Annotated in this window: 216 protein-coding genes, 3 tRNA genes, 1 pseudogene and 1 riboswitch (2 of these 221 running past the window's edge); of the genes and pseudogenes, 111 read left to right on the top strand and 109 right to left on the bottom strand. The window is 53.8% G+C overall.

Annotated features, from left to right (window positions below; translation table 11 throughout):
* Positions 1–233, top strand: the end of a protein-coding gene (locus ACX9GT_RS11135) for a potassium/proton antiporter (protein WP_473191119.1). Its footprint begins 1,489 nt before the window's first position; only the last 233 of its 1,722 coding nucleotides appear in the window; the start codon falls outside the window, past its left edge; it ends in the stop codon at positions 231–233.
* A gap of 538 nt (positions 234–771) precedes the next feature.
* Here ACX9GT_RS11135 and ACX9GT_RS11130 read toward each other — a convergent pair.
* From ACX9GT_RS11130 to ACX9GT_RS11120, 3 genes are all read right to left on the bottom strand, one after another.
* The gene (locus ACX9GT_RS11130; RefSeq protein WP_004942970.1) at positions 772–903 is read right to left on the bottom strand and encodes a hypothetical protein; all 132 of its coding nucleotides are present in this window, start codon (positions 901–903) and stop codon (positions 772–774) included.
* A gap of 67 nt (positions 904–970) precedes the next feature.
* The gene (locus ACX9GT_RS11125; protein WP_473191118.1) at positions 971–1,474 is read right to left on the bottom strand and encodes a YlaC family protein; all 504 of its coding nucleotides are present in this window, start codon (positions 1,472–1,474) and stop codon (positions 971–973) included.
* Positions 1,475–1,656: 182 nt separating this feature from the next.
* A complete protein-coding gene (locus ACX9GT_RS11120; RefSeq protein WP_473191117.1) occupies positions 1,657–1,956 on the bottom strand; it encodes a hypothetical protein in 300 nt (99 codons plus the stop codon).
* Positions 1,957–2,236: 280 nt separating this feature from the next.
* On the opposite strand from ACX9GT_RS11120, the gene ACX9GT_RS11115 reads away from it, so the two are divergent.
* The 4 genes from ACX9GT_RS11115 (at position 2,237) to ACX9GT_RS11100 (ending at position 5,892) form a co-directional block, all read left to right on the top strand.
* Positions 2,237–3,697 carry a TrkH family potassium uptake protein gene (locus ACX9GT_RS11115; RefSeq protein WP_473191116.1) on the top strand — a complete coding sequence of 487 codons (1,461 nt, stop codon included), beginning with the start codon at positions 2,237–2,239 and terminating at the stop codon, positions 3,695–3,697.
* A gap of 452 nt (positions 3,698–4,149) precedes the next feature.
* Positions 4,150–4,223: transfer RNA gene (locus tag ACX9GT_RS11110), tRNA-Cys, on the top strand.
* 10 nt (positions 4,224–4,233) lie between these two features.
* Positions 4,234–4,319 (top strand) — tRNA-Leu (locus tag ACX9GT_RS11105).
* 913 nt (positions 4,320–5,232) lie between these two features.
* A complete protein-coding gene (locus tag ACX9GT_RS11100) occupies positions 5,233–5,892 on the top strand; it encodes a JAB domain-containing protein (RefSeq protein WP_473191115.1) in 660 nt (219 codons plus the stop codon).
* A 330-nt stretch (positions 5,893–6,222) separates the two neighbouring features.
* Here the strand turns inward: ACX9GT_RS11100 and ACX9GT_RS11095 are convergent, their stop codons facing one another.
* From ACX9GT_RS11095 to ACX9GT_RS11075, 5 genes are all read right to left on the bottom strand, one after another.
* Positions 6,223–6,591, bottom strand: coding sequence for a DUF4288 domain-containing protein (locus ACX9GT_RS11095; RefSeq protein ID WP_473191114.1), 369 nt, complete (start codon positions 6,589–6,591; stop codon positions 6,223–6,225).
* Between the two features lie 22 nt (positions 6,592–6,613).
* Positions 6,614–8,776: an RHS repeat-associated core domain-containing protein gene (locus ACX9GT_RS11090; RefSeq protein ID WP_473191113.1), complete on the bottom strand. Its 2,163-nt coding sequence runs from the start codon at positions 8,774–8,776 to the stop codon at positions 6,614–6,616.
* Between the two features lie 211 nt (positions 8,777–8,987).
* Positions 8,988–9,356 carry a hypothetical protein gene (locus ACX9GT_RS11085; protein ID WP_473191112.1) on the bottom strand — a complete coding sequence of 123 codons (369 nt, stop codon included), beginning with the start codon at positions 9,354–9,356 and terminating at the stop codon, positions 8,988–8,990.
* A complete protein-coding gene (locus ACX9GT_RS11080) occupies positions 9,356–9,712 on the bottom strand; it encodes a tlde1 domain-containing protein (protein ID WP_473191111.1) in 357 nt (118 codons plus the stop codon). The genes ACX9GT_RS11085 and ACX9GT_RS11080 overlap by 1 nt, the downstream gene beginning before the upstream one ends.
* Before the next feature lie 149 nt (positions 9,713–9,861).
* Positions 9,862–10,749, bottom strand: a complete 888-nt coding sequence (locus ACX9GT_RS11075) for an integrase domain-containing protein (RefSeq protein ID WP_473191110.1) — start codon at positions 10,747–10,749, stop codon at positions 9,862–9,864.
* Between the two features lie 985 nt (positions 10,750–11,734).
* On the opposite strand from ACX9GT_RS11075, the pseudogene ACX9GT_RS11070 reads away from it, so the two are divergent.
* The 4 genes and pseudogenes from ACX9GT_RS11070 to ACX9GT_RS11055 form a co-directional block, all read left to right on the top strand.
* Positions 11,735–11,908 (top strand): annotated as a pseudogene (locus tag ACX9GT_RS11070) (IS5/IS1182 family transposase); the annotation flags it as partial.
* 510 nt (positions 11,909–12,418) lie between these two features.
* A complete protein-coding gene (locus ACX9GT_RS11065; protein ID WP_473189911.1) occupies positions 12,419–13,459 on the top strand; it encodes an IS630 family transposase in 1,041 nt (346 codons plus the stop codon).
* Positions 13,404–14,432 (top strand): DUF262 domain-containing protein, encoded by a 1,029-nt coding sequence (locus ACX9GT_RS11060; RefSeq protein ID WP_473191563.1) that lies wholly within the window; start codon positions 13,404–13,406, stop codon positions 14,430–14,432. Before ACX9GT_RS11065 ends, ACX9GT_RS11060 begins: the two co-directional genes overlap by 56 nt.
* Position 14,433: 1 nt before the next feature.
* A complete protein-coding gene (locus ACX9GT_RS11055) occupies positions 14,434–15,054 on the top strand; it encodes an MAE_28990/MAE_18760 family HEPN-like nuclease (protein WP_473191109.1) in 621 nt (206 codons plus the stop codon).
* A 298-nt stretch (positions 15,055–15,352) separates the two neighbouring features.
* Here ACX9GT_RS11055 and ACX9GT_RS11050 read toward each other — a convergent pair whose 3' ends face one another.
* Positions 15,353–16,690, bottom strand: a complete 1,338-nt coding sequence (locus ACX9GT_RS11050; protein WP_473191108.1) for a tyrosine-type recombinase/integrase — start codon at positions 16,688–16,690, stop codon at positions 15,353–15,355.
* A 724-nt stretch (positions 16,691–17,414) separates the two neighbouring features.
* Here ACX9GT_RS11050 and ACX9GT_RS11045 point away from each other — a divergent pair.
* Positions 17,415–19,724, top strand: coding sequence for an nSTAND3 domain-containing NTPase (locus ACX9GT_RS11045; protein ID WP_473191107.1), 2,310 nt, complete (start codon positions 17,415–17,417; stop codon positions 19,722–19,724).
* Positions 19,725–19,779: 55 nt separating this feature from the next.
* A complete protein-coding gene (locus ACX9GT_RS11040) occupies positions 19,780–20,331 on the top strand; it encodes a hypothetical protein (protein WP_473191106.1) in 552 nt (183 codons plus the stop codon).
* A 253-nt stretch (positions 20,332–20,584) separates the two neighbouring features.
* Here ACX9GT_RS11040 and ACX9GT_RS11035 read toward each other — a convergent pair whose 3' ends face one another.
* The 4 genes from ACX9GT_RS11035 to ACX9GT_RS11020 are packed head-to-tail and all read right to left on the bottom strand — an operon-like array spanning position 20,585 to position 32,473.
* On the bottom strand, positions 20,585–21,136 hold the full coding sequence (locus tag ACX9GT_RS11035; RefSeq protein WP_473191105.1) for an immunity 42 family protein: 552 nt from the start codon (positions 21,134–21,136) through the stop codon (positions 20,585–20,587).
* Positions 21,137–21,138: 2 nt separating this feature from the next.
* A complete protein-coding gene (locus ACX9GT_RS11030) occupies positions 21,139–30,267 on the bottom strand; it encodes a hemagglutinin repeat-containing protein (protein ID WP_473191104.1) in 9,129 nt (3,042 codons plus the stop codon).
* Complete coding sequence (locus ACX9GT_RS11025) at positions 30,264–30,818, bottom strand: toxin-activating lysine-acyltransferase (protein WP_473191103.1); 555 nt, start codon at positions 30,816–30,818, stop codon at positions 30,264–30,266. Before ACX9GT_RS11025 ends, ACX9GT_RS11030 begins: the two co-directional genes overlap by 4 nt.
* Positions 30,819–30,829: 11 nt before the next feature.
* Positions 30,830–32,473 (bottom strand): ShlB/FhaC/HecB family hemolysin secretion/activation protein, encoded by a 1,644-nt coding sequence (locus ACX9GT_RS11020; RefSeq protein WP_473191562.1) that lies wholly within the window; start codon positions 32,471–32,473, stop codon positions 30,830–30,832.
* A gap of 566 nt (positions 32,474–33,039) precedes the next feature.
* On the opposite strand from ACX9GT_RS11020, the gene ACX9GT_RS11015 reads away from it, so the two are divergent.
* Genes ACX9GT_RS11015 through ACX9GT_RS11005 form a run of 3 tightly spaced genes read left to right on the top strand, consistent with a single transcriptional unit; the run spans position 33,040 to position 35,225 of the window.
* A complete protein-coding gene (locus ACX9GT_RS11015) occupies positions 33,040–33,894 on the top strand; it encodes a PAS domain-containing protein (RefSeq protein WP_473191102.1) in 855 nt (284 codons plus the stop codon).
* Positions 33,895–33,929: 35 nt separating this feature from the next.
* Positions 33,930–34,271, top strand: a complete 342-nt coding sequence (locus ACX9GT_RS11010; protein ID WP_473191101.1) for a YunC family protein — start codon at positions 33,930–33,932, stop codon at positions 34,269–34,271.
* Between the two features lie 24 nt (positions 34,272–34,295).
* The gene (locus ACX9GT_RS11005) at positions 34,296–35,225 is read left to right on the top strand and encodes a sensor histidine kinase (RefSeq protein WP_473191100.1); all 930 of its coding nucleotides are present in this window, start codon (positions 34,296–34,298) and stop codon (positions 35,223–35,225) included.
* On the opposite strand, the gene ACX9GT_RS11000 is transcribed toward ACX9GT_RS11005, so the two are convergent.
* Positions 35,194–35,853 carry a response regulator gene (locus tag ACX9GT_RS11000; protein ID WP_473191099.1) on the bottom strand — a complete coding sequence of 220 codons (660 nt, stop codon included), beginning with the start codon at positions 35,851–35,853 and terminating at the stop codon, positions 35,194–35,196. The genes ACX9GT_RS11005 and ACX9GT_RS11000 overlap by 32 nt on opposite strands.
* Before the next feature lie 315 nt (positions 35,854–36,168).
* On the opposite strand from ACX9GT_RS11000, the gene ACX9GT_RS10995 reads away from it, so the two are divergent.
* From ACX9GT_RS10995 to ACX9GT_RS10980, 4 genes are all read left to right on the top strand, one after another.
* Entirely contained in the window at positions 36,169–36,414 is a 246-nt protein-coding gene (locus ACX9GT_RS10995) for a hypothetical protein (RefSeq protein ID WP_473191098.1), read from the top strand.
* A complete protein-coding gene (locus tag ACX9GT_RS10990; protein ID WP_473191097.1) occupies positions 36,411–37,430 on the top strand; it encodes a Fic/DOC family protein in 1,020 nt (339 codons plus the stop codon). Before ACX9GT_RS10995 ends, ACX9GT_RS10990 begins: the two co-directional genes overlap by 4 nt.
* A 444-nt stretch (positions 37,431–37,874) precedes the next feature.
* Positions 37,875–39,716, top strand: coding sequence for an IPT/TIG domain-containing protein (locus ACX9GT_RS10985; RefSeq protein WP_473191096.1), 1,842 nt, complete (start codon positions 37,875–37,877; stop codon positions 39,714–39,716).
* Positions 39,713–40,684: a hypothetical protein gene (locus ACX9GT_RS10980; protein WP_473191095.1), complete on the top strand. Its 972-nt coding sequence runs from the start codon at positions 39,713–39,715 to the stop codon at positions 40,682–40,684. Before ACX9GT_RS10985 ends, ACX9GT_RS10980 begins: the two co-directional genes overlap by 4 nt.
* 178 nt (positions 40,685–40,862) lie before the next feature.
* Here the strand turns inward: ACX9GT_RS10980 and tnpC are convergent, their stop codons facing one another.
* The 3 genes from tnpC to tnpA are packed head-to-tail and all read right to left on the bottom strand — an operon-like array spanning position 40,863 to position 43,191.
* Entirely contained in the window at positions 40,863–42,449 is a 1,587-nt protein-coding gene (tnpC, locus tag ACX9GT_RS10975; protein WP_473191545.1) for an IS66 family transposase, read from the bottom strand.
* A gap of 42 nt (positions 42,450–42,491) precedes the next feature.
* On the bottom strand, positions 42,492–42,872 hold the full coding sequence (gene tnpB / locus ACX9GT_RS10970; protein ID WP_473189059.1) for an IS66 family insertion sequence element accessory protein TnpB: 381 nt from the start codon (positions 42,870–42,872) through the stop codon (positions 42,492–42,494).
* Positions 42,859–43,191, bottom strand: a complete 333-nt coding sequence (gene tnpA / locus ACX9GT_RS10965; RefSeq protein WP_473189060.1) for an IS66 family insertion sequence element accessory protein TnpA — start codon at positions 43,189–43,191, stop codon at positions 42,859–42,861. The genes tnpB and tnpA overlap by 14 nt, the downstream gene beginning before the upstream one ends.
* Before the next feature lie 57 nt (positions 43,192–43,248).
* On the opposite strand from tnpA, the gene pilL2 reads away from it, so the two are divergent.
* The 7 genes from pilL2 to ACX9GT_RS10930 all read left to right on the top strand — a co-directional run bounded on the left by pilL2 (position 43,249) and on the right by ACX9GT_RS10930 (position 48,922).
* Positions 43,249–43,500, top strand: coding sequence for a PFGI-1 class ICE element type IV pilus protein PilL2 (gene pilL2, locus ACX9GT_RS10960; RefSeq protein ID WP_473191094.1), 252 nt, complete (start codon positions 43,249–43,251; stop codon positions 43,498–43,500).
* Entirely contained in the window at positions 43,497–44,147 is a 651-nt protein-coding gene (locus ACX9GT_RS10955) for a hypothetical protein (protein WP_473191093.1), read from the top strand. The genes pilL2 and ACX9GT_RS10955 overlap by 4 nt, the downstream gene beginning before the upstream one ends.
* Positions 44,148–44,164: 17 nt before the next feature.
* Positions 44,165–44,905, top strand: a complete 741-nt coding sequence (locus ACX9GT_RS10950) for a TIGR03759 family integrating conjugative element protein (RefSeq protein WP_473191092.1) — start codon at positions 44,165–44,167, stop codon at positions 44,903–44,905.
* A gap of 7 nt (positions 44,906–44,912) precedes the next feature.
* A complete protein-coding gene (locus tag ACX9GT_RS10945; RefSeq protein WP_473191091.1) occupies positions 44,913–45,461 on the top strand; it encodes a transglycosylase SLT domain-containing protein in 549 nt (182 codons plus the stop codon).
* 171 nt (positions 45,462–45,632) lie between these two features.
* Positions 45,633–46,010, top strand: a complete 378-nt coding sequence (locus ACX9GT_RS10940; protein ID WP_473191090.1) for an integrating conjugative element protein — start codon at positions 45,633–45,635, stop codon at positions 46,008–46,010.
* A 6-nt stretch (positions 46,011–46,016) separates the two neighbouring features.
* Complete coding sequence (gene traD, locus ACX9GT_RS10935) at positions 46,017–48,170, top strand: type IV conjugative transfer system coupling protein TraD (RefSeq protein ID WP_473191089.1); 2,154 nt, start codon at positions 46,017–46,019, stop codon at positions 48,168–48,170.
* Positions 48,167–48,922: a TIGR03747 family integrating conjugative element membrane protein gene (locus tag ACX9GT_RS10930; protein ID WP_473191088.1), complete on the top strand. Its 756-nt coding sequence runs from the start codon at positions 48,167–48,169 to the stop codon at positions 48,920–48,922. The genes traD and ACX9GT_RS10930 overlap by 4 nt, the downstream gene beginning before the upstream one ends.
* Positions 48,923–48,937: 15 nt before the next feature.
* Here ACX9GT_RS10930 and ACX9GT_RS10925 read toward each other — a convergent pair whose 3' ends face one another.
* Complete coding sequence (locus tag ACX9GT_RS10925; RefSeq protein WP_473191087.1) at positions 48,938–49,603, bottom strand: GNAT family N-acetyltransferase; 666 nt, start codon at positions 49,601–49,603, stop codon at positions 48,938–48,940.
* A 190-nt stretch (positions 49,604–49,793) separates the two neighbouring features.
* On the opposite strand from ACX9GT_RS10925, the gene ACX9GT_RS10920 reads away from it, so the two are divergent.
* The gene (locus ACX9GT_RS10920; protein WP_473191086.1) at positions 49,794–50,027 is read left to right on the top strand and encodes an AbrB/MazE/SpoVT family DNA-binding domain-containing protein; all 234 of its coding nucleotides are present in this window, start codon (positions 49,794–49,796) and stop codon (positions 50,025–50,027) included.
* Positions 50,014–50,430 (top strand): PIN domain-containing protein, encoded by a 417-nt coding sequence (locus tag ACX9GT_RS10915; protein ID WP_473191085.1) that lies wholly within the window; start codon positions 50,014–50,016, stop codon positions 50,428–50,430. Before ACX9GT_RS10920 ends, ACX9GT_RS10915 begins: the two co-directional genes overlap by 14 nt.
* 27 nt (positions 50,431–50,457) lie before the next feature.
* Here ACX9GT_RS10915 and ACX9GT_RS10910 read toward each other — a convergent pair whose 3' ends face one another.
* The 4 genes from ACX9GT_RS10910 to ACX9GT_RS10895 all read right to left on the bottom strand — a co-directional run bounded on the left by ACX9GT_RS10910 (position 50,458) and on the right by ACX9GT_RS10895 (position 51,969).
* Complete coding sequence (locus tag ACX9GT_RS10910; RefSeq protein WP_473191084.1) at positions 50,458–51,135, bottom strand: hypothetical protein; 678 nt, start codon at positions 51,133–51,135, stop codon at positions 50,458–50,460.
* Positions 51,136–51,221: 86 nt separating this feature from the next.
* Positions 51,222–51,437, bottom strand: a complete 216-nt coding sequence (locus tag ACX9GT_RS10905; protein WP_473191083.1) for a helix-turn-helix domain-containing protein — start codon at positions 51,435–51,437, stop codon at positions 51,222–51,224.
* Position 51,438: 1 nt separating this feature from the next.
* Positions 51,439–51,753, bottom strand: coding sequence for a hypothetical protein (locus ACX9GT_RS10900; RefSeq protein ID WP_473191082.1), 315 nt, complete (start codon positions 51,751–51,753; stop codon positions 51,439–51,441).
* A gap of 45 nt (positions 51,754–51,798) precedes the next feature.
* Complete coding sequence (locus ACX9GT_RS10895) at positions 51,799–51,969, bottom strand: hypothetical protein (protein WP_473191081.1); 171 nt, start codon at positions 51,967–51,969, stop codon at positions 51,799–51,801.
* 296 nt (positions 51,970–52,265) lie between these two features.
* On the opposite strand from ACX9GT_RS10895, the gene ACX9GT_RS10890 reads away from it, so the two are divergent.
* From ACX9GT_RS10890 to arsA (ACX9GT_RS10800), 19 genes are all read left to right on the top strand, one after another.
* On the top strand, positions 52,266–52,604 hold the full coding sequence (locus tag ACX9GT_RS10890; RefSeq protein WP_473191080.1) for an integrative conjugative element protein, RAQPRD family: 339 nt from the start codon (positions 52,266–52,268) through the stop codon (positions 52,602–52,604).
* Positions 52,601–52,834 carry a TIGR03758 family integrating conjugative element protein gene (locus ACX9GT_RS10885; RefSeq protein ID WP_473191079.1) on the top strand — a complete coding sequence of 78 codons (234 nt, stop codon included), beginning with the start codon at positions 52,601–52,603 and terminating at the stop codon, positions 52,832–52,834. Before ACX9GT_RS10890 ends, ACX9GT_RS10885 begins: the two co-directional genes overlap by 4 nt.
* A gap of 16 nt (positions 52,835–52,850) precedes the next feature.
* Positions 52,851–53,195, top strand: coding sequence for a TIGR03745 family integrating conjugative element membrane protein (locus ACX9GT_RS10880; RefSeq protein WP_473191078.1), 345 nt, complete (start codon positions 52,851–52,853; stop codon positions 53,193–53,195).
* The gene (locus ACX9GT_RS10875) at positions 53,195–53,596 is read left to right on the top strand and encodes a TIGR03750 family conjugal transfer protein (RefSeq protein WP_473191077.1); all 402 of its coding nucleotides are present in this window, start codon (positions 53,195–53,197) and stop codon (positions 53,594–53,596) included. The genes ACX9GT_RS10880 and ACX9GT_RS10875 overlap by 1 nt, the downstream gene beginning before the upstream one ends.
* Positions 53,593–54,270 (top strand): PFL_4703 family integrating conjugative element protein, encoded by a 678-nt coding sequence (locus ACX9GT_RS10870; protein WP_473191076.1) that lies wholly within the window; start codon positions 53,593–53,595, stop codon positions 54,268–54,270. Before ACX9GT_RS10875 ends, ACX9GT_RS10870 begins: the two co-directional genes overlap by 4 nt.
* Positions 54,270–55,283, top strand: a complete 1,014-nt coding sequence (locus ACX9GT_RS10865; protein ID WP_473191075.1) for a DNA-methyltransferase — start codon at positions 54,270–54,272, stop codon at positions 55,281–55,283. The genes ACX9GT_RS10870 and ACX9GT_RS10865 overlap by 1 nt, the downstream gene beginning before the upstream one ends.
* The gene (locus ACX9GT_RS10860) at positions 55,280–56,164 is read left to right on the top strand and encodes a TIGR03749 family integrating conjugative element protein (protein WP_473191074.1); all 885 of its coding nucleotides are present in this window, start codon (positions 55,280–55,282) and stop codon (positions 56,162–56,164) included. The genes ACX9GT_RS10865 and ACX9GT_RS10860 overlap by 4 nt, the downstream gene beginning before the upstream one ends.
* The gene (locus ACX9GT_RS10855; RefSeq protein WP_473191073.1) at positions 56,154–57,587 is read left to right on the top strand and encodes a TIGR03752 family integrating conjugative element protein; all 1,434 of its coding nucleotides are present in this window, start codon (positions 56,154–56,156) and stop codon (positions 57,585–57,587) included. Before ACX9GT_RS10860 ends, ACX9GT_RS10855 begins: the two co-directional genes overlap by 11 nt.
* Positions 57,568–58,002: a TIGR03751 family conjugal transfer lipoprotein gene (locus ACX9GT_RS10850; RefSeq protein ID WP_473191072.1), complete on the top strand. Its 435-nt coding sequence runs from the start codon at positions 57,568–57,570 to the stop codon at positions 58,000–58,002. Before ACX9GT_RS10855 ends, ACX9GT_RS10850 begins: the two co-directional genes overlap by 20 nt.
* On the top strand, positions 58,002–60,890 hold the full coding sequence (locus tag ACX9GT_RS10845) for a conjugative transfer ATPase (RefSeq protein WP_473191071.1): 2,889 nt from the start codon (positions 58,002–58,004) through the stop codon (positions 60,888–60,890). The genes ACX9GT_RS10850 and ACX9GT_RS10845 overlap by 1 nt, the downstream gene beginning before the upstream one ends.
* A complete protein-coding gene (locus ACX9GT_RS10840) occupies positions 60,887–61,717 on the top strand; it encodes an adenine nucleotide alpha hydrolase family protein (protein WP_473191070.1) in 831 nt (276 codons plus the stop codon). The genes ACX9GT_RS10845 and ACX9GT_RS10840 overlap by 4 nt, the downstream gene beginning before the upstream one ends.
* A 220-nt stretch (positions 61,718–61,937) precedes the next feature.
* Entirely contained in the window at positions 61,938–62,501 is a 564-nt protein-coding gene (locus tag ACX9GT_RS10835) for a hypothetical protein (protein WP_473191069.1), read from the top strand.
* 79 nt (positions 62,502–62,580) lie between these two features.
* Positions 62,581–63,141 (top strand): hypothetical protein, encoded by a 561-nt coding sequence (locus ACX9GT_RS10830; protein ID WP_473191068.1) that lies wholly within the window; start codon positions 62,581–62,583, stop codon positions 63,139–63,141.
* A gap of 71 nt (positions 63,142–63,212) precedes the next feature.
* On the top strand, positions 63,213–63,734 hold the full coding sequence (locus ACX9GT_RS10825) for a JAB domain-containing protein (RefSeq protein WP_473191067.1): 522 nt from the start codon (positions 63,213–63,215) through the stop codon (positions 63,732–63,734).
* Positions 63,735–64,012: 278 nt separating this feature from the next.
* The gene (locus ACX9GT_RS10820; protein ID WP_473191066.1) at positions 64,013–64,306 is read left to right on the top strand and encodes an ArsR/SmtB family transcription factor; all 294 of its coding nucleotides are present in this window, start codon (positions 64,013–64,015) and stop codon (positions 64,304–64,306) included.
* A 66-nt stretch (positions 64,307–64,372) separates the two neighbouring features.
* A complete protein-coding gene (arsH, locus tag ACX9GT_RS10815) occupies positions 64,373–65,095 on the top strand; it encodes an arsenical resistance protein ArsH (RefSeq protein WP_473191065.1) in 723 nt (240 codons plus the stop codon).
* A 7-nt stretch (positions 65,096–65,102) separates the two neighbouring features.
* Positions 65,103–65,648 carry a sigma-70 family RNA polymerase sigma factor gene (locus ACX9GT_RS10810; protein WP_473191064.1) on the top strand — a complete coding sequence of 182 codons (546 nt, stop codon included), beginning with the start codon at positions 65,103–65,105 and terminating at the stop codon, positions 65,646–65,648.
* Between the two features lie 76 nt (positions 65,649–65,724).
* A complete protein-coding gene (arsD, locus tag ACX9GT_RS10805; RefSeq protein ID WP_473191063.1) occupies positions 65,725–66,084 on the top strand; it encodes an arsenite efflux transporter metallochaperone ArsD in 360 nt (119 codons plus the stop codon).
* A 38-nt stretch (positions 66,085–66,122) separates the two neighbouring features.
* Positions 66,123–67,889 (top strand): arsenical pump-driving ATPase, encoded by a 1,767-nt coding sequence (arsA, locus tag ACX9GT_RS10800; RefSeq protein ID WP_473191062.1) that lies wholly within the window; start codon positions 66,123–66,125, stop codon positions 67,887–67,889.
* 55 nt (positions 67,890–67,944) lie between these two features.
* Here arsA (ACX9GT_RS10800) and arsC read toward each other — a convergent pair whose 3' ends face one another.
* The 5 genes from arsC to ACX9GT_RS10775 form a co-directional block, all read right to left on the bottom strand.
* Positions 67,945–68,373 carry a glutaredoxin-dependent arsenate reductase gene (gene arsC / locus ACX9GT_RS10795; RefSeq protein ID WP_473191061.1) on the bottom strand — a complete coding sequence of 143 codons (429 nt, stop codon included), beginning with the start codon at positions 68,371–68,373 and terminating at the stop codon, positions 67,945–67,947.
* Between the two features lie 62 nt (positions 68,374–68,435).
* A complete protein-coding gene (locus ACX9GT_RS10790; RefSeq protein WP_473191060.1) occupies positions 68,436–69,725 on the bottom strand; it encodes an arsenic transporter in 1,290 nt (429 codons plus the stop codon).
* Positions 69,726–69,774: 49 nt separating this feature from the next.
* On the bottom strand, positions 69,775–71,532 hold the full coding sequence (gene arsA, locus ACX9GT_RS10785) for an arsenical pump-driving ATPase (protein WP_473191059.1): 1,758 nt from the start codon (positions 71,530–71,532) through the stop codon (positions 69,775–69,777).
* 21 nt (positions 71,533–71,553) lie between these two features.
* Positions 71,554–71,916 (bottom strand): arsenite efflux transporter metallochaperone ArsD, encoded by a 363-nt coding sequence (arsD, locus tag ACX9GT_RS10780; RefSeq protein ID WP_473191058.1) that lies wholly within the window; start codon positions 71,914–71,916, stop codon positions 71,554–71,556.
* A gap of 81 nt (positions 71,917–71,997) precedes the next feature.
* Entirely contained in the window at positions 71,998–72,339 is a 342-nt protein-coding gene (locus tag ACX9GT_RS10775) for a metalloregulator ArsR/SmtB family transcription factor (RefSeq protein ID WP_473191057.1), read from the bottom strand.
* A gap of 306 nt (positions 72,340–72,645) precedes the next feature.
* Here ACX9GT_RS10775 and ACX9GT_RS10770 point away from each other — a divergent pair, with 306 nt between their 5' ends.
* From ACX9GT_RS10770 to ACX9GT_RS10750, 5 genes are read left to right on the top strand one after another with little or no spacing between them, the layout of a single operon-like run.
* A complete protein-coding gene (locus ACX9GT_RS10770; RefSeq protein WP_473191056.1) occupies positions 72,646–73,062 on the top strand; it encodes a TIGR03757 family integrating conjugative element protein in 417 nt (138 codons plus the stop codon).
* Positions 73,059–73,994 carry a TIGR03756 family integrating conjugative element protein gene (locus ACX9GT_RS10765; protein WP_473191055.1) on the top strand — a complete coding sequence of 312 codons (936 nt, stop codon included), beginning with the start codon at positions 73,059–73,061 and terminating at the stop codon, positions 73,992–73,994. The genes ACX9GT_RS10770 and ACX9GT_RS10765 overlap by 4 nt, the downstream gene beginning before the upstream one ends.
* 11 nt (positions 73,995–74,005) lie before the next feature.
* Positions 74,006–75,376 (top strand): integrating conjugative element protein, encoded by a 1,371-nt coding sequence (locus tag ACX9GT_RS10760; RefSeq protein WP_473191054.1) that lies wholly within the window; start codon positions 74,006–74,008, stop codon positions 75,374–75,376.
* Positions 75,373–75,708 carry a hypothetical protein gene (locus tag ACX9GT_RS10755; protein ID WP_473191053.1) on the top strand — a complete coding sequence of 112 codons (336 nt, stop codon included), beginning with the start codon at positions 75,373–75,375 and terminating at the stop codon, positions 75,706–75,708. Before ACX9GT_RS10760 ends, ACX9GT_RS10755 begins: the two co-directional genes overlap by 4 nt.
* Before the next feature lie 4 nt (positions 75,709–75,712).
* Positions 75,713–77,251, top strand: coding sequence for a conjugal transfer protein TraG N-terminal domain-containing protein (locus ACX9GT_RS10750; protein WP_473191052.1), 1,539 nt, complete (start codon positions 75,713–75,715; stop codon positions 77,249–77,251).
* 16 nt (positions 77,252–77,267) lie between these two features.
* Here the strand turns inward: ACX9GT_RS10750 and ACX9GT_RS10745 are convergent, their stop codons facing one another.
* From ACX9GT_RS10745 to ACX9GT_RS10735, 3 genes are read right to left on the bottom strand one after another with little or no spacing between them, the layout of a single operon-like run.
* Entirely contained in the window at positions 77,268–77,663 is a 396-nt protein-coding gene (locus ACX9GT_RS10745) for a DUF3742 family protein (protein ID WP_473191051.1), read from the bottom strand.
* Positions 77,660–78,148, bottom strand: coding sequence for a type II toxin-antitoxin system YhaV family toxin (locus ACX9GT_RS10740; RefSeq protein ID WP_473191050.1), 489 nt, complete (start codon positions 78,146–78,148; stop codon positions 77,660–77,662). Before ACX9GT_RS10740 ends, ACX9GT_RS10745 begins: the two co-directional genes overlap by 4 nt.
* On the bottom strand, positions 78,148–78,462 hold the full coding sequence (locus ACX9GT_RS10735) for a type II toxin-antitoxin system PrlF family antitoxin (RefSeq protein ID WP_473191049.1): 315 nt from the start codon (positions 78,460–78,462) through the stop codon (positions 78,148–78,150). Before ACX9GT_RS10735 ends, ACX9GT_RS10740 begins: the two co-directional genes overlap by 1 nt.
* A 381-nt stretch (positions 78,463–78,843) precedes the next feature.
* Here ACX9GT_RS10735 and ACX9GT_RS10730 point away from each other — a divergent pair, with 381 nt between their 5' ends.
* Complete coding sequence (locus tag ACX9GT_RS10730) at positions 78,844–80,973, top strand: helix-turn-helix domain-containing protein (RefSeq protein ID WP_473191048.1); 2,130 nt, start codon at positions 78,844–78,846, stop codon at positions 80,971–80,973.
* A gap of 205 nt (positions 80,974–81,178) precedes the next feature.
* Here the strand turns inward: ACX9GT_RS10730 and ACX9GT_RS10725 are convergent, their stop codons facing one another.
* The gene (locus tag ACX9GT_RS10725; RefSeq protein WP_473191047.1) at positions 81,179–81,490 is read right to left on the bottom strand and encodes a hypothetical protein; all 312 of its coding nucleotides are present in this window, start codon (positions 81,488–81,490) and stop codon (positions 81,179–81,181) included.
* Positions 81,491–81,690: 200 nt separating this feature from the next.
* On the opposite strand from ACX9GT_RS10725, the gene mobH reads away from it, so the two are divergent.
* The gene (gene mobH, locus ACX9GT_RS10720) at positions 81,691–83,445 is read left to right on the top strand and encodes a MobH family relaxase (protein ID WP_473191046.1); all 1,755 of its coding nucleotides are present in this window, start codon (positions 81,691–81,693) and stop codon (positions 83,443–83,445) included.
* A gap of 76 nt (positions 83,446–83,521) precedes the next feature.
* Here mobH and dcuC (ACX9GT_RS10715) read toward each other — a convergent pair whose 3' ends face one another.
* From dcuC (ACX9GT_RS10715) to uvrY, 12 genes are all read right to left on the bottom strand, one after another.
* Complete coding sequence (gene dcuC / locus ACX9GT_RS10715; RefSeq protein ID WP_473191045.1) at positions 83,522–84,991, bottom strand: C4-dicarboxylate transporter DcuC; 1,470 nt, start codon at positions 84,989–84,991, stop codon at positions 83,522–83,524.
* A 150-nt stretch (positions 84,992–85,141) separates the two neighbouring features.
* Positions 85,142–86,377 carry a ribokinase gene (locus tag ACX9GT_RS10710; RefSeq protein WP_473191044.1) on the bottom strand — a complete coding sequence of 412 codons (1,236 nt, stop codon included), beginning with the start codon at positions 86,375–86,377 and terminating at the stop codon, positions 85,142–85,144.
* A gap of 56 nt (positions 86,378–86,433) precedes the next feature.
* Positions 86,434–87,777, bottom strand: a complete 1,344-nt coding sequence (locus tag ACX9GT_RS10705; protein WP_473191043.1) for a class-II fumarase/aspartase family protein — start codon at positions 87,775–87,777, stop codon at positions 86,434–86,436.
* 353 nt (positions 87,778–88,130) lie between these two features.
* Positions 88,131–89,594, bottom strand: coding sequence for a C4-dicarboxylate transporter DcuC (gene dcuC / locus ACX9GT_RS10700; RefSeq protein WP_473191042.1), 1,464 nt, complete (start codon positions 89,592–89,594; stop codon positions 88,131–88,133).
* A 33-nt stretch (positions 89,595–89,627) separates the two neighbouring features.
* The gene (locus ACX9GT_RS10695; protein WP_473191041.1) at positions 89,628–90,401 is read right to left on the bottom strand and encodes a hypothetical protein; all 774 of its coding nucleotides are present in this window, start codon (positions 90,399–90,401) and stop codon (positions 89,628–89,630) included.
* Positions 90,394–91,518 carry a phosphoribosyltransferase domain-containing protein gene (locus ACX9GT_RS10690; protein ID WP_473191040.1) on the bottom strand — a complete coding sequence of 375 codons (1,125 nt, stop codon included), beginning with the start codon at positions 91,516–91,518 and terminating at the stop codon, positions 90,394–90,396. The genes ACX9GT_RS10695 and ACX9GT_RS10690 overlap by 8 nt, the downstream gene beginning before the upstream one ends.
* A gap of 1,459 nt (positions 91,519–92,977) precedes the next feature.
* The gene (locus tag ACX9GT_RS10685) at positions 92,978–93,148 is read right to left on the bottom strand and encodes a hypothetical protein (RefSeq protein ID WP_473191039.1); all 171 of its coding nucleotides are present in this window, start codon (positions 93,146–93,148) and stop codon (positions 92,978–92,980) included.
* A 266-nt stretch (positions 93,149–93,414) separates the two neighbouring features.
* Positions 93,415–95,205 carry a tyrosine-type recombinase/integrase gene (locus tag ACX9GT_RS10680; protein ID WP_473191038.1) on the bottom strand — a complete coding sequence of 597 codons (1,791 nt, stop codon included), beginning with the start codon at positions 95,203–95,205 and terminating at the stop codon, positions 93,415–93,417.
* A gap of 225 nt (positions 95,206–95,430) precedes the next feature.
* Positions 95,431–95,506 (bottom strand) — tRNA-Gly (locus ACX9GT_RS10675).
* 144 nt (positions 95,507–95,650) lie between these two features.
* The gene (gene pgsA / locus ACX9GT_RS10670; RefSeq protein ID WP_473191037.1) at positions 95,651–96,199 is read right to left on the bottom strand and encodes a CDP-diacylglycerol--glycerol-3-phosphate 3-phosphatidyltransferase; all 549 of its coding nucleotides are present in this window, start codon (positions 96,197–96,199) and stop codon (positions 95,651–95,653) included.
* A 58-nt stretch (positions 96,200–96,257) separates the two neighbouring features.
* Complete coding sequence (gene uvrC / locus ACX9GT_RS10665) at positions 96,258–98,090, bottom strand: excinuclease ABC subunit UvrC (protein ID WP_473191036.1); 1,833 nt, start codon at positions 98,088–98,090, stop codon at positions 96,258–96,260.
* A complete protein-coding gene (uvrY, locus tag ACX9GT_RS10660; protein WP_337263816.1) occupies positions 98,083–98,739 on the bottom strand; it encodes a UvrY/SirA/GacA family response regulator transcription factor in 657 nt (218 codons plus the stop codon). The genes uvrC and uvrY overlap by 8 nt, the downstream gene beginning before the upstream one ends.
* A gap of 792 nt (positions 98,740–99,531) precedes the next feature.
* Here uvrY and ACX9GT_RS10655 point away from each other — a divergent pair.
* Positions 99,532–99,756: a DUF2594 family protein gene (locus ACX9GT_RS10655; protein ID WP_037396038.1), complete on the top strand. Its 225-nt coding sequence runs from the start codon at positions 99,532–99,534 to the stop codon at positions 99,754–99,756.
* Positions 99,757–100,514: 758 nt separating this feature from the next.
* Here the strand turns inward: ACX9GT_RS10655 and ACX9GT_RS10650 are convergent.
* The 4 genes from ACX9GT_RS10650 to ACX9GT_RS10635 are packed head-to-tail and all read right to left on the bottom strand — an operon-like array spanning position 100,515 to position 104,074.
* Positions 100,515–101,774 carry an FAD-dependent oxidoreductase gene (locus ACX9GT_RS10650; RefSeq protein WP_473191035.1) on the bottom strand — a complete coding sequence of 420 codons (1,260 nt, stop codon included), beginning with the start codon at positions 101,772–101,774 and terminating at the stop codon, positions 100,515–100,517.
* Positions 101,767–102,015 carry a (2Fe-2S)-binding protein gene (locus ACX9GT_RS10645; RefSeq protein ID WP_473191034.1) on the bottom strand — a complete coding sequence of 83 codons (249 nt, stop codon included), beginning with the start codon at positions 102,013–102,015 and terminating at the stop codon, positions 101,767–101,769. Before ACX9GT_RS10645 ends, ACX9GT_RS10650 begins: the two co-directional genes overlap by 8 nt.
* Complete coding sequence (locus tag ACX9GT_RS10640; RefSeq protein ID WP_473191033.1) at positions 102,012–103,127, bottom strand: NAD(P)/FAD-dependent oxidoreductase; 1,116 nt, start codon at positions 103,125–103,127, stop codon at positions 102,012–102,014. Before ACX9GT_RS10640 ends, ACX9GT_RS10645 begins: the two co-directional genes overlap by 4 nt.
* Entirely contained in the window at positions 103,127–104,074 is a 948-nt protein-coding gene (locus ACX9GT_RS10635) for a 4-hydroxyproline epimerase (RefSeq protein ID WP_473191032.1), read from the bottom strand. The genes ACX9GT_RS10640 and ACX9GT_RS10635 overlap by 1 nt, the downstream gene beginning before the upstream one ends.
* A gap of 380 nt (positions 104,075–104,454) precedes the next feature.
* On the opposite strand from ACX9GT_RS10635, the gene ACX9GT_RS10630 reads away from it, so the two are divergent.
* The 5 genes from ACX9GT_RS10630 to ACX9GT_RS10610 all read left to right on the top strand — a co-directional run bounded on the left by ACX9GT_RS10630 (position 104,455) and on the right by ACX9GT_RS10610 (position 110,671).
* Positions 104,455–105,300, top strand: coding sequence for a helix-turn-helix domain-containing protein (locus ACX9GT_RS10630; protein WP_473191561.1), 846 nt, complete (start codon positions 104,455–104,457; stop codon positions 105,298–105,300).
* Between the two features lie 196 nt (positions 105,301–105,496).
* The gene (locus ACX9GT_RS10625; RefSeq protein ID WP_473191031.1) at positions 105,497–106,417 is read left to right on the top strand and encodes a dihydrodipicolinate synthase family protein; all 921 of its coding nucleotides are present in this window, start codon (positions 105,497–105,499) and stop codon (positions 106,415–106,417) included.
* 60 nt (positions 106,418–106,477) lie between these two features.
* Complete coding sequence (locus ACX9GT_RS10620) at positions 106,478–108,103, top strand: aldehyde dehydrogenase (NADP(+)) (protein ID WP_473191030.1); 1,626 nt, start codon at positions 106,478–106,480, stop codon at positions 108,101–108,103.
* A complete protein-coding gene (locus ACX9GT_RS10615) occupies positions 108,081–109,646 on the top strand; it encodes an APC family permease (RefSeq protein WP_473191029.1) in 1,566 nt (521 codons plus the stop codon). Before ACX9GT_RS10620 ends, ACX9GT_RS10615 begins: the two co-directional genes overlap by 23 nt.
* An 11-nt stretch (positions 109,647–109,657) precedes the next feature.
* Complete coding sequence (locus ACX9GT_RS10610) at positions 109,658–110,671, top strand: Ldh family oxidoreductase (RefSeq protein ID WP_473191028.1); 1,014 nt, start codon at positions 109,658–109,660, stop codon at positions 110,669–110,671.
* 34 nt (positions 110,672–110,705) lie between these two features.
* Here ACX9GT_RS10610 and ACX9GT_RS10605 read toward each other — a convergent pair whose 3' ends face one another.
* Positions 110,706–111,134, bottom strand: coding sequence for a universal stress protein (locus ACX9GT_RS10605; protein ID WP_473191027.1), 429 nt, complete (start codon positions 111,132–111,134; stop codon positions 110,706–110,708).
* Between the two features lie 746 nt (positions 111,135–111,880).
* Here ACX9GT_RS10605 and cycA point away from each other — a divergent pair.
* Positions 111,881–113,278 carry a D-serine/D-alanine/glycine transporter gene (gene cycA, locus ACX9GT_RS10600; RefSeq protein WP_473191026.1) on the top strand — a complete coding sequence of 466 codons (1,398 nt, stop codon included), beginning with the start codon at positions 111,881–111,883 and terminating at the stop codon, positions 113,276–113,278.
* Positions 113,279–113,367: 89 nt separating this feature from the next.
* On the opposite strand, the gene ACX9GT_RS10595 is transcribed toward cycA, so the two are convergent.
* Complete coding sequence (locus tag ACX9GT_RS10595) at positions 113,368–114,291, bottom strand: LysR family transcriptional regulator (RefSeq protein WP_473191025.1); 924 nt, start codon at positions 114,289–114,291, stop codon at positions 113,368–113,370.
* Positions 114,292–114,359: 68 nt separating this feature from the next.
* On the opposite strand from ACX9GT_RS10595, the gene ACX9GT_RS10590 reads away from it, so the two are divergent.
* Together ACX9GT_RS10590 and ACX9GT_RS10585 are read left to right on the top strand one after the other, a co-directional pair.
* Complete coding sequence (locus ACX9GT_RS10590; RefSeq protein ID WP_473191024.1) at positions 114,360–114,977, top strand: LysE family translocator; 618 nt, start codon at positions 114,360–114,362, stop codon at positions 114,975–114,977.
* A 255-nt stretch (positions 114,978–115,232) separates the two neighbouring features.
* On the top strand, positions 115,233–115,544 hold the full coding sequence (locus ACX9GT_RS10585) for a hypothetical protein (protein ID WP_473191023.1): 312 nt from the start codon (positions 115,233–115,235) through the stop codon (positions 115,542–115,544).
* 115 nt (positions 115,545–115,659) lie between these two features.
* Here the strand turns inward: ACX9GT_RS10585 and ACX9GT_RS10580 are convergent, their stop codons facing one another.
* Entirely contained in the window at positions 115,660–115,896 is a 237-nt protein-coding gene (locus ACX9GT_RS10580; RefSeq protein WP_473191022.1) for a hypothetical protein, read from the bottom strand.
* A gap of 298 nt (positions 115,897–116,194) precedes the next feature.
* On the opposite strand from ACX9GT_RS10580, the gene ACX9GT_RS10575 reads away from it, so the two are divergent.
* Complete coding sequence (locus tag ACX9GT_RS10575) at positions 116,195–116,866, top strand: precorrin-2 dehydrogenase/sirohydrochlorin ferrochelatase family protein (protein WP_473191021.1); 672 nt, start codon at positions 116,195–116,197, stop codon at positions 116,864–116,866.
* On the opposite strand, the gene cobT is transcribed toward ACX9GT_RS10575, so the two are convergent.
* The 23 genes from cobT to ACX9GT_RS10460 all read right to left on the bottom strand — a co-directional run bounded on the left by cobT (position 116,863) and on the right by ACX9GT_RS10460 (position 136,628).
* Entirely contained in the window at positions 116,863–117,921 is a 1,059-nt protein-coding gene (gene cobT / locus ACX9GT_RS10570) for a nicotinate-nucleotide--dimethylbenzimidazole phosphoribosyltransferase (RefSeq protein WP_473191020.1), read from the bottom strand. The two genes, ACX9GT_RS10575 and cobT, sit on opposite strands and share 4 nt — an antisense overlap.
* A gap of 4 nt (positions 117,922–117,925) precedes the next feature.
* Positions 117,926–118,543: an adenosylcobalamin/alpha-ribazole phosphatase gene (locus ACX9GT_RS10565; RefSeq protein WP_473191560.1), complete on the bottom strand. Its 618-nt coding sequence runs from the start codon at positions 118,541–118,543 to the stop codon at positions 117,926–117,928.
* Positions 118,544–118,552: 9 nt separating this feature from the next.
* Positions 118,553–119,299, bottom strand: a complete 747-nt coding sequence (gene cobS, locus ACX9GT_RS10560; RefSeq protein ID WP_473191019.1) for an adenosylcobinamide-GDP ribazoletransferase — start codon at positions 119,297–119,299, stop codon at positions 118,553–118,555.
* Positions 119,296–119,838, bottom strand: a complete 543-nt coding sequence (gene cobU, locus ACX9GT_RS10555) for a bifunctional adenosylcobinamide kinase/adenosylcobinamide-phosphate guanylyltransferase (protein ID WP_473191018.1) — start codon at positions 119,836–119,838, stop codon at positions 119,296–119,298. Before cobU ends, cobS begins: the two co-directional genes overlap by 4 nt.
* Before the next feature lie 138 nt (positions 119,839–119,976).
* Positions 119,977–121,506 carry a cobyric acid synthase gene (locus ACX9GT_RS10550; RefSeq protein WP_473191017.1) on the bottom strand — a complete coding sequence of 510 codons (1,530 nt, stop codon included), beginning with the start codon at positions 121,504–121,506 and terminating at the stop codon, positions 119,977–119,979.
* Positions 121,506–122,318 (bottom strand): ATP-binding cassette domain-containing protein, encoded by an 813-nt coding sequence (locus tag ACX9GT_RS10545; RefSeq protein WP_473191016.1) that lies wholly within the window; start codon positions 122,316–122,318, stop codon positions 121,506–121,508. Before ACX9GT_RS10545 ends, ACX9GT_RS10550 begins: the two co-directional genes overlap by 1 nt.
* Before the next feature lie 13 nt (positions 122,319–122,331).
* Positions 122,332–123,009, bottom strand: a complete 678-nt coding sequence (locus ACX9GT_RS10540) for an energy-coupling factor ABC transporter transmembrane protein (RefSeq protein WP_473191015.1) — start codon at positions 123,007–123,009, stop codon at positions 122,332–122,334.
* On the bottom strand, positions 122,996–123,277 hold the full coding sequence (locus tag ACX9GT_RS10535; RefSeq protein ID WP_473191014.1) for an energy-coupling factor ABC transporter substrate-binding protein: 282 nt from the start codon (positions 123,275–123,277) through the stop codon (positions 122,996–122,998). The genes ACX9GT_RS10540 and ACX9GT_RS10535 overlap by 14 nt, the downstream gene beginning before the upstream one ends.
* 1 nt (position 123,278) lies before the next feature.
* Positions 123,279–124,010, bottom strand: a complete 732-nt coding sequence (cbiM, locus tag ACX9GT_RS10530; RefSeq protein ID WP_473191013.1) for a cobalt ECF transporter S component CbiM — start codon at positions 124,008–124,010, stop codon at positions 123,279–123,281.
* 3 nt (positions 124,011–124,013) lie between these two features.
* Entirely contained in the window at positions 124,014–124,727 is a 714-nt protein-coding gene (locus ACX9GT_RS10525) for a cobalt-factor II C(20)-methyltransferase (protein ID WP_473191012.1), read from the bottom strand.
* A complete protein-coding gene (gene cbiK, locus ACX9GT_RS10520; protein WP_473191011.1) occupies positions 124,727–125,521 on the bottom strand; it encodes a sirohydrochlorin cobaltochelatase in 795 nt (264 codons plus the stop codon). Before cbiK ends, ACX9GT_RS10525 begins: the two co-directional genes overlap by 1 nt.
* A 1-nt stretch (position 125,522) precedes the next feature.
* Positions 125,523–126,302, bottom strand: coding sequence for a cobalt-precorrin-6A reductase (locus ACX9GT_RS10515; protein ID WP_473191010.1), 780 nt, complete (start codon positions 126,300–126,302; stop codon positions 125,523–125,525).
* Positions 126,299–127,024: a precorrin-3B C(17)-methyltransferase gene (locus ACX9GT_RS10510; RefSeq protein ID WP_473191009.1), complete on the bottom strand. Its 726-nt coding sequence runs from the start codon at positions 127,022–127,024 to the stop codon at positions 126,299–126,301. Before ACX9GT_RS10510 ends, ACX9GT_RS10515 begins: the two co-directional genes overlap by 4 nt.
* Entirely contained in the window at positions 127,018–128,079 is a 1,062-nt protein-coding gene (gene cbiG / locus ACX9GT_RS10505; protein ID WP_473191008.1) for a cobalt-precorrin 5A hydrolase, read from the bottom strand. Before cbiG ends, ACX9GT_RS10510 begins: the two co-directional genes overlap by 7 nt.
* Entirely contained in the window at positions 128,060–128,836 is a 777-nt protein-coding gene (locus ACX9GT_RS10500; RefSeq protein WP_473191007.1) for a cobalt-precorrin-4 methyltransferase, read from the bottom strand. Before ACX9GT_RS10500 ends, cbiG begins: the two co-directional genes overlap by 20 nt.
* Positions 128,829–129,398, bottom strand: a complete 570-nt coding sequence (locus ACX9GT_RS10495; RefSeq protein WP_473191006.1) for a decarboxylating cobalt-precorrin-6B (C(15))-methyltransferase — start codon at positions 129,396–129,398, stop codon at positions 128,829–128,831. Before ACX9GT_RS10495 ends, ACX9GT_RS10500 begins: the two co-directional genes overlap by 8 nt.
* The gene (locus ACX9GT_RS10490; RefSeq protein WP_473191005.1) at positions 129,388–129,993 is read right to left on the bottom strand and encodes a cobalt-precorrin-7 (C(5))-methyltransferase; all 606 of its coding nucleotides are present in this window, start codon (positions 129,991–129,993) and stop codon (positions 129,388–129,390) included. The genes ACX9GT_RS10495 and ACX9GT_RS10490 overlap by 11 nt, the downstream gene beginning before the upstream one ends.
* Positions 129,990–131,120: a cobalt-precorrin-5B (C(1))-methyltransferase CbiD gene (gene cbiD, locus ACX9GT_RS10485; protein WP_473191004.1), complete on the bottom strand. Its 1,131-nt coding sequence runs from the start codon at positions 131,118–131,120 to the stop codon at positions 129,990–129,992. Before cbiD ends, ACX9GT_RS10490 begins: the two co-directional genes overlap by 4 nt.
* Positions 131,117–131,749 carry a cobalt-precorrin-8 methylmutase gene (locus ACX9GT_RS10480; RefSeq protein ID WP_473191003.1) on the bottom strand — a complete coding sequence of 211 codons (633 nt, stop codon included), beginning with the start codon at positions 131,747–131,749 and terminating at the stop codon, positions 131,117–131,119. Before ACX9GT_RS10480 ends, cbiD begins: the two co-directional genes overlap by 4 nt.
* Before the next feature lie 12 nt (positions 131,750–131,761).
* Complete coding sequence (gene cbiB, locus ACX9GT_RS10475) at positions 131,762–132,718, bottom strand: adenosylcobinamide-phosphate synthase CbiB (protein WP_473191002.1); 957 nt, start codon at positions 132,716–132,718, stop codon at positions 131,762–131,764.
* Positions 132,715–134,097 carry a cobyrinate a,c-diamide synthase gene (locus tag ACX9GT_RS10470; protein WP_473191001.1) on the bottom strand — a complete coding sequence of 461 codons (1,383 nt, stop codon included), beginning with the start codon at positions 134,095–134,097 and terminating at the stop codon, positions 132,715–132,717. The genes cbiB and ACX9GT_RS10470 overlap by 4 nt, the downstream gene beginning before the upstream one ends.
* Before the next feature lie 106 nt (positions 134,098–134,203).
* A riboswitch (cobalamin riboswitch) is annotated at positions 134,204–134,389 on the bottom strand.
* Between the two features lie 280 nt (positions 134,390–134,669).
* On the bottom strand, positions 134,670–135,575 hold the full coding sequence (gene pocR, locus ACX9GT_RS10465; protein WP_473191000.1) for a transcriptional regulator PocR: 906 nt from the start codon (positions 135,573–135,575) through the stop codon (positions 134,670–134,672).
* Positions 135,576–135,818: 243 nt separating this feature from the next.
* On the bottom strand, positions 135,819–136,628 hold the full coding sequence (locus ACX9GT_RS10460) for an MIP/aquaporin family protein (protein WP_473190999.1): 810 nt from the start codon (positions 136,626–136,628) through the stop codon (positions 135,819–135,821).
* A gap of 507 nt (positions 136,629–137,135) precedes the next feature.
* On the opposite strand from ACX9GT_RS10460, the gene pduA reads away from it, so the two are divergent.
* The 23 genes from pduA (at position 137,136) to ACX9GT_RS10345 (ending at position 156,282) form a co-directional block, all read left to right on the top strand.
* Positions 137,136–137,420, top strand: coding sequence for a propanediol utilization microcompartment protein PduA (gene pduA / locus ACX9GT_RS10455; RefSeq protein WP_459398906.1), 285 nt, complete (start codon positions 137,136–137,138; stop codon positions 137,418–137,420).
* Complete coding sequence (gene pduB / locus ACX9GT_RS10450; protein ID WP_459398907.1) at positions 137,417–138,229, top strand: propanediol utilization microcompartment protein PduB; 813 nt, start codon at positions 137,417–137,419, stop codon at positions 138,227–138,229. Before pduA ends, pduB begins: the two co-directional genes overlap by 4 nt.
* A gap of 19 nt (positions 138,230–138,248) precedes the next feature.
* Positions 138,249–139,913: a propanediol dehydratase large subunit PduC gene (gene pduC, locus ACX9GT_RS10445; protein WP_473190998.1), complete on the top strand. Its 1,665-nt coding sequence runs from the start codon at positions 138,249–138,251 to the stop codon at positions 139,911–139,913.
* Between the two features lie 15 nt (positions 139,914–139,928).
* Entirely contained in the window at positions 139,929–140,600 is a 672-nt protein-coding gene (locus ACX9GT_RS10440; RefSeq protein WP_473191559.1) for a propanediol/glycerol family dehydratase medium subunit, read from the top strand.
* Between the two features lie 14 nt (positions 140,601–140,614).
* Positions 140,615–141,136, top strand: a complete 522-nt coding sequence (gene pduE / locus ACX9GT_RS10435) for a propanediol dehydratase small subunit PduE (protein WP_473190997.1) — start codon at positions 140,615–140,617, stop codon at positions 141,134–141,136.
* A 144-nt stretch (positions 141,137–141,280) separates the two neighbouring features.
* On the top strand, positions 141,281–143,107 hold the full coding sequence (locus tag ACX9GT_RS10430; protein WP_473190996.1) for a diol dehydratase reactivase subunit alpha: 1,827 nt from the start codon (positions 141,281–141,283) through the stop codon (positions 143,105–143,107).
* The gene (locus ACX9GT_RS10425; RefSeq protein WP_473190995.1) at positions 143,104–143,445 is read left to right on the top strand and encodes a glycerol dehydratase reactivase beta/small subunit family protein; all 342 of its coding nucleotides are present in this window, start codon (positions 143,104–143,106) and stop codon (positions 143,443–143,445) included. Before ACX9GT_RS10430 ends, ACX9GT_RS10425 begins: the two co-directional genes overlap by 4 nt.
* A 47-nt stretch (positions 143,446–143,492) precedes the next feature.
* Positions 143,493–143,768 carry a propanediol utilization microcompartment protein PduJ gene (gene pduJ, locus ACX9GT_RS10420; RefSeq protein WP_004090424.1) on the top strand — a complete coding sequence of 92 codons (276 nt, stop codon included), beginning with the start codon at positions 143,493–143,495 and terminating at the stop codon, positions 143,766–143,768.
* 21 nt (positions 143,769–143,789) lie between these two features.
* Complete coding sequence (locus tag ACX9GT_RS10415; RefSeq protein WP_473190994.1) at positions 143,790–144,269, top strand: BMC domain-containing protein; 480 nt, start codon at positions 143,790–143,792, stop codon at positions 144,267–144,269.
* The gene (locus ACX9GT_RS10410; protein WP_473190993.1) at positions 144,269–144,901 is read left to right on the top strand and encodes a phosphate propanoyltransferase; all 633 of its coding nucleotides are present in this window, start codon (positions 144,269–144,271) and stop codon (positions 144,899–144,901) included. The genes ACX9GT_RS10415 and ACX9GT_RS10410 overlap by 1 nt, the downstream gene beginning before the upstream one ends.
* A complete protein-coding gene (gene pduM / locus ACX9GT_RS10405) occupies positions 144,898–145,380 on the top strand; it encodes a microcompartment protein PduM (protein WP_473190992.1) in 483 nt (160 codons plus the stop codon). The genes ACX9GT_RS10410 and pduM overlap by 4 nt, the downstream gene beginning before the upstream one ends.
* 3 nt (positions 145,381–145,383) lie before the next feature.
* Positions 145,384–145,662 carry a EutN/CcmL family microcompartment protein gene (locus ACX9GT_RS10400; RefSeq protein ID WP_337263764.1) on the top strand — a complete coding sequence of 93 codons (279 nt, stop codon included), beginning with the start codon at positions 145,384–145,386 and terminating at the stop codon, positions 145,660–145,662.
* 487 nt (positions 145,663–146,149) lie between these two features.
* A complete protein-coding gene (locus ACX9GT_RS10395; protein ID WP_473190991.1) occupies positions 146,150–147,148 on the top strand; it encodes a cob(I)yrinic acid a,c-diamide adenosyltransferase in 999 nt (332 codons plus the stop codon).
* The gene (locus ACX9GT_RS10390; RefSeq protein ID WP_473190990.1) at positions 147,148–148,539 is read left to right on the top strand and encodes an aldehyde dehydrogenase family protein; all 1,392 of its coding nucleotides are present in this window, start codon (positions 147,148–147,150) and stop codon (positions 148,537–148,539) included. The genes ACX9GT_RS10395 and ACX9GT_RS10390 overlap by 1 nt, the downstream gene beginning before the upstream one ends.
* Positions 148,540–148,549: 10 nt before the next feature.
* Positions 148,550–149,662 carry a 1-propanol dehydrogenase PduQ gene (locus tag ACX9GT_RS10385; protein ID WP_473190989.1) on the top strand — a complete coding sequence of 371 codons (1,113 nt, stop codon included), beginning with the start codon at positions 148,550–148,552 and terminating at the stop codon, positions 149,660–149,662.
* Positions 149,659–150,996, top strand: a complete 1,338-nt coding sequence (locus tag ACX9GT_RS10380; RefSeq protein WP_473190988.1) for a 4Fe-4S dicluster domain-containing protein — start codon at positions 149,659–149,661, stop codon at positions 150,994–150,996. Before ACX9GT_RS10385 ends, ACX9GT_RS10380 begins: the two co-directional genes overlap by 4 nt.
* A 3-nt stretch (positions 150,997–150,999) precedes the next feature.
* The gene (locus ACX9GT_RS10375) at positions 151,000–151,557 is read left to right on the top strand and encodes a BMC domain-containing protein (protein WP_459398919.1); all 558 of its coding nucleotides are present in this window, start codon (positions 151,000–151,002) and stop codon (positions 151,555–151,557) included.
* The gene (gene pduU, locus ACX9GT_RS10370; protein ID WP_459402814.1) at positions 151,557–151,907 is read left to right on the top strand and encodes a propanediol utilization microcompartment protein PduU; all 351 of its coding nucleotides are present in this window, start codon (positions 151,557–151,559) and stop codon (positions 151,905–151,907) included. Before ACX9GT_RS10375 ends, pduU begins: the two co-directional genes overlap by 1 nt.
* A gap of 4 nt (positions 151,908–151,911) precedes the next feature.
* Positions 151,912–152,361 (top strand): EutP/PduV family microcompartment system protein, encoded by a 450-nt coding sequence (locus ACX9GT_RS10365; protein ID WP_473190987.1) that lies wholly within the window; start codon positions 151,912–151,914, stop codon positions 152,359–152,361.
* Positions 152,354–153,562: an acetate/propionate family kinase gene (locus ACX9GT_RS10360; RefSeq protein ID WP_473190986.1), complete on the top strand. Its 1,209-nt coding sequence runs from the start codon at positions 152,354–152,356 to the stop codon at positions 153,560–153,562. Before ACX9GT_RS10365 ends, ACX9GT_RS10360 begins: the two co-directional genes overlap by 8 nt.
* An 18-nt stretch (positions 153,563–153,580) precedes the next feature.
* The gene (gene cobA / locus ACX9GT_RS10355; protein WP_473190985.1) at positions 153,581–154,363 is read left to right on the top strand and encodes a uroporphyrinogen-III C-methyltransferase; all 783 of its coding nucleotides are present in this window, start codon (positions 153,581–153,583) and stop codon (positions 154,361–154,363) included.
* Positions 154,356–155,429, top strand: coding sequence for a threonine-phosphate decarboxylase CobD (gene cobD / locus ACX9GT_RS10350; RefSeq protein ID WP_473190984.1), 1,074 nt, complete (start codon positions 154,356–154,358; stop codon positions 155,427–155,429). Before cobA ends, cobD begins: the two co-directional genes overlap by 8 nt.
* Positions 155,422–156,282 (top strand): GHMP family kinase ATP-binding protein, encoded by an 861-nt coding sequence (locus tag ACX9GT_RS10345; protein WP_473190983.1) that lies wholly within the window; start codon positions 155,422–155,424, stop codon positions 156,280–156,282. The genes cobD and ACX9GT_RS10345 overlap by 8 nt, the downstream gene beginning before the upstream one ends.
* Before the next feature lie 7 nt (positions 156,283–156,289).
* Here the strand turns inward: ACX9GT_RS10345 and ACX9GT_RS10340 are convergent, their stop codons facing one another.
* The 15 genes from ACX9GT_RS10340 to hybO all read right to left on the bottom strand — a co-directional run bounded on the left by ACX9GT_RS10340 (position 156,290) and on the right by hybO (position 170,629).
* A complete protein-coding gene (locus tag ACX9GT_RS10340) occupies positions 156,290–156,697 on the bottom strand; it encodes a hypothetical protein (RefSeq protein WP_473190982.1) in 408 nt (135 codons plus the stop codon).
* Between the two features lie 33 nt (positions 156,698–156,730).
* A complete protein-coding gene (locus ACX9GT_RS10335; protein WP_473190981.1) occupies positions 156,731–157,480 on the bottom strand; it encodes a PA3715 family protein in 750 nt (249 codons plus the stop codon).
* A gap of 139 nt (positions 157,481–157,619) precedes the next feature.
* Entirely contained in the window at positions 157,620–158,210 is a 591-nt protein-coding gene (locus ACX9GT_RS10330; protein ID WP_473190980.1) for a HupE/UreJ family protein, read from the bottom strand.
* Positions 158,211–158,261: 51 nt separating this feature from the next.
* Positions 158,262–160,559, bottom strand: coding sequence for a carbamoyltransferase HypF (gene hypF, locus ACX9GT_RS10325; RefSeq protein ID WP_473190979.1), 2,298 nt, complete (start codon positions 160,557–160,559; stop codon positions 158,262–158,264).
* A gap of 405 nt (positions 160,560–160,964) precedes the next feature.
* On the bottom strand, positions 160,965–161,933 hold the full coding sequence (gene hypE, locus ACX9GT_RS10320; protein WP_473191558.1) for a hydrogenase expression/formation protein HypE: 969 nt from the start codon (positions 161,931–161,933) through the stop codon (positions 160,965–160,967).
* 59 nt (positions 161,934–161,992) lie between these two features.
* The gene (gene hypD, locus ACX9GT_RS10315) at positions 161,993–163,108 is read right to left on the bottom strand and encodes a hydrogenase formation protein HypD (RefSeq protein ID WP_473190978.1); all 1,116 of its coding nucleotides are present in this window, start codon (positions 163,106–163,108) and stop codon (positions 161,993–161,995) included.
* Positions 163,095–163,373 carry a hydrogenase maturation factor HybG gene (hybG, locus tag ACX9GT_RS10310; RefSeq protein ID WP_337263748.1) on the bottom strand — a complete coding sequence of 93 codons (279 nt, stop codon included), beginning with the start codon at positions 163,371–163,373 and terminating at the stop codon, positions 163,095–163,097. Before hybG ends, hypD begins: the two co-directional genes overlap by 14 nt.
* Positions 163,373–164,290, bottom strand: a complete 918-nt coding sequence (hypB, locus tag ACX9GT_RS10305; RefSeq protein ID WP_473190977.1) for a hydrogenase nickel incorporation protein HypB — start codon at positions 164,288–164,290, stop codon at positions 163,373–163,375. Before hypB ends, hybG begins: the two co-directional genes overlap by 1 nt.
* Before the next feature lie 19 nt (positions 164,291–164,309).
* Positions 164,310–164,651, bottom strand: coding sequence for a hydrogenase maturation nickel metallochaperone HypA (gene hypA / locus ACX9GT_RS10300; protein ID WP_473190976.1), 342 nt, complete (start codon positions 164,649–164,651; stop codon positions 164,310–164,312).
* A gap of 3 nt (positions 164,652–164,654) precedes the next feature.
* Positions 164,655–165,137 carry a hydrogenase-2 assembly chaperone gene (hybE, locus tag ACX9GT_RS10295; RefSeq protein WP_473190975.1) on the bottom strand — a complete coding sequence of 161 codons (483 nt, stop codon included), beginning with the start codon at positions 165,135–165,137 and terminating at the stop codon, positions 164,655–164,657.
* The gene (locus ACX9GT_RS10290) at positions 165,121–165,621 is read right to left on the bottom strand and encodes a HyaD/HybD family hydrogenase maturation endopeptidase (protein ID WP_473190974.1); all 501 of its coding nucleotides are present in this window, start codon (positions 165,619–165,621) and stop codon (positions 165,121–165,123) included. Before ACX9GT_RS10290 ends, hybE begins: the two co-directional genes overlap by 17 nt.
* Positions 165,621–167,315, bottom strand: coding sequence for a hydrogenase 2 large subunit (gene hybC, locus ACX9GT_RS10285; protein WP_473190973.1), 1,695 nt, complete (start codon positions 167,313–167,315; stop codon positions 165,621–165,623). Before hybC ends, ACX9GT_RS10290 begins: the two co-directional genes overlap by 1 nt.
* Complete coding sequence (gene hybB, locus ACX9GT_RS10280) at positions 167,293–168,492, bottom strand: Ni/Fe-hydrogenase cytochrome b subunit (RefSeq protein ID WP_473190972.1); 1,200 nt, start codon at positions 168,490–168,492, stop codon at positions 167,293–167,295. Before hybB ends, hybC begins: the two co-directional genes overlap by 23 nt.
* Positions 168,479–169,492, bottom strand: a complete 1,014-nt coding sequence (gene hybA, locus ACX9GT_RS10275) for a hydrogenase 2 operon protein HybA (RefSeq protein ID WP_473190971.1) — start codon at positions 169,490–169,492, stop codon at positions 168,479–168,481. Before hybA ends, hybB begins: the two co-directional genes overlap by 14 nt.
* Positions 169,493–169,495: 3 nt before the next feature.
* Positions 169,496–170,629 (bottom strand): hydrogenase 2 small subunit, encoded by a 1,134-nt coding sequence (gene hybO / locus ACX9GT_RS10270; RefSeq protein ID WP_473190970.1) that lies wholly within the window; start codon positions 170,627–170,629, stop codon positions 169,496–169,498.
* A 706-nt stretch (positions 170,630–171,335) separates the two neighbouring features.
* Here hybO and ynfF point away from each other — a divergent pair.
* Positions 171,336–173,774: a selenate/tellurate reductase subunit YnfF gene (gene ynfF / locus ACX9GT_RS10265; protein ID WP_473190969.1), complete on the top strand. Its 2,439-nt coding sequence runs from the start codon at positions 171,336–171,338 to the stop codon at positions 173,772–173,774.
* A 72-nt stretch (positions 173,775–173,846) separates the two neighbouring features.
* Here the strand turns inward: ynfF and ACX9GT_RS10260 are convergent, their stop codons facing one another.
* Positions 173,847–174,569: an FkbM family methyltransferase gene (locus ACX9GT_RS10260; protein ID WP_473190968.1), complete on the bottom strand. Its 723-nt coding sequence runs from the start codon at positions 174,567–174,569 to the stop codon at positions 173,847–173,849.
* Positions 174,570–174,714: 145 nt separating this feature from the next.
* On the opposite strand from ACX9GT_RS10260, the gene ACX9GT_RS10255 reads away from it, so the two are divergent.
* The 9 genes from ACX9GT_RS10255 to ACX9GT_RS10215 all read left to right on the top strand — a co-directional run bounded on the left by ACX9GT_RS10255 (position 174,715) and on the right by ACX9GT_RS10215 (position 184,900).
* Positions 174,715–175,556 (top strand): IS5 family transposase gene (locus tag ACX9GT_RS10255; protein ID WP_473188083.1). Its coding sequence is split into 2 segments (ribosomal slippage): positions 174,715–175,057 and positions 175,057–175,556, totalling 843 coding nucleotides; the frame shifts between segments, so codons are not numbered across the junction.
* A gap of 999 nt (positions 175,557–176,555) precedes the next feature.
* Positions 176,556–177,110 carry a fimbrial protein gene (locus ACX9GT_RS10250; RefSeq protein WP_473190967.1) on the top strand — a complete coding sequence of 185 codons (555 nt, stop codon included), beginning with the start codon at positions 176,556–176,558 and terminating at the stop codon, positions 177,108–177,110.
* 54 nt (positions 177,111–177,164) lie between these two features.
* The gene (locus ACX9GT_RS10245) at positions 177,165–177,881 is read left to right on the top strand and encodes a fimbrial biogenesis chaperone (RefSeq protein ID WP_473190966.1); all 717 of its coding nucleotides are present in this window, start codon (positions 177,165–177,167) and stop codon (positions 177,879–177,881) included.
* A complete protein-coding gene (locus ACX9GT_RS10240; RefSeq protein ID WP_473190965.1) occupies positions 177,856–178,422 on the top strand; it encodes a fimbrial protein in 567 nt (188 codons plus the stop codon). Before ACX9GT_RS10245 ends, ACX9GT_RS10240 begins: the two co-directional genes overlap by 26 nt.
* Positions 178,423–178,429: 7 nt before the next feature.
* Positions 178,430–179,143, top strand: coding sequence for a fimbrial biogenesis chaperone (locus ACX9GT_RS10235; protein ID WP_473190964.1), 714 nt, complete (start codon positions 178,430–178,432; stop codon positions 179,141–179,143).
* A gap of 11 nt (positions 179,144–179,154) precedes the next feature.
* A complete protein-coding gene (locus ACX9GT_RS10230) occupies positions 179,155–179,913 on the top strand; it encodes a fimbrial biogenesis chaperone (protein WP_473190963.1) in 759 nt (252 codons plus the stop codon).
* 60 nt (positions 179,914–179,973) lie between these two features.
* Positions 179,974–182,562 carry a fimbria/pilus outer membrane usher protein gene (locus ACX9GT_RS10225; RefSeq protein ID WP_473190962.1) on the top strand — a complete coding sequence of 863 codons (2,589 nt, stop codon included), beginning with the start codon at positions 179,974–179,976 and terminating at the stop codon, positions 182,560–182,562.
* A 643-nt stretch (positions 182,563–183,205) separates the two neighbouring features.
* A complete protein-coding gene (locus ACX9GT_RS10220) occupies positions 183,206–183,784 on the top strand; it encodes an adhesin (RefSeq protein WP_473190961.1) in 579 nt (192 codons plus the stop codon).
* A 207-nt stretch (positions 183,785–183,991) separates the two neighbouring features.
* Complete coding sequence (locus ACX9GT_RS10215) at positions 183,992–184,900, top strand: DMT family transporter (RefSeq protein ID WP_473190960.1); 909 nt, start codon at positions 183,992–183,994, stop codon at positions 184,898–184,900.
* A gap of 116 nt (positions 184,901–185,016) precedes the next feature.
* Here ACX9GT_RS10215 and ACX9GT_RS10210 read toward each other — a convergent pair whose 3' ends face one another.
* The 4 genes from ACX9GT_RS10210 to ACX9GT_RS10195 all read right to left on the bottom strand — a co-directional run bounded on the left by ACX9GT_RS10210 (position 185,017) and on the right by ACX9GT_RS10195 (position 186,822).
* Complete coding sequence (locus ACX9GT_RS10210; protein WP_473191557.1) at positions 185,017–185,379, bottom strand: GFA family protein; 363 nt, start codon at positions 185,377–185,379, stop codon at positions 185,017–185,019.
* Between the two features lie 230 nt (positions 185,380–185,609).
* A complete protein-coding gene (locus ACX9GT_RS10205) occupies positions 185,610–186,026 on the bottom strand; it encodes a GFA family protein (RefSeq protein WP_473190959.1) in 417 nt (138 codons plus the stop codon).
* On the bottom strand, positions 186,026–186,352 hold the full coding sequence (locus ACX9GT_RS10200) for an SRPBCC domain-containing protein (RefSeq protein ID WP_473190958.1): 327 nt from the start codon (positions 186,350–186,352) through the stop codon (positions 186,026–186,028). The genes ACX9GT_RS10205 and ACX9GT_RS10200 overlap by 1 nt, the downstream gene beginning before the upstream one ends.
* Before the next feature lie 155 nt (positions 186,353–186,507).
* The gene (locus tag ACX9GT_RS10195; RefSeq protein WP_473190957.1) at positions 186,508–186,822 is read right to left on the bottom strand and encodes an ArsR/SmtB family transcription factor; all 315 of its coding nucleotides are present in this window, start codon (positions 186,820–186,822) and stop codon (positions 186,508–186,510) included.
* Positions 186,823–187,304: 482 nt separating this feature from the next.
* On the opposite strand from ACX9GT_RS10195, the gene ACX9GT_RS10190 reads away from it, so the two are divergent.
* A complete protein-coding gene (locus tag ACX9GT_RS10190) occupies positions 187,305–191,339 on the top strand; it encodes an NACHT domain-containing protein (protein WP_473190956.1) in 4,035 nt (1,344 codons plus the stop codon).
* Between the two features lie 38 nt (positions 191,340–191,377).
* Here ACX9GT_RS10190 and ACX9GT_RS10185 read toward each other — a convergent pair whose 3' ends face one another.
* From ACX9GT_RS10185 to ACX9GT_RS10170, 4 genes are read right to left on the bottom strand one after another with little or no spacing between them, the layout of a single operon-like run.
* Entirely contained in the window at positions 191,378–192,511 is a 1,134-nt protein-coding gene (locus ACX9GT_RS10185) for an alginate lyase family protein (RefSeq protein WP_473190955.1), read from the bottom strand.
* A 13-nt stretch (positions 192,512–192,524) separates the two neighbouring features.
* Complete coding sequence (locus ACX9GT_RS10180; protein WP_473190954.1) at positions 192,525–193,619, bottom strand: ABC transporter ATP-binding protein; 1,095 nt, start codon at positions 193,617–193,619, stop codon at positions 192,525–192,527.
* A gap of 10 nt (positions 193,620–193,629) precedes the next feature.
* A complete protein-coding gene (locus ACX9GT_RS10175) occupies positions 193,630–194,469 on the bottom strand; it encodes a carbohydrate ABC transporter permease (RefSeq protein ID WP_076942133.1) in 840 nt (279 codons plus the stop codon).
* Between the two features lie 10 nt (positions 194,470–194,479).
* Positions 194,480–195,367: a carbohydrate ABC transporter permease gene (locus ACX9GT_RS10170; RefSeq protein WP_473190953.1), complete on the bottom strand. Its 888-nt coding sequence runs from the start codon at positions 195,365–195,367 to the stop codon at positions 194,480–194,482.
* Positions 195,368–195,614: 247 nt separating this feature from the next.
* On the opposite strand from ACX9GT_RS10170, the gene ACX9GT_RS10165 reads away from it, so the two are divergent.
* A complete protein-coding gene (locus tag ACX9GT_RS10165) occupies positions 195,615–196,988 on the top strand; it encodes an IS4 family transposase (RefSeq protein WP_473189862.1) in 1,374 nt (457 codons plus the stop codon).
* Positions 196,989–197,103: 115 nt separating this feature from the next.
* Here the strand turns inward: ACX9GT_RS10165 and ACX9GT_RS10160 are convergent, their stop codons facing one another.
* Positions 197,104–198,396: an ABC transporter substrate-binding protein gene (locus ACX9GT_RS10160; RefSeq protein WP_473190952.1), complete on the bottom strand. Its 1,293-nt coding sequence runs from the start codon at positions 198,394–198,396 to the stop codon at positions 197,104–197,106.
* Positions 198,397–198,936: 540 nt separating this feature from the next.
* Here ACX9GT_RS10160 and ACX9GT_RS10155 point away from each other — a divergent pair.
* The 6 genes from ACX9GT_RS10155 (at position 198,937) to xdhC (ending at position 206,690) form a co-directional block, all read left to right on the top strand.
* Positions 198,937–200,157: an alginate lyase family protein gene (locus ACX9GT_RS10155; protein WP_473191556.1), complete on the top strand. Its 1,221-nt coding sequence runs from the start codon at positions 198,937–198,939 to the stop codon at positions 200,155–200,157.
* Positions 200,158–200,182: 25 nt separating this feature from the next.
* The gene (locus ACX9GT_RS10150; protein WP_473190951.1) at positions 200,183–202,189 is read left to right on the top strand and encodes a heparinase II/III domain-containing protein; all 2,007 of its coding nucleotides are present in this window, start codon (positions 200,183–200,185) and stop codon (positions 202,187–202,189) included.
* Between the two features lie 70 nt (positions 202,190–202,259).
* Complete coding sequence (locus ACX9GT_RS10145; RefSeq protein WP_473190950.1) at positions 202,260–202,829, top strand: nucleotidyltransferase family protein; 570 nt, start codon at positions 202,260–202,262, stop codon at positions 202,827–202,829.
* 211 nt (positions 202,830–203,040) lie between these two features.
* A complete protein-coding gene (xdhA, locus tag ACX9GT_RS10140; protein ID WP_473190949.1) occupies positions 203,041–205,326 on the top strand; it encodes a xanthine dehydrogenase molybdenum-binding subunit XdhA in 2,286 nt (761 codons plus the stop codon).
* A gap of 12 nt (positions 205,327–205,338) precedes the next feature.
* On the top strand, positions 205,339–206,220 hold the full coding sequence (gene xdhB, locus ACX9GT_RS10135; RefSeq protein ID WP_473190948.1) for a xanthine dehydrogenase FAD-binding subunit XdhB: 882 nt from the start codon (positions 205,339–205,341) through the stop codon (positions 206,218–206,220).
* The gene (gene xdhC, locus ACX9GT_RS10130) at positions 206,214–206,690 is read left to right on the top strand and encodes a xanthine dehydrogenase iron sulfur-binding subunit XdhC (protein WP_473190947.1); all 477 of its coding nucleotides are present in this window, start codon (positions 206,214–206,216) and stop codon (positions 206,688–206,690) included. The genes xdhB and xdhC overlap by 7 nt, the downstream gene beginning before the upstream one ends.
* Before the next feature lie 77 nt (positions 206,691–206,767).
* Here the strand turns inward: xdhC and ACX9GT_RS10125 are convergent, their stop codons facing one another.
* From ACX9GT_RS10125 to ygfK, 8 genes are all read right to left on the bottom strand, one after another.
* On the bottom strand, positions 206,768–207,694 hold the full coding sequence (locus ACX9GT_RS10125) for an Rpn family recombination-promoting nuclease/putative transposase (protein ID WP_473190946.1): 927 nt from the start codon (positions 207,692–207,694) through the stop codon (positions 206,768–206,770).
* 164 nt (positions 207,695–207,858) lie between these two features.
* Complete coding sequence (locus tag ACX9GT_RS10120; RefSeq protein ID WP_473190945.1) at positions 207,859–209,223, bottom strand: NCS2 family permease; 1,365 nt, start codon at positions 209,221–209,223, stop codon at positions 207,859–207,861.
* Between the two features lie 45 nt (positions 209,224–209,268).
* Positions 209,269–210,585 (bottom strand): guanine deaminase, encoded by a 1,317-nt coding sequence (guaD, locus tag ACX9GT_RS10115; protein ID WP_473190944.1) that lies wholly within the window; start codon positions 210,583–210,585, stop codon positions 209,269–209,271.
* A 27-nt stretch (positions 210,586–210,612) separates the two neighbouring features.
* Entirely contained in the window at positions 210,613–212,028 is a 1,416-nt protein-coding gene (locus ACX9GT_RS10110) for a nucleobase:cation symporter-2 family protein (protein ID WP_473190943.1), read from the bottom strand.
* Between the two features lie 209 nt (positions 212,029–212,237).
* Complete coding sequence (locus tag ACX9GT_RS10105) at positions 212,238–215,117, bottom strand: molybdopterin-dependent oxidoreductase Mo/Fe-S-binding subunit (protein WP_473191555.1); 2,880 nt, start codon at positions 215,115–215,117, stop codon at positions 212,238–212,240.
* Entirely contained in the window at positions 215,117–215,893 is a 777-nt protein-coding gene (gene ygfM, locus ACX9GT_RS10100) for a molybdopterin-dependent oxidoreductase FAD-binding subunit (RefSeq protein ID WP_473190942.1), read from the bottom strand. Before ygfM ends, ACX9GT_RS10105 begins: the two co-directional genes overlap by 1 nt.
* A 52-nt stretch (positions 215,894–215,945) precedes the next feature.
* A complete protein-coding gene (ssnA, locus tag ACX9GT_RS10095; protein ID WP_473190941.1) occupies positions 215,946–217,274 on the bottom strand; it encodes a putative aminohydrolase SsnA in 1,329 nt (442 codons plus the stop codon).
* A 2-nt stretch (positions 217,275–217,276) separates the two neighbouring features.
* A complete protein-coding gene (gene ygfK / locus ACX9GT_RS10090) occupies positions 217,277–220,384 on the bottom strand; it encodes a putative selenate reductase subunit YgfK (protein WP_473190940.1) in 3,108 nt (1,035 codons plus the stop codon).
* 447 nt (positions 220,385–220,831) lie between these two features.
* On the opposite strand from ygfK, the gene yqeC reads away from it, so the two are divergent.
* The 6 genes from yqeC (at position 220,832) to ACX9GT_RS10060 (ending at position 227,594) form a co-directional block, all read left to right on the top strand.
* Positions 220,832–221,608: a selenium cofactor biosynthesis protein YqeC gene (gene yqeC / locus ACX9GT_RS10085; protein WP_473190939.1), complete on the top strand. Its 777-nt coding sequence runs from the start codon at positions 220,832–220,834 to the stop codon at positions 221,606–221,608.
* Positions 221,609–221,636: 28 nt separating this feature from the next.
* Complete coding sequence (gene yqeB / locus ACX9GT_RS10080) at positions 221,637–223,226, top strand: selenium-dependent molybdenum cofactor biosynthesis protein YqeB (protein WP_473190938.1); 1,590 nt, start codon at positions 221,637–221,639, stop codon at positions 223,224–223,226.
* A gap of 568 nt (positions 223,227–223,794) precedes the next feature.
* Positions 223,795–225,087: a tyrosine-type recombinase/integrase gene (locus ACX9GT_RS10075; RefSeq protein ID WP_473190937.1), complete on the top strand. Its 1,293-nt coding sequence runs from the start codon at positions 223,795–223,797 to the stop codon at positions 225,085–225,087.
* Between the two features lie 169 nt (positions 225,088–225,256).
* Positions 225,257–225,769, top strand: coding sequence for a hypothetical protein (locus ACX9GT_RS10070; protein ID WP_473190936.1), 513 nt, complete (start codon positions 225,257–225,259; stop codon positions 225,767–225,769).
* Positions 225,766–227,343 carry an S-type pyocin domain-containing protein gene (locus tag ACX9GT_RS10065; protein WP_473190935.1) on the top strand — a complete coding sequence of 526 codons (1,578 nt, stop codon included), beginning with the start codon at positions 225,766–225,768 and terminating at the stop codon, positions 227,341–227,343. Before ACX9GT_RS10070 ends, ACX9GT_RS10065 begins: the two co-directional genes overlap by 4 nt.
* Positions 227,343–227,594, top strand: a complete 252-nt coding sequence (locus ACX9GT_RS10060) for a DUF7683 domain-containing protein (RefSeq protein WP_473190934.1) — start codon at positions 227,343–227,345, stop codon at positions 227,592–227,594. Before ACX9GT_RS10065 ends, ACX9GT_RS10060 begins: the two co-directional genes overlap by 1 nt.
* A gap of 161 nt (positions 227,595–227,755) precedes the next feature.
* Here the strand turns inward: ACX9GT_RS10060 and ACX9GT_RS10055 are convergent, their stop codons facing one another.
* Entirely contained in the window at positions 227,756–228,748 is a 993-nt protein-coding gene (locus tag ACX9GT_RS10055; protein ID WP_473190933.1) for a hypothetical protein, read from the bottom strand.
* A gap of 99 nt (positions 228,749–228,847) precedes the next feature.
* On the opposite strand from ACX9GT_RS10055, the gene ACX9GT_RS10050 reads away from it, so the two are divergent.
* Positions 228,848–229,252, top strand: coding sequence for a hypothetical protein (locus ACX9GT_RS10050; RefSeq protein WP_473190932.1), 405 nt, complete (start codon positions 228,848–228,850; stop codon positions 229,250–229,252).
* Between the two features lie 52 nt (positions 229,253–229,304).
* On the opposite strand, the gene ACX9GT_RS10045 is transcribed toward ACX9GT_RS10050, so the two are convergent.
* Both ACX9GT_RS10045 and ACX9GT_RS10040 read right to left on the bottom strand, forming a co-directional pair.
* Entirely contained in the window at positions 229,305–229,580 is a 276-nt protein-coding gene (locus ACX9GT_RS10045) for a hypothetical protein (RefSeq protein WP_473190931.1), read from the bottom strand.
* A gap of 261 nt (positions 229,581–229,841) precedes the next feature.
* Positions 229,842–230,191 carry the 3' portion of an IS1595 family transposase gene (locus ACX9GT_RS10040; RefSeq protein WP_473190930.1) on the bottom strand. It continues 604 nt past the right edge of the window, so the window shows 350 of its 954 coding nt (coding positions 605–954); its start codon lies off the right edge, out of view; its stop codon occupies positions 229,842–229,844.

Genomic DNA, 230,191 nt, shown 5'->3' with positions numbered 1-230,191 from the left:
GCGATTTCATTCTGCAATCCGATGCACGCCTGAGTGATATTTCACAGCTCTATGGCCTAAATATGCAGGAAGGTATTGATAGCCAGCAGACGCTCGGCCAATTTGTTACTGAGTTGATTGGCGGTGAAGCCGTTCTGGGTGACCAGGTGGAGTGGGATGGCCTAACCTGGACCATCGCAGAGATGGAAGCGAATAAAATCAGCAAGATCGGTGTCAAGATCGTTACCGATTAAGCCCAATCAGTCACTACCGCAACGCTAATCACAATACTCCGGGAACTTATCCTTCCCGGAAAACTCCTAATGATAGTCATTATCAAGAACCAGATACTCCGCCTGCCGCAATACCTGAGTCAACCGCACAAGATCAGGCTGTAACCTTGTGCTGTGATGGCTCGGAGTCTCGCCAATTGGGTTCATAACATGCTGATTAGGTAAGATAACGTGACACAACAAGAAAAAGAGAAAGACATTCTGGGAAAGATTTTACTCACGGTTTCAGCACTGTGCGCCGCCGCCGTAGCGGGGCTACTGCTATGGGGATTTATGCTGGATTGATCCGATGAGTTCCTGCTGGAACGTGATAACAATTTTGTTACAATGTAACTACACCATCAGATACCGGTTGAGCGTATGCTTAATCTGCATTGATAAAAACAATAAGTCGCCCTCATACTCAAGTGTTATGCCCGTCTAAACCACGGGCTTTTTTTTAAGTCTTACTCACCAGGCGTAAAAAAACCGCCGCAGCGGTTTTTTATTGGAGTCACGATCAGATTTTGCAACCTTCGCAGTCCGCTTCATCCTCAAGGATTTCTGGAACCTCTTTGGCCTTTTGAGCCGCTTTCTCTTCAGCTTTCGCTAATTCGGCATCAATATCAAAATCGAAAATGTCATCACTCATCGTAATTCCTCAAACTAACCTGTTTCAAATGGCGATTATAATCGACATCCGCACAGGCGCAAACCCTTCAGTTCAGCGCGGCCAGCGTTGCCGATGGGCTACCTGGCTTCTTTGAATACGCCAGATCGTAAACATCGTAAAAATCGATCTCACCCTTGTTGGCGATGATTTCCTGCATCCGCGCTTTTAACGCCATGCTGATAGAAGGCTCGTTAAGCAATTCCTGTACGGCCTGCGGTGACAATGCGCGGGTAAAATACCATTCACCGTTGTAGCAGACGCGTAAATCCAACACGCCAATATCTTCAAAACGGTAAACCGGTTTAATCTCAAGCAACAGCATGGCAAACATGAAAAGCACAAAAGCCGTAAAACCAAAGAACGCCAATAGCCCCATGTAAGGCACCGGATACATCACAGCAACCACGGCCAAATAGCCTGCGAACATGGCCAGACACAGATAGCGATGGTTGCGTGCAAACTCACTGTTGAATCGCGGTTTGCCATCACGCCCCTCTTGCTGGTTAATCTGCTCGATTTCTTTCACCAAGATGTTTTTGATCGTATCCATCGTAATAACCTTTGCATAAATGCATCATTACTATTCCCAAAGAACTTGGAGTTGCTGCCCGCAACGCTGCGGCTTCAAGCAATAAGGGGATATCACCAATATCTGTTCACGCTAACACAAGTACAGTTTAGCAAGGTAGATCAGTTACGATACTATCCACCCTAAACTGTTATATCTCGGACTCACCGCGATTGTGATACTTTCCCTTGGGCAACCATAAACATGCGTTGAGCAACATCATCAGCCTGCTTGATTTTACGCTTCTTCGGTTCATCACAACGCTGCGCGGCGCGCACGTAGGCAATTTCATGGGCCTGATCGATCATCGCAATAATCTTGTCGCGTGTAGATTTATCCAGATTACCCAGGATGGTAGTGATAATGGCTTGATAGGCATTTGAGGCGGCGGTCAGTGACTGTTCTCTGGCCTCCAATGCTGCAACACGTTGCAACAACGCCTGAAGCAGTTCGGACTCAGACATATGAACCTCCTGTTGCCCAGCAGCACATCTGCCTGTTTACAGTTTAGCAAAAGATAGAGCCCAGTAACTTGAAGGATGATGAGCAGGCTCATTAATCAAGAATGACTAATTCCCCTTGTCTATAATTACCCGCGATGAGCAATTAATTCAACACATCAATAAAAGTATCAATTTACATTCGATATTAAAATCTTACGCGTTTTACGCCAATTGCTTTATTCTTTAAGATGATGATTCACCAAAGGTGTCCGATTGCCGCTGACGTAATCTGCATAAAACCATGGTCAATAAAAAACAAACGTTAGTCGTTATCAATCTTTGCAGTTTTTTGGTTCTGCTTTATAGCCTTTCGATGCTCCCTCCGATGCTAATGGCTCTTATTTACAAAGAAAGTAGTCTGTTTTCATTTTTCTACACCTTGATTATCGCCAGTTTGCTGGGTGGTGCCTGTTGGCAGGCCTCGCGTCAAAAGAAAGTGCAACTGCGTACTCAAGATGGTTTTTTGATCATCGTACTCTTTTGGATATTCTTCTCCCTTATCAGTGCTCTGCCGTTATGGCTGGATGACGCCCTGAATATCAGCCTGACAGACGCCATATTCGAAGGCGTATCTGGTATCACCACAACGGGAGCCTCGGTACTGAATGATATTAGCGATGTCCCAAAATCCATTCTCTATTACCGCGCTCAACTTAACTTTATCGGTGGTTTGGGCGTCATTGTGCTGGCGGTGGCGATACTGCCATTACTGGGCATTGGTGGCACCAAACTGTATCAATCCGAAATGCCAGGCCCATTTAAAGAAGAACGCCTGACCCCGCGCTTGGCCGATACGGCCAAAAGTCTGTGGTCAACCTATATGCTGCTTGGGTTGCTTTGCGTTCTGGCGTTCCGTCTGGCTGGCATGCCGTGGTTTGACGCTTTATGCCATGCCCTTTCGACGGTTTCGTTAGGCGGATTTTCTACCCGTAACGAAAGCCTGGGTTTTTATGACAGCGCCGCCGTCGAAATGGTTGGCGGTCTTTTCTCAATACTCGCGGCCGTCAACTTTACGCTTTATTTTGTCGCCGCTCAGCGCCGCAGCCTACAACCCTTATACAAAAACCCTGAATTACGCTTCTTTCTGTTGGCGCTTGCCATTGTGATGGCGTTGGTATGCCTACAACTCTTCAGTTCAACGATGTACGGCGTCAAAGATGCTTTTGTCCATGGATTCCTGCTCACCAGTTCAATGATGACCGATAACGGATTGGCAACCGCAGATTACGCTAAACTGCCATCTCACACGGTGATCATACTGCTCGCGTCCAGCTTCTTTGGCGGCTGTGTAGGTTCTACCTGCGGCGGGATCAAAGCGCTACGTTTCCTGATCATGTACAAACAGAGTCGGCGTGAAATCCACCAGATGTTGCACCCTAATGCGGTTTATACCATCAAGGTAGGAAATACGCCCATTCAGGATCGGGTCTTACGCTCAGTGTGGAGTTTTTTCTTTCTCTATATCTTTTTCAGCTGTTTCTTTATTTGGGCGTTAAACCTGATGGGTTACGACCTGATGACTTCTTTCGCCACTGTCGCAGCCTGTATTAACAATATGGGCTTAGGGTTTGGCGAAACCGCAGTTGGCTTTGGAACCTTAAGTTCACCGGCCAAATGGCTGATGTGTGCCGCAATGCTGTTTGGCAGACTGGAGATTTACCCCATTCTTATCCTGTGCTCGCGCACGTTCTGGCGCTCCTAATCTGGAAGGCTAGGTATATCGTTCTAACTCTATCTCGCCGAGCATAAGCACCTGTATAACCTCTTTACTGAAGGATAACTCATATCATTCAAGGTGATATGGCAATGTTTTTGAGCGTTCATCCCAAAGAAAACAGCCTATACAGAAAGTGATTATTGATGATTTTCTGTATAGGATTTCGTTAAAAATTAACTTCCAATACACTGAATTGATTAGATTATGTTCAGATAAGGTAAGTTTTGAGCAAACAACAAGAGCACTCGGTGGATTAAGCAATTTTTTGTTGCCAACCTTTTTTAATTAGTACATAATCCCGCACATCGAAAGCACATGTAGTTAAGAAAATTTAGTGTTTTCAGAGGCATAAAGCATAGATTTGAATATTTATGCCATCAAAATTCAATAAGGCTGGTGCATCACGAGTCTTAGCCTGAAAAGGCAAACAGAATTAAGGCGCGTTAACAAAGCGGTTATGTAGCGGATTGCAAATCCGTCTAGTCCGGTTCGACTCCGGAACGCGCCTCCAAATTCCCCGAGCCCGGGTGGTGAAATCGGTAGACACAAGGGATTTAAAATCCCTCGGCTTATGGCTGTGCGGGTTCAAGTCCCGCCCCGGGTACCATTACGAAATCAATAGACGTCAACAGGCGTCTATTTTTTTGTTTAAAATCTACGAGTTACTCGCTTTTCCCTCCATCATCAACTCTTTGCAAATCAACCGATATCAAGATCTGAGTATGTAGGTTGTTTCTCTACTTAATGGCGATTCATCGCAAACACGTCGGAAGATGCCGCCTTATTTGTTAAGGCCGCATTGGCTTGCATGATTCTGCATTTTCGACTTGAAAGTTGCTCGATAGCACCGGATTTCGATGGGGAGCATGAGGCGAAAAAAAAGACCAAATAATGAAATTTAGTCTTTTTTCAAGAAGCTATAGAGATTAATAATACTCTACAGAGTAAGAATTTGGAGCGGGAAACGAGGCCCGACCAAATCTCTTCAACTCGCTGAAATCCGAACAGTTTTTCCTCTCTGTTCCGAGTCACTGGACTTATTTTAGACTTGTTTTGCTGTGTCTACAAGTTGGTTCGTAAATGGGCTGTTTTATTGCGGTTTGAGGCGGATTGTATAGCAGGGAAATTTTTACTGCCAGCAGGGTAAAAAAGGAACAGGGAGGCATCTTTGCCTCCCTGTTGAGGGTGTCTGCTCTGGTTCAGGGCAGATGCGTCATTGTGGTTTGATGGCCTAGTCTGTGCAGGGCTTGGTGTTTTTTGGTTCCCGGTGTTGGTTCAGGTTCACGATAGCGGGATGTAAACGGTTTGTGAAATGGGTTGTGCCGATCAGTTTCCGGTTATTGATCGGTGCGACCGATCAGATTTTGTGCTGGTACAGGGTGCCTGCTATGCGGTGCTCCAGTGTATGCGCAGGTTCTGACTAGCTGGCCCCCTTCCCTGCCCGAATCCGCGCTTACAATCGATAAGGGGCGATGCTATATTGGCAGGCACTTGTTTTGACTGATGGTTGTCTTTTATTCATGGAAATCCGACTTGGTAAGAATGATAAGCGCACGATTGAAGGGACGAATGATGTCTACGGCATCATGCAGCGTATCCTGTTGCGTGAGAATAAGATCGATCAGGAGAAGGAGCATTTCTGGATTATCGGGATGAATGAGGCCGGGTATATCCTCTATATTGAACTGGTGGCGCTGGGTACGTTCCGCGCTGTCAATATTGAGCCGATGAATGTCTATCGAATTGCGGTGATGAAGAATGCTTCGCGGGTGATTGCGGTGCATAACCATCCTTCCGGCAGTTTGAAACCTTCTGAGGCTGATCTGGATACGACGGATTGTCTGATTCAGGTGGGGCGGATTTTAAATATTGAGTTTGTTGATCATCTGATTATTACGCCGGTTGTGTATATGAGTTTCCGGGCGGAAGGGTTTATGGATAAGCTGGAGGCCAGTCTTAAGTATGTGCCGACTTATCAGATTATTGAAAAGATCAGGAAGGAAGAGAAGGCGATTGCGAGAGATGCAATAAAAACAGCCAAAGATGCGGAAAAAGCGGCTAAAGAACAAGCTAAAACGCTTGCCACTGCTTTGCTTGATAAAGGGGTCGATTTAGAATCCATCGCCAAAATTCTGGATATCTCCCCTAAAGCGGCTGAAAGAATCATTAGCAAAAAATAATAATTTGGAATATTCAGGATGGCAAGCAATGCTATCTTAATAACATCCACCTGAGGGATTACCAATTGACCTCATGGAGAAAATTTTAGTAAATTGATTGCATACAAAATACGCTATGATGAAGACTTTCATTAACACACCCTGCTGTTAGTAATACCTTCATTTTGACTTAGTGGTCTTGCAGAGTCGGCAAGCCCGTTTCTGGCTGTTGCAGACTGCCAGATTAAATTTAGCCGCACCTTATTGGAAAGCACTATAAGATTGAGCAGTGACTAACCCAAGAGAGCTTATTTAACCAAAAACCGATAACATATCTCTAAATATCTGCTATCAGTCTATAATTTTCAGAGTTACTTCTTCCCCATTTACATATTTTTTTATGTCGTCGTAACTATTAAATTCAATTTCATTATAAGTTATTTCAGCTTTATCTCCAGGGACACATTGTTTCCCATATGGATTTGATATTTCAATTATTTTTCTAATGCCTTCATATATCCATTGAGCAGGCTTATCATCCCAAAAGAATGTCCCATCACTATCGCCCTGATGATTAAGCCCAAGTTCTTCCGCTTTTTTTTCAAGCTCTTCAGGAGTATCTCCTGTGATCAGATATACATTTTCCCAGGCAGGGAAATTTTTTTGACTTTCATCTTTTAACCTGACTGTCATTAATACATGTGCGGCATACCACTTCATATAACAGGCTCCAGCATTAATCTCAGTAATGGTTCTTTCTTTTATTAATATTTCTACAATGCATAAATTTTTGTGCTTCTATTATATCTGAAATTTTTTTCTGATTTGTTTCACATCCAAGCATCTCTTCTAATTCATCACAAGGATCTCTACCACTTCCCTGAGCATTAACTTTTGCAAGTTCTGTGGCCCAATTGCGCCCAGATTCTTTTCCTTTCCTTGCCTCAACCGGATCAGGAGCAGTCATCGGCCCCCCATTATTCTCCGTTTCACCAGGAATAATAATTGGTGGGATGGGAATAGGAACGGGCTTGGGTGCTGTGATGATCCCTGCTTCAATGCATACTGCAGCATTCGCAGGATTTGCGCAGGCTGCTATGGATTGTAACCCCTGAGGATCGACATAGCTTAGTGGGTTCCCCCCCACATAGGCATAGGTATTCATCCCGCCTCTGAGCCCAATGGGGTCAGACTGGATATACCTGCCTGTCCGTGAGTTGTAATCCCGAAAGTAGTTGTAGAAGAGGTCGGTTTCCGCGTCGTAATACTGTCCGGGGAATCGGAGGTTGAATTCAAATTCGCCGAGGTTTTCCGGGTTGGTGTTCGGCGGGGTGTCGCCGAACGGGCCATAGCCCCATGTCCATCTTGTTCTGTTCTGGGTGTCGCTGACTCTTCTGGATGCCCCAAGGTGATCGGTTTCGATAGCGTAGAGTTGGCTGGTTGCGCCGTTGTAGACTTTCATTGCAACCGGAATGCTTTCAAGCCAGACGTATTCAGCTATCGGTTCTGCTGTGGTGGCGTTGTATTCGCCGATCAGCCGCCCGTCGGTGTCGTAGTTGAAGTAGCGTGCGGTGCTGGCGTTGCGTTTGTAGTAGCGCTGCCCTAATCCGTTGTGTTCGTATTGAATGCCACCCGGTTCGACTCTCTGGAGGCGGCCTGTGCCGTCATAGGTGTATTGAAACTGTCCGTCGCTGGTGAGGTTGCCTGCGGCATCGTAGGCGAGTTGCTGGACGTCAATGTGGGTGAGGCGGTTGGTTTGTGGGGCGTAGGTATACGGGGTGTAGATGCCGTTTGTGGTTTGTCCGGTACGGTTGCCATTGGTGTCGTAGGTGTAGGTGAGTGTGGTGCTGGGGGTGGTGTAGGCGGTGAGTCGTCCGGCTGCGTCATAATCGTGGGTGCGGGTGGCTCTTTTGTCTTTGAGGGTGGTGATCCGCCCTGCGCCGTCGTGGATGAGTTCGACGGTGTCATTGCCCAGGGTGTAGGCAACGGTTTGTCCGGCGGTGTCGGTGGCGCGGATGCTGTCAATGCCGTTGGCGAGGGTCCAGGCGCTGGGAGGGCCAAAGGGTTCGTATTCGATGTTGGCGGCAACGGGGATGCCATCCAGTTTGATGTCTGTGAGCTGACCCGTATTGTCGTAGGTGTACTGGAGTCTCGCGCCGGAGGGATAAATGAGTGCGGTTATCTGGCCGGTGGTGGGTTTCTGTTCCCATTCGGTAATGAAGGTTTTGACGATCCGGTTGGCATCAAGGGTGACGCGCTGGCGCTGGATTTTGCCATCCAGAAAGTAGTCGTAGAGGGTGTTGCTGCGCCCCCAGAAGGGGGCTTCGATCCGGTAGGTGCTGATCTGGGCCAGTCGGCGAATTGCATAGGTGACGCTGTCAGCATTATTTAACGGTTTGTCCCATCCGTAGCGGATTTCGTTGTGGGTCGTGCCATTGGGACGACGCCAGGTTTCTTGTGCCAGACGCCCGATGACATCATAGGTGTATTCTGTTTTGTAGTTACGCGGATCGAGCCGCTGGATGAGTTCTCCTCCATCGTTGTAGGTGTAGGTGGTGGTGCCGCGATCCGGGCTGGTTTCGGTGAGTACCTGATCGAATCCGTTATAGGTGTAGGTGGTGGTGGCACCATTGGGGGCGGTGACGCTGATCGGGTTGCCCCGCAGGTCACGAATGATTTGGGTGGCACCGTTTGCGCCGTCGGTCTGGGTGGTGAGGTTGCCCAGACGGTCCCACTGGTAGCGCTCTGACTGGTTCAGGCCGTTGATCTGGCGGGTAACCTGCCCTTCGGCGTCGTATTCAATGGTGATGGTGACGGGGGGATTGGCGGGTATCTGGGCGTGTGCGATGTTGTAGAAAGCGGTGAATATGCACAGAAAGGTCAGGAAAGGTGTTTTGTGGGTCATTATTTATCGGTGGGCTGTTATTGCTGGCAAGCGAGGGTAGGCAGAAAAGGCTTATGTATTTTCGTTAATTCGATGGCATTTAAAAGGATATATCTTATTAGGTCAACGCTTCCGGTTATCTGAGCGCTCAGTATGACAGGCAGCAATATTCATATTGATTATGAACTGCTGTTTTTCCTGTTTCCCAAGCGCTCAGAATGGTTCCGGTTTATTACATTCCCATATCCAGATAGGACGGTTCTGTCAGGGAGCATTCTTCCGCTGAAATAATGGAAGAGGCAATAATAGTCATGGAAGGCTTTTTATTGCCTGCAAACGGGATCTGGATTTTTATTGTTTGTGTATAGAGCGGCCCCCATTCGCCCAGCGTAAGCGGTTTTGACTGTTCTTTTAAGGCTGTTCTTTCCAGCAGTAAAGCGGTTGCGTGTTGTGGGTCAAGGTCTTTGTTTTTTTGAACAAGCTGCTGAATAACTTTTTGGGCAGCCCATGATTCAACGGTAGCACAGTAATCCAGTGCTTTTGAGGTGGCGGCGCTGATGCCGGGTATCGCTAACAGGATAAGGATAAGCAGTTTTTTCATTATTCGACCACCAGTTCACGATCAATGGAGCTGATGATTTCACGCCGTGCATTGGGGCCAACGATGATGCAACCTTCTGAGGCGTTGCCCGGATCGCGCACGCTGTCTCCGTGGATTCTGAACGCATCTCTGCCATACATGTGATTCCCGCCGGAGGGTTCCAGTATGATGGTCATTGGCCCTTTTGAATTGGTATTGCCTCCTATGGTGTATCGTCCGCGTGGTATCGGCCCCTGCCCCCGTACTGATTCCGATGCCGGGTTGTTTTTATGCAGTCCTTTACCGCTGTAGCCACGCGCAACCAGTGTTCCATTATGGTACAGCTCACCGGAGTATTGATGATAAACCCATGCCATGTTGTTATGTCCTTATTTTGATTAAGTTCCAGTCAAGAATAGAATAGTGTTTTCATGTGGCAGGGTTGTAATGCTTCCGGCTGTTTTTGCACGAAATGTGATCGGTATCGCATGAGTTTGAAATACGGTTACCGAATTTCTTGAAGGGGTTACGCCAATTTGTTTATGCCCCCGTAGACCTGCTTTACATACCGCCCTCTTCCGTCACCATGGCCCAGATCCATCGATGTTAAGGCTAAGGCTTCTTTTTCGGTGTAGCCCTGTTGTGTGTAGTGGTGAATGGCTTCCTGCGCCCAGGCATAGCGGAGGCTGTGCGGTGAATGTTTTCCTTTCAGCCCTATTCTGCCTGTCTGGTTGCGCCAGTAGGTCATGGCCTGTTTGAGGTCGGGTTTGTCAATCAAGCGGTCATTTCTTTGTTTGGCGATGTGCAAAGCATGGGTTACGGCCTGCTGTACCCTTTCCCGGTCAATGATATGGGTGTCTCTCGGTTTACCGGTTTTGGTGCCAAAGACGACGGTTAGCTGTTGTTTGCCCTGTTTAAGGGCTTTGTGCCAGGTTTGCAGGGATTGAACACTTTGAACGGCTTCTTCACCTCTTAAGCCCATCACACGAGCGAGCCGAATCGCTGCCGCCAGCCCTTGATCTTTTGCTTCTGCGGTCTGCATGACCTGCTGGTAGTGTTCGGGTGTAATGGCGGTGCGGGTGCCGTCACGGCTGGTGTCGTGAATATTGAGGGTTTGATTGCTGAGTTGGGGGGATTCAACAAGTTTGTATCTGCCTGCCTGTTTGAGTACGCCCCGAATGGCGGACATTTCGTTTTGCAGGGTGCGTTTGTCGATGCCCTGCGCCAGTCTATTCTGGATGTAGTGCTGGATGTGCCGGGTTTTAAGGTGGTCGATGTGTTTGATCTGGATGTTGTGCTGCCGGAGTTCGGTGTACAGGCGTTCGATGATGATGATGCGGTCATGGACGGTTTTATGGCTACCGCCTGCCTGTCGAGCAAGGTGTTTTAGGGCTGTACGCAATTTGGTGTTCATGCTCTGGTTCCTCTGCTGTTCCTGTACTGCAATTTCCGGGCGCGTGGTTTGTGGAAAGCAAGACAGCCGCTTTCCGTGAGCGATACCTGTGCACCCGGTGGGATGCGGTTTAGGTGTGGTGGGGTTCGGTGATGCACGCTGTGCAGCCGCCTGCTTTCGCAGGTATTCCCCCGGGTCGTGTGACCCGCCATCGGTATCGGTCGGTTTTCTCCTGTAAAAGGTGGGATAAAGGGTGCGTCAGATTCTCAAAAGGCTGTGAAAGCGGTGTTCTGTCAGGTCTGGCGCGGTGGTGGTGAGCGGCGTCACTTTCTCGCTTTGCGCGTTGAAAGTGACGCCGCGTTGCCGTTGCGGCAGTTGATAGGGTGTGCGCTGTCGGGGCGCGTTGAGCTGGGGCAGGCGTGTGCCTGTGAGTGCAGGGGTTGCCGCAGGCTGGCTGCGACAGGTGAAGTCATGCTAGCCGTCAGGCCATCGTGAACAAGTCGCGAGACCTTGCCGCTTGATGCAGCGATGTAACGTTTTGAGTATGGGTGGTGCGATGACAAATTTTCTGCCTGTGATGACAGAACGCAAGAACGGTGACAACTGTCGCAGATAAATTTCGCGATGAGAGTCAGCCAACAGGCTGTAAGGATAAATAAGCCTTCTCGCTTACGCGCTGCCGCAGAGTTGAAGGCGTTTGCGGCAAGGAGGTTCCATTCAGAGAGAAACTCTGAACGCGCACGTTACAGGAACCGGTGCGCATGGGTGTGTGCTCTACGAGCACGATAAGCCACTTGATTATAGGGCGTTCAAAAACAGTTGCAAGGAGGTTCCAGAACCGTGTTTCTTGGTGGAATGCTATGGACATAAATATTTTTTAGTTGTGCTGATTTTTGCTTAATCTAGCACTCCTGCTACTCTTCACTCGATCGAATTTAACAGGCTGTTGTGTGCCAGAAACAGACATTGCTAAATCTGCTCTTTATTAAACATTAGGATACAGGTCAATTACAATCGCCACCCGATAGCGGAAACGGCGATGTACAGAGTAAAACCGTTGTTTGGTTGCTCTCTGACGCTGCGTGACTACGATGGCCAAGTCGCAGAGGCTCTGGCCATGGTGCGCGCACTGAACAAAATGACAAAGGCAGGCATGCCTGAAAGCGTGCGTATTGCCTGAAAACCTGGCCTGCTACAGAGACGCTCGTCCGGAGTTTAATTTATTCAACAATGCCAATTTCTATCCCCATTTGATGAAATTGAAATCATAGGGATAGCTAAAATAATTTCGAAATGTAAACACAAGACACTTTCTTTTAATAGTTTTTCAGAGTATGTTAAATCGACCCACTTCTGAAATTAAAGCTGTAAGAGTAAAGAAAAGTAAGGGAGGGAGGGAGGGAGGGAGACCATCGTTAAGAAACCCTTGGATAGAAATGAATATTAGCAGTTCTAAATACTTTAAGATGGAAAAGGAAAAAAGCATGAATGACGTAGAAGCTCAGATAAAAGAATTAAAAAAAGAAGTTGATTTTGACACAAGAGACTTCACGATAGAAATTATCGTACAGAAATACAATAAACGTCTAAATACCTGCGCCTAATAGTAGATCACTGAAGGGAACTCAATCCGGTTTGAGCGATCTGATCAATCGCCAAACATCACAAACCCTCACAACCGGACTGAGCAATGCCGATCATAGCACCCATCCCCCGACATGAACGACGCCAGATGCAAAAAATCATCCAGAAAACACCAGATAAAAATCATGCCAGACGCCTTATCGCCATGTTGATGTTACACCGTGGCGAAACGTCTACTTACGTGGCCAAAACCTTGTGTGCCGCCCGTTCCTCTGTCGGGCGATGGGTCAATTTGTTCACATTATGCGGCTATGAAGGATTGAAAAGTCTCTCACCTGGACGTCCCATAAAATGGCCTACTGAGGCAATGTTGAAGATGCTTGATTTGCTCATTCAGCGTTCTCCTCAGGACTTTGGTTATCTGCGCTCTCGGTGGAGCACTGAGATGTTAACGATTGAAATTAATAAGTTATTTAACTCGACGTTACACCCTGGCTCACTTCGTCGCTGGTTGCCAAGGGTTGGGATTGTGTGGCGCAGAGCGGCCCCGACATTACATATCAAAGATCCTGATAAAGAGGAGAAACTGGCAGCTATCGATACCGCATTGAAAAATAACAGTCCTGAACATCCTGTCTTTTACGAAGACGAGGTGGATATCGACTTAAACCCTAAAATAGGTGCAGACTGGCAGAAAAAGGGTCAACAGAAACGCATCCCGACACCGGGTAAGAATGAAAAACATTATCTCGCGGGAGCCCTTCATGCAGGAACCGGTAGAGTTGATTATGTCAGTGGAACACACAAAAACTCAGGCTTATTCATTAGTTTGTTGCGCAAGCTGAAAAGCACCTACCGAAGTGCCAAAACTGTTACGCTGATTGTCGATAATTACATCATTCACAAGAGTAAAGAAACCTTGGGCTGGTTGAAGAACAACCCGAAGTTTATTGTTATTTATCAGCCTGTTTACTCACCATGGGTAAACAGGATAGAGCTCTTGTGGTTGGCATTACATGAAACAGTGACACGTAATCACCGTTGCCGGACGATGTGGCAACTGCTGAAAAACGTGGGCCAGTTTATGAAAGCTGCTTCACCATTCCCAGGCAATAAACCTGGCTTGGCAAAAGTGGAGCGGTATTAGGCGCAGTTATTTAGATGAAGGTGAGAACGAGATTTTTGTTCCTGACTATCAAAGGGATTTTGTATGGGATGAAGAACGCCAATCAAAAATGATTGAATCTATAATTCTCGGACTGCCCATTCCGTCTATTTTTGTTGCTGAAGATGTAAGCGGTAGACTTGAAATAGTTGATGGTTCTCAAAGAATAAGAACGTTGAGTGCCTTTGTTAATGAAGAGTTAATACTTTCCGAACTGGGCAAAGTAACATCATTAAATGGCAAGAGGTTTGGTGATCTAGATGAGTCAAGGAAAAGGAAATTTAATAATACAGCTATTAGTATGATTGTTCTATCCGAAGATACTACCCCTGACATGAGGAACGATCTTTTCGAAAGGATTAATAAAGGCAGTGATATCCTTAGAGGGATGGAGGTTAGGAAAGGTATTTACACAGGGGAATTTACTGACTTTATTTATAAGGAATGCTCTGTGAATAGTAAGTTTAGATCGCTAGTCCACCTAGCTAGTTCTGTAAAAAATAGACAGGAATATGAAGAGCTTATACTGAGATTCTTTGCAATTGGTGAAAGATATCCTAAGTTCTATCCTTTTTCTAGAAATGTAGGCACTGCGCTAGATGATTACATAAAAGATAAAAACACTTCATTTACGCCAGAAGAAAAAGAAATAATGTCTTGTTCATTTAATAGAATGGTTGATTTTGTTAATAATAACTTTCTTTTTGGATTTTCAAAAGATAATGGAACGGATACATCTAGGATATTTTTCGAGGCTATATCTGTTGGTGTTCATCTAGCTTTGGAAGAAAACCCAAAAATAATAATCAAAGAGAAAATAGATGCAAGGCATTTATTGAGAGATCCGGCTTTCAAAAACTTCACCATGGGGAAATATAAAACGCACTCAAATGAATCATTGAAAGGAAGGATCGATTTTATTAAAAATAAAGTCTTGAGTATGGGTTCTTTATAAAATGAGCAGTGTCATTAAAAATGATTTTTTATCTAGGTGCTCTGACATTAGGTGTCTGCATGAACATTTAATTAGTGTTAGTAACTGTAATGGGACGGTTAAAATATCTTCAATTATAAAGTCATCAATTTTTATGGCTTTATATAATAACGTTGAAGCTACGTTCTACTCTTTATTTGAGCGGATACATAGTGAAGCAAGTAAAATCCCACTCCCTCTGCTAGATGTAAAACTGACAACTATATTTAAAAATTTTTATTTTGATGATAAAAATGCATCTGATGATATTTGTCACGAGCTTAAATTTCCAACTCTGAAAGTTTACATCAAGAAGAAAAAGATATTTTCTGGTAATCTTGATGTAAGAAGAGCAATGGCTTTGTTTAAAGTCTATGGAATAGAATTTGATCCTAGTTTCAGTAAAAAAGAGTCAACAAGCCTAGTGATTATTAAGAATAAAAGAAATGCCATTGCACATGGTGAGCTTTCTTTTCCTGATGCTGGGAAATCTTTCAGCTATCAGAGAATCCTAGACCTGATAAATGATTCTGAAGGTATCTTATCTGATTTCATAGATCAGGCCGAATCATATCTTATCAGGTTAAACAGTAAGGTTCATTGAGACTAAACAATCTATATCAGATAACAGCCCTCTCTGGCAGAGGGCTGTTTTTTTCAGTTGAACTGTTCCCGTTGATTAACACAGGGTAGTGTTATTGATTGGCTCTGGGCGATAACAATCGCGAACTTCCGCTGTTCGCTCTTAGCCGACTGTCAGATTCTGCTACAGAGGTTAGCTAAGTTGTCCTTTCCTAGCTTTATAAGAGCAGATATCAAACAAAAACTGCGGCTTATCAGGCTGTCAGCCCGGCAGTGCCGTTCTGACAGCCACTTTCAAGTATGTTTCTTTCTATGCAGCGTCAAGGGTGCGCTACGCCGGTCTGACGTCCGCCCTTGACACTGCGCTGTAACAGTTCTTCTGTCATTGGCTGGTTTTGGGGTTCGGTTGCCTGTTCCCGCCATTCATCCAGCCGATCCGCCCATTCCTGCATCATTTGTCTTCTTTGTTCAACGTATTCCGCATGGTTGTAGGCCGCTCTGACCTGATCTTTGTCACTGTGGGAGAGTTGGGCTTCGATCCATTCTTTTGGGTAGCCGAGTTCGTTTAGCGCGGTTGAGAGGGTGGCGCGGATGCCGTGACCTGTTAAACGGTCTTTGTAGCCCATTCTGCGTAACCCTGAATTAAGGGTGTTTTCACTAATAGGCTGGGTGGGGTCGGTACGGTGGCAGAAGAGGTAGCGCTGGGAGGTGAAGCGCATGCTGAGTATTTCCTGGATGACGGCTACAGCTTGTCTTGAAAGCGGGACGATATAAGGGGGTATTTCTGTGCTGCTGGTGCGTACTCGCTTCTGGAGTTGTTTGACGGTTTCAGCGGGGATTTTCCACAGGGCATGCTTGAGGTCGAGGTGTTCAGGCAGAGCGTAGCGCAGTTCGCCCGTTCGGACGCCTGTCAATAGCAGAAGTTTAAGGCCGAGTTGGGTCTGGCGGGAACCTTGGTAGTGGTGGAGGTGGTGAAGAAACGGGGGAAGTTCTTCAATCCGTAGAAAGGGGTTATGGAGGGTGGGCCGTTGCGGTAGCGCGATGATGTCAAGGTCGGCGGCGGGGTTGGTGTCTATATACCCTTCTGCGATAGCGTGGCGGAAGAGTTCGTTGAGCCAGCTTCTGACTTTTTCAGCGATGGAGAGGGCACCACGTTTTTCAATTTTGCGCTGAACGGCAAGAACATGCTGGCGGCTGATGGTGTTAAGGGGAAGGTCACCAAGAATCGGAAGCATATCCAAACGCAAATAGCGCTCTATCTGGATGGCGGTACTCTGGCGGCGGTCGGCGGCACCCAATTTTTTAAGTTTAAAGGTTTTCCAGTGCTGGGCATAATCAGCAAAGCGGATGCTGTCAGCAATCGGGGTTTCTATGGGGCTATCTTTGTGTTGCTTGCGAGGTTTGCGCCAGCGGGGATCAATGCCGTTCATAAGCTGGTCGTGGGCCTGCTGGCGTAATGATCTGGCTTTTTTGAGGTCTATGGTCGGATAGGTGCCAAAGGAGATGCGTTTCTGGCGGCCCTGCCAGTAGAAGCGGAAGAGCCAGCTTTTGGTACCGTTGGGGTTGATGTTGAGATACAGCCCTCCTCCGTCTTTGAGGGTGTAGGGTTTGCGGGTGGTTCTGGCACGGCGGACGGCTAGGTCGGTCAGGTGGGCCATTGCGGGTTCCTCATTGTTTGTTCCGGTTGTAGGTCGTGGTGACGAGGAACAGGAAACAGACAGCCATGAGCAAAAAGCCCGTGCAGCCTGCTGATGAGGAAAAGAGTCCGATGGACTTATTGTGTCCTTGCGATGGACTTGTCAGTGGACTTATTTGTACTGGATTTGAGTACTTTCCAGTGCTGCTGGATGGAACTCACTGATCAAGTTTACGCTTTTATTTCAGTGAGTTATGGCGCTTAAAAGCGTCCACTGGAAGGAGAAATGGAGCGGGAAACGGACTCCACACTCGGGGTGCAACTTATTGATATTCAACGATTTTTAACGAAATCGGCTATCAATATGGACTGCATTATGTACTAATAATCTTTCCTTAGCAACCCCCTCCTCTCGACAAAGTACTCGCCAGTCAGCTAAGTGCGTATTTTCCGTTCATAAAGATGATTTACTGAGCATCTTTAAACCGTTCGCTAATCTGTTACAGGCAGTGCTCCCCCAAGAAAAACATTGCTACATTATGCCTGTGAGAAGGTCAAGGTGGCCTTGATACTCGTGTATCCGATACGCAAATCCACTTTTCGTGGCTATTTTTGATAGTGAAAAGTATGCGGATGGCACTCTTATCACATAATTGATACATGGTACACTTAGCACCATACACCAGCGCTTATGTGAGCTACGACATAAGTTCGCCTGACAAAACATAAAAATGGATTTTTATCCTATGGCGCACTACGATTTCAAATCTCTCTCGCATCAAGATTTCGAAGAGCTAACGCGAGACTTACTCCAAGCCGAATGGAATATCTCTATTGAAGCGTTCAAAACCGGACGCGATCAGGGCATTGATCTTCGTTACTCCCAAGCAAATTCCAATACCTGGATCATTCAGTGTAAACATTATGCCTCATCATCTTTTAGTCGTTTATTGGCTGATCTTAAACGCAAAGAACTAGCGAAAGTACAACGCCTACAACCAGATCGATACTTTTTGGTTACTTCTTTAGGCTTGACGCCCCCCAATAAGGATAAGATCGTGGAAGCGATGAATCCTTTTATACAGTCGGCCTCTGATGTATTTGGCGCTGATGACCTAAATGGGCTGTTGTCACGACATAGCGCCGTCGAGAAAACCAATTTCAAACTGTGGCTGACAAATACAGAGGTGCTTGAACGCATCCTTCATAATGCTGAGGAATGTCAAACTCAGTTTGAGGTCGCTAGAATCAGAAAGAAACTCCCAATCATTGTACAAAGTCAAGCATATACTCGGGCAAGACAAATTCTTGATGACGAACGTATCGTTATCATCTCGGGAGAACCTGGGATTGGGAAAACAACACTTGCTGAAATGTTGCTTTTTGCTCATTTAGACTATGGGTACAATCCGGTGATAATTCAGACCGACCTTTCTGAAGGTAAAAAACTATTTCACTCCGAGCGGAAACAAATTTTTTACTATGATGACTTTCTTGGCCAAACTTTTCTCGGTGACCATCGTACATACACCGGGCGCAATCACGATGCCGCCCTGCTTGCTTTCATTGAGATGATTCGTAATACCCCTAATAGCCGATTTGTTCTTACGACTCGAGAGCATATTCTACAACAAGCAGTGCAGATCTCTGAACGCTTCCGGTACAACATGGCTAGCGCCTATAAATGTATTCTCGAGCTTGAAGACTATTCTTTTGGGCAGCGAGCCAGAATTCTCTACAACCATCTTTACTTTAGTGACCTACCCCAAAATTACAAAAAAGCCATTTTGAAAGATGACTTTTTCCTTAACATAATTAAGCATAGTCACTTCAACCCCCGATTAATCGAATGGCTTTCCTCACTGAAGCGACTTAACTCACCTCCAGCTGAAAAATATGCAAGTCGCATTCTCATCCTTCTGGAATCTCCCGAGTATATTTGGGATCATGCTTTCAAATCACAAATTTCGGATTCTGCACGCGACCTTTTATTAACTCTTTATTCGCTCGGGGAGCAGTGTGAGATTGATAACCTTGAATATTCTTTTGAAGTTATTCACGAAGGTGCATGTAAGCGCTATAACCGCCAACGCAATGTTGATGATTTCAAGGCTGCATTGAAAGAACTTGACGGGGGTTTTCTGCGCTACTCGAAAGGCAATGTGAGCTTTTTAAACCCATCAATTCGAGATTTCACCGCTAGTGTTTTATGTAACACGCCATCATTGGCGCTAGATTTAATAAATAACGCTACTCAATTCAAACAATTAAGCAATCTGTGGAAACTATCTTTGGAACCTAATGGCTCAAGGCTTAAAACCTGTTGGGGACAAGATAGTACGATACTTTGCCTAAATGCAGCACGCCTTGTGAATATTAAGCCGACTCGTTGGATAACCACACCTAAAGGTCCAATAGGTTATTCCGTCGATATAGATAAAGAGTTGCAGCTTGGCTGGATAGTAAAGTGGGCTGAAGAATTCAAAGATAAAGCATATGTGGGACTCGCACATTCATACGCCCTTACACTGTTTCTACACTGGAATTCAAACAACGTCGAGTTTAGAACAACAATCAACATACTCAACACAATGAAAGAATCTTCATGGTTCATGGGGCATGGTGGCATAGATATCTATCGTCTCGTTCTAGATGGGCTTCTTTCACACATTGATCATGCTTGGGCAGCAGACTGGAACCATATATTGGAATTACCTGAATTGGCACTTAATTGGACCAAAGTAGATGAACAGCTATTGAAGAAAGGCCTTAGCTCTTATCAACGAAACGGTCTCGACAGTGAACGTGATTCATGTAGTGACGTTTACGACATGAATCAACTTAAAGATGCGTTAAAAGAACTTGATGCTAAGTACCAAATCGGGTTTACCTCCACAATCCTGTCACTTGAAGCGCAGATAGTAGAGATGGAAGAACAAGAGGAACAACAAAGCGATAATGAAGGTAGCGGTTTTTTCCACACTTTAGCATCGGCCTCAATTGAGGCCACGACGGATGACGATGTACGCGAAATGTTTCAGACACTGTACCACTAGGTGTAACTGTATTTTTTGTGCTGGCTTTCAGAAAAATACAGAGGATTGTAATAAGATGGTTAAATCTTTCTGTGTTCCATTTCATTCATCAGGACAAAATGTTATGTGCGGCCACAGAGTCTTAACAATTAATGAAATAAAAGAAGAAGCGTTTAAGTTTCGGAAACTGCTTGAAAATTGTGATAAATCAAAAACCAATCTTGTAATAGACCACTTTCCAGTTATGAGTTGTAAACTTTCTTCGATGCTTCTTTCCTATCATTTTCTTAAATTATGGCCAGACATTGAGTTAAAAGGTGTTATAGCTGCTACTGGAAAAAATAATGAAATAACTCACTATTGGCTAGAAATAGGTGAAATTGCAATTGATATAACTGGAGACCAATACAACATTATTGATGCCGTAGAGCTAAACCAAGAAATTGTACAAAGTAGGCCATTCGATTCTGTACATGTTTCGCATCAGAGAAACAGCCACCTCTACAAATTATTTAAAGTTAAAGCAAAAGAGCATCTTGTATACGGCTTTCCTACAATTGGAGAGGATTTTATAGAAGACATGGAGTGTGATTATAATCAACTCTTGAGCCAAACAAAATCCACGTAAAAAGCAAAGGCAGTATCGCCCTACGGGTTTAACGCGCTGTGGCCGTTAACTGCTGCGGTCACCACATTCGCTCAAAAAACACTCATGTATTTACCTTGGGGATTATCCCTTCAGCGGAAGCCGCAAGGTCGGCAACCGCTTTGAGGGTTATTACTGAGAAGTTGCGACTGATGCGCTACATCCGGCTCGCCATCAGCGGTGGCTCCTCATTCCAATATCTTTCCACTCATAGCTCACATCAAACCAAGCAAGATTAACTCATTGATGAGCAATAATTTTTAACCTGACTAACAATGGCAATCAACTCATTTTTATTAATGATTGCTTCCTTCACCTGAATATCTCGTTTATCTTCCCAGACATAATCGCCCATGTTATTTTCAACAAGCTCACTGAGTTTAGCGCCTAAAATTCGCACATCTTGTCCATTTGATACGGCAAAGACATAACAGCTATCTTCTTCTAAATTCGGCGTAGAAGCTTGATATAAATAGGAGGAAACGAAACTCTCATCAACATCCGCCTCTGGATCGGCTAAATCAGGTAGCATCAACCTCAGCATAGAAAGGAAAGCTTCCTTTTTATCCATGCTAAAGAGTTCATTTTCTACTGGCAATGATATCAATGCATTATCATCCGACAAATAAAAGAGGTCACCTCCTAAACTTGCTACTTTAGCCCTTGGGGGATACAGTCCCCCATCGATACAAAAATGAAACAATCCGTTTTCATAACTATTTTCAGCACTCCAAATGGGCATTTTCTCGATTAAAATTCCAAAATTGTTAGGGTCACCGAAAACCATGCTTATCTCCATTTGCTAGGTAAGCCCAATGCTTTTCTTACATCAGGTGGTATTTGATTTTTCTTCAATGCAGCAGACTTATCTCCGGTACTCCCAGACCAATGCCATGTACCATCATTAGTATTGGTGAACTGATGAACGTTGCCATCAGAGTCAACGGAGTATCTCTTTTTCCCACTTTCAACGGAATTACTAAACAACTCAAAAGAGTTTTTCGGCTCTGTACCTGCTCCTCTATGGTAGCCTTGCTGCCCGGGGGTATGCTTACCATTTGATTTGTAAAATAACCCATCGGCAGTTTTAGCAGGCTCAGGTACAGGCATCGCACTTCCCTTGCCGCCGCTACTCCCTTTTACTATACCAGCCGCTACTCCGGCAGCACCTACCGCACCCGCCTGAGCGAGACTGTTGATAGCTAACTGTTTTGCCTCTGATGAATCGCCAGACATCAGAGCATTGTGTATCGCCGTCATACGATCAGCTTCAAGCTGAGGCAATACCGCTTTTAGGTAAATAAGCTCACTTCGTTCTGATTCACTGAGACTACCTTCAGCCCGAAGCTTTTCGCTCAGGCTTTCTATACGGTCTGTATATTCAGCCTGAAGCGCACTGACTTCATTCGCTTTAGCCACACATGCGGCTGCACTACTGCATTGCTCAACGCTTGCGTGCTGACTGGCTGATATTTCTTTGTATTTATTCGTAATGGGTTGCTCACACCCGCTGTTACCCTCACACTGCGACATCTCCTCAAGGCGGGATTTGTTTTCCTGCACACTCAGTGCATTGTTCTCAAGAGCATTCTTCCCAGCCTGTCCTCCAGCCACAGCGTTAGCGCTGCTATCACCCACAACACCACCCACCAACCCTGCTGCTAAAGTACCCAGCGCACTGATAGTCTGACGCTGCTCTTCCGTCAGATCTTCACGCTTGATACCAGGGTACATCTGCTGGGCAATGAACTCACCCATTGCTGCGCCAGAAGCTCCCGCTAACGCGCTGTTGCCATTCACCGCCGCAGTCACCGCACCGAGAACGGCGTGGGCCATCAGGTTGGCTTCGGTGTTTACCTTGCCATTGGCATCTGTGGTCATCTTATGGATCACTTCCGCCAGATACGGCGCACTGGCTCCCGCCAGGGCTTTCGCCATATCACCACCGGCCAGACCCTGGATCGCCGCTGTCGCCGCCTGAATACCCTGTTGCAACGCACTGCCCGTACCATAAGGGGCCATCGCCGTATTGCGTATCTGGTTGGTCAGCTCTTTATCCGTTGGGGCAGTAATGCCTTTTGCCGCCAACGCATCTTTCGCGGCCTGGATAGCCTGCGGATCATTCAGCGCTTTCTGGGCGTTGATTTCACCCTGGGTTCTGGCAATATCACCGACCTGACTGCCGATTTCACCGATGAGTTGCGCTTCTTTCAGCCGGTTCTGCTCCTTTTCGAGGTCGAAGATTTTTTCCAGCCCCGGATTGGCATTCTCGACATCACGGCTCAAGTCCGCCACGTCCTGCTTCTGGTTGGCTTGGTCACGGATGTTGATGGTGCCTTCACTGACCGCCGACTGGGTCGTTGAACTGGCGCTACCGCTACCATTTACCCCGGTCAGGAGACCATTCGCCATATTCCCTGCGAACTGCCCACCGATAGGGCCACCGCTGCTGATACCCACGCTCTGGTGCTCAACATCATACGCGGCCTGGTTCTCGATATTGCTGAACCCCAGCGTACCGGTATCCAGCTTGTTCTTGTCTGCCGTTGCCGTCGAACCAATGACTGCACCGTTCAACTGGGTATGCTCACCCACGGTGATATCAAAGCCACCTTTCCCGGCGAAGAGCCCGGTCTGCTCCTGCACGCTGTCGTAGGTCGAATGCATCTTGTCACGGCTCAGATTGACCGAACCACTGAATGACCCCACCCCGGCGCTGCCGCCTGCACTGACGTTCTGCTGTTTGGAGTCGTAGTTGTCGCTGTCGCGCTCACTGGTGAGTGTCAGGTTGCGACCGACATCCATCGTCACCTTCTCGCCGCTCACCTGTGCTCCGGTAAGTGTAGTGTCACGACCACTGGTGATATTGAGATTGTTACCGGCGTTCAGTGTGGTCTCGGTGTGGGTCAGCATATTGCCGCTTTCCGAGCCTTTGCCCTTATTCACGCTGGCGTTCAACGTCAGGCCGTTCTTACCCTGGCCAAAGTTTACGCCCACGCCGACAGAACCGCCCTGGCTTTCGTTCTTGCCATCCACCGTCTGGGTGTTCTGCGCTGAAAGCAGATTGACGTCCCGCGCTGCGTTGAGGTTGATATCCTTTCCGGCCTGCAACTGGCTACCCTGAACGTTGATATCAGTCCCGGTCGAACGGATGTTCAGATTGTTGCCTGCGGTCAGGGTACTGCCCTGGCTTTGCGATTGAACGGTCGTCTGCTCGGATTTAGATGACTGGCTGCCATAGGAGAGGTTCAGCCCCACCAGACTGGTGTTTTCATCTCCGGCGTTGTGCAGTTCGTTGGCCTGGGCAGCCTGTACCCCACTCAATGCGGCTTTCATCCCCTGCAAGGCGGCAAGACGCCCACTGCTCTCTTTGCTGGCATCGTTGGCACTCGATACGGCTGAACTCACTGCACTCCCCACAGTACCGGACAGCGCCAGCGTCAGGCCACTTTGTTTCTGCTCCACCACATGCTTCTGGGTACTCTGGTTTTCTGCGGCGAGGACATTCACTTCCTTGCCGGTCAGATTAATATCTTTTCCGGCCAGCACGTCAGAACCTTGTACCGTCAGGTTGTTTCCTGCATTCAGCGTGACATTCCCCTGGGTACTGCCCACGGTACTGCCGACGCTGGTTTGAGATTTACCCTCATCGGTGGTTTTGGTGTCATTGGTGCCGTAGCTGAACCCAATCCCGCCGGTGCCGGACAGGCCGCTTTTCTTCTCTTGCAGCAGATGGGTTTCATCCCGCTGCTCGGTCGCCGCCTGCAGGTTCAGATTGTTACCCGCAGAAAGCGTGACATCCTGCGTGGCAACCACATTGCTACCACTCACCGTCAAATCACGTCCCGCCTGCAGGGTCACCTTGTCGCCGCTCAACTGGCTGCCACTGACACTCTGCTGGCTGATAGTGTCCCGTGATTCGGTGGTGGTTTTGGAGAGCATGCCGCTGCTGCCAGTAGCCTTGTAATGCTGGTCAAGCGTGGTGCTGTCGATACCATGCTGAATGTTGATATCGTTACCTGCCGCCACACTGAGCTTGTCACCGGCAGAGACGTTGCCTGCGGTGATATTCACATTATTTCCGGCACCCAGTTGGACGTTACCGGCACCAACGATTTCGCTACCGACCTGCTGGCTGCTTGAATGGTGCTGCCAGTTCTCCCCCCAGTTGAGGTTGTCTTTGCTGCCGGTGGTGACGGTCTTGAGGTTCAGGTCACGCCCGGCGGTAATGGACGTGCTGCCGCCTTCTCCGCTATTCACCACCTGCGCTGCCGTGAGATTCACATCCCGCCCGGCCTGCAGCGCCAGCGTGCCATCCGGCTGCTGAACATACAGCCCTGCCACACGGTCGAGTGTGGTGCGTGCAAAGTTGCCCCCGGCGCTCTCGGCGGTGCGGGTGGTGGTGATGGCGTTGATATCCCGTCCAGCGGTCGCGGTGAGACTTTGCTGACCGGCGATCACCCCGCCAACGTTATTGATATCGGTCCGCGCTTTCAGCGCCACATCATTCCCCTGGATCAATCCGCCCAGGTTGTTGATGTTTTCTGCGAGGATCTGCGTGCTCTGCTGGCCGTTGATGCGTCCGCTGTTGGTGAGGTTGCCAGTGAGGTTCAGGCCCACGGTTTTTCCGGCGAGCAACGCGCCGCTGCCATCGAGATCACCCGCTTTTACCGTGGCATACACCTGTGGCACCAGCACCTGCTGGGTACTTCCATCCGGCAGGGTCACGGTCTGCGCCACCATCCAGACGATATCGCCAGAAAGCAGCGCCATCTGTTCAGCGGTGAGCGCTACACCGAGGGTCAGGTTGTATTTCTTACCGAATTCCACCCCGTTGTTCATCAGGGCTTTGAACTGGTCTTCATCGTTCTGGAAGCCATCCAGATAACGGTTGCCGGTCAGAGAAATAATCTGTTCGCGGATCAGCCGCTGCTCGTAGTAACCATCCCCCAGCCGTTTCAGCACGTTGTTCGGATCGGTGGTGAAGGCATTCATCATGTAATCCGAACCCAGCCACTGTTTCTTGTCAGTGAAGCGCGGATCGGTTTCCACCAGATACGGGCTGCTGTCCGGGCGCACCTGGAACAGGCTATTGTCCGGCAGTTGGGTGTTGGGCCCTACCAGACGCACCACTTTGCCCGAATCTCCGAGGTTTACCTCAAAAGTTTTACCCGCAGGCAGGGTAATGGCCCCCGGCACCACCGGCAGCAGGTTACCTGCGCCCGGTCCGGCAATCGGCGCGGCATTAATGCCTGCTGCACCCTGGATATCACCGTTGATATCTGCTTTTTGCTGCGCATCAATCACCAGGCTGCTCCCCTGGCCCTGGGTGTATTCCGCTAGGGTGCTCGGTTTCAGAGTGATGGCCTGGATCACCGTGGGCGGTGTGTAGCCGGTTTCATCAACATTGGAAGAGTCACCGCCCTTCTGCTGGTGACGGGAATAGTAGGTGGCCTTGCCGACATCATTGATCTGCCGGTTGGCGTCCACCTCAACGTTATCCACTGACCCGGCCTGTAGAGCGAGTGCCCCACCGGCAATAATCTGGCTCTTGTCGTTAAGAACGCTACCCGCATTGATGCTGAGATTCCCCCCGGCAATGATTTTGGCCGGATCAGTCTCTTTCACCCGGTCTTCGGTAATGGTGCGGGTGTAGTCGTAATGAGTAAAACGGTCACCGTTGGTGGTGTGGCAGATCACCCCTTCGATACACAGGACATTCACTTCGTCCTGGTAGATATAGATGGTGTAGTCTTTGTCGTTGTAACGCACACCGTTATTCAGACGCGCCACCTCGTATTCGGAGATGTTTTCCTGCGAAACCAGCACGTTTTCCAGGGAGAAGTGGTCGTTGATGTTGTTGATCTGCGCGATATTGAGCGCCATATCTCCGGCAGATTCAATCGTGGAACTGTGATTATTCAGTACCCCGCCCTGACCGATGGCCTGGTAGTTGCCATCCAGCGCCCCACCAATTGCCATGAACCCGTCGCTGTAAATCAGCGCATGGTCGCGGTTGTTCAGCGTCCCAACACCGATATCCAGCCGCTGACGCGCTGCGATGGTGGCCGCCTGACCGTTTTCTGCCAGGTTGTTGAGCGTCCCGGCCTGAATAGCCAGCGCATCACCGTAAAGTCGGCCACTGCCGATATTGTTGACCGTGGTGCCATTAATGCGGGTATAAAAGCCGTCAATCAGACCATAGTTGGTCAGGGTCTGGGTGGCGGTGAGTTGCGTGGTGCCTGCGCTGATTTCAGCGGTGGCACTGTTGAACAGGTTGGTCGCCGTCAGATCAAGCTGGTTCCCGGCCTGGATCAGTGACTGGTTGGTGAAACTCCCCTGAGTGCTCAAGGCCAGATTGTCATTCGCCTGAATTTTGCCTGTGTTGAGGAAATCCTGCGTCAGCGTGAGCGACATGTCCCCCAGCGACAACAGCGAACCGTCGCCAGTCAGGGAAACGCTGGTAAGGTTCAACTGCTGACCCGCTTCCATCGACCCGGCGCTGTTGGTGATCTGCTGTGCCTCGGTCTGGAGGCGGTTTTGCGCACTGAGGAGCCCCGAGGTATTGTTCAGGCTACCGCTCAGGTTGAGCGTCAGCGCATCATCGACACGCAATGCGCCCTGGGTGTTATCAACATCCTGCGCATTCAGCGTCAGACTGCCGCCCTGAATGCCACGCTGTGCGCCGAGGGTGTTCTGGTTAAGAATGGTGGCCGCGTTCAGGGTCACGTTCAACGCACCCTGGATCAGCCCGGCCCCGTTGTCGATCACCGCCTGGGCGGCGTTAAGCGCCATATTGCCCAGCGCCTGGATCTGGCCCTGCTGGTTATTAATGCGACTGGCCGTCAGGTCAAGCGTACCTTTGCTGAACAGGTTGCCTTGCAGGCTGTTGTCGAACACAGCGGTATTGAGCGTCATCGCCCCGCCGGAGGCCAGCAGTCCATACTGGTTATTAACGTCCGCACTGGTGAGTAACAAGTCACCTTGCGCACTTAGGGTGCCGTGCTGGTTATCGAGCGCAGCGCCTTGAGTATTCCACTGTAAATTCTGGCCGGACTGCAAGGTGCCCCAGGCATTATTGAGCGTCTGCGTCAGGGCACTGATGTAGCCCAGCGCCGCAATCTGGCCTTCCTGATTATTGACTGCCCCAGCAGTGAGGATGAATTGCTGGTTGCTGATGATCACACCCTGCTGGTTATCCAGCCCAGCGGTTTTAAGGGTCAGATTACCCTGGCTGGTGATCCCGCCCTGGTCGCCGCTGTGGGTGTTGCTGAGTGTCCCGCCCTGAGTGTCGATCAGCAGATCGGCGGCGCTTTGCAGCAGACCGCCGTCATCGTTAAAGAGGCCTGTGTTAAAGAGCGACAGATTGCTGAGGGAAGCCAGTTGGCCGCCTCGGTTATCGAGTAAGCCAGTGTTTAACTGCGTATAACTACCGCCGACGAGTTTCCCCTGTCGGTTATCGAGCGCACCGCTGGAAAGCGACAGAGAGCCTGACGCCCCAACCAAGCCCCCCGCCGCGTTATTGATGTTCTGACCGTGCGTGTTAAGTGTCAGCGCTGCACCAGACTGGATGCTTCCTGCCTGGTTGTTGAGGGCACCGCTGCTGAGTATCAGCCCGTTATCGGCAAGGATTTTGCCTTCGGCGTTATTGGTATCGCCGGTTTTAGCCTCAAGGGTACTGGCGGCAATCTGACCGTTGCGGTTGTCGAGGTTCCCGGTCGCAAGCAGCATATCGCCTGCACTAACGATGCCGCCCTGGGTGCCGCTGTTGCGGTTGATCACCTCCGCGCCACGACTGTTCAGGTTCAACGCGGAACCAGCCTGGATCAGCCCCCCCGTGTTATCGACAGCACCCGTGAGTGAAGTCAAACGCCCGTCGGCGGCAATCAGGCCATCGCGGTTGTTGAGCGCACCGTCAAGGGTCAGCGTTAAATCGTGCTTGTCGGCAGCAATGAGCTCACCCTGCTGGTTGTTCAGCGTTCCTGCGGTCAGCGACAACGCGCCGTTGGAGAACACTGAGCCCTCCAGATTGTCGAATAGATCGGTGACGTGCATGTTCAGCGTGCCGCTGCCGGTCTGGGTCATCTGCCCACCCCGGTGCGACAGACTACCTGCATTCAGGGTGATATTTCCCGCCTGGGTGGTGGTGTTATCCAGTTGCAGTTGGGTGCCCGTGAGTGCCAGGCTACCGTTGGACACCACTGCACCGTTGTCGCCGTTCATCTGCCCGGTCTGGAGGGTCAATGCCCCATCACCGGCATGCACAATCGTGCCTTTCTCGTTATTAAGGTTCGCCGTGTTGAGCGTCAGGTTTTTACTGTTGCTGGCAATGGTGCCTGCACGGTTGTTGATGCTGGTCGTGTGCGAGAGGGTTAAATCCTGCTGTCCGAGCTGCTGCACCGTGCCCTGCTGGTTGGAAAGAGACTTGGCGGTCAGTGAAAGCTGGTCGGCACTGAGTTTGCCGCTGTCGTTGTTGAGCATCCCGCCAGTATGTACAGCAAGTTTCTGCGTTGCCGCCAGATTGGCCCCGGCGGTGCTGATATCGCCCACCGTGGCCTGGAGATCGATAGTGTTGCCGTAGGTCTGGCTGCCGCTGAAATCCAGCGCTGTGCCGGACGCGACAAATTGCCCCGCCGCTGAGTTCTGCCCGTTGGCGGTAAGTTGCCCCTGGCTGTTCAGCGTCAAATTGCCGCTGGAGCCAAGTTTGCCATCGCTCGCCATGCCTGCGGCCAGTACGCCCTGTGCAGTGCTGTTGATACTGGCAGCGGTAAGCCGGGTGTTGCCTTGTGCTGCAACAATCCCACTGTTGGTCAGTGCGCCACGGCTCTGCACCTGGGTATCTGCCCCTGCGTACAGTTTACCGCTGTTATTGATATCCCCGCTGGTCGTCACCTGGACGGCCTGAGAAGCGGTGATGGCACCACTGTTGGTCAGCGTGCCATCAGCATTGACGACCACGTCACCGGCAAGGGCATTGAGCGCCCCGGCGTTATGTACGCCCACCCCGGCTTCGGTGCCGCGCAGCAGGATTTTATTGGCGTACATACCACCCAGTTGGGACACATCCACCGCCACCTGTGGGCGTGGGCTGCCATCAGCGGCTTTTGCTGTAACAGACTGGTGAGCCACATCCACCTGGTTGCGTCCAGTGGTCACCGCGAGATCATTAGCCCAGACTCCGGCATTGATTTTAATGGAACGGGCAATCAGGTCGGTGTGATCCTGCAAGCTGCTGTCAAGGCCGTTGCCCTGAACCACAATTTCGCCGCGCTCGACGTTGTACCCCGTCAGTTGGCCGTTGGTCATTTGTGCCTGACCGGTCGTGAGCGTGGCGCGGTTGGCGTTGATAAAGCCGCAGCCACTACAGGTGATACCTGCCGGGTTGGCGATCACCACCTGGGCTTTTTGTCCTGCGACTTCAATAAAGCCGTTTAACTGGCTGGGGTCACGGGCATTGACTTCGTTGAGGATGACTTTGGCTTCGCCTTTTGCCAGCCACGGGTTGGCGGTCACCATCCCGGCGATCTGGGTCTGGGTGTTGAGGTGGCTGTTATTGAGCACCACGCCCTTGTTATCAACATCGAACTGGCTATAGACGTTGCGCGACACCCCTTCTGCACTTGGCGTCTGGATATTGACCTGCGGGGTGCCGTTGGCACTGCTGATAATGGTCGGCTGCTGGTTGCCCGGTGCGCTGCCATCAGCAACAATATTCGCCTGTACGGGCTGAATGGCTCCTAGGGCCAGCAGCAAGGCAAAACTCAGACCATGAACTTTACCGATCATCTGGCTGAGGGTGTGCCCCGTGCCGGATGAGGATGACGCCGCACCTGCACGGCCAGCCCCGGCGATATCGGGCACCACCATCAGCAGGCCACGGGCGGTATTAAAAACGATACGGTATAAATTCTTGTTCACGGCAACATCCTTGATTCGCCCTGCGGGTATTCGGTAATGGCAATAGATAAGGGGTGGGCTGCATGCCAGGCGCGCGCCTGCGCGTGACTGATCTGGTCACCCTTGAAATTCATCACACGCTGGCCTTTTTCAGCACCACGGTGGTAGAGAGAACGGAAACAGCGGTCAGGAAACAGCGTCTTGCCTACCAGGCGGCGCATTGCCCGGACGTCACCAAACGGCGCGATCCAGTCGCGTATCCACAGTCGGTAGCCACAGGCCCAGTCCGCTTCCTGCACCAGAATGGCCGGTTGTGTGAGATAACGCGCTTCTGCCTCCGCGTTCAGCCACATCCAGCTCATGAAAAAGAGCGGCTGCGTCCCCCGGCTGACCAGCATATAGTGCTGATGTTTGATAATCGGCAACAGCACCGTGGGTAACGCATGCAGCGGCAGATCCCGATGCTGGGGCGAATGCATCCACAACCAGACGGATGCCCCCAATACTTCGGCTTCGCTGCGGTCTCCCCCCAATATCAACGGGGCATGCACGTCATAAGCGCCTATCTGCATCGTTCGTCCTCTCAGAAATCCCAGTTCAGGGTGAAACCCAGCGTCACCGGGCTGCTCTTGAAACCGTCCGGTTTAGAGAGCGGCACCCCGGCAAAGAGGTCATAGCGGGTCTTGAAGGCACTGCCGCGCACACCGATGACACTTCCAGCCAAGTTGGTCCCGGCCAGTTCCTCGGTGCCACGACCGCTGACATGGCCGTAGTCCGCTCCCAGATACAGTTCCTGATTCGGCACCGGTGTCGTCCAGGCCAGTTCATTACGCACCGTCCATCCCGCGTTGGCGTTCAGGGTGCGCTCGCCATCAAAACCCCGCACCGTAAAGCGCCCACCGATGGCAAACCGGTCCTGTGGCGTCAGCGGGGTGTTGCTCATCTGACGCTGGTATTGCAGGTTGTAGCGGAAGGTCTGTTTGCCCAGTGCAAACGGCACGTTCAACTGGCTGGAGAGCTGGATAATCTTGCTCAGTGCGGTGGCATCCCCATACGACTCTTCCGGAGCCGGAAGCGCCCCGAACCAGCGGGTGCCGCGCTGATAGCTGATCCCCGCATCCAATGTGGCCTGCTGAATGAAGTGACGGTGCTGCAAGCCCACCCGCCAGGCGGCGGTGCGGCGACGCTGCACTTCCACTTCGGTGTCATTGATATAGTTTTTCGCGCCCCGGGCCAGAATATCGTAGGTAAAGGTGGTTTTCTGGCTACCGCTGCGGTGCAGTACGCGGCTCAGTTGTACCGTCAGGTTCTGGCTGTCGCCGCTGTAGCGGTAATCCCCGTTCAGCCCGGCCACGGTCTGGTGATAGTCATAATCGTTGGCGGTGACCGACAGCATCGCGTAACGGAACGGCACCGAATAGTGCGCAGTGACGTTTTTGCTGCCCTTGTCATTACCCGGTTGCAGCGCACGGGTGCCGGAAATATAGAACAGATCACTGAGCGATAGCGGGTTGTCCAGCGACAGGGTCAGTCCGCCCTGATAGCGCCCGGTGTCTTTCGTGCCGGAGTCATCCAGTGATACCCCCAGCCGCCAGATTTTAGCCTGCTGCCAGTTGAGCATGATGTCGCTCTCTCCGGGTTTTTCACCGGGGACGATTTCCATACTGGCCTGTACGGTTGGGAGGCGTTGCAGATTCTCCAGGCCTTGCTCGACATCGCGCAGATCCAATAATTGACCGGCTCGTGGCGGGAACGCATTGAACAGCGTGACATGACTCCCGCTGTCCGGGGTCAGTTTCACCTGACGGATAAAACCGGGCAGGATGTTCAGCTTCAACGTACCGCTCTTTAAATCCTGCTGTGGAGCCAGCACGCGGGTGGTGATATAGCCGTGATCCACCAGACGGTTCTGCATCGTGCTCATCAGGAGATTGATGCCCTTACCCCCGAGGCACTGGCCCTGCGCCTGATTGGCAATACGCTGTAATGGCAACCAGCGCGGCAACGCCTCCTGACCGCTCAGTGCCACCTGATTGATGTTGAAGCAGGGTTTTTCCTGCGGGAATGCCAGGCTACCCAACCGCGAAGCCGGGGGCAACAAGCGCACATCAGGCGTTGGAGGCAGTAACTGCTGTTCCAGTGCTCGCTGACGTTGCTGTTGCAGGATCAGTTGCTCACTGCTTGTCACAGCAAGCGCTAACGGGGAAATCATCAAAAATGCAGGCATAGCAATAACGCAGGCACGACAATGGCGCGCCCGGCGAACGAAACGGCGGGATAGCATCAAACAGTCCTTGTCAGAGAACGCTTATTATTTGTTATGAATATTTGTGCAAATACTATCCACGCAAACACCTGTTTACAACATTTAAAACAGATATTTTGTTGGCCGGAGGTGAAGACGTCGAGTTGTGTCCGCCTTTGTCAGGCGTCAATCGGGCTGACGGATTGGTGGCATCACATCAGAGGAGATGAAGGAGCCTCACAGCCTGTTTGTTACTGAGGAATAATTGATCGACAGAACCGATCAATTTTGAAAATCTGATCGGCACAACCAATTTAACAATACATGCACATTGCGGTAGGGTGAACCTGCACCAACACCAGGTTTTTCTTCACCCAGCCCCGCAAAGACGGGGCACCCATCTCTATTTTATGATGCTGGATTGTAACAGGCCTGTGTTATTTGCACACCACAGGAAACAGTAAGGCAACCACACGAATCAATACATTACTGTTACAGTGCGAACATGAATATCACATAAAAACGACTTCGACTGTCAAGGGAGGAGCATGTTTGTTATTCCAGCAATCAACCTGAAACGTCTGGCGTCTGTTTTGATACCCGCCATGCTGATCACGACAATCAGCATTTATGCCATGGGCTTTCGTACCCCCCTTCCGATTGAACACAAAGTTCTCCCGGGTAAAGCGCTCGCAACCTATGAGGATATCTACCCTATTCAGGTCGATCATAAAGGGTCACTGTATCTGGATAAGGAACTGTTCGTGCAAGCGATCAACTACCTCTCTGAACACCCCTCCCCCCGCGCCATCGCAGATCTGGTTTACCTCGGCAACTCAAACAATGTCACATTGCTTCTCGATCCTCCAACCAAGGAAAAATACCTGCTGCTGACCCAGCAACCGGATTACGTTGCACTCTCTGAGGTTGAACGGGAAAAAGATATCATTTTTCAATCCTATGTCGATATCGTGAATGGTGTAGGCCAAACCTTCGCAGGAACACCGATTGAGATCGTCCTGCATGACACAAGGAATCCTCTGCGTTCTATTGTCGCAATCCAGAATCCAATCTCGGGTCGCAGGCTGGGGGATACCAATACCAATTTTGGCATCCAGCTCATCAAAAATTACAGCTACGGAGAAGGTCAGAATAATGGCCGTGGAGCCTCCTTCGTCGGCTATGGCCTGACACTCAACGATGGACGCCCACTCAAATCAACAACCATCCCGATTTTTCATGACGTTTACGGTTTGATCGGCTTCATCTGTATTAACATTGATATTTCCCGGATGAATACGAAAGATACCGAATATATCGAGCACTTCGTTAATACCTACAAAACCACTATCGACAACAGTGCCATCAACGAGATGATTCAAAACAGCAAACACAAAAACTGATTTTATCAACCCTCCTCTATTGCGAAGGATCTCATATGGATGCAGGCGCTATTCAAGAGCACATGGATGTACACATGGAAATGGTACGGCTTAATACTCCCGTGGAAATGGTGCGATTTAATATACCCGTGGAAGCTGTGCAGATTGATCTGGCACGCCCATTACTGGTCCTCAAAGCCCCTAATGGTTCTTTGGGGTGTGGATACATCAATGTTGAAACCTGTAATAAAACGAAAGAAGCCTGTGCCATCGTGACGGGCGTCAATAACTTTGATGAGATGTACAAAGCCAAAGTCGTCGCCGTATCAGAGCAAGCCGCCACGCTTGGCGTCAAAGTGGGTGACTCAGGCCTCGACGCTCTCAAAAAAATGCGCTGATTGCCGATATGCAGGCATTGGCCCATGCACACAGAAATTATCTTTTATGTAAGCTGTGCTTTTTTACTGACCGTATATACCATCAGCATTGTTGCTGCTATACGTGGCAATGAAACAGCGCGTTATTTTCTGTGGATATGGGCCATCCTGTTACCCTTTGCACTCCCCTTCCTCCCCCAGTCAAATATCATTTCCCATGTAGCAGTCGCGCTGATACTGATATGCGTCCTCTATCTCCTGTATAGCTATAGCGTAGAACGTGTGGATACGTCCCACGAGGAAACACGTCATGTACTGGCCGCGCTGAATCGGCGTATAGATGAAGAACGGCGCATATTGGCACGCCGGTTACACGATGAAGTGAATCCGCAGTTGCTGATGAGTCGTAATGCCCTCAAGCAGATCGAATTGCTGGTCAAAGATAACGAAAAGGCCACCGAGCTGCTGACAAAAGCAACCGGCATGATCAATGACGCCTACGCCGAAATGCGGGATATCATCAAAAATACGCGCATTGAGGTCATTGATTCAATCGGCTTTACTGCTGCGCTGGAATCTCTGGTTGCGCATTACACCAGTATTTCCGAAAAACCCACCATCACACTGGAACACAACCTGCCAAAACGCCCGGCACTGGCCGAAGAAGCAACACTCAGCCTGTACAAGATTATCCGGGAAGCTATTTTCAATGCGATCAAACACGCCAATGCTACGGCGGTACATGTCAGTATCCAGCACAACAGCACACTGAATGTCTATCAGGTGAGCATCACTGATGATGGGACAGGGATCAAAACATCCCCGCGTGATGAACAGTCAGGCATTGGTCTCATCGATATGCGCGAGCGTATCAGGGTACTGGCAGGGACGCTCAAGATACAGGCGGCAGACCCTGCAAATCACAAACGGCCCGGAACACACGTCATTTTCTCGTTTTCCGGGCAGTGGTTGTAATGCCATGACGGATTGCAAGCTTGGTAATGTCTGCCTGACTCTCGATATCCAGTTTAGCTTTGATGCTTTTCATGAACGTACCCACTGTTTTGGTGGATAAATCCATTTTTTCAGCGATCTCCGCCTGTAGCGCACCATCCGCCGCAAGGGTAAATACCCGCATCTCACTATCATCAAGCAGCTTGCCTGGCACTTTGTCTTTTACCGCCGACCATGCCAGCAGACGGGCGATCTCTGGTGAAAAGTATTCCTTCCCCTGTGCTACCGTGACAATAGCCTCATTCAGCACTTCGGTGGGCTCATCTTTGCGCACAAAGGCCAGAACGCCCAGCTTGTAAGAATGCTCAACAATATATTCGTCATCGAACTGACTAAAAACAATAATTCTGGCTGAGGGATCAAGGGCCAGAAGTTCCTCACACACATCCAGTCCGTTTTCCCCACAGCCTTTACTGTCGAAACGTACATCAATGACCAGGACGTCCGGCTTCACGTCCAGAAAACGTTTGACCAGCCCTTCGGTGCTGTATGCCACTTCGATGACATCAATCCCGTAGTCTTTCAGCACATCGCGGAACCCTGCTACGAGCAGCTGATGATCATCAGCCAGAAAAACTTTGACTCTCAATTTTTTACACCTGTTCGACACACTGCACCAATTATGACAGAAGCGACCTGATACGATAAATCTCTCAATCGCCCATCAGCTCACAGGAAAATATGCAGAACATTTATATCCCTCAAAGGGAAACACAACTTCACTTGCATAGAAATTATATTTCCATGTTATGATGCAGACAGGGTATAAATAATTCATCTGAATACTGCTGGGGACACAACTACTGCTGCGCGAGTTCTATTTCAAAGCACACTACCATCCTCATTTATATCTCACAAGAAACATCCAGAAAGACTAAAGAAAAAATTCGGCAGGAGTTTTTCAATGACTTTTGATATGGACTGTAACGTTGATCTTCTGAGTTTGCCCCCCGTTTCTGAGCCTGATGATTTGATGGCCCGACGCAAGACACAATTTACCCAGGCCAATATTTCCCTTGCCCTTTCAGGCTGGTATAACCAGACAGACATGGATATTGAGATCCAGCAAGCGATTATCGCAGGCAAGCTTTCTGCTGATGGTGCGGTGGCGCTTTATATCCAATATAAATGTGAAAGGAATATGCCATGACTGTTTTGCAAGTGGAGGAAACATATTCAGACACACGCTTATCGAAAAGCGGAGCAGATATTTTTGACTCAGCAATATTACAGCAGATTGAACCGGGAATAACCGCTATTCGCATTCAGGAGTTACGGGACAGCCCTGTGCGCGGTCACTACAACATGGCACATCTGCAAACCATCCATCGACGCATCTTCAGGGATCTCTATGACTGGGCTGGCGTCTGTGTGGCATTGATCCCCGATGGATCAGACAGTGAGCAGACATTGCAGACCATGAAGGCAAATATCCTCTCCAAGGTCAGTAAAGTGACTGACACAATCAAAGACAGCGGTTACCTGCGTGGCATGAATAAAGTCCCGTTCATTGACAAACTGACAGAGGTGTACGCAGGGTTGAGTGGCATACGCCCTTTTCGCAACGGAAATGAGATTGCCATACGTGAATTTATCTGGCAGCTCGCACAGACGGCTGGCTACGCACTGGATTACAGCAAAACCAGCAGGCAAAGCTGGAAGCACGCAGAAAGACAATTAGCGTTCGGTCATTGTGCTCCCATGCATAACATTTTTCGCACCATCGCGAGTGTCGAGCGTGCCGTTGCATTCGAGACGCTGCCTTGTGACAAGGCACTGGTTAAACACCCCGAACTGGATGGGGCGTACAAGATGTTACTTGATGCGCAATGTGCCCGACAAAATGTAAGGGTGCTCCAGAAAGATATTCTGAAGGAATTAAAGGCGGGTTACATCGTGGGTGATGGTGTTCTGTTGGATGAGTCTTATCACATCATCAGCCGTACAGCCGCTTACCATGCTCTGAAAATACTCAACACTGATAATTTTCATGGTCAATACACAGGTGATGTCATTGCCATTTCCTCTCATCATATTCTTCTCCAGATCAACAGCATGACCGCTTTTTGTTATAAGCGGGAAAGGCAGGATCATAATATACATGTCGGAGATCGCATCACAGTCATTCAGCATGGACATAACAGCTTATCCTCTTTTAACATTTAAGGGATTACAACCATGAACACTTCTTCGACCTCCCTTAAAAACCTTTTCAAATACGCTCAACTGTAAATTGTGGTGGAAAGCATTCAGACTTTTACCGTGATTATTAATCCACCCCAAAATATTTATGTTGAGCAAAAACTTAACCCCATTGACTTGATAGTGTATTTGGTTTCTAATCCGTGGGTTAGAAGAAATAAAAGTCAAAATTTGAATGCGCTTTCCAGTCTCCTGAATATGCTTAATCACTAACACTTTGACATAAAAACCACCTCTCTATCTTCAAAGAACCTAGATATCTCATTCATCAACGCCATATGGCTGACACACATTAACGCTTGACACTGCACCAAATTAATCCTCTCGTATAAAGAACACAAAACCCACGCTTTAAATAGGTTTTGCTTTAAATAAAATCACTCGTCTTTTTATATGGCTTGCACCCGGTTGATTACAAGACATTTCGTACTGCGCTGCTTCCTGCCAGGACTGCTATTCTGGCTGGCCGCTTTTTCTGCCATGGCGCAGACTGTTTTGCAGGGCAGCCTGAATGAGAACACCCATCTCGGCATTGATAACAGCCCCTATCTGATTGAAGGTGAATTACTTATCCAGAATGGCGCACAGCTCGGGGTCGATGCCGGGGTCATTCTGTATATGGGGGCAGATGCACGGGTTAATGTTGTGGCAGGCAGCGTGCAGATTCATGGCACACAGGAACACCCCGTGCGCGTCATCTCAGATAAAGTGCGCCAGGGTCTTCCCCCTGCACCCGGCGATTGGGATCAATGGATATTCTCTCCAGGCACGGTATCCACCCATCTTGAGCATGTCATCGTTGAACATGGCCATGGTCTGGCGGTTTATGGTTCCGCGCCCGTTTTGGATTATCTGACCCTGCAAAATCATCAGGGTGCCGCCATCACCATCGATCTGAAAGCCTCGCCCAGCGGGATTGGCAATCAGGCCAGCAGCAACACGGTAAATGGAATTGTTGTTCCCCCCGGAGATATTGTCACAGATGTCAGTTGGGGACTTGAAGGGCTCCCGTACATCATCGCATCCGGAGAGCTATCCGTAGGGCAGAGTCCTGTCCTCTTTTCAGTGGTCCCCAACACGGTTGAACAGGGAGAAACCGTGACACTGACCGTGACCGGACAACAGTTGCAAGGCATCACTTCTGCGACCTTTGATCGTGCTGGTTTGAATCTGTTGCCGTTGTCTGGCAGCTCTGCACATTCCGCGTCCTTTCAATTGACCGTGGATCCTGCTGCCTCATCCGGTCCAGCAACGCTTCAACTGCATCTGGATGCAGGTAACGTCACACTTCCCGACGCATTAACCGTTGGCCCCGCTCTGCTTGCACTGGAGTCATTGCAACCCAGCACCATTGAAGCAAGTGCAGGAGCGGTGCCGCTGACGGTCATCGGACGTCACTTTACCCCTCAATCCGAATTGCTGATTGAGGGACAGGTCTTGCCTGCAACCTATGTCAGTACAACCGTATTACAGGCCACGCTCCCCAATCAGGCAGCAGCAGCCTCTCTTGCCATTCAGGTGCGGACGCCCTCGGCAGACAAACCCGGTGAGTTTGCCCTGTCAAACATCCTGATACTGAAAGTCACAACTGCCACGCTCCCCTCACTCACGATTGTACCCCGTCCGCTTGAGTTCGCGCCGGACAGTCATCCGCACACCATAACCCTGACGCTCAGCAAACCCGATGTCAGTGATCGGATACTCTCATTAGTCATGTCAGATGACACCGTCGCTAATGTTGAACCCACCTCGATCACCATCCCGGCAGGGGAAACTCAGGTGACAGCCACTTTAACGCCGCGCAAGGCAGGCAACACCACTCTGACAATCAAATCCCCCGCTCTTGCCACGCTTGTTGAAACGGTACTGATTTCCATGGACATCAAAAACGCTGGCATCAGCTATGCCCCCTCAGTGGGTATTGACGTGGGTGACCCAACGCGCCCTCAGCCTGCTGCACAAACCGGCGAAGTCTTTGCCCATACCGTCGGCATCAATATTGGCGACCCAACACGGCCTCAACCCGCTACACAAACCAGTGAGGCGTTTGCTCACTCAGTGGGTATTGACGTGGGGGAGCCAACACGGCCTCAACCACCCGCACTCACTGCTGATGTCTTTGCTCACCCTGTCGGTATTGACCTTGGCGAACCGACACGGCCACAGCCTCCGGCACAAACCGGCACCACAGACACGCAACCCACTCACATTATTGTCAACGAGAAAACCCTCACCGGATCAGAGAAATGACAAAACCTTCCCGCACAACCCCTTCTCAAGGCAAAACATTTGCTGCACTCATTACCACCGCATTGATCACCGCACCTGCCTATGCATTTGACAGCGGCAGTACCGGTGCAGACGGTGAATTCAAACCGACGGCCAATATTGAGGTATCTCTGCCCCCTTCCGGCATTCTCAATTACACCTCGGTGGATATTCCTGCGAATGTCACTGTCACCTTCCGCAGGAATGAAACAAATACCCCGGTCTATCTGCTTGCCAGTGGCAACATCACCATTGCAGGCACAATCAACGTTCAGGGAAAGGATGGCACCTCTGTCGGCAATCACGGTGATGGGCTGCGTGATGACGATGGATGGCCGGGAGAAGGTGGCCCGGGTGGATTCGCAGGCGGTTATGGTGGCAAGCCTAAAAGAGGAGGCACCCCCACCGAACAGACACTCGGTGGTAATGGTCTGGGACCCGGAGGCGGGTTGGGTGGAATTGATAAAGGCAATGGCTGCCTCCAGTTTCCCCGCTATTACACCGGTCATGGTACAGGGGGAGCCTATGCTGAAGATGCATACGCCATTGGAATATTAAATTGTGCAGAACAATATCGTATTCCTGCCGCTTTTAACTATAGCTCACGTACCCTGCAACCGCTGATTGGCGGTTCAGGCGGTGGTGGTGGTGTCGGCGGTACGCTATCCGGAATTAATGTCTCACATGGTACTGGCGGCGGAGGCGGAGGCGGTGCAATCCTGATTGGGGCCTCCGGCCTGCTGAACATAACAGGAAAAATTCTTGCCGATGGTGGGCACGCCGGAGGTGCCAAGGGAGAGGGTGGAGACGGCCCACACGGCGGTGGCGGTTCAGGTGGGGCAATCCGACTCGTGGCAACCCAGATCACCGGCGGTGGTCAATTATCCGCAACGGGGGGATGCACCATTCATCCGTGTGCTTCCGGTGAACCCGTATTGACAGGTTTATGAGACCTGCATCTGGTTTACAGGAGGCCGTTCGTCAGGTGGTGAAGTGCTGAGTGTGGTGTTGGGGGGCTTTGGCACAGGGGCTGAGTCCGTTGTCGCTGCCGTTGAAGCCATGTGGGACGCGGGCTCCCGATATTTACGGTGTCAGCGCCGCAAGTCCTTAGTGCGGGAAGTCACGGGATTACTGGCAGGCGTCGCTCCCCGCGAAGGTGAACCCCGGCAGCGGCAACAACTCCTCCAGACGCGCTTCTGGCCAGCCCGGCAGACGCCGCAAAACATCCGTCAGCCAGGCATGCGGCTCCAGGCCATTCATCTTTGCCGTTTCCAGCAGACTCATGATTTTCGCCGCGCGTTCGCCTGCTGCAACCGAACCTGCGAACAACCATGATTTTCTGCCCATGACCACCGGTTTGATCGCCCGCTCGCAGACATTGTTGTCCAGCGGCAACCCGCCATCGTCCAGGAAGCGACTGAGGGCAACCCGACGTTTCAGCGCGTACGTGATCGCTTTGCCCAGCGCAGAGTTCTCCGGGCACGCATTTTTCTGCTGTTCCAGCCAGTGCCAAAGTTTTTCCAGTGCCGGTCGCGCATAACGCTGTCGCCACTGGCGGACCTTTTCTACTGGCCGGTGCCGGATCTTCTTTTCCAGCCGGTACAGGCTGGCTATCTGTCTTATCGCCGTGGCTGCACGCGGATCTTTACCCGCTTTATACAGGTCCGCGAAGTTTCTGCGGGCATGAGCCCAGCACCCCGACAGGATTATCCCGTTGTGCTGGTTTGCCAGCGTTTCATACGCCGGGTACCCGTCAACCACCAGGCTCCCGGCCCAGTCTTTCAGGTATCCCGCCGGATATTGGCTGCTTCTGCCGGGTTGACAGTCGAAGCACACCACTGGCGGGCCACTTCGTTCACCACTGACGTAGCACCAGAGATAACCGGCGCGGGATTTGCCCCCTTTTCTCGTGTCGAGGAGTTGCAGGGGCGTTTCATCGGCGTGTACCACATCCCGTGTCAGCAACATCCGGTGCAACGTCTCTGCCAGTGGCGTCAGTACGGTGCCCGCACGCCCGACCATATCCGCCATCGTGCTGACGGGCAGACTGATGTCTGACCGGGCCAGCACCGACTGCTGACGATACAGCGGCATATGGTCACAGTGTTTACTTATCACCAGTTGCGCGATGAGTGACGGTTCAGCCACACTTTTCGGGATAATGTGCGCGGGCATGTCACCGCTGACCACACACTGGCAGCAGTTGCAGCCGTACTGCGGGCGAACATACCGGTTAACCACGATGCGGGCCGGGATGTACTCCAGTTTTTCGCTCACTTCATCGCGGATGTGGTGCAGCATTCCAGGGCATTCGGGGTCAAGGCAGCTTTCCGTTGATGCGGGAACGATAACGATCTCTTTTCGCGGAAGATGTGCCGGAAGCGGTTTACGTGCCGGACTTTTGCCGGGGGGCGTTTCTTCTGGGGGAAGCAATGTATCCAGTTGCGCTTCAACGGCGGCGATATCGGCATCCATATCCTCTTCGAACAGGGAGCGTTGCATCCCGGCCAGGGTCTCACTTTTTTTCCCGAAGCGCTGTTGGCGGGCCAGTTTCAGCATTTCTTCCAGGAGTTCGATACGCTGTTGAAGCCCGGTATTTTGCTGACGAAGTTTTTCTTTTTCTGCATTCTCAGACATTGCATTTTGCACCATGGCAAGTGCCAGAGTGCGAAGCTGTTCGATGTCACTGATGGTGGTGAGAACGGAGATATCCATGCGGATCATTATACCACTCCCGACATGGATAATCATTATTCTTCATGAGGTTATCATGTTCTGCGAGCCATATTCAGACTCGCCACGGAAGACCCATTTTTCGAGGTCGTGGCCTCTCACCTGCTGCCAGTCAACACCACTGACGAGCCAGTTGAACTCATCGGGCGTGAGTGACCAGGCAACCTCATTTGCCCGGGGCCAGCGGAAGTTTCCTTTGTGCAGACGACGAACGCACAACCAGACGCCGTGCTTATCCCAGCGCAGCACCTTAATGCGGGAGCGAGCCTTGTTGGTGAAGACGAAGGCGGCACCTTCGTGCCAGGACGCCTGCAGTTCATCTTGCACGTACTGCGTAAGCGTGTCGATCCCGCGCCGCATATCAACGGGTTTCACGGCGAGAAAGACATTTTCAGGCGTCAGCATGCTTGAGCGCCTTGAAGACATCGGTCAGTTGTGAAGGATGGCAGCACATCCGTATTCCGCCGGGCAGGAATAGCGTAACGGGTTCATTCGCCACAGATGAAAAGGGTTCAGAAGGTGGAGCGGATTGGACGATATGAACGGGCAAAACAGTAGGTTTGCTTGCACGTCGTTGAGCTTTTGCGACATCTTGGGGCCATTCACGAAAGGAGGTAAAAGGAATATCGTTGAGCTCACAATACTGCCGGCGGGTAAGGCCGCTGGCGCGCCAACTGGCGACGTGTTGTTTTTTCTGGTCAATGAACCATCGTTGTTTTTGCATCGGTAAACACCCTTGTGTCAGTGGAGGATGGTGCCGATCTTACCTGCTGAAATTATTATGAAAATACGAGTTCACCGGAAGTACACTTATCAGTTATGTCAGGGCAGTGATGCCACCACGCTGTTCGACACACTTCCGCTGCCTTCCCCACACCGGCGACTGGGGCCACTGACCTTGCGCGATGCCCTGCAAACCCTCGCGGGTTCAGCCTGGCAACTCCAGGTGGATGAAACCGCACGTCAGGTCTGTTTTGTGCCTGCTGCCGTGGTGCTGCCTGAAGCATCTTCAGCAACCCGGAGGCACGCATGAATACCGTGACTGCAACACCTGCCCGGCGTTCCCTGTTATGGATACTGGCCGCGCTCTGGCTACTGGTACTGACTGCCATGGTGCTGGTACAGGAAAGCCGTCTTTCAGCACTGACGCATGACGGGGATAACAGCCAGCAGGCGGCGCAACTGGCGGTGCTGGAAACCCGTCTGAATGAGCTGCGCAGCCAGATTACCAACCAGCCTGAATCACTCACACAGGCCAACTGGCACACCATTGAAAAAACATGGCAGCAGCGCATAAATACCCTTGAAGAGCGCCTGCCTGCTACTGACACAGCCTCTGCTACAGAAGAGGTTTTTTCCCGGTTAAGCGAGCGTCTGGATCAGCTTGAGACGCGTCTGGAAACCCTTCGGCCCCCTCCTGTGCCCCCTCCCACACCGCCCAGCCGAAGCCCCAGACCGATCAAGCCCCAGACGCTCGCCCCTCCTTTTACCCTGCTCGGGGTTGAACTGCGCGGGGGTGAGCAGCGGCTCTCAATTGCGCCATCAGGCAGCACAACACTGAGTCAGGTGCGCCTGCTGCGGGTCGGCGACGGGGAGGGTGACTGGGTACTGGTCTCTCTCGACAGCCGTCACGCCACCTTTAGGGTCGGCAACCAGCAACGTCAGCTTCCTTTGCCGTAAGTCAAGGACATACCATCATGACAAGAGTTCTTTTTTGCTCCCCTACTCTGGTGGGAGCTTACCTGACAGGGCTGTTTCTGACCGGACAGGCCGTTGCACAAAACACGGCTCCAGCAGTATCACAGCCAGCAGCAATCCAGCACAGCCAGTTGCGTGACTCCACTGTCGATAAGACAGAGGCGCAGGCGCGTGACTGGGGACTGAAAGCCGACGAATATGCACGCTATCAGACGCTGATGCAGGGGCCGCTGGGCGTCTATTCCCCTGGTCTGGATCCGCTCACCGCACTCGGCATTGAAGCAAAAACCGATGAAGAACGCCGTCGCTATGCTGAACTGCAGGTGGAGGCGGAAGGTCGGCGCGTTGCCAAACTGCTGGCCTATCAGCAGGCGTATGACGACGCCTGGAAACGGCTCTACCCCACGCTGTTACCCCTTGCGATGACAGGCAGTCTGCCCAACATGTCACCGATAGCATCGCAACCGGAAACCGGTCGTCTGACGGTGTTTGTCAAAGCGACCTGTCCGCCCTGTGTGCAGAAAGTGAAGCAGTTGCAGCGCCAGGGCGCGCGTTTTGATGTGTATATGATTGACAGCCAGCAGGACGATGGCCGGATCCGTCAGTGGGCGGCACAGGCAGGAATCGACCCGGCACGGGTGCGCAGCCGCACCATTACGCTCAATCATGACAGCGGCCAGTGGCAGGCACTCGGTAAAGCTGTTACGGCACTCCCCGTTGTTCTGCCGGAATCGCCTTGAGATGCACATGCTCCGGCTGTGTCTCATCGCGCTGATGCTGGCAGCACGCACGTTGCAGGCGAGTGAGTTACCGCCACCGGCTTATCAGTTTGCGGCACGCGAAGCCAATATTCCCTCAGCCGTGCTGTATGCCGTAGCCCTACAGGAAAGCGGCATGAAATTGCAGGGGCGTATGCGACCCTGGCCGTGGACATTAAATGTCGGCGGCACCGCCGAACGCTACCCGAATCGGGCAGCAGCCTGTACGGGATTATTACGCGCCTTGCAGCGTGTGCCTGCCACCCGGATTGATGTCGGCCTTGGGCAGATCAATATCGGGTATCACGGGGAGCGCATTCAGCGCCCCTGTGACCTGCTGGATCCGTATCGCAATCTGACCCTCGCCGCCACGCTGCTACGCGAACACCATACCCCCGGCGAAAACTGGTTACTCGCCATAGGGCGCTATCACCGTCCGGCAGGCGGAGAACCCGCCCGGCGTTACCGGCACAGCGTCAAACAGCACCTCAACCGCATCCTGCCGGATGCTTCAACGCTTGCTTTCCATCAGGAGTAATTGACCATGCCATACCGTTTTGGGTTTTCCTGTCGCCACCTTCTCGGGGGGCTGGCGCTACTGCTCTCAACCGCCCTTCATGCTGGGCCCCGGCCACCCGTCCTGACGGTCGTCGCTGACCTTGGTGGCAGCGATGCCACTCCGTATTATGCCGCGCTGGAAGTGGATGAGGTGTCAGCCCCCGCACTTACGCCATCCCCCTCAAGGACACAGCCCTACAGTGAAGCCGATATGCTGCCGGTACGCTCCTCCCATCTGACGCCAGGCACCGTCGAGGGACGGGAGATTCAGGCTCCGGGGCTGGCACCGCTGTTTCTGCTGGGTGACGATCCCCGTTCTATTGCCTGGCTCAAGGCACACCGCAACAGGCTGGAATCGCTTGAGGCAGTGGGACTGGTGGTACAGGTAGAAAGTCCGGCAGCACTCGCCAGACTACGGCAGCTTGCACCGGAACTCTCCCTGCTGCCCGTCTCCGGCGATGATCTGGCCCAGCGTCTGGGACTGCGCCACTATCCGGTGCTGATCACTGCCACCCGGGTGGAGCAGTGAATCACGATGACACAGCGCCACGCCATTGAAGTCCTGCTGCGCCCTGCCGTTGAACTCTACACCGTGCTGGTTTGCCTCGGCGCAGCGCTGTTATGCCTGTTTGCCCCCTGGTCGCTGGCCCTCAGCCCCCGGTTGGGATGGGGCGCAGCCAGTGGCTTTTTACTGTTTGCCGGGGTGCGCCTGCGTGAGGCCTGGGCCATTCTGCGCTACCGGCGCAATATCCGCCGCCTGCCGCGCTATGTCATGACCAGTCGTGATGTACCAGTGAGTCAGCAGCGGCTTTTTCTGGGGTGCGGCTTTCGCTGGGACCAGCGTCACACCCATCGGCTGATGCAGACCTACCGCCCAGAGTTTCGGCGTTACGTCGAACCCACCGCCCTTTATCGTCGGATACGAGACTGGGAAGCGCGACTGGAATTTGCGCCTTTCCCGTTTCCGGCTCTGGTGAAATTGAGCCGCTGGGACTCCACATTCAATCCGGTACGCCCCCTGCCGCCAGTTGGCGGCCTTCCCCGTCTGCACGGCATTGAGCCGCATGAGCAGGATGTCACCCTGCCGCTCGGGGAACGGGTCGGTCACACCCTGGTGCTAGGCACCACACGGGTCGGTAAAACCCGGCTCGCAGAGCTTTTCATTACGCAGGATATCCGCCGTAAAACCCGTGGTGAATTCGAAGTCGTCATTGTGCTGGATCCCAAAGGCGATGCCGATTTATTGAAGCGGATGTACGTGGAGGCCAAACGGGCCGGGCGGGAAAATGCTTTTTATGTATTTCATCTGGGCTGGCCGGATATTTCAGCGCGCTACAACGCTGTCGGCCGCTTTGGCCGCATCTCCGAAGTTGCCACCCGGGTCGCAGGCCAATTATCGAATGAGGGTAACTCTGCCGCGTTCAAGGAGTTTGCATGGCGGTTTGTGAATATTATTGCTCGGGCTTTGGTGGAGTTGGGGCAGCGCCCGGATTATCTGCTGATCCAGCGCCATGTGGTCAACATCGACGCGCTCTTTATTGAGTACGCCCAGCATCTGTTTGCCAAAGTGGAGCCGAAAGCCTGGGAAGCGATCGTGCAACTGGAGGGGCGGCTGAATGATAAAAACATCCCCCGCCATATGGTCGGACGGGAAAAACGTGTCGTCGCCATTGAGCAGTACCTGAGTCAGGCACCAATTTACGATGTGGTGCTGGACGGATTACGTTCTGCAGTCCGCTATGACCGAACCTATTTCGACAAGATTGTTGCAAGCCTTCTCCCCTTGTTGGAAAAACTCACTACTGGAAAAATTGCCCAGTTACTCGCACCCAACTATTCAGACCTGAATGACCCGCGCCCGATTTTTGACTGGATCCAAGTGATCCGCCAGCGTGCGATTGTGTATGTAGGGCTTGATGCATTGTCCGATGCAGAAGTCGCCGCAGCCGTGGGGAACTCAATGTTCAGCGACCTGGTTTCCGTTGCCGGGCATATTTACAAGTTCGGTATTGATGACGGCCTGCCCGATACGGCGCGGGAGGTGAAGCTGCCGATCAACATCCATGCAGATGAATTTAACGAGCTCATGGGCGATGAATTTATCCCGCTAATTAATAAGGGCGGCGGTGCCGGTCTGCAAGTCACTGCGTATACCCAGACCCTGAGTGACATTGAAGCCCGAATTGGCAATCGGGCCAAAGCGGGTCAGGTGATTGGTAACTTTAATAACCTGATTATGCTGCGGGTACGGGAAACCGCCACCGCAGAACTCCTGACCCGCCAGCTACCAAAAGTTGAAGTCTACAGCACGGCACTGGTCAGTGGGGCCACCGACAGTTCAGATGTTGAGGGTAACACCGCCTTTACGTCCAACACCCAGGACCGGATCAGCGCCAGCAGCGTGCCAATGATTGAACCCGCGCATGTGGTGGCCCTGCCTAAAGGGCAGGCCTTTGCACTGCTGGAAGGCGGAAATTTGTGGAAGGTCCGCATGCCGTTACCGGCCCCCGATCCGGATGAGGTGATGCCCAGGGACATGCAGGCACTCGCCGGTTATATGCGTCAGCAGTATGTCGAGCGTGAAGCCTGGTGGGACAGTGCCCCCTTGCATATGGAAGAGGATGCGGGATTGCCGCCCGACCTGCTCGACGATATCATCGAGACGACACGCGAAGAGGCTGAGGCATGAATACCTCCTCTTCTTCGGCCCTCGCCCAACGTCCGCAGATACGCAAACCCGGCCTGATCAGCCGTCTCATCATGCTGCCGTTTCATCTTCTGGGGCTATTGAGCGGGGCGCTGGTGCTGTGCATTGCGCTGGAATGTCTGGCGATCCATTTTTTCTGGCCGGAACAGGGCTGGCAGCACGCACAGCGCATGCTGGGTTTTGAACTGGAGCAGCTTTCCACGGACTTTACCCGCAGTATGGTGGTGCAGGAACCCGGGCGCAGCGCCAGACGGCTGGTTGAGTGGGTGTATGACACACTGGTGCAGCAAAGCGGGTTGCAGAACTGGATCGCCCAGACATCAAACAAGGCACGCGCAGGCAGCCTCAGTCAGACGCGAGATTTCAGGTATTACGTGGGGGTGGTGTATGTTCATCTTGAAACATATCTGACTGCTGCCGCGTATATGGTGCTGGTGTTCCTGGTGCGGGTCGTGGTGCTGTGCTTAAGTCTGCCACTCTTTACGATGGCCGCGTTTGTCGGTCTGGTCGATGGGCTGGTACGGCGGGATGTGCGCCGCTTTGGTGCAGGGCGTGAATCCGGGTTTATCTATCATCGCGCCAGGGCCAGCCTGATACCGCTTATCGTGCTGCCCTGGATGCTCTATCTAGTATTGCCGTTCAGTCTCAATCCGTTGTTTGTGCTGCTGCCCTGCGCAGTGCTGTTAAGTGTCGCGGTGAATATTACAGCGGGAAGTTTTAAAAAGTACTTGTAGGCGCAACAGGCCTTCTCAAAGCAGTTCAATGTCACGCGCCATGTAATCTGTACCTGGGATAGCCTTGAAACCTTGTTTGGCATAATAAAGGGTTAATCGCGCAGTTGCTTCCTCCTGATTACCAGAAAAATCTTCCAACTGCCATTTGGGGTAGGCTTCAGACTGCTCATCATCCCAGTCATGAGGGCCATCAAGGTACGCACTTTCGAACTGAAGAGGATAGGGTTTAAGTGCGAGAAGTTTGGCTGATGCCCTCAGTCGCTGGCTCAACCCCCGAATGGCAAGTGCTCCCAAACCCTTTCCACGCCAGGCAGGATAGACAACCAGTCGCTCAAGAATGGCAAGATTGGGCTGATATGAATAGCTATCTTTACTGAACGCAGTATCAATAACAGTCTGTGTGAAGTCGTCTAAAGTATCCAAATCGTACAGATTTTCATAAAAGCCCAGCGTGATACTTTCAGAATCAAAAACATCAACCACTGACATACTGTCATTGACCGCACTGCAGACATCAACAAGGATGATTTGAAACACGCCCACATCAATTTCGTTGCTATTATCATCCAGCAGTATCAGATTGCCCGATGAAGAATGAATATATCCGGATGGTTCAGTATTGTCGGCAAGGATCATCTGCTCAGAGAATCGCAGAAATAAGACAGGCACTCTATCACTCATTATTTTTCCCCTTATAGCGTTCGTGGAGTCAGGTCAGCATTTTAATGCGACGCAGGGTTTCAGCATGCCGTGAAGAGCCAAATGTGTCGTTGATAAAAGAGTTTCTGATGCCCCCGTATTTCAGAGAGAGATTGATTTTCCAGATGATAGATATACAATTAAAATGTATATCCACATCAAGGAATCAGACATGCAAGTAGCAAAATGGGGAAACAGCCTCGCCGTGCGCCTGCCTGCGGCGTTGGTCGAAGCGCTGGGATTGCGTGAAGGCGATGACATTGAAATCATTGTTGATGACATGCGCACCTTTGCTGTACGCAAGAAAACAGGGTCGGAAGCCCTGCTGGCACAATTACGGACGTTTCGTGGCAAATTGCCAGCTGATTTCCGGTTCAGTCGGGATGAAGCGAATGCGCGGGACTAAGCACAAGGGCTTTCTCGACAGCAACGTGGTGCTCTATCTGTTGTCCAGTGACAGCGTCAAGGCTGACCATGCCGAAGCTCTGCTGAAGACGCACCCGGTGATCAGTGTGCAGGTACTCAACGAAGTGACGCATGTGTGCGTGCGCAAACTCAGGATGGGGTGGGAAGAAATTGCGCAGTTTCTTGAACTGGTGCGAAGCTTCTGCAAGGTGGTGCCACTCACGGCAGAAATCCATGATCGGGCGCGCTGGGTGGCAGAACGTCACCAACTCTCGTTCTACGATGCCTGTATTGTGGCTGCGGCAATAGACGCTGGCTGCCAGACGTTATACAGCGAGGATATGAACCACGGGCAGATCCTGGAAGAGAGTTTGACGCTCAGGAATCCATTCGCAGCGACCTGACGCTCAAGAAGATAGTGTTATTGGCTTTTATTCGCTGTAACCGATGTAGCGATCCAGGCTGCTGGCAGCATGATTGTATCTGTACTCTATAGACAGATAGCACCGCCCAACCCGCCGACTGACACTGTATCTGAAGGTGAGTGTGTTAAAACTGTGCTCGCTCTCCGCCTGAATTTCCGTGAATAGTTCTTTGCATCTTTCCAGCGTCAGGGGATCTCCACCGTAGAAACGCGACACAAATTTGCCCTCCTCATTCACTGTACCTACAGTAATCCCCCCCGCCAAGATATAGCCGATGATATGTTTATCGTCAGTTTTTGATAGACAGACTTCTCTGACTGCATCAATAGCCTGTTCAATCGGGCACCACAAGGCATCTTCTTCGTTTCTGAGGGTTTCCAGGTCTGCATCAAACTTTTTGTATTCCGGGGTATCTGTGCCTGCCAGCATGATGCCGAACAGTCCAGTTTTTCCTTCTTTTTGGGCCAGATCAAGCTGAAACTGATCCTGTTCGCGGCGGAGTCTGGATATTTTTTCGTGACCTGCCTGCCATGCAAGCGCCTCTTTCTCCATCCCGATTAAAGACATTGCTTCAATGACCACCTCTGTCCATCCGCCTTTATGCAGGTCAAGGATCGTATCTATCTGATCGAGCGTGAGAGTAAAGGTTTGATTGTGGGGGTTGGTGTAGGTATAGATGCTCACGATATCCTTCTGTCAGGACTCAGGGAACCGCCCTGTTGGTGTATTAATTATCATTATACTTAAATTTTAAGTCAATTGGCTTTCAGTTATTTTGCTGTTTTGAGTGGTTTCAGCTTCGCCTCAAGCGCAGCACAGGCTAACGCCGTCCGACATTCGATGATCACGGGTTTGCCAGTCGCAAAATCCGCTCCCCGCTCCCAGCGCTGATAGGTCGTCAATGTCACACCGAGTGCTTGTGCTGCCTGCCGCTGGGTGTAGCCCATACGCTGCCGCCATGCGGCAATATCTGCGGGTGTTGCCATGTTATGCGCGTCCTGATGGGTAGCTGATGTGTTGTCCAGCCTGTTCTTCTGCAATAACTTCCGCGATCAGGTCGTCGGCTACAGTGTCGGATGCGCCGCCATTCTGACGGTGTGCCTGATACCAGCCAATAATCAACGCCGATACATTATTTCCAGGAGTATCTCTGTAAAGTTCTACCGCCAGACCGCTGACCTGACAGATACGCTCTATAACAGCCCAATCGAAGCTAACGCTTCCATCCTGTTCCCGTGCCAATTGCAGGTCGGCAAAGGTGAAGTCTTCCGGGATGATTATTTGGGTCATTTGTTGCTGCATATGCGCCTCCACTGCGTCCATTATCCAGGCCGCATTCCAGCGGCGTTATGCTTCCACCCAGTTTTCATCATTATCCTGTACTACAGGAATAAGGGTATTGAACTGGCGCTCACACTCTTCAGGGTCATCGTGCCAAGTGTACATCTCGTCCTGCCAGTCTTCGACGGTATCAACACTGCCAGTGAAAGGGTTCATAAGATACTTTGTCGCTTCCATGCTGTTTCTCCCGTCAGGATTCAGCGGCTCCCCCTTGTTAGGGTGTTACTGTGAATTCATGATTATATGACTTAATTATTAAGCTGGATGATTTTGTAATTATTTTATACCCTCCCATTCCTAATTAATGGCTGAAAAGAAATATTCCAGCCTTAAAATCCTGTTATACGAAATTGCTATTTGGGGTTTCCTGCCCCCTCAATAAAACCGGACTGTCTGCTGTTCCTATTGATTGCAGCATTCCGGCGCTAATCCTCGCAGCATGAAGCCATTCCCTGTTAACCCGGAATGGTGCCATGACTGCAAATACCTTTTCCCCTGTTTTACGCCGACGCACGGCAGGCGCACTCGCCCTACTGACGGGCCTGCTGCTCTCTGTCAGCGTGCAGGCCGAACCCGAGCATGCACAGCTCACCCTCATCCTGCGCCAGCTCGACATGCTGGAGCGTCAGGCGCAATCAAGCGCCCTTGTTTCAACTGAAGCAACCGGACGCTACCACTTTGACTACCACCGCCTGCAGGCGGATATCGAGCGTATCCGCATCGGTATCCATGACTACCTGACCCCACAACGCGCCCAGCCGCGTGATCCGGTGGTGCTCACTGGTGATTACCAGCGTGAGGCAAAACCATGAATGCCGCCCAGCAGGCCGCGTTTCAGGCCAACGGCGGTTTCAGTGCCGAGAGTGTCTCGACACTGGTTCTGAGCTTCCTCTTTGCTGTTCTGCTGCTCTGGGGTGTGTGGGCAATCCGCACCGCCTATGTCGGCTGGACAGAAAACCGAATTAACCAGCGTCAGTTTCTCGGGGTGATCGTGCGTTTCCTGGCGATCTACCTGGGACTGAGCTTTTTCCTGTTGTCGTAAATCTTAAGGATCTGTCATGAAATCAAACCGTCTGTCTCTTATTACCCTGTTGTTCTCGGGTGCCTTTCTGCCTGCATCGGCTTTCGCTGCCGGGATGCCCAAAATTGATGATCCAACCCGGGGGGCCGGAAGCGGCATTCTGCAAACGCTGCAGAACTACGGCTACGACATCGTGATGCTTGTGGCACTCCTGGTGGTGGCTTCCATGTTTGTCGGCGTCTGTTACCACGCCTACATCCGCTACTCCGAAATCCACACCGGACGTGCCACATGGGGGCAATTCGGTTTGTCGGTTGCAGTCGGTGCAATGCTCCTGGTGATCGGGATCTGGTTGCTCACTGAAGCAACGGGAGTGCTGTAATGACTGTCTCGTCTAACCTCCAGCCAGACGGGACGGTGGCGTTTCTGCCCCATCGTCTCAACCGTCAGCCGGTGGTGGTACGCGGTCTGACCGCCGATGAGCTGTGGATCTGTGCCGGGCTATCAGCGCTTCTGGGACTCCTGGCAGGCATCCCGCTTGCCTGGCTGCTCGGTAGCATTGCGCTGATCCCGACCTCGATTGTCGGCATGATTGCCGCCGGTGTGTTTATCGGCGGCGGTTTTCTGCGACGTCAGAAGCGCGGACGCCCGGATACCTGGCTCTACCGTCAGTTGCAGTGGTGGCTGGCCCAGCATGCCCCGGTGTTAGCCGTCTATGTCGGAGGCAGGTTTCTCCTGACCCGCTCGGGGGCGTGGAGCACACGCCGGGGAGGTAGCGCATGAGCCGGATTAAAAATGAAATCGGTCATCTGCAGGCCCATGTCCGCACGCTGCGGCTGGGCGCTGCCGGGCTCTTTGTGCTGGCACTGGTGCTCGGGTTTGGCTGGTGGCATGCACCGCGTAATCTCACCATCCACGTCCCGCCAGACCTGCGTTCCGGCAGTACCCGCCCCTGGTGGGAAGTGCCGCCGGAATCCGTCTACACCTTTAGTTTTTACACCTTTCAGCAGTTGAATCGTTGGCCGGTCGATGGCGACATCGACTACCCGCGCAATATCCAGTCACTTGCCGCGTATTTGACCCCAGCCTGCCAGAGCTTTTTACAACGGGATTATGAGCAGCGCCGTAACAGCGGAGAGCTGCGTCAGCGGGTGCGTGGGATCTACGAGATACCCGGGCGCGGCTACGGCGATGACCCTACCAGCCGGGTGAGCGTGGTCTCTGACCGTGACTGGATTGTCACGCTGGATATTGCCGCTGATGAGTATTACGGCGCAGAGCAGATCAAGCGTGCGCTGGTGCGCTATTCCCTCAAGGTGGTACGGCTCGATATCGACCCCGAACGCAACCCGTTCGGCTTGGCGCTCGATTGCTACAGCCGGGCACCCGAGCGGATCACCCCTCCCTCCACGACCTCATCAGCCTCGACGGGCAACCCGATAGGGAGCAACAAATAATGAGCCAGAAGATCAATCACTGCTATCAGGGCGATTGTCGCACCGTCATACGGGCGCTTGCTGATACTGGTATCAAAGTACAGGCCGTAGTGACGAGCCCGCCTTACTACCGTCTCCGTGATTACGGAATGCCAGGACAGATCGGTCAGGAAGCCTCTCCGGATGAGTACATCACCAACCTGGTCAACATCTTCCGGGATGTCCGTGAGCTACTTGCCAACGATGGCACGCTCTGGCTGAACATGGGGGATACCTACGCCTCAAGCAACAAACACCGGAAACCCTCTCCTAAACATCATGGTCTCGATTTCGGCCAAACCACATCCTGTATTCCGCGTGGTATGAAATCCAAAGATCTGATGGGGATACCCTGGCGTCTGGCTTTTGCCCTACGTGATGATGGCTGGTATTTGCGCCAGGACATTATCTGGGCCAAACCCAACTCCATGCCCGAAAGTGTTACGGATCGCTGCACCAAATCACATGAATACGTCTTTCTGTTATCCAAGTCTCCGAGGTACTACTTCGATGCCGAAGCCATTTCAGAGCCGGTAGCAGAATCCACGGTCAAACGACTCTCACAACCCAATCTCCTGCAACAGGCTGGTAGTTACCGCGTTCCCGACAAAACCAACGGCCCGATAAAAGCCGCCTTCCCACGTTTTTGGGGGCATAAATACGGGAACGACCAGGGTCAGCTATCGCGCACCAAAAGCGGCAATGTTTATAACGGTGCAGGGCGCAGAAACAAACGCAGCGTCTGGTGGGTCACGACCAAGCCCTTCAAAGGGGCTCACTTTGCTGTCTTTCCTGAGCAGTTGATTGAGCCCTGCATTCTGGCTGGCAGCCGTCCCGGCGACATTGTGCTGGACCCGTTCATGGGTGCAGGCACCGTCGCCATTGTCGCCAGCAAACATGAAAGGCACTGGATCGGCATTGAATTGAATCCAGCCTACATCGCTCTCCAACACGAAAGAATGTCTCAGATCAAACCAGAACGGGGACAGCTATGACGCACATTCCAAAATTGAAACATATCTTTTTCGGGCTGGCAGTCAGTCTGCCGCTGGTCGCTAATGCCCTCGAAATCCTGCACTGGGAACGTCTGCCGCTGGCCGTACCGCTACAGGTTGGGCAGGAGCGGGTCATTTTTATTGAGCGCAATATCCGGATCGGTGTCCCTGCTGCACTCGGCGCACGTTTGCGTATCCAGAGCGCGGGGGGAGCACTCTACCTGCGTGCATCCGAACCGATTGAGCCAACACGCCTGCAATTGCAGGATGCGGATGATGGCACGCTGATCCTGCTGGATATTGCCACACTGCCGGTGCAAGAAAACGCTCCTGCACTGGAGCCGGTACGCATTGTCGAAAACACCAGGCAAAAGTTTTACGGTGGTCAGGATCCGGCAGAAGAAGACACACTAGAAGAGGATGAAGCGACACCGCCCCCTCGACGGGAAACGCCCATCCCGGTGGTGCTGACCCGTCACGCCGCACAAAGTCTGTATGCGCCGTTGCGCACTGTCGAACCACTGCCGGGTATCCGGTCTGTTCGGGTGCGCAAGGATCTGACCCTCGATACCCTGCTGCCAACGTTACCTGTTGATACAAAGGCGCTGATTGCCTGGCGTCTGGAGGATTATCACGTCACGGCAGTGCGTCTCACCAACCGATCACCAACCCCGCTGATACTCGACCCCCGCGCCCTGTTGGGGGATTTTGTGGCGGCGACCTTCCAGCATCCGGATCTCGGTCCCCAGGGCAGCGCCGCAGACACCACGGTGGTGTATCTGGTGACTCGTCATCAGGGACTGGATGGGACGCTGTTACCCCGAATCAGCCCGGTCGATGCCACGCTGAATCTGCCAGCGGGAGGCTCTCATGAAAAGTAACGGCCTGCTGAAATGGCTAATGATCCCGCTGCTTGTTCTGCTGCTTTTTGTCGGCATCAAACTCTTTTCCGGCAAAGGAGGCAATCAGGGCGCAGAAGACAATGGCCCAAAACTGAGTGCGGAGGAAATGAAAGCCCTCGGCATTGAAGGCGATACACCGCGTGACACGGTCGCAACGCTCGTTGGACAAGTCAAGCAACTGCGCACCGAACTCCAGGGCGCATTGGGTGACAACAAGACCCAGAAAGCTGAAAACGACCGGCTGCGACAGCGTGAAGGCTCCATTGAATCCCGTATTCAGAGTGCGCTCGATAATGAACGCCAGCGTCTGCAACAGGATCGGGAAAGTATTGCCACCGAAAAACAGCAGGCTCAGGGCTTATTGCAGGAGCTGCAACGGCGTATTGACCATCTGGAGCAGCCGAATAGTACCGATCTGCCGGTGGGCCTTGGCCTGGAAGCCGGAGATGGTAAAAACCTCGAAGGATCCGGGACAGGCGGACTGCGCTGGGTTGAACCGGAAGATGCGCGGCCTGCCGATCCCCGCAGTGGTGCCGCGAAGGGGCTGAGCTTCCCGACCCGTTTTGGACCAGCCCAGACTGCGCTGGAGAAACCCGGCGAGCAGATCCGTCATAACGATGTCCAGAAAAAGAACCGCCTCAAACCGGTCTATACCGTCCCGGCTAACTCAACGCTGATGGGTTCGATTGCAATGACCGCGCTGATCGGGCGTGTGCCGATTGATGGGACAGTCAATGACCCCTATCCGTTCAAGGTACTGGTTGGCCCGGACAATCTCACGGCAAATGGCATTGACCTGCCGGATGTCGCGGGAGCGGTTATCAGCGGGTCGGCGTCCGGTGACTGGACGCTTTCATGCGTGCGCGGTCAGATCCGCAGCATCACCTTCGTGTTTCAGGATGGCACGGTACGCACTCTACCAAGCACCACCCGCAACAGCGGTGAAGAGGAAAGCACGGCACGCAACAGCGACAGTGCCTACGGCGAGGGACTCGGCTGGATCAGCGATCCGCACGGTATCCCCTGTGTCAGTGGTGAGCGGCGCAGTAATGCCCAGCAGTACCTTGGATCTCAGGCACTGATCACCGCAGCCGGGGCGGGGGCGGCCTCTCTCATCAAGTCAGACAACGGCAATGTGGCGATGGTGAGTCAAAGTGACGGCTCTATCGGCTCAGTCGGCATTTCCGGCAACGAAGCCATGGGCCGCATTCTCGCCTCCGGCGTGCAGGAGATGTCCCAATGGGTCAACAAACTCTACGGGCAGGCGTTTGCCGCCGTCTATGTCGCCCCCGGTGCCAAAGTTGCCGTCCATATCGAACACCCTTTAACCATCGACTACGACCCCAAAGGGCGGCGTGTTGATCACCGCCGTGGAGACAATCATGACCTTGAACTGGATTAACCCGCTCGTCACGTTCGGCATCCTGCTGATGCTCACCGGGTGTGCCACCAATAAGGATGAACTGCTGCCGCACAACGGCAATACCATGCTGGATGTCTGGGACACTGGAAGTGGTGGCAGCACCCGTGGCGGCCAGTCGGCAAGGCAACTGCTTGATACCCGTCAGGCTCTGCGCCGACCGCTGACAGAAGCGGATCATCAGGCAGTTACGACTGTGAATACGGCCTATACCCGCACGGCACAGAATGAGATTTATCGCCAATTTCAACGGTTACCGAACCCGGATCTGGTGATGTATGTGTTTCCGCATCTGGCAGGCACGGATCCTGTGCCGGTGCCCGGTTACAGCACCGTTTTTCCACTTTACCAGCGCGTGCAGTATGCGATGCCGGGCGAACGGGTGGAGGCGTACTGATGAAACTCTTCTCACGCCTGCGACCTGGAAAATCAGCAGATATCGCCCCTCTGCCTGATGAGGCACACGATGCCTGGACGCAGCACATTGCAGACCTCGCTGAACACGGCATCCCGGCTCCCGGCACTGCCGTCAAACCGGGGCGACGTCCTGCCACACTGGCCGATGAAGCGGCGCTCTATGACGTTGCGCCCTCATTTGTCGAGATGCTGCCGTGGGCAGAATACCTGCCGGAGTCCCGCACCATGCTGCTGGATGACGGGGTGTCGGTTGCTGCCTTCTTTGAATTGCTCCCGGTTGGCACCGAAGGACGCGAAAAAGCCTGGTTACAGCAGGCGCGTGATGCCCTGGAAAACGCCCTGCAGGATGCATTCGATGAACTGGAGGAGCATCCCTGGGTGGTGCAGTTGTATGCACAGGATGAAACCCGCTGGGATCATTACCTGGAAACTCTGAAACAGTACCTGCAACCGCGTGCGCAAGGTACGGCATTCAGTGATTTCTATCTACGTTTCTTTGCTCACCACCTACAAGCCATTTCAAAACCGGGTGGGCTGTTTGAAGATACCAAGGTCACCCGCCTGCCGTGGCGCGGTCAGTTGCGGCGGGTGCGCATGGTGGTCTATCGACGCGCACCGGCCAATACTACCCGGCGCGGACAGTCACCGGAACAGGCACTGACCGTGATCAGCGACCGGCTGCTCGGTGGCCTTGCTAATGCCGGGATCAGAGCGAAGCGCATGGAAGCGGCAGCGATTCATGCGTGGCTCCTGACCTGGTTCAACCCGCGTCCAGACTGGCTGGGTCCAACACTCAATGACCGTGACCGGTTCTATGCTCTCACCCGTTATCCCGAGACGACAGAAGCGGATGAGATTGAACTGGCCAGCGGCACCGATTTTGCCCAGCGGCTGTTTTTTAGGGAGCCGCGTTCCGATGCAGCCGGTGGTCTGTGGTATTTCGATGAAATGCCACACCGGGTGATTGTGATGGACCGGCTGCGCACGCCACCAAGTACCGGGCACCTGACCGGCGAAACCGCGAAAGGCGGCGATGCAATCAATGCTCTCTTCGACCAGATGCCAGAGGATACAACATTGTGTCTGACGCTCGCGATCACCCCACAAGATACGCTGGAAACCCACCTCAACCATCTGGCTAAAAAATCGGTCGGGGAAACGCTGGCCTCTGAACAAACCCGACAGGATGTGCAACAGGCCCGTACCCTGATTGGCAGCGCCCATAAGCTCTATCGGGGCAGCGTGGCGTTTTACCTGCGCGGTCACACAGTTGAGGAACTGGATGCACGCGGCCTGCAACTGGCCAACGTGATGCTCAACGCCGGATTGCAGCCGGTGCGTGAAGAAGATGAGGTTGCGCCGCTCAACAGTTATCTGCGCTGGCTGCCCTGCGTGTATGACCCGGCGAAAGACAAACGCCAGTGGTACACCCAACTCATGTTCGCCCAACATGCCGCCAATCTTGCTCCCACATGGGGGCGCAGTCAGGGCACCGGCCATCCGGGGATCACATTTTTCAACAGGGGGGGCGGGACGATCACCTTTGACCCGCTAAACCGCCTGGACCGGCAAATGAACGCCCATCTGTTTCTGTTTGGTCCGACCGGTTCAGGTAAATCGGCGACGCTGAACAATATTCTCAACCAGATTGCCGCCATCTACCGCCCACGTATGTTTGTGGTTGAGGCTGGCAACAGCTTCGGGTTGTTTGGTGATTTCGCGCAACGCCTTGGCCTGTCGGTTCATCGGGTCAAACTCTCCCCGGGTTCTGGCGTCAGTCTCGCCCCGTTTGCCGATGCGTGGCGTCTGGTGGATACCCCGGCACAGGTACAGACGCTGGATGCGGATGCACTGGATGATGACCAGGTTTCCCCAACCGATGCGCAGGAAGCTGACGAGCAGCGTGATGTGCTGGGAGAGCTTGAAATTACCGCTCGCCTGATGATCACCGGTGGCGAGGATAAGGAAGAGGCACGCATGACCCGGGCAGACCGCAGCCTGATCCGCCAGTGCATTCTGGACGCCGCACAACAGTGTGTGGCCGATAAACGCACCGTGCTGACTCAGGATGTGCGTGATGCCCTGCGTGCAAGAGGCAACGACAGCAGCCTGCCGGAGAGCCGCCGCACACGTCTTTTAGAGATGGCGGACGCGATGGATATGTTCTGTCAAGGGACTGACGGCGAGATGTTTAACCGCCCGGGCAGCCCGTGGCCGGAGGCCGATATCACCATTGTGGATCTCGCGACATATGCGCGCGAAGGTTACAACGCCCAATTGTCGATTGCCTACATCTCGTTGATCAACACGGTGAATAACATTGCCGAGCGTGACCAGTTCCTGGGACGACCCATCATCAATGTCACCGATGAGGGCCATATCGTCACTAAAAACCCGCTGCTCTCTCCTTACATCGTCAAGATCACCAAGATGTGGCGAAAACTCGGGGCATGGTTCTGGCTCGCCACCCAAAACCTAGATGACTTCCCCAAAGCCGCCGAACCGATGCTCAACATGATCGAGTGGTGGATTTGCTTGTCGATGCCCCCTGATGAAGTCGAAAAAATTGCCCGTTTCCGTGAGTTGAACGACGCGCAGAAAGCACTGATGCTCTCGGCACGCAAAGAGGCGGGGAAATTCACCGAGGGGATCATTCTGTCCAAATCGATGGAGGTGCTGTTTCGCGCCGTTCCGCCGAGCTTGTATTTGGCGATGGCGATGACCGAACCGGAAGAAAAAGCCGAACGTTTTCAGTTGATGCAGCAGTTCGGCATCAGTGAGCTGGATGCCGCCTTCAAGGTCGCCGAGAAGATTGACCGGGCACGCGGCATTGAACCACTCTCCCTTGAGCAGGTATTGCAGCCATGAGCATCTTTTCCAGAGACAACACAGCACGCCTAAATGTGCTCTCCAACGGCGGTGGCACACAAAGCTGCGCACTCATCTGCCTGATTGCCCAGGGTGTGCTCCCCAAACCGGATCTGGTGGTGATGGCTGATACCGAACGGGAGTCCTCCAATGTGCTTGCCTACCAGCAGCAGTATATCCAGCCGCTGTGTGAATCCATCGGGCTGGAATATCACCTGATCCGCAAGTCTGACTATACCGACGTTGATCTGGTACATGAGGCTTCCGGCAAATTCCTTCCCGGCTATTACACCGAATGGGAAGGCCGTCGCCCGGATGGCAGGGTCTCGGGTAAGCATCCCGGTTACTGTTCCTCCAGATGGAAAAAAGAGGTGGTCGAGCGTTTCCTGAACCGAAAATACGGTGAGCTGGCACTGACCCGGCGCGGGGTCAATCTGTGGCTGGGAATGTCATTTGATGAACCGCGCCGGATCAAGGTCACGCTGGGGAAATGGCAGCGGCTCTATCCGCTGTTTGAGCTGCGTGTCACCCGGGAAGAAGCGATCAAAATCGTGGAAAAGCACGGCCTGCCCACCCCGCCCCGTTCCGCCTGCTGGATGTGTCCCAATCGTTCGGCAGACGAGTGGTTGAAGATGCAGGCCCATGTGCCCGAGGATTTTACGAAAGCCTGCGAACACGAAAAAGAGCTGCAACAGACGCATCCGCATTTATGGCTGACCCGCCAGGGTATTCCGCTGGCAGATGCCGTACTGAATATGGAACAGGCTACGGCGGACACCGAGCCTGATCTGACGCAGTTTTGCGATTCCGGGATGTGTTTTGTGTAGCAACTGAATGCCTGCTGACGTTGTCAGCGACATGCCCAGCTGGTCAGGGTCTTCAAGACCAGGTGCGGTTTCCACCGCATGACCTGCCCTGTTCGCTTCGCATCCCTTTGGCGAACACTCCACGTAACGCTGTGGAAGGATGCTCTCTCTTCTTACCTGTCCCCGGGAACCCTTTCCCGTCAGGGACAAGCGTCTCCCTCAGCACTTAACGGTGATTATCATGACGCTCAATATCCACTATTTTGATGGTATTCCTTTTGTTGCCACGCCTTATCAGCAGGGTGTTTTTATTCGTCAGGACGTCTTTAGCCGTCAGTTTCTGGTGATCTGTGATGGTATGGCCGAATATCCAGAGGATGACCCGATTTACGGCACCTACAGGATAGGTATCCGTCTTGATCTGGGAACCACAGGACTCATTACTGAGGCTATGTCACTGATACAGCAAGCACTCGTATCGAATGATTTTGCCTTTTCTCCAGAATCTGACGTGCTGAATTTTTGGCCGAAACAGATCACGATCTGTGACCGCCTCAACCGACGGGTGTTATCCGGCACGGTGAAAGGCAAATCTATCAGTTGGTGCCCGCCAGCCACTTCCGACAAGGAAGCTGAACTGGCAAGCCACATCGCCAGCCTGTATTCCAAAGCAGCTTTTGAAAGCGGTTGGGACAACTACGAAACCGCACGAGGGCTGCGCGAAGCAGCGGCTCGACTGGAAGGACATCAGGTTCATCCCTTCTGGCGGCAGCATGCCATAGCAGCCATCACTGCGACGCAATAGTCACCTTAATCATTTTTTCTCGGGGGCTTAATTCGAATGAATGCGGCTCTTTCCCTCTTTTCTCTATCGGAGATCGGTCATGTATGAAATCCATGTATTTGATGGCATTAACTTCGTCGAAGATCCTTATCGGGCAGGCAGCTTCATTCGTGAGGATGTCTTTGCCAGACAATTTATCATTCAGTGCCATGTCCGGATCTGCCGTGACGAGGATGACCCTCGTTATGGCCGATACTGGTCCAGCAGCACAGAGACGCTGGGTCAATGCAGCCTGATCGAACAGGCGATATTACTCGCTCAGGAAGAGATCAAGGTTCTGGCTCCGCCAGAAGGCACTCATGATATTCAGGCACAACGTGTGACCATCATGGATCACACGCGCCAGACGGTATTAACCGGCAAAGTGGTCGCTAAAAAAATTCAGTGGAATCGTCCCGCGCAAACCCCGAGGGAGGAAGCCGCTATCAAGGCTGAAATCGCCCTTCTCGACGCCCGCTGGTACAAGGAATTGTATGCAGACAATCACGGCACCATGCGGGATCTAAGTGAGTGCATCAGTAATCTGAAGGGAACCCTCATACACGAGACCTGGAAAATCCATGCCCTTGTGGCACTGGCTGCAACGCAATCGTCGATTTAATCATTCTTTCCCTCTGGAGGGCTTCATCCCTTCAGGGGGTTGGAGCCTCCTGCAACCGAAGGAGTCACGCTATGTTCTCTTTAACCCTGCTGTACAGATTATTCCCGTCTTTTAAATTACCCACCTTCATTAGTTGGTTCAGTCGCCAAAATGAGGACTGGATCATCCGTTATGCGATTACCTTACTTGAAAAACGCCTGTTCCAGCATCGTGGCTCGGCGCTTCGTAGCCCGAATGCTGCCAGCGAGTACCTGCGCCTGCAACTCCTGCAGGACGATCGGGAGGTGTTTGCGGTTATTTTCCTCGACAACCAGAAGCGGGTACTGGCGTTTGAGCGGCTCTTTTATGGCACCCTCAATGCAACCGCAGTCTATCCACGGGTTATTTTAGAGCGTGCGCTTGAATGTAAGTGTGCATCAGTGATCCTCTCGCATAATCATCCTTCAGGCGAAACCTCACCCAGTGACGCAGACACGCGACTGACCGAAAAGATCAGAACCGCGCTGCAACTGGTCGATATTGATGTTGATGACCACATTATCATCGGCCAGGGAACACCGTTTTCGTTTATGGAAAATGGCCTACTGGGTTGAGACTATGCTCTGCTTTTTCTGTACCTCCGTTCCGGCCTTGTGCTGGACGGAGGTTTTTGCATATAGATAAATTCTATCTTTCAACCTTTGGCAAGGCTCGGAAAACCACAAGGGTCTCTGCGTGAAGCAGCTACACAAGGAGAAGCGCCATCGCATGAGATAAGTAGCCAACTAAATCAAATAGGGTTCAAGTTACACAAAATATTTCAACATAGACTTCATGTTTATATATATTTCTGTTATTCTGGAAATATAGAAATACTACAATGAGAGCCAAGATGAAACTAGAGGCTGTTGCAAACGCCCTGAAAGAACTGGGTCACCCTACCCGGTTGCGCGTTTATAAAGCACTGGTCAGGTCTGGAAAGAATGGACTTCCTGTTGGGGAGCTGCAAAAACGTTTGGAGATCCCAAACTCGACCTTGAGCCACCACATTTCTGCTCTTGTCTCCGCTGGTTTGCTGCAACAACGCCGCGAGGGCCGTATTTTGTACTGTGTGCCGCAATATGAAGTTCTCAACCAGATCATGTCTTTTCTGGTAGCAGAATGTTGTATTGAACAAAAGCAATGATCGTTATTAATTGATTTTATTATTTTTAGTTTAAATAGCAGACCACACATGGAGAAGTAAGACGCGATGAATCATCTGCTTTCTACATTAAATAACGTTGATCAATCCCTACTGGATGTGGCTATTTCGGAGGAGAGGTTTTCCGGTAAAAAAGTCAACCATGCCCCACGCATTCTGATGTTGTACGGTTCTGTCAGAGAGCGCTCCTACAGCCGATTCGTAACAGAAGAAGCCGGACGCTTGCTGACGGCAATGGGTGCTGACGTGCGTATTTTCAACCCATCTGGATTGCCTTTACCGGATGATGTCCCCGATACTCATCCTAAAGTGATGGAGCTGCGTGATCTGGTGATGTGGTCTGAAGGCATGGTGTGGTGCTCACCCGAGCGTCACGGTGCGATGACCGGCATCATGAAAGCGCAAATAGACTGGATACCCCTTTCCGCAGGTGCTGTTCGGCCTTCGCAGGGAAAAACACTGGCCGTGATGCAAGTCAGTGGCGGTTCCCAATCGTTTAACGCCGTCAATCAGATGCGTATTCTCGGGCGCTGGATGAGGATGATCACTATCCCCAATCAATCCTCCGTTGCCAAAGCCTGGCAGGAATTCGATGAGGAAGGGCGCATGAAGCCTTCTCCCTACTACGATCGTATCGTCGATGTGATGGAGGAACTCATGAAATTCACATTACTCACGCGTGGTAACGCAGACTATCTCGTTGATCGTTACAGCGAGCGCAAAGAAAGCGCAGAGGCGCTGTCGGCTCGCGTCAATCAACAGAAAATCTAGGGCGACGATGGAAGCACTCCACCAGTTTAATCGTTGTATGACCACCTTCTGGGCTCAGCATCAGACTGAGCTCCACCGCTTCCTGAAAGCAAAAACGGGGGACAGTGAATTGGCCTCCGATTTACTGCAGGAGCTTTTTCTCAAAGCCAGAGCGGCCTCAGACACCTTCTGCCAGATGCAAAACCCCAGAGCCTGGCTGTATACCTGTGCCCGCCATTTGTTAATTGATACGCATCGTACAGCCAAACCCTACCAGGAATTGGACGATTCACTTTTTTCTCAGGAAGAGTGCCCGGCGGCTATCACGACATTAACAGAATGCTTGCCTCTGGTGCTTCAGGCGTTGAGCGAAGAGGAACGTGAAATCATCGAGCTTTGTGATATCCAGGAATACAAACAAAAAGAAGTCGCTACCCTGAAGAACCTGTCGCTTCCTGCCGTTAAATCTCGTCTCCTGCGGGCCAGACAGCATCTTAAACAACAGTTGATAGACATCTGCACCATTGAGATGGATGAGTTTGATCACGTCTGTTGCCATAAAAAAATATCCTGAAAAACGCGAATCCTTTTCTGACCCCCTTCGTTTACTTCAATGTAAGGCTACTCACCACTACATTGAGGAATCAACAATGTCAAAAATTGAAATCTTTGAACCGGCTGGCTGCTGCGCCACCAGTAGCGTCGTTGTTAATCAGGACGCCATCACTTTCAGCACCGATATGGAGTGGTGCAAGAAGAACGGGCTGGATGTTATCCGCCATAACCTGTCCAAAAACCCGCAAAGCTTCCTGCAAAATGAGGTGGTCAAGTCATTCCTGAACACTTCCGGCGCGGACTCTCTTCCCCTGACGCTGTTGGATGGGAAGGTTGTCATGGCAGGGCGTCTCCCCACCAGAACTGATTTTGCCCGTTGGACCGATACGCCCTTAACAGCAGAAACAACCGCGACTCAGCAACCTTCCTGCTGCAGTATTCCCCGCCTGCCGTAACCCCTGGAAGAATGCGATAACGTGAGAAGAGGTTCAGTATGAAAATTAATTTCTTGGAAGGGATGACACCCTTTATTTTCTTTACCGGGAAAGGGGGCGTGGGGAAAACGTCGCTGGCGTGTGCGACAGCCGTTTCTCTGGCGGACAGCGGCAAAAAGGTGCTGCTTGTCAGCACCGATCCGGCATCCAATGTGGGTCAGGTATTTGACCAGAAAATCGGGCACCAGATTGTGGCCATTACTAAAGTGGCCAACCTGTCTGCAATGGAAGTCGATCCGATGGCGGCGGCACAGGCCTATCGGGACCGCGTGTTAGATCCAGTTCGTGGTGTGATGCCCAAAGACATTGTGCAAAGTATCGAAGAACAGCTATCTGGTTCTTGTACCACTGAAATCGCTGCCTTTGATGAGTTTACCGGCCTGCTCACCAATACCGCTCTGCGCAGAGATTTTGACCATATTGTGTTCGATACGGCACCGACGGGGCACACGATCCGGATGCTGGAACTGCCGGGTGCCTGGTCAGGCTACCTTGAGGCCAACCCGGATGCCGCAGCCAACCTGGGGCCACTCATTGGTCTGGAGAAACAGCAGGACCAGTATGCTGAGGCGGTTGCCGCACTGTCAGACCCCGAACTGACACGCCTGGTCCTGGTGGCCAGAGCCCAGGCATCGACGCTGAAAGAGGTCTCTCACACCTATGAAGAACTCTACAATATTGGTCTGAAACAACAATATCTGGCGATCAATGGCATCTTGCCTGCCGAAGCGGCCACAGATGACAGACTGGCCGACAGCATCATTGCCCGAGAGAAGAAAGCATTGAGTGACATGCCGAAGAATCTTTCCGCTTTACCGATGAGCCAACTGCCCTTGAAACCCTTCAATCTGGTCGGTCTGGATGCGTTGCGTAAATTGTTCACCGATAACAGTAGCGAAAGGCTGGAAACCGTCCGCGCGGATCAGCAGGATCTGACCTTTCCTAAACTGTCTCAACTCGTTGATGAATTGAGTGCATCAGGCAAAGGTCTGGTGATGACCATGGGTAAGGGGGGCGTTGGTAAAACCACCATTGCGGCTTCTATTGCGGTATCTCTCGCACAAAAAGGGCATAAAGTTCATCTAACCACCTCTGATCCTGCCGCCCATTTGTCCTATACCCTGGATGGCAGCCTGAATAACCTGACCGTCAGCCGGATAGACCCGAAGGTAGAGACCGAGAAGTATCGCCAATTTGTTCTGAGTCATCAGGGTAAGGGGCTGGATGCCGAAGGGCTGGCTGTTCTGGAGGAGGATTTACGCTCACCCTGTACCGAGGAAATTGCTGTCTTCCAGGCCTTCTCGCGGGTCATTAAAGAAGCTGAAGATCATTTCGTCATTATGGACACTGCGCCAACTGGCCACACGCTGCTGTTGCTGGATGCCACCGGGGCCTATCATCGGGAAATGGTCCGGCAGATGGGGCAAAGCGGCGAACAGGCCTTAACCCCCATGATGCAACTTCAAGATCCTGAGCAGACGAAAGTGGTGATTGTCACGTTGGCAGAAACCACGCCAGTGTTGGAAGCGGCCAATTTGCAGGAAGATCTGCGTCGGGCAGAGATTGAGCCCTGGGCATGGGTGATCAATAACAGCCTGGCGGCCGCATCACCCCGTTCTCCATTCCTGATTACCCGATCAAATCGGGAACTGCCCCTGATTGCTGAGGTTGAAAAGAAATACGGCCACCGGATCGCTGTTGTTCCTCAACAGTCGGCAGACCCTGTCGGGTTGGTTCAGCTACAAAGGTTAGCTGACAGCGAATAAAATCTTCGGTTACCTAGGCACGCAGCACACCGCGTGCCTTCAATGAATTATCTTTCTATTTCTCTACGCGTTTTCCTTGTGCATCCACCACGCACTCACCATCTTCCTTGGTGAAAGCACCGCGTTGCGCATCGGGCAAAATATCCAGCACCACTTCAGAAGGCCGGCACAATTTTGTCCCTAATGGCGTGACCACAATCGGGCGGTTGATCAGAATGGGGTGCTGCAACATGAAATCGATCAACTGGTCATCGCTGAAATTATCTTCTGCCAGCCCTAGCTGCTCATAAGGTTCAACATTCTTGCGCAATAACGCCCGAACCGTGATCCCCATCTCTGCGATCAGTTTCACCAAGACCTCACGACTTGGCGGTGTTTCCAGATACAGAATCACCGTGGGTTCAGTGCCACTGTTGCGAATTAACTCCAGCGTGTTACGCGACGTTCCACAGGCCGGATTATGATAAATAGTCACATTGCTCATCGTGATGCTCTCTCATTGAAACGCCAGCCGGTTATGCTGGCTGGCATGGTTGTTTTAAACAATTACAGGGAAATGGATAACCGCAGGGCCAGTGCCGCCAGCGTGACAAACAGCACCGGGAGCGTCATGACAATCCCCACCCGGAAGTAATACCCCCAGGTGATGGTCATATTTTTTTGTGATAGCACATGCAGCCACAGTAAAGTGGCCAGGCTGCCTATGGGGGTAATTTTCGGTCCCAGATCGCTGCCGATCACGTTGGCATAAATCATCGCGTCTTTAATCACACCGCTGGCAGTACTACCGTCAATCGACAGTGCCCCTACCAGAACGGTCGGCATATTGTTCATGATGGAAGACAGGAATGCCGTCAGGAACCCGGTGCCCAGCGTGGCCGCCCACAGCCCTTGCTCGGCAAACTGGTTCAGCAAAGCAGAAAGGTAATGGGTCAGCCCGGCATTGCGCAGGCCGTACACCACCAGATACATGCCCAGCGAGAAAACCACGATTTGCCAGGGCGCACCGCGCAGCACCTTGCCGGTATTAATGGCATGCCCTTTCTTGGCAACGGCAAACAAAATCAACGCCCCCACAGCAGCGACCAGGCTGACAGGCACGCCGAGCGGCTCCAGGGCAAAGAACCCGACCAGCAGCAGAACCAGCACCAACCACCCGGTTTTAAAGGTGTTCAGATCGCGAATCGCCTCTTTCGGCGCTTTCAGCAGGGACAGATCATAAACTGCGGGGATCTCCTTGCGGAAAAACAGGTGCAGCATCACCAGCGTGGCGGCAATTGCAGCCAGGTTAACCGGCACCATCACCGCCGCATATTCCGTGAATCCGAGTTCGAAGAAATCTGCCGAAACAATATTCACCAGATTCGACACGATCAGCGGCAAACTGGCCGTGTCAGCAATAAAGCCTGCTGCCATCACAAAGGCCAGGGTTGCACCACGGCTGAATCCTAGCGCCAGCAGCATCGCAATCACAATAGGTGTCAGGATCAGCGCGGCACCGTCGTTGGCGAATAACGCAGCCACTGCCGCTCCCAACAAGATGATGTAGGTAAACAGCAAACGGCCTCGACCATTCCCCCAGCGCGCCACATGCAACGCTGCCCATTCAAAGAACCCCGACTCATCCAGTAACAGACTGATGATGATCACGGCAATAAAGGTTGCAGTGGCATTCCAGACAATCTGCCAGACGATGGGAATATCGCCAAAATGAACAACACCAGTCAGTAAGGCCAGAACCGCTCCTAGCATCGCGCTCCAACCGATACCCAACCCTCTGGGCTGCCAGATGACCAGTACAATGGTCAGAACAAAAATAGCCCCTGCCAAAACCATAACGCCCCCGAAAGGGTAAGAGCGCACTCTTACCCGGAAAAATGATAAGTTAAACGCCGTCAGCCAGATGGCTCAGCCGCGCAATGCCGATCGGTTCTTCTTCCTGCAACGGAACGAGGGCCAGGCGTGAAGAGAGTGAGTCTCTGACTTTTTTTATCTGCTCAACTTCATGCGATGCACGCAATTGCAACAACGGTGATGAAGTGGTCGCAGCAACCAGACTGTTATTGATCACCCATGCCCAAGGCTCAATGCCTGCCCGACGCAGATCTTCCTGCAGGTTGGCGGCTTCCAGTACCGGTGTCGGTTCAGGTAGCGTCACCAATAATACTTTGGTGCGTTTCTCATCCTGCAACTGCATCATGGGCGTCAGGTAATGACCTTTTTCCCCCATCCGTTTGGCGACCTCACGGTGGTAGGCCCCGGTGGCATCCAGCAGCAACAACGTATGGCCGGTCGGTGCAGTGTCCATCACCACAAAGCGCTTACCCGCTTCCCGTATCACGCGGGAAAAAGCCTGAAAGACCGCAATTTCCTCGGTACAGGGGGAACGGAGATCTTCTTCCAATAACGCCTTGCCCTGCGCATCCAGATCCTTGCCTTTGGTGGATAAAACATGCTGACGATAACGCTCCGTCTCAGACAGAGGATCAATCCGGCTGACGGTCAGATTTTGCAGTTGCCCATGTAAGGTATTCTCCAGGTGCGCGGCGGGATCAGAGGTGGTCAGGTGAACATCCAGCCCTTTCTCAGCCAGTTTTACCGCAATCGATGCGGCCAAAGTGGTTTTACCCACGCCACCTTTTCCCATCAGCATGACTAAACCGTGTTCATCGGCGGCGATCTCCTCAACCAGAGAGGACAGTGTGGGTAATTCGGTGAATACTTCGACCCTATGAGGTGCTGATGAATTACGGGCTTCGCTTTGCACTAACAGTTGGCGCAGCGCATCAGCCCCCACCATATTCACCGGTTGCAGCATCAAATCATCTCTGGGCAAAGCCGTGAGGACATCGGGTAATTCACTCAACGCCTGTTGCTCGCGCCAATACAAGGCACGAGCCAACTTGTCCGCCTGCGCTTCAGCTTCAGGCAATATCCCATTGATGACCAGAAACTGATTGCGTAAGCCGACCTGTGCCAGTTCGTGATGGGTTCTGGCGACTTCGGTGAGCGTTGATTTTTGTGCCCTGGCCACCAGGATCAGGCGGGTTCTTGCTGCATCGGACAGGGCCTGTAATGCCTGGGCATAACGGTCGCGTTGTTTTTCCAAACCGGCCAACGGGCCCAGGCACGAAGAACCTTCCGGGTTACTGTCGATAAAACTGCTCCAGGCCCCTGGAAGCTGCAGCAAACGGATGGTATGCCCGGTAGGCGCCGTATCGAAGATCACATGGTCAAAATCATTCAGCAGTGCAGCGTCAGTCAATAAACCGGTGAACTCATCAAACGCGGCAATCTCAGTGGTACAGGCACCTGACAATTGCTCTTCGATACTGCGAACCACCGCCTCTGGCAGCAGACCTTTGACGGGGTCAACGATACGGGAGCGATAGAGCTGAGCCGCTGCCTGCGGGTCAATTTCCAGCGCAGACAGTCCTGGTACGGTTGCGATCGCGGTAATCTGGTTGCCGATAGGCTGATTAAACACCTGGCCGACATTCGAGGCCGGATCGGTGCTGACCAGCAAGACGCGCTGACCGGCATCCGCCAGGGTAATCGCGCTGGCACAGGAAATGGACGTTTTACCGACCCCGCCTTTCCCGGTAAAAAAGAGAAACACCGGTGGATGTTGTAAGAATTTCATGACCTTCCCTCCACACGTTGATTAACAGCAGGACGTGTCGCCACCACAGCAGCTTTTCGGTGCGATGCCGGAGATTTCCAGCGGCAGTTTGCACCAGCGAGCCAGATCAGCACGGGTAGGGTAACGCCCTGCCATGACAAGCTCGCCATCAAGCAAAATGAGCGGCAAGCCTTCAGCCCCTGAGTTTTCGAGGAAATTTTTAACCAGCGTATTGTCGATAAAGGCCATAGGCTGTTGGGCGAGGTTGTAACGTGCAACAGGGACACCGCGTTTTTTGAGCCAATCAACATCAGCAGAGAAGGTGACCAATGCCTGATCAACATCGGTGCCGCACACGCCGGTACTGCAACAGAGTACCGGGTCATACACTGAGAGCGTTTTCATTGATTTCTTCCCACGGTTTTATTAACGTTTCGCTATTTACATATGAAAAAACATATGTGTTTAGCTAAATTTTTTAGTTCATCAAAAGCAGACTGCCTTACCACTCATCGCCGCACAGTTTCTCGACAGTAAAACAATTTCATCCTTTTGGCTGAGATACGCCTGCTCAATGACACTCGCAGCCCAGGCAGGGATATGAGGTGACAAGCGATAGTGGATCCACTTGCCTTCACGACGACCCAGCAAAAGTCCAGATTCTCTAAGCATTGAGAGGTGCCTGGAAATCTTGGGCTGAGATTCATTCAACGCATTACACAGCTCGCAAACACACAGCTCACCAGACTCACGCAACAACAAGACAGTATTTAGACGGGTTTCGTCTGACAGGATTTTGAACAGCTGTAACGGCGTGAGTGCCATCATCCAGGCTCCAGAACAGGGTACTGAAAATCATCTTATGCTTCTCAAGATCAAAGTCAATAACACATTTGATTTTTCATATGTGTTATTGATGAATATCAATGTACCACAAAGATATAAGGAGAAAAGCCCTGTGCTATCTGCTCTATTTATAATCTGCCTTGCAGATAACGAAACATAGGTTAGGCAAAAACCATCTTACTTCCACCTAACAAAACCGGAACGCTGTAGAACCGGTTTGTTTGTCGCGGTCTCCCTGCATTTTAAGGTCAACTACCTGCTGAACTTCAAACACTCAGCAGGTATGACATGCACACTTCCCCTGTTACTTTCATCCGCCCGGCACACCTTTGCTGGCTGGCGCTTCTCTTTACCCTTCCTGTTTGCGCCGAAACCTGGGTCATTACTGACCGGCAGCATCCGGTTACCGGAGCCTATGACCGTCTGATTGAACTGGATGCGCCCGGGCGTCTTGAAGCCATCCTTTCAAAGGATTTACCCGCAGACCCCGAGCGTGCTGCCCGACTGCTGGAAAAGCGTCTGCAACCCGGCAGTTCTCTACAGAAAGAGTTGGCTACGGCCTACCAGGGTGTCACTGATGCCTGGCAACTGAATGTCCGTAAAATCCCCGCCGTCGTCGTTGATCAGCGCTATGTGGTGTATGGCGAGGCCGATGTCGCCAAAGCCCAGGCTCGGATCGCTACCTACCGGAGGCAGCAGCCATGAAGCGCTCCTTATCCTGGCGTCGTCTGTGTAGTGCCCTGTTGTTGCTGGGTTACATGGGCTCCGCTCTCGCACTCAACACCGCCACGATTGTTTCGTCGCTGGCATCACTGGACTGTCTGGCCTACCGGGTGATCGGCATTTGCTATTGGTTGCAGTGCAACGCCAAAGGCTGCCGGATACGTACCTCCATCAAAGTCCAGCATTACGTGCCGGATGCAGTCGTCTCCAGTTATGCCAATACCGGGGAAAACCCCTGGATGGAAGTCAGACTCCTGAGTGCAGCCAACCCCTCTGCCCTGTCTGGTGGCAACAACACCACCAATCAATCCAATGAGAACAGCATTGCTACGTTCAGGAATTCGGATGTGATCGGTCATCCGGGCAGTGCGGTCTTCATGGGCTTTGCCGGGCAATTCGGCTATGCCTGTCCCGGTGCGGGTATTCCGCTGATGCCCTATCTGTTAAGCACGCTGGATACGCTTGCCTGGCGCTATACCCTCCCCGAAGCACTGTATCCCGAATCGCTGATCCCCGGAATGCGTGAAATCGGCGCACGCAGCACCGTCAATCTGTGGGGAAATGTCTATCCCCGTGGGGGGTTCCTGCACCAGGTGGATGGCTACAAGGCCGGGGCCGTTATCGCCCAGCGTGCAGGCGATATCGTGACCCGCTGGGGACAGCCGCATGTGTATCAGCCGCTGTTGGCCAACTCCAGCGCCGGTTACTGGCCTGCCGGGGCACTGCTTGAAAGTGAGCCTAAATCCGGCAAATGGCAGGAGCTGACACCCAAACTCTCCAACAGTTGTGCCGTGTTTCCCCATACCCAGCCACGTCAGCAGGCCGAACGGGAGGATTACGCCTGGGCGCTGTGGCGTCCTTACAGTTGCTGCCAGCGTCGGGGTCAGACCTTTCTCGGCAGTGTGGATTTTTAAGGAGCAATACCATGAATCGGTTTCATTATCTGTTACTGAGTACCCTGCTGCTTTGTGGGACAGCCTCGGCAGAACTGACGCTGGATAAAACCGGGGTCAGTGCCAGCGGCAGCGTGATTGGGGATGATGTGCTCTACAGCATCGGCGGTGGCCGGGCAGTCTCGATGGGCAGTGCAGGCAACATGCAAAGCCTGAGCGTCGGTGCTGGCTGGAACAGCAATCTGATCTGCGGGGATATGGACATCAATACCACCCTTAAAAACCAGTTGAACGGGATTACCAACGGGTTTCAATCGATTATGGGCAATGTGATCCAGAGTGCCACCAGTGCCGTAGCCTCACTCCCTGCGCTGATTATTCAGCGTGCCGATCCGGCTCTTTATAACCTGCTCACCAACGGCATTCTGCAGGCAAGGCTGGATTTTGACCGCTCAAAACTGACTTGTCGGGCGATGGCGGACAAGATGGCGGATATGGCCGGGGGGCAGCTTGGCTGGGGAAAATTGGCCGAAGGCATGGCCCTGAAACAGGCCGTTTCGCAATCGGGTCTGGATGCCGTGTCAGCGATCGAGAAAAGTGAAAACCGCCGGGGCAATGATGGGGTGCCGTGGGTCGGGGGCAATAACGCCGGTGGCTCCGGGCAGAATGCGATCAAGGTGGTCAATGATGTCACTCGCGCCGGGTATAACCTGCTCAATAGCCGCAGCCCTACCGATACCTCCACGATTGACAGTAGTAGTTGTGGCAACCGTCTTTCCTGCCAGACCTGGTCATCACCGCAGGCCGCTTCCGCCTGGGCGACCCGAGTATTGGGCGAGCGCGAACAGCGGACCTGTGAAAGCTGTACTAAAACCCAGACCACGCCCGGCGTGGGCCTGACTCCGCTGATCCAGGAAGAGTTTGAGGCCAAACTGAAAGCGCTGCAGGAGCTGGTTTCTGGCAGTAAGCCCACAACATTAGCCAATCTGGAAGCGGCAGGCAGTACCTCACTCCCCATCACCCGAGGCGTCATTGAATCGCTGCGTGATGAGCCTGATCAGGATGTGCTGGGGAAACGGCTGGCCTCTGAGGCAGCACTGTCGAGCGTACTGGAAAAAGCCCTGCTGTTGCAGCGCACCCTGCTGGCCGGAATGAAAGAACCCAATATCGCCGCCAATGAGCTGGCATTGCAGGCGGTCGGACAGGAGAACACCGCACTGGAGCAGGAAATCAATAACCTTAAAACCGAGCTGTCGCTACGGCGTGAGCTGGCCGGAAACGCCGCAATGGCGATTATTCAGCGCCACAGCCAGCGTGCAGCGGGTTCCAGCGGAATTTACCAGGGGGACACCCGCAACCGGCTGGAGCAGATCCAGAAACCCGATACAGGTAAAACCCCATGATGCGCCTCCCGGCATTCTGGCAGCGGCGCGGGGTGCGTCATCTGTGCTGGACGGGCCTGATCCTGGTCGGGGCCGTTGCCATCAACCTGCTCGGTATCCGCTGGCTGGGGGATATCCCCCGCTGGCAGGACTGGCTACAGGCCCATCAGATTGGCTTTTTGGTCTGGCGATGCTTTTTGTATGGCGCGATAGGCTATGGCTGGATCCGGATGCGCCAGCGTCTCTACCAGCGGGAATCTTCACTTGCCATACGCGCCCGTCTGCGCCGAGCCGAAGTGGCGGCGCTTCTGACCGTTGTGCTGCTCGAAGGCAGCGTGCTTTTGCAGGGGTAACACCATGACGCTTTATACCACCGATTATCTGGAATATTACCTGTCGCTGGTCGGCTGGGTGATCCATAACGGGATCTGGCAGGTGCTGGTCGCGAGCGGCGTCTTTGCACTGCCCTTTCTCGCTATTATTCTGCAGGAATGGCTAAAAGCCCGTGCCGAGGGTGCAGACGAAGGTAACAAGGGCGTGCTCTCCTCCATGCGTATTGAAAACCGTGTGTGGGTCGCGATTGTGGTGATCCTCTTCGCCGGGGTGCCCTTTATTCCGGTGGATCTGAGTACGCTCAAGTTTGACGATACCCGCTCGAAACAGTGCCAGGTTCAGGTGCCGATGCCTGCCGACACGAACTGGTCGAATGCCTTCACCACACTCAATAACCAGAGTGCGATGGTGCCGATATGGTGGTTTTTCATGCACTCACTTTCCAAGGCCATCACCGGCGCAGCAGTCGCTTCCATTCCCTGCGGCACCGATTTGCGTCAGATGCGGATGGATATCGACAGTACCCGGATTGCCGACCCGGTGCTGGCACAGGAGGTCGCGGATTTTACTCGTGACTGTTACGCCCCGTCTCGCGCCAAACTCTTTATGGGTCGGCCAGAGCTCTCGGAAGGTGAGATGAATGATGTCACCTGGATTGGTTCAAGCTATTTTATGAACACTGCGGGTTTCTATGATACCTACCATTCCCGCACGCCCCGCCCACAGTGGGCTTATGATGCGACACGGGATGCCGGGCTGACACAGGTGCCCAGTGGGGGCGGTTATCCCACCTGTACGCAGTGGTGGTCGGACGGCAGCCAGGGTTTGCGTTCCCGTTTGCTGGAACAGGTGAATCCTGATCTGCTCGACCGCTTCGGAAAATGGGCCGGTTTCCTGTCAAAGAATGAGGTGGATGACACTATCATTCGGGCACTCGCTTCACCCCGCCAGCAGGAAATGAACCAGGGGCAGGCCTATACCGATTATGGCGGACAGATTGGCTGGACGCCTTTCAATGCCACCACCCGGGTTGCCGCTGATGTGGGTATCGCAGTCGGCGCTATCGGTTTTTTCCCGGCGATGGATGCAGTGCGTCAGGCGCTGCCGATGGTGCTCTCGTTTCTCAAAATGGCACTGGTGATCTCGATCCCGCTGGTTTTACTGTTTGGCACCTATGACCTTAAAACGGTGGTCACGATCAGCAGCGTGGAGTTTGCACTCTTCTTTGTGGATTTCTGGTTCCAACTGGCACGCTGGATCGACAGCACTATCCTTGATGCGCTTTTTGGCTGGGATTCGCCTCATACCAACTTCAACCCATTTATTGGGCTGAACAACGCTTATGCGGATGTTCTGCTGAACTTTGTGATGGCGACAATGTTTATTATCCTGCCTGGATTTTGGGTAGCGGCACTGGGCTGGGCTGGCGTTCGGACTGGAAATATTTTAAGTGGATTAAACGCTGCTACGGTTGATGCAAAAGCTGCTGGATCAAAGGGAGGAGGGATGATGATCAATGGCGCAAAGGATGCCGTAACCGGTTTCAAAGAAGGGGTGAAATAAAGTAACCGGGTCGATATCAGGGTTCGTCAGGTCCCTTCATATCGACTCGCAAACCATTTTTATCATACCAACCAAAACCGTCATAATCCTCTCGGAATTCTGGCGGTCCATCTTCTTCATCTGAAAGGGCCTCCAAAAGAACATCAAAATCCGGCTCATTGTTTTCCAACAGCCATATCCCCATCACGGCCAATGCAACCAGCACCACCAGCCAGGACGCGAAATAAAACGTTACCCCCAGCACAAGCAGTTTAACGCCCCACGGTGTCACCGTTGCCAGCCAGGCCGGAACCCCTTTACGGGTCATCCAGCTCACCGCAGCGCGTTCTTTCTGCTTCATCGACCGCCAAAGGTTCCCCATACGACGGCCAAAGCGTTCTGCGCGGTTGGTTTTTGAACGTGTTTTCTTCATGACTTTTCTCCTTTTGTCGCACTATCCTTTTTTACGGTGGTCCATTCTGCACGACTGGCAGCCATCAGCGCATTCCAGTCGTTGGGCGGGTTACCACGTCCGAGCATCTTTTCAAATACGGCATACGGGTCAGTTTTGCTGCCTGCCGATCGCAGGGTCTGTTCATCATTGACCCACGCGAAAATGATGACTTTCGCGGTCGAGTCGTAGCGGTAGAACAGACGGAAGCGCCGTCCGATTTTGGCTCTGCGCCAGTGACGGTAGGCCGCGCCCATCGTGTTTCCCTGGCGGTACTCATCACGGGCAGGGTCTGCTGGCACAACCTCCAGTATCAGATGACTCAGGGCGCGAAACAGTTTGACGTTGGCGTTTTCCGTATAACCTGCCGGATCCTGCTTTTCTGCACGCTGTGCCGCTGTATGCAATTTGTTCAGTTGTTCCACAATAGCGTCATGGAACAGCAGTGTCCATCCATGACGTTGCATCAGAGCACCACGTCCCCGTCAATCTCGTCGTCCAGATCCACTGGATGCTGAAGGTGGGCCACCATGCTCTTTGCCAGTGTCAGCGGTAAATACTGGAGATGCTGCCCGGTACGGATATCGGCTTCGAGCAAAGTCAGAAAGGCACCGATAGCAGGGTCTTCATGTTCATCCGCCCGACTGACCACCACCTGCCCATCACGCAGGTCGAAAGCAATCTTGCCACCCGTATCAACACCCAACGCCTGGCGGATAGGTTTAGGGAGCGTCACCTGGCCCTTGGAAGTCAGTGTGGCAATTTCATGAATAGTCGACATGGCGGGACTCCTGATTCTTTTTTATTACTCACACTTTAAATGTAAGGAATATTCCTTACCATGTCAACTGTATGCTTATTTTCTTTCAACATGACGACCAAAAGGGAAAAGCGCAAAAGGGGAGAATGGAAGGGGGAACAAGGGGAAAGGCCTTATCCGAAAAGGTGAAAAGGCATTTTTGCTGAAATTCTTTCTACTCTGGATTCAATCAGATTTGATGGTCGGTTCAGTGCGTGAAGCGGACGTTGTTAACACTAGGGTGTGTTAATCAATTGGGAGCAGGCCAAGTCTAACAATGAATCAGAGATGATTCTTCAATTCTTGTTGATATTTAAGAAACGTTGCTGCATCATTTCATAAGTTGAAAAATGGAGCGTAAACATGACAACGAACATTTCCCCTCTTGAACTGGGTCAGTATCTAACACTAGTCCGTGAACGTGCTGGCATTAAGCAAGCCGAGCTGGCCCGCAGGGTAACGTGGAGTGCAGCCGTCTTATCTCGTATTGAAAGTGGAGACCGCTCCGTAGAGTCGGGGGAACTATCGATGCTATTGGAAGCTATTGCCACACCTGAAGCCCTGCGTCTTCGTACAATTCTTGAACGCAACTGGCAGATAATCGAGCGCCCAAGCCTTGACCATCCCGATCAGGATCTTTTGTGGTCAGCAGAAGAAGTTGCCAAGCAACTTATGGAGTTAGCCCAAAAACCCGACACCAAACATGCCTTCGAACGCCGCCTATCTACTTACGTAGATGAATTGAAGGCTTCGGCAAACTTGTTACTCAAACGTGAGCATCAAGTAGCATTTATTGGCAGTATTGGTATTGGTAAATCCACTGCAATCTGTAGACTTACCGGTCTTGAGGTCTCCATCACTGATACGCTCCCCTTGGCTCCAGTACTTGAGGCTGGTGCTGGTGGCATTACAGTTTGTGAAGTACACCTTCGTCAGGGCCCTAGTTACGGTCTTCTTATCGAACCATGCCTAGATGACGTTATTCGCGCTCATGTCACCGATTTTGCAGAATATATTCGAGGAACAGGTACCCAAGGGGGGGGCGGAGAAGAATCGCAGGGAATTTCAAAAGAAATTGAGAGAGCTATCCGTAATCTTGCCGGACTACGAATCAGTAAAAGCAAAGGAGAGGATGGAAAAACTGTCCGCCACGATCAAGCTAAAGAGCTTGCAAAGGGATATGACAGCATCCGCGAGGTTGTTGTCGAAATTCTGTCCAGAATGGAGCTTCCCCGCCGTGACCGCCGTGATGTTTGGTACGATGCCAGCACAGGAAAACAGCCTCTTAATTGGTTAAAAGACACATTTGAGGAAGTTAATAATGGTCGTCATCCTGAATTTACACTTCCAGCACGTATTGAAGTAATTGTACCAGAACACCTGCTCCCGATTGATAACCTGTCAATACGCTTTATAGATACCAAAGGTATTGATCGTACAGCAGCTAGAGCGGACCTCGAATGCCTGCTTGATGATCCTCATACGCTAGCTATTCTTTGTTCTGGCTTTAATAATGCACCTGCAGCGGAAGCCAGACTACTCCTAGAACGAGCCAAAGATGCAGGTGTTCGCGGTCTTATCCAAAAGGCAGCATTACTAGTACTCCCACGTTCAGGTGAATCTCTTGAAGTAAAAGATGAGATGGGGATGAGAGTTGAAAATGCAGAAGAAGGTTATGAACTGAAGCATGAACAAATATCCATGAGCCTGGCACCTCTTAGTTTATCTGAACTAGCAGTCGGCTTTTTTGACTCTCGTCAAGATGATCCAGCATTGTTCCAAGTATTTCTGTCAGAAAGACTGGATAACGTACGTCGGTCTTTCAGCCATCAGTTGAGTGAAATCATCAGTAACGCCAATGCCCTCCTGCAAAACTATGAACAGGCGCAAACTCAGGAAGTCATTCTTCAAGCGGCACAGCAACTGCGAACCTGGATCCATCGTCATCGCTTACCTGAACATTTGAATATGCATGTTCAGGATAGCCTTATTGAGCAATTGGGGTACGCTTACGCAGCAACTGTCAGAGCCTCTGTAAACCGGGAGGGTGACTGGTACAACTTTAATTTCGGTCATCACTTGGGATATGGCGCAAGAAAAATAGCAGTACAATCACTCAGTTCTACAGTCTTGGGTTTTGCTGAAATTTGCCAGAACATGGCAGAAACCCCTGAACTTGAAGAAGCAAACGAGTTACTTGGACAATCCCAGCGCTTACTTCAGACAGCTTATGACGAGTTGCTGTCTAAAATTCAACTGATGGGTCAAACATCATTCCGCGACGAACTAAAACAGGATAGAAATTTCTGGATTAGTTGCCAGAGAGAATGGGGACAAGGTAGTGGCTACAAAGGCAGGATTGCTGCTCATAGTGGAGACTGGTTTGGCAACCCGGAGAAAAAGTGGCTTGAAGATGAGCTGTGGTCAATGATTCAACGCGAATGGAATTTGGCGCTAACGCGGGTTGAATCGTTGCTCGTTACAGATGAATAAGCATAAAGGCAAGAACCAGGAGCTTAACAATACGCCATACTAATCATTATGCGGCAGGTTATTCCTGCCGCTGTTGTTTCATTCTTCCGGTTCTTTTTGACCTATGTCGGGTTGATTTCGCAGCATTTGTCATAGTCGTTTTTGCAAGAAAGGCGTTCATTGTGACACCAGAGCCTTAATCATGGGGCAGCTATGTCCGCTTCTCTTAGCCGACTGTCTGATTGACAACCAGTGGAGCTGGACATGCATCACTGACAGCAGGCTCACACTTTTCCAACATCGCAATATAGACTCTCACCCGTCTGTGCATTGCATTAATGGTTACCAGGTCTTCGGCATTAAAGTGGTACTGGTTAAGCCGGACAATATCCTCAGCGTCACTCACCCTCCCATCCTGTGTGACAGGTGAAACCCCTTCCCCCTCCAGTGTCCAGCGGATAACCTCAAATCGCCCGTTGTCGGTATAACGGTGGTAATCCAGCGTACAGACGATCCGCTGGCCTTCGGCAGTCACCATCGACTGCTCCAGACTCCCAGAGTCCTTGACGCTATGGGTTGCACCAGAGTGGTAAGACATAGTGAAAGGGAGCGTATTGGTTGAATAACGCGCAATGATAGCGCGACTTTAACCGTCATCGCTGGAAACCTATTTATCCTTTAGTTCATTATTGCCTCAGCGTATTGGTGTACGCATTCTCTCCACAGACAGGCACCACCATGCTTTCATTGTTTCGTCGTCACCAGGCCCCCGCCCCAAATATGACCACACCACTGCCGCGCGATATGCTGGTTCCTCTGCCTGCTGACCGGCTGCTCTCCACGCCCCGGCGGGAGAAACTGCTGGCGCATATCTGGCAGCGCACCGCTGTTTCCCGGCCCCAGTTTGCCGATCTCTATCTGGCCCCTATTGAGCGTTACGCCTCCCTGGTCCAGCAGTTCCCGGCCTCTGAAGCTCACCACCATGCCTACCCCGGGGGAATGCTAGACCACGGGCTGGAAATCATTGCCTATGCGCTGAAATTGCGCCAATCACATCTGTTACCCTCTGGCACCTCGTCGGAGGTACAGGCCGCGCAGTCTGAAGCCTGGTCTGCGGCGGTCGCCTACGCTGCCCTGCTCCACGATATTGGCAAAATTGCCGTGGATCTGGAGGTTGAACAGGAGGATGGTTCAGGCTGGCACCCCTGGCACGGACCGCTGCAACAGCCCTACCGTTTCCGCTATCGTGAGGGCCGTGAATACCGCCTGCACGGCGCGGCAACCGGGCTGCTCTATATGCAGGTGCTGGATAGCCAGATCCTCAACTGGCTGAGTCAGTTTCCTGACTTATGGCCGTCGCTGCTGTATGTACTGGCCGGGCAGTATGAGCATGCTGGAACGCTGGGTGACCTGGTGATCAAGGCAGACCAGGCATCGGTCGCACAGGCGCTGGGCGGTGACCCGGCACGCGCACTGGCAGCGCCCCGCCATGCACTGCAACGCAAGCTGCTGGATGGCCTGCGCTTTTTACTCAGAGCCGAGTTTAAACTGAACCAGCCGCAAGCCTCTGACGGCTGGCTGACGCAAGATGCCTTATGGCTGGTCAGCAAGACGGTTTCCGACAAGTTACGCGCCCATTTGCTGGCGCAGGGGATCAGCGGTATCCCTGAGAGCAATACCGCACTCTTTAACGTGCTGCAGGAGCATGGGATTGCACAGGCGACGCCCGAGGGCAAAGCGATCTGGGCAGCCAGGGTGACGGGCGACAATGGCTGGTCACACCGATTTACCTTCCTTCGACTTGCTCCCGCACTGATCTGGGAGAGTGGGGAACGGCCAGCGGAATTTTTAGGGATCGTGGCGGTTGAACAGGGAGAAAGCGAGCCGGTCAGCCCGGATGCACTCACCCCCGAGTCCCCTGCTCCAGCATCGGTTTCTCATTCTGCTGTTGCAGCCCCTGAAACCTCCAGCGATCCCCTTAATGACCTGCTGGCGCTGTTGCCGTTACCGGATATGCTTGAGGCTGAACCGGTATCCGTTGAATCTGCCCCCCCTGTACCAACGGTATCGATGCCTGCTGTTATCGAGTCGGTTCCTCCCACACCTGACGGGGGTTCGGATGCCCCTTTCATGACATGGCTGCGTGCCAGCATTCTGTCACGCAAGCTGATCGTGAATGATGCCCGTGCGCTGGTTCATACGGTGGACGATACGTTTTATCTGGTAACGCCAGGGTTGTTTCAGCGTTACGCACAGGAACATCTCAGGGTGGGAAGCTGGCAGCAGGCACAGAAAGAATTTGAGCTGTTGCATCAGCATCGCAAGCAGCCCAACGGGCTGAATATCTGGACCTGTCATGTCACCGGGCCAAGAAAATCCCGGCTGCTGTATGGCTATCTGCTGAAAAACCCGGCATGCATCATCGATGAAATACTGCCGAACAACCCGTATCTCAACATCATTATTATCCCTTCCCGAAAAGAAGTTCTGTAGGCAAAACCAGCATAACCGCAGGAGCGTGATGGCCGGGGAACCGCCCCCGGCCATCACTCAATTTCCCCGCGTTGTCTCAACTCACCAGTAGATAATTGAGCGTGAGGGTCAATACATACCCACTGGCAAGCTGCACCGCATTGCGCTTGATGAGGTCATAGGGTTTCAGCCCAACCAGGCCGGATACCGCAATGATAAATCCTGCAATCGGTGAGAACGCCCGGCCAAACCCGGCAGAGTAATACATCGACATCAGCGTCTTGACCACGGATACCCCGCCACTTTGCGCCATTTCTGCCGCCAGTGAGGCGAACGCATTAAATGTCGTGGCACTGCCCAGCACGACCGAACTGATGAAAATAAACAGCGAGAAAAACAGCACGATCAGGAGGTGAGTATGCTCACCCGCAGGCAGCAGGCCGAACAACGTATCAATGAAACCAATTTTAATCAGCCCCTCCGCCAGTACCTGCGCACAAATCAGGATGGAGACAATCGTTACAAATGACTGCCCCATCTGCTCAAACATAAAGCTGATCTTTTGTGCTGCCACTTTCACATCCAGCGAACGGGCAAAATCCACGAAGAACGCGAGGAAAAACGCCATCAGCATCGCTGAAATGATATCAACCTTGAATTTCACCCCTTCCGGGAACATCCCCTGCGCCAGGTCTGAGAACACAAACAGGATCACCAGCGGCATCACCGGGAACAGCGCATAATAAACAGGAACCCCAGCGGTGGGTTTATCATCCTCTGCCAGCATATCCTGCCCCGTGTCTCCCCCAGCCAGCGCGTCTTTGTTGTCCCAGTAGCGTTGCATGATCATGTGCATCACACCGATAAACGGAAAGACAATCACCAGCACCGGAACCTGACTGTTCAGGAATATATCGAATAAATCCCGTTTTGAGAGTTCGGCAATCAGGATAGTACCGACTTCTGCCGGGCCATAGTTGATACAGATACTGGCAATTACGGCTGCCACAGCCCCTTTGCTGCATCCCACAGAGCGCAGAATAGGATAGAGCGTAGACATCAGTAACAGGGACAAACCTGCCGGACTGGTCAAAAACATCGCCAGCAACTGGATCAGGATGAAACAGCACCCCAGCAGGAGATAGCGGGATTTGATGATGCCGAGCGGTTTCACCGAAATCTCCACCAGTTTTTTGGAAGCACCAATTTCATGCATGTAGCGGGAAAAACCTGCAATCACCATGATGGTCAGCCCCAGACTGGTCAGACTGTTACTGAACACCGTCCGGATACTGGAAAACACATCCGTAAACCGTGACCCCGTGCTGACTTTGACCAGCTCCGTTTCTGGAAACAGGAACGCGGCCAGCATCAGCAACACCGTTCCCCCAACCAGCACCAGCGCCTGCGGATAAATCTCGGCAATAATTCCTTTGGCAATTAGCGCCACCACCATCACAGAGACGGACAAAATAAACGCATTCGTCCCCATCGTCATATAAATGGCAATCAGCACCAGCGGAATACTCAATGTCCAGATGAGTATTTTTTTATAATTAATAGGCATAACTCCTCCATTCAATCTCGTATTGAATTTGAGTCATTCAGAAATAGGGTACGCAGGGGGGAAAGAATAAATTCCCGCTTCCTGCCTCAGAGGTATCGTTTAATGACGTTCAATCAAGACCGCCAGGGGTGTGAACACTCACCCGGTTATTTATGCTTCCTGTGGTTTCCCGATATACCTCGTCACGGTCTGGGTATAAGCCGTCTGTTTGATACGACGCAGCACGCTGTCATCCTCCGGCATTTCAGACGCATTGCTGGTTTCTACCGCCAGAGAAGCAAAGGCCGATGCATAGCACAGGGCATACTTAAGGGATTCTCCTTTTGCCAGTGAAGCCGCCAGAGAGCCGCTGAAAGCATCCCCTGCACCCGCCGTGTTTTTGACAACGGCGGGAAATGATGGGGAATGAATAAATTCCCTGCCGTCAAACGCCATCGAACCCTGCTCACCCAGCGTAATGATGACCTTGCCGACCCCTTTTTGATAAATCGCCAGGGCCGCCGCCTGTGCTGAGGCAATATCCGTGATATCAATCCCTGAAATCAAACTCGCCTCTGTCTGGTTCGGCGTCAGATAATCAATCTGCGGGATAAGCTCTCCAACAATATCGCTGTACGGTGCCGGGTTGAGCATGACAGGAATATTATTCCGTTTCCCTATGGCAATGATTTCATTCAAGGCTTCACTGTTCGTCTCCAGCTGCAACAGGATAATGTCAGCGTCTCTGATTTTATCCTCCTGCATCCTGACTTCCTGTGCCGATATATGCATATTGGCCCCAGGATAAATGGCAATAATATTTTCACCATTTTCATCCGCAACGAATATTGAGGCCGTTCCTGTCCGGTGCTGGTCCGTCTGATAAATTGTGGAGGTTTTTATCCTTGAGGTCGAAATAAAATCCATGGCGTAACCGCTGAACTGGTCAGAGCCCACTTTGGTAATAAAATGGACCTGTGTTCCCGCAAAGCTCGCCGCCTGTGCCTGATTATTCCCTTTCCCCCCGGCAGAAAACAAAAACCGGTTGGCAAGCAGGGACTCCCCAGGCAAGGGGAGCCGGGGCACATAGCTGATCATATCCACATTGAATGACCCCAGAATGCATACTTTATGACTCATTAATTCGTTTTCCCTATCATGGTCAAAACGCCAGGTGTCGTAGGTCAGGCACTTGATGATTTCTTCCTGCGCAATGTCCCCCAGATCCGCCACATCCATCATCGCGCCACCGTGGCAGCGCCTGATGATGTTTTTGGCCGACAGTTCATTCAGGTCGGCACGAATGGTTTCCGGGGTCACATCCAGCCGGTCAGCCAGCCAGACAACCTTGGCAAAACCCTGCTTTTTAATCAGCCAGATAATTTTTTGATGACGTTCGGTTTTCATGTGTACAACCTCCATCAGTGGATGGCGGCGCAGTTGATATCAACGCATCGACTTTTTCAGCGTCCGAGTTCAAGCGCAACGCAGTCTGCCGCTTCGCCCAGATAACTTTCCGGAACCAGTAGCGCCTGTACATCGAGCCCCTCGGGCAGTGCCTGTTCCCCCAGCGCTTCCCTAATCGCCTCTTCAAACGTGATCCCCTTTGAGACACAGGCCAGCGTGGCGTTGTAAATCGTGTGATGTGCTGCCGGTCTGCCGATGTACCGGGCCAGCGCCAGCATCACGGATTCCGACAGAATCAATCCCCCCGTAATCGCCAGGTTCTTCTTCATGTTCTCTTCGCTTACCCTCAGATCCGCAATCAGCGTGGCCATGTTTTCGACGATGGATACGGCAAAGATGCTGACTTCCGGCAGCAGGACGTCCATCACGTTTTCCTGTGTGGCATCCCCTTCATTCATCCGCACCATCGACATCGCCGCCAGACTCATTCTGGCGCGCAGCATCTGGGCAATCCCCACGATATTCATTGCTCTTTGCGGATTACGCTTTTGTGGCATGGTGGAACTGCCGATCTTCCCAATGTAAAAACCTTCCTCGGCCTCCGCCAGTTCGGTTCTTTGCAGGAAAATGATTTCCCGGGCAATTTTTTCGAATGTTGCCCCCATCAGCCCCAGCGTCGTGATGTACGCTGACAGTGAATCACAGGCGGTTCGCACAGGCACTTCGGGGGAAATGAGATCCAGCGCCTGTGCCATCTTCACCTGTACCGCCCGGCCCTTGCCCTCCATTGAGGCGAACGTCCCGACCGCGCCCCCCATACTGACGATAAACGCCTCCTGAGCGGCTTGCTTCAAGCGGTCACGGTGCCGACGCACTTCCGAATGCCACCCGGCCACTTTAAAACCGAAGGTGATGGGCAGCGCCTGCTGACCATGTGTGCGCCCGGCCTGCGGGATATTCTGGGTTTTGTCAGCCAGTATCGCCAGCCGACCTAACACGTCATCCAGCCCTTTCATCATCAATGTATGGGATTTTCTGAGTTGCAGGACGGCACCGGCATCAATGATGTTCTGCGTGGTGGCCCCCCAGTGGATATATGCCCCGGCCTCCGGGCCACAAATCTCTTCGTACTGACGCAGAAACGGCACCAGCGGATGCATGGTCTCCTTGATACCCTGCGAGATTCTGTCCAGATCAAACAACCCGGCATCGGCTTTTTGTGCAATCACCCGTGCGGCATCTGCCGGGATCATGCCCAGTTCGGCCTGAGCGCAGGCCAGCGCCGATTCAATATCCAGCCAGCCCTGCAGCGTATTAAAATCCGACCAGATTGTTTTGGCTTCACCGCTGAACCAGTGGCAGGTGAGAAACGTGTTAAACATACCGACATTTGCGTTCATAACAGGCTCCTAATTGTCATTTTTTATCAGGGAGGTCACGGATGGTTTATTTCCAATCCGCCTGTGTACAAACGTAATAGAGTTATTACCACAATAGCGTGACAGCAATCATGGTTCACGGCTGCAAAACAAAGAAAATCAAAAAAGGCCTACAATTAATTCATTAAATTTTATTTATATAACCTTCCACAGATATTACATAAAAATATTTCCGAACGAAAAACCCTTTTAAACAGATAAAAAGATCGTGCTCATGATGATTTTCAATAATAAATAGTACACAGACTATTTTAATTACCTGCATCCGTTACCGCTTCATTTTAATAGTGTATTTTAGACACGAAGCAACCCGATTAGCGCACCAGCAAGGTGTTGAGTATCAGGGTGAGCAGATAGCCTGCCACAAGCTGTATCGCGTTACGTTTGATGAGTTCGGCAGGCTTCATGCCAACGACGCGGGACACAATGATGACAAACCCGGCGATGGGGGAAAAGGCCCGGCCAAAGCCTGCCGAGTAGTACATGGAGAGCAGGGTTCGGACAGAGGATGCCCCGCTGTTTCTGACCATCTCTGCGGCCAGAGGGGCAAATGCATTGAATGTTGTCGAACTGCCCAGGATCGCTGCGCTGACAAAAATAAACAGGGAGAAGAACACGACCATCAAAACCTGTGTGTGCTCACTCGCCGGTAAATAGCTGAACAGTATTTCAATAAAGCCAATTTTAAGCAGCCCCTCCGCCAGAACCTGTGCGCAGATCAGAACAGAGACAATGGATATAAATGATTTCCCCATTTGTTCAAAGAATACATTCACTTTCTGCACTGAATCTTTGATATTCAGGGAGCGAACACTGTCGATAAAAAAAGCCATGAAAAAAGAGGCCAGCATGGCGGAAATAATATCGACATGAAATGTTGGGGTGCTTGAGAAAAAACCTTGTGCGATGTCTGAGAAAATAAACAGGATCAATAACGGCATGACAGGCAGCACGGCGTAATAACGGGGCACACAGGGCGCTGGCGCATCATTTACCAGGTCATAGGTGTCGTCTGCTGCAGCCGGTTGTTCCCGTCTGTCCCAATAGCGCTGCATGACCATATGCAACACACCGATAGCGGGAAAGACAATCGCCAGTACAGGCACCTGCTGATGCAAAAAGAGATCGATCAGATCATGCCCCGACAGTTCGGCTATCAGGATGGTGCCCACCTCTGCCGGACCATAATTGATGCAGATACTGGCAATCACGGCGGCAACCGCCCCTTTGCTGCACCCCACAGAACGCAACACCGGGTACAACGTGTAAATCAGCAACAGGGACAGGCCGGAAGGACTGGGGATGAAAAGCGCCAGCAACTGGATCAGAATAAAACAGCACCCCAGCAGAACATATCCGGACTTTACCCCCCCGAGAGGTTTGACCGAGAGCTTGACCAGTTGTTGAGACGCACCAATCTCCAGCATGTAACGGGCAAACCCGTCAATCACCATAATGGTGAGCCCCAGACTCATGAGATTGTTGCTGAAAACCTTGCTGACGCTGGCAAAAACATCCATAAACCTGGAGCCGGTACTGGATTCAACAAGGGGCGTCTGCGGAAAAAAACAGGCAGTGAGGGACAGCAGAATCACACCACCGGACAGTATCAGTGCCTGGGGATACAGGTCGGCAAGGATCCCCTTGGCCACCAACCCAATGACCACCACTGAAACCGACAAAACAAAGGCATTCATCCCAAAACAGACGTAGATGGCAAACAGGGCCAGCGGGAGTCCCACGGCCCATGCCGATATTTTTCGCATCCTTGAAAACATCTGTTTTCCTGGTTTCAGTCCTCTGACAGGGTGTTATCTGGATCCTACGGTATCCTCTATCCATCCCGCCAACTGACTATGCGCAGGATAACCAAACCATGAACAGTACCTTAAAAAGCTACAGTCACTGATACTGTCTGCAAATCCCAATACGGGGTACTGACCGGATTGTTCCTTGAGCATTTCCAGCAGATAATTGACAGCCGACCCTTTACCCACGCAGTTCGGTATCCAGTGCAGGTTATTTTCATTGTGGTGAGTGTAAAATCTTCCTATATCAAATTCTGCATACATGTCCCCTATCAGGACTTCTGCCATTTCGAATGAAAGCCCTTCCCGGCTTTTCAGAGAAAGATAAATCGGCAGCTTATTGTCATATTCCTTGTGCAGTGTTATTGCCATATCTGGATTGCCAGACAGGCTTTCTGTCAGAAAATACGCCATAGCTTTCAGTTCTGCTGAATAACCCCTTTCCAACCTGTCCATCATCTTATTCCGCCATACAGGATCCACTTCACCAGAGGGGGTAATAATGACACCCCCATGTGAAGCGATCCTCCATGACTGAAATCCCAGCTCGACAAGACTTAACTCTGCTGTGCTGCGTGCAGTAACAGGAATTAAATGGGTTGATGACAATAACCATTCAAAAAAATGGTATTGCTCCTGCGTCATGAAGCTACGCGGCATACCCTCCTGGCTAACGGCTGCAACACAAAATGGATCGGACAATCCATGCTTTTCCATTTTTTCCTGCGTCTGAAAAAGCGTGTCATCCAGATCCACAAAGCAGAGGGGTTTATTCATAATAAAGACACTCAACGGTAGGAGATACAGTTTTGAGCCTGTCAAACAGACGGGGAGAAATTGAACCCTGGGGGGTTTCAGCACCTATAATGATACGATCATAATGCTGGTGACCGATGTTATAAAGGTAATTGGGAATACCCTGTCCATAATTGTCCTCAAATGAAAACACCGAACTGACGGCAAACCCTTGAGCCAGAGGGCTGCGCGTAGTCGCACAGAATTGTACATTCGCCCCTGCTGCTTCCAGACGTTCCGCCAGCAGAAAGGGAGGCCACACAAACTCTTCCGTGCCGATGACCAGAATGTGCTCGTTGGGTTTTACCTCAACATGCCTGCCAATCTCACAATGGCATTCCATCATGCCCAACCGGCCCCAGTCCTGGCGGGGTGACAGATTAAATTTCCCCGCCGTCGATACATTGACGTCAGGCATTGTGACCGGTGGCGCGTCCCATTTTTCCTGCCAGTGCCACCGGCCAGAAAGCAGGGAGAGCGACAGAAAATCCACCTTGATACGATTGGCCAGGGCACCATCACTCCAGTCCGACAGATTGATGGCAATCACCTGGTTAAATTTCGTGGCACGGGTGTTTTCCAGTGCAGCAAACAGATTCAAAAATGTATTCCCGGTCGTTGTTTCATCGTCAATCACGACCAGTGTCCGCGCGTTATCCACCCGTGCCTGCATCTGCGGCTCGCGTGGATAAAACAGCAAATGGTCTGTCGCATGACTATGAGTTTCTTTAAAACTGCACAACATTTTTTCGTTGACCGGATGGCGTGTCGTCAGCAGCAGGACACTGTCAGGGTGTTTTTTACGGGCCTCCTGATAGATCCCACACGCGAGAGCAACAGCGGTCTCCGCCATACCCACAAACAGGATGGGACCCGCTATATCAGAAGGAAGCTGCGATACCAGTTCCTGAAAAGCTTTGCGTGTCTTATGGGGGGCAACAGGTATATGGTGACCCAGTATTTTGCTGATAAAGAGAAACGCCCGTTTAGGGTTTTCTCTCTGGGCAATATCAAAAATATCATCAGCGCTGAATGATGATTGATTGATCGAAATCGTTAGTTTTCCAGCAGGCATTTCCTTTTCATAGGTCGTCATCACATTATCTCCAATTCACCTAATCAGTCTAAATTGTAAGATTGCTCACCCCTCTTAATAAGAGCGAGAGCAAAGCGATATCCCCTTGTTAATAAGCCTACTTTTTTACAACAGATTGCCTCACGTTTTTTTGGAAAAAAACACCCCTGCCTGATAGAGACATATCATTTTAAAAACTGATTTTTCGGACAGCATGAGCATTTACCACACTCATTTATCTGGAGGCAAAATAGCGACTTGCTGTTTATACAGGATATGTAAAGTGACTTATAACTAATGCAATAGATTAGTTATCTCGCTGGCTTATTCCCTTTCCGTGAGTGGGCATGAAATTTAAATATACAATATAAATTTAAAAAACCACTATAGAATTTATTAATAATATTACCAACTATTCAATAACGGATATCAATAAAGTAATACATTAAATAATCAAGAGAGTGGAAAGGGACAGAGACAGGATACGGTTTTACCGTTCCTGGATTGGAAGACGGATATACGCAGCATTATTCACAACGTCATCCGTTCTAATTGGGTAAATGCGCTGTCGAGAGCGGAGTTTGCGGTTTAATGCCTCAAGCGGTACACAAAACGGCTCTGAATATTTTTACAGCCGGTGCAGGCGCATTGCAGAATAGACCTTAAACAGACTTAATAACCGGATTGCGTGTTACCCATGCCCAGGCAATACACTTCTCAAAGTCATACAGCCAGCGTGACACCCCCTTCACCATGAGAATGGAAGGATAAGGCAGCACACCACACCACGGCATTTCCTCCGGCATCTTTTTTGCGCGCAGCGTTTTCCCTGCTGATGAAGAAAGCAGCTCCCACAGCGGCCTGGCGTGTTTATCATCCTGGGCTACCCCATCGTGCTCAGGGGAATGCTTTTCCCCACTTGTGGCTGCGGACCGTAGAGGGTGACAACAAGGGCTCCATCAATACTTCTGCACTCGGCCTGACATCCCCCGGCACCGGGTATCTCTACTGGCCTGCCAACCCGCAAGGCATCATCAAGCCAGGGAACCAGTGTCTTCAGAGTCTGATCTATTACATCATCGCGCTGGCTACGGGTTCCGTTTCCGGTCGTCAGAGTAATGAAGTCAATGTGCATGTCCCACCTGTAAGCTGTCTAGCCAGTCTTGTACGTCGCCGTCAATTTCACTGTTCAGGGTTGCCACTGCAAAATATGTTGCAGCACCTCTCTACGATTGAGGAGGCTTTAACGTAATTAAGAGGGCATTTTCCCGAAGGCCATAATGTACCACGGTATCCTGCCTCCACTTGCTATCGGCATGGGGATAGCCCCCGCGAACCAGGCTTTTTACACCATCGTTTGTCATCAGATAGGGTGCAACAGATTCTTCGCTTATTTGATCATCGCTTGAATAGGGTCATCAGGAACAAAGGACAGGGGAATGCTTCTCCCCCATCCTGACCCGTGCAAAGCGTCACCGCCTGCCTAGTCGTTCGAGACCATCACCATCAATGCCGAGAGTTTTTCCACAAGAATGAACAGCAGAGACTCCCTGACCTGCGCCTGTTCGATGCGCACCATGCTGTAGGCCAGTGCAAAACACTGTTCTGCCAGCTCATCAAGTTCCAGAGGCGTATTGTCAATCAGTCTGTGCATAAGGTATCCCCTCCCCTAAAAAACCATCGTGTGGCAGGAGAAATGGGACTTTCTGTGTCTGGAAATGTTATTTCCACCCAGGATTGGGTATGCTGATGGGTAGCCATGGCGTTAGCTCCAATAACGTTGTGGTCAGAGGCCCGGTAGTGTGTCCAGCACTATCGGGTCTCGCGCTTCAAGCATGCTGCTTTTGCCGCTTGCCGGATAACTCTAAGCCAAGTTTTTGGCGGTGACAAGCGGCTGGGTGTACATTTTTCACACAACTCTCAACCATTGCTGACTGATCTGCATGGCATATCGTTGTCGCGTAAAAGCGCACAGACAGCATCAACAATCTGTTGCCGGTTACGCAAGGTCACAATGTCAATCGCTCTTTTTCCTCCGGTTCCTTGTGGTTCTGTCAGTACGTGGTAGATCTGCCAGGGGTCAATGTCATTGGCCTGCTCCAGCACAGCCCGAACCAGTGACTGTCTGACCGGATCAAGCTGCCAATCCGGCAGGCGCTGACCCCGATTACCCATGCTGATGGCCAGCAGCCTTCCTGCCTTGATATCCCGATTAATCTGGTCACGCGATTTACCCACCAATTTGGCAAAGGTCGGCAGCGGCAGGTTATGCGGTGCTTCATAGGCGGCGAGCCGTTCGGCATACTCCCGCTGAATGTCGGTCACCATCGGTTGCGGGCGCTCTTTGTTACGGGTGATCACCGTCAATACGCTTTGCACCGGTGGCAAAGGGGTTGGTTTCTGTTGTTCTAGTTCGACCACAGGGACAGATGCTAACACGACTGGATCAAAGGGAACGCTCCGTAATGCCTGCACTGGCGATGCATCCTGAAAACCGTGCTCCGCCCACTGGTCCAGACGGTCAGCCCAGCTTTGCATCATTTCCCGCCGCTGTTCGATATATTCCGCGTGATTGTAGGCAGCGCTCACCTTGTCTTTATCACTGTGAGACAGTTGTGCTTCTATCCAGGGTTTGGGGTAGTTCAGTTCATTCAGCGCGGTAGATATTGTTCCCCGGATGCCGTGCCCGGTCAGGTGATCAACATACCCCATGCGGCGCAATGCGCCGTTAAGGGTATTCTCGCTGATGGTTTTATTCAGGTCGCTACGATGCGTCAGCAGGTAACGCTGGGCGGGATGCATTTCGCCAAAGAGGTATTTGACGATTTCCATCGCCTGCCGGGAAAGCGGGACAATATAAGGAGCGATGTTCTCGTCCGTGAGTTGCTGAAGCTGTTTGACGTTCTCCGGGGGGACAAACCAGAGCCGCTGTTCCAGATCAAACTGATCGGGTGTGGCATGGCGTAATTCACCGGTTCTTACGCCAGTGAGTAACAGCAGGGTCAGACCGAGTTTGGTCTGGGTAGCGCCACCATAGGCATGCAGTGCCTTGATCAGATCCGGCAATTCCTGCATCCGCAGCCAGGGATTATGTTTGACGGGTTTCTTGGGGACGGCAACGATATCAAGGTCGGTCGCCGGATTCACCAGCAATCCGGTTTCTATCATTGCATAGCGAAAAAGCTGGTTCAGCCAGGTGCGACATTTTTCTGCGGTGGTCAGTGCGCCTCGGCGCTCTATTTTACGCAGCACGTCCAGAATATCGGCACGGGTAATGTCGAAGATGGACAGTGTGCCAAGCCAGGGCAGGATATCTTTATTGAAGATGCGCTCAATCTGGGACAGCGTACTTTGCCGCCCTTTTTTGAGTGTCAGGGCACGAAAGGCGCTCCAGTTCAAATAAACACTGTTAAAGGTGTGCGTGGCTTTTTCATTACTTGACTGGCGATCTTTCCGGCGCTGGATACGCGGGTCGATCCCTTTGGCAACCAGTGCGCGAGCATCATCACGACGCTGACGGGCTTCTTTGAGACTGATTTCAGGATAGGTGCCGAGTGAAATACGGCGCTGAACACCCAGCCATGAAAACCGGAAATGCCAGTTTTTGTAGCCTTTGGGGTCTATATGCAGCGACAAGCCATCGATGTCGCTTAGGGTGTAAGTTTTTTCTTTGAGTTTCGCATTGCGAATGGCGGTATCGGTCAAAGCCATCGTATATCTCCCATCGTTGGTGATGGTGGAGGTATACGTTTCTTGCCCAGATTGTCCCAGCATAAAACCGCACTACCTGCGCTCCGCTTTTTTTGTACTAAAATATGTACTAAAAAATCTTAGCTGAGGCTGGATTTCATTGGAACTCATTAACACATTCCACAGTGCGTTTATCAGCACAATCAACAGGTTATGGTGCCTGATGGTTCACTCTGGAAGAAAATCTGGAGCGGGAAACGAGACTCGAACTCGCGACCCCGACCTTGGCAAGGTCGTGCTCTACCAACTGAGCTATTCCCGCATTAATCAGAACCTGCTGATTTTTTTCAATCTTTCGGCAAAGGACTACTGCCGTTCAATGCGTTGCATTCTACTTACCTGGCATAATGAGTCAATAAGATTGTTAGCACACTACGTTCGTTTGCCGTTTTTTACAGCGCATTAATCATGGTTCCTGTAGATCCCTGCGGGCAGCATTCAAATATTGGAACATCGACCAGAAAGTCAGTACCGCAGCAATGTAGAGCAGCGCAAACGCCACGTACTCAACCGTGCGGTCAGGGCGCCACAGCAAGCCTACCAAAGACATCATCTGCGCCGTCGTTTTTACTTTGCCAATCCACGAAACCGCGACACTGCTACGCTTGCCAATCTCCGCCATCCATTCACGCAAAGACGAGATAATAATCTCACGGGCGATCATCGTTGCCGCAGGCAAGGTGATCCACCACGTGTGGTAATACTCGGCCACCAGCACCAGCGCTATCGCAACCATCACTTTATCCGCAACCGGGTCGAGAAAAGCACCAAAGCGGGTTGTCTGCTTCCAGCGGCGTGCCAAAAAGCCGTCAAACCAATCGGTTACAGCAGCAAACACAAAGATGACGGCGCATACCACCGGAGCCCAAGTGAACGGCAGATAAAATGCCACAACGAAAAATGGGATCAGAACTACGCGGAACAGGGTAATCCAAGTCGGTATATTCAGTTGCATAATGCTACGGTAACTATCTGGCTGGAGTGGAAATTAAGAGTATGTTGCTACATTGCCTTCAGTGTTTCAATGCATTGTAGATCTTTTCTGCCAATGCTTGTGAAATACCCGGCACTTTTGCAATTTCCTCCACGCTGGCATTCAATAATGGTTGAAGTCCACCCATATACTTCAACAGCACCTGACGCCGTTTTGGCCCAACGCCTTCAATCAATTCCAAGGCACTGGTGTTTTTGACTTTTGCCCGCTTTTGACGATGGCCAGTGATCGCATGATTATGCGAATCATCGCGGATATGTTGGATCACATGCAATGCCGGTGAATCTGGCGGCAGCGAAATCCCCTCGCCTTCAGGCACAAAGAATAACGTCTCCAGCCCGGCTTTACGATCGCTGCCTTTGGCGATACCAATCAGCAACGGTTTGTTTTTGTCCCAGGTGACATTCAGCGAATTGAATACCTCAATCGCCATACCCAGTTGCCCCTTGCCGCCATCAATGAAGATCACATCAGGGATTTTTTTCTCTTCCAACGCCTTACCATAGCGACGTTTCAGCACTTGAGTCATCGCCGCATAGTCATCACCCGGAGTGATCCCCGTAATGTTGTAACGGCGATACTCAGAACGCAACGGACCATTACCATCGAACACCACGCAGGATGCAACCGTCTGCTCCCCCATGGTGTGGCTGATATCAAAACACTCCATCCGGTTAATCTCGGAAAGATTGAGCATTTTTGCCAGTTCTGCCAAGCGTTGATGAATCGTCGACTGCTGGGAAAGCTTGGTGGCCAATGCCACTGATGCGTTGGTGCGCGCCAGCTTGAGATAACGGGCACGATCGCCACGCGGCTTGCTCTGAATCTGAATTTTGCGCCCCGCCAGTTCACTTAATGATTCAGCTAATAGATCTTTTTCCGGCAGGCTGAAGTCCAACAGGATTTCGGCCGGTAAAGTTCGCGCCTGGCTGCCCTGCAAGTAGAACTGCCCCACAAAAGTCTGCACCACTTCACTCATATCCGTACCACCCGGCACTTTCGGGAAGTAGCTACGGCTGCCAAGCACTTTGCCTTGACGTATAAACAGCACATGTAAACAGGCCATTCCTGCATCAAATGCTACGCCAATCACATCCATATCGTCGCTATTGCCCGAAACAAACTGCTTTTCGGTGACCCGACGCACCGCCTGGATCTGATCGCGGATACGCGCCGCCTCTTCAAAGTTGAGCGCCTGGCTGGCACTTTCCATTCGCTCGATTAGCTGATGCAACACCTGCTGATCTTTACCGGACAAAAACAGGCGTACGTAATCCACCTGCTGGCGATATTCTTCTTCGCCCACCAAGCCTGCAACGCATGGTCCCAGGCAGCGACCAATCTGATACTGCAAGCATGGGCGGGAGCGATTACGATAGACACTGTTTTCACACTGGCGAATCGGGAACAACTTTTGCAGCAATGCCAACGTTTCACGCACGGCATAGGAGTTAGGGAATGGGCCAAAGTATTCCCCCTTGGCATGTTTGGCACCACGATGCACGGTCAGCCGCGGGTGCACATCAGCACTGAGGAATATCAGCGGATAAGATTTATCATCACGTAAAAGAACATTATATCGTGGCTGGTATAATTTAATGTAATTATGTTCCAGCAATAGCGCTTCCGTTTCCGTATGTGTCACAGTAACGTCTATCTGCACGATATTTTTGACTAGCGTCTCTGTTTTACGGCTGCTGACTTGAGCCCGGAAATAACTGGCGAGACGTTTTTTCAGATCTTTGGCTTTACCAACATAGATCACCGTACCCGCCGCGTCATACATACGGTAGACGCCTGGTTGGCTGGTTACGGTTTTAAGGAATGCCTGCGCATCGAAACGGTCAATCACTGCTTAACAACGTCTCCGCATTGAACAACCCATGTCGTATCGCCAGATGGGTCAATTCAACATCACCACTGATATTCAGTTTACTGAACATACGGTAGCGATAGCTGTTCACCGTTTTGGGGCTGAGATTCAATTGCTCAGAGATCTCATTCACTTTTTTCCCTTTGGTGATCATCAACATAATTTGCAGCTCACGTTCAGAAAGTGTGCTAAACGGATTTTCCGCCTGTGGTTCCAATTGGCTTAATGCCATTTGTTGCGCAATATCGGAAGCAATATAACGCTGGCCAGCATGCACCGAACGAATAGCGTTTACCACCTCCTGTGGTGCAGCCCCCTTGCTCAAGTAACCAGCAGCACCAGCCTGCATCACCTTGGCAGGTAACGGATTCTCAGTATGAATAGTCAGCATGATGACCTTGATATCGGGCGCATAACGAACGATTTTGCGGGTGGCTTCCAGCCCCCCTATACCCGGCATATTCATATCCATCAAAACGATATCAGCAGAGTTGCTTCGGCACCATTTAACGGCATCTTCACCGCATTGCGCTTCACCAACAACTTTTATGCCTTTGATATCTTCTAGAATGCGTCGTATCCCTGCGCGCACCAGTTCGTGGTCATCAACAAGAAGAACGCTAATCAAGGAAAATTCTCCAAAATAGGGGAGTAACGCAATCAATCAGCCTCTGACATCTAAACAGATATTACTTGGTTTTCAGCAAAGAATGAATACAGATTAATACTTACTCACGATTAACTCTGCGGAACAGGCCAAACTTTTCAAACTTTAGTCCACTGCGGCACCATTAATCTGCTTGAACACGGATAAAAATCCATCATGTCAATTAGCAGCAGCCCAGAGCACATCTTCTCTATGATACGCCATTTTACACGCTTTGGCGGCAAATTTATTGTAAGTTATCGCTACTCATAATAATATCGATGCTAGCAACCATCACTCATAACCATATGAATTACAAAAAAATAACAAACAATCGCCATTTTCAGTCACGCAGAAATCTCTGTGACAAAAGCATTATTCAGAATACAAAGCCACCACCAACGTCGAAACCGAGCCATTCTCAATTAAAATAACCGATCGTACTTTTCATTGTATACAAGCCAATTACTTGTTCATCCTTGTGAAATACACCAACGATATACTTTAGGTTGGTAACTGTGACCAAGACATATCTATTCGTTAACGTAGAGTCAGCAGAGCCAGCAATTACAACACGTACCTCACAAAATGACCATGCTTTCTCATCACCAAACGGCGCTGAGCCGCCCAGTCACTAGACGCAGGTATCCCTTGCTATGCTATACTCCGCGCCCACATAAATGCACTGCGGTCCACCATAGTGAATCGGCAACCGGAAAAGGTACATTAACCTGCATTTAGCGTCAGGCTTCGGCCTTAAACTCAGGAGAAAAAATGAGCAACGTTGATTTCACTACATCTGCAAATCCGGAAGCACTGGCAACAGAAGTCGCCTGCCTTAAAGCCACTCTGACACTGATCCTGAAAGCCATTGGCCAGGCAGATGCGGGTAAAGTCATCATCAACCTGGAACGTTTTGCCGCTCAGATTGATGATCCTGCCCAAGCTGAGATTTTCAAAAACAGCATTCTGCAAATTAAACACGCGTATCGCCAGTAATCCCGATCATTATCAGGCTGCCTTTATGCGGGCCTGACCTTCGTTTTCACCACCTCTATCAATATTTTTTACCGTTTCAGGTAACGTGCCTACTCTTAGCTTAGATGGAGGTGATTGGCCTCTTTGTGAAAGGGTGCTCAAGCTGTCGTTCTGAGAAGTATTCGGTCTAAGCGCTGGAGATCGGTAACGTGATGGAAATATTAGAAAGAACAATAGGACTACTCTTAATTAATCAAAAAATATTTAATGGGATTATTATTATCTTCTTATTTTACCGTATCTTTAATAATTTCAAACTGAAACGATCCCCCATTCTCTAGAAATCTTATAGGCCCGCAGTCAGTAACAGCCCGATACTGCAAGTATCATAAATTAAGTATTTTCACCTTGGAAATAAATTCATTAAATCAATTATTTTTTAAAAAAAATACATTTCCTTTATGAAAGGAACGTAAGTTAAGAAAATACATGCATGCAGAAAAGATTGTTTTTTAGACAAAATGATTCGTATCGGTGTTCACGCGGGGTCTAGCAAGGACAACATGCGTAACCTATTCATCATCACCATGCGGCATGCCAGTTTTTGGTCGGTGTTTATCCCCTTCAGCTTTTTTATGTTGGGCTTTTTGTAATGCTTGCCCAATCAACCTCAACAACAGGGGCATTAACAACAGACACAGACCTAACGTAATCAGAGCCTTTATCATCATTCATCTACCCGTACTCTTTTATCACTACCTCTGATTGTAGCAGTTTTATTACTCCATCTTTGATTGGCTCAGCAAGGCCAACGTTTCAACCCGCACCGGCGTCAGTGGGACTCGAGGTTGCGGCAGCGGCCACCCATACAAATGGCGTACCGCAGTGGCACAAATTTTCCCTTGGCAAGCCCCCATACCGCAGCGGCTACCCAGTTTGGCGTTAGCCCAGTCAGTATAGTCACTCAGTTGGCCCTGTTTGACATCCTCACAGCGGCACAGCAGCGTATCCGGCGTTGCCAACGATTTCAGTACCTGATTCAGGGCGAAAGTCTGCGTCACCGCCATGGCAAAGCTCTGCCACCGATCACGTTGCTCCATCTGCTGCTGCGCCTTTTCTTTATTCTCTGTCGCGGCGTAGCCCGCTATCGCCCCTTCCACCAATGCCAATTCACTGCCGCCGACTCCGGCACATTCACCAGCAGCAAATATCTGCTTGACGCTGGTTTGCTGCCAGCGATCGACCGCTATAGCTTCATTAACTATGCGGCACCCTAGCAGCATGGCCAATTCGATATTGGCCACCAAACCAAAACCGCACGCCAGGCGATCGCAGGCTAGGGTATGTATCTGTTTTCCCTGCCGAACCCGTACAGACTCAATACGCTCCTTCCCCTCTGCCGCCAATACTTGGCTATTAGTCCGATAATGGCGGTTAACCAGAGAAAAAGCCTGGCGCAATTTCGTCGGCCAGCGCCACAGTTCACAGGTGAAAGCCATCACACGCCGAAAGCGTGCCTGCTCTGCCAGCAACACCACTTCACCACCCGCTTTGACTACACTGCTGGCCACAGCCAACAACAAAGGCCCACTGCCAGCAATGACCACGCGTAGCCCTTTTACGGATAAGCCATTCTTGATCTGTGCCTGCAAGCTACCAGCACCGCTGACTCCGGGTAACGTCCAACCAGGAAACGGCAGCAGCAGCTCACGCGCACCACAGCAAAGGATCAGCCGCCGATAGGTAATCACGCCATGACCTTCCGCACTTTCATACAGGATCTGCTGCTCTCCATATTGTGCAACCACTCGTGTGGCATTAAGCAGTTTCACATTGTGAAGGCCATTCAATGCCTGCCGATAATCAATGGCGGCAGCGGGTAACTGTACTTCTGGCCCATCGCGCCAAATCTGCCCGCCAGGGCGAGGATTATCATCAAGCACCATAATCCTTTTTCCGCTTTCTGCGGCGGCACGTGCGGCGGCCAACCCGGCTGGCCCAGCGCCGATAATCAGCACCTCACACTGTAAATCACGCATTCTTGCCTCTTTCGATACACATGCCTGATTGGCACAAGGTCTGGCACGCCAAGCGACGCTGGCCGTTGATCGTGACTCGGCACTCCTGGCAAATTCCCATTCCACAGAATGCAGCGCGCGGCTGCTGAGTCACCGAATAACGGCAGATATCCTGCCCACTCAGGCTGAACGCAGCCGCCACGGTGAAGCCTTCGGGAACCAGAACGCGTTGCCCATCAATGGTCAAAATAATCTGGCTCATGCCGGTAATTCCTCCACAGTGAACATGCGTGCTGCTCGATAAGGGCGATCGTCGATTTCCGCGTGATGATGGTGGATCTGCGCACCGATCAGCGCCGCACTGCCCAACGCCGTAGTGACGCCAAGCCCTTCATGGCCCAATGCCAACCAAAGCCAGGAATGGTGTGGATGCGGCCCCAATAATGGCAAACCATCGGCAGTGGCTGCGCGAAAACCGCTCCAGCAACGGATGATATTCATCTGGGCCAATGCTGGCAGGAAACTCTTAGCCCGCGCCAGCATGGCTGCCAGCAAGGGCATATCAATAGCCGGATCGAGAGAGTCAAATTGACGTGAAGAGCCTATCAATAGCTGACCGGTTGGCCGGGGCTGCACATTGAATGCCACCGAAGTTCCACTACCAGCATGAGCGCTGGCACCATAACCCAACTCCACCAGTTGATGTTTAACCTGCGGTGGATAGCGATCGGTAATTGCCAAATGCCCTTTTTTGGCACGCAGCAAAGGCTGTGGCAGCAGTTGATCGGCCTGTAAACCACAGGCCAGTATCACTATCGGAGCGGTCAGTTTCTTACCATTCGTCAACTGCACCGTTTGCCTGTCTAGCGCCACTACCTGGTCATAAAAGGTAGTCACCCGTTCTGCGGCATCGGCAATCAGCCAACGGGCAACGTTTGGTGCGTAAACGATCCCGTCACTCGCCACCCGTAGCCCCCCGGCTAAACCACTACGCAGCATCGGTTCCCATGCAACCACCTGTGCAGCAGTCAGTATTTCACTGGTCACCCCACTTTCAGCCATGCGCTGTTGCTTCAACTGGGCAATCGCCATTTCATCCTGATGTTCCGCTAACCACAGCGTGCCACAACCCCGCCAGGCGCAGTCTTGCGGCATACGTTCCACTATTTCCCGCCACAAGCGCAACGAATAGGCACTTAGCGCCAGTTCTGCCGGATTGTCATCCATACACACCAGATGCCCCATGCCTGCGGCAGTCGCACCGGGCCGCCGATTATCCACCACCAGCACACGGCACCCTTGCTTTGCCAACTGCCAGGCGCAGGCCGCCCCGATAATCCCAGCGCCGACGACGATAACATCAGCCGCCGCCATTAACGGATCCCCCAGGCAAAGGGATCGCGCTCGTCCAGCAACAGCTGGCTGTCAGCGCATACAAAGGCTTGCCCGCGAATAAAAGGGATAATCTCGTTACCTTTGGGTTGATAGAACGCGCTGAACTCACTGCCAATCACGCTGGCCTGCCGCCAGAGAGTATCCGGCGCTAGTTTACCGTCCGCGGCCAAGCAGGCCAGCTTGGCGCTGGTGCCGGTACCACAAGGAGAGCGATCGTAGGCTTTGCCAGGGCAAAGTACAAAGTTGCGGCTGTCGGCGTGTTTATCTGGCGCAAAAAGCTCAATATGATCAATCACCTCACCCTGTTCTCCACGAATACCGGCCAGCTCAAGTGCCTGACGCACTGCCCAGCAAAACGCCGTCAGCCTATCGATATTATTAGGGGCAATTTCCAGAGAATGATCGGCGATCAGGAAAAACCAGTTACCACCCCAGGCGATGTCGCCAATAACGCCGCCATAGCCCGCTACCTCAACCGCCACCTGCTGGCGAAAACGATAGGCAGGAACGTTCTCCACCGTGACGCTGCCATCGGTGTGCAATGTGGCGTTGACCATACCCACCGGTGTTTCAATCAGATGTTTACCTGCACCAATCTGGCCCAGATAAGCCAGCGAGGCGATCAGGCCAATGGTGCCATGGCCGCACATCCCCAAGTAGCCAGCGTTATTGAAGAAGATCACGCCAGCGGTTGCCTGCGGTGAACAGGGCTGACACAGCAATGCCCCGACCAGCACGTCATTACCACGCGGTTCCAGAATGATTGCACTGCGCCAGTCATCATAATGCTGCGCAAACCGTGCTTTGCGCTCGGCCATCGTGCCCGTACCCAGATTGGGAAAACCATCGACGATCAAGCGGGTCGGCTCGCCACCGGTATGGGAATCAATCGCCCGCAGCGTGGTCAGGTGCGAAGGTAGGTTCATCAGGCTCTCCGGAGTTAAAAAAATGTTATCAACATCTCCAAGCCTGCCCGATCTCGCTGATTGCAGCTTGATGTCTTTCAGCGCAAGAAATGCCGAAATCAGCACAATCCCCCTTTAACCCACTGGCTCGGACACATTGGAAAACCACAGGTAATTAATAACTATTTATTTATCAATTAATTAAAAAAATAATTTTATCGAACGGAAGCACGTTAACGCCACAATGCATGCTCGCAGCATCACGGCCAGCAAAAGTATGCGGCGTTTCGCATATTTCATCTCTGGCTAATTATTGCGCTTGCCAAGTTATGCAAAAGTTAATATTGATCCGAATGTGTTAAAAAAGAACAATTTGTCAGTTCACTGGAATAGGTATGATTATGCGATTAGCTCCTGAATACCTCGTGAGCCCGCTTTCTTCCCGGTGCGTAGAAGAAAACGAGGATGACGTTTTTGCCATCGAACAACTCTCCCGGCTGTGTGCGGGTCTGGCGCAGCAACGCCCGGATAATCTGCACGGCTTGCTCAACTCCCTGGCGTTGATCGCCCCCCTGCTGAATGCCATTCCCAACGTGGTATTTTTCATCAAAGACGCGCAAGCGCGTTATCTGCTGGCCAACCTGACGCTGGCTAAACGCTGCGGTTTCAAAACCGTCACACCGCTATTGGGTAAAACTTCGGCAGATGTTTTTCCGGCACAGTTAGGTTCTGGCTATACCGAGCAAGATCTGCGAGTTCTACACAACGGGGTACAAATTCAGGATCAATTGGAGATGCACCTCTACAGCGGGCGCGAGACGGGTTGGTGCCTGACACAAAAGCTGGCCCTGCATGATACACAAGGCAAAATCATCGGTATGGCAGGTATCTCGCACGACTTGCAGGAGGCCAAAGCCAACCACCCGGCTTACCAGCGGTTAGCGGCGATCGATGTTTATATCCGTGAACACTTCGCCAGGCCGATCGCCTCTGAAGAATTGACCACGCTGACGGGGCTTTCTGTGGCGCAGATCGAGCGTTACTGCAAACGCATTTTCCATCTGACGCCACGCCAGATGATCCATAAAGTCCGTCTTGAAAAAGCCACTGAACTGCTGGCCAGTGACCTGCCGATTACCGATATCGCCTTACAGTGCGGTTATACCGATCACAGCGCTTTCAGCCGCCAGTTCAAGGCAATGACGGGTTCAACACCACGCGATTTCCGCACTACGCTGCTTATCTAACCCCTTGAAATAAAACTACCGATGGCGTTAACGCGTCAGGCTTATCGCTGCACATTATTTTCTGCCACTGTGCCAATTTCGTCATGGCAATCGGCGAAAGACGTCAAGCCGCCTCGGGCAATAGCGGTCAATCTGTTATCGGATTTCACCAATAGTTCACCATTGATTAACAAAACCAGATAACAGGATAAAAGCGATGAACTCTAAAACTATTAGCTGGAGTGGCGTATTCCCAGCGGTCACTACCCAGTTCCGCAGCGATTTCTCCCTGGATCTTGATGCCACCCATGCGGTCATCAAAAACCTGGTTAAAGACGGTGTTTCCGGCTTAGTGGTTTGCGGCACCGTAGGAGAAAACACCTCACTGACCATGCAGGAAAAACTGGCAGTCATCGAAGTCGCAAAAGATGCCGCTCAGGGCAAGGTGCCGGTAATCGCCGGTATCGCCGAATTCACTACCGCTTTTGCCCAGAACATGGCGCGTGAAGCTCAAAAGGTGGGCGTCGACGGCATTATGGTGATGCCAGCACTGGTCTATTCCGCCAAACCGCATGAAACCGCTGCCCACTTCCGCAGCGTGGCTGGCGCTACCGATCTGCCGATCATGGTTTACAACAATCCGCCGATTTACAAAAACGATGTCACTCCCGACATCCTCACCACGCTGGTGGACTGCGACAACATCGTCTGCTTCAAAGACTCTTCCGGTGATACCAGGCGCTTTATCGACTTGCGCAATGCGGTGGGCGATCGCTTTGTGCTGTTTGCTGGCCTGGACGATGTAGTGCTGGAAAGTGTCGCGGTCGGTGCAGAAGGCTGGATCTCCGGCATGTCCAACGCTTTCCCGCGTGAAGGCGAAACCCTGTTCAGATTGGCGAAACAAAAGCGTTTCGAGGAGGCGCTGGCGCTGTACCGCTGGTTTATGCCGCTGCTACATCTGGATGCCCGCCCGGATCTGGTGCAATGCATCAAGCTCTGCGAAGAACTGGCTGGGCGTGGCAGCGCTGTCACCCGCCCACCACGCCTGGCCCTGCAAGGGGAAACGCTGCGCGAGGTCACCGCCATTGTTGAAACCGCGTTGGCAAACCGCCCCGCGCTGCCCGAGGTCGGGCTGTAAACCCTGATCGTCGCCCGGTGCCTGACCGGGCGTATTTCTCTTAACCTTACAGGGGAACTTATGCCGAATACCATCACCCTCAGCGGCCAACAATTTATCGGCGGGCAGCGTATTGCCAGCGGCACGGCAGAGCTGATCAGCCGGAGGGCCGATAATGACCAGCCCACCGGTTATCGTTTTTATCAAGCCAGCAGCGCGGAAACCTCTGCTGCCGCAGAGGCCGCCGCACAAGCCTTCACGGCCTATTCGCAAACCAGCGCAGAACAACGGGCCCGTTTTCTCTGTGCTATTGCCAGCGAAATCGACGCACTGGCCGAACCCTTTTTCACCTTTGCCATGCAGGAAACCGCCCTGCCTTTAGCTCGCCTGCAAGGTGAACGTGCCCGCACCAGCGGCCAACTGCGTCTGTTTGCCGAACTGCTACGCCGCGGTGATGTCCACGGCGTGCGCATCGACTGTGCCCTGCCCGAGCGCACACCGCTGCCGCGCCCGGATCTGCGCCAATATCGCACGGCGCTTGGCCCGGTCGCCGTTTTTGGTGCCAGCAATTTCCCACTGGCGTTCTCCACCGCCGGGGGCGATACCGCCGCTGCCTTGGCCGCCGGTTGTCCGGTAGTTTTCAAGGCACACAGCGGCCATATGATCACCGCAGAACTCACCGCACAAGCGATCGAACGGGCAGTACAGCAACAGCAGATGCCCGCTGGCGTCTTCAATATGATTTTCGGCGCACGGATCGGTGCCGAACTGGTGCAACATCCGGCGATTCAGGCAGTGGGTTTTACCGGCTCACTGCAAGGTGGCCGCGCCCTGTTTGATTTGGCGATGCGCCGCCCGCAGCCTATTCCGGTGTTTGCCGAGATGTCGAGTATCAATCCGGTGGTCGTCATGCCGCAGGCGTTGGCTCAACGCGGGCAAAGCATCGCCCAGGAACTGGTGGCTTCATTCACGCTGGGCTGTGGCCAATTCTGCACCAAACCGGGGCTGATTATCGGTATTCGCAGCCCTGCCTTCAGCCAGCTCATTGATGATTTAAAAGCCAGAGTGAATGCCGCTTCGCCGCAACACATGCTGAATGCGGGCACGCTGGCGCACTATCGCCACGGGCTGCAAGCGCTGGAACAACATCCGGGGTTGGAGCACCTAGCGGGCAACCAGGAACAACCAGCCCATCTGGCTACAGCCCAGCTTTATCAGGCAGACCATCAATTACTGCTCAACGACGATGCGTTGTTGCAGGAAGAAGTGTTTGGCCCGGTGGCGATCGTGGTAGCGGTAGAGAATCAGCAGCAATTGCTGGCGGCGCTGGAGCATTTGCAAGGCCAACTGACCGCCACGTTACTCGTTGAGCCCGGCGATATGGCCGCTGCTGCCGAACTGCTGCCTTTACTGACGCGCAAGGCCGGGCGAGTGCTGTTCAACGGTTATCCGACCGGTGTGGAAGTCTGCGATGCCATGGTGCACGGCGGCCCTTACCCTGCCACCAGCGATGCACGCGGTACTTCGGTCGGTACGCTGGCCATTGAACGTTTTCTACGCCCGGTTTGCCTGCAAAACACCCCTGCGGCTCTGCTGCCAGCCGCCTTACAGGACAGCAATCCACTCAACCTGTTGCGGTTGGTGAATGGCACCTATACCCGCTCCTCATTGGAAGGAACCTCTTATGGCGACCCAAGGCAAGTTTAAAAAGCAGCTTACGCTCACCGATCTGACGTTTATCGGCCTGGGCGCAATTTTTGGCTCCGGCTGGCTGTTCGCCGCCAGCCATGTTTCCTCTATCGCCGGGCCTGCCGGGCTCTATTCATGGCTGATTGGCGGGCTGGCGGTGCTGTTGCTCGGCATCGTTTACTGCGAACTGGGCGCGGCATTACCTCGCGCTGGCGGCATTATCCGTTATCCGGTGTTTTCTCACGGCGAACTGATGGGCTATTTATTGGGCTTTATCACGCTGATCGCTTTCTCCAGCCTGATCTCGATCGAGATCGTCGCTGCACGCCAGTATGCCGCGGCCTGGTTTCCGTTCCTCACTCAACCAGACTCCAGCGACCCAACGCTGATCGGCTGGCTGGTACAACTGTTATTGCTGTGTTTTTTCTTTGCCCTCAACTATTACAGCGTTAAAACCTTCGCCAAATCCAACAATCTGATCAGCGTGATCAAGTTTCTCGTCCCACTCTTGGTGATTGTGGTGCTGTTTACCTTCTTTAAACCGGAGAACCTGCACAGCCAAGGTTTCGCCCCTTTCGGTGCCGCCGGGGTTGAAGCGGCTATCTCAGCGGGTGGGATTATCTTCGCTTATCTTGGCCTGACGCCGATCATCTCGGTAGCCAGCGAGGTGCAAAAACCGCAGCGCACCATTCCAATCGCCCTGATTCTGTCGGTCGTGCTTTCCACCATTATTTATGTGCTGCTGCAACTGGCGTTCCTCGGCAGTATCCCCAGCGAGATGTTGGCCAAGGGTTGGGCCGGTATCAGCAAGCAGTTCTCTCTGCCTTACCGTGATATTGCCGTCACCTTGGGTATGGGTTGGCTGGCCTTTATGGTGGTCAGCGATGCCATCATTTCCCCCAGCGGCACCGGCAACATTTATATGAATGCTACGCCGCGTGTTATTTATGGCTGGGCACGTACCGGCACCTTCTTCAAAATATTCACCAAAGTCGATAGCCAATCCGGTATCCCACGTCACGCTTTGTGGTTAACCTTCGCCTTGTCCATTTTCTGGACGCTGCCTTTTCCATCGTGGGAACGGCTGATCGGCGTGGTATCTGCTGCGCTGGTGTTAAGCTATGCTATCGCACCGGTTACTGCCGCCGGACTGCGCCGTAACGCAGCGGACCTGCCCCGGCCATTCCGGGTTCGCGGCTTCTGCGTACTCGGGCCGCTGTCGTTTATCATCTCGGCGCTGATCGTCTACTGGTCTGGCTGGAATACCGTTTCCTGGCTGCTCGGCCTGCAAATACTGATGTTCTTCATCTATATCCTGTTCAAGAATAAAGTACCGACGCACGCCGTCAGCCTGAAGCAGCAAATCCACTCATCCCTATGGCTGATCGCTTTCTATGCGCTGATTATCGTCGCCTCTTATCTGGGCAGCTTTGGCGGTATTGGTGCCATCAGTCACCCTTGGGATACCCTGCTGGTCGCCGCCATCGCGCTGGTCATTTACTACTGGGGTGCCTATACCTGCTTGCCTAAGGCGAATTTTGCCGGGGACGAAGAAGAATAAAGGAAGAGAAAATGACTCAAACCGTAAATCTATCGCTGGATGACGCTTATCAGTTGGCACACCGCGCACTACGCAGTAATGGTTTCAGCGAAGCGCACGCTCACGCGGTGGCGCAGAACGTCACTGCCGGGGAGCGCGATGGTTGTGCCTCCCATGGCTTGTATCGTGTATTAGGCTGTGTCCGCTCGCTGCATGCAGGCAAGGTTTCCGCCGATGCCGAGCCACTGCTCATCGATACCGCTCCCGCGATTATGCACGTAGATGCGGGCGCTGCCTTTTCACTGGTGGCTTACCAGACTGCGTTACCCACATTTATTGATAAAGTACGCCATTGCGGTATCGCCGCACTCGCCATTAACCACTGCGTACACTTCTCTGCGCTGTGGGCCGATATCGAACCGCTGGTTGAGCAAGGATTAGTAGCGCTGGCCTGTACGCCAAGCCACGCCTGGGTAGCGCCAGCGGGCGGAACTCAGCCGCTGTTTGGCACCAACCCGATTGCCTTTGGCTGGCCGCGCCCGCAGCAACCCCACTTTATCTTTGATATGGCCACCAGCGCTGTCGCACGCGGTGAGATTGAACTGCATCGCCGGGCGGGTAAGCCCTTGCAGGAGGGCTGGGGGATCGACCAACAAGGCCAACCGTCAACCGATGCGGCCAGCGTATTGCAAGGTGCCATGCTGACCTTCGGCGGTCATAAAGGTTCGGCGCTGGCCGCCATGGTGGAACTGATTGCCGGGCCACTGATTGGCGATATGACCAGCCAGGAGTCGCTGGCTTATGATGCCCAAACCGGATCTTCCCCTTACGGTGGCGAATTGATTATCGCCATGGATCCCGCACGTTTTCTGGGTGCCGATCAACAGGCGCACTTCGCCCGCGCGGAAGTTCTATTTACCAGCATGCAGGCACAAGGGGTGCGTATCCCAGGAGAACGGCGTTTTCAGGCTCGGCAGCACAGCCAACAGCATGGAGTCACACTACCACAGGCGTTATACGATGAGATTGTGGCGCTATGCCTGTAATACAATTGGCCCGCGCTAACGGCGGGCCAATGAGTTATCTAATCACCATCACCGACGTTTTGGCATGGCGCACAATGGCGGCGGCGTTCGAACCCAGGAGATAGGTTTTCACACTTGGGCGGCGGGAACCAATCACGATCAGATCGGCTTCTATCTCTTCGGCAAGCAGTAATACTTCGTCGCGCGGCGAACCGAAGCTGATGGTATACGCCAAGTTCTCCAGCGGCAGATCGATTTCCGCCATGATTTTTTTCAGCCCTTCAATCGCTTTCACTTCCGCCTGATTCTCAAACTCCTTGATACCAAAGGAGTAGGCGGTAACGAACGCCGAGGCATCGGGCAATGCATGGAAGAAATGCACCTTGGCTCCAGAAATTTTTGCCAGATACTCAACATGCTTGAGGGCATGTTCGGTCAACACATCTTCTGAAATATCTACCGGTACTAAAATGGTCTTGTACATATTCAATCCCTTCTTTATTTACCGTAATGGAACCAGTTTACTGCCGAGCAACAGGATGGTGAATCGGTTTATGCTACTTTTGTGAGGCGTGGCAGGAGAAGATAGAATCATCACCATCCGCTATCATTGGCCTGTTATGCTGCAAAAGCCTTTTGGGGCAGTCAGATGTTTTCTTGGCAATGCCTCAATCAAGATACCGTTATTTCACCTCGCCCCAAGCAGCCTAGAGGCAAAATCACTGCTCACCGCTGATTGAACCAATGATTTTTACTTTTGTGACTGGCATTGCAAAACCAGAGAAATGTGCGCAGTAGCGCAACGCATCTTCTTCGGCGCCACGCCAGCCGCCGCGATAAACTGATTAAAACTCAACTGCCCTTTCTGAAATCACTCTTCATAGTGCAACATTTCACTTCACCCAAGCACATGAATTTAAGTGTTTAGTCGCATTACTTTTTTTCATGCGAATTTTACAACATGCTGTCTAATCAATAAGATAAGACTTTGCAACGCTGTTCATTTGCTATGGCAAAGAGTAATCTTCCGCCCCTTGGACGTCCGATCTGCCGCCAAAGTGTAAAGAATAATCGACTGTTATCCCGCACATAAATGTTGTACACATGTTGCATAAAGATGGCGATATTGAGTTACCTTATTAAAGCCGGGACGCCCGGATAAACACATAAAAAAGAGCCACTTCAGAGCTCGCAACTTCATTCATGACAGGTAAAACAGGACATCATCAGATGGTAGATCATTCTAAAATAGCAACGGATGCCACGCCAGGGTCAGAAGATCATCTAAGACGCAACCTTACCAACCGACATATTCAACTGATCGCCATCGGTGGCGCAATTGGTACCGGTTTGTTTATGGGTTCCGGCAAAACCATCAGTCTGGCTGGGCCTTCCATCATTTTTGTGTACATGATTATCGGCTTTATGCTGTTTTTTGTGATGCGCGCGATGGGCGAACTGCTGCTCTCCAACCTGCAATATAAATCCTTCAGCGATTTTGCCGCCGACTTGCTCGGCCCATGGGCGGGTTTTTTCACCGGTTGGACCTACTGGTTCTGCTGGGTGGTGACCGGCATTGCCGACGTAGTCGCCATCACCGCCTACGCCCAGTTCTGGTTCCCCGATCTGTCGCAATGGATCGCTTCGCTGCTGTGCGTTTTGCTGTTGCTTAGCCTTAATCTGGCGACGGTAAAGATGTTCGGTGAAATGGAGTTCTGGTTTGCGATGATCAAAATCGTCGCCATTGTCGGCCTGATTATTGCCGGTTTGGTGATGGTCGCCATGCACTTCGAATCGCCTAACGGCAGCGTTGCTTCATTCTCGCATTTGTGGAATGACGGCGGCATGTTCCCGAAAGGCATCAGCGGCTTCTTCGCAGGCTTCCAGATCGCCGTATTCGCCTTTGTGGGGATCGAACTGGTAGGCACCACCGCCGCAGAAACCAAAGATCCGGAAAAAGTGCTGCCGCGTGCGATTAACTCTATTCCGATCCGCATCATCATGTTCTACGTGTTTGCGTTGATCGTGATTATGTCGGTAACACCGTGGAGTTCCGTGGTTGCCGACAAGAGCCCGTTCGTTGAGCTGTTCGTCTTGATTGGCCTGCCTGCTGCGGCCAGCGTGATTAACTTCGTGGTGTTGACCTCTGCGGCTTCTTCCGCCAACAGCGGGGTATTTTCCACTAGCCGTATGCTGTTCGGCCTGGCGCAGGAAGGAGACGCACCAAAGTCGTTTGCCAATCTTTCCAAACGTGCGGTACCGGCCAACGGTCTGACCTTCTCCTGCATCTGTTTGCTGGGTGGCGTAGTGCTGATTTACCTGATCCCGAACGTGATGACGGTATTTACCCTGGTCACCACCGTTTCAGCGATCCTGTTTATGTTCGTTTGGACCATCATTTTGTGCTCATACCTGGTTTACCGTAAACAGCGCCCGGCGCTGCACCAGAAATCGATCTACAAAATGCCTGCTGGTAAGCTGATGTGCTGGGTATGTATGGCGTTCTTCGTGTTTGTGCTGGTGTTGTTGTCACTGCGTGACGATACCCGCCAGGCGCTGGTGGTTACGCCGCTGTGGTTCGTCATTCTGGGGATCGGTTATCAGTTTGTCCGCCGCAAAAAGGCCTGATTATCCCTCTGTCGATTAGCGGTGGTGCAGATCTGGCTGCCGCTCTACGTAATGCAATCAACCGCTGACAACAGCGGTTGGATCAAAGCTCAAGAGTCTGAGCTAGATTGTAACCAGGCAATCACTCTGGCTACCGGGCTACCGGGTACCACTTTGTGTTGCGTCAACAGGCAGTAACCGCTGCCGTCCTGCTCAAAACCAAACGGAGCGATTAACAAACCAGCCTTGATATCATCCCGCACATGCTGCCAAGGGCCAATAGCAATGCCGACGCCCGCCACTGCGGCTTGCAGGCTGAAATAGAAGTGGTCGAAATACTGCTGCGGCCGATTGGTTAGTGATAGCCCCTGTGAGGTAGCCCAATCGTGCCAGGCATGCGGGCGAGTAGAGGCATGCAATAACAGAGCATTGTCACATAAATGCTTTCCCCCACCGTTGTCTACCACAAACTGCTCGAGCATCTCCGGCTTGCAGACCGGGCCGACCTTTTCGACAAACAAAGGCTCACTGTGTACATTGCTGCCCCAGTCAAAATCGTTACGACGTATCGCCACCGTCGTGCCATCGCGAAAAGAAAAAGGCCCCCCACCAGCGACCAACTGCAAATTAATTTCCGGCAAAGCCTCCTGAAATGCAGGTAAGCGGGGGATCAGCCAGCGCATCAGCAATGTGGGCTCACAGGAGAGGACGATCGGTGCATCCTGCGCCTGCTGGTATAACTCTTGGGTCGTATCCTCCAGAATACCGAATGCCTGCTGCGTAGCCTGATACAGCTTGCGGCCTGCGGAGGTCAGAAATACTCGCCGATGACGGCGTTCAAACAGTGCAACACCCAGTTCATCTTCAAGTGCGCGCACTGCTCGGCTCACCGCACCGTGCGTCAGGCTCAGATTCTGTGCCGCCAGCGTAAAACTTTCCCTACGTGCCGCAGCCTCAAAACAACGTAACCCGCCAAGTGACAGCTGCCGACCGACTTTGCGTGAGCATTTCTCACCAATATGGTCAGTTTTCATCGTTTGTCCCCGTACATTTTTTTCCTTATAAATCAAATACAAAAAATCAACTTTTGAGCGTAAAAATCATGACCGAACTCTTAGCTGTCATCTCTATTACTTTATTCGCTGTAATAAGCCCTGGGCCTGACTTTGCCATGGTCTCGCGCAATAGTCTGTTGCTCTCACGCCGTGCCGGGTTACTGAATGCCTGTGGCATCGGCGCTGGCGTGCTGGTTCATATCTCTTATACCCTCATCGGCATCGGAATGCTGATACTCCAGTCTTTATGGCTATTTTCTTTATTCAAGGTTATCAGCGCAATCTGGCTGATTTATCTGGGAATTAACCTGCTGCGCCAGGCAAATCTGCCGTTAGTGCCGCCAACTTCTGTCGCCTCCGATGATTTGGGCGCGCTAAAAACCGGCTTTCTTACTAACCTACTCAACCCGAAAGCCACTCTGTTTATTGTCAGCCTGTTTATCCAGGTGGTTGATTCCCAAACGCCAGTCTCGGTGCAGATCGGCTACGGGCTGTTTATTTCATTGGCTCACGTTATCTGGTTCAGTCTCGTGGCATTGTTCTTTTCGTCACCCGGCGTCAATGCCCGCTTCCTGCGGATGCGCAAAAGTATCGACCGGTTCTTTGGCGGGATCCTGATCGCTTTTGGTACCTTACTGATCGCCACTCACTTCACGTCAAAGTGAACGCGCTGCCAACGCTGAAAACCCCAGCAATCATCACCGGTAGTTATCCCCAGGGCCGAACATCAATCGGCCCCATCTTGTTGCTGAACGACTGCAAGGTTAAAATGCCACTCAGCCTGCCATTCACAACCTGAACGTCACGGTCGCTTCAAGATGTGCTCTGCCTGCTCTTAAGCCAAGGTCAGGCGTTTATTTTTGCGTATTGCAAAGGGAAATAAGTCAGTGTCTAAAGATTTTGATGAACTAATAAGAGACATGGATCTTATTATTGAAAATGTAGACAGTTTCAAGGCTCTCGCCCCCCGCGTACCTCAACCAGCGGTGGAACCGCCAGCAGTTCATTATTACGACTCATTCTGCGAAAACATTGCGTTGAAAGTGGTCCTGAAAGTGTTGCTCTCATCAGTGGATAAAATCGTCAAAGTACAGATCGCCAACAAAGTTGAGCAGGAAATCGCCCAGATCGAACAGCAGGTCGTGCGTGCCGGTGGCGGCCCGGTTGCCGCAGAAGATTTAGCGCAAATGACACACTATGTTCGCCGTACCGTCAGTGATTTACTGGACTAGGCTAACCGCCTTGGTGGCACCGGCCTGTACCAAGGCTCGCTGAAAGTCTCTATTTATGCCACCAAACGGCGTAAATTTTATTGATCATGGTTGAGGATTGATAATCAGGTCAGCGTTAAGAAACGTAAGAGAAACGTTTCGGCGGTAAGTCCAGTGCCCTGGTTTTGCTTACCTTAACCGCTTTTGCGGGGTCGCCAGCAATAAACTCCAGGGTTGGCGAATAGTAAAAAGGCAACCAAGCCTCATAGCTGCTCTCCCATTCCCATTTCACCGGGCATGGCCACAGAATATCTTCATACAGAACGTAATAGATCCACCGTCCATGCGGGCGGCGCGGCTTGACTGTTTTCATAGTGCCATCAGTAACTCCCTTGCCCGTCGCATAGTTTTCTGCTCAATGATCTGATCAATCAAACAGCTATACTACCTCAGCGAGCCCATCTGAGGCGAGAAACACCACTTTCTGATTGATTGGTTGCCATAGATTATAAAACAAGGGTGACCGGCTCGCTAAAACCCGCTGCGACGACGGTGCAAAATAGGATGAGGATATCAGGTGATGAGTTTCCAGCAAAAACCGCAATAGCCTTAAAAAAAACATGCCTTTAGCGCTATAATAGCTCCCCATTCCCTCCACCTGAAAAAACGCCATGGATTACTTACCGCTGTTTATCACTCTCAAGCAACGTCCGGTTTTGGTGGTAGGGGGTGGAAAAGTGGCCACACGCAAAATTACCCAACTACTGCGTGCCGGGGCGCAAGTGCGCGTCGTGGCACAAACGCTGACGCCGGAGCTTTATCAGCAGCATCAGGCGGCACTCATCTGTTGGATTGCACAATCTTTTGACGAACAGCAGCTAAACGGCGTGTTTCTGGCGATCGCCGCCACCAACGATCCACAGCTCAACGCCAGCGTGGCCCATGCGGCTGAACGGCGTCAACTGCTGGTCAACGTCGTTGATGCACCTGCTAGTGGTTCCTGCATTTTCCCGGCGATAATTGATCGCTCACCGCTGGTGGTGGCCTTTTCTTCTGGCGGCCAGTCGCCCGCGCTAACACGCATTTTACGTGAAAAACTGGAACAGCTTCTGCCCGCCAGCCTTGGCATGATGACGCGGATTGCCGGATTGTATCGTTCACAGGTAAAGACACGGCTACCGGAGTTGGAAGCACAGCGCCATTTCTGGCAACGGCTTTTCAATGGAAGATTCGCCCGCCTAGTTGAATCGGGGCAAGAACAGCTCGCTCAGGCTGAGCTCCAGCGTGAACTGGCGCGCTCAGCCGAGCAACAACAATCCGAGGCCGATAAAACCCGCCGCTAGCGGCTGCTGCCGGGGATAATGATATTGCTGTCGGCCAGCAGCCCCATATGGTTATACATCGCGCAGGCGGCATCCACGATATGCATGGCGATCGCCGCACCGCTGCCCTCTCCCAGCCGCATTTCCAGGTGCAGATAGGGGGATAATTGAAGATGCTGGAGGGCGATGGCCGCACCTTTTTCCGCAGAAAAGTGCGATGGCAGCAAATAGTGCCGCACTTCGGGCGCAATACCACAGGCCACCAGCGCCGAAGCGTAGGAGAGAAAGCCGTCCAGCACCACCGGCACACCCGCCGCCGCCGCGCCCAGCATAACCCCGGCCATGCCCGCCAGATCGTAACCGCCCAGCTTGGCCAGCACGTCCAGCGCATCGTTGGCATCCGGCTGATTGTGGGCAATGGCCTGGCGGACCACCGCCACCTTGTGATGCAACCGATCGCTGGGGAAATTGGCACCAATGCCCACCACCTCTTGCGGATCGCTACCGGTCAACACGCTGATGATTGCGGCCGCAGGCGTGGTATTGGCCATCCCCAACTCCCCAACACCAAACAGCCTAACCCCAAGTTTTGCCTGTTCCAACGTCAAGCGGGCGCTGGCCAGCAGCAAATCCTCCGCCTGCTGGCGCGTCATTGCTGCTTCTCGAGCAATATTGCCGCTGCCGCGTCCTACTTTCATATTGATCAGGCTTGGCAGCGGATCGCTGTCAATCCCCACATCCACCACCTTAACTTCGGCCCCGGCATTGGCGGCCAGCACACAGACGCCGGTAATGCCTTTCACCATATTCAGCGCTTGAATTACGGTCACTTCGCGGGGCGATACCGCCACCCCTTCGGCATACACTCCGTGATCGGCGGCCATAACGATAATTTGCTTGCGCGTGGCGGTCATCCCGCTAAAACCGTGCATACCTGCCAATTGCATGGCCAACTGCTCCAAACGGCCCAGGCTGCCGGGCGGCTTCAGCAGCCCATCCAGACGGGTGGCTGCCTGCTGCATGGCAACCGTATCCAGCGGCGCGATGGCACCGATTAACGACGAAAGTGTTTGCATCAGTTTATTCTCTGGTTGCAGGCAACCAACGTGCCTGACTGTTAAAAGCCCGCAGCGCGACAAACCCTGCACGGATCTCCAGCACGCTGTAAGCCCCCTGTTCAAAATGGAAGTGCCACATACCGGCAGCCGGCATCGCCAATAGCCCGGCCAGCAGCAGACTGAGGCTGCCCTGATGCGCCACCAGCAGGCGGTTACCGCCGCCGTTGCTGGCTAAAAGCTGTTGCACCTGCTGCTGAATGCGCTGAGAAAATAACGGGAAAGACTCGCCCGCCGTCGGGCAACCTTGCTGCCAATCCGCCATCCAGTTGGCCCAAGCGTCGGCGTCCTGCTGCTGCAAATCCCGGTGATGGCGCATTTCCCAATCGCCAAAGTTCATTTCGTTAAAACCGCCGTCAACCTGCGCCGATAGCCCTCGTTGCCCCAGCACAATCTCGGCGGTATGCCGCGCTCGCAGCAGTTCGCTGCTGGTCGCCTGGGCAAAAGGCACCTCGGCCAGCCATTCCGCCACCCGCTGTGCCTGCATCACGCCTTGATCGGTCAGCGGCACATCGGTCATGCCGCAGAAAATGCCTTGTTGATTGGCCAGCGTTTGCCCATGTCGCACCAGAAATAACCGCATCGTCATCACTCACAGCAGCGCCATTAAGAACACCAGCTCGGCCACTTCCACTGCCGCCCCCAAGGTATCGCCGGTCTGCCCGCCCAAGCGGCGGTGCAAGTAGGTTCGCAGCAGCCACACGGCGAGCAACGCATATCCCAGCGCGAACATCGCTTTTCCCTGCCCCAGCAGCATCACCAGCACCGCTGCGCAGGCCAGCGTGGTTGCCGCTTGCACGCCGTTAATCCGGCCGATATAGAGATTCCCCAAGCCATCGCCCTCGCGAGCATAGCGCTGGCGATACATCAGCAACACCAGTAGCGATCGCCCGACCACGCTGGCCGCCGTCAGCGTGGCCAGCATCGGCAGCCCGCGCAGCGCCAGTTCGCTAACCACCAGCACCTTCGCCAGCACAATAAACACCAGCGCCAACCCGCCGTTGGTTCCCAGGCGGCTGTCGCGCATAATCTCTAGCATGTTCTCCCGGCTGCGGGCAGAAAACACGCCGTCACAGGTATCCGCCAGCCCATCGAGATGAAATGCCCCGGTGACCAACGCCAAGGTCAGCACATAAGCCAATGCCGCCAGCGGAAACCCGCACCAAGGGGCCAGCAAGATAAACACCCCACCGCCAATGGCCCCGACGATCAGCCCAATCAGTGGAAAGCCGACGATGCCACGCTCGTAATGATCCAGCTCCAGTCCCTGTGTCCAGCGGGCAGGCACCGGAATGCGCGTCATAAACTGCAAGGTGGCTAAAAACAGACGCAACCTCATTTGATTTTTACCTCGATACCAGAGATCACCAAAAACACCTTTTCAGCAGCGGCGGCCAGGCGCTGATTGACCCGGCCAGCGATATCGCGGAAATGCCGCGCCAAACGGTTTTCCGGCACAATACCCATGCCCAACTCATTGGTGACCAGATAAATCGCCGCCGGGCTGCGGGCGCAGGCCGCCAGCAATTCGCCTATCTGCTGCTGAAGTTCCTGCTCCACCGCCACAAAATCGATCTGCTCAACCGGCGTGTCGGCCGTTAAGGCAAACATCTGGTTGGCAAGCAGCGTGGTGATACATTCAACGATCACCGCCTCGCCAACTGCCGCCTGTTCATCAATCACGCGCGCCAATTGCTGGCTACCTTCCCAGGTGCGCCAATGGGCCGGGCGGCTTTGGCGGTGCAGTCTGACCCGCTCGGCCATTTCTTCATCGGTGACCAGCGAGGTGGCGATATACAACACCTGCTCGCTCGCACCCGCCAGCCGTTCGGCCAGTGAACTCTTCCCGCTGCGTGCGCCACCGGTAATCAGGATCACGAAACACTCCCCTCTGATGGTTAGGTCTCCCCCTCTCCCTGTGGGAGAGGGCCGGGGTGAGGGGCTTTAGTACAGAGACATTCCCCTCACCCTAACCCTCTCCCCAAAGGAGAGGGAACTGGTTAGTACTGGCTGGTGTTACTCCTCTTTATAGCTGCTCATGATGCGGTAAATAGCTGCTATATCAATATGTTCCCGCATCGCATCGGCCAAAATGTCAAACTGCTGCTGTTTATACTGGGTATAGTCCAATGCTGCACCCTGATCAATCGGCAGTCCTTTCCTGCTGCGTAACCCATTCAACAAGGCGCGGCTGAAAGGACCACTGTCAAACAGACCATGAATATAGCTGCCCATCACGTTGCCCGCGCGGTTCACCGCGCCATCAAAGGCGCAGTCCGGTTCACCATTGCGCTGGGTTAAACGGGCAAAAGGCTGTGCTTCTGCCCCCAGTTGCGTGGCCCCCATATGAATTTCGTAACCGGCCAACGCCTGCTCGGCGCAAGCGGATAAAATACCGGGCAGCGCAGGCTGACAGCGGGCAATTACCTGCGTGGTCACCTTTTCTTGTGCGAACTGGGTGGTGACATCCAGCAATCCCAAGCCTGCCATCTGCGCCACGCCGGACTCAACGCCATCGATAATGTGTTTACCCAGCATCTGATAACCGCCACAGATGCCGACGATCGGCGTCCCGGCCTGATGCTGTGCCAGCAACGCCGCCGCCAAGCCGCTGTGCTGTAACCACTGCAAATCCCCCAGCGTGTTTTTGCTGCCCGGCAGAATAATCAGATCGGCACCGGCCAGCGCCGCAGGATGCGTGATATAACGCAGCGCTACGCCCGGCTGAGCCGCCAGAGCGTTAAAATCGGTAAAATTGGCGATATGCGGTAGCTGTACCACCACAATATCCAGCAAGTGCTCCCCCGCCGGGCGGTATTTACCGTTTTGCAACGCCACACCGTCTTCATCTTCCAGATCGATATTCAGCCACGGCATCACCCCCAGCACCGGCACGCCGGTCAGGGCTTCGATCTGCTCCAATCCTGATTGAAGCAACGCGATGTCGCCACGGAATTTATTGATGATCACCCCTTTTACCCGCGCTTTCTCTTCGGGCCGCAGCAGCGCCAGCGTGCCGTAAATGGCAGCAAAAACGCCGCCGCGATCGATATCCGCCACCAGCAGCACCGGCGTTTGGGCGATCGCCGCCATGCCCATATTGACGATATCCCGGTCGCGCAGGTTGATCTCCGCCGGGCTGCCCGCCCCTTCCAGCACCACCACGTCATAATCGTTAAGCAGGCTGTAATAAACCTCGCTAATCTGTTGCTGCAATTGCGGCTTGTAGTGGTGATAGCTAACTGCGTCCATATCGCAGGCCACTTTACCCATCAGCACCACCTGCGCCTTGCGATCGCTAGTGGGTTTCAGCAGCACCGGGTTCATCCGCACGTCAGGCGCAATCCCTGCCGCCTCGGCCTGAAAGATCTGCGCCCGGCCCATCTCTTCACCATTAGCGGTAATGCCGGAATTGAGCGCCATATTCTGCGATTTAAACGGCGCGCAGCGGTAACCATCCTGCGCAAATATCCGGCACAAACCGGCCACTAATACGCTTTTACCGACGTCCGACGCCGTTCCCTGTACCATTACGGACAGTTTCATCACCCTTTCTCCACCTCACGCTGGCGCAGCAGCGCAAACAGCTGTTGTTCCGTTTTGCACAGCGGCAACCCCAGTTCACTGTGCAACTTCACCAGCCAAGGTTGCACCAACCCGGCGGCAGATAATTGTTCCTGCTGTAAGAAAACCTGCGCCGTTTCCCCGGCGCAAACCAGCCGCCCATGGGAAAGGACATACAGGTAATCACAAATATGATAAATCAAATCAATGTCATGGCTGGAGATAATTACCCGTTTGCCTTCGGCGACGATCCGCTCAATGATGGCGATCATCTGCTGCCGCCCCGCCGGATCCAGCCCGGCGGTAGGCTCATCCAGCAGCAGGTATTCCGCTTCCATCACCAGCGCCCCGGCGATCGCCACCCGCTTTTTCTGCCCATGGCTCAAATTCTGTATCGACTTATGCCGAAAGCCCTGCGCATCCACCAGCGTCAACGCCCGATCCACCCGCTGGGCAATCAGTTGCCGATCCATCCCCAGGTTATGCAGGCTGAAAGCGATATCGCTGTCGATATCGGTATAAAACAGTTGCTGTTCCGGATCTTGAAACACGGTGGTCACCCGCTGGCGCAGCGCCCGTAGGCTGGCTTTGCCGTAATCGAGCGCTTCCCTTTGCCACAGCACCGCCCCCTGCTGCGGGCGCAATATGCCGGTCAGGTTCATCAACAGAGTTGATTTACCACAGCCATTCGCCCCTAACAGCCCGGTGACCGCATGCTGGCCAAAATCCAGCGTCAGATCCTGTAACACCGGTTCATCCTGGTAGCTGAAACTGAGTTGTCGGGTGCTTAACATCGGCGGCCTGCTCTCACAGCGGGAAATCCCCCTGATACAGTTTGACGTCCAGCGCGATAATCATCTGCTGATAGCGGATCATCACCCGGGTAAATAACATGCTCACCAGCATCGCCAGCGAACGGTAACTGCTGCCCAGCGACACATAGCCAAAGCGCAGCGACTGAGCGCGGTGGATCGCCGCAGCCTCTTCGATAAAAATAAAGATAAACCGCCAGGTCAGCAGAATTTGCTCCGTCAGCAGGCGCGGCGCATGGCAGCGTTTCAGCAACTGAATCAGTTGCGGAAATGGCGTATTCAGCACAAACCAGAAGGTGGCAGCCAGCGCGGCCAGGCTGCGCCACAGGGTGTGATTGGCCGTTACCAACCCCGCGCGATCGATACCCAACCAGAAGTTCCCCACCTGCATGCCCCACCACAGGCTATCGGGCTGCCGGGCTACCGAGAGCATAATGGTCAGCATCCCTACCAGCAGAAAAGTCAGCGGGATCGCCAGCCAGCGCAGATAACGCGCCGGGCCGATGCGCAGCAGGTAACAGGTCAGCAGTGCGATAATCACCAGCAACAGCGCCTGATAGCGCGGTGGCAACACCATCGCCAATAGCAGAAACAGGCCATACAGCGCCAGTTTTGCCATCGGTTCGCTATGCCGCCAGCGGCTTTGTTCGCTCAGTCGATCAATCCCCAACATGCTCACGGCGTTTACCCCGGTAGTAACCCAGAATGTAAAAAATCACCGCCGTCCCTAACGACCCTTGCAGGGTAAACAGCAGGCTTTCAATCTCACCGCTGGCCGGTTCATACAGCGGGGTAAACCAGGGTTGATAGTGCGGTGAGGTTTGCTGGATCAAGGTTTCGGCCTCCCCATCCGATCCACCATATTCGCCGCCGTGGTTGATAAAGAACGGCATGATCACCAGTGCGGCCACCATTGCCAGCAGGATCAGCGTTTTTTTCATCTCAATGCCCCTCGGCCGGGATCAACCGGCGTTTCGTCAGCTGGTCATAAATCATCACGGTCAGCAACCCTTCGGCAATGGCGATTGGGATCTGCGTCAGGCAGAACACCCCCATAAATTTCACGCTGGAGCCGATGATGCCAAACTGCGGATCCGGGAAGGCCACGCCCAGTTGTACCGAGGTGACAAAATAGGTCGCCAGATCGGCCACTGCCGCACACAGAAACACCGCCACATCGCGGCGCAGGCCAGATTTACAGGCCAATTGCCACACCAGATAACCCACCAGCGGCCCGATCACCGCCATCGACATACCGTTGGCCCCGAGCGTGGTCAACCCGCCATGGGCCAGCAGCAGCGCCTGAAACAGCAGCACGATCGCCCCCAACACCGCCACCACCGCCGGGCCGAACAGGATCACCGCCAGCCCTACCCCGGTGGGGTGAGAACAACTGCCGGTGAGCGACGGGATCTTGAGCGCCGAAAGCACGAAAATAAACGCCGCGCACAACGCCAGCAGCACCTTCTGGTTGCTGTCGTCGCTGACGATCTGCTTCAACCGCCGTAGCCCAACATACAGGCAGGGCAGAAACAGCAGCCACCAGGCCATCGCCCACAGAGGCGGCAAAAAACCTTCCATAATGTGCATGGCAAAGGCGTCTTGCGGCAGCAACATCATCAACAACGCGAATCCTAATCCCATTAATGAGAGTTGTTTGGTTTGCGTTTCCATCGGTTACTCCTCGGTAAACCAACGTTTATTCACCAGAATGGTCGAGAAATAGGGCAAAGGCCGATCGGCAGGCAGTTGATCCAGCCGCCGCCAGCACTGCTCGCCCGGCTGCGTGGCTTCTGCCATCAGCAGCGCGTGATCGAACAGCTTCAGCCGCGCCAGCAATGCCTGGATGCTGGCGAAGCGGCCATAGACTTTCATCAGCACCACACAGTCGTGGGTTAATAGCGCCTGCTCCAGTTCGGCTTCCGCTGCCGTGCAGGACATCACCGCCAGCGACTGCGTTTCCATCGCCAGCGGCAAGGCAGCGCGCGCGGCGATCGCTGCAAACGAGGTCACGCCCGGCACAATCTCCAGCCAGGCCGGGCGGCCGAGGCGCGCCAGCAGAAACACCCAGGTGCTGAACAGCATGGCATCGCCCAGCGTGATAAAGCCCACCTGTTTGCCGTGCGCAACTTCCGCCTTAAGCTGCTGCGCTACGTCGTCCCAAACCGCCTGTTTTTGTGCATCATCGGCACTCATCGGGAAATGGCAGGTGCGGATCTCAGTATGTGGCAGCAGGTATTCCCGCACGATCGCTAGCGCCAAACTATCGCCGCCTTTGCGCCCGGCGGGGGCATAGAGCACATCAAGCTGAGCAAGCAGCCGGGCGGCACGCACGGTAAGCAAATCACTGGCCCCTGGGCCGACGCCTAACGCATACAGTTTGCCGCTCATCAGGCCACCTCCCGCTGGTTGTGGCACAAAGCCGCGTGCAGATGTTCGGCAAACATCTGGCGAATCAGCGGATTTTCGCCCAACCCTTGCAACCAGCACTGCGTTTCAATCCCAGCCGCCGCCATTTGCGAGCCCCAGGAATCGGGGTCGGCAGAGGCCATATCATTAATTGCGTGATCGCCTGCCACCAGCATCAGCGGCATCAAATGCACTTTGCGCACCCGCTGTTGCTGCAAGCGGGCGATCAGTTCGTCCACTTCCGGGTAGCTCTCTACCGCGCCCACCAGCGCCGGGAAGCGCTGCGCGGTCATCAGATGATCCAGGCAAGCGTAGGCGGCAAAGGCGTGATGGCCGGTGCCATGCCCCATAAACACCACCCGTTCATCGGCGGCCAACGGCGGCATTTGCCCCTGCAATGCCAGCAGCAGTTGCTGATAATCGGCAAAGCTGCTGAGCAACGGTTTACCCAACATCAAACGCCAGAAACGGTGGCGATTGGCACGCACTTCGCTGGCCACTTTTTCATATTCGTCGCCATTGATGATGTGCAGCGACTGGATCGCCACATCCTGATAACCCGCCTCCGCCAAACGCTGTAGCGCCTGCTGCGGGTTATCGATCAGCAAGCCGTCACGCTGGCGCAACTTGCGGATAATCATTTCCGAGGTGAATGCACGGAACAGATGGCGATCGCCGCAGCCTGCCGCCAACTGCTGCTCGCAGGCTTCAATATTCTTTTCGCGTGTGCTCGCATAGCTGGTACCAAAACTGATCACTAACAGCGCTTTTTTCATGTCATTTTCCTTGATGTTTCTGCCAGCAGGCCAACAGCTGTGCAAAGGCCGCCAATGAGTCCACCTGCTCCCCCCCGTTTTCTAGCGACTGCGGGCGGCGCACCACGATGCAGGGAATGTCTAATGCCAAGCAGGGTTCAACCTTTTGCAGATACCCCCCTTCGCTGCCGGACTCTTTGGTGATCACCACGTCCGGCTGGCAAAACTCGTACAGCGCCTGATTGAAGCGCGCGCTAAACGGGCCGCGCAGGGCAATAATGTTATCTACCCCTAGCCCCAGCGCTTCGCTCTGCGCCAACACTTCGGCGGTCGGTAACACCCTGACCAGCAGGGTTTTCCCCGGCAGGCCGCGCTGATATTCCGCCAATTGTTTGCTGCCGGTGGTCAGTAACACCCGTTGGCCCATGCCCTGAGCCAACGCGCAGGCTTCGGCCAGCGTATTCACCTTATGTAACTGCGGGTGCGACAGCCGGTCAATCTCGCTCGGGCGCTGATAGCGCGTCAGCCGCAGTCCCAGGCGGCGGCAGGCGTCCATCACATTGGTGCTCAGCGCGTGGGCATAAGGGTGCGAGGCATCGATCACCCAGCGGATGCCACGTTGTTGCAGATAATCCGCCATCTCGGCGCTATCCATGCGCCCGACCACCACCTCGCCCTGAAGATTACCGGTAAGCTGTTTGCCCGCATCGCTGGCCACCGACAGGCTGTAGCGTTCACCGGCCCGATCCAGGCATTGGCAAATCAGCCGAGCATCGCGGGTTCCGCCGAAGATATGGATCACAGTGCATAACCTCGCGGGGTAATCATCAGCCCGTTGCGGCAATAGGTGGTTTGGTTGCCGACAATCACCAGGCTGGTCATATCGACCGGTGCAAAGTCCATCTCACCCAGCGTGGTCAGCCACTTTTCCTGCTTTTTGCGGCCAGCGGCTTTCACCACGCCGACCGGCGTTGCTGGCGCTTTATAGGGCTGCATCAGCGCAAAGGCGCGGGCGAGATGCCCTTCCCGGCCACGGCTGCGCGGGTTGTAGAAACAGATCACAAAGTCGGCCTGTGCGGCGGCGATAATGCGTTTTTCGATCACCGGCCAAGGGGTGAGCAAATCACTCAGGCTGATATGGCAAAAGTCATGCATCAGCGGCGCACCGAGCAGTGAGGCAGCGGCGATGCTGGCGGTGATCCCCGCCACCAGCTTCACCTCCAGATCCAACTGCTGCTGGCCGACAAGCTCCAGCACCAACCCGGCCATGCCGTAAATCCCGGCATCACCGCTGCTGATCAGCGCCACATTGTGGCCCGCCAGGGCCAGATCGATCGCCACCTGGCAGCGTTCAATCTCCTTACACATACCGGTTTTGATCACCTGCTTATCGCCGGTCAGCGGCTTCACCAGGTGGGTATAGGTTTTATAGCCGACGATAATTTCTGCGGCGCGGATCGCCTCGATCGCCTCCTGCGTCATCATCGTTTCACTGCCCGGCCCAATGCCAATCACGCTTAACATGAATGTGATACTCCCAATGTCATGGTAACCCCTTGCTCGCGCAGCGTGTTGCCCACCAGTTTGCCACCGCTCATCAGCCAGGCGACCGGCTGTGAAACGCTGCCAACGCCCACCGTGGCCCGCACAAAATCGGAGGCCGGGAAGCGTTGTTCGTGGTGGCGCAACTCATGGCTGCTGAACAGTTCGAACGGCACCCGCCAGCAGCGCGCCAGTTGCTGCAAGGCCGGTTCATCTTTCTTGATGGTGACACTGCCGATAGCGCGCAGCGCCATCGGATCGAAATGGTTGTCTGCCAACTGTTGTTGCAGCAGCTCGATCAAGGTTTTCAATGAGGTGGCGCGGCGGCAGCCGATGCCCACCACCACCCGGCGCGGCACCAGTTTGTACACCGGCAGCGGCAGCGCCGGTAAGCAATCGCGCAGGCTGACGCACACCAACGCATCCAGCTCCGGCAGATTGTGTAAATCCGCTACGGGGACAAAGCCGCGGGTATCACAGCGGGGTTGTTCCGCCCGCAAAGGTTCATCCCACCACAGCCCGACTTTCTGGCCGCTGACCAGTTGCTGATTGACCGTTTTGACCGCCTGACGGAAATCCTGCATCTCGGCATCCAACTGCGCCGCCAGCGTATCCAGCGCGGCCATTTCATTAACATCGGTCGCGGTGGTGATCACCGGATCGGCCCCCAGCAACCCGGCAAGGAACAACGTCAGCGCATTCGCGCCCCCCACATGGCCCGACAGCAGGCTGATCACATGCTGGCCGCGCTCGTCGATCACCACCACCGCCGGATCGCTCATTTTGTCGTTCACCAGCGGGGCGATCACCCGCACGGTCAAGCCGATAGCACCCACCACCACCAAGGCCGAATAGCTTTTGAACGCCTCGCGCAGCGTAGCGCCGAAGCTGCCGTTAAACGGCTGGAAGCCCGGCACCAGCAGTTTTTCACTGGTAAAGCAGGTGAGCGGCAGGTGGGTTTGCAAGCGCTGCGCCAGCCGCACGCCGCCGGGCGTCAGGCAGAACAGCGCGATGGCTTCAGGCTTGACGATATTCATGGCTGAACCCCGCGTCATACAGTTTGGAATAGTGGTACTCATCCCCCAAAAAAGCTCCAACCAGGATCAGCGCGGTTTTGTGGATCGCCGCCGCACGAACTTTTTCCGCAATCTCGGCCAGCGTGCCGCGCACCGTTTGGCTCTCTTTCCAGGTGGCTTTGTACACCACCGCCACCGGCGTTTGGGGCGGATAGCCGCCCGCGATCAACTGCTCCACCACCCGCGCCATCTCCTGCACGGAAAGGAAAATCGCCATTGAGGTCTGATGGGCGGCAAAAGCGGCTAACTGTTCGCGCGGCGGCATCGGCGTGCGCCCTTCAATGCGGGTAATGATCAGGCTCTGCGCCACTTCGGGCACGGTGTATTCCACCCCCAACTGCGCCGCTGCCCCGAGAAAAGCGCTCACCCCCGGCACGGAGACAAAACCGATCCCCTGCTGTGCCAGCACTTCGCCCTGCTCGCGGATCGAACCGTACAGCGAGAGATCGCCGGTTTGCAGCCGCACCACCAGCTTGCCCGCACGCACACCGCTCACCATCAGCGCAATGATCTGCTCCAGCGTCAGGCCCGCGCTGTCGTGCAGTTCGGCCTGCGGCGGGCAATAGCTCAGCAGTTCGGTATTGATCAGTGAACCGGCATAGATCACCACCTGCGCCTGTTGCAGCAGCCGGTAGCCTTTCAGCGTGATCAACTCAGGGTCCCCCGGCCCTGCGCCGACAAACCAGACTTTTTGTGTATCCCAAAGGTGTTCAGACATCGCTGCCCTCCTTGCGGCAAGAAATAAGATAGGTGGGGTTGTTCGGCTTAAAATAGTGGCCACGGCCCAGCGGCATCAGGGCCGAGAATTGCAGTTGCTCGCCGCAGATTTCCGCCACGTGGCGCGCTTGCAGGCAGGCCAGCGCCTCGGTGAAGTTGTTCAGCAAAATAAAGCTCAGCACCAGGCGGCCACCGGGGCGCAGTTGCGCCAGCGCCCAATCGATCAGGGCCAGCAGTTGCCCGCCGCTGCCGCCGATAAACACCGCATCGGCCAGCAGCTCTAGCACCAGCGGCGCAGTGGCGGCAATAATGTTGACGTTGCGGCACCCCAACCGCTGGCGGTTTTCGGCAATCAACTCAAGCGCCGCCGGGTTATGTTCAATCGCGGTGACCTGCAATGCCGGGAAACGCAGCGCGGCCTCCAGCGCGACGCTGCCGGTCCCGGCACCCACGTCGATCAAATGCCCGGCCCCCACCAACGCCAGCCGTTCCAGCGCCAGCAAACGCACGGCTTCTTTGGTCATCGGTACGCGTTGCCCACGCAAAAATGCATCATCTTTCATTGAGGATCACCACCACGTTCATGTCGTAACGTTGCGCGACCGCCGCCGGTGGCAGGCGATAAATCCGCTCGGCCGGTAGCGACAGGTTCTCACCGATAATCAGGCTACGCGTCAGGCCACGCTGGATAATGGCGTCGGCAATGGCACGCGGCCCAATCAGCGTATCGGTCACCATCGCTACCTTGTTATGCTGCAATAGCCAGTCAAAATCCGGCGTGCGGCCATGGCTGCTGGTGAGATAAATATCGTTCATGTCCAAGGCGACTCGTGCGCACAGGTATTGAATGGCGCTGATGCCGGGAATGATCTGCAACTCTTCAGGCAAAAAATGCGCCGCCAGCCATTTGCCAATGCCGAATAGCAGCGGATCGCCAGAGGCCAGCACCACAATGCGTTGCGTGCCGAGGTTGCCGCGCAGCCATACCAGCAAAGCCTCCAGCTCGGCATCCAAGGTGCGGGTTTGATGCTGAGCTTGCGCAAACATCGCCAAGTGACGCGCCCCGCCCACCAGCCAATCGGCAGTGGCGATCGCCGCCTGCGCCTGTGGCGTGAGGAAATCAGCATTGCCGGGGCCAACGCCAACCACAACGATCATCGCATCACCTCCAGAATCTCTTGCAGCGGCCGGTTGCAGCCCAGGATTTGCTGATCGAAAGAGAATAGAACCGCGTCGCAACCCGGCGGGTTAACGCTAAAACGCAGCATTTCCTGCACCCGCTCGCAGATCCGCCGGGCAATGCGCGGATACAGCGCCTGCCAGCCTTGCTCGGCGATCAGTTCCATCGCCGCTTCGGTGGTGTCGCAACGCTCGATCTGTTGCAGCAGCGCCAGCGGTGCCCCCATCAGCGCCAGATGGGCGATCAGGGTTTCCATACGCCCGTCGGCGATATGGCTGTGGGTGTGGAAGATCCCGGCGGCTATTTTGACCAGCTTGCCCGGATGCCCCACCAGCACGATATGGCGGAACTCCAGCCGCATCGCCTCTTGCAACATGTAGCCGACAAAATTGCTCATGGTCACCACCTGCTGGCTATCCAACCCAAGCCGTTCGCGTACAAAACGCTCACCGTGGTTACCCGGCACCAGGATCACCTTGTCCAACCCAGCGGCTCGCTTCATTTCCAGCTCTAAAGCCAGCGAACGCTTCCAGCTCTCTTCCGACATCGGCGTGACAATGCCGGTGGTGCCGATAATCGAAATGCCTCCCAAAATCCCCAGCCGTCCGTTGTAGGTTTTCTGCGCCCGTTCAACCCCTTCCGGCGCAAAAATCTCTACCTGCGCGCCGCGCAATGGGCCAATCACCTCACGCACCGCGGCTTCGATGGTCTGGCGCGGCGTGCGGTTGATCGCCGCGCTGCCGATGGCCAGTCCGAGGCCTTTACGGGTGACGGTGCCCACGCCTGCGCCGCCGCGCAGCAGGATCTGCTGGTGGTCGCTTTGCAGCGTAACGCGGGCAAAAATCAGCATGCCGTGCGTGGCATCCACATCATCGCCACCGTCTTTGCGAATCGCCGCCATCGCCTGCTGGCCCTCAATCAGCGGCTGCTCAACATTCAGATTGAGCGTCACGCCCGAAGGCGTAACGATCGCCACCTGATGGATAATCTGCTGGCGCAGCACCATCAGCGCCGCCACCTTCGCCGCCGCCGTGGCGCAAGAGCCGGTGGTATAACCTTTGCGGTAACGCTTGCCGTGGTGCCACACGCTGTCTTGCAGGCTCATAGCGCCCCCCGCAGGTGATACAGCGTGGCATTGATAATCGCGGCGGCCACGTTGCTGCCGCCCTTGCGCCCGCAGGCAACAATGCTCGGTAACTGGCTGTTCTGTAGCGCCTCTTTGGATTCTTCCGCGCCGACAAACCCCACCGGCACGCCGATCACCGCCAACGGGTTGGCCTGCTGTTCCAGCAGGCGAAACAGCGCGGTAGGCGCATTGCCGAACACAAACAGTTTTTCCCCAGCTTCCGCCAGCGCAATATCCACCGCCGCCATCGAACGGGTGATCCCCTGCGCTTTGGCCGCAGCCACCACGCGCGGATCGCTGATATAGCAGCGGCATTGGCACCCCATCTGCTGCAATAGAGTCTTGTTGATGCCGGAGAGCGCCATGGTGGTATCGGTATACAGCGTGCAGCCACGGCGCAACCCCTCAGTGAGCGCGTGCAGCACATTCGGGGAAAACCACAGAATATCCAGCCAGTCGAAATCGGCGGTGGTATGGATCACCCGCTTAATCACCGCTTCCTGCCACGCATCGGCAAAGCGGTAATCCGGGCGTTCGCAGGCGATAATCTGCTCGATAATCCTGAAGCTCTGCTGCTCAATGTGTTGTGGTTGTTTAAGGTAGTTCATAGCGATCCTTCTCTAAGCGCCAACCCAAAGCAGGCGCAGCAGGGCAAACAGCAGCAGCGCCAGCAACGCGGCGATCTTCATCAGTTGAATGCTGCGGGGGATATCCGCCAGCGCCACTTCCCGCTGGCCGTCACCGATCCAGGGTTTTTCTACCCGCTGGCCGAAGTAATCATTCGGCCCACCCAGCCGGATACCCAAGGCTCCGGCCACCGTTGCCTCCGGCCAGGCACAGTTCGGGCTGGAATGCTGATAACGATCGCGCCAGCCAATGCGCAGGGCGCGGCGATAGTTCAGCCCCTCCAGCCAAGCGGCAGCACTCAGCAATAGCCAACTGAGCCGGGCCGGTAGCCCGTTGGCGAGATCGTCCATCCGTGCCGACACATAGCCGATAGCGCGGTATTGCGGCGTTTTGTAACCGACCATCGAATCGAGGGTATTGACCGCTTTGTAGGCCATCGCCAGCGGCGCGCCGCCGAGCAGCAGGAAAAACAGCGGCGCAATTACGCCGTCTACGCTGTTTTCTGCCACCGTTTCCACCACCGCCCGGGTGATTTGCGGGGCTTCCAGCTGCGACGTATCGCGCCCGACAATCCACGACAGTGTGCGGCGGCTCTCTTCCAGCCCGGCATGTTCCAGCGCGTGATGCACCTCCATCGCCGCATCCTCCAGGCAGCGCGCGGCCAGCAGGGTGTAGATCAGCCACACTTCAGCCAGCCAGCCGAGCCAGGGGTGGATCTGCGTCAGCAGCGTTAAAAGCCCCCAACTGAGCAACCACACCAGCCCTACCACCGCCAGCCACAGCAACCCGCCGCCGATCCTGAGCGCCCTTTCGCTGTGGCAAACGCGGCGGATCAGGCGTTGCAGCACATGAATCAGGTTGCCAATCCAGCGCACCGGGTGCGGCCAGTGCGACGGATCGCCCAGCAGGCGGTCGAGCAGAAAAGCCACCAACCAGGCCGCCAGCGTCATAGCACACTCCTGGCGGCTGTTAACCAGCGATCCAGCAGGCCGGGGCGCTGTGCGAAGTGAATATGCAGATAGCTGGCCTGAGTGCGGCCAAGCTGATATCCCCCCTGCCAGCGCTGCACCGCAACGCCGTCGCGCCATTTGGCGCAGTCAAATACCGGCGTCAGCGGGCTGGAAAAATCGGAATAGTGAAACTCGTGGCCACGCAAGGTTTCCCCTTTAGCAGCCAGCAAGGTGTCGGAGCGGGCCTGCCACTGGCAATAGCCGAAACGCGTCAGGCGATCCCCCATACGGCTTTCCCCCGGCAAAATGCCGCTCATGCGGTGGCGCTGCCCGGCGCTGTCGGTCAGCCCTTGGCCGAGATACATCAGGCCGCCGCATTCGGCATAGATCGGAATGTGCCGCCGATGCGCTGCCTGTAGCGCTGCATGCATCGGCGGGTTGGCCGCCAGTTGCGCGGCATGCACTTCGGGGTAGCCGCCGCCGAGGTAGATCATCTGGCAATCCGGCAATTGGCGATCGTGCAGCGGGCTGAAACGCTGGATGCGCACCCCCGCCTGCTCCAGCAGATCGAGGTTATCCGGGTAGTAGAAGTTAAAGGCGTCGTCTTCAGCCAGCGCCAGGGTTAAGCCTGCGGCCAGTTCAGGCGCGGGTAATGCCGGGGGTTGTCCGGCCGGTTGGTGGGCCGAGAGGGTCAACGCCAGCAAGCGATCGAGATCGATATGGGCTTCAACCTGCTGCGCCAGCCGCTGCCAGCAGGGATCGTTGCCAGCGCTTTCTTGTGCAGCAACCAGCCCCAGATGGCGGGACGGTAACGCCACCTCCGCCAGCACCGGCAAGCGCCCTAACACCGGCACGGCGCAGTAGCGTTCGATGGCCTGACGAATCAGTTGGTAATGCTGGTCTGAATTCACCCGGTTGACGATCACCCCAGCCAGCTTCAATGCCGGGTCAAACTGGCGGAAACCGAGCACGGTTGCCGCCACCGAGGTGGATACCGCTTTGCCATCCACCAGCAGGATCACCGGGCAATCTAGCTGCTTGGCCAGCGCCGCGCTGCTGCAATAATTGGGGTCGATGCCATAGCCGTCGTACAGCCCCATCACGCCTTCGATCACCGCCACATCGGCGTGGCGCAGATGCTGGTTATACAGGCCGTTGAGGGTGGCCGCTGGCAGCATAAAGGCATCCAGATTGCGCGATGCCACGCCGGAAACGGCACGGTGCCAGCCGGTATCCAGATAGTCGGGGCCGACCTTGAACGGCTGCACGCGTAGGCCGCGCTGTTGCAGTGCGCGTAGGATGCCGAGCGTCAGCGTGGTTTTGCCACAGCCGCTGCCGGTGCCTGCGATCAGAAAAGCCCTTTTGCCCGTTAGCTGCATAAAAAAATCCCGGCCACTCGGTCGGGATTCGGTGTCGAAAAGATACGCTCGCGCAGCGCCAACGCTGCACGTATCTAGTGACAACCCGCTTCCCTCCGAAGGAGTTGAATGTCTAGCTCAACTGGCCGGTCTTCTGGCTTAGCTTCATCCTCATCCACACCTTCCCGATCTACAGATCAGTGGTAACCGTGGAATCGTCAGCATCACAGCAGCGGGGGCTGCGGGGGATTAACACCCCCTTCCCGATCACAATTTATTCAGATTGTGAGTTATCCAGTTGGCGATAATGGTTCTTTTACCTAACTCATTTCAGCTATCAATTTATTAACATTGCGATAGCATTAAATACTTTCTCTATCGAACGTCTTACTGATAATAATTAATATACGTCAGCTAATTAATAAAAAAATGTTCAGTTTATTTTTTTGCGAAAAAAACATGGCCATACGATAGTAAAATATTGCTCTCTGAACACGGCTATTGCTGTGGCAGCAAGGGCTTAAGGCTTATTTTCAGAACCTGTGAATAACAAAATATTGTTATCTGCCGCCATCGTTCAATAACGCCGCGCATTACTCCACCAGATTATGCTGCTCAATCGCCAGCGAGCGAAATGCCTGCGGTGTCACATTATAAGTCTGGCGGAATACCTTACAGAAATAACTGGTCTGCGAAAAACCCAGGTTTTTCGCAATACTGGCAATGCTCCAATCACTGTGCTGTAACATTTCCCTGGCATTGGCCATACGCTGCTGATTTATCCACACGTTGAAGCCAACACCCTGATATTTTTTGAATAACTTGCTGAAATAGTAAGGGCTGAGATACACCTTGGCCGCTACGTCTTCAAGACGTAACTCTTCAGAAAGATGAGCATCAATATAGCGCAGCGCCTTTTTCATTTTCGCTTCATGCGGATTGGGCTGGCGCGCCTTAGCCTGTTCTTTGCTCTCGTTATTATCTTTGATCACCACAAAGTTCAGATGCTTTTTCAGGCAGTTTTCCACGATCAGCTTCAGCAGATCCGCCGAGGCAATCACCCGTGAATATTCCATCACCTGCACGTTATGGAACTCATCCAGCAACGCCGGATCCTTTTGCCAGCAGTCATCGACGCTAAGGATATCGATCAGCCCGACCTCCTGTTGCAGCCTGACCTGCCCGCACAGCACAAAACCCACCAGGTGACCGGCAATCACCAGCGGGATAGAGAAATCCGTCAAGCCCGCATGGCAGCGATAGATACAGGGTTCATTGGATTTTGAGGCTTCAAGCCCCCCACAGCGGTCGCTCATGCGGCAACGGAGATGGTTGACGGGATCCTGGCGCATCATCTGGCAAAATGAGGTGAAGTTAAACAGATCGGAGATTTCCTCACCGTGAATGTTCACGACCACGACGGCCAATCCCGTAGCCTGAGCAAAGTCTTGGGCAATTTTATTGATGAGTTCTGAGTTAAGTAAACTGGCAGAAATCATTATAGCCCTCCCTAAGTGAAGTTTTATTTATTATGACAAGCCATCCCTACTGTTATCAGATTGTTATTTTTTTTGCTTTTATCCCCAGCGGAAAAATTAAAAGATAAGATTCGCTAATCGTATTAAAAGCCAGCGCTTAAGCCTATCAGACTAATAAAAAACCCGAAATCTATTTTAATAGATTAACCCAAACAGATCACAAAAATTATCCTCACCCCGGTTAGGGAGTGAGGAAGATAAAAATCAGATCTTTTCTTCTTCTAATTGGCAGGCATTACACGGCAGGTTTTTGCCAATTAAATAGCGGTAACCCGCCGCCCCCAGACAGGCACCGATCACCGGAGCGACGATCGGCACAATGAAATAGGGAATATCGCGCCCACCGGTCATCGCCACTTTGCCCCAACCGGCAAAGAACGCGAACAGTTTCGGCCCAAAGTCACGCGCCGGGTTCATGGCAAACCCGGTCAACGGGCCCATCGAAGCGCCGATTACCGCCACCAGAATACCGATCAATAATGGTGCCAATGGCCCACGCGGCACGCCGTTGCCGTCATCGGTCAGCGCCATCACCAGGCACATCAGAATGGCGGTAATGACGATTTCCACCAATGACGCCTGCAATACACTGATGGTAGGGTTTGGATAGGTGCTGAAAATGCTGGCCAGTTGCAGGCTTTCCAGGCTGCCGCGCACCATATTTTTCGCCGCTTCGGTTTCGGCAAACAGATTATGGTAGAGGGCGTAGACCAGCGCCGCGCCGCAGAAAGCACCGGCGATCTGCGAGACGCAATACCCCAGCACTTTGCCGCGCGGGAAGCAGGCAAACAGCCACATGGCGATGGTGATCGCCGGGTTCAGGTGCCCGCCAGAAATCCCCGCCGTCAGATAAACCGCCAGAGAAATCCCCAGCCCCCAGACGATGCAGATTTCCCACAGGCCAAAATTGGCTCCGGCCAACTTCGCCGCACAAAGGCACCCGGCACCGAAAAAGATAAACAGCCCGGTGCCGAGAAACTCGGCAATACATTGCGCTTTTAGTGAATCATTCATAACCTTCCCCTGCGTGATTGGATAAGGAATCAGCCCACATCAGCTGGCTTCCGGGCAACAGCAACACTGCGAGCTACTATAAGGAGCGGGCAAACGAAAGTGTTGTTGCAATAGCTAAACCGCGGGGGAAAAACTTGCTTGGCAATAGCAGATTATTGTTATTGAACATTAAAAAAGTCATTTATTCTCATAGAAGTAGGCGTCAATTTATTTAAAGCAGAAATAACACTTTATTGTTCTGCCCTTCTTCCGTTATTGCTATCCAGCTCTCAATTTCCCTTCCCCGACGCTAATAATAAATTTCCGGTTAAAACAGAAATTTAAAAAGCTAATTTTTGTTAACGTCGATAATTATATATCTCCCATAAAAACAGCAAGATAACCTATTCCCATATCCGGTTTTTATTATCCAATCACCAACCATTCTCCGCAAACAATTTAAGTCAGCCATTCTTTTTCGTTGCTTATTTGTATATTCGCTGCATCACAGTCCTGACAGAGGTGTTTATGCAACAAGAAGCATTAGGAATGGTGGAAACCAAAGGGTTAGCCGCCGCCATCGAAGCCGCCGACACCATGGTGAAGTCTGCCAACGTGGTGCTGGTGGGTTACGAGAAAATTGGCTCTGGCCTGGTGACCGTTATCGTCCGCGGCGACGTGGGCGCAGTGAAAGCGGCAACCGATGCCGGTGCCTCTGCCGCCGCCCGGGTGGGCGAAGTCAAAGCCACTCACGTCATTCCGCGCCCACATACCGACGTGGAAAAATTCTTACCGAAGGGAAATAGCCAATGAGCAGCCATGACCTGGTCGACAAAATCATGGCCCAGGTGATAGCCAAAGTCAGCGAGCACACCCCGGCTGCTTCCTCACCACTCACGCACACAACACGAGATACGGTTATGGCAGAAAAAACCTGCAGTTTAACGGAGTTCGTCGGAACCGCCATTGGCGACACGGTGGGTCTGGTTATCGCTAACGTCGATAGCGCCCTGCTGAGCGCCATGAAGCTGGAAAAGAGCTATCGCTCGATCGGCATTCTCGGCGCCCGCACCGGCGCTGGCCCGCACATCATGGCGGCGGATGAAGCCGTCAAGGCCACCAATACCGAAGTGGTAAGCATTGAACTGCCGCGCGATACCAAAGGCGGCGCGGGCCACGGCTCTCTGATCGTCTTCGGCGGCAACGACGTTTCCGACGTGAAGCGCGCGGTGGAAGTGGCGCTGAAAGAGCTGGATCGCACCTTCGGCGACGTTTACGCCAATGAAGCCGGTCATATCGAGCTGCAATACACCGCCCGCGCCAGCTACGCGCTGGAAAAAGCCTTTGGCGCACCGGTGGGCCGCTCCTGCGGGGTGATCGTCGGCGCTCCTGCCGCCGTCGGCGTGCTGATGGCCGATACGGCGGTGAAATCCGCCAACGTCGACGTAGTAGCCTACAGCTCACCGGCACAGGGCACCAGCTACAGCAACGAAGTGATTCTGGTGATCTCCGGTGACTCCGGCGCGGTGCGTCAGGCGGTGATTTCCGCTCGTGAGATTGGCAAAACCGTTCTGGCTACGCTGGGTGCCGAACCGAAAAACGACCGCCCTTCTTATATCTGATGCCAAGTGAGGCTGTTTCATGAAATCGAAAAGATTTGAAGCACTGGCAAAACGCCCGGTCAACCAGGACGGCTTTGTCAAAGAGTGGATCGAGGAAGGCTTTATCGCCATGGAAAGCCCCAACGATCCCAAACCGTCGATCACCATCGTCGGCGGCGTCATCACCGAGCTGGACGGCAAACCGCAGAGCGAGTTTGACCTGATCGACCACTTTATTGCCCGCTACGGCATCAATCTGGCGCGTGCGGAAGAAGTGATGGCGATGGATTCGGTGAAGCTGGCCAATATGCTGTGCGATCCTAACGTCTCCCGCGCCAGCATTGTGCCGCTGACCACCGCAATGACCCCGGCGAAGATCGTCGAAGTGGTGTCGCATATGAACGTGGTGGAAATGATGATGTCGATGCAGAAAATGCGCGCGCGTCGTACTCCGTCACAGCAGGCCCACGTCACCAACGTGAAAGACAACCCGGTGCAGATCGCCGCCGACGCCGCAGAAGGTGCCTTCCGCGGCTTTGATGAGCAGGAAACCACCGTCGCAGTCGCCCGTTATGCGCCGTTCAACGCCATCGCGCTGCTGGTTGGCTCGCAGATTGGCCGCCCTGGCGTGCTGACCCAATGCTCGCTGGAAGAAGCCACCGAACTGAAACTCGGCATGCTGGGCCACACCTGCTATGCAGAAACCATCTCGGTGTACGGCACCGAACCGGTGTTTACCGATGGTGATGACACCCCGTGGTCGAAAGGCTTCCTGGCTTCGTCCTATGCTTCACGCGGGTTGAAAATGCGCTTTACCTCCGGCTCCGGCTCCGAAGTGCAGATGGGCTATGCGGAAGGCAAATCCATGCTCTATCTGGAAGCCCGCTGCATTTACATCACCAAAGCCGCCGGGGTTCAAGGGCTGCAAAACGGTTCTGTCAGTTGCGTGGGCGTGCCTTCTGCCGTGCCTTCCGGCATTCGGGCCATTCTGGCCGAAAACCTGATCTGCTCCGCGCTGGATCTGGAGTGCGCCTCCAGTAACGACCAGACCTTTACCCACTCGGACATGCGCCGCACTGCTCGCCTGCTGATGCAGTTCCTGCCGGGAACCGACTTCATCTCCTCCGGTTATTCCGCGGTGCCGAACTACGACAACATGTTCGCCGGTTCCAACGAAGATGCGGAGGACTTTGACGATTACAACGTGCTGCAACGCGACCTGAAAGTGGACGGCGGCCTGCGCCCGGTGCGCGAAGAAGACGTGGTTGCCATCCGCAACAAAGCCGCACGCGCGCTGCAAGCGGTGTTTGCCGGTATGGGGCTACCGCCGATCACCGATGAAGAAGTCACCGCCGCCACCTACGCCCACGGCTCGAAAGATATGCCGGAACGTAACATCGTCGAAGACATCAAGTTCGCGCAGGAAGTGATCAGCAAAAACCGCACCGGCCTGGAAGTGATTAAAGCGCTGGCGCAGGGCGGCTTCGAAGATGTGGCGCAGGACATGCTCAACATCCAGAAGGCCAAGATCGCCGGTGATTACCTGCACACGTCGGCCATCATCGTCGGCAACAACCAGGTGCGTTCGGCAGTCAACGATCTCAACGATTACGCTGGCCCGGCCACCGGTTACCGGCTGCAAGGCGCACGCTGGGAAGAGATCAAAAACATTCCTAACGCACTTGATCCTAACGCGATCGATTAAGGGGTTCACGTCATGGTGGATATTAACGAAAAACTACTGCGCCAGATTATTGAAGGCGTGCTGCAAGAAATGCAGGTGGAACAAAAAACGGTTTCCTTCCAACCGGATGTACCCGCCGCCGCACCGCCTGCAACGGCCCCCGGCAGCAGCTTCCTGACCGAAGTGGGTGAAGCCAAGCCCGGCAATAGCCAGGATGAAGTGATTATTGCCGTCGGCCCGGCGTTTGGCCTGTCGCAGACCGTCAACATCGTTGGCCTGCCGCATAAAAACATCCTGCGCGAACTGATTGCCGGCATTGAAGAAGAAGGCATCAAGGCGCGGGTGATCCGCTGCTTTAAATCGTCCGACGTCGCCTTTGTGGCGGTGGAAGGCAACCGCCTGAGCGGTTCCGGCATTGCCATCGGCGTTCAGTCGAAAGGCACCACGGTGATCCATCAGCAAGGGCTACCGCCGCTTTCCAACCTGGAGCTGTTCCCGCAGGCACCGCTGCTGACGCTGGAAACCTACCGGATGATCGGTAAAAACGCCGCCCGCTACGCCAAACGGGAATCACCACAGCCGGTACCGACGCTGAACGATCAGATGGCCCGCCCTAAATATCAGGCCAAATCGGCGATTCTGCACATTAAAGAAACCAAGTACGTGGTGACCGGCAAAAATCCGCAGGAACTCCGGGTGCAGCTTTAACAAAGGAAAACACAATGAATTCCGAAGCTATTGAATCCATGGTGCGCGATGTCCTGAGCAAAATGAACAGCTTACAAGGGCAAACCGTCACCACCACCACGCCGCCAGCAGGCAACGGCAGCAAAGCCAAAGTGGCCGATTATCCGCTGGCGAACAAACACCCGGAATGGGTGAAAACCTCCACCAACAAAACGCTGGACGATCTGACGCTGGCTAACGTGCTCAACGGCAGCGTCACGCCGCAAGACTTGCGCATTACGCCAGAAATCCTGCGCATTCAGGCCGATATCGCCCGCGATGCGGGCCGCGATCGCCTGGCGATGAACTTTGAGCGAGCGGCGGAGCTGACGGCGGTGCCCGATGACAAGGTGCTGGATATCTACAACGCCCTGCGCCCGTTCCGCTCCAGCAAAGAGGAGCTGAACGCCATCGCCGACGATCTGGAGAAAAACTACCACGCCAAGATCTGCGCGGCGTTTGTCCGCGAAGCAGCGGCGCTGTACGTGCAGCGCAAGAAACTCAAAGGCGACGATTAAGGCCAAGCAACCCGTCCCTTCTCCCTCGGGGAGAGGGTTAGGGTGAGGGGAAGATCACGGTGGTTATTGCCCCTCAACCCCGGCCCTCTCCCACTGGGAGAGGGGGCGTTACCACCAGCACAGATTTAACACTGAGGGCGGGACATGCGTTACATAGCAGGTGTGGATATCGGTAACTCGTCAACGGAAGTGGCGTTGGCACGCTGTGATGCCGGTGGGCGGCTCGAGTTCGTCACCAGTACCCTGACGGAAACCACCGGGATCAAAGGCACCCAGCGCAATATGTTTGGCATCCGCCAGGCGCTGGACATGCTGGTGGCCAAAGCGGGCATCGCCCTGAGTGATATCAGCCTGATCCGCATCAACGAAGCCACGCCAGTGATTGGCGATGTGGCGATGGAGACCATTACCGAAACCATCATCACCGAATCCACCATGATCGGCCACAACCCGAAAACCCCCGGCGGGCTGGGGCTCGGGGTGGGTATCACCATTACCCTGGCCGAACTGGTAGCGCGCGATCCGTCCCAGCCCTACATTCTGGTGGTGCCGAAAACGGTGGATTTTGCCGATGTCGCCAGCGTGGTTAACGCCGCCAACGGAGCCGGTTACCGCATCACTGCGGTGATTATGCAACGTGACGACGGCGTGCTGGTGAGCAACCGCCTCGCACACCCGTTGCCGATCGTTGACGAAGTGCTGCATATCGACCGCATTCCGATGGGGATGCTGGCGGCGGTGGAAGTGGCCATGCCGGGCAAGGTGATCGAAACCCTCTCCAACCCCTATGGCATTGCCACCGTGTTCTCACTCAGTGCCGAAGAGACTAAAAATATCGTCCCGGTGGCTCGCGCCCTGATCGGCACCCGTTCAGCGGTGGTGGTCAAAACCCCGGAAGGCGACGTCAAGGCACGTTCGATACCCGCAGGTCATCTGGAGCTGTCAGCCGATGGCCGCACTTTACGGGTGGACGTTGCCGCAGGCAGTGAAGCGATCATGAACGCCGTCAACGCCTGTCGCCGCATGGAGAACGTTAGCGGTGAAGCGGGCAGCAACATTGGCGGCATGCTGGAACACGTGCGCCAGACCATGGCAGAACTGACGAATAAGCCCACCAGGGAAATCTTTATTCAGGATCTGCTGGCCGTAGACACCTCAGTGCCAGTGAATGTGACCGGCGGGCTGGCCGGTGAGTTCTCACTGGAGCAGGCGGTGGGCATCGCCTCGATGGTGAAGTCCGATCGGCTGCAAATGGCGCGTATCGCCAGTGAGATCGAACAGACGTTGCATATCGACGTGCAGGTCGGCGGAGCCGAGGCCGAAGCCGCGATCCTCGGTGCCATGACCACCCCCGGCACCCGCGCACCGCTGGCGATCCTCGATCTCGGTGCTGGTTCAACGGATGCCTCGATCATCAACGCAAAAGGCGAAATCATCGCCACCCATCTGGCCGGTGCCGGAGACATGGTGACGATGATTATCGCTTCGGAACTGGGCCTGGAAGATCGCTATCTGGCCGAAGATATCAAAAAGTACCCGCTGGCCAAGGTAGAAAGCCTGTTCCACCTGCGCCATGAGGATGGCAGCGTGCAGTTTTTCCCCCAGCCGCTGCCCGCCGACGTTTTTGCCCGCCTAGTGGTGGTGAAACCAGAAAATCTGCTGCCGTTGCCCGGTGAATTCTCGCTGGAAAAAGTGCGCAATATTCGCCGCTCGGCCAAGCAGCGGGTGTTTGTCACCAACGCGCTACGCGCCCTGCGCCAAGTCAGCCCGACCGGCAATATCCGCGATATTCCGTTCGTGGTGCTGGTCGGCGGCTCGTCGCTGGACTTTGAAATCCCACAACTGGTTACCGATGCCCTCGCCCACTACAAGCTGGTGGCCGGGCGCGGCAACATCCGCGCCTGCGAAGGCCCGCGCAATGCGGTCGCCACCGGCCTGATCCTCTCTTATCAGCGGGAGGTTGCACGATGATTACCGCCAATGATGCACCCACGATTGCGATCAGCGCCGCGCCAGAGGCCACTGAACGGCAATGGCAACAGGTGCTGCTCGGCATTGAAGAAGAAGGCATCCCTTGGCGCTGGCAGCCGGACGCCGATGGCGAGGTAGTGCAACGCGCCTGGCAGGCCGCCGCACGCTCCCTGCTGCTGGTGGGGTTGGCCTGCACCGCCAACGAGATGGTGGTGCATTACCGCAATTTACCTGCCGATCAGCCGCTGTTTCGGCTGGCCGGGCCACAGGAGGACGATCGGTGGCGGCGTTTGGGTAACAACGCCGCACGTTTGGTGAAGGGTTTGCCCTTTAAATAAACGCAGCCAATAACGCTGCAAAAGTGAATATCACAGGAGAAAACAACATGAATAACGCATTAGGGCTGGTTGAAACAAAAGGCTTGGTCGCGGCCATTGAAGCCGCCGACGCCATGGTGAAATCCGCCAACGTGCAGTTGGTCGGTTACGAAAAGATTGGCTCCGGGCTGGTCACCGTGATGGTGCGCGGCGACGTTGGGGCAGTCAAGGCCGCGGTGGATGCCGGTTCAGCCGCCGCCAGCGCGGTGGGTGAAGTGAAATCCTGCCATGTGATCCCTCGCCCGCACAGCGATGTGGAAGCCATTCTGCCTACCTCAGCCTAAAGGTAACAACAGGAGCACAGCGTGAAAACGTCACTGGGATTACTCGAAGTTAGCGGTTTGGCGCTGGCGATTGGCGCGGCGGATGCCATGGCGAAAGCCGCATCCGTCCAACTGGTCGGGATGGAAAAAACCAACGGTTCGGGCTGGATGCTGATCCGCCTCACCGGCGATGTGGCTTCCGTTCAGGCGGCGATTGCCACCGGCGCGGCCTTTGCCGAGCAGCGCAACGGGCTGGTGGCGCAAACGGTGCTGGCCCGCCCGGCAGATACCCTGCTGGCGCACTGGCAGCCGCAGCAGCCCGAACCGGCGGTTGTGCCGCCTGCCGCGGTAGAAGAACAGGCCCAGGATCTACCCACGATCCCGGAGCTTACGCAGGCAGAAGCACCGGTTTTTTCGAGCACGCAGGCAAGCTGCAATCTTTGCCTGGATCCTGCCTGCCAGCGCAAGAAAGGGGACCCGCGCGATCATTGCTTGCACAGTGCGAAAGGAGGTAAAGCCTGATGGAAAAAGCGTTGTTGAAACCCGTAGTCAGCAAGATCCTCGACGAGATGCGCCTGCGTCCGATCCCGCTTGGGGTTTCCAACCGACATGTGCATTTGTCTCAGCAGGATTACCAGCGGTTGTTCCCGCAGCAGCCGCTGGCTGAGAAAAAGGCGTTGCTGCAACCCGGCCAATACGCCGCCGAGCAGAGCATCACGCTGGTCGGGCCGAAAGGCAGCTTGCACAACGTGCGTATTCTCGGGCCACTGCGCAGGCGCAGCCAGGTGGAGATCTCCCGCAGTGATGCCCGCACGCTGGGCATTGCCGCGCCGTTGCGCATGTCTGGGGATCTGGACAACACGCCGGGCATCCGGCTGGTCAGCCCGTTTGCCGAACTGGCGCTGGAAAACGGCGTGATCGTGGCCCAGCGCCATATTCATATGTCACCGCTGGACGCCCTGATTTACCGGGTGCAGCACGGCGAGCGCATTCAGGTCGCGGTTCAGGGCGGCGGGAGGCGGCTGGTGTTTGACGATGTGGCGATCCGCGTTTCACCAGAAATGCGGCTGGAACTGCATATCGATACCGACGAAGCCAACGCCGCCGGGGTGGACGACCCTGGTGCTTTCGCCACCTTGGTGCCTCGGTCATGAATCTGGAGCGGCTGGTCAATCTGGTAGTAGCGCGGCTGCTGGAGCGTGAGCAACGGGTTTATTCCGTGAGTTTGCCGCAGTTGCGGCACGGGCTCGAACCGGCGGTGTTTTTACAGCATGCCACCCTGCATCTGCTGCTGCCGGATCCGGGCTTTATGCAGCAGTTGGCCGCCGGTAACAGCGCCGAACCGGCGGTGGCCGCGCTGCACGAGGCTTGGTCCTGGGGATTGCGGGTGCATATCAGCCTGCATCAGCAGTTGCTGCCCAGCTTACCGCGCAAAGCGCTGCAACGCTTGCCGCTGAGCCTCAGCGATCATCAGGGGCAACCGATCCGGCTGAGCGCCAGCAGGCTGCTGAGCTATGGCGATATCGCCACGCTCGGCCCCTGCTGGCTGATTATCAGCCCTAAAACCAGGGTGACGCCGTTGGCGCAGGATTATCTGTCAGCGCGCCGTATTCAACTGTTAAGGCAGGAGTAAATCATGCAGCTAGCCAGAGTAGTGGGTTCCGTGGTGTCAACGCAGAAATCGCCGACGCTGATCGGCAAAAAGCTGCTGCTGGTACGGCGCGTGACCGGCGACGGCTCATTGCCCCCGGCCAGCGATAAGCCGGACGAAGTGGCGGTGGATTCCGTCGGAGCCGGTGAAGGCGAACTGGTGCTGCTGTCTGGCGGCTCCAGCGCCCGCCGGGTGTTTGCCGAACCGAATGACGCCATCGATCTGGCGATTGTCGCCATCGTCGACAGCGTCAGTATCTATTAGCCAGCCATATGGCACGTATTTCCCCCCTCACCCCAGCCCTCTCCCTCAGGGAGAGGGAGTTGATGCGGTGATGTGGGCAACTGCGTAAGCCCATGTGTGGCACGTTCAGCCCTCTCTCCCTCGGGGAGAGGGAGTTGATACGGTGTCGTGGGCAACTGCGTAAGCCCATTTGTGGCACGTTCAGCCCTCTCTCCCTCGGGGAGAGGGCGTTGATGCGGTGTTGTGGGCAACTGCGTAAGCCCATGTGTGGCACGTTCAGTCCCTTCTCCCTCAGGGAGAGGGAGTTGATGCGGTGTCGTGGGCAGTTGCGTAAGCCCATGTGTGGCACGTTCAGCCCTCTCTCCCTCGGGGAGAGGGCGTTGATGCGGTGTCGTGGGCAGCTGCGTAAGCCCATTTGTGGCACGTTCGGTCCCCTCTCCCTTGGGGAGAGGGTTAGGGTGAGGGGCAACAATGTGCAAGAGAACAGGATTAACTGAGAGCCAACGTGATGAGCATTTATACCAAAACCGGCGATAAAGGCACCACCGCACTGTTTACCGGCCAGCGGGTGAAAAAGAGCCATCCGCGGGTGGAAACCTACGGCACCCTGGATGAACTGAACGCAGCACTGAGCCTGTGCGCACGGGTGGTTCAGGATCCAGAAAACCAGCAGTTGCTCGACGCAGTGCAGCATCAACTGTTCTATTTCAGCGCTGAACTGGCAAGCGAAGGGGAAGCAGTCACTTCCGGCCAGCACAAAACCATCAATGACGCGCACATCCAACAGTTGGAACAGGCAGTGGATCGCTGTATGTCCGCCTTGCCGCCGGTGCAGGGGTTTATCCTGCCGGGCAGCAGTGAGGCGGGCAGCCGGCTGCATTTCGCCCGCACGCTGGCTCGCCGCGCAGAACGGCGGCTGATTGATCTGGCGGATCAGGTTCCGGTGCGCCAGGCGTTATTGCAGTACCTGAACCGGCTGTCGGATTGCCTGTACGCCCTGGCCCGCGCTGAAGACCATCAACAGTGGTTGCAGCAACTCACTCAAACGGTGGTGGCCCGCTATCTGGCCGCCACTCACGCCGAGCCAACCACGGCAGAACTGACGTTTGTGGATATCCACCAGTTATTAAAACTGTGCGTGGCTGCCGCTCTTGAACTTGAACTTCCGGTGGTGATCGCCGTTAGCGATCGCCACGGCAACTTAATTATGACCTACCGCATGCCCGATGCCCTGCTGGTGAGCTGCGAACTGGCGCCGAAAAAGGCCTGGACCGCCGTGGCAATGAAAACGCCTACTCACCAACTGAGCGCCGCCATTCAGCCGGGCGCCGATCTGTTCCAGTTAGAAGCCAGCCTGGGCGGCAAAGTCGTCACCTTTGGCGGTGGCTACCCGCTGTGGCGTAACGGCCAGATTATCGGCGGGCTGGGGATCAGCGGCGGCAGCGTCGAGCAGGATATGCATATCGCCCAAGCGGCCATTTTAGCTTTACACCTGAGGAATGAATAATGAACCCTACCGATCTTGAGTCTCTCATTCGCACCATCCTCACGGAGCAATTGGTGCCAGCAACGGTACCGGCCCAACGTGCCAATGCCATTTTCACCACCGTCGATGAGGCGATCGGGGCCGCACAGCGCGCTTTTCTGCGCTACCAGCAAAGCCCGATGAAAACCCGCAGCGCCATCATCAGCGCCCTGCGCGAACAGATCAAACCGCATCTGCCTTCACTGGCCGAGCGCGGCGCGGCAGAAACCGGCATGGGCAACCGCGCCGATAAGCTGCTGAAAAACCAGGCAGCGCTGGAAAACACTCCCGGTGTGGAAGACTTGACCACCACCGCCATCACCGGTGACGGCGGCATGGTGCTGTTTGAGTATTCGCCTTTTGGCGTGATCGGCGCCGTGGCCCCCAGCACCAACCCGACCGAAACCATTATTAACAACAGCATCAGCATGCTGGCCGCTGGTAACGCGGTCTATTTCAGCCCGCATCCGGGGGCCAAGCAGGTGTCTCTGGACCTGATTGCGTTGATCGAAGAGATCGTGTTCAACAGTTGCGGCATTCACAACCTGGTGGTCACCGTGCAAGACCCGAGCTTTGCCGCCACGCAGGAAATGATGCGCCATGCCGACATCGCCCTGCTGGCGATCACCGGCGGGCCGGGCATCGTCAACATGGGGATGAAAAGCGGCAAGAAAGTGATTGGTGCCGGGGCCGGTAACCCTCCGTGCCTGGTGGATGAAACCGCCGAACTAGTGAAAGCCGCGCAGGACATCGTGGCCGGGGCCTCTTTCGACTACAACCTGCCCTGTATCGCCGAAAAAGCGCTGATCGTGGTGGAAAGCGTTGCCGATCGCCTGTTGCAACAGATGCAGGCCTTCGATGCGTTACTGATTACTCAACCGCAGGACGTCGATCGCCTGCGCCAAGCGTGCCTGGCAGACGGCCATGCCAATAAAGATCTGGTGGGCAAAAGCCCAGCCGAACTGCTGGCCGCCGCGGGCCTGCCCTGCCCGGCCAAAGCGCCACGCTTGCTGCTGGTAGAAGTCGCCGGGGACGATCCACTGGTCACCACCGAACAGCTAATGCCGCTGCTGCCGGTAGTGCGCGTCAAGGATTTCGACGCCGGGCTGGCACTGGCGTTGAAGGTAGAAGATGGTCTGCATCACACCGCGATCATGCACTCGCAGAACGTCACGCGGCTTAATCTGGCTGCCCGCCGGTTACAGACCTCAATTTTCGTTAAAAACGGCCCTTCGTATGCCGGGATCGGCGTCGGCGGTGAGGGCTTTACCACCTTCACCATCGCCACGCCGACGGGGGAAGGCACTACCTCTGCCCGCACCTTCGCCCGGCAGCGTCGTTGCGTGTTGACCGACGCGTTTTCCATTCGTTGAGCGAGGGTGTATGAAAACTTTTTCCGTACGAACGCGGATCTACAGCGGTGAAGACAGCCTCAAAGCGTTGCGGCGTTTCCGCCAGCGTAAAATCTGGATCATCTGTGACGGCTTTCTGGCCACGTCGCCACTGCTGGAGCGGCTGAAACAGGCGTTGAACGAAGATAACCAGATCGCGCTGTTCAGCGATATTACACCCGACCCGACCATCGCCACCGTGGTCAAAGGGATCGAGCAGATGCAGACCCTGCGCCCCGATGTGGTGATCGGCTTTGGCGGCGGTTCGGCGCTGGATGCGGCCAAGGCGATTGTCTGGTTCAGCCGCCAGCAGGGTATCAATATCGATACCTGTATTGCCATCCCGACCACCAGCGGCACCGGCTCGGAAGTGACCAGCGCCTTTGTGATTAGCGATCCGGAAAAGAACATCAAATATCCGCTGTTCAGCGATGAGATCTACCCGGATATCGCCATTCTCGATCCGGCGCTGGTAGCCAGCGTGCCGCCAGCGATCACCGCCAATACCGGGATGGATGTGCTGACGCACGCGCTGGAAGCCTATGTTTCGCCGCGCGCCAGCGATTTTACCGACGCGCTGGCAGAAAAAGCCGCGCAGTTGGTGTTTCGCCATCTGCCCACCGCCTGCCGGAAAGGCGATTGCCTGATCACCCGGGGCAAAATGCACAACGCCTCGACGCTGGCCGGGATCGCCTTCAGTCAGGCCGGTTTGGGGATTAATCACGCCATCGCCCATCAACTGGGCGGCCAGTTCCATATCGCCCACGGGCTGGCAAATGCGCTGCTGCTGATCCCGGTGATTCAGTTCAACGCCGCCGAAACCCGCGCACGCAAGCGCTACGCCCGTTTAGCGCGCGTCTGCGGTATCAGCCCGGCGGAAAGCGACGATCGCCAAGCGGTGAATCAGCTTATTCAGCGCATTGAACAGCTAAAAGCCCAGTGCGCCATACCGCGCTATTTTGCCGATCTCAAACTCAGCGAAAGCCAGCTTGAACAGCGCATTCCGGCGATGATCGCCGCCACGCTGGCCGATGCCACGATCAAAACCACGCCACGCCCAGCGGCGGCAGAGGACATTCGCGACATTCTTGAGGCGCTGCTATGAACGTTCAGGTGTGCGATGCCGACACCATCCGCCAGCGGGTGCGTGAAGCAGGCGTGGTTGGCGCAGGCGGTGCCGGTTTCCCTACGGCGGTCAAACTGCAAGCGCAGGCGGAAATCTTTCTGATCAACGCCGCCGAATGTGAACCGATGCTGAAAGTGGACCAGCAACTGATCCCTCGCCAAGCCGAACGGTTGCTGCGCGGCTTGCAATATGCCATGACCGCCACCGGGGCGCGGGAAGGGATTATCGCGCTGAAGGCCAAATACGCTGAGGCGATCGAAGCACTGACGCCGTTGCTGCCGCCACACATCCGGCTGCACATTCTCCCCGACGTTTACCCCGCCGGGGATGAAGTGATCACCATCTGGCTGGCTACCGGACGCCGGGTGCCACCGGCTGCGCTGCCGATCAGCATTGGCGTGGTGGTGAATAATGTGCAGACGGTGCTGAATATCGCGCGCGCCGTGGAACAGCAGTGGCCGGTGACCCGCCGCACTCTCACGGTCAACGGTGCCGTTGCCAAACCGATCACGCTGACGGTGCCACTGGGGATCAGTTTCCGCGCAGTACTGGCACTGGCCGGGGGCGCTACCGTAGCTAACCCCGGCTTTATCAACGGCGGCCCGATGATGGGGCGCTTGCTGACCAATTTGGATGAGCCGGTAACCAAAACCAGCGGCGGCCTGCTAGTACTGCCCGCCGATCACCTGCTGATCGCCCGGCGTACCCGCAGCGATCGGGAAGTCATGGCCATCGCCCGCACCGTGTGCGAGCAATGCCGCCTGTGTACCGAACTGTGCCCGCGCCACCTGATCGGCCATGAATTACCCCCGCATCTGCTGGTGCGAGCGGTGAATTATCAGCAGGTGGCAACGCCCGAGATCCTGCTAAGCGCCCTGACCTGCTCGGAGTGCAGCCTGTGCGAAAGCTACGCCTGCCCGGTGGATATCTCGCCGATGCGCATCAACCGGCAGCTGAAGGAACAATTACGCCAACAGGGCGCACGCTACAGCGGCGAACTGCGTGATGCCGATCCGATGGCGCAATACCGCATGGTGCCAACGGCCCGGCTGGTGACCCGCCTGGAACTCACAGCTTGGGCACACGCCGCGCCGTTCAGTGCGCAAGATTATCAACCAGAACAGGTGCTGCTGCCGTTACGCCAGCATATCGGCGCGGCGGCGATCCCGACGGTTGCCGTTGGGGAAAAAGTGATGCACGGCCAGTGTATTGCCCACATTGCCGAAGGCGCGCTCGGCGCACCGATCCACGCCAGCATCAGCGGCACCGTGGTTGACGTCAGCACCACCGCCATCACCCTCGCCAAAGGATAAGCTATGTCACAAGCCATTGGAATTGTTGAACTAAGTAGTATCGCCAAGGGCATAGAGGTCTGTGACCTGATGCTGAAAAGCGCCAACGTTGAGCTGTTGGTAAGTAAAACGCTCTGCCCAGGCAAATATCTGCTGATGGTGGGGGGCGATGTAGGGGCGGTAACGCAGTCGGTGCAAAACGGCACCCAGCACAGCGGCCATCTGCTGGTCGACAGCATTGTACTGCCCAACCTCCACCCGTCGGTTTTGCCCGCATTGAACGGGCTGAACCCGGTGGAAAACCGCCAGGCCGTTGGCGTGGTGGAAACCTGGAGCGCCGTGGCCTGCATCACCGCCGCCGATCGGGCGGTAAAGGCGGCGCATATCACGCTGGTGCGCATCCATATGGCGTTTGGCATCGGTGGTAAGTGCTATCAGGTGATGAGCGGCGATATTGCCGACGTCAAAAACGCGGTAGACGTCGCCAGCCAGAGCGCGGGCGAAAACGGCCTGCTGATTTACAGCACCGTGATCCCGCGCCCACATGAGGCGCTGTGGCGCCAGTTGATTCAGGGGGCATGATGGAAAAGCCAACCGCAACCGAACGGGTGATTCAGGAATACGTGCCGGGGAAACAGATCACCCTGGCCCACCTGATCGCCAACCCTAACAAGGCACTCTACAAAAAACTCGGCCTGAGTGACGCCAGCAATGCCATCGGCATTCTGACCATCACCCCCAGCGAGGCGTCGATCATTGCCAGCGATATCGCCACCAAATCCGGCGCGGTAGAGATTGGTTTTATCGATCGCTTCACCGGTGCGGTGGTATTCACCGGCGATGTGTCGGCGGTGGAATATGCGCTGAAACAGGTGATCTACACCCTCGGCGACATGATGAAGTTCACCGCCTGCAACCTGACCCGGACCTGACGCCATGAAGCGCATCATGCTGATCGGCCCCAGCCAGTGCGGCAAAACCTCGCTGATCCAACGTTTGCAGGGGGAAACGCTGAACTACCAAAAAACCCAGGCCATTGTCTGGCAGGACTGCGCGATCGACACCCCCGGCGAATATCTGGAAAACCGCTGCCTGTACAGTGCCCTGCTCGCCAGCGCCTGCGAGGCAGATGTGGTTGGGCTGGTGCAGAACCTGGATGCGGAACAGAGCTGGTTTGCCCCGATGTTTGCACAGGTTTTCACCCAGCCGGTGATCGGCATTATCAGCAAGGCCGACACCCTTACCCATTCGAATCAACTGGCCTGGGCGACAGATCGCCTGCATCAGGCCGGTGTTTTGAACGTGTTTCTCACCTCGGCGCAGACCGGTGCCGGGATGGCCGATTTGATCCAGTTTTTAAATCCTGATGGAGAGTCGTATGCCTAGTAAAATTATGGCGATTAACGCCGGCAGTTCTTCACTGAAGTTTCAACTATTTTCCCAGCCCGGCGAGCAGGTGATCTGCCAGGGGCTGATCGAGCGCATTGGCATGCAGGACGCCGTTGTGACGCTGCGCGCCGGGGAGCAGAAATGGCGCAACACCCTGCCGATCACGGATTGCCATCAGGCGGCCGTGCATCTGCTTAATGCACTGATCGAGCATCAGATTATCGCTTCGCTCACGGAAATCTGCGGCGTTGGCCACCGGGTGGCGCACGGCGGTGAAGCCTTCTGCGACTCGGTGGTGATTACGCCGGAGGTGCTGGAAAAGATTGAACAGCTCGGCGCGCTGGCACCGCTGCATAACCCGGTTAACGCCCAGGCGATCCGCGTTTTCCAGCAGGCATTGCCCCACGCCCGTTCCGTTGCGGTGTTTGATACCGCCTTCCACCAGACGCTGAGCGATATCCATTACCTCTACCCGCTGCCTTGGCGCTATTACGCGGAACTCGGCATCCGCCGCTATGGCTTCCACGGCACCAGCCACAAATATGTCAGCACGGTGTGTGCACAACGGCTAGGCCGCCCACTGGAACAACTGCGCATTATCTCCTGCCATTTGGGCAATGGTTCCAGCATTTGCGCCATTCGCGATGGCCGCTCGGTTAATACCTCCATGGGCTTTACCCCGCAGGCAGGGGTGATGATGGGCACCCGCAGCGGCGATATCGATCCTTCCATCCTGCCGTTTATCCAGCAGGCGGAAGGGAAAAATGCGCAGGAGATCAATCTGTTGATCAACAATCAGTCCGGCTTGCTGGGCGTATCCGGTGTCTCTCACGATTACCGTGATGTCGAGCAGGCTGCCGCTACCGGCAACCCCAGAGCGCAACTGGCGCTCAAGCTGTTTGCTGAACGCATCCGTGCGGTGATTGGCAGCTATATCGTGCAGTTGGGGGGCATCGACGTGTTGATTTTTACCGGCGGCATCGGCGAGAACGCCCGCAATGCGCGCCAGCAGATCTGCCATCAACTGGGCTTTCTCGGCATCGAACTGGATGAGGAGAAAAACAATGCCAATCAGCCGTTTATCCAGCGTGAGGGTTCACCGGTGCAGATTGCGATTGTGAACACCAACGAAGAGTTGATGATCGCCCGCGACGTGGTGCGCGTGGCGCTCAATGACCCGCAGCCGCAACCCGCCTGATAACCCGCTGGAGCGACGATGAAAAGTGGAAAAGTTTGGCTGGTCGGCGCCGGGCCTGGGGATGCCGCGCTGATCACCGTTAAAGGCCTGCATTGCATCCGGCAGGCGCAGGCGCTGGTTTACGATCGTCTGGTGAGCGCCGATCTGTTGCAGGAAGCCCCCAGCAATTGTGAAATGATTAACGTCGGCAAAAACCCCGATCACCACCCGGTGCCGCAACCGCAGATCAATCAACTGCTGATTGACTGTGCGCGGCGCGGCCTGAACGTGGTGCGCCTGAAAGGCGGCGATCCCTATGTGTTCGGGCGCGGTGCCGAAGAGGCCGAAGCGCTGGCGCAAGCGCAGATCCCGTTTGAAGTGATCCCCGGCATCAGTTCGGCCATCGGCGGGCTGGCCTATGCCGGTATCCCGGTCACCCACCGCGATTATGCTTCGGGCTTTCACGTGATTACCGGCCACCTGCGCCAAGGGAATCAGCCGCAGGATTGGGCCACGCTGGCCAAACTGGAGGGCACGCTGGTGATCCTGATGGGCATGACGCAGTTGGCCAGCATCTGCCAGCAGTTGATCGCCGGGGGCAAAGCGGCCAGCACGCCCGCGGCGGTGGTGATGAATGCCAGCCAACAGCGGCAACGGATCGCCGCCGCTACGCTTGAAACTCTGGTTGATGAGGTTGCCGCGCAGGGTTTAACCACACCGGCGCTGATCGTGGTCGGCCAGGTGGTCAACCTGCGTGAGGTGTTGGCGTTTATGCCTGAGCAGATCGCCCTGCCTTCTGTGGTTTTAACGCCCCATGAGTGAACATGGCGGCAACGTACTGGAAATGGCGCTGAAAACTGGCCTAAATCCGGCGGATATTCTCGATTTCAGCGCCAATATTAATCCGCTGGGCATGCCCGCCAGCCTGAAAGCGGCGATCATTGCGCAGCTCGACAGCGCCGAATGCTATCCCGACGTTGAATACCGCCGTTTGCATGCCGCCTTGGCGCGGGCGCACCATTGCCAGCCGGACAATATCATCGCGGGCAACGGCGCAACCGAGCTGATTTACGCCGTGGTGAACCGCTTGCGCCCGCGCACCGCGTTGCTGCTGACGCCGGGTTTTGCCGAATATCGCCGGGCGTTACGGCGGGCAAAATGCCGCATTCAGCATTACCCGTTAGAGGAAGAGAGCGGGTTTCAGCCCGACGAACGCCTGCTGAAGGTGCTGGCCGAGCAGCGCCCCGATTGCCTGTTCATCGCCACCCCCAATAACCCGACGGGGCTGATGCCCGACCCTGCCCTGCTGCAAGCCATTCTCGCCTGCTGCCAGCAGCATGATATCGCGCTGATCGTCGATGAAGCCTTTATCGATTTTCTGCCGGATACGCCGGGCTTTATTCCGCAGATCGCCCATTACCCACAGTTGTATATCCTGCGCTCGCTGACCAAGTTTTTTGCCATTCCGGGGCTGCGGCTCGGCTATCTGGTCAGCAGCGATCTGGCAGGCATCCGGCAGATGAAGCAGGCGCGGGAACCTTGGACCATTAACACCTTTGCCGCGCTGGCGGGGGAGATCATTCTCAACGATCATCTCTATATTCAGCAAACCCATCAGTGGCTGGCGCAGCAGCGGGCGTGGCTATTTGATGCGCTGGCGGCCATCCCGCAGTTGCGCGTCTGGCCCGGCGCGGCAAACTATATTTTCCTGCGCTGCCTGCGCCCGGAACTCGAACTGCAACAGGCGCTGTTGCAACAGCAGATTCTGATCCGCCACTGTGCCAACTACCCTGGCCTTTCTGCCGATTACTATCGGGTGGCGATAAAGAGCGAAGCCGCTAACCGCAGGCTGATCGCCGCATTACGGCAGGTTTTTGCCGATGGCTGAGGCGCGCTGCCCCGCCTCTTGCGGCGAACTGATTCAAGGCTGGATCCTCGGCGGTGAAAAGCTGGTTTCCTGCCCGGTAAACTGGTTCAGCACCGTTTCGGTGACCAATGGACAACCGGGCCACCACGAGCGCCCGCTGATGCGCCAAATGCTGATCAATGTGCTGGAACACTTTGGCCACCCCGGCAGTGCCGCACGCGGTTTACGCATTGATTTCAGCTCCAGCATCCCGGTGGCGAAAGGGCTGGCCAGCAGCACCGCCGATATCGCCGCCACCGCGCAGGCCACCGCGCGCCATCTTGGCCATTCGCTGGATGAACCCGCGCTCGCCAAGCTGTGCGTGCAACTGGAACCCACCGACAGCACGCTGTTCCGCCAACTGACGTTATTCGATCACCAAGCGGCAACCACCCAGATCTCTTGTGATTGGCTGCCGCCGCTGGATATTCTGCTGCTGGAAAGCCCGCAAACTCTGAACACCGCCGATTATCATCGCCGCGATCGCCAGCAGGCGCTGCTGGAAAATGCCGCCCTACTTGAACAGGCTTGGGCGCTGTTTTCTTTGGCGATAAAAACCCATGACTGCGGCAAATTAGGCGAAGCCACCACCCTCAGCGCCCGCGCCAGCCAGCGGTTGCTGCCCAAACCGCTGTTCGATGCGCTGTTGGAGATCAGCGAAAGCTGCGGGATTTACGGCCTGAACGTGGCGCACAGCGGCAGCGTGGTGGGGTTGCTGTTTGATGCCAAGCGGCACGATAGTGAGCAATTATGCTGGCACCTGCAACAACGGCAGATTGGCCGGGAATATCCCAAGCAGCATCGGCTTAGGCTGATTGCTGGCGGGGTGCGTTAGAACACGGCTAATGCGGCAAGGTTGCCGTTTCATACACCAAACCCTCACGATTACCCAACCTCGGGTAGCTGTAGGATTTAAAAGCCGCATAGATCGACGCCCCTATCACGCCTAATCCGCCCATCAGCTTCAGCGTCGCCCTCAGTTTACTGATGTCTGCTACCTTCGGCTGCAACACCCCCTTTTCCTCACTGGCCAGCCAATGCAGCCAATAGCGACCGTCGGCCAGTTGATGTGCGCCGATATAAACGCGATCCCCCTCGACCAACCGGTTCAAGACATTGGCCTCAAGAAACTGTCTGCTATAGGTATAGAAAACCTTATCCCCGGCCAAAATGCGCCGATACTTACTTTCACTGGGTGCATTGAGATCGTGCCGGACAAACGGCAAATCGAAAAAGAAGATTTTTTTCATGGTCGAAAGCGACTTAACCTTGGCAAATGGCGGTTAAAAACGATGATCGAGCAGCTTATCCTGACCTAGCGGATAGCGCTCACCATCAAAGGCCAAGGTAGTCGGCGTCTTGACCGATGTTTTTTTGCTATCCACGCAGTTTTCCCCGTCTTTTACCGACACAATGTGGTCTACCGTTTCCTGCAATTCCAGATCCCGATAGCCACGGTGCGAGAGTGGCCCCAGCGCCAGTACGCGCTGGGTTTTATCGAACTCTCCGGTGCATTGGCCGTCCCATTCACCGCTGAATTCGTCCATCGTGAGATTATTGAGGACTAACGCGAGTTGATGATCTTTCAGCGAATACAGATTCAATCTTTCTATGTTGAACGGATTAACCGAGGAGGAACCCCGATGGTTAAAACGCACGCCGAAAGCACGTACCCCTGGGGAAAGCTGATAGCGCGCGGTATCAATGGTCACGCTGTTGGTAAAGATAGCATCATCCATAATGGCTTTTGGATGGTATTTGTTAGCCAGGACTTTCCCGGATTGGCTGTCAACAACGTAAACGGCAACGTCATAGTCGATAAAGTCCGGGTCTTCTTTAACCTTCGGCTCCAACATCAGCACCGCAATGGTTTTATCGGGGGCATAAGGCCAGACCTTGCAGGTAGAAAACTCGGTATTACTGGTCAGTTTGGCCGCAAAAGGCTTGGCCAAATCCTGCAAAAGCGCCTGGCAATCCGCCAGGGAGGAACAAGAAACCAGGCTCAGCGCCAGCCCCCAAACAACTCGTCTCATTACAGCATTCCCTGTGATTACTTGAATTAGGCGGGAATCTAACCAAAAAGTGTTCGTCAATCCAACCGCTTTTGGAGATTAATAAACAATATTGCTGACACCCATCGCAAACCAGTGCCAGCAACAGGCTGTTATGGCATCAGAACAAGCCGCTGAGCAAACCAATCCCCAGTAAAGATGAACCGCCGCCAATCACCCCTGCCCACCAACGGTTAGTGCTGGAAAGGGTCAGCAGATAGCCGATCCCCAAGCCCACCAGATGAAGCCCTGCCGTTGCGATTACCATACCGGACAGTGCCGCCGCCGAATGAGAGAGCTCAGCACCGTGCGCCAAACCGTGGAAGATGGCAAAAGCGCCAATGATCAACGCGCCGGTTACCGCACGCAATTTCAGCCGCAGCGCCACCATCAGCCCAATGCCCAACAGCGAGGCGGCCACGATCAGCTCGGTGCCAGGCAGCGTTACGCCCGCCATGCCGATCAACGCGCCTGCCAACAACAACCCGGCAAACGCCAGCGGCGCAAGCCACCATTTCTGGGTGTTCATGGCGCTCCAAATGCCCACCAGAATCATCGCCACCAGGTGATCCATCCCGGTCAGAGGGTGGAGCAAGCCTTCGGCGAAGTTTAAAACGTGATGAGTACCGCCATCGTTGCCAACGTGGGCGCAAGCCAGCATCGGGAACAGCGCCAGTACGGATACAGCCACAGCTTTGACATTAATACGCATAGTTATCACCTGTTGATCATCCTTATAGAAAACCAAAAAAATTAACGTGCCCTAACGCGCTGCGGCGATCAACGCCTGCCCCAGCGCCAAACCGCCATCACCGGCAGGCCACTGCGACGGCAGTAACACCTGCAAGCCATCCAGCTGTTGCACCAGCAGTTGGCGCAACAGCTGGTTATGCAATACCCCGCCCGACAGCGCGACGGTATGAATACCGTGCTGCTGCGCCGCCTGCCGGGCCAAAGCGGCAAACCCCTGCGCCAACGCCCAATGGAACGCGTAAGCCCGTTGTGCTGGCGCAGCCCGATAATTCAGCCACTGCTGCCAGAAGGTGGGCAAATCCAACTGCTGGCCGCACAGCGGCAGAGAAACCGGCGGCTGATGGTGCGAGCTTTGTTGTGCCAGCGCTTCCAGCAGGCAGGCGGCTTCGCCTTCCCAAGAAATCTGCGGTGGGACGATTTGCAGCGCAGCAGCCACTGCATCAAACAAGCGCCCGGTGGAAGAGGCCAGCGGCGCATTGATCTGGCGCTCAATCGCCCGCGCCAGAACGCTGCCCTGTGGCTGCGGGATACCTGCTGCTTCCGGCAGCGCCTGCCAGCCGGGTACAAAGCGCAACAGGTGCGCCAGCAGGTTGCGCCACGGCTGCTGCGCCGCCAAATCACCCCCCGGCAGCGCCACCGCAGGCAACCCGCCCAAATGTTCACAATGCTGATAATCCACCAGCAGGCATTCGCCGCCCCAAAGTTGCCCGTCCATACCGTAGCCCAAGCCATCCAGCGCCAACCCGATCACCTTGCCGCCGTCACGCGGCCAGGCATGCTCGGCTAAACAGCTTGCCAAGTGAGCATGGTGGTGAAGCGTTTCCACGCAGGGCATGGCTAAACGCTCGGCCAGCGCTTGGCCCTGCTGATGGCTGAGATAACCGGGGTGAGCATCGATAGCGATCGCCTGCGGCACCACGCCGTAAACCTCCCCGAACAGCGTAATCAGTTGCTGTTGCTGCTGGCAGGTAGCCTCATCGGCCAACGAGCCAAGATGCTGGCTGACCACGGCGCGATCGCCCCACAGCAGGCAGAAGGTATTTTTGGTATCGGCACCCAGTGCCAAAACCGGTGACTGCGCGCTAAAACCGGGCGGCAATGGCAACGCATCGGGCACGTAGCCGCGCGCCCGGCGCAGCATTTCAGTGCCCTGTTGGTTGAAGCGCAGCACCGTATCGTCGGCACGCTGGACGATCTCGCGGTTATGCAGCAACCAGCCGTCGGCAATTTCAGCCAATTCCTCAAGCGCCTGCTGGTTGCTCAGCGCCGGGGGTTTGCCCGACAGATTGCCAGAGGTCATCACCAGCGGGCGGGCAACCTGCTGGAGCAACAGATGTTGCAGCGGATTGGCGGGCAGCATCACCCCCACTTCGCTCAGCCCTAGGGCAATTTCCCGGCACAACGGGCTGTCGGGATGCGCAGGCACCAGCACCACCGGTGCCGCCGGGCTGCGCAGCAGTTTGAGCAACGGCGTAGGGTCTGCCCCCTGCACGCACGCCGCCAGCCAGTCAGCATCCGGCATCATCACCGCCAGCGGTTTGGCCGGGCGACGTTTACGCAAGCGCAGGCGCTGCACCGCCGCTGAATTAGTGGCATCACAAGCCAGATGAAAGCCGCCGATACCTTTGATCGCCAGAGTCTCCCCCGCCAGCAGCGCCTGAGCGGCTCGTTGCAACGCCTCTTCCGCGCTGGCGGTAGCCTTGCCGTTGGCATCGCTCAGCCACAGCTGCGGGCCGCAAGCCGGGCAGGCATTGGGCTGCGCGTGGAACCGGCGGTCGGCCGGATCGTCATACTCCGCCTGGCAGGCAGCACACAGTGGGAATGGCTGCATGGAGGTGTTGGGGCGATCGTAAGGCATCTGCCGAATGATGGTGAAACGCGGGCCACAGTGGGTGCAGTTGATAAACGGGTAGCGGTAGCGCCGGTTGTCCGGCGAATTCAGTTCTGCCAGGCAGGCGTCACAGGTGGCGGCATCGGCCACAATATGGGTATCAAGCTGCCCTGCACCGCTGCTGGCAATGGTGAAATCCTGCGGTTCCTGCGGCCAATGCAGCGGTTGCTGGCTGACGCTGTCGATCCGCGCCAACGGCGGACACTGCAACGGCAAGGCGTGCAGAAAATCCGCCACTTTGGGCGATTGCCAGAGCCGGACGATCACGCCAGCGCCGTCGTTGCTGACGTCACCGTGCAGCTCGAACTGCCGCGCCAGCAGCCAGACGTAGGGGCGAAACCCTACCCCTTGCACCTTGCCTTTCACCCGCAGGCTAATGCCATTAATGTTGGTAGTTGTAGTATCAATATGCGCCATGATATCTAACTACCACTACAACAGGTGGGCACCGGTGTTGACGCCATTGAAGGCGCTGAACGCAGACGCGGCGCATAGGCGAACGCGCCATGGACGGCGCGTTCAGGCGAGACAGGCAGGGACGCCTGTCGTAGCCGGCCGTCATGCGCTGTGGCGGAGTGAAGGTAGCCGCGCAGCGGCCGCCTGATATGGCAAGGGCCGGGGTGCAGGGGGCTGGCTCTTGAGCCCCCTGCTCGGGCGCTTTCACGGTGCCACCTGATAAACGCCAAATCTTGCGCGTCCGAAAAATATGCTTATTCAAACCAACAAACAAAATAGAGCCCTTTATCAAAGAGAACGAGTTAAGCATTAAGCGATATCCCCCTCACCCTAACCCTCGCCCTACAGGGAGAGGGAACTGGTCAGCTAACAAATCCGCGGCAGCGGCTCATCCAACGGCAGATCCAGGCGGCGGGAAACGCCAAATAACCCCACCACATTCACCTGTTGGCGCTCCAACGTGCGGCCAATCATCGCCGCATCACGCCCCTGCGGGTGCTGATGCAGCGCGGCCAACACCTCGGCTTCGGCTTCGGGAGCCACCACCAGCACCAGCTTGCCTTCATTGGCAAAGTTCAGCGCATCCAGCCCCAGTAATTCGCAAATCCCGCGTACTGCGGGTTTCAACGGCAACGCCGCTTCCACAATCTCCATGCCGCAGCCGCTGGCAGCAGCAAACTCATGCAGCACCGCCGTCACGCCGCCGCGCGTGGCATCACGCAGTGCCCGCACACCAGCGATGTTTAACAACGGCGCAATCAGCGGGGCCAGCAGGGCACAGTCGCTGGCCAGTTCGCTTTCCAGCCCCAGCCCTTCACGCAAATTGAGGATAGTTGCGCCATGATCGCCGAGCGTACCGCTGACAATAATGCTGTCGCCCTGGCGGATCTGATGGACGCCCCAATCAACGCTGGCTGGAATGGCACCAAAGCCGGTGGTATTGATAAAAATCTTGTCTGCCGCCCCACGGGGCACCACTTTGGTGTCACCGGTGACGATTTGCATCCCAGCCTGCTGCGCCGTGGTCGCCATCGACTGGACAATGCGCGCCAGCGTGGCAAACGGCAGCCCTTCTTCTAAAATCAGGCCGCAGCTCAGGTAGCGCGGCTGCGCACCGCTGACCGCCACGTCGTTGGCGGTGCCACACACCGCCAGCTTGCCGATGTCGCCACCGGGAAAGAAAATCGGGTCGATCACATAGCTGTCGGTGGATACCGCCAGCCGATCCCCTGCGGCACAAAGCTCACTCAGCGCAATCCGCGCCTGATCTTCCCGCGCGTTCAGGGCCGGATTGGCAAAGGCCTGCAAGAACAGCTCTTCGATCAGGCTTTGCATCGCCCGCCCGCCGCTGCCGTGCGCCAACGTGATCTCGCGTTCATCGTTCGATGTAAGCATTAGGCCGTCTCCCTGCGGTACTGATAATAAGCCGCACAGGCTCCTTCCGATGACACCATCAAGGCACCAAAGGCGTTGCCTGGCGTACACTCTTTGCCAAACAGCGGGCAGGCGTCCGGCTTGCAGCGCCCGGTCAGCACATCGCCACAGCGCGAACGCGGATCGTCCGCCACGCGCTGCGCCTGAGGCTGAAAGCGCCGTTCGGCGTCAAAATCGGCATAGTCCGGCGTCAGTTGTACGCCGGAGTGGGCGATTTCCCCCAAGCCACGCCACTCGCTGCTCGCTTTCAGGCAAAACACTTCCGCCAGCGCCTGCTGTGCCAAGCGGTTACCCTGCTCTGGCACAATGCGCCGATACTGATTTTCCACCGCGCTGTGGCCAGCGCGCAGTTGTTCCAGCAGCATCACCAGCCCTTGCAGAATATCCAGCGGTTCAAACCCGGTGACCACCAGCGGTTTATGGTACTGCTCAGCGATAAAGCCGTAAGGCGCATTGCCGATCACCATGCTGACGTGGCCGGGGGCCAGAAAACCGTCAATCCGTATATCGGGCTGCTGTAACAGGCTGCGCAAGGTGGGGATTAAGGTAATGTGCTGGCAGAACAGGCTGAAGTTGGTCAGCTTACGCTGCCGCGCCTGTTGCAAGGTCAAGGCGCTGGCGGGCATGGTGGTTTCGAAACCCAGCCCGAAAAACACCACTTCACGTTGCGGATTGTCCACTGCCAGTTGCAGGGCATCCAACGGTGAATACACCACCCGAATATCGGCACCGTGCCGCCGGGCATCCAGCAGCGATCCATTGCGCCCGCGCACGCGCATGGCGTCGCCATAGGTGCAGAAAATCACTTCCGGGTGCGCGGCAATCTCCAGGCAGCTATCGATGCGCCCCATCGGCAAGACGCAGACCGGGCACCCCGGCCCGTGGACAAACTCCAGGTTATCCGGTAGCAGCCGATCGAGCCCGAATTTGAAAATCGCATGAGTATGACCGCCGCACACTTCCATGATTTGCAGCGGCAAGCGTTGCTGCGCGGGCATCGAAAGCATCAGTTGGGCAATGCGCTGCAACAACACTCGGGTTAGCGCCGGATCGCGGAATTCATCAACGTAGCGCATCGCTGCCCCCCGGCATCGGGGATTCAAGCCCGACAGCACGCATATGTTCCAGCGCGGCCAGCGTATCCAGCGCTTCCTGTTCGTCGAGCAGGCTCATGGCGAACCCCACGTGTACCAGCACCCACTGGCCGATCAGCGCCTGCGGTGAATCTTCACACACCAACGCGATATTGACCCCGAGCGACACGCCACACACGTCGACCGTTGCCAGTTGATGCAGATCTTCGCCAACCGCGATCACTTTACCGGGTACGCCGAGGCACATTATTGCGCCTCCAGCCAGTCGAGCCAGAGATCCATTCCCTCGCCGCTGGTAGCCGACAAAGCAATCACCTGAATGGCAGGATTAACCTGTCGGGCATAAGCGATGCACTGTTCAACCGAGAAATCGACATAGGGCAGCAGGTCGATCTTATTGATCACCATCAGCGTTGCGGCGGCAAACATATGTGGATATTTGAGCGGTTTGTCCTCCCCTTCGGTGACCGACAGCACCGCCACCTTATGCCGTTCCCCCAGATCGAAACTGGCAGGGCACACCAGGTTGCCGACGTTTTCAATAAACAGCAGGCTGTTGTCTTGCAGCGGCAGGCGATGAACCGCATCGTGCACCATCTGCGCGTCCAAGTGGCAGCCTTTACCGGTATTCACCTGAATCGCCGGTACGCCCGTCGCGCGGATGCGTTCTGCATCGTTGCTGGTTTGCTGATCGCCTTCGATCACCGCGCAGGGTACTTTGCCCGCCAGATATTGCAGGGTGGCCGTCAGCAGGGAGGTTTTGCCGGAACCGGGGCTGGAAACCAGATTCAGCACTAAAATATTCTGCGTGGCAAAGTGTTCACGGTTATGCGCCGCCAAGTGGTTATTTTTACTCAACACGTCCTGTTCAATCTGCAGTAACCGGCGCTGGCCCATGCCGGGCGCATGGCTCCCTGCCTCGCCGTGACCATAATGCAGGTCTTGCGAATGCGGCTGTACCTCCGGCGCAAACGGCTGCGCTTCAGCGCTGGCGTAATGATGATGCACATCGCCCTGATGGTGATAATGGTGGTGGTGATGGTGATGGATCGTGACTGCCTGATGGGCATGTGCGTGATGATGGTCGTCATCATGATGGTGGTGATGATGCTCATCCCCTTCGATGTATTTTTCTCCACTGGCGCAACCGCAAGTCGTACACATAAAATGTAACCTCTTAAAATTATTCCACTTCTAATTGTTTTAATCGCAGGCTTTCGCCGCTCTCAATACGTAAAGCGTGGCCGCCGCACTGTGGGCAACCGGCGTCATGCCGCTCGCTCGTCACGCTGGTGCTGCAACTCCAGCACCAGGCGCGCGCTGGTTGATAGCTCAGATGCAACTGGCAGCCTTCTGCCAGCGTATGGCGGCTGGCGCTGGCGAAGCTAAAGCGCAGTGCGTGCTCTTCAATACACGACAGCGCGCCGATCTCCAGCCACACCGCCGTCACCCGCCGGGCACCGTGCTGCAACGCCTGCTGCTCAATCAGTTCCATGGTGCTCAGGCACAGGCTGATTTCATGCATCGGTCAGTTCCCCCTTGGCAGGCGAAACAACGCGCGCCGCGCCGGATTACTCGGAATACTGCCGTCTACCACCGGTAGCGATAGCGCCATACGCGCGCTGTTTTCCGCCAATGCCAGCGCCTGCTCGGCCCCCAGCGAACTCTCCAGCGGCGACATCAGCGAGCAGGCCAGATATTGCCCACAACCACCGATCTCGCCCAGGGTAAAACTGACGTTGCCGCAGGGCAGCGCCAGCGCCAGTTTTTCGCCGATCTGGCGCGGTTCCCACCGCTGCTGCGGGCCTGGGAGCACCATCAGGCTCAGCATCCAGGGCGTGAGCATGCAACCGACCCACTGCTGTTCAAACAGTTGAAACCCACAGGCGCGAATCGGCATCTGCGAATGGAAAAACGGCAGATCGCGCATACCATTGGCTGCGACAGCCTGAAACGCCGCCTCCAGCAGCGGGGCCGGGCTGGTTTGAAAGCCGCTAACAGCATCGGGCATCGGCGGCCTCCTTGAGCGAGATCGGCACACCGCTGCATTGCAATGCCACCAGCACCTGCGCCAAGGCCGGTTCAATCGCCTGAGAGACCCGCGGGCTGAGGCCGATTCCCGGCTCCAGCGATTCCGGCACCACGCCAACCAGCGTTAAGCGCTGCGGGAACTCCTCCGTCAGCCGCAGCGCCATCAGCACGTCCGATAAGCCCAACTGATGCGGTGAAATCTTGCGGGTGAACAGCGCGGGGATCTGTTCATCGTGCAACACCACTACGCTACCCGGTGCGTGGCCGGTCAGCACCGCATCGGCCACGATCAGATGATCGCGATCGGCCATCACTTCCATCAGTTCCATACCTGAGGTGCCGCCGTCCAGCACGTCAACGTAGGCCGGTAGCACAAAGCGCTGTTCCAGTGCTTCGATAATGCGCACGCCGACCGCTTCATCGCTCAACAACAGATTACCGATACCTAGTACCAGAATACGCATCACAGCACCTTGACTCGGGTGACTTCATTGCCGGTGGTGTCCACGATATGTACGGCACAGGACATGCAGGGATCGAAAGAGTGAATGGTTCTCACCACTTCCAACGGTTTAGCCGGATCGGCCACCGGTGTGCCCACCAGCGAACGCTCGTAAGGGCCGGGCTCGTCGTTATGGTTGCGTGGCCCGGCATTCCAGGTGGAAGGCACCACCGCCTGATAATTGGCGATCTTGCCGTCTTTGATCACCACCCAATGGGATAGCGAACCGCGCGGTGCTTCGATAAACCCGACGCCGCGAATTTCGCCGCTCAACGGGATATTGGGCCGGATAAAGGTTTCGTGATCGCCTTTGCCGATGTTTTCTACCAGCGCCTGCCACTGCTGGCCGAGGGTTTCATGCAGCACGCAGGCATGCACCGTACGCCCGACGATCCGCCCCAAGGTTGATGGCAGTTGTTCGGCGGTTAGCGCGTGACCGGTCAAGGTTTGATAGGCACCGTTGACGCGGCCGAAGTATTTCTGCGTCGGCTGATGTTCTGCCTGTAAGCTGCACATCAGCCAGGCCAGCGGCCCCATTTCCACCGCTTTGCCGTAGAAGGTCGGCGATTTCACCCAGGAATATTTGCCGTCTTCCTGCCAGCCGGTGTAATTCGGCCGCGTCAGCCCTTCCCACGGCGCTAGCGGCTGATCGTCCTGATACCAGGCATGTTTACCGCTTTCCTGAATGCCATTCACCAGATAAGCATCGCGCTGGTTGGCGATCGGGCGGAATTTGCCGTTTTCCAAGAAGCCACCCGGCAGCAGGTAAGTGTCACCTTTGCGATCGGTTGGCAGCTCCGGCAGGCAAAGATAGCAGTCCGCCCCTTTGCCCAGCGCCAGCCAGCCCGGATAGTGCGCCGCGATCACCGCGCTATCCACCAGATAAACCTGTTCGATAAAGTCGCCGAGGCGATCGATAAAGGTTTTCAGGTACATCAGGCGTTCAAGGTTCAGCACGCTAGGGGCATCCAGGTTGATCGGGTTAGCCACCCCGCCCACCGCCAGGTTCTGGATATGCGGCGTTTTGCCCCCCAGAATAGCGACGACCCGGTTAGCATCGCGCTGGCATTCCAGCGCTTGCAGGTAGTGCGCAACGGCGATCAGGTTGACTTCCGGCGGCAGCGCCATCGCCGAGTGCCCCCAGTAGCCGTTAGCAAAAATGCCCAGTTGGCCGCTGGCTACCAGATCTTTAATCTTTTGCTGCACGCGGCTGAATTCGGCGGCGCTGTTAAGCGGCCAGTTCGACAAGCCGCTCAGCAGTTCGGCGGCTTTTTGTGGGTCGGCCTTCAGTGCCGAGGTGATATCGACCCAGTCCAGCGCCGAGAGCTGATAAAAATGCACGATGTGATCGTGAATGCTGTGGGCCGCCAGAATGATGTTGCGGATATACTGCGCGTTAACCGGCACTTCCATCCCCAAGGCATTTTCCACCGCCCGCACCGAGGCCAAGGCATGGGTGGTGGTACAGACGCCACAGATACGCTGGACGATCATCCAGGCATCGCGCGGATCGTTACCTTGCACAATCTCTTCCATGCCGCGCCACATGGTGCCAGAAGACCAGGCTTTAACCACCTTGCCGTCTTCGATTTCGCAGTCAATCCGTAAATGCCCTTCAATGCGGGTTACGGGATCAATGGTGATGCGTTGGCTCATGCTCTACCTCTATCTGGTTGTTTTCATGCTTGTGTTGCTGCGCAGGCAGCACCGGTAACAACCTGATCAACAGGATGTACGCACACACTTCTATCGCCACAAAGCCGATGGAGATCAGCAGTTCGCTGGCGGTCGGAAAATAGCCGTAACCGTTGCCGGGATCGTAAGCCAGCAGTGAGTAGTTCAGCCGCCACAGGGCCGCCCCACAGATCATGCTCAGCGCACCGATAAACAGCAGGCGTGAATCTCTGCGGTTCCGTTTCCAGCGGAACAGCAGCAGCGGCAACAGCATCAGACCGATTTCCAGCCAGAAAGAGAGGGCGAAACGATCGAGATGCCACAGGTAGCCGGTCTTATGGCGGTAAATCAGTTCGCCAAAGCGCAGCACGATAAACAGCAGCAAAATGGCATCAATGATGTAGGTCATGCGGGTAAACAGCGGCGTTTCCCGCGCCCCTTTGCCCAACAGCCCCGCCTGCACCAGCGAGCCTTCGAAGATCACAATCGAGAACCCCAGGATGCCCGCGGTCAGCAACGAGAACAGCGGTAGCATTTCGTAGCTTTGCCACAGCGGATGCACCTTGATGCCTGCGGCAATCATCAACGACCCCATCGACGACTGGTGCATCGCGGGCAGCAATGCGCCCAACGCAATGATCAGGAACATGGCTTTATTCAGCCATTTGAGCGACACCTTCCAACCCAGGCGTTCAAACAGCGCCGGGGCAAATTCCAGCGCCACCACGCCGATGTAGATCGTCATACAGACCGCGGTTTCAAACAGCACGGAAGAGGTGTTGAAATGACCGGGAATGTAAAAGTAAGGCAGGTTCCAGTAGCGGCCGACGTCAATGGTGATCGACAGCCCACCCAGCGTATAGCCGAACAGGCTGGCCAATAGCGCCGGGCGCACCAGCGGATGGTATTCGCCCCGGTTAAACACATACACCGCCCAGGCCAGCGCCCAACCGCCGCAGGCCAGACCGGTGCCCACCAGCAGATCGAAGGCAATCCAGATCCCCCACGGATAGCCACCGTTCAGATCGGTCACCGAACCCAACCCCAGCACCAGGCGTTTCAGGATCAGCAAGGCGCACAGCACTACAAAGGGAGCCAGCAGCATCACCGGCCAGCTCACCAACCGCCCGCCAAGCGCGCGCGTTTTATGCGTCGTCATGTTCGTCTTCCTTCTCATCACGGCGCTCTTTACGCGTGTTGCGGTGCGCCAGCAAGGTAATGCCGGTCAGGGCGGCCAGTGGCAGCACCATGCCGCTGTACAGCGAGTGCTGCACATGCTCGGAGCGCGCGCCGGTCGACAGAGGTTCCAGCGGCGGCAGGCCCAGCTTTTCGAAAGGCACCCCGGTCAGCACCAGCACCTGCGTCCCTCCCCCTTCGTCTTCGCCATACAGATGTGGCTGGTAATGTGGGATCGCGTGTTCATAGTGGTCATCGGCCTGCACGGTCTGCCGTGGAAAGCGGTAGCTTTCACCGGGTTTGCGCGCCAGACGCTGTTTCGCCTCCGCCAACAGGTGCTCGCGGGTGCCGAAGATCACCGCACCGGTCGGGCATACTTCCACACAGCCGGGCAGCCCGCCCTGATCCAGGCGCTCAACGCCTTTCTGGTTGCACAGTTCGCACTTGTGGATTTGGCCGAACGGGTTGTCGTAGTCGTATTTCGGCACGTTGAACGGGCAGCCGACCATGCAATAGCGGCAGCCGGTACAAACATTGGGGTTGTAATGCACAATGCCGGTTTTCGGGTGTTTGGTCAGCGCCTGCACCGGGCACACCGAAACGCAGTTGGGATCAACACAGTGCATGCACTGCTTTTTGATATAGGCATAGCCATCTTCCAACTGGTCTTTATGCTGGCCGCTGCCGCTGCTCCACACCTGGATAATATTGTTGGTATAGGGGCTGAGCTTATCGTTATTCGACCAGGTGGCCTCATTGCCCGCATAGGCATAAGTTTCGCCATGCGCCTGGAAATCGGTATGGTTGATCTGCTGGCATTTGCTCACGCAGGCCTGGCAGCCGACACACAGGGTTGAGTCATACAGCATCCCCAGCGAGTCTGGGATCGGTGGCTTATTCTCTGCACCGGCCACCGCCGGAGGTACGCCTCCCACCATTATCGCGCTACAGGAGGCCAGTTTTAGAAAATTACGTCGGTTCACGGCTTACTCCTTGCGCGGCGGCTGATCGTCGTCTTTGCGCTGCTGTTTTTGCTGCCGCCCCAGTTCCCGCACCGTCATCAGGCTGACGCCTGCCACCAGCCCGACCACGCCCCCCAGCAGGCCGATCGCCGAGGCGCTGACGTGGCCGCCTTCGGCATTCTGCACCGCCGGTTTGGCGTAGCGCGGGGTGGGGTTTTCAACGTTCGCCAGTTGAGCAATGCCCTTGGTAAAGCCGATCCCCTGCTCATTGCAGCCGTAACAGGGGTGGCCGATACCCACCGGCCAGATGCCGCCGCCGACGTCGCAGAATTCCAGCGTTGAGCAGTTGCCGTAGGTTTCCGGCCCTTTGCAGCCAAGATGATAGAGACACCAGCCTTGGCGGTGCCCGTCGTCACCGAACTCTTTAGCGAAACGCCCGGCGTCAAAGTGCGGGCGGCGTTCGCAGTTTTCGTGGATCAGGCGGCCATAGGCAAATTCGGGGCGGTTTTTGGCATCCAGCGCCGGTGGCCGTTGGTAGGTGATGATGTGTGCGACCGTTGCCAGAAAGTTATGCGGGTTGGGCGGGCAGCCAGGAATATTGATCACGGTTTTGCCCGGCAGCACGTCCTGTAGGCTGACCGCACCGGTCGGGTTAGCACCGCTGGCAGCAACGCCACCCCAGGCCGCGCAGGAGCCGATGGCGATCACCGCCGCAGCATGCTCTGCCGCTTTGCGGATATGCTCGACGATCGGTTGGCCCGCCACCATGCAGTAGATGCCGCCGTCTTTCATCGGGATCGAACCATCAACCACCAACACATATTGGCCTTTGTATTGCTCGATAGCGCGGTGCTTGTTCTCCTCTGCCTGCTCACCAAAAGCGGCGGAGAGCACTTCGTGATACTCCATGGAGATCACGTTGAGCAGCAGGTTTTCGATCGTTGGGTGGGTCGCACGCAGTAATGATTCCGTACAGCCAGTGCATTCCTGAGCACCGATCCAGATCACCGGTGGCCGCTGTGGTGCCCCTACTGATTGTGCTATCTCGGCAGCGGCCTTGTTGTTGAGCCCCATGGTGGCGGCCAGAGCCGCACAAAGTTTCATAAAATCACGGCGATTAACGCCATCTTGGAAAAATGACTGACTCTCCCTTAGCATTATTATTTATCCCCTGTTTATAACGCTATAAAACGCCGATAAATGAACGGGCGGTTAATTTTTTGTTATATGCAGGGTGGCTGGTGTTGATCTCTATCAACCTTTAATGGGTTAATCATTAATATTTTCATAACATGAATAAAATCGCTTCAGCAAAAAATATTTAGCTTGCAACTCTTCACCGTTGTCAGTAATAACCTTAAATAAACAAGAATAAATCTCATTATTGATTTAATAAGGTTCCCCACACACAGTCGTTATAAAAAGTTAACTATCACCTGCCGTAATAAACTCAATATGCTTATCAAAACACCCAAATAGAAATGACGATCAACACGTTCATTTTTTAAAGGCGTGCGGGTTGTTATTTTAAAAAATTAACTTGTAAATGAGTCAATTACCTTCAAAATCGATATGACTTACGGTGCCAAAAACTTGACTTCAAACAAACATTGGTAACGGCATCAAGGTATAGTAAGGGTATTTATCCGTAACGTTGTGAGCCGGTGTGAAATACCCTGATAGCAGATGAATAACACTCGCCGCATGAAATTATTAAATCACAGCCGACTCTATTATTTTGCAAGAAAGATTCATATTCCTTACGTAAATAAGATTAATGCATCAATCCAGGATTGCCCTACGCCCAACACCAACGGGCAAATAAAACAGCTTGATTAAAACAGGCTTTAAGAGGGAAGCATTTATGAACGATATTCAGAATCCGGATCTTCTCAATAACCCCATCAGCCGACGAAAACTGCTCAAAACCGGCAGCGCTGCCGGTTGCTTACTGGCTGCCACATCGGGGCTGGTTTTACCGTTCCGTAAAACTGCCGCCGCCGAAAACCCACCCAACAGCGAGCCCCAGGCAGACAAAGTGGTCTGGAGCTCTTGCACCGTCAACTGCGGTAGCCGCTGTGCCCTGCGCCTGCACGTGCGTGACGATGAGGTGTATTGGGTAGAAACCGACAATACCGGCAACGATGAATATGGCGACCATCAACTGCGCGCCTGCCTGCGCGGGCGCTCGATCCGCCGCCGCATGAATCACCCGGATCGCCTGAAATACCCGATGAAGCGCGTCGGGAAGCGCGGCGAAGGCAAATTCGTTCGCATCAGTTGGGATGAGGCGCTGGATACCATCAGCGGTAAGCTCAAGCACACGCTGGATGAATACGGAAATGAAGCGGTACACGTGCTGTACGGCACCGGGGTGGACGGCGGCAATATCACCAACTCCAACGTGCCTTACCGGCTGATGAACTCCTGCGGCGGCTTCCTTAGCCGCTACGGCAGCTACAGCACCGCACAAATCACCGCCGCCATGCCCTATCTGTATGGTGCGCAACAGGGCAATAGCCCGGATGATATCGCCAACAGCAAGCTGGTGGTGCTGTTCGGCAACAACCCGGCGGAAACCCGCATGAGCGGCGCGGGCGTCACCTACTATTTGGAACAGGCCAGAGAACGTTCCAACGCGCGCATGATCGTGGTCGACCCGCGCTACACCGACACCGCCGCAGGCCGGGAAGACGAGTGGATCCCGATCCGCCCAGGCACCGACGCTGCTTTAGTCTCCGGCATCGCCCATGTGCTGATTAGCGAAAACTTGGTGGACCAGGCGTTCCTCGATAAATACTGCATTGGCTATGATGAGAAAACCCTACCCAGCAGCGCACCGAAAAACGGCCATTACAAAGCCTATATTCTTGGCCAGGGCGCAGATGGCATTGCCAAAACCCCCGCCTGGGCCGCGCGTATTACCGGCATCCCGGCAGCGCGCATTATCCAGCTAGCGCGTGAAATCGGCATGACCAAACCGGCATATATCTGCCAGGGCTGGGGGCCGCAGCGCCATGCCAACGGGGAGCAAACCGCGCGCGCGATCGCCATGTTACCGATCCTGACCGGCAACGTCGGGATTAACGGCGGTAACACCGGCTGCCGTGAAGGCTCCTTTGATCTTGGCGTGGAATGGTTTGACATGCTGACCAATCCGGTACAAACCAAGATTTCTGTTTACACCTGGACCGATGCCATCGAACGTGGCACGCAAATGACCGCCAAACGCGACGGCATTCGCGGCAAAGACAGGTTGGATGTGCCGATCAAGTTCATCTGGTGTTATGCCAGCAATACGCTGATCAACCAGCATGGCGATATCAGCCGTACACACCAAATCCTACAGGATGACAGCAAGTGCGAAATGATCGTCGGCATCGAGCACTTTATGACCTCCTCCGCCAAATATTGCGACATTCTGCTGCCCGACCTGATGCCGACCGAGCAGGAAGATCTGATCCCCCATGAGTCGGCCGGGAATATGGGCTATGTGATCCTCGGGCAGCCTGCCACTTCACGCAAATTTGAACGTCGCCCGATTTATGAAATCCTGTCGGAAGTGGCCAAGCGCGTGGGTAAAGAAGCCGAACAGACCTTCACCGAAGGCCGCAACCAGCAGGAGTGGATCCAATATCTCTGCGAGAAAACCCGTGAGCGCAACCCGGACATGCCGAGTTACGAAGAGCTGAAAACGGTGGGGATTTATAAGCGCAAATGCCCGCAGGAACATGTGGTGGCTTTCCGCGAGTTCCGCGAAGATCCGCAGGCCAATCCGCTGAAAACGCCGTCGGGCAAGATTGAAATCTACTCTGAACGACTGGCGGAAATTGCTGCCACCTGGGAATTGGCCGCTGAAGATGTGATCCACCCGCTGCCGGTGTACGCCGCCGGTTTTGAAAGCTGGGAAGATCCGGCCCGCAGCCAGTTCCCACTGCAACTGTTCGGCTACCACTACAAAGCCAGAACCCACTCCAGCTACGGCAATATTGACGTGCTGCAACAGGCCTGCCCGCAGGAAGTGTGGATCAACCCTCTGGATGCACAAGCGCGCGGCATCAAGCATGGCGACAGAGTCAGGGTATTCAACAGCCGGGGTGAAACGCGGCTCCAGGCCAAAGTCACCCCACGGATTATGCCCGGCGTCACCGCCATGGGCCAAGGTGCCTGGCTGGTGGCCGATATGTTTGGGGATAAGATCGATCACGGCGGCAGCGTGAATATCCTCACCAATCAGCGCCCTTCCCCATTGGCCAAGGGAAATCCGCAACATACCAATCTGGTTGAAATCGCTAAATTGTAAGGGGGATTTAGGGGCTGGGCTGAACGGGTCGGCCCCTGTTTCTGCTAAAACCTATCTTGACTCTGGGATGGCTTACAGCCGACGTAATTGTAGGCCTTCTTTGCTATGGCTAATCTCCAGGCGTTTATTACTGGGGTGTTGAGCAATACACAGTTCGCCAAAGAGTACCACTTCGTAGCCTAACGCTTTTTTTACTAAATTCATCAGCCGGTTACGCTTTCCTATCATTCCTTTCATATAGTCACCCCAAACTTCAAACAAAATTGCGGGGTGGCCGGAATGCGCTAACCATTGGCGCGCGCCTTTTAAGACTTCAAGCTCTAATCCTTCAACATCAATTTTGACCAGATTTGCCTTGGGTAACGAGAGCGTGTCGAGCGTCGATATCTTTACGCGTTCAGTTTCTTTAATGGTTGAGCTGAGAAGGTTTTGTTGTGCGCGAATATCTGCATCCAGCGATAAAGCCCCCAAATTTTGCTCGGTTAAAATATCAAGAACCGGGACATCAATCTCGCCGTCAATATCCCCTATTGCCATATGGTAGGCATAACAATTACTAAGATTGTTACTGAGCAAGCTGGCACAAAGTTGATAGAACACCTGGCGCTGTGGCTCAAAGGCATACAATTTACCGTTTTGAGGCAGAATTCTCTTGCCCATAGGAACAGCATAAGCGCCAATATTTGCACCAATATCAACAATAACGGGTTCTTCAATGCCCTCAATTAACACCTGCGATATTTGTAATGTCGCCGGTTCCCACATCTCCCCTTTACGAAGTTGTGTATTGATCATGTCAGGCCCAGAGGTCAGCAGAAAATTCACATCGCCTACTCGGTATAATGAAATCGTTGAGTCTGATGTTGCTTGATTTTGGGTAGGCTGTGTCCCTCAATTAAAAATGGTATACTGATCACCTAATTTTCAAACAGTTATCGCTATGGCTCGCTACGATCTTCCTGATGCTGCATGGGCACTCATCCTGCCATTATTACCTCCAGAACGCTCTCAGCGCCCTGGGCATCCCTATAGTGAACACCGTAAAGTCATCAATGGCATGTTTTGGGTGCTGTGCTCTGGGGCTCCCTGGCGTGATTTACCCGAACGCTATGGGTCATGGAAAACCGTCTACAACCGTTTCAACCGGTGGGCAAAAAAAGGCATCATTAACTCTATATTCAATAAGTTACTGTCCATTCTTGATGAGCATAAGCTGCTCGACTGGTCGGCTATCTCTCTGGATGGTAGCAATATTCGTGCAATGCGTTGTGCTGCCGGTGCCCAAAAAAACATCCCGATATCGCCAGTGATCATGGCCTGGGTCGCTCACGAGGCGGTTATGGCACCAAAATCCATCTGGCAACAGACGGAAACGGGCTCCCTTTAAATATCGTGCTGAGTGCGGGTCAAGCTCATGAAAGTCAGTTTGCGCTACGGTTATTAGATGGCATCGGCGTTCTAAGAAAAAATGGTTTTATGAAGCGTCGAGGCAAGGCCGTTCTCGCTGATAAAGCCTATTCAAACAAGGCATTACGTAGTGACTTAAAGCGGAGTGGTATCAAGGTCGTTATTCCGCATAAGTCGAATGAGAAGGCCAGTACAGATGGACGAACCCGATTTGATAAAGAGATTTATCGTAGGCGCAATGTTGTAGAAAGAAGCTTTGGTTTGCTGAAAGAAAACCGCCGCATAGCGACACGTTATGAAAAGACGGCGAGGAACTACCTGTCGATGGTTCAACTGGGCTGTATTCGGCTGTTTTTACGACGAATATGTAATTGAGGGACACAGCCTAGTATTCATGGGCAATTACCTCTATGCCATAATTGTTGTGAGCTCGCCGAAGAAGAGCAGTGACTTTAAATTATACCACTTTATAAAGTAAATAGCGGATCCCCTGAACCAACCGATTATAAGTGATCGACTAGAAATCCCATTTACAGCGCTATATTGACATCATTTACCCTAGAGAATTCTGCATTGTTTTATTGTTGCCAATCTCACTCATCCGAGCCTCCAGAATTCTTATCAAGGCTGAATTAATGGTTTCTTAGACATGCTGATTTTCAGTGGTTCTTTGCCCGCAACGCGTGTGGCAGTGCTTGAGTTTGCTCCGATTTTCCTGCGCGCCTGTTATTGAGTGAGAGCCAACGCGGTTTATTTCTCTGTCGCGATATGATGTGCCAAATACCCCTTCAATTAGTAATGATTTTTATCAACTCATCGGTATTCTTTCCATGATACGGGTTTTGTCATCAGCCGGTTTAATATATATTTCATTCACTGAAAACATAACTACTTAGGGGTAGAAAACGATATCCATGCCATGCTTCCCCCTTGATTTTATTTCAAAAATATAAATCAAGGCATCACATAAAACAAAATATCATCTCCCAATATCCAGAAGCTCACTTTACAATCCGCCGCATTAAGAAAGTAATAACCTTCTTAATAAAACGGTGTTTTATCACTCACCATAAAAGTAAATCAGGATATACGCACACCAGAGATCATTTTCAGGACTTTATTCCAGAGATTGATTTCAGAAGAATGAAACCAAAAGATACGTAGCAAGATAGTGACCTTAACATTCGCAATATGACCCTGCGCAAGATAGAACCATCACTCATCGCTTAACGTTTTCACTCTATTCTTCTCTATATCCACACCAGGTGTAAATATTTATTATTTACATAAACCTATGCTCCCTGTGGCACATATATCTATGCCACACAACCTCTCCGGATATCCGGAATATAATTATCTCTATAAGGAAATATGATGCGTAAGATTTTATCAACCATGACCCCAGTTGCTCTGTTGCTGTTGGCTAGCGCTGGTGGCGCTCAAGCGGCATCTAACGCCCAAATCACTATCACAGGTACCGTTGTTGCTGCAACCTGTGACGTCAGCCTGTCTACCAACAATCTGGATCTGGGCAACTATACGCCAGCCGACTTTACTGCGGTAGCAACGCCAATCGTAGCAAGCCAGAAGGCATTCACCGTCGGTGTCAACAACTGCCAGACTCCTCTGTCTGGTGGCGATACCGCTAATCTGGTGGTGACTGGCCAGACTCTAGGCGGTAACCCGAATATCTTTAACGGCACTGGCACCAACACCGGTGTGATGCTGCGCCTGGCTTCTGCTCCAGCAGGGACTTATATCAAGAGCGGAGACAAACTGTTGGTGGCGACTGCTGGCGCAACTCCAGCACAAGGCGACTTCAACGGTAAAACTCTGAGCCTGCAGGCGGGTCTGGCATCAACCACGACCACCGGGGTGGATATCGGTGCTATCAACGCTCCAATCCTGTTCAGCTTTGCCTACAACTGATTTATCCCAGGGGGCAGTTCATGCCCCCTAATTCTCGCACTCAGGAATCGTTATATGTCCCGTATCTTCTCACTGTTCTCAGTATTGTTCGCTTCGCTACCTTTACTTGCTGTGGCTCAAACCGGTGGTTTTGGTATCAACGCAACCCGCCTGATTTACCCCCAGGGCGCTGACAGTATCAGTGTCACAGTGCGCAATACCATGGCCACACAACCGTACCTGGTGCAGACCAGAATCAGCGGTTCACAGGATGGAAGTCAGCCAGCGCCGTTTCAAACCCGGCCACCGCTGTTTCGCCTGGAACCCAATAGCGTTAATCAGATCCGTATTGTGGCGCAAGGAGCAACCTTGCCGACCGATCGTGAATCGGTGTTCTATTTCCATGCCAGCGCTATTCCTGCCAGCACGGCCCCCCAATCCAGCAATCAACAGACCGGGGTACACGGCGCTGCTCAATTTGGGATCGGTAACATCATAAAAATGTTCTATCGCCCAAACAATCTGCCTTCTACCTCCCTGGCAGCACAACAGAATCTGCAGTTTTCCCGCGGCAAAGGGGGAATTCAGGTCAGTAATAACTCGCCGTACTTTGTCAGCTTTGCCGAGATCAGCATTGGTGGGCAGGCACTCAAATTGGACACGCCTGCGGCCCTTATGCTGGCACCGTTCAGCAGCCATACCTACCCAACGGCAAAGACGCAGGGCGCAGTACAGTGGAAAACCATTAACGATGAAGGTGGGATCAGTGCGTTCAATCATAACCTGTCATAAGAGAGCTATTCTGCTGGCAATGTGGGCGCTGTCGGCCCTGGTTGGCACGCCTGCTCAGGCAGTAACGCTCAATTTTTCCGCTATACTCAACCCAGGAACATGCACCTTTAACCTGGATAAAAGCACGCTGGCGCTGGATTCTGTTCACCTGTCACAGTTAGCACCTGCAACCTTGCAGGCCGCCCAGCCCTTTACCCTTACCGTGCAGGATTGCAGCGGAACCGATGCCGCCCTTGCTCCGGTGGTCAACGTCAGCGGTGATGGGATCGCACGCGATAGCAAATGGTTATTCCGTAGCAGCGACTCCACCACTTCCGGTGTGGGAGTCATGCTGGTGAAGACGGATGTGCCACCCGGTTATGGCAGTACAGAAGTCAAAAATGGAGACAATATCCCGCTGGCAGCAGCAGGGGTAAATCCCCCCGATCAGAACATCAGGTTTTATGCCGGGATCACCTGCGGCAGCCTGGCATGCACCAGCGAACGCCCAACGCCGGGTACCCTGACGGCGCGTGTCCTGTTTAACCTGGCCTATCGCTGAGGCTGCTATGTTCTTGACTCATCTTTATCGTGCGGTGGCTATTAGCGGTTTGTGTTTGCTGAGTTCAGCCCCCACCCTGGCAGCACAGAGCCCTGCTGGCGGGATCAGCCTGAGCCAGACTCGGGTGATCTTTTTATCTACTGATAAAGCGCAAACCTTGGCGGTGAAAAATACCGCTAAGCAGAGCTACCTGATCCAAAGCCGGGTGCAGCAAACGCCTGACGATAGCACCGCAGCGCCTTTTATCGTGACGCCACCGGTGTTTTCACTTAAACCCGACAACCAGCAGTTGCTGCGGATTATCCCGCAGGGTACTGCCCTGCCCGCCGATCGCGAGTCACTGTTTTACCTTGCCGTTATCGCCATACCCGCTCACTCCGGTAAAGAGCTCCCCATGGTTCGGGTTTCTATGGGGGTACGTTTTGTGATCAAACTGTTTTATCGCCCGGCAGATCTGAAAATGGCGCCAACTTGTGGCCTACGGCTAAGTTCGGCAATGAACGGTGTGCGGATCGAGAACCCGACGCCCTATTTCCAGACGTTAGGGCACCTGAAATTCAACGGCAAGCCCGTCAACCTTGATGCCCAGCCATCAATGCTGGCCCCGATGAGTGCGCAGAATTACACGGCTCAGGGGCAAGTCACACAGGCCGAATGGCAGACGGTGACTGATTACGGTGGGTTATCCACCCCATGCCAACAGACTCTCTCCTCGCTATAGGAAACATCATAATGAACGTTTTACTTCGTTGGCGCTTTGTCGGTCTGGCCTTTTGTCTGTTAATGGCCGGTGTCAGTACCGTTCACGCACAGACCCCCCCTGATCCGAAGGGGATTTCCTTTCAGGTGCTGCGCGTGATTTATCTTGAGAGCGACAAAAAAGGGGTCACCCTGACGGCCAATAACACCACCCCTTATCCCTATCTGATGCAGTCGTGGATACAACCGGTTGATCCAGCGACCGGCAATGTGGCCGAGGGCGAACATCCTGCCATGCCGTTTATTGTCACCCCACCGCTGGCGCGTCTTGAGGCCAATAGCGATCTGACGCTGCGTATTCGCCGTAATGGCGAGGCGTTACCGGCCGATCGTGAATCGGTGTTCTTTATCTCGATGAAAGCGATCCCCGCCCAGGCGGCACCGGACCAGCGCACGGAAGAGAAGCAGATGGTGCTGACGGTCATCAGCAATATGAAAGTGTTTTACCGCCCGGCAGGGCTGGTTAAACGTGCCGTTGCCGACATGGCCCCTAAGCTGCAATTCCGCCGTGAGGGGAACCAATTGATTGTAGAGAACCCGACACCCTATTGGCTGACATTCTCACACCTGAAGGTAGGAACAGCAGCGCTGGATAAGGCGCAGTTGCGCTTGATGGTTCCCCCTAAAGGCCAGCAGCGTTACGCCCTGCCAAGCGCTGCCGCTGGCAACGTAGCATGGCGACTGATTGATGAAGATGGTTGGGATACCCCCACCGAGCAGTGCCCCCTGTAGGTTTCTCTAAAATAACACAATAAAAACAATTACCTGGATTTCGTTATAGACATGATAATAATGACAACACGACATACCGAACTCACATTATTGCCGGTGCTGGCAGGAGCAACACTCCTGGTAGGTAGCCCAGCCATAGCCCAAGACTATTTTGACCCTGGGTTACTTTCCTTGGGGGGAACCAACGCGGCCGCTGTGGATCTGAGCACTTTTGGAACATCGGGGAAAACGCCGCCAGGCACCTATACCGTCTCTTTGTTTATCAACCAGATAGACCAGGGGCAACACACCTTGGTATTCGAGGCGAATGGTAATGGCGATATTCAGCCGCAACTCACGCCAGATTTCCTGCACCAATTGGGCGTGAACACGCAGGCTTTGCCGACCTTTGCCGGGTTATCAGCGGAAAAACCCGTTGACGATCTTGCAGCCCTGATTCCTGAGGCAACAATCCAGTTTGATTTTGCCCAGTTGCGCCTGGATATCAGCATCCCGCAGGTGGCGATGCAGCCTAATGCGCAAGGGTCGGTTAACCCCGATTTATGGGATCACGGAGTGCCTGCACTGCTGTTCAACTATAACCTGAATGGCGGGCGCAACTGGCAGAATGAACAAGCTGGCATGGAAAGTAACACCCAGACTAACCTGTTTGCCAACGTGCAAGGCGGTGCTAACTGGCAAGCCTGGCGTCTTCGTAGCAACATGACCTACTCTCGCAACACCAATAGCCAGAGCAATATGGCGGGGCCAACCACCCAGAGCACCCAGTTCTCCAACACTTATCTGCAGCGCGATATCAAACCGTGGAGCTCAGAAATTCTGCTAGGGGAAAGCAACACTGAAAGCGACGTGTTTGACAGCATCCCGTTTCGCGGGGTCAAGCTTAATTCCAGTGACGATATGCTGCCCAGCAGCCTGCGCGGTTTTGCGCCGATCATCAGCGGCATTGCGCAGACCAACGCACGCATCACGGTGAGCCAGAACGGTAATGTCGTCTATCAGACGTACGTTGCGCCAGGGCCATTCCGTATCAATGATCTGTTCCAGACCGGGCAAGCGGGTGACTTGTTGCTCACCATTAACGAGGCCGATGGCACCGTCCGCACCCAGACGCTGGCCTTTTCATCGCTCCCGGTGATGCGGCGGCAGGGCAGCCTGAAATATGAAGTGACGGCAGGCCGTTACAACGGGGGTATCACGGTCGGTTCACAGCAGGCGGAGTTTGTGCTGGGCACAGCCATTTATGGCTTGCCCCACGATGTCACCCTGTATGGCGGCACGCTGCTGGCCAAAGATTATGCCTCCGCCGTGGCAGGCAGCGGTTTCTCATTGGGTAGCTTCGGTGCGCTGTCGGCAGACATCACCGCCTCCAACGCCAAACTGCACGGGCAGGACGATCATCAGCAAGGCTATTCTTACCGGCTGCGTTATGCCAAAAGCCTGCTGAGTACCGGCACGGCGGTGGATCTGACCGCTTACCGCTACTCGACTCGCCACTATTACAGTTTCTCTGACTTTAACAATCTCGGCTTCCAGCTCAGCGATGGGCAAGTCCCTTGGGCGCTGGAACGCCAGCGCTCCAATTTCCAGGTGCGGCTCTGTCAGCAACTGGACTCATGGGGTTCACTGTATCTGTCCGCCTCCCGCAATGATTTCTGGGGCAATGACAAAGTGCTGAATACGGTGTCGGCGGGTTACAACGGCAGTTACCGCGGTGTGAGTTACGGCCTGGCCTACAGTATTGACCGGCTAAAAGGGGATAGCAGTTGGCCAGAGAACCGGCAGCTATCGCTGAACATGCAGGTACCGTTGAACCTGTTCAGCGCCTCACCTGCCCTGCGTAATACCTATGCCAGTTACCAGATGACCCACGACAATCAGGGGCAGGTACAGCAGCAGACCGGGATTAGCGGCAGCGCGCTCGATAGCCGCCTCTCCTACAGCGTGATGCAGGGTTGGTCCAATGGGCAAGGCAATAACAGCAGCACGCTGAATGCCGGTTATCAAGGCAGCAAAGGGTCCGCCAGCATGGGCTATAGCTACAACAACCAGAATCGTTCCCTGAACCTGAGCGGCAACGGGGGCATCGTCGTGCATCCGGAAGGCGTGACATTCGGCCAGATGCTGGGCAACTCCGTAGCTGTCGTCAGCGCACCGGGAGCCAAGGGCACCAGCGTGATGAACGGCAACATCCGCACAGACAGCCGTGGCTATGCGGTGGTGCCCTACCTGTCGAGTTATCAGCTCAACAACGTCGGCCTGAATCCGGCTACCTTGCCGGACGATGTGGATGTGACGCAATCGAGCCTGAACATCTACCCAACCAAGGGTGCCGTGGTGGTCGCCAACTTCGCCACACAGGTGGGTTATCAGGTGTTGATGACGCTGCAATTGGCTGGCAACACCCCGGTGCCGTTCGGCGCGCTGGTGGCCGTAGAGAACACGGCGACCAACAAACCCAATACCGGGATTGTCGGCGAAGCTGGCCAGGTATACCTGAGCGGCCTGCCGGAACAAGGAAAACTCAAGGTGACCTGGGGCAAAGAGGCCAATCAGCAGTGCCAAACCTCTTTCAACCTGAAAAACGCTTCAGCGCCATCAGCCAATAACCCGATACATATGCTGACACTACTTTGCCAAGGAAAATAAACACCCCATGGCATCCCTAAGGGCCACAAGCAGTATCACAGAACGCGAGAACAGGAAGATAAAGACCATGAAAAGAATTCGCAAACTCACATCATTTCGCCACAACCGGCACAATAGTGGCGCTCTGCGCCTGCTGCCCATGTTGACGTTACTCCTTATATCTGCACCAGCCACCTCTGCAACCCAGGTTATTACCATCGGTAAAAACAGCGGAATAGTATGGGAAGGGGAACCGTTTAACGTAACGCTAAGGGGCATAATGGGATCATCAAGAATGCTGGCTACGAATGGTATGATAGCTATATCTAATCTATCAACAACCTGTATGTCTGCTTCCGCTCTCACCGCTATTGCGGGCTATTCCGCATTTCAGATCGCGCCAGGGGTAGGGTTAATTCCCCGAGCGACCGGGAACGCACAATACCGTGCTACTGTAGGTGGTATCAGCACACTGGAAACACTAACCGGTACAATAGGATTACCCAAAACGGAAGGCAGAACAGACACCGGATTCGTCATCACCAACCCGATTATTTACGATCCACAAAAACAATGGTGCTTACCTCCGCGCCAAAGCGAAGCCATAACCTATTTTTATGACGCAAACTATAACCGGAATGTCAACATATCAGGAACCTGGGTCATGGTTGCCACTGGCGATCAAAAAAGTGGGGAAATCACCATTCCTGCCATGTACGCAGGGAGTTATACTGCCTCTGCTGGCTATGACAAAAGTGCAGTAATTTTACCGGCGGCGATCACTCTGCGCATATCCACATTGGCCTGCACCGTGGCCACCACCACCAATATTAACTTTGGCGGTGTGCAGCGTAATACCCAGGTTGGCAGTGAGTTGGCACGTTTGACTTATCCCTTAACGGTGTCCTGTTCACAGGATACGGACCGGATTAATGCCAATATTAACGTTCAGTTCCGTGCCATCAGCGGCCTGTATTCGGCAACGCCTACCCGCTTGGCACTCACCCAGGGCGGTGGCTATATCACCGGGGAAATCGATAACGGCGTGACGGGTAGCGGTGATTGTAACGCAACCACTGGCATTCCGTTTAATAATACCCAGCTCAAAGTGGGGAGTATCACCAGTACCGAGGCCACCAAAATAACCAATAACCAAGTGACCTGGCGGTTGTGCTCTGGTGGCACCAGTTTACCTATTGGCCCGGTTGATGCCTCAACAGAAATGCTGGTCACGTTTAACTAATTTGTCGTTTCTCCCCTTCAATACCCAGGCGTTGCCATGCAGCGCCTGTCTCTTTTGCAACTTGCAGTATCACGAATCTCTCTAAACCACTTAGCCTGAAAATACGATATTGTTTTACCGTTGTCTGCCAGGCAATTTCTGGTAGAAACAAGGAGCATCTGCATCTTAAAACCATTAACGATATAAAAAGAGTGGAGTTGTATCAGAATGAATGGGAATACGGAAAATACCATCGCAACGGTCAGTACCCATAATCTCAATAACCCGACTCAGGGTTGGATTAATGGCTTTTTAGGCATGTTGATTTTCAGTGGATCTTTGCCCGCAACGCGTGTGGCAGTGCTTGAGTTTGACCCGGTTTTCCTGACGGCAATCAGAGCGGCCATTGCGGGTTTACTGGCCGTTTGCGCGCTGTTGATAATGAAGCAGAGACTACCGCAGCAGCATGAAATCCTGCCGCTAATTTTTGTCGCTCTCGGCGTGGTGATCGGTTTTCCTTTGCTGACGGCACTCGCGTTGCAACATACCACATCGGCACATTCACTGGTCTATATCGGCCTTCTTCCACTGGCAACCGCCTGTTTTGGCGTGATACGTGGCGGAGAACGGCCAAAACCTGCTTTCTGGCTATTTTCCGTGTTGGGTAGTGTGTTAGTCGGGGGTTTTGCACTGAGCCAAGGTTCAGGCAATTCATGGCTTGGTGACGTGCTAATGGTTGCCGCTGTTCTACTTTGTGGCCTGGGCTATGCGGAAGGAGCGGTACTTACGCGTAAGCTGGGCGGATGGCAGGTGATCTCTTGGGCGCTGGCGATCGCTTTGCCGCTAACGGCCTTAGTTACCGTACTTTCAGCCCCTAACGCTTGGCCGGAGGTAAGCCGCGGTGCATGGATATCCTTGGCTTATGTCTCTTTCTTCAGCATGTGGATCGGCTTTATTTTCTGGTATCGCGGCCTGGCTCAAGGCGGCATTGCTGCGGTTGGCCAGTTGCAGTTGCTGCAACCCTTTTTTGGCCTCGCGCTGGCGGGGTTGGTATTGCATGAAACCGTCCAGCTTTCGATGATTGCCGTTATGGCAGGCGTATTGGTATGTGTCTTTGGCGCGAAGAGGTTTTCTTGAGTGTCATAATTGAGCGCCAGCGCGGAATATAGCGCTGGCGTTGTTTGTTCGAAAACCACTAGATAATTCGAACCGCAACCTACCGGCAACTCAAATTATTTAGGGATAAAAACGCGTTATTCACCTGATGCTAGTGGCGGTGGCATTTTAGGGAAAGTCGGTACCCCTTCGTGCATCAGGTGCCAAGGCGCTGCAGACGCAACATATAAATGCAAGTTTGGCTTCAGATCCGCATTATCATCCAAGGCACCGAGTTTAACCGTAACAAACGGAGCCTGAGTTGGCTTACCCCATAGTGGGGTTCCACATTCAGGGCAGAAGGCACGCCCAACGTCATCGCCACTCTCCCCCTTGCTGCAATAAACTTTGGCTTCTCCTCGGATGATTTCAAAAGACGCCTTAGGCGCAAGTGCAACGTAATTCGGGGCACCTCCCGACGCTTTCTGGCAATCAGTACAATGGCATACCCCAACCCCCATGAGTGGCGCAGTGATCCTGAATCTGATTGCCCCACAAGCACATCCTCCAGTACGTTCCGTCATAGTCTTGCTCCTCTGTGTTTTATGTATACCTGTCATACTTCCAGTTGCAGGTGTGATAACCGTCACACAGCATTCTGCATGGCCTCACTGTCAGATTCTGTCAGCAGTAAAAGCATGACCACATCCATCTGGTAGCGGCCATCGTATGGCTTAATTGATGGCACACTCTAGCCGAGCGGCATCTGCTCGAATGCTTGCAACGAGGGATCAATGGCGTCCCACGCCAACCCGCGGACACTGTAGGTAAGCGCCTGCGGCAAGAAGCGGTCCGGCTCATCCAGGCTACCCGCAGGGACCGCGATCAGTTCCGGCATCGCGGCAAAACGCAGGTAAACCGGCGTTCCGCAGACCGGGCAGAAGGCGTGGATCTTGACGTTGCCGCTGTCGCCCGCGACCTCCCAGTGTGCAGCCTCGCCAGTGATCGTCATTTCCGCCTGCGCGGGAAAGGTCAGCCAGGAGCCGTGCCCGGTGCCGCTTCGCCGCTGGCAGTCGCGGCATTGGCAGTGGTTCTGGAAGATAGGTGCGTGCTTGGTCGCGTAGCGGATCGCACCGCACGCACATCCGCCGGTGTGGAGTTGGATCATCAACGGCTCCCACTTGAGGTCGCCTGCGGCTTGGCGAAGACATCGATACCCTGCCCGGTTTCCAGCAGCGACTTCAGGCTGGAAAGAACAATCGGCCAGCCCCGCTGGATTCCCGTGGCCATACTGCTGCCTGCCTCGAGTTCGTCGTGGGTGACGGTCAGGCGCACCATGTCGTCGTAAGCCTCGATGTCAAAGCTCACGCGGCTGGTACTGGCCGGATCGCTGGCCTGCGATGGGCTCGCCCAAGTGATGACCAGACGTACCGGCGGCACCACCTCGACCACCTTGCCCACAATATTGACCGTGCGCTGTTCGTCGGCGCGCACATGCTCCCAGACCGATCCGGGCTGCCAGTCGGAGACGTTCTCATGGCCTCAGTAGCGCCGCGCGATCTCCGGTTTGGTGATGGCCTCGAACACCTTTTCCGGCGTCGAGCGGATGTAGGTTACATAAACGAAACTCGTCTTCTCTTTGCTCATCACTACTCTCCTTCAAGTTCCTTCTTCAGGTCGTACAGCAGGCTGAGCCGCTGACGTTCGAATTTGCGCACCCACCGCTCATAGACATCGTGCAACGGTACCGGGTTGATGAAATGCAGCTTCTCCCGACCGCGCCAAACCGTGCTCACCAGATTGGCCGCCTCCAGAATCCCAATGTGCTGGGTGGTCGACTGCCGCGCCATGTCCAACTGCTCGCAGAGTTGGCTCAGCGTCTGTCCATTGCTTTCACACAACAGGTCGAGCAGCTTTCTGCGAGTCGGGTCGCCCAGCGCCTTAAAAATCTTGTCAGCATCCATTTGTTGTCAATATCCATTCGTTGTATTTGTGCACGAATGATTATATGCAGGTAATTACCTGCATGTAAAACGCGCACATCAGCCTAGATTTCGCGTTATCGCCAAGCGCTACAACATTCCTTCTTGGGCGTTCTATCCTTGGTTGCATCCAATTGATGGCTCTAATGCTTTCTTTGCGCTGCTGACGACCTTAGCCATTGCACTTTCAGCCTCCTATACTTAGCCAGCGTATTAGTCTGTGTTTTCGGGGCGAAAAAATTTCCCTGATTGTCAGCACTGTGCTGGCTTTGTTTATTCCAGCAACACTGATGTCTAAATAAGCGGAGCCAGAACAAACGAAGTGTGACTAGGTTGTGTACTTGTAATTGTGGTGATGCAAAGTTCAAATAATGTCTTGGGCAATCGGTGTTAAAATGCCTGTTTTTAGCTGAGTCTTATGTTTATCATCAAAGAGTTGATCTCATAGCCAGGAAACCGCCAGTATGATAAGCAGGTTTGTACGCCAAGTTGAGCCACAGCCCGAGAAGATTGATAAAAACTACACTTTTGATGATTTTGCTACCTATGCAAATATTGTTTTATTGGGTGACCCTGGTGCTGGCAAAACACATCTGTTTACGCAGTGCGCCAAAGAAACTGGCTGCCGATTTATCAAAACGCGTAGCTTTCTTAATATACCTTCGGTAAATAAAGAAGAAACGCTCTTCATCGATGCTCTCGATGAAAAACGCAGTAGCTATGAGAATGATGACGTCATTGATAAAATTGTACAAAAACTCTTTGCTTGTTCTCCTAAAAGAGTGCGCATCTCTTGTCGTTCGCAAGATTGGTTAGGTGATTCTGACCTTTCCGCATTTTTACCCTATTTTGAGCAAAATGGCGGTTTTGTTGTTTTACATTTACAACAGCTATCAAAAGAAGAACAGATAATTATTTTGCAGAATCAAGGTGTTCCAGATCCAAACAGCTTTATTTTAGAAGCAGAAAAGCACTCAGTAACCGAGTTTCTTAATAACCCTCAGAATTTGATCATGCTGGCTGAAACTGTAAAAACAGGTGACTGGCCTAAAACACGTACTGAGCTGTTTCAATCTGCAACTTACTCTCTTTTAATCGAAGAAAATAAAGAGCATACCCATCGTACCTCCGGCAGGTACAGTAGTGAAGAACTGGAGCCTGTTACTGGTGCTATTTGCGCTTTACGCCTATTAAGTGACGTTGATGGTATCTCATTAAAGTCTAACGATAATTGTCTAGATTACCCTAGCTATCGAACAATACCTTTTGCTGACCCAGAGAAAGTTAAGGCAGCGTTATCTCGCAGGATTTTCGCTGTAGGCGATGAAGTTGATACCGTCGATTATAGTCATAGAACAGTAGCGGAATACTTGGCTGCAAAATGGTTGGCTGACAAGATACGCCAAGGGTTGCCCCTTGGGCGTTTAAGAAGTTTGCTTGGTTTTGAGGGATATCCTTCGTCAGAATTGCGAGGATTACATGCCTGGTTGGCCGTTTTTCTGCCTGAAAGCGCATATGCTTTTATTAATGCAGATCCTTATGGCATTTTAACCTATGGTGATGCGACTTCACTCTCCTCTGCAAATAAGCAAAAACTTCTAATTACATTATCTGAGTTGTCAAAAAAAGACCCATGGTTTAGATCTGCCGGTCTTTATTCACCGTTAAACGGCTTCGTTGATAATACCATGGCACCGTTATTACATCAGATGCTTACTGCTGATAATATCAGCCCTGTGTTACGTATGATTGTACTTGAGTCTTTGTCTGCCAGCCCTCCAATACCAGAGCTTAAAGATGATCTGATTGATATTGTCAAATCAGAAAGCATGTCTTACTCGGAAAGAGAAGAGGCGCTTACCGCACTGATTCACTTGAGTGAAACAGAACAGAAAAGTGTGATGGTAATATATCATAATCTTACTGGTGATAGTTCTGATGATATTAGATTACGTAGTCACATCATTCGTCACCTTTATAATTCATTTTTTTCGCCACGGAATATCAGTGAGTTGCTAATCTCAGCTCTTTATTTCTCAGATGAGAAGTTGCCAATAGGAACACTGTGGTCAATTGTTGATATTATACCATCCAGCGATATTCCTATCATTTTTGATGAGCTATATCGACACCAAAAAACCAACGATGAAGAAAGATTTTCAGTTTCATTAAACCACAATGAAATTTCTTTTATTATTGAGAACCTATTACTTCGTCTTTTTGATGAACACTATCCATTATCAGCAAAACAGATTTGGCAATATTTTAGCATTCATAATTACCATACTCACTCCAATTACTCTTATTATAAAAAAGATAAAAGTTTACGGAAGCAACTTTTAGACCACCAAGCGTTATATCCCGACATCATTGATGAAGCGATTGACTCATTGAATGACTCAAATTTAGACTTTTCATTCTTGCATAATTTAAAAGAAAGTCTTCTTGGTGTTATCACCCATGAGGTAATCCTTAACCGCTTGATTAATTACATTTCTATTAATACCGAATCAACGCTTAAAACACAGTTTATATATAAGTTATCATTTGTTGTTTTGTTTATATTGGAGCATCCACCACAAACTACTTTCGAGTTTCTTTTGGAGTTTGGAGGATGTGATCCTGATTTTTTAGATATCAGAAATTCAGCACTCATTTGCGAAGTCAATAGTTGGCAGCAAGAAAAGAATCAGAGAGATTATGAAAAAAGAGTAGAAAAAAATAATAGGCTGATTGAAGATAAAGCTGACTTTGATAAGTATCGTAATGAAATCATCTCAGCATCGCATCTTAGATGGCTTCATTATATATCCCACATATACTTCTCCCGATATTATGATGTAGATGAAAACTTATCACCAATTGAGCGTCTTGCATCATCTTTAGGTGAGGAGAATGTCTCTGATGCAATTAAAGGATTGATAGCCACATTAGCAAGCCCTGACCTACCCACCTTAGACACTATTATTCAAACTGAAATGGATGGGCAACATCCTTCTTGGTGGTATGCAATACTCGCAGGAGGTGATGAAGCCTGGAAACTTAACCCTGATATAACTATGTGGGATGATGAACTGTTACAAACATTACTTGCATTAGAGTTAAGGTTAAGCACTTTTATAAAAGAAGGAAACAAACAATGCCAATATCAGCGTGAGTGGAAAAAATGTGCGATTGAGAAACGCTTAAATATCTTTATCGAAACATACTTTCATATTATAGATGTTTCAATGGCACATAAATGTCAGCACATCCCTGCACTAAATTATTTTATTAATAAAAACTCACTGCATCTCAATTGCCTAATCCCTGCTATATTTAAACTTATTAATAAATACCCTAATAACTCCTCACATATAGAGGATCTATTAGAATTTTTGCTAGCTCATCCTGAAACATATACAGATCTAGAAAAAATTGTTGATAAAACCATCACTAACCCTCACTTCAAACTAGATGAAAAATGCTATCAAGCATGGCTAGCGAGTTACTATTTACTCAACCCTGAGCGTTGCCAAGAGGCTTTTGAATTGATAGCTAACGCAAACCCTGACATTATTTGGCTCATTCGTCGGCTATCAGGTTCTAATCACAGAGGTGCTAATCAACAATTTGAGCTATCATTAGAGCAACTTGAAACACTCATCACTACCGCCGCGATTCATTTCCCTAATACCCCTTATCCTCGTTCAAGCGGTGGAACTAGAGATGTTTGGGATGGCTCTGAACTTATTAAGGGGTTAATCAATACAATCTCTGCGATTGCTACCCAACAAGCAGGCGAGTCATTGGCTCGGTTACGTCAATTGCCACAACTATCGACTTATGAAAAACCACTCTTGCACGCATTATCAAACCAGCAAACACGCCGCAGAGAATCCTTGTTTCAACAGGCCGATTGGAGAAAGGCTATTCTTACGTTATCTAACCAAGCCCCAGCAAGTGTTGCAGATTTGCACCAGTTAATTATTGACCAGTTAAAAGATATTGCCTACCGAATTGCTAACGAAAATAGTGATATATATAAATTATTTTGGAATGAAGACCAGTATGGAAGAGTTGAGAAACCCAAGCCTGAAGAGAGTTGTTGCACGGTATTGATTGATTATCTTCGGGTACAACTTCGGCCTTTAGGGATTATCTGTGAACCTGAAGGGCATATGGCGGCGGATAAACGCGCCGATATCGTTATCCAATACGCAGATCAAAAAATACCCATTGAACTAAAGCGTGATTATCATCAAGACGTTTGGACAGCGGCGTTAACTCAGCTTGATAGATTATATACACGCGATCCCTATGCGGCTGGCTATGGTATTTATGCTGTCTTTTGGTTCGGCGAGAAACGTGCGCCTAAGGCTATTCCCAAAGCCCCAAACGCAAACCCTCAACCAGCGAGTGCGAAATCAATGGAAGAAATGCTGAATGAAACAATACCAGCAGAAAAACAATCACACATATTTATCATCGTGATCGATGTTTCGGGGGAGCTTCCCTAAATATCAGGAAAGTCTCCCTAGCGGCAGGCGTTCCCCCACTAGCCACACCACATCAGTTGCTCTTGCAAACTGAACGTCTCTTCCGGTAATCCCGCCAACACGGTTTTATAGCGAGTTTCTTTGGGGTAACCGCGAATGGATTGCAGTAACAGGCGCAGCGCACTGTCCCAGACAATCCCCAGCAAGTCGCTGTACGGCCATAAATCCGGTTCGGCGATAAACGGCACCAGATAATCGATCCCCAATTTGACGCTTCTGCCGTCGCGCATCTCGTTCCAGCGATCAAACTCGACGTGTTCCGCATAGCGGTTGAGCAGCAAATGCGCTTCCAGGTTAAACAAGGAGTAATGGAACGGCACCGGCCGCTCCAGCTCCATGGTCTGTTTGCCATCCTGATCGATCTGCGCTGCCATGCGCTGGGTGATGCCCTGTTGAATAACCCGCGCTACCAGCCCTTTGTCGCCATAAAACAGCGCGTTCACCGCGCGCTGTGCGTCGTACCAGGTGCCGTGGTTGTTGTGCCACACGTATTCGGAATGGCCGACCTCGCTGTGATACATCCAGTGGTTGAAATCACGGAACCACTGATGCAACCCGATAATATCGTCGGTATCCAACACATTCGCAGAACTTATCAGGCCAATGGTGTCAATCACCATCCACATCAGGCGGGTGTCGATCAGCCCGGTGCCTCGCCCGGAGACAATGCCCGGTATCGCCTGGCCATAGTTCAAGTGCGGATTCATCAGGGTATCGGCATTCAGAAACCAGCAGCGGATCTGTTCGGCTGCCGCCAGCGCATATTTGCGCTGATCGGTGAAATACCACGCCAACCCGAGCGTCAGGCAGCGTTCACACATGCGGAGAACCCGCGTGGTATCGGTATCATTATTCTGACATTGTGGGTTGGTATGCCCGTCGCGCCGGATATAGGGCAAACCGTTGGGCCGACGCGGGTTCGGCCACCAGTAGGTTCCCAGGCTGTAATAATCGTGAGGATCGCCACTCACCGGCCGCAGCTTCTTATGCACCACCGTTTCCAGAGGCTGGCCGCGCAGAGCGTCGGCTTCACTGACCAACCGGGTCAGCGCGGCCTGCAACGGCGAAAAAGGCTGCTGTAACCGGTGCCGGGCATTTTCCAGGCAAGCGACGTCCAGCGTATATAACTTCATCCGTCCCTCTCTTTTATCCTGCATGGTAAGGTACGCGCTGCCCGCTCTCAGCATCAAAAATATGAATACCCGCCAGTTTTGGTTGCAACCACACCGTTTCCCCTTCCCGCACCTCAAGGCGCTGTTTGAATACCGACGTGAACGCCCCGCCGCCGGTATTGCAGAACAGTTGCATATCCGAACCGGTATTTTCGATGGCGGTAATGGTGGCTTGCAGCGCACCGCTATGCTCGTTTTCATTCACCACGTTGACCTGTTCCGGGCGAATGGCGTAAACCACTTTCTGCCCCGCCCGCACCTGCAGGCCAACCGGCAGGCGCAGCCGGGAATCATCCGCCAAGCGCAGTAGGGTTTCATCGCCCTGTATCACAATTTCCCCTTTTAACTGGTTGATTTCCGGTGAGCCGATAAACCCGGCAACGAACAGATTGGCCGGGCGATCGTACAGTTCCAGCGGGCTGCCAACCTGTTCGATCCGCCCGTCGCGCAGCACCACGATCATCTGCCCCATGGTCATCGCCTCGATCTGATCGTGGGTGACATATACCGAGGTGGTTTTCAGGCGGCGATGCAGTTCGCGGATCTCACCACGCACCTGGGTACGCAGTTTGGCATCCAGGTTGGACAGCGGCTCGTCGAACAAAAACACCTGCGGGTTGCGCACAATCGCCCTTCCCATCGCCACCCGCTGGCGCTGACCGCCGGAAAGATCTTTCGGCAGGCGATCGAGCAGCACGCCAAGCCCGAGCAGGTCTGCCGCGGCGTCCACCTTGCGGTTGATTTCCGCTTTCGGCAGCTTGGCCATCTTCAGCGCGAAGCCCATATTTTCCCGCACCGACATTTGCGGGTAGAGCGCGTAACTCTGGAACACCATCGCGATATCACGCAATTTGGGCTCCACGTCGGTGACATCTTTTTCATTGATCGCCACCTGCCCACCGGTGATCTCCTCCAACCCGGCAATCATACGCAGCAGCGTCGATTTGCCACAGCCGCTAGGGCCGACCAGCACGCAGAATTCGCCGTCGGGGATGGTCAGAGAGACATCTTTAATGACATGCGTGTCGCCATACGATTTACAGACATTGCTCAATACAACGGATCCCATGTGTCGCTCCTTATCCTTTCACTGCGCCGGACATAATCCCGCGGTTGAAATGTTTTTGCAGGCCGAGATAAACGATGATGCTGGGCAGCATCGCCAATAACGTGATGGCAATAAAGATGTTCGGGGTGATGCTTTCGTCGGTGCGCAGGGTGCTGAGGATCACCGGGATGGTGTTCAGGCTGTCCTGATTCACCACAATCAATGGCAACAGATACTGGTCCCAAATCATGATAAAACCGAAGGTGACCACGGTGCCGAGGGCCGGTTTCACCAGCGGCAGGATCACATGGAAGAAAATCTGCCATTCATTGGCCCCGTCAATGCGCGCCGCCTCTTCCAGCTCTTTGGGGATGGCAGCCATAAATTCGCTCAAGACGAAAATGGAGAAGGCCCAACCCACCACCGGCATAATCATCCCGAGGTAGCTGTTATACAGCGAGGCATCGATCACCGGCAGCCGCCAGTTGATGATCATATACAGCGGGATGGCGATCACCTCTTCCGGCAGCATCATGGTGGAGAGGATCACCAGGCTAACCAAGGATACGCCGATAAACTTTTTGCGGGCCAGCGCATAGGCGGCCAGCGCGCTGACAGAAACCTGCAAAATGGTGCCGAAAAAGACCACCACCATCGAGTTCAGCAAATATTGCCAAACGCCGATCTCTTGCCAGGCAAAGATAAAGTTTTGCAGCGAAAAGGCGTTCGGCCACGGCAGCAGTTCACCCGGTTTGACCGGCGCGGCGCTGAACGCGGTGGCAACAATGCCCCAAAACGGGCCAACGAACACCACCAGCAACAACGCATAAATCATCCAGCGGCCAATGGTATCCCAACGTTTACTCAGCATAATGGGCTCCTTAATAGCGGGTGATGCGCTTTTTCAGCGTGAGATGACACAGGGTCAGCAGCACGGTGAAGGCAAACAGCAGGAACGACACCGCCGAGGCATAGCCGTAATCAAACTGCTCAAAACCGAGCTTGTAGATGTGCGTCATGATCATTTCGGTGGCGTTGGAAGGCCCGCCGCCGGTGGTGGCATACACCTCGGCAAACACGCGGAAACCCCGGATGAAAGACAGCATCAGCACTACGGAAAGCGCCGGGATCATGCCGGGCAGCGTCACATAGCGTAGGCGGTTCCACCAACTGGCCCCGTCAACATTAGCCGCGTCATACAGGTCACGGCTGATCCCGGCCAAACCAGCGATAAAAATCACCATGTTGTAAGGCACCGCTTTCCAGATATGCAGCAGCATGATCACCCACAGCGCCTGATCGGAACTCGCCAAGAATCCCTGATCGGCAACGCCGAACCAGCTCAGCACCTGATTGATCACGCCGTTCGGTGTCGGGTTGAACAGGATGCGCCACATTTCGGCGACGATCGCCGCACTGGTCACCGCAGGCAGGAAGATTGCGGTACGGATAAAGCGCAGGTGGCGCGCCGGGCCTTCGAGTAGCATCGCCAGGAAAAAGGCCAGCACCGCCCCGACCACCATGGTCACGATCACATACAGGAAGGTATTGAACACCGCCGAATGCAGGCCGGTATCCGCGAAAGCGCGGGTAAAGTTAGTAAACCCCACCCACTCGTTCGCTTGATTAAAATTCACCTTGTAAAAACTCATCACCAAGCCTTGCAGCATCGGGATAAATTTAAACCAAGTGAAAATGACCAGGGCCGGGGCCAGGAAGATCCACGGCACTAGATTCCGTTTCTGGCGGGAAGTCAGCATGGTTATCATCGCTCTCAAGGAGTTAACAAGGCGCCCTTCTGGGCGTAATACCACTCAGTTAAGACTAACCAGTTCCCTCTCCTTCGGGGAGAGGGTTAGGGTGAGGGGGTATCGCTGAGCTAAAGCCCCTCACCCCGGCCCTCTCCCACAGGGCTGTCTCTTATACACAACTCCCCGACATACTCGTCGGGGGTTTTTGAACTTTTTTCCTGTCTGTTGATCTGTTTTGATATTCTCCCTTCCTTCGGTTTTTAGTATGGTGCTTTCTGATTGTGATTCATGGGCTCAAGACACTTTCGGTCTTGCTCAACTCGGCGACAAACGCAGGACTCATCGCCTGGTGAAACTCACTGCTTCACTGGCTCAACACACAGGACTTTCTATTGTGAAATCATCACATTCCCCTGCCGAAGTCGAAGGCGCATACCGCCTCATGCGTAACCCCAATGTCTCGCCGGAAGCCGTCGCTGATGCGGGTTTCATCGCAACGGCAAGCGCCGCCAAAGAGCACCCACTTCTCCTTGCATTAGAGGACACGACTTCCATCAACTTCAGTCATCCCACGGCTTTTGACGAACTCGGCAATACAACGACCAGCCCTAAAATACGGGGGCTACTGGCGCATTCTGTCTTGCTTTACTCACCCAAAACGGCACAAGTGGTGGGCCTTATCGACCAGCAGCGCTGGAGTCGTGACATCGCTGAATACGGTAAGAAACACCAGCGAAAACAACACGCTTACGAAGAAAAAGAAAGTTACAAATGGCAGCAGGCGTCTGAACTCATGGCGCAGCGGCTCGGCGATACGCAACAGCAAGTTATCTCGGTCTGTGACCGGGAAGCCGATATCTGGCATTACCTCGACTATAAAATCAGCCAGGGCCAGCGCTTCGTCGTCCGGGCGGCACAAAATCGCCGGCTTGAAGACAGCAGTGATAAACTCTTCGAGTTGCCTGCCACACTCACACAAACAGGCAGCCATTGGCTGAATGTCGTTCAAAAAGGAGGGCGCGCAGCCCGTCAGGCACAGATGTTCGTCAGTTACTGTCCTGTTGAAATAAAACGTCCAAACCAGCCCGGAGCCTCCGTACCGTTGACGTATATCTGCTGCCGTGAAGAAGAGCCGGAAGGAGCCTGCTGGCATCTGTTAACCTCAGAAAAAGTGGGCTCGGCAGCAGAAGCGCGCGTCATCATCAGCTACTACGAACGTCGCTGGTTAATAGAGGAATATCACAAAGCGTGGAAAAGTGGTGGGACGCAGGTTGAGGCGTCTCGCATGCAAAGCCGGGCCAATCTGGAACGTATGGTGGTCATTCTTGCCTTTATTGCGGTTCGGGTGTTGGCGTTGCGTCAGGGCGGGCTGAGCGAAGAGACGTTGAATGCGTCCTGTGAACGCGTCTTAAGCCCAATAGAATGGAAACTGCTGTGGGTAAAACAGGAAGGAAAAGCGTTACCGAAGCAAGCGCCGACGCTGAAATGGGCGTATCTGAATCTGGCAAAACTGGGGCACTGGTATGACAGCAAACGAACGGGCCGTGCGGGCTGGGTAGTGATGTGGGAAGGCTGGTTCAAGCTTCAGGATATCGTTGAAGGGTATAATCTCGCGAAGTCTCTTGATCAGGAGATCTGATCAAGAGACAGCCCACAGGGAGAGGGGGCGTCACTGTTAGCATGGTGCCGAATAATGATGATGCACTTTTCTGCTTAACTGATCGGCATTACCCCTCTGGGCGCCGTTTAGGGCATTACTTCGCCAGCACGCTCTGCTTTTCCAGCTCGGCGTTGACTTTGCCGTTGGTGGCTAGCAACTCAGCGGCGATATCACCGTTGCAGTCCGCCAGAATGCGGTTGAAGCCCTCGGCGGTAATCTGGCGGATCGGCGTCCAGTTAGGCACCTGTGGCACATAGCGGCCCTGTTCAGCATACAGCGTGGCGAAGGTGGCCCAGCGCGGATCGTTGTAAACCGCCTGAGTGTCCACCAACTTGTTCACCGGCAAACGCACCACCGGGATATTGCTGCTGCCTTTACCCATGCCGATCTCTTGCCCTTCCTGGGAGATCATAAATTCAATGAACTTGCGGGCCGCCTCCTTCTTCTGGCTGCTCTTCATCAGGAATACCGTGGTACCTTCTGCCAACGTGGCTTGGCTTTTTGGCCCCTGCAAGGTGACCACTTCGAAGGTGTCTTTGCCCGGATCTTTATCAAACAGCGCAATATGATAAGGCCCGCTGAAGAACATACCGCTCTGGCTGGAACGGAAAGAGGGGATCACGTCCGCCGTGGTGGCGTTAATCGCCCCCGGCTGCACCACTTTGTCGCACAGCATGCCGCGCATAAACTGCAATGTTTCGGCAGCCGCCGGTTCATCCAGCGCAGCTTTAAACTTGCCCGGCGTTGATTCACGAATGAAATCGCCACCGGCCTGCCAGAGAAACGCGCTCATAAACCAACTGGCATAACCGCGGGTGGTGGAAGCAGGCAGAATAAAGCCGTAGGTATCGGCTTTACCGTTGCCATCGGGATCTTGCGTGGTGAAGGCTTTTGCCAGTTTTGCCACATCTTCCCAGGTTTTGGGCTGCGGTATCCCCAGCTTCTCGCGCCAGTCTTTGCGCACAAACAGCGCAAAGGTCTGAGCGGAGGTCGGTACTCCGTAGTATTTGCCGTCGGTATAACGGGTGCTTTGCCAAGCGAGCGGATAAATATTGTCGTGCCCGGCAATGCTTTTCGGATCGATCTCATCGGCGATGCCAAGTTGGATAAACTGCCCAATCGCTACCGCATCGTTAAAAATCAGATCCGGCAAGGCATTCCCCGCCGCAGCTCGCGCCAAGCGCTGTTCAAAGTCGGTGGTGGCGTTGAAGTACTCAATTTTTATGCCGGTTTTTTTCTCAAAGGTTTCTGCTTCTTTCTTGTAGATGTTTTTTGAATCGTTGCTGGCCCGGATCCAGATATTGAGCGTTTCTTCGGCATAAACCTGAGCAGCGCCCAAGCCGAGTACGGATAGCAGTAATAAGGATTTAATTTTTGTCGCAGACATTTTTATTCACATCCTTTTGTAAGAGGTTTGATTATCACGAAAATGGAGTGAACCCAATAAATTTATATTTTAAAGCAGTACCGAGCCATTAAATCGAATGCCATTTTTAAACACAATGCCACAAAATAGAAATCGTGTTTCAAAATTGAAAAACTTGCTATTGATCACATCAAGAAGTGACTAAAAAAGTGACATAATTAATTATTAATTAAAAATCAATGTATTATAAAACATTAATTTTATGTTAAAAAATAAAATAATGTTGATAAAACTTGTTTAACGTGATTAATGACTCATTTTTTAGGGCTATTTTTAATCCCAGCGTTAAATTTGAAGTACATCACAAAAAAAATCACCCGGTCTCTTACACTGCGCCATCATCACCATGAAACATTATTTCACTTTCATTTCCTTCGGGAATAAATAACATCAAAAAGCATTAAGTAATATTTTCTAACCTCGCGGTTAGCGGATATTTATCGCCCGAAAATTAATAACCCTACTTTCTGATGAATGGAGAAAATTATGCGACCGATAACAATGGCTTTATTGCCCCGCGGGTCTTGGCTGGCACTGGCCGTCGCCGCTGCACTGCAAGTTACGGCCTCATACGCCGCAGATGCACATCCGTTGATCGTCAAACTCGATGATTTGCAGTACAGCCAGCAGCAACTGGCAGCGCAAAATCCGGCGTTTATCGGCGCCTATAACGCACTCATCGCCAAGGCAGATAAGGCCATCGGCAAGCCACTGTATTCGGTCATGGACAAGAGCCTGACCGCCGCCAGCGGCGATAAACATGACTACTACAGCTTTCCCCCCTATTGGTGGCCGGATCCGAGCAAGAAAGACGGGCTGCCTTATGTGCGCAAAGACGGTGAAACCAACCCTGCGGCCAACAGCAATGCCACCGATAAAAAACGCCTGAACAGCATGAGTGATGACGTCTGGACGCTGGCGCTCGCCTGGCAGTTCAGCCAAAAGCCGGCCTACGCCGAAAAGGCACGCGACCAGCTCGTCAACTGGTTTATCAACCCGCAAACCCGCATGAACCCGAATCTGCAATATGCCCAGGCGATCCCTGGGATTAACGACGGGCGCGGTATCGGGTTGATCGACAGCCGAACACTGGTAGAAGTGATCGACGCGGTTGAACTGCTGCGCCCGGCCAAGGTGCTCAGCGAGGACGATTACCAGAAAATCAAACAGTGGTACGGCGATTTCTACCAGTGGATGACCACCAGCCAGAACGGTTTCGAAGAGGACAACTGGCATAACAACCACGGCACCTATTTCGATCTGCAAGCCGCGTCATTTGCCCTGTTCAGCGGCAATCTTCCCGAAGCGAAAAAACGCCTGCAAATTACCCAACTGCGGCGTATTGCCTCTCATTTTGATATCGAAGGCCGCCAGATGGCGGAACTTGAGCGCACCCGCCCGTGGCATTACAGCAACTTCCATCTGGAGGCCTACAACAAGCTGGGGCGCTTGGGCGAAGTGGCTGGCGTCGACGTGTGGAATTTCGCCCTCGATGATCACAGCCTGCGTAAAGGCTACGGCTACATTGCCGGATTCGTTAACAGCGAGGCGCCATGGCCGTGGAAAGACATCGACAAAATGGATAGCAAAAAAGCCTTGGTCAATATGGTGAGCGCCGCCCGCGCCTGGCCCGATGACAAACAGTTCAGCGAAAAGGCCCAATGGCTGATGGCGACTTATCCTGATGATATCACGACGCTTATCACCCCATTAAAACACTGATGCTTGGGAATAGGGATTAACAGCGATGAAGCAGTTCACCACGCAACAACTTATTCTCTTAAGGAAGCGAGCAGCCCAGCAGCCGCAGGTGATTGAGCACGTGAAAGCGCAAAACGCCGTGGTGCTCAATAGCCCGGTTCAAGTACCGGAAACCGCCGTGGCCACCTGGAATCTGTACTATTTTTGCCCGGATCACGGCGTGCGGCTAGTGTGGGAGCGCGATTGCGCCACCCGCCATCGCTGCCCGGTGGATGGGCGGCTGTTTAGCGGTGAACCCTATGACGGTGCCTGGTGGCGCGAGATGAACGGCCTGAATGCCAAAGCCTGTCACCAGTTGGGGTTGCTGTGGCAACTGACCGGCGAAGCGCAATATCTGGATAAAGTCACGGCAATTCTAAGCACCTACGCAACGTACTATCCCGATTATCAAATCCACGGCAATATTCCTTACAACGGGCCGGGCAAAATGAATGCGCAAACCCTGTGCGAAGCCAACTGCCTGCTCGATTTTGCGCTGGGTTTTGATTACATCGCCGAAGCGCTAACGCCGCAACAGCGCGACGACATCACAAACCGCCTGCTGCGCTGCGGGGCGGAATTCCTGATGGCCCACCGCTCGCCGCAGTTGCATAACCATGAAGTGAAGATCGGCAGCGCCATTGGCGTGCTGGGGTTTATTTTGCAGGATGAAGCGTTGCTGGAGTTTGCCGTTAATCAACCCTATGGCCTGCGCTATCAGCTTGAACATGGGCTATTCGACGAAGGGTTATGGTTTGAAGGTTCGATCCATTATCACTTCTATGCGCTACAGGGCTTTCTGGCGTTTGAAAAGCTGGCAAAGGGCAGCCGCTGGAGCCTGCTGGATGCCCCTTTCTACCGCAAAATGCTCAGCTTCCCGCTGCAACTGCTGATGCCGGACGGCAACTTCCCGCGCATTAACGATTGTATCTATGGTCAGGAAAAGCTCGATCACAGCGATGTCTACGAGTTTGCCTGGTCTTGCTACCGGGATGACGCTTACGCGGCGGCGCTACAGGCGATATACCGTGACACACCACGTGCCAATATCGATGCATTGCTGTATGGCACCGATCTGCCCGCACAACCGTTAGAGGTGATCCCGCAGCAGCACCTGCACGCGCCGAGTTGCGGGATCACCATCTGGCGTAACCCAGCCAAGCGCCGAGCGCTGTTGGTGAAGCACACGCCCTACGGCGGCGAGCATGACCATTACGATCGGCTGAGCCTGATTTTGTTCAACCAGGGTAAAGAGATCTTGCCCGATCTCGGCACCACCGGCTACGGCGCACGGATGCACTATGCCTACTACAAAAACAGCGCCACCCATAACACGCTGACGGTGAATCAAACCAATCAACCTCCGGCGGTGCCGCAGGTGCTCCACTATCATGAAGCCGAGGCGTTTTGCTGGCTGGATGCGCAAGTGGACTGGCGAAAAGCCCCGCCGGTGCTGGACAGCCATACCAGAGTGGAATGGGATAGCCAAGCCTATCGCGATGTCCATTTTCGCCGCCGCCTGCTATGGCTGGAAGGAGCGTTGATCGACATCAGCAGCATAGAAAACCCGCATCAGCAACAGTTGGACTGGACGCTGCATCTGCCGGGTAAAGCGCTGGACGCCACCGGTAACCCAGCCAACTTCAGCCAGCATGGGCCGCTGGCGGTGATGCACGACGCGCGGGTGACGCCGCTGATCAACAGCCAGCCACGCCACTTTGCGGTTTCACGCGAAGGGCAGGCGCTGTGGCTGCATGGCGACGCGATGCTGTGGCAAGGTTCTGCCCCTGCCAACCCGGCGGTGGCCGATTTAAGCTATCTGACACTGCGCAGCCATCAGCCACGGGCAGAATTTATTTGCGTGTGGGATTTTGATAATAAACAGCCGATAACCGACATGCAGGTGAAGCGGGATGGCAACGGCCTGCGCATTCAGATACGGCGCGGTGAGTTTACCCTGGTCGTCGAGGTGAACGACGATGCCAGTCAACTGCCGCAGATGCATGCACGGTAAGAGTGTTTTGGGTATACGATCGCTGGCATCTTTGTAACAATCAGAACTTGCGTATCAGCGGATCAATAACATGACAACGGGCATTGTGATCGCCGCCGCCGGGCGAGGTGAACGCTTCACCCAGGCCGGTGGCACAGGGAATAAACTCAACGCTGCCCTGCATGACGGCACGGTGTTTGAACTGACGCTGCAACAGGCGCTGGCGTCCGGCCTGCCGGTGCAGGTGGTGACCCGGCCAGAAAACCTGCCGGTACAACGCGCCTGTGCCGCACATCAGGTGCCGGTCACGCTGCTGGCGAGCGGTGGGCTGGGGGAATCTATCGCTGCGGGCGTTGCCGCAACCTCAGATTGGCACGGCTGGCTGATCCATCTGGCGGACATGCCCTTCGTCACGCCAGCGGTATTTCTGCAAGTGGCGAGCGCGTTGCAGCAGCACAGTATCGTGCGCCCTGTCTGCCAACAGCAACCGGGCCATCCGGTGGGTTTTTCTGCCGCCTGGCGCCACGCATTGTGCGCATTACGCGGCGATCGCGGTGCTCGTGAACTCCTCAGCCGCGAATCGGTTTATCTGCTGCCTCTTGATCAACCCGGTATCATGCAGGACATCGATCTGCCGTCACAGTTACCGCCTAACCAGTGAGTTGACGCGGTTATCAACCTGATAATCCCGTTATCAGATTGATAAATTATCGCCTCATCCCCCCTTCCTTTCGCCCATCAGAACCGCACTGATTCTGCCGAAAACCGGTATCAACTCACGAAATTCACCTTATCCCGGCGAATCAGCCGATTATGGCCTGCAAGTTGCTGTTACTCCTACCAGCGGCTTTTTCTATCAACAGGGGGGCAAGATGGCTTTAGGAGTGTCGCTTAAACGGGTTGATGCAGAAGCCAAAGTCACCGGCCGAGCGCGCTACACTGACGATCTCAGCCTGCCCGGCATGCGCTATGCCAAGTATGTCCGCAGCCCAATCGCACACGGTTTGGTCACGCGCATCGATACCCAGAAAGCCCTGCAATTGCCGGGGGTAGAGGCCATTTTCACCTATCAGGATGTGCCGCAGCAGTGTTTCCCGACCGCAGGCCATGCCTGGTCGCTGGATGCCAATAAGCGCGACGTGGCAGATAAGCAACTGCTGACCGGCCATGTGCGCCATCACGGTGATGGCGTGGCGATCGTGGTTGCCAATGATCCGCTGACGGCAGAAAAAGCCGCCCTGCTGGTCGAAGTTGACTATCAGGAACTGCCGGTGATGACCACCGCCGCCACCGCGCTGGCAGCCGACGCTCCATTGCTGCACGGTGGCACCAGCAACTTACTGAAACAGCACGCGCTAAAAGGGGGTGATCCTGATGCGGTATTGGCTGCGGCAGAGGTATTGGTTGAAGGCCATTACCAAACGCAGGTGGTACAGCATTGCCATCTGGAAGGGGTGATCGCCTATGCCTATATGGATCAGATGAACCGGATAGTGATCGTCTCCAGCACCCAGATCCCCCATATTGTGCGCCGCGTGGTCGGCCAGGCGCTGAACCTGCCGTGGTCAGCGATCCGGGTGATTAAACCCTATATCGGCGGCGGCTTTGGCAATAAGCAGGATGTGCTGGAAGAGCCGATGTGTGCGTTTCTGACCTGGAAACTCGGCGGCATACCGGTCAAAGTCGAACTGAGCCGCGAGGAGTGCTTTTTAGCCTCCCGCACCCGGCATTCGTTTGCCGTCAGCGGCAAGCTGGGCGTGACCAGTGACGGCATCCTGCAAGCCTATAGCCTGGACGTGCTGTCCAACACCGGCGCTTATGCCTCCCATGGCCATTCGATCGCCGCCGCCGGGGCCAATAAAATCGCTTATTTATACCCGCGTATCGCCCTCGGTTACCAAGCCACCACCTATTACTCCAACCTGCCTAACGCCGGGGCAATGCGCGGCTACGGCGCGCCGCAGGTGACCTTTGCCCTAGAGTGCATGATCGACGAAGCCGCCGCCCAGTTAGGCATGGATCCTCTCGATTTGCGGATGAAAAACGTTGCACGTCAGGGGGATACTAATCCGTTGAATCATAAACCAATCCACAGCGTCGGTATTCTTGAGTGTCTGCAAAAAGGCCGCGAGCTATTTGAATGGGATACACGGCGCGCCGCCTGCCTGAATCAAAGTGGCCCGATCCGCCGCGGCGTTGGCGTGGCTTGCCTGAGTTATGCTTCCAACACTTATCCAGTGGGTGTGGAGATCGCCAGCGCCCGCCTGCTGATGAATCAGGATGGCACCATCAACCTGCAAATTGGCGCCACGGAAATTGGCCAAGGTTCGGATACCGTATTTGCCCAAATGGCGGCAGAAACCATCGGTGTGCCCTTCTCGTCTATTTACGTTATTTCCACGCAAGACACCGATATTACCGCCTACGATCCCGGTGCCTTCGCTTCGCGGCAAAGTTACGTTACCGCCCCGGCCATTCGCCAAGCCGCTAGCGAACTGCGTGCCAAAATCATCCAGCATGCGGCCACTATGTGCGGCCAGCCCGAGTGGGCGCTAGATGTTATTAATGGCGAAGTGGTGTTTAAAACCCAGCCGGATAAGGTGCTGTTCTCAGTGCAGCAGGTTTCCATGAGCGCCCATTACGATCAGGAGATCGGCGGGCAACTGATGGCCGAAGTTTCCTGCAAGACCCGCAGCAACCCACCGGCTTTTGGCTGCACCTTTGTCGATCTCACCGTCGATATCCCGCTGTGCAAAGTCACTATCAACAAGATTATCAATCTGCATGACTCCGGCCAGATCCTTAACCCGTTGCTGGCCGAGGGCCAGGTGCATGGCGGCATGGGCATGGGGATTGGCTGGACGCTGTTCGAAGAGATGATTATTGACGAGAAAAGCGGCATCGTGCGTAACCCTAATCTGCTGGATTACAAGTTCCCGACCATTCTCGATCTGCCCGATCTGGACTGCGCGTTTGTTGAAACCTATGAACCGCAATCCGCCTACGGGCACAAAGCCTTGGGTGAACCGCCGCTGATCTCACCGGCCCCGGCGATCCGTAATGCCATTTGGCTGGCAACCGGCGTGAAGATAGATGAGCTACCACTGACGCCAAAAACGCTGTACCGACATTTCGCGCAAGCGGGCCTGATCGAGTAACAGGAGAACAGCATGTACGATATCGCGCACTATTATCGGGCGACCAGCATAGGCGATGCCATGCGGCAATTAGCGGCCAATCCCCAGGCCAAGCTGATTGCTGGCGGTACCGATGTGTTAATCCAGTTGCACCATATGAACGACAAATATCGCCACCTGGTGGATATTCATGATTTGGCAGACTTGAACAGCATCAGCCTGCTGCCCGATGGCACGCTGCGCATCGGTAGCGGCACCACCTTCAGCCAGATTATCGACTCCCCATTGGTACAGCGCTACGTCCCTGTGCTGGCCGAAGCCGCCGCTACCATCGCCGGGCCGCAGGTGCGCAACCGCGCTACGCTGGGCGGCAATATCTGCAACGGAGCTACCAGCGCGGACTCGGCCTCACCTTGCGTGGTGATGGAGGCCGAATTGGAGATCGCTACCGTTGCAGGGTTGCGCCGCACGCCGATTCTCGGGTTCCATACCGGCCCCGGCAAGGTGGCGCTGGAGCACAGTGAAGTGCTGGTAGCGTTTCTGTTCCGGCCGCTGCATTACCAACACTATGGTGCCAGCTACTACAAATACGCCATGCGCGACGCGATGGATATCGCCACCATCGGCTGTGCCGCCGCCTGCAAAGTCGAAAATGGTCACTTCAGCGCGGTGAAAATCGCCTTTGGCGTTGCGGCCCCGACGCCGATCCGCGCACCCAATGCCGAAGCCGCCGCAATTGGCCGCCCGGTTAATGCGCAAACCCTCGCCGCCGTGCGTGAGGCGGTGATGCACGACGTGCTGCCGCGCTCGTCCTGGCGTGCCAGCAAAGAGTTCCGCCTGCAAATCATCCGTACGCTGGCAGAACGCGTTCTGGCCCAAGCGGCTCAGCGCGCCGAAGGAGAGTTATTATGCTGATCAACTGCACGATCAATGGCCGCCGGTATCAGTTCACGGTGGATCCCCGCCTGTCGTTGATGGAGTTACTGCGCCAACAGGGGCTTAACAGCGTCAAGCAAGGATGCAGCGTTGGTGAGTGCGGAGCCTGCACGGTGTTGATCGATGATATCGCCACCGACACCTGCATTTATCTGGCGGTTTGGGCCAATGGCAAAACCATCCGCACCACTGAAGGCGAGGTAAAAAACGACCAGCTATCCGCCGTGCAGCAGGCATATGTGAATACAGGGGCAGTGCAATGTGGTTTTTGTACGCCGGGGCTGGTGATGACCAGTACCTCGATGGTGGAACGCTTTCGCGGCAAACGCCTTACCGAGCAGGAGATTCGCCGTGGCTTGGCCGGGAATTTATGCCGCTGTACCGGTTACACCGCGATCGTGAAAGCGGTACAGCAGGCACAATTGTTGGATGAGGAAGCACCGAGCTAATTTATTGGCTGATCATGGGTGACTAAACTTATCGGCAGCGTCTGCTCGGTTTCATACCGCTGACGCTGCCATTACGGTTAATGGTGGATTTTTGCCAGATCTTCTGCGGAAAGGCCGGTCAGTTCCATCACCATCGCGCGCTCAAGACCGCTAGCCAGCATGGAACGGGCGATTTTCAAGGTGGCTTCACGTTCCCCTTCCTGTCGGCCCTCCAGGCGACCTTCCTGTCGTCCTTTCTCAATACCTTGTTGTTCAAGTTTTTGTGCAATGGTCATTAATACCTCCTCATGCTGGGGCGCTCGACTTGCCAATTCACGGATAAAGGCTTCCGGTATGGCCGTGTCACCCACTTGCAGCACATAGTTCATCAACGATGCCAGTTGATCATTAGTAGTGTATCCGGCCAACAACAATGTGACCAGTTGTTCCAGCAGGTCGGCCAAGTCCCGTTGGCGCACATGCTTTTGTAACAGTTCCAAAATGGCCATGCGGCGGTGTTGCATGATCTCATCATCTGGAATGACGGTAACGTCAACCAGTGGAAAATGGCCAGCATAAAGCTGCCTGGCCAACTCAGGCTCACTGAATGCCTCGAGCCAACTCATGGAATAAGGATAAGGCGTGACCCGCCCATGATAAAACAGGATCGGGATCACCAGCGGCAGTTGGTCGTGACCAGCCGTAAGATGGCGCTGCATCGCCGCAATGGCATAACGCAGCAAACGGAATGCCATATGCCTGTCGGGGGAGCTTTGATGCTCGATCAGGGCATAGACGTAGCCGTTCCCTTCTCCTGCTTTCAGTGAATAGAGAACGTCAGAGTAATAGGCGCGAAGATCGCTTTCGATAAAGCTGCCGGACTCCAGCTTTAATGTGTTGAGATCACAAAACCGCCGCAGCGCGGGCGGTAAATGCAACTCCAGAAAGTCGCGGGCAGTGTCTGGGTGGGTAAGGAACTGTTTGAATACCGCATCATGCAGAGAGGGGGTGGTGGTTTTTTTCATGTCGGTCATCCTGGACTTAACATGCCCTGAATTTACGACAGGCTGTTATATGTTCCTATTATGACCACCAAGATTCTGGTACTGGCTCGCAAAGTCTCTTGATCAAAAAACCGATCAAGAGACCCTGTTTTAGCAAAAAGAGAGAAAATTGCTGGCTTCAGTGGTTAAATCGCCCAGCCCCCGGCATAGAACGCCACCAGTGCCGCCGCAATAATCACCGTACCGATATTCAGCTTACGCCACTCGTTCGAGCAGACCCGGCCAATCACCAGCGTGCTGAAGCCCAACATAATGCCGGTGACGATATTACAGGTCAGCACGATAAACACCGCACACACCAGGCCAGACATCGCATCCACAAAGTCGTTGAAATCCAGCTTGGTAACGTTGCTCAGCATCAGCAGGCCAACGTACATCAGCGCTGGCGCAGTAGCATAACCGGGTACCAGATAGGATAACGGTGACAGAAATAGCATCAGCAGAAACAGCACCCCTACCACCGCCGCGGTGACGCCGGTTTTACCCCCGGCCGCCGTTCCCGCCGCGGATTCAATGTAAACCGCCGCCGGAGAGGCACCGACCAGCGCAGAGAACATGCTGCTCATCGAGTCGGCAGTTAACGCCCGGCCGCCGTTGATGATCTGCCCATCCTCGTCCAGCAGATTGGCCTGCCCGGCCACCGCGCGGATGGTGCCGGTGGCATCAAACACCGCCGTCATCACCAACGCCAACACGCTTGGCAACACCAGCGGGTTCAGCGCCCCTTTGATATCCAGGCTGAAAATCAGCGATTGACCATCCGGCCCGCTCAGGCTCGGCAGCGCAAATAGCCCCTGATATTTCACATGCGGATCAAACAGCAGGCCAACGATGGAAATGCCGACGATCACCAATAAAATCCCACCCGGCACGCGCAGCTTCTCCAAACCAAGGATCACCGCCAGCCCAAGCAGCGACATCATCACCGGGAAAGAAGCAAATGACCCCAGCGCCACCGGCAAACCCTCCAGCGGGTTCTTGATCACCATGCCGACACCGTTGGCGGCAATCAGCAGCAGGAACAGGCCGATGCCAATCCCGGTGCCATGAGCAATGCCCATCGGCAGGTTACGCAAAATCCACGAGCGCACGCCGGTTACCGAAATGGCGGTAAACAGCAGCCCCATCAGGAAGATCGCCCCCAACGCTACCGGAACGCTGATATGCTGGCCCAGCACCAGGCTGAAAGCGGTAAATGCCGTCAAAGAAATGGCGCAACCGATGGCCATTGGCAGATTGGCCCACAGCCCCATCACCAATGAGCCGACACCGGCCACCAGGCAGGTGGCCACAAACACCGCCGCAGGCGGGAAACCGGCCTTGCCCAACATGCCGGGCACCACGATCACCGAATACACCATCGCCAGAAAGGTAGTCAGCCCTGCCAGCACCTCCTGCCGTATACTGCTGCCCCGCGCGGTAATGTTAAAATAGGCATCTATCGAACGGGTTGCTTTCTCTGACGTCACTTGCGAAAAATGATTAGACATTGCTATGCCCTCTGAAGGTCTGCATTCGTTATCAACTACGCTTCTTTAAGTGCGTTCATATACCAACCGGCCATCCACATAGGTACGATAAATCGACCGGTCATCCCCTAGCGTCATCATGACAAATAGCTTATCGATCAAGGTTGTTGAGTTGTCGTAGCGCAACTGTTGCAGCGGCGTGGCCGTGGGTTCCAGCACTACGAAATCGGCCTCTTTACCGAGGTTAAAATTGCCAATGGTTTCCGCCAGCCCGAGCGCATCGGCACCGCCCAGCGTGGCCAGATAAAACGCCTCATAGGCCGACAGCCGATAGTTTTGGAGCTGCATCACCTTGTAGGCTTCGTTCAGCGTTTGCAGCATATTGAAGGTGGTTCCCGCGCCGATATCGGTGCCCATCCCCACCTTGATTTTTTTCCGCCAAGCGTTTTGCAGATTGAACAGACCGCTGCCGAGATACAGGTTGGAGGTCGGGCAAAACGCGATGGCTGAATGGGTATCGCGCAGGCAATCCCACTCGGCGTCCTCCAGGTGAATGCAGTGGGCAAACACGCTGTTTTTGCCGGTCAAACCGTAGTGATGGTAAACATCCAGATAGCTTTTGTGCTCTGGGTACAAGGCTTTCACCCAGGCGATTTCTTCTTTGTTTTCCGATAAATGGGTATGCAAATAGGTATCCGGGTACTCCTGGCGCAGCCGCTGAGCCACCGCCAGTTGTTCTGGCGTCGAGGTCGGTGCAAAGCGTGGGGTAATGGCATACAGCAGGCGGCCATTGCGGTGCCAGCGCTCAATCAGCGCTTTGCTCTGGGTATAGCTGCTTGCAGCGGTGTCCAGCAGATAGTCCGGCGCGTTACGATCCATCATCACCTTGCCAGCGATCAGCCGCATATTGATGTGGTGCGCCGCCTCAAACAGTGCCTCTACCGATTCTGGGTGTACGGTGCCAAAAACCAGCGCGGTGGTAGTGCCATTGCGCAGCAGTTGTTTGATGAAAAAGGCCGACATTTCACGGGCATATTCCAGATCGTTGTAGCGTTTTTCTGCCGGGAAAGTGTGCTTGTTCAGCCAATCCAGCAACTGCTCACCGTAGGCTCCCACCATTTCACATTGCGGATAATGAATATGGGTATCGACAAACCCCGGCACGATCATTTTGCCACTGTAATCACGTACCCGGATGCTGGCGGGGATCCGGTGATGCCCATCGGCCCAGGTGCCAAACCAGTCCACATGACCATTACGGATTAACAATAAGCCGTCTTTGATAAAGCGCAGATGGCTTTCTATTTCTTCAGGGCACTGCACGGTGCGGGTAATATCCAGAAAACTGCCCCGCACGGCTTTAATTGAGGGTTCACACTCCATACCAATATTCCTTATAAACGGGTGACGTTAATCCGTATTTTTTTCCGCAGAGGTGATTTCCAATTCGGCGGATCCAACTCTGCGGCTTTCGTTATTATTCAGCGGTATCAGCAAGTTCAGGAAAATAGCCGTCAGCCCACCAGCACAAATCGGGTTTTCCACCAGAACGTAAATTGAGGCGGGTAGTACGCGGAACACTTCTGGATCGTAAGAAACACCTAGCCCCAACCCCAAAGAAGTGGCAACAATAATGGTTTCCCGGCGGTTTAATCCGTTGGAAATAATGATGCGGATCCCGGCTATGGCGATCATGGAAAACATCAGCGTCATCGCGCCGCCCAATACCGGGGCGGGAATGGTGGTAAAGAAACGGCCAATCACCGGGAATAACCCCAGAATGACCAGAATCACCGCGATAAATTTGCCAACGTGGCGCGAAGCCACACCGGTCATTTGGATCACGCCGTTATTCTGGGCAAAGGTGGTCAGCGGTAATGAGCCGAGCATGGTAGCAATCACCGATACCAAACCATCGGCCAGCACGCCGCCGCTCAGGCGCGAGGTATATTCATCGCCTTTAATTGGCCGGTTGGATACCATCGCAGTGGCGGTAATATCCCCCACCGCTTCTAATACGCTCAGCAAATAGATGGTGCCAGCAACCAAGAAGGCATGCAGATCAAACGAGAAACCATATTTGAACGGCACCGGAACGGTGATCACCGGCAGGTTCTGCATCACGGCAAAATCAACCATGCCCAAACACAGCGCCACCACATAGCCGACGATAATCCCAATGGCGATGCCGCCCATACGCAGCAGCGCGTTTTGGCAGCAGTTAAAGGCGATCACCACCAGCAGCACCAATAGGCCAACGCCGATGCTTTCATAGTTGCCAAAGGTGCCACTGCTTTTAGCAGAAAAACCGCCGCCGAAGTCGATAATGCCGACCTTGATCAGGCTCAGGCCAATCATCAGCACCACAATGCCGCTGACCGTTGGCGTAATCACCCGTTTCAGATAAGGCAAAATAAACGCGGAGCCCACCACCAGAAAAGCCCCAACAAAAGAGACGCCAAGCAAGGTGGAGAGCATCGCTTCCACATGCAAACCGTCGGCTTTCATGGTGCTGCCCAGGGCGATCATTACCGTGACAAAAGAGAAGTTAACCGATTGGATCGATAATAAACCGGAGCCGATGCGGCCATAGCGGTTCACCTGTAACCAGGTACCAATCCCTGAGGCAATCATTGCCATCGATACCAGATAGGCGGTAATTTCTGGCGGCAATGCCAGCGCGGTGCCGACAATTAATGCCGGAGCCACCATCGGCACAAAAATAGCCAGCAAATGGGTAATCGCACTAATAACACTTTGGTTAAACGGCGGCTTATCATCGACGTGATAAATAAGATCGCTGCTTGCGGTAGGTATATCAGACATCCCTTTACTCCCTTCCAGTAAATTTGATCATCTGATTCAATAGACACGCGTTAACTGCTCCACGCCCTGCACTTTCGCCATGTGAATTCCACGGGCCAGCCTGAGCATTTTGACTTCGCTCATTATCTTGATGGCGGCAATAACAGTATTGAATCGCTTCTGCCCGTCGTCTTTTTAATTATCTAGTGCAAGACGACGGGCATCTGGGCTCACGCTGACAGTTTATTTAACCCCCTCAGGATTTTCTCTGGCGTGAAATGCCATTCACGCAGCCAAACACCGCAGGCGTCATGAATTGCCATGGCGATAGCCGGAGCCGCGCCGTTAACGCCGATTTCAGAGATCGATTTGGCGCCGTATGGCCCCACCTGATCGTCACTCGGCACCAGAAACGCCTGGAAGTCGAGCGGGATATCGCCAATTTTCGGTGCGCCGTAGCTTTGCAGGTCGCGGGTGATCGGCACCCCCTGGCGATCGTAGATAATCTCTTCCGACATGCTGTGGCCGATGGCGCGCATTGAAGCGCCGTAAATCTGCCCCAGCGCCAGTTCCGGGTTCACCGGCGTGCCGCAGTCCAGCAAGGCGTAGAACTTATTCAGCCGGATCTCGCCGGTGCGGGTATTGACCGCCACTTCGGTGAAGTTGGCACCGAACGGGAAGGCAAAATCAGAGGTGATATAGCTCGCGGTAGCCACCAGGGTGCCAAAACCGGTGCCGGTTTCGGCTTTATGGGCGAGTTGCGCGAATGACACTTCCCCCTGTTTACCGCGCACCACGCCGGGTACCACCAGCACCACATCGGTTTCCGGCTCACCCAACATCTGCGCGCCGTGGAACAGGATTTTTGCCTTGAGATTTTCCGCCGCGTTCTTCGCCGCGTTGCCAGAGAAACAGGTGCCGGAAGAGGCGTAGGCACCTTTATCAAACAGGGCATGATCGGTATCGCCCGAGATCACATGCACATCGGCAAACGGGCAACACAGCACTTCGGCCGCCAGCTTGCCAACTACCGTATCCAGCCCGGTGCCGATATCCGCGCCACCGGAGTGGACGATAAAGGTGCCGTCCGATTCGAGCTTAATCATGCAGTTGGCCTGATCGATATCTGGGATGCCGGATTTCTGCATGATAATCGCGACGCCACGGCCAACCTGCCAATCGCCGGTTTGCGTCTTCGGCGAGTTCCAGCGGATCAGTTCGCGCCCTTTGCGCAAGATCGGCTCCAGCGCACAACTGGCAGCGCTGGGCACCGAGGTCGGCATTTTGCCTTCGCCGATCGCCCCGAGGATCTTCAGCTCCTGCCCTTCCACCACCCGGTTGAGTTCAATAATCTCCAGCGGATCGCGCCCCAGTTTTTCGGCCAATTCGGCCAAAATCATGGTCAGGGCAAAGTTGCCTTTCGGCGCGCCGTAGCCCTGATAAGCGCCGTTCGGGCAGATATTGCTGTAATAGGTGGTCACCTGGAAGTTGACGTTGTCGCACGGATACAGCGGCAGCGACAGCGCCGGGCCGTTGCTCGGCACCGTCAGCGCGTGGTTGCCGTAAGGGCCGGTATTGGCGAGGAAGTTCATATCGATCGCCGTCAGGCGGCCGTCTTTCTTGGCACCAATCTTCACCTTCACTTTCGCCACGTGGCGTGAGGTGTTGCTGATAAATTCCTCTTCGCGGGTGTAGTGGAAATAGACCGCACGGCCGGTGACGCAGGTGGCCCAGGCGCAGACTTCTTCCAGCAAAATGTCCTGCTTGGAGCCAAAACCGCCGCCCACGCGCTCTTTGATCACATGCACCTTATGCTGTTTCAGCCCGACAATGCGCGCCACCTGGCGGCGCAGGTGCCAAGGCACCTGGGTTGAGGCGTGGATCACCAGCCGATCGCCGTCCATATAGGTGTAGCAAACGTGTTTTTCCGCTGGGCACTGCTGTACTTGCTTGGATTCATAAGTGCGTTCCAGCACCACATCCGCTTCGGCAAAACCCTGTTCCACATTGCCGATCTGCCCATGGACTGCGGCAGCAATATTGCGATGCGGTTTGGCACCAATCGGGAAGTTGATCGTCAGATGTTCACCGGCGCGCTGCGCAGAACCCCGATTCTGCTCGGCCAAATCGGCGGGTGCGCCGTTGACGTAAACAATCGGTTCATCGTGTACCAGCGGTGCGCCTTCCGCCATCGCCTCATCAATCGACATCACCGGCTGCAACACCTGATATTCAACCTCAATCAGCGCCAACGCCGCCTGCGCGATCGCTTCGCTTTCGGCTACCACCGCCGCAACCCGATCGCCCACGTGGCGCAGTTTCTGACCAAACATCCGGCGATCCAGCGGCGAAGGCTCCGGCGCGCTCTGCCCGCCGGGGGTGTAATAAATATCCGGGCAGTTGAGATGGGTGATCACATGCACCACGCCCGGCAGCGCCTCGGCTTTGCTGACGTCCAGGCGGGTAATCAGCGCGTGAGGATGCGGGCTGCGCAGCATCTTGATGATGCAGGCATTACGCGCCACGCGATCCTCAACATAGCAAGGCTTGGCCTGCACCATTTTCGCCGCGTCCACTTTCGGGCACAGCTTGCCAACCACGTTGAGATCGCTGCGAAACTCAGGAGCCGCCGGAGCCTGAAACTCAGGATCGCTGCGGCGCGCCACCGCCAGTGCCACCACCTGATAAAATTGCTGGTAACCGGCATCGCGGCTGAACAGCCCCGACAGCGCATCGTCGATCTGCGCCCGCGTTGGCGCTGCGATGCGCTCCAATAAATCCGTCAGGATCAGCGCCGCCGCCGGATCGTTATAGCCGGACTGCACAATCCCCACGTCCACCATCGCCTGTTGCAGCAGGCTAAGCTGGTTCCAGCTCCCAAGCGCTTCTGCGGTGGTGACCACCGCGCCGTCAAGCTGGGCGGCAATCAACAAAGAAGCGTTAACCACCACGCCGTTAAACATAATGGCATCCGAACCGGCAAAGCCGAATCCGTCATCGCTGTCGCGTACCGCATGCATCCCCAGCTTGAACAGCAGTTGTTGCACGTTTTCGCCGGGTTGGCACGGTATCTCTTGGGCACGGTCATTGAGCGTAAAACGAATGTTCATCATTGTTCCCCTCCTGACGCCTGGCAACTGGCGAGCAGATCGGCCACTACAACGCCGCTGATATAGCGCTTGTAGGCTACGCTGCCACAGAGATCGGCTTGCGGAGCTACCGACTCAGCCACCACTTTCTCCAATGCCGGGCCGCTCAGGCCGATTTGCTCGGCGTCACGCAGGCGGCTTGGCCGCGCCACCACGCCGCTCAGGGCAATGCGCACCTTTGATTGTGCATCGCAGGAGACGGCGGCGGTCAGCACCGCCAACCCGGCCGCCGAGCGGGCAACCTTGCGCGTGGCGCAGCAGCGGTAAGGATCCGGCAGCACCAGCGTCAGCAATAATTCTTGCTGGTAACCCGCCAGATAATCTTCCAGTGTGAGGGTATTGCCGCTGCCGATCACCACTTTGGCGCTCAGCGCCAGCAGCACCGGCAACAGCACCGAATCTTTGGGCGCGGCGGCGATTTCCCCGCCCAGCGTGGCCTGATTGCGAATATGGCGGGAGTAGACCATGCCCAGCGCCTCACGTAGCGCCTGCGGGATCAACGCCGAATCGATTAAGGTCTGTAAGGTGATGGTGGCACCGATTTGCAGTTCGCCCTGCTGCCAACTCACCTGATCCAGCCCCAGTTGCGTTAACGCAATGGCGATCGTTTTATCGGTTTTGGTCGGCGTGGCGTTTAACTTGCTGCCGCCACCGAAGTACACCGCCTCATCAAGAAACTGGCGTTTTAGCTCCAGCGCCTGCTGCACCGACTCTGGCCGATAGAATTGCTCAATCATTTTTCCCCCTCATCAAGGTCAACCGCCCCGATCTTCGCAGGCGGCAACCGGCTTAGTTCAAGGCATCCATACGCTGCCAGAGCTGGGCCGCAACCTTGCGCGCCTCGGCGTAGAGCGGTTCAACATCGAATGGGAATTTGCCGTCCTGATAGACCATATTGCCTTCCACCATCACGCTGTTCACGCTGCTGGCTCCCATGCCGAAAGCCAGGTGACCGCCGATATTTTGCGCCGCCAGCGGCGTGGGTGACGGGTAATCACAGATGGTGAGATCCGCTTTGTAGCCTGCCGCCAGGCAGCCGAACCGGGCACCAAAGTTACGCGCCAGCAGTTGGTTGCCGTTCGCCAGGAAGCGGGCAAAGCTGTCTGGCCACAGCGATCCCACGGCATCGCGGTGTTTGAAGTAGGCAAACTTCAGCTCTTCGAACATGTCGGAACCAATGCCGTCGGTGCCGAGCGCCAGATTGCGGTACTGCGCCAGTTGGTGGTTATAGCCGACATGGTTATTCATATTGGAACGGGCGTTGTGTACCAGGAAGGCATCGTGCTGGTTGATCAACTCGATATCAGTGGCAGAAAGATACAGGCCGTGGGCCACCAGCGTTTTAGCACCGAGCAGATCGTACTGCGCCAGCCGCACCATCAGGTCTTGGCCATATTTATCATGGCTGTGGGACACATCATAACGGTCTTCGGCGGCGTGAATATGCAGCCCGCGCCCGGTGCTTTGCACCGCTTCGCGCAGCATTTCCAACCCGGCATCGGCCACGGTGAACGGCGCGTGGGCACCGATATGCGCCTCCACCAGATAGGGTTCCTTACCGGCGGCTTTGGCGGCGTCGATCAGGTTAGCAAAGGCAATATTCTCCTCAACCCCGGCCTGCAATTCACGATTACCGCCGTTGCGATCGGTAGTCTCAAAGCAGGTCATGCCGCGCAGCCCGGCCTTGATAAAGCCCGCGCGCAGGGTTTTCAGCGATCCGGCGATAAAATTCGGCGAGGCGTGATGGTCGATCACTGCGGTACAGCCGCTCTTGATCGCTTCCAGCGAGCAGATCAGGCCGCTGTAATACAGCGATTCTTCATCCAGCGCGCGATCCAGCCGCCACCACAGGTTTTTCAACGTAGAGATAAAATCCGGGCACGGCGCGATGTTAGCCATAATTCCGCGCGACAAACCGGAATAGAAATGGTTGTGGGCGCAGACGATCCCCGGCATCACCAGCTTGCCGTGCATATTGCGGGTTTCCGCCTGCGGATATTTTGCCGCCAGCCCTTGGCCCACCTCTTTGATCAACGCCCCTTCAATGGCGATGTCGATCCCCTGCTGAACGCTGGCGGGTTCAAGCTGCACGGCGGTGGCATTAGTTAAGATCAGCATAATTACACCTCCACCTGACCCAGCAGGTAATGATGATGGGCATATACCTGGTTGATGATGTGGCCCATCTCCTCCAGCTCTGGCGGCACCTGCTGAAGCTGACCGTTATCCCCCAACTGTAGTTGATAGATGTTGTCGCCCAAGCGCACACTGACCTGCTGACCGTTCACCAGAAAACCGGCGTTGGTGCTGTTGGCAAAATCCTGCGGCAGGTTAAAGACGGTAACCTTGTCTTTATAGGGCTTGCCCTGCCATGGGCAGAACTGGGCGCAGTTGCCGCATTCGTTGCAATAGGCATCCAGATGCAGGGTTTGGAAACGATCGCGGAAGCCCGGTATCGCGATCGATACGTTGGCACGGTTCGGGCAGACATCGACACATTTGCTGCACACGTAGTTGCATTCCAGGCAACGCTGCGCCTCCTGCGCCACAAAGGCTTCGCGCTCCGCCTTGTCCACCACCGCGACCACAATCGCCCCTTTGCGGCGATAAATTTCCGCCGGATCCACGTTTGACCAGTATTTGTCTTGGTGATGGGTGTTGACACTCTCCCGCGCCAGCACCGTTTCTGCGGCGCTGCGGGCACTGCCGATGGCGGCGACGATCGATGACGGGCCACGCTGCACATCGCCGATCAGGAACACATTCGCCCGCGTGGTTTCACCGGTCGTGATATTCACCTGCGGGTAACCGGCAGCATCCAACGGCACGCCCAGCTTGCGCAGCACTTCTTCATCGGCCTGCTCACCAATCGCGGTGATCAGCGCGTCAATCTGCAAGGTAAGGGTTTGTTCGGTAGCCACCGGGCGACGGCGGCCCCGCTCATCCGGCTCGCCAAGCTCCATCACTCTGGCGGTTAAGGTGCCGTTAGCATCAAAATGTTCCGGATTGGTGAGGAACATAAACTGCACCTGATCTTCCACCGCCTCCAGATACTCTTCGCGGTAAGCGGGCATTTCATTCAGGGTGCGGCGATACAGCACGGTGACATCCTGCACGCCCGGCACTTTCAGCGCGGCGCGGGCGCAGTCCATCGCCGTGTTGCCCGCGCCGACCACCGCCACGTGTTTACCCAGGCTCAGCGGTTTGCCTTGGTTGAAATCGCGCAGAAACGGCAAGGATTTGTAGACACTGCGGTTATTGCCTGCCAGCTTCACGCCGCTGTTTTTGTCGGTGCCGATGCCGATAAACACATAATCGAAGCCCTGTTGTTGCAGCTTGTCCACCGTCAGATCGGGATCGCAGCCATAGACAAACTTCACACCGTGCGCGGCGACAAAATCGATATCGTGCTGAATCACTTCGGCCGGAATGCGGAATTGCGGAATGATGTTTTTCACCACGCCACCGGCATTGGCTTCACGCTCAAACAGCGTGACCTGATAACCCGCGCGCGCCAGAAAATAACCGGCAGACAGCCCCGCCGGGCCTGCGCCCAAAATCGCCACCGGGTGTTTGCTGCCGGAACCCGCAGGCTTGTGCCAACGGCGCTGGTACTCGTCCCAGCCTTTCTCCAGCGCCACCTTTTTCAGCTCACGGATGTTCAGCGCGCTGTCGTAATCAATACGGGTGCAGTTGTACTGGCATTGGTGATCGCAAATATGGCCGGTAATCGCCGGTAAAGCGTTGCGCTGATAAATCAGTTCCAGCGCATCGGCATAGCGCTGCTCGCCCAGCAGGCGGATATATTCTGGAATATCCTGCTTGATGGCGCAGGCGCTAACGCAAGGTGCTACGTAGCAGTCGATCATCGGCAACGGGCCGCCCGCGTCGATGCTGTCCTGCGCTTTCCAGTGTTTCTGGGTGTATTCCATGCTGACGGCTTTTTCCGCCAGCGCTTCCAGCTTGGCGATATCAATACGCGCCATCTGCCAGCCTGCCGATTGATCCAGTTCGCGCAGGCATTCGGTCTGGCGTAAATAGCCGCCGGGCTTCAGCAGATCGGTAGCCATGGTGATCGGCCTAATGCCGGTTTCAAAAATATCGCGGATATTAAATTTGCTGGCCCCGCCGGAATAGGAGATCGGCAGTTCACCGTTAAACTCGCGCGACAGTACCGCCGCCACGTTGATAGACAGCGGGAATAGCGCACGGCCAGACATATACATCTCTTCGCCGGGCAGCGCGCCTTTGTGGTTGATAGTCCCTAGGGTGTTGGTCAATTTCACCCCAAAGCCCAGCTTATGCTGTTTACCCAGCGCCACCAGGCGGCGCAGCATAGCCACTGCCTGATCCAGCTTGAGATCGTGCTCGAAAGATTCCTCTTTCAGGCCGATATAATCAAAACCGCAGGTATCCAGAATCGCCCGCACGCGCGGATAACCCAGCAGCGTCGGGTTTAATTTCACAAAGGTATTCAGATGTTTCTCTTCCAGCATATAACGGCAGATGGCTTCGATTTCATTGGGCGGGCAGCCGTGCATGGTGGAAAGGGTAATTCCGCTGACTAATTGCGCAGGAATTGCACTCGGCAATTGGCTTAATGTGCTGCGCTGGGCAGATAAATCAAACTGGGTAATAAAATCGTCATTACTGACCCATTCACCCAGAGCTTTGGCATATTCAGCATATTTTGGCTGCTGGGCGGAATTGATCATATTATGGATAAATTCCTGCATCGGCGGCTGCTTAATACCTTCGAGGTTATAGCCCACGCTCATATTAAAAATAAAGGATTTACTTTCCCCTTTCGCGCGGGGATCAAACATCGCTTCCAGCAGATGTAAGGCAAACCAGGCTTTTAAATATTCGTCATAGGCTTTGAGCAAAGTAAACTCTGTCGACCATTCGGTGTTAAAGCATTCGTCTTCAGCGTCGATACAGGGTTTTTCAATCTCCAGGCGATCGAGGATTTGTACGGTTTTTAATTCGATAAACCGCCCACCGGTCAGCCAGGAGACGATAATATTCTGCGCCAATTGCGTATGCGGGCCAGCCGCCGGGCCGAGCGGAGTTTCACAGCTTTCGTTGAAAACGTTAATCTGCCGATCGTCACGTTTGCGATAAAACTGCTGTTCCGGAATACCAAAGATGGAGCGATTCTCATGATATTCCTCGAAAATCCGCGTTAGCAGCGCCTTGAAAGGAACCGGACGCATGATATCTCCCATAGCTTATCTCCTTGCGACGAAATGCCTGAATGGTAATTCGGCAAAAACCGGCTTGCGGTTTTTCACCTCGGTTAGGCATCACTCAGCAACAATCAGGCCAAATCTCCCAGCAGCGTTGCACATCGATAAAATTCGTGAAGCAGTTCTAATTGTTATTTTTATTTGTGAACAAGCTCACAGGCGTAAGTGAGAATAAAAATCAGTGCCTGCAAGCGCTCAGTGGCAGCTATTCACCCTATAGAGTTAATTATCAAAAAAGAACCTCTCAATATCACTTTGATACGCCAAAATACACTCTTGAATAAAACCGTGAGCGCAATCGATAAAGTGTGAATGACTAATAAACCTCGATTACATCAAAAAATTCGCGCGATTAAACCACCAATCAGAAATAAAAAAACGGCATATTACGGTTCAGCATTTTTTAACTTATGAGATCGCTTATTTATGATCCCGGCCTTCAGGGAATTATTCAGTGAAGAATATCAACGCCTGGATAACGGCAAACCCTTGCTGATTAGCCTGATTGGGGCCGGTGGCAAAACCAGCACTCTATTATGGTTGGCGCAGGCGTTCTATCAACAGGGCAAACAGGTGCTGTTCACCACCACCACCAAGATGTATCGCCCTGATCCCGCCACTTATCATCAGTTGTTTATCGGCCAACAGTCCATCGCCCGCACTGCACCGGCAATTACCGCCAGCTTCAGCCATTATCAGCCGCAAAATAACAAGGTTGCAGGATTTAGCCCCGAGCAGATCGACGAGATCAAGCAGCAGGGGGAATTCGACGTGATTTTGGTGGAGGCCGACGGCGCTCGCGGTTTGCCGTTAAAAGCCCCGGCAAGGCATGAACCTTGCATCCCCTCCAGCAGTGATTGTGTTATCGCGTTAACCGGGGGCCAGGTGATCGATCGCCCTGCCGATCCACAGCAGATTCACCGCTGGGAGATATTCTCGGCGCTGACCGGGATCGCTGCCGGTGAACCGCTCGATTACCGGGCATTCCGTACCTTGATCGCCCACCCGCAAGGGATGTTCAAAGGTACGCCAGCCGAGGCGCGCCGGGTTTGGCTGATCAATCAGTTTTCTCATTCTGATAATCCACCCGATCCCGCCTGGCTTGCGCTGTTGCAGCAAGATGCGGCGCTCAGCGCCATCTGGTTTGGCGCCGTGCAGCACAGCCCGCCGATCCATCACTGCTTACGACGCCTAACACTCTAATATTTTTGAAGTTACTGATGAGGTCAGCATGAATATCTTCGCCGAAGCTGCGCGACTAGAAGAAGAAAACCGGCCCTTTGCGCTCGCCCAGATTATTGAAAGCCGTGGCTCCACGCCGCGCCATTCCGGGCAAATGTTGGTGATGGCCGATGGCGGCTGTATTGGCACCATCGGTGGCGGCATGATTGAACGCCTGGTGATTGAGCAGGCGATTTCTGCCATTAGTGAACGCAAGGCCCGAGTGTTTCATGGCCGCATGGCGCGCAACGGCCAGGATGCAGTGGGTTCCGACTGCGGCGGCGCGATGTCGGTCTATATTGATGTCCACGGCCTGCGCCCGCGCCTGGTGTTGATCGGCGCTGGACACGTCAATCGCGCTATCGCCAACGCCGCCAAACCTTTAGGGTTCGATATTCACGTTACCGATATCTACCCCGCCAGCCTTGATGCTGCCCTGTTCCCGCCGGGCACGACTCTGGTACATGGCGAAAGTTTCCCGGCTGCCATCAGCAAGATGAATATCGAACCCGGCAACTTTGTGATCATCGCCACCAACAATCAGGATGGCGAAGCCTTAAACGCCTTGATCGGCCAGCCATTGCGCTACTTGGGGCTGCTCGCCAGCCGCCGCAAGGTGCAGACCTTTACCCATATGCTCAGGCAACGCGGCATCAGCGAAGCCGATCTTGCCAGATTACATGCCCCGATCGGCTACAACATTGGCGCAGAAACGCCGGAAGAGATCGCCATCAGCGTGCTGGCGGAGCTGTTGCAGATAAAAAACCAGTCGGCGGGCGGGTTGATGAAAGAGGATATCCGGCTGGCGCGCGACAAACTGGTGGTGATCCGCGGGGCGGGCGATATCGCCACCGGCGTGGCGCTGCGGCTTTATCATGCCGGTTTCCAGGTGATCATGCTGGATATTGCCCAACCCACCGCCATCCGCCGCACGGTGGCCTTTGCTCAGGCGATATTTGACGGCCAAACCTGCGTTGAAGGGGTAACCGGCCGCCTGGCAAAAGACGTCGACGAGGCTTTCGAAATAATCAACCGTGGCGAAATTCCGTTGCTGATCGACGGCGCGGCCCAGTGCTTGGAGCCGCTCAAACCGCGCTTTCTGGTGGATGCCATTCTGGCCAAGCAAAACCTGGGCACTCACCGCAATATGGCCCCCATTACCGTCGCTCTCGGCCCCGGTTTCAATGCCGGGCAGGATTGCGACGCGGTGATTGAAACCAACCGTGGCCATGAACTGGGGCGGGTGATTTACCAGGGTTATACCCACCCGAATACCGGCATCCCCGGCAATATCGGCGGCCACACCGCGCGCCGGGTGATTCGCGCGCCTGCGGACGGCGTGATGCAGTGCTGTGTGGCGCTGGGGGATTTGGTGCAGGAAAGAGATATTGTCGCCCACTGCGGTGAAACACCAGTGATCGCACCGCTTTCCGGCATGGTGCGCGGGCTGTTGCAGGCCGGGCTGGAGGTGAAAACCGGCTGTAAGATCGGCGATATCGATCCGCGCGGTGCGCTGGCGGATTACACCACGGTGTCGGATAAAGCGCGGGCCATCGGCGGTGCGGTGCTTGAGGCGATCATGAAGCTGGGGCGGGGGTAATCGCGGCACCTTTTGCGAGTTGATATCTGAATCAGTTAAGTACAACTTTGCGCCATGCAGAAGATAGCTTGTTCACAAGTTAGACGAGTATTTATTTCGGTCGCTAAACATGTTGCGTTCACTCAGTAATGTGATGAAAGCGCCCGAGCAGGGGGCTCAAGAGCCAGCCCCTTGCCATATCAGGCGGCCGCTGCGCGGCTACCCTCACTACGCCACGGCGTCAACACCGGTGCACGTCTCACCGATTGCACTGCTTTAAGTTCTCTTATCAACACCCATGCTGATGTTGCCCGGTGATAACAGATTCGGGTGTTGACGTTGAGCGCATCATGGCCTGCTGAGCAATTAGCATTAATTATTGGTTTATAGGTACTAAAATCAATGAGTAAAATTATTTATTAACTTGTTTTTAAATGATTTATATTGTTTTCTTAGTCCCTTATTGTCCCATCAAATCTCATTGAAAACCGCCATATCCTACATTTTATTATAGGTCATAATGTAGCTTGTTTGTTTGCCTATGGTATAATCAGTCATACTATAGTGACTTACGCATGGAGCTAACCAGGTGGAAAAACAAGAGAAAAAAGAAGAGAGAAAACCACTGTCAACCAAGGCCATTGAAGCCATGAAACCCGGTGATGCTGATAAAGCTGATACTGGCGAAAATCGGGGATTAAGGATCACGTGTGGCGCTACCGGCATTAAAACTTTCTTCTACCGCTACACCAGTCCCCTGACTCACAAACTCACCCAAGTTAAAATAGGCCACTTCCCTAATATCCCTCTGACACAGGCTCGCGTTGAATTGCGAATGCTCAAGCAGGTAAAGAATGAAGGTCACTGCCCTGCCAGTGAACGGAAAGCTGAGAAGCAGCAAAAGCAACAGGCGGCGTTAGAAAAACAGCAAACTGTATTCACCGTCAAAGATTTGGTTGAACTGTACTTGACTCAACGCATTGAAGACCGTCACGGGAAAGACGGCAAGATTATTCCGGGAGCGAGAAAACCCGCCAGTCAGCGGGAAGTTCGCCGTCTATTGACCAAAGAGGTGGTGAACAGCATCGGTGAGCGCCCAGCACAAGAGATCGCGCGCAAAGACGTTATAAAACTCGTCAATGTGATGGTTGAACGTGGCTCAAACGTATTAGGCGGTAACATGCTGCGTGAACTCAGCGCTGCTTACGAGTTTGCTCTTGGTTTAGGATACTTGGATGAGAATTATGCTAACCCGGCATTGCAGGCAAAAGCCGGTTTGGCTCAGGCAAGGGTTAAACTCACCTGTGAACCCGGTAAGCGTGTGTTTTCTGAAGAGGAATTGACGCTGTTACTGGGCTGGCTTCCAACTTCTGATTACCCGACCCACATCAAAAACGTGTTATTTCTGACACTGTTAACCGGGTGCCGAACCGGTGAAATCTGCGCCCTTGCCTGGAAAGATGTGAATCTTGACAAAGGCATTATTCACTTGCAGGAAACCAAAAATGGCATGGGTCGGTATGTTCAGCTATCACAGCAAGCTATCCTGTTTTTGCAATCACTGGATACCCAGGCAGAGCGCTATTTGTTTCCATCAAGATTGACCCGTAAGCCTATCCAGCAGGAATATCTGGCTACCGCGGGTGGTCAACTTCGTGCTCAAGGGAAAATGCTCGATATCCCTCGCTGGAAACCGCACGACATACGCCGAACTGTGCGTACCGGCTTGGCCCGTATTGGATGCCCCAATGAAATTGCAGAGGCCGTGTTAGGTCACTCACCTAAAGGGATTGTCGGCGTCTATAACCTTCACAGCTACGATAAGGAATGTAAAGTTTGGCTGCAAAAATGGGCGGATTATCTCGATACGTTGAAGGCGTAAGTGATTGCATGAGCCAAGCTTACTCTTGATTGATGTGTCGTCAGTGCTCAATAACATGATTGACGACACGGTGTTAATACCCACCATCCATCAGTTTTTCTGTGGGATTGTTGGCGCTCAGCGTTTATGCTATTACCTTATTCTCGTTAATTGATTAAGGATAATCAGCATGCAAGACACTGCACCAGCCTTGTACACCAATGATACTACGCCAGAGCTGCTATCTGGAATTGATAAGCCTGCCTTTACCGATGAGCAATTAGCTACTTTCCATGAAGATGCCCGCGCTCATGTTTGCCAACAAGAAGCTTACTGTCGAGAGCACCCACCGATAGCGATTTACCGGCTGGCCGTGGCCGGGTGCCTGACATATCGCGGCGGTGTCGGTGACGAGTTCGAACCGGCCCCAGATGTGGGCCACAAAATTCGTCTCGATAATGGTCAATGGGTAAGTGTACTGACGGAGGGCTGTACGGTTTCTTATCCTGACGGAACAAGCGCTCGGATCGTCAGCAGTGCCGGTAGCCTGTGTAGCATGGATGGCAGAGGGATTGCGCTGGTTGGAAGCGTGCTGGATAACGGGGATAAAATCATCAGCACCCCCCAGAATATTTCAGTCCTGATCGGTCGGGCCGGTGTGCCGATGCCGGAGGATTTTCTGCGTGTGTCTGGGGGAGAATGATGGCCTATCGTCCGAATATCGATGGGCTGGGGCAGGCGCTGAGTTGTGATAAAACGACGACGGGCGCACGCCTTATCTCTTCGATCCCTTTGAATCAGGTGAATATTCTTGGTTTTGGCGTCATCAGGTTGGGCGACCAGACCACCCCCTGCCCGAAATGTGGGAAAACCGGGCGGGTTGTTGAGAGCGCCCGCGCCCGGCGTTCTTACATGGGGATTAACACGGCAGTAGACCGTTGCAAGGTTATCTGTGGTTGCCCGGATGGCAGTAACCGCATTATTGCCCCGGTCAATAGCTGGCTGGGAGCGGGGCCTTCGCCTGAAAAAGTGGCACAGGAAAAACAGGCTGCATTGCTGGTCGAACGAAAGGCCGCAGAGGAACAGCAGCAGGCAGAAGCGCGTGAGCGTAACCGGGTGTTTGCCAAATCTTGTGAGCGTGGTGAGGGATGCACCGATGCAGGAGAGCAGCAGGAGCCACATGATAATTTCGCGCCAATGGGCTACTTCCGGTCGGTGCCGCTTCCCGAACCGGAACAACACGCACAGGCGGCGAAACGCGCCAAACCTGTGCCCGTAGCGCCAGAGGCGGCGAAGAAAGCAAAACCGGGCTGGTATACTTGGCTATTTGGTGAAGGTGATGATGTGGCCCCTGTTGCGGCTACAGTAGCGGTTCCTGCCAGTAAAGTGTTCCCGTCCGGTTCGGCGGCGTTGGAGTGGCTTGGTGGTCGGTTTGTAACGCAGGGCAGTTGGGCTATTCGTGCGGTGACGGCGTTTGGTGAAGTCGCTGCTGCGGGAGTGGGTGCGCCAGTAGCAGCCGCATTGGTTGGCATGATGCCGGGCAAGCTGAATGAAGGTGAACAGGATTTTATCGACAAGATGCGTCTGTCGCAGATCGCCAGTGCGAAAGGCACCGCCCCAACGCGGGTGCGTTTTGCCTGGGAAGATGCGGGTAATGGTCGTCTGATGCCAAAGGGGTATCATACCAGCGAGGGCAGTGGGTTAGATCAGGTGCCAGTGCGTGAGATGACGTTCAACAGCTACAGTGGGAACTATGAGTTCACCACGGACGGCCCCGATGCGATCACCATCTACTGGAACCCTGCGAAGCTGGATCTGGAGGTTCCTTCACACACCGGTAATCAAGACGAGCCGTATCTGCCGACAACAATTACGGTATTGCCGATCCCTGAGAAGGTGGGAAGTGATATCGAGGTTTACCCTGCCCCGGAAGAGAGGAGTTTTCGAGACTGTATCCTGATCTTGCCAATCCCAGATATGCCGCCAGTATATATCTACTTGAGCAATGATCATAAGTATTATACTCCGCCTAAAGGTACACCTCCCCTTTCTGCGTTTCCTGATGCTAAAAAGGCAACAGCTAAAACCCCAATAAAAGGCGGTGGGAAGCTTCGGCCACGTTGGAAAGATTCGGAAGGGAAAATTTATGAGTGGGATTCCCAACATGGAACGGTAGAAATGTATGATCGTTCTGGACGAAATCATCTAGGAGAGTTTGATCCAGAGACAGGCGAACAAACAAAACCAGCAGATCCTTCGAGGAGAGTTGAAAAATAATGATTGTCTATACTATCGATGTGTACCGTAAAGATACAGAAGAATTGGTTTCTGAAGTCAACATTCCCAAAGAGCGACTGAAAGACCTTGCAAAGATAATGGGTTGGAATGACGAAGATAGTTTGGATTTTTCACGAGGCATTGCAGTGTTTGATGTTAAAAAACAACAAGCTAATTTATTGGAGTCGTTGTTAGGCGTGAGCTTTTATTCAGATGATTTTATCATTCAGCTATCTGGTGGTGAGATCTAACTGGATAAAAATATTTAAAATTTCATCTAATTATAGTCAGCAGATTTCAATCTTCTGCTGACTATAATAAACGAATCGTAATTTAAAAAAATCATAGTGCTACAAGAGAATAATGCGGCGTATATAAGCTAAGCTGACGTTGCTCCCATCTAATCGCTGATCTAATGCTTCAGTACGATTTTCAAAAATGGATGCTGCCAATCACGAGCATTGATCAAGCGGTAAGAAATAAATCCATCGTGCTCTAACGCGCATATTATCCCCGGATGATCGCGTACAAACTCGTAGACCGCCAAGCTTTCCAACCCTTGCAGCATATGAGCCAGCAGCTTGCGGCGCATCACATCACGCCTCCAACGCTTACCCGTTGTCACGCATTGGTAAGTGCAGTTGAAGGTCTGGCCCACAGCGTTGGTAACACAACGCCCGTAGCGGTTTTTATGCGCCGTAGCTTCATAAACGTCCAGCAATCTAGCCAGATCATCTTTAAGTGGCACCAAGTGCTCACGCCAGCGCAGGAGAATACGTTCGGCCTTAGAGCGTCCGAACTCCTTTCTCAGCAGGCGGACAGTCGCACTTTTGAAGGAAAGGCTGACGCATCCTGCATTGAACACGCTGGCGTAGCGGAACTGCTTAACCAGCGCTTCTTTTACCCCCAATTTCTTGCATATCATGTCTGTATCAAGAAGACGGAGGTTGCTGTCTGAAACGTCGATAGACTGTAGTTCACGGCGCAGGATCTCAAGCTGGCACCCTTTAATATCGTAGTTGTAACCACGGGCTAGACACGCCCATTTCATCTTGGAAGGCAAACTTTGGAAGCCAGCCCCGATTTCGAACGAGCGACCGCCAATTTTGGCCGCTTTGTACGATTGCCGGTATGCAACAACCAGCGGCGAGTCTGATATCAGGTCTACGCCCACTTCTGCCAAATGAGACAGGAAATTGCGGTAGAACATCACATTAACGCTGGAATGATGGGTATCAACGTATTGCCGCAACTTATCAAGATTGATATGCAGCGGTTCTAGATTGCCCCACACGGCTTTCAAAAGGTTTCTGAAGGGTTCGTTCGGGATATCGCGTTTAGACCATTTATGGTTAGCCCGGCTGCCACGACTGATCGCCTGCCCGATCAATTCATCAAAGGTCATGCTTTTGCGTTTATTGCGGCATTATGCACCAGTAGCACAATAATTTCCCTCTCTATTTCTGTATAGTACTTTAATATTAACAGATAGTTGGAGGGGTTTATGAGTCATGTAGTCTCTGGGATACTGAGTAAGCGTAGTGAGTTGGTAGGTATTATTGAATTAAAGCAGAAAGAGATCAAGTTATTAGAAGTGCAGGTATCTGCATTGGACATTACCTTAAAGATTTTCGACAATGATATTGACTTACGGAAGTTGGGAGGTAAACGAGTATATAAAAACAATAAATTATTTTCACATGGGGAGTTAAGTAAATTGGTATTAGACACTTTACGAATTAAGGGGATGGATTATGATGAGTTAGCAAAAGAGATAATGACAATTAAATCAATAGATGGAAATGAGAAAAAGGTATTAGATAAGGTACTAAAAGTTGCGTTGGCGACTTTGGTGAAAGGTAACAAATTGGAGAAGGTAGATGATAGGTACTGTATTGTTGGAATATAAATAGTTATGCCCTACGCGATCACGCAATCGTCGCAGGGCATTCCTTACCAATTTATACTACAAAGTAATAATGGTCACTAAACCCATATATATAAGAAATTTTTTTTCTTATGATTAAGTAAAGATTTCTGATATCTTTACATAAATCTAAAAGAAATTCTCTTTGTTTATCATTATTACTATCCTTCATAATACGGTCAATTGCAATCCAGATAAAACGAACTGACTGGAATGCTTCGACAAGTATATGAAGATTTTTTTCTTTACACTTTGCAACTTTACTTGCAATATTGCCAATTATTAAATTGGTTTGAGTAATACTTTTCATATTTTAATCCTCTATTAAGTGTGAAGAGCATTACTCAATGAAAACAATTATATCCAGAAAGTATAATTATAAAGAGTAAGAGGCTCTGAATACTTCCATGTATCCATCCTCACTCTACCAATTCGCATTGTAACGTGTCAATTAAAACATTATAACCAATTGTTTTTATGGGTAATTAAATTTTAAATAATAGTTAAAATTTTTTATTATTTTGTTTTTCAATATTACTAATACAATAAATTAAGACTCTTTACTAAGAAATTAGTACTTGCACCAATGGTTATCAGTTTTGGTATTCAGACATTTAGAAAGAATATCTTTAACGACAATACCATTAGGAGTAGTTCTCATATCTTCACGGTAAGCAATTTCGTTAGCGTATTCGTTAAGGTATTTGTTGGAAATTTTATGTACTTGACCAATTTGCATTCTTCTAAATCTTGAGAAGTAGCTTTCGGCGTAGTTGTTAGTAGTACCATCATCTGAGCGGTATTCTTTGGAATGGTTAACACGTTTAACCTTGTAGTGGCCGTGTAAGATGTTGTAGGCACTATTTTCATCGGCACAGATAGTAGCTGAAGGATCTACATTTTCTTGTACTAATTTAAGGA

The sequence above is a fragment of the Serratia sp. YWN4 genome (genome assembly GCF_055790845.1).
This window is presented reverse-complemented; position numbering and strand designations above follow the sequence as displayed.

Bases quoted from the DNA above. Each gene is read 5' to 3' on its own strand.
- ACX9GT_RS10835 (WP_473191069.1), top strand. From the start codon at position 61,938: ATGACGCTCAATATCCACTATTTTGATGGTATTCCTTTTGTTGCCACG.
- pduE (WP_473190997.1), top strand. From the start codon at position 140,615: ATGAATTCCGAAGCTATTGAATCCATGGTGCGCGATGTCCTGAGCAAA.
- ACX9GT_RS10345 (WP_473190983.1), top strand. From the start codon at position 155,422: ATGGCTGAGGCGCGCTGCCCCGCCTCTTGCGGCGAACTGATTCAAGGC.
- ACX9GT_RS10385 (WP_473190989.1), top strand. From the start codon at position 148,550: ATGAAAACTTTTTCCGTACGAACGCGGATCTACAGCGGTGAAGACAGC.
- ACX9GT_RS10635 (WP_473191032.1), bottom strand. From the start codon at position 104,074: ATGAACCTACCTTCGCACCTGACCACGCTGCGGGCGATTGATTCCCAT.
- ACX9GT_RS10750 (WP_473191052.1), top strand. From the start codon at position 75,713: ATGACGCTTTATACCACCGATTATCTGGAATATTACCTGTCGCTGGTC.
- arsA (WP_473191059.1), bottom strand. From the start codon at position 71,532: ATGAAATTCTTACAACATCCACCGGTGTTTCTCTTTTTTACCGGGAAA.
- ACX9GT_RS10400 (WP_337263764.1), top strand. From the start codon at position 145,384: ATGCAGCTAGCCAGAGTAGTGGGTTCCGTGGTGTCAACGCAGAAATCG.
- ACX9GT_RS10170 (WP_473190953.1), bottom strand. From the start codon at position 195,367: ATGATAACCATGCTGACTTCCCGCCAGAAACGGAATCTAGTGCCGTGG.
- ACX9GT_RS10710 (WP_473191044.1), bottom strand. From the start codon at position 86,377: ATGAAAACCGAACGTCATCAAAAAATTATCTGGCTGATTAAAAAGCAG.
- ACX9GT_RS11045 (WP_473191107.1), top strand. From the start codon at position 17,415: ATGGCGCACTACGATTTCAAATCTCTCTCGCATCAAGATTTCGAAGAG.
- tnpC (WP_473191545.1), bottom strand. From the start codon at position 42,449: ATGGATATCTCCGTTCTCACCACCATCAGTGACATCGAACAGCTTCGC.
- ACX9GT_RS10905 (WP_473191083.1), bottom strand. From the start codon at position 51,437: ATGGCAACACCCGCAGATATTGCCGCATGGCGGCAGCGTATGGGCTAC.
- dcuC (WP_473191045.1), bottom strand. From the start codon at position 84,991: ATGCCTATTAATTATAAAAAAATACTCATCTGGACATTGAGTATTCCG.
- ACX9GT_RS11055 (WP_473191109.1), top strand. From the start codon at position 14,434: ATGAGCAGTGTCATTAAAAATGATTTTTTATCTAGGTGCTCTGACATT.
- tnpB (WP_473189059.1), bottom strand. From the start codon at position 42,872: ATGCTGACGCCTGAAAATGTCTTTCTCGCCGTGAAACCCGTTGATATG.
- ACX9GT_RS10565 (WP_473191560.1), bottom strand. From the start codon at position 118,543: ATGCGGTTATTTCTGGTGCGACATGGGCAAACGCTGGCCAATCAACAA.
- ACX9GT_RS10695 (WP_473191041.1), bottom strand. From the start codon at position 90,401: ATGAATAAACCCCTCTGCTTTGTGGATCTGGATGACACGCTTTTTCAG.
- ynfF (WP_473190969.1), top strand. From the start codon at position 171,336: ATGAACGATATTCAGAATCCGGATCTTCTCAATAACCCCATCAGCCGA.
- ACX9GT_RS10755 (WP_473191053.1), top strand. From the start codon at position 75,373: ATGATGCGCCTCCCGGCATTCTGGCAGCGGCGCGGGGTGCGTCATCTG.
- hybC (WP_473190973.1), bottom strand. From the start codon at position 167,315: ATGAGCCAACGCATCACCATTGATCCCGTAACCCGCATTGAAGGGCAT.
- ACX9GT_RS10760 (WP_473191054.1), top strand. From the start codon at position 74,006: ATGAATCGGTTTCATTATCTGTTACTGAGTACCCTGCTGCTTTGTGGG.
- ACX9GT_RS10885 (WP_473191079.1), top strand. From the start codon at position 52,601: ATGAATGCCGCCCAGCAGGCCGCGTTTCAGGCCAACGGCGGTTTCAGT.
- ACX9GT_RS10990 (WP_473191097.1), top strand. From the start codon at position 36,411: ATGACTGTTTTGCAAGTGGAGGAAACATATTCAGACACACGCTTATCG.
- ygfM (WP_473190942.1), bottom strand. From the start codon at position 215,893: ATGATTGAGCAATTCTATCGGCCAGAGTCGGTGCAGCAGGCGCTGGAG.
- cbiK (WP_473191011.1), bottom strand. From the start codon at position 125,521: ATGAAAAAAGCGCTGTTAGTGATCAGTTTTGGTACCAGCTATGCGAGC.
- ACX9GT_RS10950 (WP_473191092.1), top strand. From the start codon at position 44,165: ATGACAAGAGTTCTTTTTTGCTCCCCTACTCTGGTGGGAGCTTACCTG.
- ACX9GT_RS10260 (WP_473190968.1), bottom strand. From the start codon at position 174,569: ATGATCAATACACAACTTCGTAAAGGGGAGATGTGGGAACCGGCGACA.
- xdhC (WP_473190947.1), top strand. From the start codon at position 206,214: ATGCTGATCAACTGCACGATCAATGGCCGCCGGTATCAGTTCACGGTG.
- ACX9GT_RS10855 (WP_473191073.1), top strand. From the start codon at position 56,154: ATGAAAAGTAACGGCCTGCTGAAATGGCTAATGATCCCGCTGCTTGTT.
- ACX9GT_RS10460 (WP_473190999.1), bottom strand. From the start codon at position 136,628: ATGAATGATTCACTAAAAGCGCAATGTATTGCCGAGTTTCTCGGCACC.
- ACX9GT_RS10810 (WP_473191064.1), top strand. From the start codon at position 65,103: ATGGAAGCACTCCACCAGTTTAATCGTTGTATGACCACCTTCTGGGCT.
- ACX9GT_RS10410 (WP_473190993.1), top strand. From the start codon at position 144,269: ATGGAAAAAGCGTTGTTGAAACCCGTAGTCAGCAAGATCCTCGACGAG.
- ACX9GT_RS10955 (WP_473191093.1), top strand. From the start codon at position 43,497: ATGAATACCGTGACTGCAACACCTGCCCGGCGTTCCCTGTTATGGATA.
- cobT (WP_473191020.1), bottom strand. From the start codon at position 117,921: ATGCAAACACTTTCGTCGTTAATCGGTGCCATCGCGCCGCTGGATACG.
- ACX9GT_RS10895 (WP_473191081.1), bottom strand. From the start codon at position 51,969: ATGGAAGCGACAAAGTATCTTATGAACCCTTTCACTGGCAGTGTTGAT.
- ACX9GT_RS10490 (WP_473191005.1), bottom strand. From the start codon at position 129,993: ATGATCGTTGTGGTTGGCGTTGGCCCCGGCAATGCTGATTTCCTCACG.
- ACX9GT_RS10430 (WP_473190996.1), top strand. From the start codon at position 141,281: ATGCGTTACATAGCAGGTGTGGATATCGGTAACTCGTCAACGGAAGTG.
- arsH (WP_473191065.1), top strand. From the start codon at position 64,373: ATGAATCATCTGCTTTCTACATTAAATAACGTTGATCAATCCCTACTG.
- ACX9GT_RS10930 (WP_473191088.1), top strand. From the start codon at position 48,167: ATGAATACCTCCTCTTCTTCGGCCCTCGCCCAACGTCCGCAGATACGC.
- traD (WP_473191089.1), top strand. From the start codon at position 46,017: ATGACACAGCGCCACGCCATTGAAGTCCTGCTGCGCCCTGCCGTTGAA.
- ACX9GT_RS10525 (WP_473191012.1), bottom strand. From the start codon at position 124,727: ATGAGCGGCAAACTGTATGCGTTAGGCGTCGGCCCAGGGGCCAGTGAT.
- ACX9GT_RS10425 (WP_473190995.1), top strand. From the start codon at position 143,104: ATGATTACCGCCAATGATGCACCCACGATTGCGATCAGCGCCGCGCCA.
- hypD (WP_473190978.1), bottom strand. From the start codon at position 163,108: ATGCGCTACGTTGATGAATTCCGCGATCCGGCGCTAACCCGAGTGTTG.
- ACX9GT_RS11095 (WP_473191114.1), bottom strand. From the start codon at position 6,591: ATGAAGTGGTATGCCGCACATGTATTAATGACAGTCAGGTTAAAAGAT.
- ygfK (WP_473190940.1), bottom strand. From the start codon at position 220,384: ATGGGAGATATCATGCGTCCGGTTCCTTTCAAGGCGCTGCTAACGCGG.
- ACX9GT_RS10825 (WP_473191067.1), top strand. From the start codon at position 63,213: ATGTTCTCTTTAACCCTGCTGTACAGATTATTCCCGTCTTTTAAATTA.
- pocR (WP_473191000.1), bottom strand. From the start codon at position 135,575: ATGATTTCTGCCAGTTTACTTAACTCAGAACTCATCAATAAAATTGCC.
- ACX9GT_RS10110 (WP_473190943.1), bottom strand. From the start codon at position 212,028: ATGTCTGATATACCTACCGCAAGCAGCGATCTTATTTATCACGTCGAT.
- yqeC (WP_473190939.1), top strand. From the start codon at position 220,832: ATGATCCCGGCCTTCAGGGAATTATTCAGTGAAGAATATCAACGCCTG.
- ACX9GT_RS10845 (WP_473191071.1), top strand. From the start codon at position 58,002: ATGAAACTCTTCTCACGCCTGCGACCTGGAAAATCAGCAGATATCGCC.
- ACX9GT_RS10065 (WP_473190935.1), top strand. From the start codon at position 225,766: ATGATGGCCTATCGTCCGAATATCGATGGGCTGGGGCAGGCGCTGAGT.
- ACX9GT_RS10470 (WP_473191001.1), bottom strand. From the start codon at position 134,097: ATGCAGCTAACGGGCAAAAGGGCTTTTCTGATCGCAGGCACCGGCAGC.
- pduU (WP_459402814.1), top strand. From the start codon at position 151,557: ATGGAAAAGCCAACCGCAACCGAACGGGTGATTCAGGAATACGTGCCG.
- ACX9GT_RS10575 (WP_473191021.1), top strand. From the start codon at position 116,195: ATGGATTACTTACCGCTGTTTATCACTCTCAAGCAACGTCCGGTTTTG.
- ACX9GT_RS10730 (WP_473191048.1), top strand. From the start codon at position 78,844: ATGACAACGAACATTTCCCCTCTTGAACTGGGTCAGTATCTAACACTA.
- ACX9GT_RS10850 (WP_473191072.1), top strand. From the start codon at position 57,568: ATGACCTTGAACTGGATTAACCCGCTCGTCACGTTCGGCATCCTGCTG.
- ssnA (WP_473190941.1), bottom strand. From the start codon at position 217,274: ATGCTGATCTTAACTAATGCCACCGCCGTGCAGCTTGAACCCGCCAGC.
- ACX9GT_RS11035 (WP_473191105.1), bottom strand. From the start codon at position 21,136: ATGGTTTTCGGTGACCCTAACAATTTTGGAATTTTAATCGAGAAAATG.
- ACX9GT_RS11065 (WP_473189911.1), top strand. From the start codon at position 12,419: ATGCCGATCATAGCACCCATCCCCCGACATGAACGACGCCAGATGCAA.
- ACX9GT_RS10615 (WP_473191029.1), top strand. From the start codon at position 108,081: ATGGCGACCCAAGGCAAGTTTAAAAAGCAGCTTACGCTCACCGATCTG.
- ACX9GT_RS10210 (WP_473191557.1), bottom strand. From the start codon at position 185,379: ATGGGGGTTGGGGTATGCCATTGTACTGATTGCCAGAAAGCGTCGGGA.
- pgsA (WP_473191037.1), bottom strand. From the start codon at position 96,199: ATGCAACTGAATATACCGACTTGGATTACCCTGTTCCGCGTAGTTCTG.
- ACX9GT_RS11130 (WP_004942970.1), bottom strand. From the start codon at position 903: ATGAGTGATGACATTTTCGATTTTGATATTGATGCCGAATTAGCGAAA.
- cobA (WP_473190985.1), top strand. From the start codon at position 153,581: ATGAAAAGTGGAAAAGTTTGGCTGGTCGGCGCCGGGCCTGGGGATGCC.
- ACX9GT_RS10510 (WP_473191009.1), bottom strand. From the start codon at position 127,024: ATGTTAAGCGTGATTGGCATTGGGCCGGGCAGTGAAACGATGATGACG.
- ACX9GT_RS10590 (WP_473191024.1), top strand. From the start codon at position 114,360: ATGACCGAACTCTTAGCTGTCATCTCTATTACTTTATTCGCTGTAATA.
- ACX9GT_RS10945 (WP_473191091.1), top strand. From the start codon at position 44,913: ATGCTCCGGCTGTGTCTCATCGCGCTGATGCTGGCAGCACGCACGTTG.
- ACX9GT_RS10875 (WP_473191077.1), top strand. From the start codon at position 53,195: ATGACTGTCTCGTCTAACCTCCAGCCAGACGGGACGGTGGCGTTTCTG.
- ACX9GT_RS10840 (WP_473191070.1), top strand. From the start codon at position 60,887: ATGAGCATCTTTTCCAGAGACAACACAGCACGCCTAAATGTGCTCTCC.
- ACX9GT_RS10630 (WP_473191561.1), top strand. From the start codon at position 104,455: ATGCGATTAGCTCCTGAATACCTCGTGAGCCCGCTTTCTTCCCGGTGC.
- ACX9GT_RS10495 (WP_473191006.1), bottom strand. From the start codon at position 129,398: ATGAAAGATGATGCATTTTTGCGTGGGCAACGCGTACCGATGACCAAA.
- ACX9GT_RS11085 (WP_473191112.1), bottom strand. From the start codon at position 9,356: ATGAAAAAACTGCTTATCCTTATCCTGTTAGCGATACCCGGCATCAGC.
- ACX9GT_RS10195 (WP_473190957.1), bottom strand. From the start codon at position 186,822: ATGGATGCTGACAAGATTTTTAAGGCGCTGGGCGACCCGACTCGCAGA.
- ACX9GT_RS10655 (WP_037396038.1), top strand. From the start codon at position 99,532: ATGAGCAACGTTGATTTCACTACATCTGCAAATCCGGAAGCACTGGCA.
- ACX9GT_RS10045 (WP_473190931.1), bottom strand. From the start codon at position 229,580: ATGAAAAGTATTACTCAAACCAATTTAATAATTGGCAATATTGCAAGT.
- ACX9GT_RS10900 (WP_473191082.1), bottom strand. From the start codon at position 51,753: ATGCAGCAACAAATGACCCAAATAATCATCCCGGAAGACTTCACCTTT.
- ACX9GT_RS11100 (WP_473191115.1), top strand. From the start codon at position 5,233: ATGGAAATCCGACTTGGTAAGAATGATAAGCGCACGATTGAAGGGACG.
- ACX9GT_RS11090 (WP_473191113.1), bottom strand. From the start codon at position 8,776: ATGACCCACAAAACACCTTTCCTGACCTTTCTGTGCATATTCACCGCT.
- ACX9GT_RS10725 (WP_473191047.1), bottom strand. From the start codon at position 81,490: ATGGTGACTGCCGAAGGCCAGCGGATCGTCTGTACGCTGGATTACCAC.
- ACX9GT_RS10155 (WP_473191556.1), top strand. From the start codon at position 198,937: ATGGCTTTATTGCCCCGCGGGTCTTGGCTGGCACTGGCCGTCGCCGCT.
- hybB (WP_473190972.1), bottom strand. From the start codon at position 168,492: ATGACGACGCATAAAACGCGCGCGCTTGGCGGGCGGTTGGTGAGCTGG.
- ACX9GT_RS11080 (WP_473191111.1), bottom strand. From the start codon at position 9,712: ATGGCATGGGTTTATCATCAATACTCCGGTGAGCTGTACCATAATGGA.
- ACX9GT_RS10870 (WP_473191076.1), top strand. From the start codon at position 53,593: ATGAGCCGGATTAAAAATGAAATCGGTCATCTGCAGGCCCATGTCCGC.
- xdhB (WP_473190948.1), top strand. From the start codon at position 205,339: ATGTACGATATCGCGCACTATTATCGGGCGACCAGCATAGGCGATGCC.
- ACX9GT_RS11020 (WP_473191562.1), bottom strand. From the start codon at position 32,473: ATGCCTGCATTTTTGATGATTTCCCCGTTAGCGCTTGCTGTGACAAGC.
- ACX9GT_RS10680 (WP_473191038.1), bottom strand. From the start codon at position 95,205: ATGGCTTTGACCGATACCGCCATTCGCAATGCGAAACTCAAAGAAAAA.
- hypB (WP_473190977.1), bottom strand. From the start codon at position 164,290: ATGTGTACGACTTGCGGTTGCGCCAGTGGAGAAAAATACATCGAAGGG.
- ACX9GT_RS10150 (WP_473190951.1), top strand. From the start codon at position 200,183: ATGAAGCAGTTCACCACGCAACAACTTATTCTCTTAAGGAAGCGAGCA.
- hypE (WP_473191558.1), bottom strand. From the start codon at position 161,933: ATGCAAAGCCTGATCGAAGAGCTGTTCTTGCAGGCCTTTGCCAATCCG.
- xdhA (WP_473190949.1), top strand. From the start codon at position 203,041: ATGGCTTTAGGAGTGTCGCTTAAACGGGTTGATGCAGAAGCCAAAGTC.
- ACX9GT_RS10915 (WP_473191085.1), top strand. From the start codon at position 50,014: ATGCGCGGGACTAAGCACAAGGGCTTTCTCGACAGCAACGTGGTGCTC.
- ACX9GT_RS10165 (WP_473189862.1), top strand. From the start codon at position 195,615: ATGGTGCTTTCTGATTGTGATTCATGGGCTCAAGACACTTTCGGTCTT.
- ACX9GT_RS11025 (WP_473191103.1), bottom strand. From the start codon at position 30,818: ATGCAGATAGGCGCTTATGACGTGCATGCCCCGTTGATATTGGGGGGA.
- ACX9GT_RS10745 (WP_473191051.1), bottom strand. From the start codon at position 77,663: ATGAAGAAAACACGTTCAAAAACCAACCGCGCAGAACGCTTTGGCCGT.
- dcuC (WP_473191042.1), bottom strand. From the start codon at position 89,594: ATGTTTTCAAGGATGCGAAAAATATCGGCATGGGCCGTGGGACTCCCG.
- ACX9GT_RS10625 (WP_473191031.1), top strand. From the start codon at position 105,497: ATGAACTCTAAAACTATTAGCTGGAGTGGCGTATTCCCAGCGGTCACT.
- ACX9GT_RS10980 (WP_473191095.1), top strand. From the start codon at position 39,713: ATGACAAAACCTTCCCGCACAACCCCTTCTCAAGGCAAAACATTTGCT.
- ACX9GT_RS10205 (WP_473190959.1), bottom strand. From the start codon at position 186,026: ATGATCCAACTCCACACCGGCGGATGTGCGTGCGGTGCGATCCGCTAC.
- ACX9GT_RS10995 (WP_473191098.1), top strand. From the start codon at position 36,169: ATGACTTTTGATATGGACTGTAACGTTGATCTTCTGAGTTTGCCCCCC.
- cycA (WP_473191026.1), top strand. From the start codon at position 111,881: ATGGTAGATCATTCTAAAATAGCAACGGATGCCACGCCAGGGTCAGAA.
- hybO (WP_473190970.1), bottom strand. From the start codon at position 170,629: ATGCTAAGGGAGAGTCAGTCATTTTTCCAAGATGGCGTTAATCGCCGT.
- ACX9GT_RS11005 (WP_473191100.1), top strand. From the start codon at position 34,296: ATGCACACAGAAATTATCTTTTATGTAAGCTGTGCTTTTTTACTGACC.
- pduM (WP_473190992.1), top strand. From the start codon at position 144,898: ATGAATCTGGAGCGGCTGGTCAATCTGGTAGTAGCGCGGCTGCTGGAG.
- ACX9GT_RS10735 (WP_473191049.1), bottom strand. From the start codon at position 78,462: ATGTCGACTATTCATGAAATTGCCACACTGACTTCCAAGGGCCAGGTG.
- pilL2 (WP_473191094.1), top strand. From the start codon at position 43,249: ATGAAAATACGAGTTCACCGGAAGTACACTTATCAGTTATGTCAGGGC.
- ACX9GT_RS10595 (WP_473191025.1), bottom strand. From the start codon at position 114,291: ATGAAAACTGACCATATTGGTGAGAAATGCTCACGCAAAGTCGGTCGG.
- ACX9GT_RS10105 (WP_473191555.1), bottom strand. From the start codon at position 215,117: ATGAACATTCGTTTTACGCTCAATGACCGTGCCCAAGAGATACCGTGC.
- ACX9GT_RS10770 (WP_473191056.1), top strand. From the start codon at position 72,646: ATGCACACTTCCCCTGTTACTTTCATCCGCCCGGCACACCTTTGCTGG.
- ACX9GT_RS10920 (WP_473191086.1), top strand. From the start codon at position 49,794: ATGCAAGTAGCAAAATGGGGAAACAGCCTCGCCGTGCGCCTGCCTGCG.
- tnpA (WP_473189060.1), bottom strand. From the start codon at position 43,191: ATGCAAAAACAACGATGGTTCATTGACCAGAAAAAACAACACGTCGCC.
- ACX9GT_RS10375 (WP_459398919.1), top strand. From the start codon at position 151,000: ATGTCACAAGCCATTGGAATTGTTGAACTAAGTAGTATCGCCAAGGGC.
- ACX9GT_RS10380 (WP_473190988.1), top strand. From the start codon at position 149,659: ATGAACGTTCAGGTGTGCGATGCCGACACCATCCGCCAGCGGGTGCGT.
- ACX9GT_RS10335 (WP_473190981.1), bottom strand. From the start codon at position 157,480: ATGAGACGAGTTGTTTGGGGGCTGGCGCTGAGCCTGGTTTCTTGTTCC.
- yqeB (WP_473190938.1), top strand. From the start codon at position 221,637: ATGAATATCTTCGCCGAAGCTGCGCGACTAGAAGAAGAAAACCGGCCC.
- ACX9GT_RS10125 (WP_473190946.1), bottom strand. From the start codon at position 207,694: ATGAAAAAAACCACCACCCCCTCTCTGCATGATGCGGTATTCAAACAG.
- cobS (WP_473191019.1), bottom strand. From the start codon at position 119,299: ATGAGGTTGCGTCTGTTTTTAGCCACCTTGCAGTTTATGACGCGCATT.
- hypA (WP_473190976.1), bottom strand. From the start codon at position 164,651: ATGCATGAAATCAGCCTGTGCCTGAGCACCATGGAACTGATTGAGCAG.
- ACX9GT_RS10580 (WP_473191022.1), bottom strand. From the start codon at position 115,896: ATGAAAACAGTCAAGCCGCGCCGCCCGCATGGACGGTGGATCTATTAC.
- ACX9GT_RS10775 (WP_473191057.1), bottom strand. From the start codon at position 72,339: ATGATGGCACTCACGCCGTTACAGCTGTTCAAAATCCTGTCAGACGAA.
- ACX9GT_RS10585 (WP_473191023.1), top strand. From the start codon at position 115,233: ATGGATCTTATTATTGAAAATGTAGACAGTTTCAAGGCTCTCGCCCCC.
- ACX9GT_RS10395 (WP_473190991.1), top strand. From the start codon at position 146,150: ATGAGCATTTATACCAAAACCGGCGATAAAGGCACCACCGCACTGTTT.
- ACX9GT_RS10145 (WP_473190950.1), top strand. From the start codon at position 202,260: ATGACAACGGGCATTGTGATCGCCGCCGCCGGGCGAGGTGAACGCTTC.
- ACX9GT_RS10340 (WP_473190982.1), bottom strand. From the start codon at position 156,697: ATGAAAAAAATCTTCTTTTTCGATTTGCCGTTTGTCCGGCACGATCTC.
- hybE (WP_473190975.1), bottom strand. From the start codon at position 165,137: ATGCCCGATGCTGTTAGCGGCTTTCAAACCAGCCCGGCCCCGCTGCTG.
- ACX9GT_RS10050 (WP_473190932.1), top strand. From the start codon at position 228,848: ATGAGTCATGTAGTCTCTGGGATACTGAGTAAGCGTAGTGAGTTGGTA.
- guaD (WP_473190944.1), bottom strand. From the start codon at position 210,585: ATGGAGTGTGAACCCTCAATTAAAGCCGTGCGGGGCAGTTTTCTGGAT.
- ACX9GT_RS11075 (WP_473191110.1), bottom strand. From the start codon at position 10,749: ATGAACACCAAATTGCGTACAGCCCTAAAACACCTTGCTCGACAGGCA.
- ACX9GT_RS10330 (WP_473190980.1), bottom strand. From the start codon at position 158,210: ATGCGTATTAATGTCAAAGCTGTGGCTGTATCCGTACTGGCGCTGTTC.
- ACX9GT_RS10605 (WP_473191027.1), bottom strand. From the start codon at position 111,134: ATGTACAAGACCATTTTAGTACCGGTAGATATTTCAGAAGATGTGTTG.
- ACX9GT_RS10225 (WP_473190962.1), top strand. From the start codon at position 179,974: ATGACAACACGACATACCGAACTCACATTATTGCCGGTGCTGGCAGGA.
- ACX9GT_RS10180 (WP_473190954.1), bottom strand. From the start codon at position 193,619: ATGGGATCCGTTGTATTGAGCAATGTCTGTAAATCGTATGGCGACACG.
- cbiM (WP_473191013.1), bottom strand. From the start codon at position 124,010: ATGGAAACGCAAACCAAACAACTCTCATTAATGGGATTAGGATTCGCG.
- cbiD (WP_473191004.1), bottom strand. From the start codon at position 131,120: ATGAGCCTGCAAGACAGCGTGTGGCACCACGGCAAGCGTTACCGCAAA.
- pduJ (WP_004090424.1), top strand. From the start codon at position 143,493: ATGAATAACGCATTAGGGCTGGTTGAAACAAAAGGCTTGGTCGCGGCC.
- ACX9GT_RS10175 (WP_076942133.1), bottom strand. From the start codon at position 194,469: ATGCTGAGTAAACGTTGGGATACCATTGGCCGCTGGATGATTTATGCG.
- ACX9GT_RS10120 (WP_473190945.1), bottom strand. From the start codon at position 209,223: ATGTCTAATCATTTTTCGCAAGTGACGTCAGAGAAAGCAACCCGTTCG.
- ACX9GT_RS10055 (WP_473190933.1), bottom strand. From the start codon at position 228,748: ATGACCTTTGATGAATTGATCGGGCAGGCGATCAGTCGTGGCAGCCGG.
- ACX9GT_RS10705 (WP_473191043.1), bottom strand. From the start codon at position 87,777: ATGAACGCAAATGTCGGTATGTTTAACACGTTTCTCACCTGCCACTGG.
- ACX9GT_RS10230 (WP_473190963.1), top strand. From the start codon at position 179,155: ATGAACGTTTTACTTCGTTGGCGCTTTGTCGGTCTGGCCTTTTGTCTG.
- ACX9GT_RS11040 (WP_473191106.1), top strand. From the start codon at position 19,780: ATGGTTAAATCTTTCTGTGTTCCATTTCATTCATCAGGACAAAATGTT.
- ACX9GT_RS10540 (WP_473191015.1), bottom strand. From the start codon at position 123,009: ATGTTGGGGATTGATCGACTGAGCGAACAAAGCCGCTGGCGGCATAGC.
- ACX9GT_RS10535 (WP_473191014.1), bottom strand. From the start codon at position 123,277: ATGAAAAAAACGCTGATCCTGCTGGCAATGGTGGCCGCACTGGTGATC.
- cobD (WP_473190984.1), top strand. From the start codon at position 154,356: ATGAGTGAACATGGCGGCAACGTACTGGAAATGGCGCTGAAAACTGGC.
- ACX9GT_RS10685 (WP_473191039.1), bottom strand. From the start codon at position 93,148: ATGCACAGACTGATTGACAATACGCCTCTGGAACTTGATGAGCTGGCA.
- ACX9GT_RS11015 (WP_473191102.1), top strand. From the start codon at position 33,040: ATGTTTGTTATTCCAGCAATCAACCTGAAACGTCTGGCGTCTGTTTTG.
- ACX9GT_RS10365 (WP_473190987.1), top strand. From the start codon at position 151,912: ATGAAGCGCATCATGCTGATCGGCCCCAGCCAGTGCGGCAAAACCTCG.
- ACX9GT_RS10865 (WP_473191075.1), top strand. From the start codon at position 54,270: ATGAGCCAGAAGATCAATCACTGCTATCAGGGCGATTGTCGCACCGTC.
- cbiB (WP_473191002.1), bottom strand. From the start codon at position 132,718: ATGACGCTGGCGGCCTGGTTGGTGGCTTTTCTGCTCGACCGCCTGCTG.
- ACX9GT_RS10060 (WP_473190934.1), top strand. From the start codon at position 227,343: ATGATTGTCTATACTATCGATGTGTACCGTAAAGATACAGAAGAATTG.
- ACX9GT_RS10890 (WP_473191080.1), top strand. From the start codon at position 52,266: ATGACTGCAAATACCTTTTCCCCTGTTTTACGCCGACGCACGGCAGGC.
- ACX9GT_RS11050 (WP_473191108.1), bottom strand. From the start codon at position 16,690: ATGGCCCACCTGACCGACCTAGCCGTCCGCCGTGCCAGAACCACCCGC.
- arsD (WP_473191058.1), bottom strand. From the start codon at position 71,916: ATGAAAACGCTCTCAGTGTATGACCCGGTACTCTGTTGCAGTACCGGC.
- mobH (WP_473191046.1), top strand. From the start codon at position 81,691: ATGCTTTCATTGTTTCGTCGTCACCAGGCCCCCGCCCCAAATATGACC.
- ACX9GT_RS10245 (WP_473190966.1), top strand. From the start codon at position 177,165: ATGTCCCGTATCTTCTCACTGTTCTCAGTATTGTTCGCTTCGCTACCT.
- ACX9GT_RS10925 (WP_473191087.1), bottom strand. From the start codon at position 49,603: ATGAGTGATAGAGTGCCTGTCTTATTTCTGCGATTCTCTGAGCAGATG.
- ACX9GT_RS10500 (WP_473191007.1), bottom strand. From the start codon at position 128,836: ATGTCTGAACACCTTTGGGATACACAAAAAGTCTGGTTTGTCGGCGCA.
- ACX9GT_RS10740 (WP_473191050.1), bottom strand. From the start codon at position 78,148: ATGCAACGTCATGGATGGACACTGCTGTTCCATGACGCTATTGTGGAA.
- ACX9GT_RS10250 (WP_473190967.1), top strand. From the start codon at position 176,556: ATGCGTAAGATTTTATCAACCATGACCCCAGTTGCTCTGTTGCTGTTG.
- ACX9GT_RS10235 (WP_473190964.1), top strand. From the start codon at position 178,430: ATGTTCTTGACTCATCTTTATCGTGCGGTGGCTATTAGCGGTTTGTGT.
- ACX9GT_RS10480 (WP_473191003.1), bottom strand. From the start codon at position 131,749: ATGAACTACCTTAAACAACCACAACACATTGAGCAGCAGAGCTTCAGG.
- ACX9GT_RS10070 (WP_473190936.1), top strand. From the start codon at position 225,257: ATGCAAGACACTGCACCAGCCTTGTACACCAATGATACTACGCCAGAG.
- cbiG (WP_473191008.1), bottom strand. From the start codon at position 128,079: ATGAATATCGTCAAGCCTGAAGCCATCGCGCTGTTCTGCCTGACGCCC.
- ACX9GT_RS10610 (WP_473191028.1), top strand. From the start codon at position 109,658: ATGACTCAAACCGTAAATCTATCGCTGGATGACGCTTATCAGTTGGCA.
- ACX9GT_RS10650 (WP_473191035.1), bottom strand. From the start codon at position 101,774: ATGCGTGATTTACAGTGTGAGGTGCTGATTATCGGCGCTGGGCCAGCC.
- ACX9GT_RS10160 (WP_473190952.1), bottom strand. From the start codon at position 198,396: ATGTCTGCGACAAAAATTAAATCCTTATTACTGCTATCCGTACTCGGC.
- ACX9GT_RS10290 (WP_473190974.1), bottom strand. From the start codon at position 165,621: ATGCGTATTCTGGTACTAGGTATCGGTAATCTGTTGTTGAGCGATGAA.
- pduB (WP_459398907.1), top strand. From the start codon at position 137,417: ATGAGCAGCCATGACCTGGTCGACAAAATCATGGCCCAGGTGATAGCC.
- ACX9GT_RS10820 (WP_473191066.1), top strand. From the start codon at position 64,013: ATGAAACTAGAGGCTGTTGCAAACGCCCTGAAAGAACTGGGTCACCCT.
- pduC (WP_473190998.1), top strand. From the start codon at position 138,249: ATGAAATCGAAAAGATTTGAAGCACTGGCAAAACGCCCGGTCAACCAG.
- arsC (WP_473191061.1), bottom strand. From the start codon at position 68,373: ATGAGCAATGTGACTATTTATCATAATCCGGCCTGTGGAACGTCGCGT.
- hypF (WP_473190979.1), bottom strand. From the start codon at position 160,559: ATGGCGCATATTGATACTACAACTACCAACATTAATGGCATTAGCCTG.
- ACX9GT_RS10860 (WP_473191074.1), top strand. From the start codon at position 55,280: ATGACGCACATTCCAAAATTGAAACATATCTTTTTCGGGCTGGCAGTC.
- ACX9GT_RS10215 (WP_473190960.1), top strand. From the start codon at position 183,992: ATGAATGGGAATACGGAAAATACCATCGCAACGGTCAGTACCCATAAT.
- ACX9GT_RS11120 (WP_473191117.1), bottom strand. From the start codon at position 1,956: ATGTCTGAGTCCGAACTGCTTCAGGCGTTGTTGCAACGTGTTGCAGCA.
- ACX9GT_RS10185 (WP_473190955.1), bottom strand. From the start codon at position 192,511: ATGAAGTTATATACGCTGGACGTCGCTTGCCTGGAAAATGCCCGGCAC.
- ACX9GT_RS11010 (WP_473191101.1), top strand. From the start codon at position 33,930: ATGGATGCAGGCGCTATTCAAGAGCACATGGATGTACACATGGAAATG.
- ACX9GT_RS11125 (WP_473191118.1), bottom strand. From the start codon at position 1,474: ATGGATACGATCAAAAACATCTTGGTGAAAGAAATCGAGCAGATTAAC.
- ACX9GT_RS10645 (WP_473191034.1), bottom strand. From the start codon at position 102,015: ATGAGCCAGATTATTTTGACCATTGATGGGCAACGCGTTCTGGTTCCC.
- ACX9GT_RS10360 (WP_473190986.1), top strand. From the start codon at position 152,354: ATGCCTAGTAAAATTATGGCGATTAACGCCGGCAGTTCTTCACTGAAG.
- ACX9GT_RS11115 (WP_473191116.1), top strand. From the start codon at position 2,237: ATGGTCAATAAAAAACAAACGTTAGTCGTTATCAATCTTTGCAGTTTT.
- ACX9GT_RS10765 (WP_473191055.1), top strand. From the start codon at position 73,059: ATGAAGCGCTCCTTATCCTGGCGTCGTCTGTGTAGTGCCCTGTTGTTG.
- ACX9GT_RS10390 (WP_473190990.1), top strand. From the start codon at position 147,148: ATGAACCCTACCGATCTTGAGTCTCTCATTCGCACCATCCTCACGGAG.
- arsD (WP_473191063.1), top strand. From the start codon at position 65,725: ATGTCAAAAATTGAAATCTTTGAACCGGCTGGCTGCTGCGCCACCAGT.
- ACX9GT_RS10880 (WP_473191078.1), top strand. From the start codon at position 52,851: ATGAAATCAAACCGTCTGTCTCTTATTACCCTGTTGTTCTCGGGTGCC.
- ACX9GT_RS10790 (WP_473191060.1), bottom strand. From the start codon at position 69,725: ATGGTTTTGGCAGGGGCTATTTTTGTTCTGACCATTGTACTGGTCATC.
- hybG (WP_337263748.1), bottom strand. From the start codon at position 163,373: ATGTGCCTCGGCGTACCCGGTAAAGTGATCGCGGTTGGCGAAGATCTG.
- ACX9GT_RS10190 (WP_473190956.1), top strand. From the start codon at position 187,305: ATGATAAGCAGGTTTGTACGCCAAGTTGAGCCACAGCCCGAGAAGATT.
- pduA (WP_459398906.1), top strand. From the start codon at position 137,136: ATGCAACAAGAAGCATTAGGAATGGTGGAAACCAAAGGGTTAGCCGCC.
- ACX9GT_RS10830 (WP_473191068.1), top strand. From the start codon at position 62,581: ATGTATGAAATCCATGTATTTGATGGCATTAACTTCGTCGAAGATCCT.
- ACX9GT_RS10620 (WP_473191030.1), top strand. From the start codon at position 106,478: ATGCCGAATACCATCACCCTCAGCGGCCAACAATTTATCGGCGGGCAG.
- arsA (WP_473191062.1), top strand. From the start codon at position 66,123: ATGAAAATTAATTTCTTGGAAGGGATGACACCCTTTATTTTCTTTACC.
- ACX9GT_RS10640 (WP_473191033.1), bottom strand. From the start codon at position 103,127: ATGGCGGCGGCTGATGTTATCGTCGTCGGCGCTGGGATTATCGGGGCG.
- ACX9GT_RS10545 (WP_473191016.1), bottom strand. From the start codon at position 122,318: ATGTTAAGCACCCGACAACTCAGTTTCAGCTACCAGGATGAACCGGTG.
- ACX9GT_RS10550 (WP_473191017.1), bottom strand. From the start codon at position 121,506: ATGAAACTGTCCGTAATGGTACAGGGAACGGCGTCGGACGTCGGTAAA.
- ACX9GT_RS10220 (WP_473190961.1), top strand. From the start codon at position 183,206: ATGGTTGCCACTGGCGATCAAAAAAGTGGGGAAATCACCATTCCTGCC.